The sequence below is a fragment of the Lederbergia panacisoli genome (assembly GCF_024626525.1).
GTDB lineage: Bacteria > Bacillota > Bacilli > Bacillales > Bacillaceae_C > Lederbergia > Lederbergia panacisoli.
Genome location: NZ_JANJGU010000003.1, coordinates 1 through 217,900 on the forward strand (window position 1 = coordinate 1; position 217,900 = coordinate 217,900).

Here is a 217,900-nt window from a genome sequence, read left to right on the forward strand (position 1 = left end):
CCTGTATTGATACGATTGGTCATTCCTTTATCATTGATGGAAAGAGAATCAAAGCTGTTAACCAGTGGTATAACAAGGAAAATGCACGCCTTCAGTCCATTAAAGATCGGCAAAATGTCACACACCTGACCAAACGCCAAGTTTGCCTATTGCGAAGACGAAACCATATTTTACGCGATTATCTAAATAAGACAACCCACTACATTGTCAAGCATTGCCTTGATCATGGAATCGGTAAAATAGTCGTTGGACACAACAAAAGGTGGAAAGACAGATGTGACATGGGAAGGAAATCCAACCAAAGATTTGTTCAGATCCCTCACAGTTTACTGATATCTAAACTCGAGAGCATGTGCGATCGGTATGGAATTGAATTCTTCCGACAGGAGGAAAGCTATACATCACAATCCAGTTTTCTCGATGAGGATCACATCCCCGAATATGATAAAAAAGTAAATAGGAACCAAATTTTTTCGGGAAAGCGAGTCTTTCGTGGATTGTATCGTACGTCCCGCTCCATCTTGGTAAATGCAGATTTGAATGGAGCGGCCAATATTTTACGGAAATGTACCCATACATCTGCGCTTGCAGGCAAGGTGGCTAGGGGGCTTTTGGCAGTCCCGGTGAGAATTAAATTAGCATGAGTATTGCCGATTGAAACTCACAGAATCTCGTTCCTTTAGTGGCGAGTAGTTCAAATTGGATATGGATATGAAGCCGCAGCAAGGGCATATTCAGTATTAAAACAATATAATATGTGTCAAAAAATGATTAAAATTGCTTATGAATATGTTGAGATAATCACTGATACTGGAAATAAGCAGCTATTATTAAATGATTTACATACCATTTCCTATTCAGCTTGATAAAAAGACCTATGAATATTTCCAGGTAAAAGAATTCTTCCCATAATCCCCTCATATAATGTATTGATTACATTATGTGAGGGGGTTTTTCATGGGGATCAAGTTAATTAAAATTGCTGTTGTTTACTTTTTGATCGGAGTTTCATTTGGACTGTACATGTCCTTCACCCATGTTTTTAAACTGGCTACGGTTCATGTGCACATTAATTTACTTGGCTGGATGTCCCTTGCTGTTGCTGGTATTTTATATACTTTATTCCCAAAACTTGCTGAGGCATCCTCCGCTAAGGTGCACTTTTGGCTACACAATATCGGTTTACCGGTCATGATGATCAGTATTGCATTGGCAATATTGGAAGTAAGCCCAATCTTTTTCCTAATTGCCACGATAGGTGGAGTCGCGACAGTTATTGGAATCTTTTGTTTTGGATATAATGTGTTGAAAAATTTAGGTTCTTAATTGACTTGGCATCCTAAAAAAAGGATGCTTTTTTGTATAAAGGATAATATACAGTTTTGGAGAATTATATAGATAAAAGAGTATAGGAGTATAGGGAATTGAAAACAAACTTATATTTTGTAAGACATGCTCATTCAACATACACATCGGATGAACGGGGTAGACCGTTGTCAGTACGGGGGTTGAAGGATGCCCAGCTAGTAACAGACTTACTGAAGCTTGAAAAGATTGAGCGTGTCATATCAAGTCCATATAAACGTGCAATTCAAACTGTTGAAGGAATATCAAAATGGATTGATAAAGAGATTCGTATAGAAGAGGGTTTTAAGGAAAGAAAGCTTGCTGGGGTTCCAGTTGAAGATTTTAATGAAGCCATTGTAAAAGTGTGGGAAAACCCTGAATTCTCATGGGAGGGTGGGGAATCTAACATCTCATCCCAACAAAGAGGAGTAGAGATAACACGGAAGATTCTTCACGATTTTGAAGGAAATAATGTTGCCATCGGAACCCACGGAAATATTATGGTCCTTATTATGAATTATTTTGATCCGAAATTTAATTTTACCTTTTGGGAAAAGCTCGCTATGCCTGATATTTATAAATTAACTTTTGAAAAAACACAACTTGTAGATGTGAAACAAATATGGAGGTAAGACAACTGGACAGATTAAATCCAATTCAAGCAGCTACACAATTTATTGAAGAAAGATTTCCAAATTGCCAAGGTGCATTATTGGCGGGGAGTATTGTAAGAGGAGAAGCAACGGAAACATCCGATCTCGATATTGTTATTTTTGATAAAGCCTTGGAAACAGCATTTAGAGAATCATTAGTTGCGCTGGGCTGGCCAATCGAAACTTTCGTACATAATTTAAGCTCTTACAAGTATTTTTTTCAGCAGGATTATGAAAGAGCTAGACCGTCATTGCCGAAAATGGTTTCCGAAGGGATAGTCATAAAAGATGAAGGGATTATTCAAACCATTAAAGGAGAGGCGAATGAATTACTAAATAGAGGTCCGGAAAAATGGTCGGAAGAAACTGTAACCATGAAACGATACTTCATTACAGATACGTTGGATGATTTTATCGGAAGTAAAAATCGGGATGAAGATATATTTATCGCGAATGCATTGGCTGATCTTGTTCATGAATTTGTCTTGCGGATAAATGGACGATGGATTGGCTCATCCAAATGGGTCATGCGTGCTTTAAAAAAATACGACGCAACGTTTACCGATGAGTTTGTGGTTGCCTTCGATGAGTTTTATAGATTAGGCGAAAAAGGTAAAATCATTATATTAGTAGATAAAGTGTTAGAACCGTATGGGGGAAGATTATTTGACGGTTTTTCGCTAGGGAAGAAAGATTCAACTGATAGTTGAATACATATGTTCAACCAATAGTTGATAGGTGGATAGGAGTAGGCATGTTACGATAAATATTGACAGTGCGCGCTGTACTTATATCCAAATGGAGGAGTTCATATGCTTGATACGAGAAAAATTGGTGCATACATTTCCAAGCTTCGAAAGGAACAAGACATGACACAAATGGAGCTGGCTGATCAGCTAAATGTCAGCCACCAAGCTGTTTCTAAATGGGAGCGGGGAGAGTCGCTTCCGGATATCGGAACGCTTCCTGTGTTGGCGCAACTATTTGGTCAAACGGTTGACGACATCATGAATGGCGGCGCTGCAATCAATCATCAAAAGTTTCAACATATCGGTAAAATCGTTGAAAAGGTCTCAGAGGATCGGACAGACGAGGTGGCAGAATTGATCAATACTGGCGAAGTGGATGTAGAAGAACTCGTTGAGGTTGCTCCTATTGTAAAAACAAGCAAGCTAAAAAAAATTACCGAACATCTAGATGTAGAACGTTTTAATATGGATATCATTGCTAGGCTCGCTCCTTTTCTTGACTCGGAAACGTTGGATGACCTAGTCAATCATGCCATCGAAGGAGAAGTGCCATGGGATATCGTGACGAAAATAGCCCCTTTTCTAAGTCAAGATACATTGAATCAATTAGTTGATAAATCAATTGATGGGATCATTGATGTTCAAGAACTGGCCAGACTCGCGCCATTTCTCGGAAGGGAGCAACTGGATAAGTTAGTCCGCCATGCTGAAGAGGGGAGTTTTAATTGGAATATTGTCCAGTCACTCGCCCCGTTCATTAGTAAAGAAACATTAGGCCGTCTAGTCAACCAAGTAGTAGAGGGTAAGCTAGATGCAAGTCGGATTGTAAGTCTTGCTCCTTTTCTTGGTAAAGAAAATATCGAGAAGTTAATCAATGAAGCAGAATTGGTGAATCTTAACCCAGACATTCTGGCAAGTCTTGCCCCATTTATTGATCAAGGGACGTTAAGGAATTTGGTGACTAGTTTAATATCAAAGGGTAGATGAAAATGTATATTAACTTTTTCATAATATAGAGTTTAGGCAATGTCTAACGACTACAGTTGTTAAATACACTAAGGAGTGCTAATTATGGAAGCAGTTATTATTAATCAAGAAAAAACCTTTACGTTGTTCGGATTTTCCAAACATCATGCTCAAAACAAAGCTTACAGTGAAACAATGTTTGAATTATTGGATCAGGTTTGGGAGGAGGTAAGGAATAAAAAGCTTTCTCATAAAGGCATTAATCATGTTGTTTATGATGATGACCATATGGTATTTGCTGGGATTGAGTTGAATTTTCCATCTGAAGAAGATCCATCATTAGAAAAGAGGACTATTCACTTTAACAAATATGCTTATTGCAAACACATCGGACCATATAGCGAATTGGATAAATCTTATAAGGAAATTCAATCGGCAATAGAGACTTCGGGAGAACATCATCAATTTCCGACAATGGAGATTTACGGCCATTGGAATGAGGATGAATCGAAGCTTGAGACCGAGATTATCTATAATCTTAAATAAAATACTTGCTAAAAAGGTGTCCGAAAATTTATATGGACACCTTTCCTGATCATTTCAACTTCCCCACAGAACCGCCCTTAATCAATTCAACAGTAATCTCCTGCGGTTTAGTTTTCTCATTTTTAATTAACTGAATCAATTGCTCTGCAGCTTTAGAACCCCAGTCTTTTTTTGAATAATGGATAGTCGATAGTCTAGGATGAACATATTGTGATACTTCAATATCATCAAAACCAATAATATGGATATGTTCGCCAACAATGTAATCAGTGCTGGACAAATAATTATACATTCCGATTGCCATTTCGTCGTTAAAACAGAAGACGGCAACAGGATCTGTATAGTTCTCTATGATTTGTTGGGCTGCACGTTCTCCCGATGGCTTGTCAAAGTCGCCCATTATGATTTGATAAGAAACAGAAGGGTGATTTTCCATTAGTTCTTGAACAAAGTGCAATCTTTGTTCAGAATCATAGGAACCTGGAGAGCCGGATATGAATACAATTTGATCGTGTCCGTTCTCAATCAGGAAATTCACAGCGAGCTCGGAACCCATTTTATTATCAAGCAACACCCGCTCAATATTAGGGTGCTCAATTTCCCGATCTAGAACAACAAGCTTGTGTCCGCGCTCTGCATAGGTTATAAGTTCTTCATCAGGAAATGTTGCATCTAGTACAATGGCACCGTCGATAATTCCTTCTGGCAAAAAACGGTGAGACTCTTTTCCGGTACACACAATCAAATCGTAGTCTTTAAGATTCAAGGTCTCCCGCATTCCATGTAAAAGCTGCCCAAAAAAAGGACCGCTGTAATCCGTTAAAAAGGCCCCAATAATCTTCGTATTGCGCTTTTTTAATGTTCTTGCTGCTGCGTTCGGTATGTAATTCAGTTCTTTTGCAATAGCAAGTATCTTGGCACTTGTTTCTTCCGTCACCTTCGGGCTGCCATTCAAAGCATAGGAGACAGTTGAAATGGAAACACCTGCTTTTTTTGCTATATCTTTTATGCTGACCATGGCGCTCTCTCCATTCTTACAAATCCAGTTACTTCTAATGTATCGATAGTTTTTGATTTTGACAATCACAAAAAATAAAAGCAGCGGTCAAATGTGCCGCCGCTTTTGCTATCAAATGGATATTTCTATTGTATTTTGTCTGTCGTTCAATCGCTGAGTCCAATCTTCTACAGCTATACGGACTCCGCCTTTGCGATATGGATTATCAATACGGTCTATATCTACCGTTTCACTGTTTATTTTAATTGAGCGTTCAGCAGCGCCTGTCAATTCGTATACAAAGGTAACTGGCTTACCGTCAATTTCAAAATCAAAGTGAAGACCATTTAGTGTATCAGGTAGTACTGGATCGATAATTAAGTCTCCCGCTTCGATACGAATCCCAAGAACATTTGAAATCAATTGATTCATGTAAATTCCCGGGCCGCTCGAATAAATGCGCCAGCCGCCTTTAACAGCAACAGAACCAGTTCTTAATTCATTAAATCTTTCTTGTGCTTCGTAGCGTGTGTTAAACTTCCCGTCAGAACTGCTGAAATATGAATTACTTTGGCGAATTTCAGCATTTGGAACAGCTTGCTGAATGCTAACTGGATTGATGATTTCAAGCCCTCTCCATGCATCTTGCGCTTTTCCGAGTTTCGCCATTGCTTCAATATAGCGAATGTGAGCATGAACATATTGTAATCCAACTTCACGGCCAAAGTTTGAAGCTTGTTCAGCACGTTTGAAATTAGTACTTACTCCACCTTCATAGTTTGCTGGGCGATTCATCAACCGAACCCCATCTGGACAGAAGAATGTTTCTTGAATAAGTTCATAATGTGCTTCAGCTTGTTCCGGAGTTAAAAGCTCACTGATCATGCTGCGTGTCATTGGTAATAGACGGTATTGGATACCCGTTTTCGTATCCTCTGGGTGAAGCATTTTTTCTGGCTGGCCTGCTTTTTCCATGTATAAGAATCCAGGAATGATATTGGATGGTGACATATACTTGTGGAAGTCAGCGTTAATACCAGTTGCTAGTTCGTATAATTCTTTCGATTCTACTGGATTAACTTTTTCAAGTGCTTTTGCAAGCTGTTTAATAGATTGATAAGTCAACGCGACTGTCCAGCTGCTTGCCATATATTGCTTCAGTTGAGCGTTTGCCGGTTGCAATGTATCATCCCAATCCCCATCTCCGTAAGAAGATAGGTATGTGTCATGCAAGAAATGATTTTTAATATAATCGATTTCTTTTTTAGCATGATCGAAGATTGTAGCAGTTTCTTCCGTGAACTGGAAGCTGCCTCGATTCATATATGGAACTTCTTCCTCTAAAATTCCAAAATCCTGCGTCACATTTAGATAGTCGCTCAATACTTTCAATGGCCAAACAATGATATCTCCGTGGCTTTCTCCAGCTTGAATGTTTAAATAACGATCAAACATAAACCATTGCGGCCAGTTTCCATCATCTTCGAACTGATGAGAGAATACTGTTTTTACAATATTTTTCACTACATCATATTTTTGTGTTGCCATAAAATATTCAACTGGCCCTTGGCACACATCACGAGTTCCCCAAGCCGCTCCGCCATATTGCTCTAGCCCGTGTGGAACAGAATAGTGAACAAGCATATTATGCGTATACCACCAAGCAAGCGTGTTGAATTTTTCAATGGAATCTGGTGTTGAGCCCTGAAGGGATAATTTAAATCCATTCATCGTTTTCTTGAAAAATTCACGGTATTGTTCAATTTCATTTACAGCGTCACATTCAGCAAAAGGCACAGCTTTACCATGTAAAAGACCTTGAACTGTCATGGACCAATCAGCTGTTTCATTAACTTCAAAAACAACAAGTGATGCACAGTTGGCTGCCACATTTTCAGCCAATAATTGTTCATCAGCAACGGTGAATTCTGCTCCTGTTACTCGTAAACGATATGTTAAGTCAGGATAATTATTTTTATTAAAAGCACCTTGACCTGCTTTAAAAGTTAGAATGTCATTTGTTCTCTCCATAACAAATGGTGATTGATACTCATTGGCATCCATAATAACTTGATTTGTAACAAGATAAGGATAAGCATTTCCACTTAATGTACGGACTTGCAAATGTACTTCGGTTGAGTTAACCGTCGTAAAGTTAGTAATGATGATCGTGTCGGTAGCCGTTTTATAATACCAGCGCGCATAGTTAAAGCCTAATTCAAATAGAGAAGGCATCGTTAACAGTTGATAACTGTCGTTCATTTTTACATAAATGCGTTGACCCGAAGTTTTCATTACGTTTAGGGCATTTCTAGCATTCGTATTGAATTTGTTAAAAGAAGTATTGCCAATTACAAGCTGACAGTTAAAAATTCCATACATATAGGATGTCGTTGTAATGACATCTTCGATATCCTCTACATTGTTTCCACTCATCAAAATATGTCCGTGTGGGCGTTCAACTAGTAGTTCTTTTTCCTTCAGGACAATGTGTTCATGTGTATCCGTAAAGAAAGAAAGAAGTGTTTCTCCGTCCCATTCCTCTTGGTGACGATTTGGGAAGAGACTGTTGATTTCTTCCATTGTCATTGTTTGAGTTTGGAATGCTTCACCAATAGAAGGAGAGATAGATACTTTCTCAGCAGAAGTAAAATCAGCGATTTCTTTTTGCTTAGTTTGTTCCCATGCATCCATTATTTCATTTTCAAACTCTAAAGAGGCAATGGCTTCTGCATGATTTTCTTTAAAAAGACCATAAAATACGAACTGCGCGGAACCGGAAAGCTTAACACGTTCTGATTGAAGTGCAGTATACGTAAACTCATATTGATATACTTCATTTGCGAGTGTTGCTTTCGACAATGCTTCCGGTTTGTTTGTCTCTTTATATGACTTTCCGAAAAACTGGAATCCATCGGTCGAATAACCAACCAATTTGGATAATGCCCCTTGCTGCAAATAAGGGAAACCTGTAGATTGCGGTTGGTTTTGACGGGAGCAAACAATATAGCCTCTATTGTCATCGTTAAACACTTTATTATCAACGTATTGGGACATATACGATTCATTGGAACGAACCGCTCCTTGGTCTGCAAGACCGATGTCCTGTGCATAAATAACATCCACTTCTACATCAGAACCATCTACTGCTACGTCCCAAAACCAAATGTTTTGATTTGTTAATGTAAACGTAACTTTGTAGTTAACTTGTTTATAAGAACCTTCCCAACTAGCTTGGTTATCAGAATAGGAGAACGTACTAGTAGATTGCACGCCAAGCAGGGGAATAGCTTCAATTTTTTCATCTTCATGAAAACGTAAATATATATTATTTAACGAACCATCAAGTGGATTTGCAATCCATTGACTGATCATAAGATGATTGGAAGTAGCAACATGCAAATCTCCGCTATTTAAAAATGAAAATTGCATACTCCCTGCATTCATCTTAATCGTTGAATCTGTAATAGTAGTCATGATTAACTCCCTCGAATCATTGATATTTTACTGAATTAAATCCGGCAATCGAAACGTTTCGATTGCATTGTTAATTGGATTATAAACTCATTAAAAACATTAGTCAATAAGGAATCGAAACGTTTCAATGAAATCTAGAGATTATGTTAAATTGATAATTAGAAACGTTAAAAATATATTTTTTATAGAAAGAGATAAACATTGATAAATGTTTTGGCAGAGGTTACATTTTGATAGAAAGAAAATGTTGCGGGGGTTGGTAAAAAATGAGTGAACATCGCCTTCAAAAAGAGTTAACCATTACAAAGCAAGTTGAGTTGTCCTATTTATTGTCATTGCCGAAGGATTATGAAGAAAATCAAACAGCTGCTTACCCACTTGTTTTATTTTTGCATGGAATGGGAGAGCGCGGTGATGATCTTAATCTTGTAAAACAACATGGACCGCCTAAGCTTGTTGAGGAACGTGATTATCCATTTATTCTTGTCTCGCCGCAATGTCCAATTGATATACAAAGATATTCCACTTGGCATCTCTACATGGATGATCTTAATGCACTTGTCGATGAGATCATTGAGCAATACCGTGTAGATAAAAAACGGGTTTATGTAACAGGTCTTAGTATGGGAGGATATGGTACGTGGGATTTGGCGAAGCGAAATCCTGAAAAATTTGCTGCGGCTGCACCAATCTGTGGCGGAGGTTCCACAAGGCAAATTGAACAATTGAAGGATGTTCCTGTTTGGGCTTTTCACGGAGCAAAGGATGATGTGGTTCCAGTAGAAGAAAGTGAACGCATGGTAGAGGCTCTCAGTGAAGTTGGGGGTAACGTGAAATTAACAGTCTACCCAGATGCAAATCACGATTCATGGACAGAAACGTACAATAATCCTAAATTCTATAATTGGCTTTTAAATCAGAAGAAAGAATAGCGCATTTGGTGGCGGTTTCAAATGTATTGAAGAAAAGCTATTTATTTGGTAGAATCAATCGAATAATATGTGATATTAATAAAGGAGAAGATACATATGAGTAAACTTAAAGTAGGGGTTGTTGGCTGCGGAAGTATTGCGAGATATCGTCACTTACCTGAATATGCGGCGAACGACCAAGTAGAAATAGTAGCAGTATGCGATATCGTAGAAGACCGTGCAAAAGAAATGGCAGAGCAATATGGGGCCAATGCTTATACAGATTACAAGACAATGCTTTCTGAAGCTGAGTTGGATATCGTTTCTGTTTGTACACCTAACTACCTACATGCTTCAATTTCAATAGATGCATTAAATGCTGGCAAACATGTACTTTGTGAAAAGCCAATGGCGACTTCTGAGGAAGATGCGCTTGCTATGATTGAAGCAGCTAATAGTAATAATAAGAAATTAATGATTGCCCACAATCAACGCTTCGTACCTTCTCATGTGAAAGCAAGAGAATTGATTGAAAGTGGAGAAGTTGGGAAAATTTACAGCTTCAGAACTGCGTTCGGACATCCAGGACCAGAAGGATGGAGCATCGATGGAAAAGGCAGCTGGTTCTTTAGAAAAGAAGAGGCTTTCATTGGAGCGATGGGCGACCTTGGCGTACATAAAACAGACTTGATGCGCTACCTGCTTGGTGAGGATTTTGTTGAAGTAGGTGCGTTCGTTGAATCAGGTGCAAAAGAAAATAGCACAGTGGATGACAATGCCGTATGCGTGTTGAAATCTGAAAGTGGTATTGTAGGAACATTGGCAGCAAGCTGGGCATATCAAAAGGAAGATAATTCGACAGTGATCTATGGAGAAAAAGGTGTTTTACGTCTTGAGGATGACCCTGAATACTCATTGATTGTTCACTATCGTAATGGAGAGACCAAGAATTACGAACTTGGTAAAATCCAGTCCAATGACGAAGGCGGACAAAATAGTACAAGGGTAATTGAGAATTTTGTAAATAGCATCGTAAATAATACTAAGCCGCCAATCAATGGTGAAGAAGGAATGAAATCATTAAAGGTTGTCCTCGCTGCACTTGAATCAAGTGAAACAAAACAAATCGTACAATTTTAATAAAAATAGTTTAGAATGGAGTTGAGGTGTTTAAAACACCTCAGCTATTACATAATTTTATTTTTAGAAGGGATCGGTGTTTAACAATGAAACTTGGTGTTTTTACTGTTTTATTTTCAGACAAGTCTTTCGAAGAGATGCTTGATCATGTACAAGCATCTGGACTCAATGCAGTAGAAATTGGTACAGGCGGTTACCCTGGAAATGCACATTGCGATCTTGATGCTTTACTTGAAAGTGAAGAAAAGCGCAAAGATTATTTGCATCAAGTTGAGTCAAGAGGTCTTACAATCAGCGCATTCAGCTGTCACGGAAACCCACTTTCACCAGACAAAGAATTTGCCGGGGAATGTCATGATACAATCGTTAAAACAATTAAACTAGCTTCATTAATGAACGTCCCTGTAGTTAATACATTTTCTGGTACACCTGGCGATCATGAAGGTGCTAAATATCCAAACTGGCCTGTTGCGCCATGGCCAAATGAATATGGCGATGTTCTTAAATGGCAATGGGAAGAGAAGCTTGTTCCTTACTGGAAAGAAGTTGGCAAGCTGGCAGAAGAGCATAATGTGAAAATCGGCCTTGAGCTTCATGGTGGCTTCTTAGTTCATACACCTTACACATTATTAAAACTAAGAGAATTAACAAATGATGCAATCGGAGCTAACCTTGACCCAAGCCATATGTGGTGGCAAGGTATTGATCCAGTGGGAGCAATCAAAATTCTTGGTAAAGCAAATGCGATCCACCATTTCCATGCAAAAGATACATTCATCGATCAAGAAAATGTAAATATGTATGGACTTACAGATATGCAGCCTTACACGGAGCTTAGAACAAGAGCTTGGAACTTCCGTTCTGTCGGATGTGGCCATGATATGAAAGAATGGTCTGATATGATGAGTGCTCTGCGCACGTATGGATATGACTATGTTGTGAGCATTGAGCATGAAGATCCAATCATGTCAATTGAAGAAGGATTCCAACGCGCTGTCAGTAATTTACAATCCGTTTTAATTAAAGAACAACCTGCTGCTGCTTGGTGGGTATAAGATAGTTTAAAGAAAAACTCGTTCATTTAATGGACGAGTTTTTTTATCCCGTTTTGTTTTGATCTGAAAGCGGAGACATGTCTTATATTGTTGATCAAACGTAAATTATGGAAAGGGCTTACGTTGCAGTTATGGAATATTCAGATAAAAAAGACATCTTTTATTTCGATTGACGAAGTAATTTGAGGGGTCTATTATTACTTTAATATTATTTAATAAATTTATTATTCCAATTAGATGGCACGAAAATTCTATGAATATAAATTTTAATATTTTTAGAATGAGATTTTTTAATATATTAGTATAGTTATTCCAATTGAATATATTCTTATCCAGAGAGGTGGAGGGACATGGCCCATCGAAGCCTCGGCAACAGATTCATAATGAACACTGTGCCAATTCCATCAGGTTTTCCTGATAGATAAGATGAGTTAAGTATAAAACCTTTTAACTTATCTTAGTTAAAGGTTTTTTTTTATTAATTGACGAGGTGAATAAATTGAAGAAGTTGATAAAAGAGTTGGCAGAATTACACGGGCCGTCTGGATTCGAACAGCCGGTTATTGAGTATATAACGAAAGAAATAAAGGGGTTTGTTGATGAAATTGAGGTTGATCTACATGGCAATATCATCGCACGAAAAAAGGGCGCATATCCTGGTCCAAAAGTTATTATTACCGCGCATATGGACGAAGTAGGCTTTATTGTGAGGAATATAACGGAACAAGGTTTGCTGAAAGTAGAATCTTTAGGAGGTCATGATGAAAGAAATTTACCCGGCCAAAAAGTACAGATTCGTACAGATCGGGGTTTACTAACAGGCATTTTCGGTGGTGTCTCTGCACACTATCGAAAATTTGAGCAAGAACAAAAACTTAAAAAGATACGGGAATCTTACATAGATGTAGGTGTCAATTCCAAGGAAGAAGCGGAAGCACTTGGAATCACCATCGGTAATCCTGTAACATGGCTCTCCAATGTTGAATGGCTAGGTGATGAAACAACCGGCCGCCTAGTAGGAAAAGGGTTCGATGATCGTGCGGGCTGTGCCATTTTAATAAAATTGCTTGAGGAAATGAATGATTTTCGAGGAGAAATCATTGCCGTCTTTACTGTACAAGAAGAGATAGGACTTCGGGGGGCTAGAATTGTCGCAGAATCAGTCAAGGCAGATTTGGCAATCGCAATCGATACAACTGCAGCAAGTGACACTCAGGAGGCGGTCCTAGACGATGTGCTTGCCATTGGAAAAGGAACAGGCATTAAAGTAATGGATTTCAGTTTAATCTCTCATCCAGCGATAAAAAGAAGATTGATAGATATAGCGCGAGAGCTTGGAATTCCATTTCAGCTTGAGGTTTTCCCAGGTATTGGGACAGACGGAGGAGCGATGCATTTAGCTAATAATGGCATTCCCACTGGCGTACTATCTATTCCTTCAAGGAACGCACATTCTCCAATTGAAGTAATCGATTTAAATGATGTAAAAGCAACTAAAAAGTTGCTGAAAATCTTCATCGCTTCATTGGAAGAAAAGGCTGAATTTAGATTTATAGATGTGACTCAGTGATTTAACAGACAAAGGCAGGTTGCATTATGTACACTTTAAAGCGAATTTTCACAATGATTGTAACACTCTGGATTATCGTTACTTTAACATTTGTAGTTATGCATAGCATTCCAGGGGACCCATTTGCAAGTGATGCAAAAGCACTTCCGGAAGAAATCGTAAAAAATATGCGTGCTAAATATAATTTGGATGAACCACTTCCAGTTCAATATGCTCTTTATTTAAAAAATCTTGTTCAATTCGACTTAGGTCCTTCCATCCAATCGAAAACGCGGGATGTCAACACTTTAATCGCTGAAGGATTAGGTCCATCCGCGTTGCTAGGTGTTCAATCATTGATTGTAGCTATTTTCTTTGGAATTGTCCTAGGGGTGGTGGCCGCTCTATATCATAATCGTCTTTTAGATAATCTATCTATGCTAGCGGCTATTATTGGAATATCGATTCCAAGCTTTATCCTTGCCCCATTATTAATAAAGTATTTAGCAGTTGAATGGAGATGGTTTCCAGTAGCGTCATGGGGCACGTGGAAACACACAGTATTGCCGACCATCGCTCTTTCTGTTGGGCCGCTAGCGATTATTGCGCGGTTTGTAAGGACAAGTATGCTTGAGGTATTAAATCAAAACTATATAAAAATGGCTGAAGCAAAAGGGTTGTCCACTTCAACAGTGATGATTAAACACGGAATCCGCAATGCACTCATTCCTGTTCTATCTTTTATTGGCCCATTATTTGCCTCGATCATTACGGGCACATTTGTTGTTGAGAAAATTTTCGCCATACCTGGAATCGGAAAATACTTTGTTGATAGCATTTTTAATCGTGATTATCCAGTTATTCTCGGCACTACGATTTTTTACAGCATGATCTTAATCCTAACATTATTTATCATTGACCTCTGTTACAGACTCATTGATCCAAGAATTAAAATAACGAGCGGAGGCAATTGATATGACTGAACACATACATGATTCGTTATTTAAAAAGGTCGATAGAAAACAATTTGAGTTAAATTCTACATCCCGTCCAATGATTGGATATTGGCATGAAGTCATGATTAAACTAGCCAAAAACAAATTAGCTTTAACAGGAGCAATTGTCCTATTTGGAATTGTTTCGCTTGCTTTATTAGGACCGTACTTAGTTCCGTTTACTCCAAGCCATCAGTCTTTAACAGAGGGCAATCTAGCGCCATCTGCTGAACATTGGTTTGGGACAGATGACCTTGGCAGGGATGTATGGGCTCGGGTATGGGCTGGTGCGCGCATCTCTTTGTTAATCGGGATTGTTGCGGCTCTTATCGATTTATTTATCGGGGTATTAGTCGGTGGCATATCTGGATACATGGCAGGAAGAAGTAAGCTAGGGGACCGGATAGACAGTTTCTTAATGCGTATAGTTGAAATTTTATACGGCATCCCGTATTTATTAGTCGTTATTTTACTTATGGTCGTCATGAGTCCTGGTGTCATGACAATGATATTAGCATTATCGATAACGGGCTGGGTTGGCATGGCTAGAATCGTAAGAGGACAAATTTTGCAGCTTAAACAGCAGGAGTATGTGATGGCTGCTGAGAAGCTTGGAACACCTCATCATAAAATTATTAGGAAACACTTATTGCCAAATATGATTGGTATTATCATCGTGAACTTGACTTTTACAATTCCGCAGGCCATTTTTGCTGAATCATTTTTAAGCTTTTTAGGTTTAGGAGTACAAGCTCCTACTGCAAGTTGGGGAACAATGGCGAACGACGCACTTGGTGTCATTTTGAGTGGGCAATGGTGGCGTTTATTTTTTCCAGCAATAATGATTTCTTTAACGATGTTTGCCTTTAATACTTTTGGTGACGGATTACAAGATGCGCTGGATCCGCGCTCAAAGGATTAAGGAGGAATTTGAATGGAACGTTTATTGGAAATAAATGATTTACACGTTTCTTTTAAAATGTATAAAGGGGAAATCCAGGCGGTAAGAGGAGTTTCCTTTCATTTGGAAGCAGGAGAGACCCTCGCGATTGTTGGAGAGAGCGGCAGTGGAAAAAGTGTAACAGCCCAGGCGATTATGGGCATGATTCCGAAACCTCACGGCCGAATTAAAAAGGGAAATATTAATTTTAAAGATAAAGAGATTACCACATTATCAAAGAAACAATTACGGCAGCTTCGTGGGAAAGAAATAGGAATGGTTTTTCAGGATCCTATGACATCTTTAAACCCAACGATGAAAATTGGTCATCAAATTGATGAAGTGTTTATAAAAAAACAAAAAGCAACAAAAAAAGAAGCAAAGGCTAAAACAATTGAGTTACTGAAATCTGTTGGAATTGCGGACGCTGAAACTCGTTATTCCCAGTATCCACATGAATTTAGTGGAGGAATGAGACAGAGAGTTGTCATTGCAATTGCCTTGGCATGTAATCCTGCAATCATAATTGCAGATGAACCAACAACTGCCTTAGATGTAACGATTCAAGCTCAGATACTTAATCTCTTAAGAAAAATTCAAACTGAGAAGAACTCTTCAATCTTGTTGATTACTCATGATTTAGGTGTTGTAGCGGAAGTGGCGGATCGAGTGGCGGTAATGTATGCAGGTATGGTCATTGAAACCGGTACAGTAACAGAAATTTTTGAACAGCCGAAACATCCGTACACATGGGGGCTGCTGCGGTCAGTACCGAAACCTGATGCAATCGGAAAGGAAAGGCTTATCCCGATAGAAGGGACACCGCCGGATTTATTCTCTCCACCTAAAGGGTGCCCTTTTGCGGCAAGATGCCCTCATGCCATGGAAGTTTGTGTGGAGCATATGCCAGAGGCCGAAACCTTTTCTGATAGCCATCAAGCAAGGTGTTGGTTGAATGATCCACGTGCGCAAACTCATTTACAAGTAGCTGCGGGAGGTGTGAGTCTTGTCTGAACATGTTTTAAAAGTCGATAATTTGAAAAAGTATTTTAAAGCGGGTTCTGGGAAAGTTGTAAAATCTGTGGATGGAATCTCTTTTTCTATTAAAAAAGGCGAAACACTTGGACTTGTAGGTGAAAGTGGAAGTGGAAAATCAACTCTTGGCCGCACTGTCGTTGGATTGTATAAATCCACGGACGGAAAAGTAATGTTTGATGGCAAAGATATTTCCAATTTGGATCGAAAAGCGAAGAGGGAGTTTAATCGAAAAACCCAGATGATTTTTCAAGATCCCGAAGCATCCCTCAACCCAAGAATGAAGGTTGGAGACATCATAGCAGAAGGTCTGGACGCATATGGCTTGGCAAAAGGCAAGGAAAGAAAAGAACGGATTATTAGACTTCTTGAAAAAGTTGGCCTTAATGCTGAACATGCAGAGCGTTTTCCGCATGAGTTCAGTGGTGGACAAAGACAGCGTATTGGCATCGCGCGTGCACTTGCTGTAGAACCTTCATTCATTGTAGCGGATGAACCTATTTCTGCCCTTGATGTTTCTATTCAGGCACAAGTTATCAATTTGCTTGAGGATTTACAAAAGGATGAAGGGTTAACATATCTGTTCATCGCACATGATTTATCAATGGTCAAACATATTAGCGATCGGATAGGTGTGATGTACCTTGGAAAGATGATGGAACTTGCGAATAGTGATGCGTTGTTTCAGGAACCGCTTCATCCCTACACGAAAGCATTGCTTTCTGCAATCCCAATTACTGAACCGAAATTGCGGGGGAGTAAAGAGCGAATTTTATTAGGAGGTGATCCGCCAAGTCCGTTAAATCCTCCTTCCGGGTGCCCATTCCGTACAAGATGTCCAGCTGCTATGGATGTATGTGCGAAAGTTGAGCCTGAGTGGAAGGAAGTAAAGAAAGATCATTATGCAGCATGCCATCTGTATCAATAGTTTCAAAGACTCAGCAGCATGAGCTAACAGGGGGAAGAAAAATATGAGGAAAATATCAATCAGTGTTTTAACTTTAATTTTGCTAGTGACAGCGGCCCTAGCAGGTTGCGGAAGCAAAGGATCAGAAACAACTGGATCTACAGGATCAGCAAAGGAAATTGAACAAACGTTAACAGCAAATCTAGGTGGAGAACCGTACACATTAGATCCAGCTTTTGCTTCTGATGCTACCTCTTGGTGGGTAATAGACCATCTGTATGAAGGTCTTTATGAATATGATGAAAAAGGAAAATTGGCAGAAGGTGCAGCAAGTGAAGTAACGGTTTCAGAAGACGGAAAAACCTATACATTCACTATTCGTGATGATGCAAAATGGTCCAATGGTGATTCACTTACTGCGGGAGATTTTGAATATGCATGGAAGCGTGTATTAAATCCAGAAACGGCTGCTTATGATCCATCAAGCTTATATTATATTAAAGGGGCCGAGGAATATAATACTGGCAAAGGCTCAGCTGATGATGTTGGTGTAAAAGCGCAAGACGATCACACTTTAATAGTTGAATTGAAAACTCCAATTAAATTTTTCCCAACAGTTTTAATGGGACGTGCTTATTTACCAGTAAATCAAAAAGTTGTTGACGGAAACGAAGATTGGGCTGCAGAAGCAGAAGGGATTGTTTCTAACGGCGCGTATACTATTACAAGCTGGAAGCATAATGAAGAGTTGACAATTGAAAAGAATGATCATTTTTGGAATAAAGACAAGATTACAATGGGATCTGTCAAATTCAAAATGGTTGCAGATGCTCAAACTGAATATCAAATGTTCAAATCAGGTGAATTGGACTTAGTAAAAGCTATTCCTGCCGAAGCTGTTGATCAAGAAAAGAACAGCGAGGAATATGTAAATTCACCGTCATATGCTGTATATACTTATTCATTTAATGTTGAAGAAGAACCGTTTACGAACGCAAAAGTCAGACAAGCTTTTTCCTATGCGATTGATAGGGAAGCCATCACAAAAAATATTACTAGAGGTGGAGAAAAACCAGCTTACGGATATGTGGCTTATGGTGTAGATGCGCCGTCAGGCAAGGATTTTAGAGATGAAGCTGCACCGTATTATTCATTCGATATTGATATAGCAAAAGAGCTTTTGGCAGAAGGAATGAAAGAAGAAGGCTGGAGTGAGCTTCCTGAAGTTACGTTAAAGTATAATTCAGAAGGTGACCATAAAAAGATTGCTGAAGCATTACAAGAAATGTTTAAGCAAAATTTAGGCGTAGAAGCAAAACTTGAAAATCAAGAATGGAAAACGTATATTGATACATTCAAGCAAAAGAACTTCCAAATGGCACGTATGGGGTGGATTGGAGACTTCCTAGATCCATATCCAGTATTAAACTTATATAGCACAAAAAGTTCAAGCAACTTTACAAACTATAGCAATCCGGAATTCGATAAAATTTTACAAGATTCATTAGTCGAACAAGATGATGCAAAACGGTTTGAAATGCTGCATCAAGCTGAGGAAATGTTAATGACTGATATGCCGATCATTCCAATCTACTTCCAAGCACAAAACTCGCTTGTTAGGAAAGGCATTGAAGGTGTTCATTTTCACGTGTTAAATATCCCTAATCTTCGCTATGCAAAAGTAGTATCAAATTAATTAGCAGGTAGGAGGCCCATTTGGTGAAAGTATTTGTGTCATCCTTAGGCTTTTCAATGATTATTACATTTCTCATGGCCAAAGCATCCATTCTTTCTAAAGCAAACACATTGCATATTAATGCGATTTTCCTTAGTGGACTCGTTATTTTATTAATAGGAGCCATTCTATATGTCATCAGAAGTGGCTTTTTAAGCCTATTCTTTCAAGGGTTTGTTAAGATTCGGGAAACATTTATCCGTCAACCCCATTTCATGAAAGAAGTGAATGAAAACATTCAAAATGACATCTCCTTTTCAATGTGGAAGGAAAATGTTATAAAGTATTCAATGAGTTTTGCTTTTGGCATTGGTTTAGGGATGATCATTATTTCAACGATATGGGCATTATAGTTTTAAAGGAAGAAATTACCTTTTGATAAAAAGGTGGTTTCTTCTTTTTTATTGATGGATTTCTGGCATAATTCCAATTCATCAAGTACTATTTGGGTGAGTATTAAGAGAGGGATGCTTTCTATGAATCATTTTATAGTAATAGGTGCTGGAATCTTAGGTGCTTCAACAGCTTATCATTTAGCAAAAACAGGCGCCACAGTTACGGTTATCGATCGAAAAGATGAAGGGCAAGCGACTGATGCTGCGGCAGGGATTGTATGCCCATGGATATCACAGAGACGGAATCAGGCATGGTATCGGCTTGCAAAAGGCGGAGCAAGCTTTTACCCTGACCTCATTAAAGAACTGGAAAGTGAAGGTGAGTCCAACACTGGCTACGCTCGCGTAGGGGCAATCAGCATACATACAGATTCCACTAAGCTAATCGAAATGGAAAATAGAGCACGGAAACGACGTGTAGATGCTCCTGAAATCGGTGAGGTACAAGTGCTTTCTCCATCAGAAACGAAAGCATTATGTCCCATAATTGCAGATGGATATGGCTCGGTTCATGTCAGCGGTGCAGCACGTGTTGATGGTCGGGCGCTTCGTGACACGTTATTAAGATCGGCGGAGCGGCATGAAGCTAACATTGTATATGGAGATGCTGAACTTGTATTAGACGGAATGAAAGTGATAGGTTCGAAGGTGAAGGATGAGACGTATTTTGCAGAAAACGTCATCGTGGCGGCAGGAGCTTGGGGTAGCCAACTTTTGGAGCCGTTGGGAATCAAATTTCAAGTTGATTTTCAAAAAGGTCAGATTTTACATATGAAACTGCAAGATATTGATACAAATCGATGGCCAGTAATTATGCCTCCGGGTAACCAATACATCGTACCATTTCGCGATGGAAGAATTGTTGCTGGTGCCACTCATGAAAAAAACACGGGATTTGATCTCAAGGTTACGGCCGGAAGTATACAAGAAATTTTGAATTACTCTATACAAGTTGCCCCTAGCTTATCAAACGCCGAAATTCTTGAAGCAAGAGTCGGATTTCGTCCATTTACACCAAACTTTTTGCCAGTTATCGGTTCACTGCCAGGATACGAAGGAGTTTTAATTGCAAACGGACTAGGTGCTTCTGGCCTTACGATGGGGCCTTATCTCGGTTTTATATTGGCAAAATTAGCTTTGAAAGAAGAAATTGATTTAGATTTGGAACCTTACGCTATTTCCGGAGCACTTGCCTAGTTTGTTAAGATTGTGTAAATGTCCAAAAATGTCCAACATCATATGATAAGCTATTGATAGAATTTCGATCTCGAAGTTCTATATTTTTTTAGGGGAGAAGGTTTGAATGTTACAGAAAACTTCAATAAAAACATTACTAGAAATATTATTTGTTTCAACAAGGCTTGGACTAACATCTTTCGGTGGTCCAATTGCTCATTTAGGATATTTTCATGAAGAATACATACGTCGAAGAAAATGGATGGATGAAAAGAGTTATGCCGATTTAGTCGCCTTATGTCAATTCCTCCCTGGGCCGGCAAGCAGTCAAGTTGGAATTGGGATTGGGGTCATGCGTGCTGGTATTTTGGGAGGTATTATCTCATTTCTCGGATTTACGCTTCCTTCAGTGATTGCTTTAATCGTATTTGCCCTTATTCTAAAAACTGTGGATATAGGGAACGCCGGATGGATACATGGCTTGAAATTGGTTGCTGTTGCAGTAGTGGCACACGCGATTTTAGGCATGGCTCAAAAGCTGACACCTGATTTAACACGAAAAGCTATTGCGTTAATGGCTTTAGTGATCATCTTATTGTGGCAGACAGCCTATACACAAGTAGGGGTTATTTTGCTGGCAGCTTTCATTGGTTTTGCAATCTACAAAAACCATAGCGAAAACGCCGATTCAAGAATTCATTTTCCTATTTCACGTAAAGTTGGAATCATCTGCTTATCGTTATTTTTTGGCTTATTGATTATGTTGCCTATTCTAAGAGAAATCAGTTCATTGGATTGGATTGCCATGTTCGATAGTTTTTATCGTTCGGGTTCACTTGTATTTGGCGGGGGGCATGTAGTGCTGCCTTTACTGGAACGTGAATTTGTACCGACCGGATGGTTAAGTGAAGAGTCGTTTCTTGCCGGATATGGAGCGGCACAGGCTGTACCTGGTCCATTGTTTACCTTTGCGGCTTATTTAGGAGCGGTCATGAACGGTTGGTTAGGTGGTTTGGTCGCTACTATTGCAATCTTCTTACCTGCTTTTCTGCTTATCCTTGGTACCCTTCCTTTTTGGGATCAACTACGTCGCAATCCAAAAATAAAAGGAGCCTTAATGGGAGTAAATGCAGCAGTAGTAGGGATCTTAATTGCTGCATTTTACAAGCCAATTTGGACAAGCTCAATTTTGCAGCCTATTGATTTTGCGTTTGCGGCCGTTTTATTTAGCATGCTCGTTTATTGGAAACTTCCGCCTTGGGTTATTGTAGTGACGGGTGCAATTGGTGGTACTTTCTTAACATTGTTGACTTAATACCTAAAGGGGTATATTATGTTCACATGCATAAGGAAGAGGAGGTGGTTCATATGGAATACAATGATCAAATGAAAAACAGAGTAAAACGTATTGAAGGTCAGCTCCGCGGCATCTTAAAGATGATGGAAGAAAATAAAGATTGTAAAGAGGTTATAACTCAATTATCGGCTGCTAGAACCGCAATCGATAGGACGATAGGTGTTGTTGTAAGTTCCAATCTTGTTGAATGTGTACGACATGCTGAAGAGAGTGGCGATCGAAATACAGAAGACTTCGTAAAGGAAGCCGTTGATTTGCTTGTTAAAAGCAGGTAAAAAATAAAAGGGGTTGACACTCTCTTTTATTTTAGTTATTATAATACCCATGCCGGTATTGGTATATAAAATGGAGGTGCGCAAAATGAATATCGCAAAAGTACTAGATGCAAAAGGGCTGGCATGTCCTATGCCTGTCGTAAGGACGAAAAAAGCAATCAGTGAATTAGAAAGCGGGGAAATATTGCAAGTTCTTGCTACTGATAAAGGTTCAAAAGCAGATATTACTGCATGGTCTGGATCTCAGGGGCACGAGCTTTTAAGTAGTACAGAAGAAAACGGGGTCTTTATATTTAATATAAAAAAGAAGTAATTTTTTTTAATGAAAAAAATACCCCTATATGTATATGAGGAGGATAAAATGACAGAGAAAAAACGTACAACCATAATTTTATTCAGTGGAGATTATGATAAAGCGATGGCGGCTTATATTATTGCCAATGGTGCAGCGGCATACGACCATGAAGTTACGATTTTCCATACCTTCTGGGGATTGAATGCCTTGCGAAAGGATGAACAAATCCCAGTTAAGAAAAGTTTTATGGAAAAAATGTTTGGTAAAATGATGCCGCGTGGTGCCGATAAAATGGGGTTATCCAAAATGCACTTTACAGGTATAGGTCCTAAAATGATTAAAGGCGTAATGAAAAAGCATAATGCCATTCCGCTGCCACAATTAATTGAGATGGCCGAGGAACAAGGAGTTAAGTTAGTTGCTTGTACGATGACGATGGACTTGCTTGGATTACAAAAGGAAGAATTACTCAATGATATTGAATATGCCGGAGTTGCTGCATATTTAGCGGATGCAGAGGATGGCAATGTTAACTTATTTATTTAATATTTTATATGGAGGAAAAGTGATGAAGGAATATACAACAAAAGAAGGCGAAGTGGAATAAATTTTTTTAAACAAATAAATACCCCTATGGGTAGCGGAGGTAATTTAGATGACTATTAAAACGGATTATGTACTCGATGCGATAGGGCTTGTGTGCCCTATGCCGGTTATAAAGACAAAAAAGGCAATCAACGAAATAGAGAAGGGACAAGTGTTGGAAGTTCAAGCGACGGATAAAGGCTCCAAGTCAGATATTAAGGCATGGTCTGAGCGTACCGGACACCAATATTTAGGGACGTTGGAAGACGGGGATACATTGAAACACTATATTCGCAAGTCTCCTTCAGAGGAAAAAGATGAAAAAAGGTTTCCTCATGTAATTGGCAATAAAGAATTAATAGAAATTTTGAAGGAAGGAAATATTGTTCTGTTAGATGTTAGAGAGGAAGCGGAATATGCTTTTAATCGTATTGAGGGATCTATTTCCATTCCATTGGGAGAACTCGATTCAAGAATGAATGAATTGAATAAAGAAGATGAAATTTTTGTAATTTGCCGTTCAGGAAATCGAAGCGATTTGGCGGCTCATAAACTTGCCGCAAATGGATTTAGGAACATAAAAAATGTTGTCCCGGGCATGAGTGCTTGGAAAGAGGGGCTGGTGAAATAAGATGTCAGTAAATGCAATGAGTCCACATGAATTGACACAAAAAGTTTTTAATAACGAAAAACTATTTATACTAGATGTTCGTAACGAAAATGATTTTCAAGATTGGAAAATAGAAGGGGAAAACTTCGAATATTTGAATGTTCCCTATTTTGATTTATTGGATGGAGTCGAAGAGATGATCAATCAGCTGCCTTCAAAACAAGATATCCTCGTTGTGTGTGCTAAAGAAGGATCATCGATTATGGTGGCAGACATGTTATCTGAACAAGGATTTAATGTCTCATATTTAGAGGGTGGAATGAAGGCATGGAGTGAACATTTAGAGCCTGTAAAAATTGGTGAATTGAAAAACGGGGGAGAACTATTCCAATTCGTTCGCATTGGAAAGGGCTGCCTATCATATATGATTTTATCTAATGGAGAGGCTGCGATTATAGATGCAACACGTATGACGGATGTTTTTCTTAACTTCGCTGAGCAACAGCAAGTAAAAATTAAGCACGTCCTAGATACACATCTTCATGCGGATCATATATCCGGAGGAAGAAAAATCGCCGAAGCGACAGGCGCATCTTATTGGCTTCCACCTAAAGATGCGGAAGAGGTGGTCTTCAATTACAGTCCATTAGAAGATGGGGAAAAGATCATAATTGGAAATTCCACGATTGAAATTAATGCCCTTTATTCTCCAGGGCATACAATTGGATCTACTTCATTTATAGTCGACGACACGTTCTTAATGACGGGAGATATATTATTCATTGATTCAATTGGCCGTCCGGATCTTGCTGGAAAGGCGGAAGATTGGGTGGGGGATTTGCGCGAAACCCTCTATGCACGATACAAAAATTTATCAACCGAACTTATCGTCTTGCCGGCACACTTTATGATCATTGAAGAATTGAACCCAGACGGCAGCGTTTCAGCTAAAATGAGTGACCTTTTGGCAAAAAATCATGGATTAAATATTGCAGATGAGAACGAATTCAGAAAACTAGTAACCGAAAACCTCCCTCCCCAGCCTAATGCATACCAAGAAATACGCCAAACGAACATGGGAAAAATATCACCACCCGAAGAAGAACAACGTGAAATGGAAATTGGACCAAATCGCTGTGCAGTTCGTTAATTGCTCAAGATTTTTTTGAGAATTGTTTGAGAATTGTTTGGGTGCCAGGCACCCAAACAATTCCCAAACAATTCAGCATAGTTGGAGTTTCATTTTAGAGAGGAGCGTTATATGGATTTTGTCATTGTCATTTTCTTAATTGGATTCATTGGTTCTTTTTTGTCGGGCATGCTTGGTATAGGTGGATCGATTATAAAGTATCCGATGCTTTTATTTATTCCTCCTTTATTTGGGTTGGCAGCATTCAGTGCTCACGAAGTAGCCGGGATAAGTGCTGTTCAGGTCTTTTTTGCAACGATCAGCGGGGTTTGGGCTTATCAAAAAGGCGGCTACTTAAATAAAAAGTTAATTATCTATATGGGGATAAGTATACTTCTTGGAAGCTTTCTTGGTGGTTTTGGATCAAAGCTAATGTCCGAGAATGGGATTAACCTTATTTATGGAATTCTAGCATTACTTGCTGCTGTAATGATGTTTATTCCCAAAAAGGGAATCGATGATATTCCGCTTAACAAAGTCAATTTTAATAAATGGCTAGCCGCGGGATTGGCCCTGATTGTTGGAATTGGTGCCGGGATTGTTGGGGCAGCGGGGGCATTTCTTCTTGTACCGATTATGCTAGTTGTCTTAAAAATACCAACTCGAATGACGATTGCTTCTTCACTTGCGATTACATTTATTTCATCAATAGGTTCAACTGCTGGGAAAATTGCAACTGGACAAGTTGATTACTTTCCAGCCTTAATTATGATTATTGCTAGTTTAATAGCAGCGCCTATCGGTGCCAATATAGGTAAAAAAATGAATACAAAAATATTGCAAGTGATGCTGGCAGTATTGATATTAATGACGGCAGTCAAAATATGGATAGATATTTTTACAATTTAAACCAAACATTGTTTGGTTTTTTCTACATAACGCATGAGTTGAAAACATAGATTAGGACGAGGGCATTATTATTGGGAGGGTATGAACTTGAATAGAAATACGAGTCTTTGTGAGCAATTTGCCGCCATTTTCCATGCGAAAAGTACAATCAATCATGGTGTTTGTTCTGTCTCCATGCATCGTAATTTTTCCGTCTCGGTTCAAGGGCGGACGAGCACTTCGGTTGTACCAGTAGGTATATCATTCGAAGCGCTTGATCAATACGGAAATGCCCTTAACCTAGCAGAGATTGCTATTTTAGAAGAAGAAGTTCCTTCATTTATGTATTCAATTGTTCAGCAAGGCTTAATTATCAGTGCTCTGCATAATCATTGGATCTTAATGAAGCCCCATATATTATATATTCACATTCAATCAGTGGAGCCCCCTTTGCAATTTGCAAGAAAGATAGCAAATGCTTTTTCCTCTTTAAATAGTTTACCTATCATAAGTTAAAAGAAATTAATTTTGAAAAGGTTTTCATCTAGTTCTTTATATGGTATCTTAATAGATAATAGCTTCATGGTTATACATACTTTGTCTATTCGCTAATCAAAGTTCATACAACTAATTTTCAAGGAGTGAGGAATTTGAAGTTAGGTGTTTTTTCAGTTTTATTTGCTCAAAAAAGCTTTGAAGAAACGTTGGATTATGTTGCAGAAAGCGGATTGCAAGCCATTGAAATTGGAACTGGTGGATATCCCGGCAATGCTCACTGTGACGCGGCTAGTTTGCTAGAAGATCAGGGGAAACTAAACATATTTAAAGAAGCTATTAAAAGTAGGGGATTGGAAATCAGTGCTCTTAGCTGTCACGGAAATCCGCTGCATCCAAATAAAGAAATTGCCAATCAGCATCATGAAGATTTTCAAAATTCCGTTAAGTTGGCAGCAAAACTAGGTGTCGATACAGTTATCACTTTCTCGGGGTGTCCTGGCGAATCGGAACATTCGCTCAACCCTTCATGGGTCACCTGCCCATGGCCTGAAGATTTTGGAAAAGTTCTTGACTGGCAGTGGGAGGAAAAGGTAATTCCTTACTGGAAGGAACAAGATCAATTTTTAAAAGCGCATGGAGTACGTGTTGCGATAGAACCTCACCCAGGATTTGTCGTATACAATACAGAAACGATGTTACGGCTGCGTGAGGAGTGCGGGGATAATATCGGCGTAAACTTCGATCCTAGCCATTTATTCTGGCAAAACATGGACCCGATTGTTGGGATCAAAGATTTAGCTAAAGCGGGAGCTTTATACCATTTCCATGCTAAAGATACTGGAATCGATGCTCAAAATACCGCTGCTAACGGTGTGCTTGATACAAAAAGTTATCGCGATGAATTAAATCGTTCTTGGATTTTCAGGACAGTTGGTTATGGTCATGGAGAGGAAACATGGAGAAAGATCATCAGCACTCTTCAACTTGTAGGATATGATGGCGTTATCAGTATCGAACATGAGGATAGTTTGATGTCAGTGGAAGAAGGTTTCCAAAAAGCAGCTTCTTTCCTACAAAATTTGCTTATTAAAGAAAGGATCGGTGAAATTTGGTGGGCGTAAAAAAGAAGATTAGAATTGGAATGGTTGGTTATAAGTTTATGGGGAAGGCGCATACACACGCGTATCGCGATCTCCCATTCTATTTTGATTGCGATGTAGAACCTGTCCTTCAGGCTGTAGCAGGACGTGATGAAGAAGGGGTAAAAGAAGCTGCTGAGAAAATGGGCTTTGCAACATATGAGACGGACTGGAGAAGATTAATTGAGCGGGATGATATTGATTTAATAGATATCGTCACTCCGAATAATACACATGCAGAAATTGCCATTGCCGCTGCAGAAGCTGGAAAGCATATTCTTTGTGAAAAACCACTTGCACTAACGTTAGAGGATGCCCAGCGTATGTACAATGCCGTGAAAAAGAATAATGTCATCCATATGATTTGCCATAATTATCGTTTTGCACCAGCCGTACAATTTGCAAAAAAATTGATTCAAGAAGGTAGATTGGGTAAAATTTATCATATGCGTGCAACATATTTGCAAGATTGGATCATGGATCCGAAGTTTCCAAGTGTTTGGCGTTTGAAAAAAGAAGTAACTGGATCGGGAGCGCTAGGTGATATCGCAGCACACAGTATCGACATGGCCCGATTCCTAGTTGGAGAGTTTGAAGAAGTGACTGGCATGATGGAAACCTTTATTAAGGAGCGTCCTGTTGCGGATTCAAGTGGCGGATTAAGTGCGAAATCTGAAAGTACAGAAATGGAAGAAGTAGATGTTGATGATGCTTCTGCGTTCTTAGTTCGTTTTGAAAATGGAGCAATGGGAGTTTTTGAAGCGACAAGATTTGCAGGTGGAAACCGAAATGGAAATCGTTTCGAAATTAACGGATCAAAAGGTTCGATTCGTTGGGATATGGAACAGATGAACAATTTGGAAGTTTATTTTGCAGACGATGAAGAAGGACTTCAAGGCTTCAGAAACATCACCTGTACTGAGGAGCACCATCCGTTTGCAGGTGCCTACTGGCCAGCAGGACATATCATTGGCTACGAACATACCTTTATTAACCTAATGACTGAATTGATGAAGGGAATTTCTGAAGGAAATAGCCCAGCCCCTAATTTTGAGGACGGCATAAGGAATCAAGAAATATTGACTGCGATTGAAAAATCAGTTGAAACACGCGGCTGGGTAAATGTAAAACAAATGCGTTTAGTAGAAAACGTTTAATGAACATGTGCCCCGGGGATTCCGGGGCAGCATATGACATCATTGTGGGGGATAACAAAATGGAAAAAGTAAAGATAGGCATTATTGGTTGCGGCATGATCAGCGAAATTTACATAAAAAATACGAAGGAAACTTTTCAAAACCTTGACGTTATTGCAGTTGCGGACATTAATCTCGACAGCGCGAAAGCACGTGCTGAGCAATTTGGAATTCCGAAGGCATATTCACCTGAGGAACTGTTAGCAGATGATGAAATTGAAATGGTCATTAATTTAACCATTCCTACAGCCCATGCTCCAATTTGTTTACAAGCACTTGAAGCAGGCAAACACGTTTTTGTTGAAAAACCACTTGCCGTTACACGAGAAGACGGTAAGAAAATTTTAGAACTGGCTAAAAGTAAAGGCCTCTATGTTGGTTCTGCACCAGACACATTTCTGGGCGGCGGGCTTCAAACATGTAGGAAGCTGATCGATGACGGCTGGATAGGTGAACCGATTGCAGCAAGTGCATTTATGATGGGAAGCGGACCTGAAAGCTTCCATCCAAACCCTGATTTCTTCTATGTTGAGGGTGGAGGACCGATGTTTGATATGGGACCTTACTATTTGACTGCGCTGATTAATTTAATCGGACCGATCAAACGCGTTACTGGTTCTGCAAGAGCTACTTATCCAGAAAGAACGATTAAATCTGGGCCGAGAGCAGGGGAGAAGGTACCTGTAGAAATCCCAACTCATATTTCAGGCGTCTTTGAATTTGAAAATGGAGCAATTGGTTCCATTACAACTAGCTTCGATGTATGGGGTTCCCAACTTCCAAGAATTGAAATTTACGGAACGACTGGAACTTTGATTGTTCCTGACCCGAATACATTCGGCGGCCCAATTTATGTGAAAAGACAAGGAGAGGGACAGTGGACTGAAATCCCACTGACTCATAGCTTTAAGGAAAACAGCAGGGGAATCGGAGCTGCGGACATGGCTAATGCCATTCGAACAGGCCGTGCAAACCGTGCAAGCGGAGAATTGGCGTTCCATGTATTAGACATCATGCATGCGTTTATCGATGCAGCAGAAAAAGGACAACATATCGAAATTTCAAGTGGCTGCGGCAGACCAGAAGCCCTGCCAATGAATCAACCAACAGATTTCTTAGCATAATAATTTAAACAACAACAACGAGACTCTCAAAATGATGATTATTTTGGGAGTCTTTTTTGTTGGAAGGAACTATTTTTATCAAAAATAGTTCGGGGCGCTGCACTATGTTAATCCATTGTTTCTGTAGAAGGTGATCAATCACGATGGAAATGGGATAGAGGCTTGGGTTTCCGCTTCGATTCATGTCCAACCGTAGCGGAAATGAGATAGAAGCTTGTTTTCTTTTTGACCAGGTCCAATCGCCCCGCAAAAGAGGGAGAATCCTGTTTATCGGTGCGATTCATGTCCAACCGTAGCGGAAATGAGATAGAAGCTTGTTTTCTTTTTGACCTGGTCCAATCGCACCGGAAAAGAGGGAGAATCCTGTTTATCGGTACGATCCAGGTCCAATCGCCCCGGTAAGAGATAGAACCCTAATTTCCGTCTTGGGTCAGTCTCACAATCAATTGGCATATTAAAGTTCAAAACTGTAATTTTTTTATGAAAAAAGAGACAGCACTAATGCCGTCTCAGTCTCTCTTAAAGAATATTAAACTTCACTAACAGCAATGCCGGCTTCACTCATCGGGATGCCGAGTGCTTTTGCTACACCCTCACCATAGGCAGGGTCTGCTTTGTAGCAATGAACGATGTGTCTAATTTTAATTTCTTTTGGAGCGTCGCCCATGGCTCGGGCAGTATTTTCAAAAAGTACTTCCTTCTGGTCATCATCCATTTTATTAAAGAGAAGACCAGGTTGTGTGAAATATTGATCGTCATCATCGCGGAAATTCCAGTTTGCCGCATCGCCGCTTATTTTTAGCGGTGGCTCTGTAAAATCCGGCTGCGATTCCCATTCGCCATAGCTATTAGGCTCATAGTGCATTGTGCTGCCTAGATTGCCATCGACTCTCATTTGTCCATCGCGGTGGAAACTGTGGAATGGACACTTAGGAGCATTTACCGGAATTTGATGATGGTTTACGCCTAAGCGATATCGCTGAGCATCTCCATATGAGAATAATCTACCTTGCAGCATTTTGTCTGGTGAGAAGCCAATCCCTGGAACAACATTAGCTGGAGTAAATGCAGCTTGTTCAACTTCAGCAAAATAGTTTGCTGGATTTCGATTCAACACGAATTCTCCAACTTCAATCAGAGGGAAATCCCCTTTATACCAAACTTTCGTAAGGTCAAATGGATTATAAGGCATGTTTTCTGCTTCTTCTTCAGTCATGACTTGGATATACATTTTCCATTTCGGGAAGTCGCCATTTTCTATTGCTTCATATAAATCTTTTTGGTGGGATTCGCGATCCTTACCGATAAGAGCTTCCGCTTCAGCATCAGTTAAGTTTTCAATACCTTGCCCGGAACGGAAATGGAATTTTACCCAGTAGCGTTCGTTTTGAGCATTGATCATGCTGTATGTATGGCTTCCGAATCCATGCATGTGACGATATGATTTTGGAATTCCACGATCACTCATAACAATTGTAACTTGATGCAGAGCTTCAGGTAAAGAAGTCCAGAAATCCCAATTGTTTTTTGCACTTCGCATATTTGTTCTCGGGTCACGCTTAACTGCATGGTTGAGATCTGGGAAATTTAAAGGATCTCTAAAGAAAAACACGGGTGTATTATTACCGACTAGATCCCAGTTTCCTTGCTCAGTGTAAAATTTCAAGGCAAATCCGCGAATATCACGCTCAGCGTCAGCAGCACCACGCTCACCTGCAACGGTAGAAAAACGTGCGAACATTTCTGTTTGTTTACCAACTTCTGAGAAAATTCTTGCTTTTGTATATTGTGTAATGTCATTTGTAACGGTAAATGTACCGTATGCTCCTGATCCTTTAGCATGCATACGTCTTTCAGGGATGACCTCTCTGTCAAAATGAGCAAGTTTTTCAATTAACCAGACATCTTGCAGCAAGACAGGACCTCTTGGACCAGCCGTCATAGAATTCTGATTGTCAATAACTGGAGCACCTGCAGCAGTCGTTAGCTTTTTCATTTGCTTCTTCTCATTCTCATTCATGAAACGTGCACCTCCGATATATTGGTATGTAACTTACAATAATTATTATAACAGACTGATTATAATTTTGCTATGGTTATTATGTGAGATTTTTTATTGAAAGAAAAAAGGTCTTCCCAAAAGGGAAAACCTATTTTGCTTCATCAAATGCCATACGATATAGCTTCGACTGTTGTGTCAACTCTTCATAATCGGCTTCTGTTTTTAACTTTTTCGGATTGACGAGGTTACTGCCAATTCCAATTGCGGCTGCCCCGTTTTTCAAATAATCCTTCATATTATCGAGGTTAATTCCACCAGTTACCATTAAAGGAATTTGCGGCATCGGTCCATGTATGCTTTTTACATAGCCCGGTCCAAATACATTCGCCGGAAAAACTTTAATCATATCTGCGCCATGTTCGTATGCAGTTAAGATTTCTGTCGGAGTTAAGGCACCCGGGATGCTTACTATGCCATAGCGTTTCACGGTTTTAATTGTATCGATATTCAATGTAGGGGAGACGACAAATTTAGCTCCTGCCGCAATAACGGCCCTAGCTGTTTCAGGATCAAGAACTGTACCAGCACCAACCAGGATTTTATTTCCTATTTTTTCAGCTGCCTTTTCAATTAATGCAGCTACTCTTGGTGTTTCAGCTGTAATTTCCAGTGCATGAATCCCACCTTCATAAAGCGCTTCGCATATTGGAACAATATTCTCCAAATTAGATTCCCTTACGACAGCCACTAAACCACTTTTCTGCAATTCAACTAAAACGTTCATTATATTCTCCTTTAATTGTATTACCAATAATTTTAAAATGTTTATCACGAATAAGCAACTCAGGTTGTTAACGCATAAAAGACATTGTATGATAAAATATATTTATGAATGAGTCTTTAAGGAGGAAATAAAATTGTCGAAACAACAAATAGGCGTCATTGGTTTGGCAGTTATGGGGAAAAACCTTGCTTTGAATATTGAAAGCCGGGGATATTCCGTTGCCGTTTTTAACCGTTCTTCTGAAAAAATGGAAGATTTCATGCAGAATGAAGCGAAGGGTAAAAATTTTGTCGGTGCCTTAACGATAGAAGAGTTTGTAAATTCATTGGAAAAGCCACGTAAAATTTTATTAATGGTAAAAGCGGGAGCTGCCACTGATGCTACGATCGAATCTTTAAAGCCGCACTTAGAACAAGGCGATATTTTAATCGATGGTGGAAATACATTTTTCCAAGATACCATTCGTCGCAACAAAGAATTAAGTGAAGCGGGGCTTCATTTCATCGGTACAGGAGTTTCTGGTGGGGAAGAAGGGGCGCTTACAGGTCCTTCTATTATGCCAGGAGGACAAAAGGAAGCGTATGATTTAGTTGAACCAATCTTCCAGGCAATTTCTGCCAAAGTAAATGGAGAAGCTTGCAGTACATATATAGGGCCAGACGGAGCGGGTCACTATGTGAAAATGGTTCATAACGGGATTGAATACGGCGACATGCAATTAATTTGTGAAGCCTATTTTATTATGAAAAATATTTTAGGCCTGAATGCAGACGAGTTGCATGAAGTATTCTCCGACTGGAATAAGGGCGAGCTGGATAGCTACCTCATTGAGATTACAGCTGATATTTTTGCAAAAACAGATGAGGAGACTGGTAAGCCTTTAGTTGACGTGATTAAAGATACGGCTGGTCAAAAAGGTACGGGTAAATGGACGAGTCAAAATGCATTAGATTTGGGCGTTCCACTTCCGCTCATTACAGAATCCGTATTTGCACGCTTTATTTCTGCAATGAAAGATGAGCGCGTAGAGGCAAGCAAAGTATTGAACGGACCAGAAACAGCCACTTTTGAAGAGGATAGAAAAGAGCTGATTGAAGCGGTTCGTAAAGCATTATATATGAGTAAAATTTGTTCTTATGCCCAAGGGTTTGCACAAATGCGAGCAGCTTCAGAAGAATATAGCTGGGATTTAAAATACGGTGATATCGCCATGATCTTCAGAGGCGGATGTATCATTCGTGCGCAATTCTTGCAAAAAATTAAGGATGCGTATGATCGTGATTCGAACTTAGCGAACTTAATGCTTGATCCATATTTTAAAGAGATTGTTGAAAGCTACCAGCAGGCTCTTCGGAAAGTAATCTCCATTGCGGTTGAACGTGGGATTGCAGTTCCTTGTTTCTCAAGCGCAATTGCTTATTATGATAGTTATCGTACTGAAACACTGCCTGCCAATTTATTGCAAGCGCAGCGTGATTATTTTGGTGCCCACACGTATGAGCGCCTTGATAAGGAAGGTATATTCCATACTGAATGGATGGATAATAAATAAACATAACAAAACCCGGGAGAATTATTTCAACCGGGTTTTGTTTATGTTTATTTGCAAATTCAGCTCTGGAATTTGTAAGAATTTTTTTATTGAGAAGGCACAAGCTCCCATGACGCAAGCTTGCTTACCTAGTTCGGAAATAAGCAGCCTGCCATATTGGCTAATATTTGAATTTAGGCGACTTTCAATTTGTCTTATTGCGTCTGGATTTAAACGCAGCAGCTCAGAATTTAGTACAATGATTTCAGGATTATACATGTTAATGATATTATTCAATCCGATTGCAATGTATTTAATTAGCTGCTCCATTTGTTCGCTTACGTCTTTGTCTCCGGATTTTAACCAAGACTGGATATCATAGTAATCTGCATTGGAGCGGTTAAGGTTTTCCCCTAATTGCTTAAAAAAAGTAGCTTCGGATGCATATATTTCCCAACATCCTTGATTGCCGCAAGCACACGTTTTTCCATCTGGTACCACAATCATATGCCCGATTTCACCTGCATAACCATGGAAGCCTTGATGGATTTCACCGTTCATGATCATTCCTAAGCCAATTCCAGAATGCATAGAGATGCTGATAACGTTATTACTCTTATTATGCTTGAACACTTTTTCTGCAAAAGCGGTCAAGTTTGCATTATTTTCTATGAAAACAGTCACATCCGCCTTTTTCTCAAGGGATTCTTTTATATTTTTGTTACGCCATTGAAGATGCGGGAAAAAGAGGATTTTTTCATCCTTCGATACAAGTCCGTGAATACCTACGGTTACACCAATTAGTCCAAAAGTACTTCCTTGGCACTTTTTTTTAATATCAATAATATACTCGATTAGAATTTCAAGTATATCATCATAATTTCTTGTTTGTAATTGTACGATTTCAATATGGGTAGGAAAGCCAAGCATATCTGATAATGTAAAAATGATCTGATTCTTATCAAGGTCAATCCCTAATGCATATCCAGCTTTTCTATTTAAAGAAAGAAGGATAGGTCTTCTGCCCAAATTATTATGTTCAAGCTGTTCCTCAATCAGTAAATTTTCTTCCAATAAGTCAGATACCTGAACAGATACAGTTGCTTTATTCAAGCCTGTAACTTTGGATAAGTCAGCCCGAGATATCTTGTTATATTCAATTATTTGACTCAAAATCAAGCCTCTATTTAATTTCTTTATATAGGCTGCATCGCCAGTAATCATATTGATCCCCCTGTTAACAAAGATAAAGCGTATTCACCTTTTCAAACATTCTTCTTTCTATTTAAATACAGTAAATACTTAAGCTCTTAATCTATTATTAATTGACGGCTTGATTATGGTAATGATATTCTATTTGTGTTTATTTGACTGGTAAACAAATGTGTTGTGAAGATATGAAAGTGGTTTCATTACCTTATTAAGTATGTAAAAATAGATTATGAGGATTTATAAAACAAAATTTCTAGGATTTCTCTTTAAATCATACCATAGCATTATGTCTTTACCACTATATTTCGAAAAAAATGTCGATTTTTGTCTGTCAATGTCATATTTGCTGAGTGGATGAAAAAGAATTAAAGCCTATTTCAATAAAAGAAAAGGAAGATGTTATATGTCCAGTGATTACATAATCGGACTAGATCTCGGAACGACGAGTGCAAAAGCTGTTATTTTTCATTTGAATGGAAAGGTTAAATCTGAAGGAGAGCGTTTAATTACAACAAATTATCCAGAACCAGGATGGGTGGAGCAGGATCCATATGAGATTGAAAGTCTGGCGATAAAAGCGATTAGAGATGCAATGGAGAATGCAAAACTTAGTAAAGAAGAAGTCAATGCTATTGGGATTTCTTGCGCGATGCATTCCCTTATTTGTGTTGATCAAGATGGAAATCCTTTATCTAATGCATTAATTTGGTCAGATGGCAGGAGTAGTCAACAGGCCGAAAGGTTTACTGAACAGGAACGGCAAGAGTTATTTTTAAAAACAGGGGTACCCATTCATCCGATGACTCCTTTTACTAAATTATTGTGGATGAAAGAAACGGGGTTTGAAGCATATAGACAAGCAGCCTACTTTATGTCAGTAAAAGAATTTTTGCTTTTTCGTTGGTTTGGGGAAAGAGTTGTTGATTATTCGATGGCATCTGCAACGGGCCTATTTAATCCTACAATCTTGAAATGGGATGAAACAGCGGTGGAGCTGGCCTCAGTAGATGAAAACCAGCTATCTAAAGTTGTTCCTCCAACATACATCTTGAATGGTTTGGATAAAAATGTTGCAAATAATATGGGTTTGTTGCCGGACATTCCAATGGTGATTGGAGCGGCAGATGGCCAGCTTGCTAACCTAGGCATTGGCGCGATTTTACCAGGTGAGGTGGCGATTACGGTTGGAACAAGTGGAGCCGTTCGCCAGTTTTCTAAGGGAGTTCGAATTAACGAAAAGCGAGAGACGTTTAGCTATGCATTTTCAGATGAATATAGCATCATTGGCGGTCCGTCCAATAATGGCGGCATCGCTTTGCAGTGGTTAAAGGATCTCTTAAATAATCAAGATAGCTATAGCGATTTTATAGCAATGGCGGGGCAGGTTGCACCTGGCGCGGATGGGATTATTTTTCATCCGTATATTAATGGTGAAAGGGCGCCAATCTGGAATCAGCGCGCGACTGGAAACTTTTCAGGCTTGTCCATCACCCATAAGCAAGAGCACTTCATCCGGGCTGTCCTTGAAGGAATCACATTTAATTTATATCAAATTGAAAGGGCACTAAGTAGACTTGCGGGAGAACCGTCCAAAATATACGTGAACGGTGGTCTTGCTAGATCACCTCTCTGGCTGCAAATGTTAGCTGATATTTTTGGGAAAGAGGTCTATGTAGCGGAAACCCATCATAGTTCAGCGTGGGGCGCGGCATGGACAGCGTTGGTCGCAATTGGGAAAGCAAATTCGTTTGATGAGATCAAAGACAATATCCTGTTGGGAGAGCCGATTGTGCCGAACGCAGAAACACATGTGACATACCAGAACATTTATAAGGAATATATAAAAAGAAGCCGCGTCTGACTGGATGCGGCTTCTTAGAGTCTAGAGATAAAGTTGATTTTTGCAAAAGTTAAGGCACCGATTATTCCTTGTTGCTGCCCAAAACTATTTTCTTCTAAGCTTAGAGTGAGGGTGGCGAAGCGGTTGGCGCGTAAAATAATGGTCCGCTTCGTTTCTTCAAAGAGAAGGGGAAGGGCATCAAAAATCGGTCCTCCAATATAAATGGCACTCGGATTAAATAAATTAACGACATTGCTAAGGGCGATTCCAAGTGCCCTCCCGGTATCAATGCAAATTTCGATAGCAATTTTGTCGTTGCTTTCATAAGCCTCAACGATAGAGGCATATTGACCTTTGCGTTTCTTATATTCTATTTCAAGCATGGGAAAAGTAATAATATTTTCCAAGCATCCATAATTCCCGCATAAACAGCGTCCGGCGTTTTCGTCAGCAGTAATGTGGCCGAGTAAACTGGAAACATTGCTTGATCCTCTTAGTAATTGGTCGTTGATCATTATTCCGGACACGATACCAAAACCAATTTGAACGGAGATAAAATCTCTGGTTTCCTTCGCCTTCCCCAATGTTTTTTCGGCAATTGCCATCATACGACCGCCTTCATCGAGGAAAATAGGGCATGAAAATGTTTGTTTGAAAGTATCAATGATTTGAATATCGTCCCAACCTTTACGATTAGGAATATTTAAAATCGTTTTTTGTTCCTTGTCGACAAGTCCGGTTACTCCAATCCCAATCGCGTCAATATTGCTAGGTAGGATTTGCGTGTTTCCCAAAAACAGAACGAGCCTTTCCAAAAGGGCTTCGCCTTTATTTTTATAATCGTCTAATTCAGCCATGAAAAACTCTTCTTGATGTAAAATTTCCATGCTATTGTTTGCTAATGCGAATCGTACAAGGTAACCCCCAATATCTATACCTAAAAAGGTAAACTTTTGAGGATTTGAGTATAACAATACTTCTTTTCTACCCAAACCATTGCTAATTCGCTCACCTTCCATAATAAATTGTTCATCTATTAACTTTTTAGTGATTTTGGTAATACTCGCTTGAGACAAATCGGAAATTTCAGAGAGTTGTTTTCTAGAAATCCCATTATACGTTGTTACGAGACTGAGAATTTCCTTTTCGGATGTGGTGTATTTCATAGGGAAAAGTCCTTTCGATCTGAGCTAGTTATGATTATACCAAAAGAAAAGCGGAAGCGCCTTGCCCATCGACGTACAGGCCCACAGGATGTGGGTCAGTCGACGTCGCGACAGGAAGTGGCGGCTCTTAGTCGGCGTTCCCTCTTCGGCCGCAGGCAGAGATAAAGGAAACATGACGAGGGACGAGTCTGGCTTCCTTACGCAAAAGAGAAGGACAGGAAGTTTGCTAGTCGATAGGCGCTGTAGCTAGACAATAAAAGAAACCCAGTGACACTAGGCCACTGAGTTGAAGCATTTACTGAGGTATTTCCATTCGTTCATTCATATGTTTTGCAACCTTTTTTATGGCTGCAATTGCATCCTCGCAATCTTCTTGAGTCAAATTTTGATGTAGAGAGATACTGATTGAGCGTGCTAATAAATCTAAAGTATTCGGGCACATGTCTTTTGAATACTGAACATTCCCTTTATAGCTTTCGCATGTCCACGGATTTCCTTTTTCGCTGGCACCGCGCTTATCCAGTACATAATCCCAGTTGACATAAATATGACGATCGGCAATGCCGTTGTTATAAATGGTCCCATTCGGGATGCCTTCCGCATTTAGTAAATCTGCAAAAGTTTTAGCTTCCTCTGTATCAGATAAATAGAAGATTAAGCTATATGAGACGTCACCTTCAGGGTCGGGGACTCTTTGTAAATGAATGTTGGGAATATCTTTTATTCCATCGACAATCGTTCTTTTAACTTGACGAAGCTTTGAAATGACGGAATCAATTTTTTGTGATTGGGCCAATCCTAGTGCAGCGTTTAGTTCGCTCATTCGATAATTTTCACCCGGGAAGGACTCCACATTTTCAAAAAGTTTTGTTCCCCAATAGCTTAAGGCTGAGTCGTGATAGATGCTTGCCCGCGTATAAATGACGTCATCATTTGTAGTGACGAGCCCACCTTCTCCAGCAGTCACAACTTTATATTGTTGGAAACTAAAGCATCCCGCGGCTCCCATTGACCCTAAAGGTTTTCCCTTGTAAAAACCGCCATTCGCCTGTGCCACATCTTCAATCACAATAAGATCATGTTTATTGGCGATCTCCAATATTTTGTCCATATCACAGGGTATTCCCTTCATGTGAACAGGGATGACTGCTTTAGTATGTTCTGTGATTGCGGCTTCAAATGCATTTGGATCCATCGTTAAACTATCATCGACCTCGACAATAACAGGAACAGCACGTGCAATTAAAACCGCAGCTGCCGTTGCAATATACGTATAAGCAGGGATGATCACCTCATCGCCAGGTCCGATTCCAGCGCCTACAATGGCGGAGACGAGAGCGGATGTGCCGGAGTTTACAGCAAGAGCATGTTTTACATTTGTACGCTGCTTATATAAATCTTCCAAGCGTTTAGCTTCAGAATCGGCAAGTTGTTCATGGTAAAAACGGAAAACCCTTTTCTTTTCTAACACACGAAGGACGTATTCTTTTTCTAACTCATCAAATTCCTCGGAGCTAATAAATTCCGGCGCCCAAGGCTTCGTTCGAATTGGAGTACCACCTTTTTCAGCTAACATTAAAATTCCTCCTTTTTCAATTAATTTCATGAGTAAATTATATGATAGAATGAATTAGCTGTAAACTCGTTTTCTTTAATCCATTCATATACATCATCATAAATATTTTATATAATTTACTAAATGAAGTAATAGGGAGTGCTGGATATGCCAAAATTTTTGATTGGATATGATGTGGAATCTCAAGATGACTCAACAGAAATATTTTTAAAGGCAGCATCCGAAGTTCATAAAAATCTTGAAGCGAAAGCGAGCATTTTCGTTGTAGGAAAAACATTGGAGAAAAACGTTGCAACTTCTCAAGAGACTTTAAATGCAGGTTACCTGGAATTCCATCAACACACTTATTCACATGTGTTATTAAAAACGGTCATTCAGGAAAATGAGGAAGGTATAACAATTTTTCCGAGCGGTACTTTTGAAGAAGTATGTGAGGAAATCAGTAAAGGGCAAAGGGTACTACGAGATCTTTTAGGTGTTGAAGGAATCGGCTTTACGGCTCCTTATAACTATTATCGCGGTTTAAGCGATCGCTTAGATTTGCTGGAAGTTCTACGTGGAAATGGAATTAAGTTTGTCCGATCCGCTGGCCGCAATGAGCGTGATTGGCAGCCTGTTCCTTTTGAATGGCAACCGTATTTTTATGAACCGCAAGGATTTCCAGAAATATTGGAATGTCCTCTGCATGGGTGGCAAGATTGCATTGCAAGGGAAAAACTCGGCTGGAACAATATTGAAGAATACATTAAATGGGTAAAAAAGGACATTGATTACGCAAGTGCGAACCAATTAGATTTTGTCTATTGCAGCCACGATTGGAGCAGTATTCGCCACGACCCTAAACTAGACCATATTGCGGAATTGATTATATACGCTAGGGAAAAGGGGATGGACGTGACGAATTATTCTACGTACTACGAGAAGAAGCTTGCGGAGCAACAAGATAAACAGAAGCTCCGAAATGGCTAGTAGAATTGCAAACCTGCCATAGTCGGGTCGTCTAATAGAGTGGCCGAAACATCTAATAGAATGCCGAATCGTCTAATAGAGTGGCCGAAACATCTAATAGAATGCCGAATCGTCTAATAGAGTGGCCGAAACATCTAATAGAATGGTCGAATCGTCTAATAGAGTGCCTGAAACATCTAATAGAATGGTCGAATCGTCTAATAGAGTGGCCGAAACATCTAATAGAATGCTGGATCGTCTAATAGAGTACCTGAAACATCTAATAGAATGGTCGAATCGTCTAATAGAGTGTCCGAAACATCTAATAGGATGGTCGAATCGTCTAATAGAGTGGCCGAAACATCTAATAGAGTGGTCGAAACATCTAATAGAGTGCTGAATCGTCTAATAGAGTGCCTGAAACGTCTAATAGAATGCTGGATCGTCTAATAGAGTATCCGAATCATCTAATAGAATCACTTAAACGGCGAAGCCAGCCAGGTAAATAGCTAATTCATTCAAATATGATAGCAAAACGATCTGTACAAAATGAAAAACCCAAAATGAAAGCCTAAAATTCTTACAGCAAACAAAAAACCCCTGAAGTTCGAATTCCTCTTCAGGGGTTTTTTGTCGTCTAGCTCCAGCGCCTATCGACTAGTGGATTTCTATGTTCCTTCCTACGATAAGGAAGCCAGATTCGCCCAAGGGCTCATCGTGTTTTCTTTATCTCGTCAGGAACTACGAAATCCATACGCCGATGATCAGGCGCTTGCGCATTTGTTATTAGTCATTCGTTAATTTTAGTTTTTCAAGAAGCTTGAAGAACAAGCTTAGTATGATCGCAACGATTGTCGCAAGACCCATTCCTTTTAACTCTACGGAACCGATGTGGATAGTGGCTCCACTGATACCAATTGCTAAAACTACACATGTTAAAATGATGTTATTTGAAAGGCTAAAGTCCACTTTTGCTTCAACTAACATGCGTAGACCGCTGACGGCGATAATTCCGAAAAGCAGCAATGAAATTCCACCCATAACTGGAGTTGGGATTGCTTGGATTAGGGCTGCTAATTTTCCGAAGAAGGATAGTACTACTGCAATAACTGCTGCTCCTCCGATAATCCAAGTGGAATACACTCTTGTAATGGCAAGTACTCCGATATTTTCCCCGTATGTTGTATTCGGTGTTGAACCAGTTAAGCTTGATATGATTGTTGAAATACCATTTCCCATAAGGGAGCGGTCAAGGCCGGGATCTTTAACTAGATCTTTTTTAACGATATTGCCTGTAACGATGAGATGTCCTATATGTTCTGGCAGCAGGACAAGGGCTGCTGGTAAAATAACGATAATGTCAGACCAATTAAATTTGATTTGATAAAAAGTTGGAAGGGCGAGCATGCTTGCGTCCTTCACACTGGAATAATCAACTAATCCCGCAAAACCAGCGATGATATAACCGGAAACAATTCCGAGCAGGATTGGGATGATTTTTAAGAATCCTCTTAATGTGACCCAATACACGATTGTAAGTCCTAAAGTAAGCAATGAAACAGTAATCATTTTTGGATCTGGTGACCATGTAGCTGGAGCGTCCGCTGGTTTTAATAGTCCTGCCATTCCGGCAGCTACAGGAACTAGCTCCAATCCGATAACTGCCACAATTGCTCCCATGGCAGCTGGAGGGAAAATGACGTCAATCCAGGTTGTGCCTGCTACTTTTATAATAAAGCCTACTAACAGCAATACGATACCAACAACTAGGAATCCGCCGAGAGCGTGGCTATATCCTTCCTCACCAGTATATCTGCCTAAAACAACCATCACTGGTGAGATGAACGCAAAGCTCGATCCGAGATAAGCTGGTATTTTTCCTTTCGTGATAAATAGATAAATTAGTGTTCCAATCCCATTCATAAGCAATACGATTGCTGGATTTACTCCAAACAATAGAGGAACTAATACTGTAGAACCGAACATCGCGAATAAGTGCTGTAAGCTTAAAGGCAAACTTTGTAATAATGGTAAACGTTCGTCTACTTGGATTTCTCTGTTTTTCATCCGATATCTCTCCCTTTTTATTGATCTTTTAATCAGATTTTCGTGTCTAGCTACAGCGCCTATCGACTAGTGGATTTCTATGTTCCTTCCTACGATAAGGAAGCCAGATTCGCCCATGGGCTCATCGTGTTTCCTTTATCTCGTCAGGAACTACGAAATCCATACGTCGATAAACAGGCGCTTTCGCTTTTCATGCTATAGGACAAAATAAAAAGCACCTTGTCCTAAGCTAGGCAAGGTGCATAATAATCGGATGATAGAGTCATCTGTATGCAGAATTTACGCATAGTATTAGTATGCGCATGCAACCTTGTCAGCCTCACGGGACTGTTTTAAAGGCAATCTGATTCATTTGTCTTATGTATTATTACAGGAGCTAAAAGATAAGTCAATACCTTTTTAGTATTTATCTGCAATAATTTTACAAAAATATTTTCTATTCTGCACGTTCCTCAAATAATTTACAAATTTCTGCAATGACGTGAACTGCTTTTTCCATATTGTCGACAGAGATAAATTCATAAGGCCCATGGAAATTTTCTCCGCCAGTAAAAATGTTCGGGGTTGGAAGCCCCATATATGATAATTGTGAACCATCTGTACCACCTCGGATAGGGGAGACAATTGGCTCAATGTCAAGATTCTTCATGGCGTCAGATGCGATGTCGACAATTTCCTTTACTGGCTCAATTTTTTCTCTCATGTTGTAGTATTGATCGTTCATGTCGATAGCAATTCGGTCTTGTCCATATTTTTCACGTAAATCTGCAACAATTTTTTCAACAAGTGCTTTTCTTGCTTCGAAATTTTCACGCTCAAAATCTCTAATAATGTAGGCAAGTTTTGTTTCTTCAACATCACCTTGAAACGAAAGTAAATGATAGAAACCTTCGTATCCTTCTGTTAACTCAGGAGCTTCGTCCGCAGGCAATGCGCTGTGGAATTCCATCGCGATTTTTGCTGCATTCACCATTGTTCCTTTTGCTGTACCTGGGTGGATATTCGTTCCTCGGAAAGTCAGCTTCAGCCCAGCGGCATTAAAACTTTCATATTGTAATTCGCCAATTGGTCCGCCATCCATCGTATAGGCATAATCGGCATTGAATTTTTCAACATCAAACTTATGAGGTCCACGGCCAATTTCTTCGTCGGGAGTAAAGGCTACTCGAATTTTTCCGTGTTTGATTTCAGGATGCTTGATTAAATAATCCATAGCTGTCATGATTTCAGCAATTCCAGCTTTGTTATCAGCTCCTAAAAGAGTCGTTCCATCTGTTGTGATAATCGTATGTCCGATGTAATTAGATAGTGAAGGGAAATCTTTCTTTCCCAGAACAACATTTGCAGCCCCGTTCAACACAAGATCGCTTCCATCGAATTGTTCAATAATTTGAGGATTTACACCTTTGCCAGTAAAATCAGTCGCTGTGTCTACATGAGCTAGAAAGCCGATTGTGGGTACTTTTTTCTCTGTATTTGCAGGAAGCGTCGCCATTACATAGCCGTTTTCATCAATTGATGCGTCCGTCATTCCAATAGCTTTCAATTCCTCTACGAGTTGATTCGCTAAGGTTAGTTGCCCTTCTGTTGAGGGGCATGTAGTACTATTTTCATCTGATTGGGTATTAATTTTTACATATGAAACAAAGCGTTGGATAATTTCATTTTTCATTCTAATTACCTCCCGGTGTTAATAACTACATATTACGAAATTCGAAGGGTAAAATAAAGAAGCCGGCACTCCCGTTAAGGGAAAGCGGCTTTTCTCAACTTTTCTCAATTAATTTGCTCTTCTTTTTCAATTTCTAGCCAATTCTCGCCCCATTTTTCTATTTCCTTCATTAAGGGTGCTAAAGCTAATCCTTTATCAGTTAAGGAATATTCAATCCGTACGGGGGTTTCTGGATATACTTGGCGTTTTACGATTCCTTCTTGTTCCAGGTCCTTTAATCTCTCGGATAAAACTCGGGCACTGATGGGCATGGCGGATTCGACTGAACAAAAACGCTGGGGTCCATATAAAAGCTGGTGAATAATTAACCCTGTCCAGCGTTGGCCTAATATACTCATTGCTTTTTCAAACTTTGGGCATAACACATTATTCAAAATACTCACCTCGCTAATTAGATTATATCACTTGCGTTACTAAATACCTATCATTTCTTAAATGTTGCCTTATTTGACATTATAACATAATTATAGTAAAGTTACTTACATAAAGTAAGCGGGAGGGGGATAAAGTTGATGCAGTCCACTATCATTAAACAAGCCGTACTCACGGTCCAAAATCTTGATAAAACAGTAGCGTTTTATGAAAAAATTCTTGGATTTAAAGTTATTGAAAGAACAAATGAAAAAGCAACCGTATCGGCGGATGGAGAAACTGGTTTATTGGTGCTTGAACAAAATCAGAGTGCAGCGCCCCGGAACCCAAAGGCCACTGGCTTATACCATATTGCGTTTCTATTGCCTGAGCGTTCACATCTTGCAGATATTGTACATTATTTTATTCAAACACGTTATCCTTTGCAAGGGGCTTCAGACCATCATGTAAGTGAAGCATTGTACATGGCTGATCCTGAAGGCAATGGGATTGAGATATACATTGACAGGAATCCTGAAAAATGGAGATGGCACGAGGGACAGGTTTATATGACGACGGAAGCACTGGATATTGAGAATCTTCTTAAAGATGCTACTGAAACAGGCTGGAAAGGGATGCCTGAAAAAACTGTCATCGGCCACATCCATTTGCAGGTTGCAGAACTTGAAAAAAATCGTGAATTTTATTGTGACGGTCTTGGGTTTGATGTTGTCCTTCATTACGGTTCCCTAGCCCTGTTTATTTCAAAAAATAAATATCATCATCATATCGGGTTAAATACATGGAATAGCAAAGGTGCTCCTGCACCAGCTAAAAATAGTACTGGACTCAGAAATTTCACATTAGCTTTGTCTAATGAAGAAGAAATGCAAAAAATCAAACAACAATTGGAAAAGTTAAATGCTTCATTTTCTTTAGAAGAAGGGAAAGTTATAACGAGGGACCCATCGGGAACAGAGATTGTTTTAGAAGTGTAAATAAAGGGGAGAAAATGTAATGATTCAAACATCGCAAAATTTTTATACAGCAGTTGAAAATAGACGTTCAATATATGGCATCAGTAAAGAAGCTGTTATTTCAGATGATCGTATTGAAGAAATTGTAGCAAAAGCTATTAAACATGCCCCATCAGCTTATAATTCACAAAGCGGACGAGCTGTTATTTTACTTGGAGCAAATCATGATAAATTGTGGAATATTACAGAAGCAGCTTTGAAGGAAAAGGTTCCTGCAGAGAATTTTAAACCGACTGAAGAAAAAATGGCTGGCTTCCGGAATGGCTATGGTACTATTTTATTTTTCGAAGATCAAACTGTAGTGAAATCCTTACAAGAAAAATTCCCGTCATATCAAGAAAGAATGCCTGATTACTCATTGCAATCATCAGGGATGCTCCAATATATCGTTTGGGCGGCGCTGGAAGTAGAAGGGTTTGGAGCTTCGTTGCAGCATTATAATCCGATTATTGACGAGGCGGTCCAAACAATATGGGGCATACCTGAGAACTGGAGACTAATGTCGCAAATTCCATTTGGAAAACCAACGGCAGGTCCACGTGAAAAACAATATAATAGCGTGGAAGAAAGAATGAAAGTATTTAAATAATACACACAGATCCGAATTTAGCACTGGCTAATATTCGGATCGTTTTTTTTTTACTTGAATTGAGGTAGGATTTACGTCGAGCCGCAACAAACAAATATACACTCCCCCCAACCTATCAAATAGAGTTTCTTTTTCCGTAACTTTATAAAGCATTTTCATCCATTACAAAGTTCAAGCGATAAATACGGCGTGGTCTTCCTTTATGGGTCACTTTTTCCTCACCGATAATTTCCACCAATTCGGCGTCCATTAATTTTAGTAAGATCCGATTTGCGCTTCTCACTGTAATTTTTAAAGTAGATGCCAAATCCTGTGCCGTATAATCATATTTCCTATATCTAGCTACGCGAGCCATTAGTCTTGTCATATATGTAGCTGACATTCCGGCTGTCTGAGCTTTGTCTAATAACTCTGCATCAGTAATGGCTAAATCATATCTTTCGTATTGCGTATGAGAAGTAATTTCTACGGGGCCTAAAACACTACGGTCCTCGCGAACGATATAGCAGACATCTCCGCCGACCTCTTTAGATTGTCGGAGGGCTAAGCGAGCGTGAGTCCCTGCCTCTGCGGCGGTCATACCGAAACCAATGCCAATACAAAGAGAGATTCCAAGTTTGTTTTTTGTATCTTGAAGTAAGGGGATAAATTTATATCCTCTTGTTTCTCGTTCGAAGATTCCTCTTGTTGTGATAAATAAATATTCCTCCCCACCTAGAATCGTAAGGTGGCCGTCAAGTAACTTCGTATAGTCGAGGAGCATTTGATGAGTACTTAATTTTAATAATTGGACATCATGTTCCGAAGTGAACTTATCCATCCTGCCTTCCAAATTGTCAACATTAATTAAACCGAACACAATTTGCGCTTCTTTATTTTTTCGGGCATCTGTCGCCAAAAGTGCGCGTTCTAAGGAAACAATCATGTCCAGTTTAGTTGGTGTCACCCATTCGTGGGGTATGCCCATTTCTTTGAGTTGACGCGAAACTTCTTGAATGCCAGTAAGTGGGATGGCTGCTCGCTCTTGATAGTTTTTTGCATGAAATTGGACAATTTCTTTAATTGATAGAATAGAAGAATTGTTTTTATAAACAATAAGTTCACAAGCTTCTTCTTCGAGTTCTATCAGAATTTGTTCAACATATTTTACTTCAACTGTATCGACCGATAAATGTTCAAGATTGAATGTGTTTTTTACTAAGAACAATGAACGGTATAAGCCTGTACCCATTAAGGGTACATGATGTACAGGTATGTTAAATTCATATTCCTGCTTGGCCATATTGTACAAATGATATTCCGTAAACAATAAAACATCTATGTTTTTTAAGAAATCATCAGGAATATTGGGGCTTATACAAGAAGAATCAACATTGAAATAGGAAGCCTTAAAGTTTGGAAATGACTTTAAAGCTTCTTTGGTTAGTTGATCTAGTTCTTTTGGACCGACAATTCCAATAAGAACCTCTGATTCATTGCGTCCGTTATTCTTATTTGACAACGATTTCACCACCTTAATAAACGGATATGTCCTTTTATCTATTATCTTACTTTTTAAATAAGGGGCTGTCAAAGGTTATTGTGTATAGTGTTAAGAAGGTTTTATTAATGGACCATTTAAAGACTAATATAAGACTTGTCTTTTAAGAAACGTATAATACAATAGTGTACAAAGTGGTTTTCAGAATTTGATGAATTTCTTGAGGTGATGAATTGAAAACAATTGCGGAGTTAGAAAATTTTATGACGGAACCTTCAGCACGGCTCCTGCGTGATATTGCGCTTATAGATGGAGATATATTAATCCTTGGTGTTGGTGGAAAGATGGGACCAACATTAGCGAAGTTGGCAAAGAGAGCGGTTGATAAGGCTGGCATAGAAAAAAAGGTAATAGGGGTATCGCGATTTTCATCTGGTAGTTTACGAGATGAATTGGAAAACTGTGGTATTGAGACGATAGCAGTTGATTTATTGGATGATCATGAACTTCAATCGTTGCCTGAAGTTAAAAATGTAATTTATATGGCGGGTAATAAATTTGGAACAGTAGGAAATGAACATTTTACTTGGGCAATGAATGCTTATTTGCCAGGTAGAGTTGCGGGTAAATTTTCTAACTCGCGAATTGTCGCCTTCTCTACGGGGAATGTTTATCCTTTAACAAAGACAGTAAGAAATAATTGTTCGGAAGATTCGGCAGTAAATCCGATTGGTGAATATGCACAATCCTGCTTAGGCCGTGAACGTGTGTTAACGTATTTTTCACATGTAAATAAAACTCCAATGCTTTTGTTTAGGCTAAATTATGCAATAGATTTGCGCTATGGTGTTTTATTGGAAGTTGCAAAACAGGTGTATGGTGAAGAAGCGATAGATCTTACAATGGGCAACGTAAATGTCATATGGCAAGGGGATGCAAATGAATATGCCATTCGTTCTTTGCTTCATTGTGATACACCTGCAAAGGTGCTAAATGTGACAGGGCCAGAAACACTATCCATTCGTTGGCTAGCGGAAGAATTCGGCAGGCGATTTGGAAAAACGCCAATTTTTGCGAATGATGAACAAGATTTTGCATTATTAAATAATGCAGCAAATGCACATCAATTATTTGGATACCCAAAAGTGACAATTCAACAAATGGTTGATATGGTGGCAGATTGGATATCCAATGATGGTGATACAATCAATAAACCCACTCATTTTCAAGAGCGGGAAGGTGCATTTTAAATGTTGAACTTAAATGTGAAAAAACGTCTGCATGAGGGAACTGTCATACCTGCACATCCATTAGCCTTGACAGAAGATAGACGCCTTGATGTAACCCGGCAACGAGCTCTTACCCGATACTATATTGATGCGGGGGCAGGTGGAATTGCAGTTGGTGTACATACAACTCAATTCGAAATTAGAGATCCAAAATACGGCCTTTATGAAGAAGTGTTGACTTTAGCGATAGAAGAGATTAAACAAGCAAGGGCAGCTGACTCTTTTATTAAAATTGGCGGGATTAGCGGAGCTTTGGAGCAAGCTATAAACGAGGCGACGTTTTTGAAAAATGTTGGATACGATTTGGGTCTGCTCAGCATGGGTGGCTTAGAATCATACTCCGAAGAAGATTTGCTTGAGCGCACAAAGGAAGTTGCCAAAATCATACCGGTATTCGGCTTCTATTTGCAACCGTCAGTTGGCGGCAGGGTGCTTACGTATGATTTCTGGAAAGCGTTAGCGGATATTCCGAATGTTCATGCTATAAAAATTGCGCCATTTAATCGTTATCAGACTTTAGATGTAATAAGGGCAGTTAGTCACTCGCGCAGAAATGAAGAAATAGCAATCTATACGGGCAATGACGACAATATTGTAAATGATCTTTTAACGACATATCGAATTGATGTGAATGGCAACAAGGTTTATAAACAAGTAGTCGGAGGGCTGCTTGGGCATTGGGCTGTATGGACAAAACAGGCTGTAGAAATATTTAATGAAATTAAGAACGCGCGAGAGACAGGTACTATATCGAGGGAATTGCTTATGCTGGGGCAGGAAATTACTGATGCAAATGCAGCTTTTTTCGATGCTGATAATAATTTCAAAGGATGCATTGCCGGAATTAATGAAGTACTTGCAAGACAAGGTCTTTTAAAAGGGAATTGGTGTTTGTCGGAAAATGAGAAATTGAGTCCTGGCCAATCAAGACAAATTGATCGGGTATATGCTGCGTACCCTCACTTGCATGATGATGAATTTGTAAGTTTAAACATGGAAAAGTGGTTGACGTAGTTAGAAACAAAAGCTTTTACGATATTTTTTGAAAACACACACAGTAACAATTAAAGACCATTTTAAGACTTGTCTTTTAATTAGGATGTTCATAAAATGAAAACATAGAATTTTTCGAATTTCCACTAATATGCCGCGAATATGAAAACGGTAACAAATGAGGGAGCTAGATGTGGGAGAACAAATTAGGAGTAGCAATTATAGGCAGTGGCGGGATTTCTTATGCCCATGTGGAAGCATATCAACAATTCGGCAATCAGTGTTCAATCAAAGCAGTTTGTGATGTGAGCGAAGAAAGAGCCGTTCGCTTAGCTTCCTATATTGGTAAAGAGGTAGAAATATATAAAAACTGTAAAGCCATTTTATCCCGTAATGACATTGATATTGTCTCAATATGTACACCCCCATTCACACATAAAGAAGTTGTAGTGGAGGCATTAAAACATGGAAAACATGTTCTTTGTGAGAAGCCGTTAGCTGCTTCCTTGCAAGAATGTGATGAAATGATCGCCGCATCAAAAAAGTATAATAGGAAGTTATCAATTGCGTTCCAAAATAGATATAAAAAAGACTTTTTGCAAGTTAAGCATGTTATGGAATCAGGAATGTTGAATCCAATTACTTTCAGTCAACTGAATGCACTGTACTGGCGTGGGGATTCCTATTACGAAGTAGACTGGAGGGGAAAATGGGAAACCGAATGTGGTGGTGCAACGATTAATCTAGAAATTCATTTATTGGATATTTTTATATGGCTCCTTGGCAAGGTTGATAGTGTCTATGCAGAAATGGAAACAATCTCCCATGATATCGATGTAGAGGATCTTTCAATGGCCATGCTGAAATTCGCAGATGGTTCTATTGGACAAGTCAATGGGACTTCAAGCTCAGTCATTAATACAATGGGATTTAATATTTCAGGCAGAAATAAAGGAATAAGCATCCCCATTATGTTCCATGCACTTAAAGAAAATGAGGGCGGTTTTCCATTGGAAGATAAGGATGGCCTAAAACAACTAGAAAAAAAGGCAAATGAAGTTCAAGGAGAATACCCTGGACATACAGGCCCAGTAAATGACTTATTCCAAGCTATCAAAGATGACCGGGAACCATTTGTGAATGGGGAGGAAGCAAGGCGGGTCATAGAGGTCATTACAGCCATTTATAAATCGGCGACTATAGGTGAAAGGGTATCATTGCCCATTACAAGTAATGATCCATGGTATACAACAAAGGGATTGCACCACTTTGTTAAAAAAGGAAGAGTAAGAAAGGTGTAAAAATGCAATTTTCTGGATTTGGTTTTTACGGCTAAATAGCTGTTTGAATATATTTGTTTAAAAACAAAAAAAGGGGAGGCTTTAATATGCAAGCATTAAAAAAGAAGTTGTACTTTACATTTATGTTAATTTTAATGATGAGTTTTATTATTGGGTGCAGCAGTAACGAGAAGACGAACGAAGGAAGCAGTGGGAAGAGTTCCACAGATGGGAAAAGTAGTGAAACAGCTAAAGGGGAAGATAATAAACCTGTAGAATTATCTTTCATTTGGTGGGGAGAGCAAGCGCGTCACGACCGCACACAAGAAGTTATTAAACTTTTTGAAGAGCAAAACCCGGATATTAAAATTAAAGCTGAATTTTCGGGATGGGATGGATATTGGGAGAAGATGGCAACACGTGCTGCCGGTAAAAATATGCCCGACTTGGTGCAAATGAGTTCTGCATATCTTGCTGAATATACTGATAGGGGACTTTTAGTGGATCTAACGCAATATATTGACAGCGGAATTATCAATTTTGATGATGTACAGCCTGCCCTAAAAGAAATTGGGAAAATAGGTGACCATATATACTCCGTAAGTTTAGGTACTTCTAATAGTGCTATGTTCTATGACCCGGCTATGTTTGAAAAAGCAGGTGTTCCTGAACCGAAGCCGGGATACACATATGAAGAAATGGAGGACATGTCTAAACAAATAAAAGATAGTTTGGGTGACGGTTATTTTGGAATTACAACGTTCAACAATTCCGAAGCTTTTGCGATATATTTAAGACAGCATGGACAAGACTTTTATAATGAGGACTTTACTGATCTAGGTTTTGACGATCAACTTCTAATAGATTATTACAGTTACTGGTTGGAATTAATGGATAATGGAATCTCTACTACGGCAGAAGATGAGGCTGGAATTCAAGGGTTGGAAGATTCATTCCTCGTCCTCGGGAAATCTCCAATGGCAGTTGGCCCGGCTAATACTTTAGCGGCAATTACAGAGGCTTCTGGAAGACCATTGAGGATGACAACCTATCCTTCCGTACCAAACGGGTTGCCGGGACAAACCGCTGGGACAGCTACACATCTATCAATCTCTGCAAATTCCAAGCACCCTGATGAGGCGGCAAGATTTATTGATTTCATGACAAATAGTCTTGAAGCGAATTTAATTTTAATGGCAGATCGTGGTGTTCCAATTTCTTCTAAGGTTAGAGAAGGAATGTCGCCTGAACTAGACGATATAACAAAACAACTATTTGAATATATGGATATGGTAGGAGATTATACAGTTGCTGCTCCTGTTATTGGACCAGCAGGCGGCGGTGAGATTACAGATTTATTTAACAGACTTTCTGACGCAGTAAACTATGGTGAATTGAAGCCTGAAGATATGGCAAAACAGTTTAGACCGGAAGCAGTCAGCATCCTGCAGAGCAACAATTAATAATAACAAAAGGGGGGACTTCCCCCTTTATATTATTCTACTAAAGCGAAGAGGAGGCATATAGGATGGAAGCTGAAACATCAGTGCCTATGAAAGAAAGCAATGTTCAATCATCGAAACTATCAAGGCCTAAAAAATCGAAATGGAAACAAGAGGCTGTTGCATATGCATTTATTTCACCTTATTTAATCGGGTTCTTGGCATTTACGCTTGGTCCAATGATTGCATCGCTTTATTTATCCTTTACAGATTATGATCTATTATCGAGTCCAAAATGGGTAGGGTTTGATAATTATAAGAAAATGTTTACGGCTGATCCAAGATTTTTGACTTCCTTAAAGGTTACTTTTCAATTTGCCTTTATCTCCATTCCTTTGAAGCTGGCAGCTGCTCTTTTTGTGGCATTGCTTTTTGCAAAGAATTTTCGGGGAGTTTCTTTATATCGCACCGTATACTATATTCCTTCCATTCTGGGCGGCAGCGTAGCAGTCGCAATTATGTGGAGGCAATTATTCGGTAAAGAAGGTGCCATTAACGGCTTTCTTTCCTATTTTGGGATTGAAGGCGTTTCGTGGATTGCGAGTCCCGATTACGCATTATATACATTAGTTCTCCTTGGAATATGGCAGTTTGGTTCACCAATGTTAATATTTCTAGCTGGATTAAAGCAAATTCCAAACGAACTTTATGAAGCAGCCGTAGTGGATGGTGCCGGAAAGATATCTAAGTTTTTTAATATCACAATTCCGATGTTGACACCAGTTATCTTTTTTAATTTAGTTATGGGGATTATCGGCGGATTTATGACTTTTACACAAAGCTTTCTTATTACAAAAGGAGGGCCGCTAGATCGTACATTATTTTATGCGGTTTACCTATATGAGAAAGGGTTCACACACTTTAAAATGGGATATGCCTCAGCAATGGCATGGGTGCTTGTAGCTATTATTGCCTTTTTTACAGCGTTAGTTTTCAAATCATCGGCCCTGTGGGTTTATTATGAGTCGGGGGAGGACAAGTAAAATGTACGCAAAAAGGAAATTTTCTTCAGAGTTCATTTTCCACTTTGTCATCATAGCGGTTGGAATCGCCATGATTTACCCAATATTATGGACAGTCGCAAGCTCCTTAAAACCGAAAACAGAAATTTTCCAAAATGTTACTTCCTTAATACCTTCTAAACTTATGTGGGAAAACTATGTGGAAGGTTGGGCTGGTTTTGGCGGTTATACATTTGGAACGTTCTTTTTAAATACTACAATCATAACTAGTGCTACTTTAATCGGGACATTATTTTCAACAACATTGATTTCATTTGGCTTTGCAAGATTGCAATTTCGTTTTAAAAGAACATTATTTACAATTCTCCTTGCAACAATGATGCTTCCAAGTCAGGTAACATTAATTCCCCAATATATCATATTTCACAAATTAGGTTGGGTAAACACATTTTATCCGCTTACGATTGGGGCTTTTATAGGTGGAAATGCATTTTTTATCTTTTTATTAGTTCAGTTCATTAAAGGGATTCCTAGAGAACTTGATGAAGCCGCAGTAATCGATGGAGCTGGTCCATTTGGCATCTTTTGGCGAATTATTTTACCTTTGACTAAACCAGCACTTGCGACTATATCCATATTTTGCTTTATGTGGACGTGGGATGACTTCATGGGCCCGCTGATCTATTTAAATGAAGCAAGTAAATTTACGGTTTCCTTAGGATTGAGGATGTTCTCTGATCCTTCAGGTATTACTAATTGGGGCTCATTATTCGCCATTTCTGTCTTATCAATCCTTCCTATTTTCCTTGTCTTTATATTTTTCCAAAAATATTTGGTTGAAGGAATTGCAACAACGGGAATTAAATAAACTCATAAAGTGGAATTGTAAAAGGTTCCTAATTTTAGTTTACTAGACACCTTTTTTCATATGTCTATATGGTGCGAAATGATTTGCTTACAAAGGGTGATGAAATTGTGAAAAAGCCAAATATTTTACTAATCACAAGCGATCAACAACATTGGAATACGATCGGTGCTTTTAATCCGGAACTTTCAACCCCTAATCTTGATCGCTTAGTAAAAGAAGGTACTACCTTTACAAGGGCATATTGTCCAAATCCAACTTGTACACCGACAAGGTCGTCCATTATCACGGGGATGCATCCTAGTCAACATGGAGCGTGGACACTCGGAACAAAATTATTAGAGGATCGAAAAACGGTCGGAGACGAATTTCTTGAAAATGGGTATCGAACTTCCTTAGTTGGAAAAGCGCATTTTCAGCCTTTAGTTTCAACTGAAGAATTTCCATCTTTGGAAGCGGAGCCTATATTGCATGATTTAGACTTTTGGAGAAATTTTAGTGAATCGTTTTATGGGTTTGAGAATCCCGAACTGGCTAGAAATCATACAAGTGAAGCGCATGTAGGACAACATTATGCCATTTGGATGGAAGAAAAGGGTTGTAAGAACTGGCGCGAGTATTTTGAAGGACCTACCGGCGTTATGGACCCGAAAGTAAAATATTCATGGCCGATTCCAGAAGAATACCATTACAATACTTGGATTGCGGAGCGAACAAACCATAAGTTGGAAGAGTTTGTTAATAATGATGAAAACTTCTTCCTTTGGGCAAGTTTTTTTGACCCGCATCCACCATATCTAGTTCCGGAACCTTGGGATCGTATGTATGATCCTGATAAAGTAACCCTTCCTAAAGGAGTGGAAGGGGAGCATGAGCAAAATCCACCCCATTTCGGGAAAACGCAAGAACAAGAACCTGATTTTACTGATTATGTAGAAACAGGGTACGGATCACATGGTTATCATTCACATGTGGTGTCGGAGGAACACCACAAAAAATTAACGGCTACCTATTATGGAATGGTAAGCATGATGGATAAATATATAGGCAAGATACTAGATAAATTAGATGAACTTGGAATTACCGAAGAAACAATCGTTGTTTTTTCAACTGACCATGGCCATTTTTTTGGGCAACACGGGCTTCAATACAAAGGCGGATTCCATTATGAGGATTTAATTAAACTTCCGTTTATTGTTAGATATCCGGGAAAAGTGCCGGAAGGAAGGGTATCCTCTGCCATGCAATCATTGGTTGATTTGGCTCCTACATTTCTGTCCTTTGCAGGTATAAAAGTTCCTTATAGGATGACTGGGGTGGACCAAAGCCAAGTTTGGCAAAATGAAAAAGACGAGGCAAGGGATCATATCATATGTGAATTCCGTCATGAGCCAACTGTAATTCATCAAAAGACATATGTAGATAAGCGGTACAAAATAACCATCTATTACAATCAAACATATGGTGAGTTATTTGATTTAGAAAACGACCCCGGGGAGTATTATAACCTTTGGGATAAGCCGGAAAATCAAGAATTAAAACAGGAACTGCTTCTGAAATATATATGGGCGGAATTAGGGAAGGAATCGATGCCGATGCCAAGAATTTCTGGGGCGTAACGGTTGTAGTTCAAATATAAACTAAAAGCATAATATATTCTTTGTTATAAAGGGAATAGACACAAACCCATCCCTTCTTACTATGAGGGTTGGGTATTTTTGCTTATGTAGAATTTGTAATATTCAAACTTTATTCCTATTACTTAAAAGTTTTAATTAAATACAATCCCAAATCCTTTTTTAAAAGGAGGGCCTTGTATATAAAAATCTAGAAAAGGGAGGAATAAGGACAGGATCATTATGAAAAGTGAGGCTTAGAAGTTCGTAGAACAAAAACTAATTACCTAGGATTGGAGTGTTTATATCAATGTTAAAAAGAAGACATATCTATACATACCGTTTTACATGTATAGTGCTGGCCGCATTGTTAATATTTGTGACATATCCACCATCGTTTTCTGCAGTGAATGGCAGTAGTGCTACAGAACTTGTAAACATAGAAACATACGGAAATTTTGAAACAGCAGGAATCGATATAAAATTTGAAAATCTAATTACTGATGAAACGGCTTCTGTTTTTTATAAAAAATCTTCAGAAACCATTTATAGGGAAGGCCACCATTTCACAAAATACGATGGAAATCATATGGCGGCCAGTTTGTTTGATTTAAAAAAGGATACAACTTATGACATTAAAATAGTTGTAAATAGTTCCCAAGGGTCAAGCGAGTATTTTACAACAGTCAAAACAAAACCTGAATATACACCTCCGCTCGCTTCAAAAACAGTAAATGTGGGCAACCAGCAGGAATTGGATGCAGCGATTGCAAATGCAAAACCCGGGGATCATATTTTACTTGATCCAACAGGTGTATATAGTTCAGCAATTTTTGAAAATAAATCTGGTACAGAGGCAAATCCAATTCTTATTGGTTCACAAGGAATGGACAAGCCTTTTATAGAGGGACCTGTAAAATTATATCGTTCCAACTATATCGTTGTGAATAATTTAGAGGTTCATAATGAAGAGGGAATCGGTGTTCAAATTAGGGGATCGCACTATGATGTTGTCGTAAATAGTCATATTCACGATAGCATTGGCGGCCCAACCACTTATCATGGAAATATTCATATTCATCATAGCGATGAAGGGAATATGCCTGGAATTGGTGGTCATTTAATTATGAATAACGTACTAAGCGATGAAGATCATGAGCCGATTACAGAAACTCAAGGCCCTGGTAATTCTAATACGGCTAATGATAGACAAACTTATTTTGGAATTAAGCAAGATGATAATCCAGGGGCTTTTACAACGATGCGCGGGAATATAATTTACGGAGTGGTAGATGGAATAGCGCCATCGGGTGATGAAAATAGTGATCCTGTTCTTGATCAAGACGATCCGGATTTATTGTTGACGTATCCAAATCAAAACATGGATATATATGACAACATTATTTACAACGTAAAAGATGATGGCATCGAGATGGATGGCCTTGCAGTTAATTCAAGGGTTTTTCGTAACCATATTGGAAAGGCAGAAAACTCTATTTCTGTAGCGCCAGTTTACCCAGGACCGATTTTCTTTGTTGGAAATTCAGCCTTTGGCGCCGATCAAGGAAGTACGAAACTTAACACTGGGGTACGTGGGGAAACGAGGAATCTATATTTCTACAACAATACATTTGTACAAAAACCTGGTACAACTTACGGTGTAATTTATCGGGGTGAACCAGCTAAAACAAATAATATTGTATATAAAAATAATATCTTTTTAGCCGAAACACGCGTTGTAAATAGTGATAACTATAATTATGGTATGAATATGTGGCACTTAAATCATGTATTTGACTATAACCTTGGATTCTCCAAATTGACTGAAGGCACAGTTTATAAATGGAGCACCATACAAGGAGATCCTCTTAATAATGCAAGATTCGATACACTTGAGGAATTCCGTACTGCTACAGGTCAGGAAGAACACGGTGTATGGGGAGATCCTATCCTAAACTTAACACCGCTTGCTGGCTACCCTGAATATTCATTATTGTTGGATCTTAGCATTGCTTCAGAAGACTCGCCTGCTATCGGCGCAGGTGCCATTATACCAGGAATTACGAATCGCTTTGCAGGAGATGCACCTGATATTGGAGCATTCCAATACGGTTTGGAAGATGAAGTAGAAATAGAAGCTTCTATTGAATACATGAATCAATTAATAGATCAATATATTGCTTCCGGAGAATTAGGAAGCCCTCTAACAAAGCAGTTGGAAAATAGCTTAAAACAAGCGGAGCATCACTTAACTAAAGGTTCAATTAAGCAAGCGACTAAATTTATGCAGGATTTCTTAAAACATATGAATAATAAAAAAGATAAAATATCTGCAAATGCTAGATTGGAACTTGAAGAAAACGCCAATAAACTAATTGATTCCTGGAATTAATAAAAATTTGGCAGCAATCAATCGTATTTTAAATATAGGGGGAGGAAGCGGATATTAATGTCCGCTCCTTTTACCGTTGGAGGATAATTACATGTTAAATATGTTCAATACAAAAAAAGATTTCCATGATTCAAATTGTACGGTTGCTATTCTACCAGTCGGAGCATTGGAACAGCATGGGAGCCATCTTCCCGTTGGTACAGATAATATCTTTGCCGAATATTTTGCTAGACAAATAGCTGAAAAACTAGAAGGGGCATATCTTTTGCCGGTGATTCCGATTACCTCTTCCATCGAACATAGAGAAGGAAAGGGAACGGTTTTCGTTAAAGCAGACACTTTGGCACTAATTATTAGGGATATTGCGGAATCGCTTCGGTACGCGGGATTTAAACAGTTGATCATTCTAAATTGGCATGGAGGTAATTGGATTATAAAACCGACGATTAGGTCATTAAATAGAGAATTGCATCCATTTGAAGTCATTCTTTTGGATTCAGGTCTTGCTGCTCATAGACATGGTGAAATATTTAAACATACGAAAAACGATTTGCATGCGGGTGAAATGGAAACATCTTTAATGCTTTATTTACATAAAAATTATGTCGGTGAAATAAGATCACAAACGAATACCGAATTTGCTCCCCAGGCTTTTATGGACTATTTCGATGTTACTCAAATTACCGAGGATGGATATTGGGGTTACCCAGAGGAGGCAACAATTGAAAAAGGTGAGAAAATGGCCCGAATATTTATTGAATGTGCACTTGAATATCTTCAAGAAATTGAACGTATGAAATTAAAAGTAAAGGAAAGTGAATCACTGTTATAAAGGCGATAGAAGAGGTGTGATTTAAGGGAAAGATTCGTTTTTTTAAAGGAGAATATCAATGATGATTCAAATGAAATTACCTAGATGTAAACCCGAAGAACAACATGTATCTTCTAAATCAATCTTTAATTTCATAAAAGCTATTGAATCAGAAAAACTAGAGGTTCATAGTTTCATTTATTTGAAAAATGGACATGTCATAGCTGAAGGAACATGGTCACCATACCTTAAAGAACAGCCACATATTCTAAATTCATTAAGTAAAAATTTCACCTCCACTGCTATTGGGTTGGCAGTAGGAGAAGGGAAACTTTCAGTAGAAGATACTGTCCTATCTTTTTTTCCAGAATATATGACAGAAGAAATTGAAGAAAATATGAAAAATCTGAAGGTGTATCATTTACTTACGATGACAACAGGGCATGATCAAGATACATCCCCTTTTTTTAAAAAGAGCGATGATTGGGTAAAAGAATTCCTAGATGTGCGCATCGTTCATGCACCTGGTACTCACTTTGTATATAATACGGGAGCAACTTATATGTTGTCAGCGATTATCACAAAAGTTACCGGTATGAATCTTATTGATTATTTAACCCCTCGTTTGTTTGAACCGCTTGGAATGGGTAAAATTACGACAACCTCTTGTCCAAAAGGAATTCATTATGGCGGTATAGGAATGAAAGCTACCATAGAGGATATAGCTAAATTCGGTTTACTTTACTTGCAAAAAGGCTGTTGGGAAGGTCAGCAAATAATACCTGAATATTGGGTCGAGGAAGCAACAAGAAAACAAGTTCACACCTGGGGCGATGAGAATGATGATGCGTTAGGATATGGGTATCAATTTTGGTGTTGCCCTCATGGCGCGTATCGCGGGGGTGGGGCATTTGGCCAATATTGTGTAGTTTCACCCGAACAAAATGCTGTAGTTGCTACAACGTCGGGTACGATGGATATGGCAAAAATACTTAATCTAATATGGAGCCATTTGCTTCCAGGAATATTAGAGTCACCCGACCGTTATCAAACCTGCTTGGACAATAAGCTAAGTTCTTTATATTATGAACCATCATCCAGCAGCTTAAGTGAGTCTCCCTATATCAATAATTGGTCGGGAAAATGTTTTGATGTGCAACCAAATGAAGCGGGAATTACAACTTTTTCTTTTGATTTTTCGGAAGGCAAATACCAATATAATTTTTGGGATGCCAAAGGAAAACATTCAATCAAAATTGGTAATGGAGAATGGCAGGAAAATAATTTAACTTTTTTAGATGAACAGATAACAGCAGCCGTTAATGGTGTATGGAGAACCTCCAAATCGTTTGAAATGACCGTTCGAATTTTAGGTACACCATTTTGCGATACGTGGACGTGTGATTTTATTACAGCGGCTGCACGAATAAGCATTACTCGAAATATAAGGGATACTTCAGAAATCCCAGGTTTGACGGATGTAGCCTTATTACCAAATTTAGTTGGATATTTAGTAGAGGAATGATCGTTTTTAAGGCGACTGGATGTTTTTATCTTCAATACTTATTTTAGAAAATGAAGTTTATTATGGCCTCAAATATATGAAGGCATTCGTGTTCACTAAAAGCTCGTAAATGCTTTCCTCATAGTTCATGGTATAATAGAAACAGAAAATTTTGAAAGGATGACTAGTTATGGGTAAAAAATACATAGGCTATGCCGGAACGTATACTCGGCAAACGAGTGAGGGGATTTATCGCTTTATTCTAGATACAGAAAAAGCGGAGCTTACGAATATTGAAGTAGCTGCGAAAGTTGGCAGCCCTACTTATTTAGCAATTAGTGAAGATAACCGCTATTTATACTCCGTTGCTCAGCAAGAAAAGACTGGTGGGGTGGCGGCATTTTCCGTTGATGCTGAAACAGGGGAGTTAAGCTTTTTAAATGCAGAAGTGCAAGATGGTGCACCGCCATGTCATTTAGATGTGTATCAACATGATCTTGTAACAGGTAACTACCACGAAGGGACAGTTGGGCTATATAAAACGAATGATAATGGTGTAGAACCAGCAGCTTCTGTTTCCAAACACGAAGGGACAGGCCCTCACGAACGTCAGGAAAAACCGCATGTTCATTATACTGCCTATACTCCGGACAAAAAATTTGTCGTTGTTGCGGATCTTGGTACAGATGAAGTTGTAACATATAAAGTTGAAAATGCAGCTCTTGAAAGGGTGAATACTTTAAAGGTAAGAGCGGGTAGTGGTCCTCGTCATCTTACTTTTCATCCGAATGGAAAAATGGCCTATTTATTAACTGAGCTCAGTTCCGAAGTTGTCGTTCTAGATTACAATGCCGAAGAAGGCAGCTTTACAGAAAAGCAATATATTAAAGCGATTCCGGAAGATTTTACTGGAACAAATGATGCAAGTGCCATCCATATTTCTTCAGATGGTCGATTCGTTTACACAGGAAATCGTGGACATAATAGCATTACAGTGCTTAGTGTCAATGCAGATAACGGGGAACTCTCAATCGTTGAACAAACACCTTCAGGCGGGGAGTGGCCACGGGATTTCGTATTAGATCCAAGTGAATCTTTCCTAATTGCTTCCAATCAACATACAGGAAATCTTGTGCTATTTGCAAGGGATCAAGAAACAGGAAAATTAACGAAGCTTGATTCAGAAGTTGAGGTTCCTGAAGTGGTATGTGTGAAGTTTTTAAAATAATAAAAAAAGCATCGGTTTTCGGACCGATGTCTTTTTTATTAGGCAGCGACTTTTGCTCTAGTTATTTTTACAATTAAAGATATAAGTAGGGAGACTACTGTATAGAAAACTGCCCACCCAAATAAAGCTTGCCATCCTACGTTTTGAACCATTGGTAATACGATGGTCAACACGTTTAGACCAACAAAAATCATCAATGGAGCTGCATAATAATTTTTCAGCTTAACAGCACCAATTATTGAAAATGCGATTGCGATGATCGGCATTAGAATTGCGTAAAATGGAATTTCCCACATGTAAATCATCTCCTTAAAATATTATTGATTATATTCTTTAATATCGCTTAGCTTAATGTTCGAATCTTTATCAAAGCCAACTGAATATTTAACATATCCAAAATGATCTTTTGCACCTATTTGTTCATTATCAAATAAATTTCCATTGAAGCTGACTCCGCTATAAGAATAGTCAGCAGAATTAAGCTCCTGTTGAATGTCTTGAACAGTTCTTAAAACATCTTCCTTACTCATATCCGTCACATCCACGATAAGATGAATATAAATCGGTTTTTCCAACTTCAAGTCCTTGCTCCATGTTGTATCCGAACTATATGATCCTTGCAAAATTTCAATTTGCACACTCATTTCCACAACGCGCTTAACTTTATCTTTTAGAAGTTCCGTTAGCTCTGCCGACGCTTCTTTTCCCAATTTCTCCATAAGCGGCAGATCTAGATTATCGTAATAGATTCCGTCGTATGTTACTGTCGGCTTCCAAAAACCAGTGACGCTAAATTCATGCTCTTTTTGTTGCTCATCGCCAACTTTCCTTACATTATACGTATAACCGCTCACTTTAAAATTATAAAAACCATTGGGGATAACAAATTCTTGTCCAGGATATGTTTCTTTTAAATAATGCTTTACTGACTTATTTGAAAAGTACTTCCAAGCTGGATTCCCATTAAATGCGTTGTAAAAAAATAAAATGGGGACGACTAGAATTATAAGAAGAATTAAATATATCCATTTCATTTTAGTCATGTTGTTGGACCTCTTTCTCTAAGTTTTAAAATGAGCAAGCCAATTATACTTCCGACTAAGGCAAAGATTAAATGTATAGCAGCAAGGAAAATAGAACCGATGATGGCATCGAATGTAATGGGGGCACCTGATGCAATATCGATCAAGGACCAAATAAAATTCGGTAAAAATGCGATTACAGCAACAATTAAAAATCGTCGGTAAAATAAATACGTAATCAACCCTAGAATCGGATATGTTAATATGAACCCAAAACTTTCATGCAACAACGATGTTTTAATCGCAAAAATAAACGAAATCGCTATAAAAATAATTTGATATATAGATAGCTTTAAGTTTATTTTCTTAATCATATTTTCCGAATCGATCGTAGAATGTATGTTTTCCTTTTCAATCGGTTCTTTTGAGAGAAGTGCGAGTTCACGGCAGCTCTCACAGTGTTCTAAATGTGCCTCTACCCATTCAGTCGTCTCGTCTTGAAGCAATCCTTCGTTATAAAGGGGCAGAAGATCTTCTACAATCACGCAATCTTTATTCATGGTTCAACCCCATTTCTTTTTGAAGTCGCAGTTTTGCTCGATGAAATGTGACTCGAACATAATTCTCACTTTTATTGATGAGCTCGCCAATTTCTTTAAAAGACAATTCACCATATAGGCGCAGCGTTACGATTTCTTGCTGGATTTCATCCAAGCTGTTTATCTTTTGTAATAGATTAAAATGGCCTTCCTTCGTTATATATACATCCTCAGGGGTACTGGGAAGTTCAGGGACATCATGAGTGAGCTTATCATGAAGGCCAGTCGTATATTTTTTTGATCGAAAATGTTTTCTTAATACATTTTTAGCGATGGAAAATATCCACGTTTGCAGAGTAGATTTTCCTGAGAAAGAATGAATTCCTTTAATTGCTTCATAAAAAACATCATGCGTTAAATCTTCTGCAGCAGATTTGTCTGAAGTTTTTATATAGAAAAAAGCATAAATTTTTGGCTGAATCTCTGTATATAGCCTTTCAAGCTCGTTCATGTTGCCCTCCCCCCTAAGCTCTTCATTACATTAGTACCATGAAAATACGTTTCGTTACAAAAAATATAAGATACCCTTAAATATTTTTGAGTTTACATCATTTGGTGATAACATTATTTCCCACTTTGAAAAAGTATGAGGTTGTAAACGTTGATTTAACAGTGTCTTTCATCTAGTGAGATCTTGGTGTCTCTCTATATATGTTTCGTCATTAATGAATTTTTTGCAATAACCTTTGTGTAGTTTATTAATGGATTTGAAAAATCAATAAAGTGATCTTGTAAAAAAATCTTGTGTACACAAAGCCGGAGTAAAGGGGAATTTGGGATTGGAGCCAGATCACTAAGAACAAGAAACCATTCATAAGTTTCGTCAGGGTTTCACCTTGCTTGTCATGAGGCATAAACCGTTTTTGGACAATTAAAAGTTATGCAAATAGTCTTGAAATTACATTTTTGTATGATAGCATGTATAGTAATCGATTACTATTGAATAACATTAGAATTGCTATTCTTACTCTAAGAAAAGTGCATGTACCAGTTAAAAGGTTATGGAAAAAAGTAATCGATTACTATATTAAATCTACAAAATGATTACTAAGTTTTCTTAAACAAGAAACCCAAAATTTTACCGAAAGGAGTTTTAAAAATGGAGGTAAAAGTTTTAAAAAATAAGGAGGAATTAGGAAAAGCTGCAGCTGAAAAAGCCGCGGAAATCCTAAAAGAGCGAATCGCAAAAAACGGAAAAGCTAGATTGGTATTATCTACAGGGGCATCCCAGTTTGAGACGTTAAAAGAACTTGTTGCTTCCAATGTCGACTGGAGTAAGGTGGAGATGTTTCATTTGGATGAATACATAGACCTTCCCGCCGACCATCCGGCAAGCTTTCGAAACTATTTAAAAAGTAGATTTGTAGAGAGGGTGAATATTGAGAAGGTCCATTACGTGGATGGGCAAGGGGATATACAAAATAATATTAAACTATTATCGGAAGAAATAAAAAAGGAACCGATTGATATAGGGTTAATTGGAATTGGTGAAAACGCACATATCGCATTTAATGATCCACCAGCCGACTTTGATACGGAAGAACCTTATATTATTGTCAATCTTGATGAGCAATGCAGACAACAGCAGGTGAATGAAGGATGGTTTCCTTCTATTGAGGATGTTCCGAAAAAGGCGATAACGATGTCGGTTCATCAAATTTTGCAATGTGACGTAATCATCTCAAGCGTCCCCGGCAGTAGAAAGGCTAATGCGATAAAATCGACCATCGATTATGAGGAAACGGAGCGTATCCCCGCTACAAAGCTGAAAGGCCACTCTGATTGGACACTTTTCTTAGATAGTGGATCATCCTCTTTATTGGATATGTAAGAGAAAATGCAATGACAGACAGTAGCCCAAAAAGTCAATAATAGACCCTCGGAATTTCGAGTGGTAAATTTGCTGAATTTCCAAAGTATTACCGGAAATTGAGGATTTGGTATTCACCTTCAAAACTTTTTCAAAAAAAGCATGCCAAAGAAGCGTCACATATTTATTTTTAAAAAGGTTGTTTTGTAAACATTGTTGCTTACCAAGATGGTGGCTGGTTGATTTCCGCTACAGTTGCTCGCTTTCCGCGGGGCGGGCGGTGAGCCTCCTCGGCGTAAACGCCTGCGGGGTCTCACCTGTCCCGCAGATCCCGCAGGAGTCTCGCACTTACGCTACAATCAACCTTCAATGGATTTTGTTTTAAAAGCAACAAACCCTCGGATAAGATCCTTTAAAAAGATTTGGCCATTGGTTTTGATAATCTTTATGTGGAATAATGGCAGGCTTCAACTGTAACACCTCAATCGCAGTTAGTAAGGAATTAAATCCCTTCACCGGCGATTATTGGGGCGCTTTTAAAAAGTCAAGTGTTTTCGACAAAATCAAGAACAAAATTTCACTGTATATAAAACAAACATAAGCACATGGGCAAAAAAATATCTTAGTTGATTGAAGTGGAAGGCGGCGACTCCTAGGGGATCAGCGTGACAGGTGAGACCCCGCAGGGCGCGAAGCGACCGAGGAGGCTCACCGCACGCCCCCCGGAAAGCGTCCGCCTGGAACGGAAATCAACGGTGGCTAGCTCTCACGTTGTATGCAGGTTATTAGCTTGTACAGTATAGAACGGGTAACTTTACCAATAAAAAGGGAAATTTCCTCCTATTAAATAGGAGGGGAAATAAAAAAACGGTACTAGAAAACCTTGTACCATCTAACTCCGCGAATGCCGAGAGTCTATAATATACGAAGGAGGCAAATATGATTAAAAATTATTGTATTGTTGGAACAGGATCAAGGGCAATTGAAATGTTTGCCAAAGTAATTATTCATGAATATAAGGATGTCGCCCGACTAACGGCTCTGTGTGATAGTAATTCAGGCAGGTTGGAGTGGGCAAACAATCTGCTTGGCGGAGATATTCCATGCTATACCGACTTTGAACAAATGCTGGACAGTGTCGCTTGCGATGTCGTGATTGTTGTATCGAGAGATGATACACATGACAAATATATTATAAGAGCGATGGAGCGCGGTAAGGACGTTATTACAGAAAAACCGATGACGATCAATGATGCTAAATGCCGCTCAATTTTAAGAGCGGAAAAGGAGACAGGGCGTAATATTAAAGTTACTTTCAATAGCCGCTATGCCCCTTTCAAGGCGAAAATTAAGGAACTTCTATTAGATGGAATCGTCGGTGATATTCATTCTGTTGAGTTTAAATGGCATTTGGATACTGTACATGGAGCCGATTATTTCCGGCGTTGGCATCGGGAGAAGGAAAAATCAGGCGGGTTGCTAGTTCATAAAGCGACTCACCATTTTGACTTGATTAATTGGTGGTTGGATTTGGAGCCGGTCCAAGTAGCAGCAATGGGATCAAGGCAATTTTATGTTCCTAATCGCATGCCTGGTCATGGAGAAAGGTGCCTTGATTGTTCTGTGAAATCAAAGTGTGAATTTTATTTCGATGTTACCTCAGATGAAATGTTGAGAGAAATGTATTTTAATAATGAAAAATTCGATGGGTATATTCGCGATCAATGTGTCTTTTCAGAAGAAATAGATATTGAAGACACGATGTCTGTGATTGTGCGTTATCCAAAAGAAATTCAGTTAACGTATGCTTTAACTGCTGCAACGCCATTCGAGGGTTGGCAGGTGGCCTTTAATGGGAGTAAAGGTAGATTGGAGGCGGTAGAACCAGAAGCGTTTATCTCGGAGGAAGAACAAACTGATTTTAGTACTAGGGCCAATATTCGGCGCCGAATCGACTGGCATACAGCTGAAACAGGCGATGACAAACCATTAGATTCCTATCAAATCCGCTTTTATCCACTATTCGGAGGCGTGGAAACGTACACTGTCCCTTATGACGGGGGAGGCCATGGCGGAGGAGATGAGCGGTTAAGAGATCATTTGTTTCGAGGGATTAACTCAGATAAATTGGGACAAATGGCGGGAGCAAGGGCAGGTGCAATGTCTCTTTTAATCGGTACAGCCGCAAATAAATCAATCGAAGAAAATAAGTTTGTTGCTATTGCAGATCTGCTCTAAAAAAAATTAAGTTTTTATTAAAAGTAAATGCCTAACGTATTCGAACTTACTTTTAAGAAAAGACATAAAAACAATTCAACTTTTTGGACTTTTAAAAAATGCGGCAAAGTTCTATTCAAGTCTACTAATAATGGAGGTATTGCAAATGTTTAGAAAAACATTATTTATGATTGTGACAGCAGTACTTTTTCTTGGCGTCTTAGTTGGATGCAGCAATAGCAATAAGCCTAGTAATGTGGATAAAAATGATGATGAAATTATAGAGTTAACTTTTAACTGGTGGGGTGAGCAGATTCGCCACGAGCGCACTCAAAAAGTGATTGAATTATTTGAAGAACAAAATCCAAATATTAAGATAAAGTCTGAAATTAGTGGTTGGGATGGTTATTGGGAAAAGCTAGCGACTAGAGCGGCCGGGAAAAGTCTACCAGACCTTATTCAGATGAGTTATGCATATCTAGCGGAATATGCAGAGCGTAATCTTTTAACGGATCTGACACCATATGTCGAAAATGGGACGATTCATTTTGATGACGTCGACCCACTGTATACGGATCCAGGGAAAATTGGGGATCAACTTTACGCCGTTAACTTGGGCGCAAATGCATTTGCGATTGTCTATGACCCTGCATTGTTTGATGAAGCGGGTATACCTGAGCTTGAGCCTGGCTATACGTATGAAGATTTAAGAGATATATCAAGAAAGATGCAAAATCATTTTGGTGATGGCTTTTATGGCATGAAAACTTTTAGTCATATAGATGCTTTTAAGCATTATTTACGGCAGCATGATCTATGGCTATTTAACGAAGAAAACGATGGATTGGGATATGACGATGATAGTATACTTACTGAGTTTTTCCAATATTGGCTTGATAATATAAAAGATGGACTCTCTACTAATCCCGATGCAGATAGTGCCGTGCAAGGGGTCGAGGATGAATTAATTGTCCATAAGAAAACGGCTTTGATGGGAACAAATAGCAATGCCTTAATTTCATTAATGGGGGCAGCTGAAAGGCCGCTTAAGCTAATGATTTATCCGACATACCCTGGAGCAGTGGATGGACATTTCATTACTCCATCTCAATATGTAGCTGTTACAGCGCATTCAAAACATCCGGAGGAAGCGGCAAAATTTATTGATTTCCTTACAAATAATCTTGAGGCAAATGAAATATTAGCTGCAGAACGGGGAGTTCCAATTTCTTCGAAAGTGCGTGAACATTTACTTCCGAGTTTGGATGAAGCAACAAAGGAAACGTTTAACTATCTTGAATTGGTGCAGCAATACTCTCGTCCTGTTAACATTGTTGCACCACCGGGTGAGGGGGAAATACGTGAATTATTTGATAGGATGTCACAGGCCGTAGCATTTGGTGAGTTGACACCTGAGGAGGCAGCAAATAATTTCGGAAAAGAAGCAAGGGCTGTTTTAGGGAAATAATTGTCCCTCAATGTAAATGTGGATTTGCCCATTAGGAAAATATTGTACCTAATGGGCTGTTTTTATTTCCGGCCAAATCCTTGAGAATTGGGGCGTAACTTCTGATATATTTGAATACATAGATATAAAAAAGGTGAGAGTGTGCATGAAAAAACAAGTCACAATTTATGACATTGCCAAAAAGGCACAAACATCAACTGCGACTGTGTCGCGCGTTCTAAGTAAAAGTGGCTATCCTGTCAAGCCCGAGTTGCGGGAGAGAATACTAAAAATCGCCAATGAGCTCAATTACATCCCGAACATGATAGGGCGACAGTTAAAAACGAACACAAGCATGACGATTGGGGTCGTTATTCCAACGATTACGAACCCCTTTTACTCATCGGTCGTTCTTGGAATTGAGGATATAGCCAGGGAAAGGGGATACCAAGTTCTTTTATGCAATTCCCATAGAAGCTCCAAAATAGAGGAGGAATATTTAAAAACACTGCTTGAAAAACAAGTGAAGGGCCTCATTATCTCATCTGTATCTTCTGATAAAGATGAGTTATCAAAATTAATGAAAATGGGGTTAAATATAGTTGCAATCGACCAATCGATAAATGAATTAAATGCAAGTCAAATTCATTTTGATTATCGAAAAGGCGGCATTTTGGCTACAGAGTTTTTGATTGAAAAAGGCCATACTAAAATTGCCTTTATTAGTTCTCCGTTAAACCGAATCAGTCGTCAATATGTGTATGAAGGTTATAAAGATGCACTAATGAATTATGGAATAAAACCGAATAGGGCGTGGATCCTTATTTCATCGAGGGAAGAAGAAGTGTCCGAAATGAATTATGAGTTTAATAATGGAATCTTGATGACCCGTGAATTGTTAACATGTTCGGAATTGCCAACAGCGATATTCGCAGGTAATGACATGACCGCCTTTGGAGTAATGAATGAACTCAATGCGCAAAATATTAAAGTTCCCGAACAAATCTCGGTAGTTGGATTTGATAATATCGAGTTTTCAAAAATGGTCTCCCCAACGCTTACGACCATCCAACAGCCCGACTATGAAATGGGTCGAATCGCATGTAATACATTACTTGATCAATTGGATGGAGTAAATACTCAAAACATTGACATTATCCTACAGCCAAGGATTATTGAGAGGAATTCAACAAAAGAAAACGAGACTGAGGGATAGATAAGTCATTAATCACAAATTCGGAGAAGGGTTCCCAATTTAAATCATAAGACAAAAAAATAAATAATATACTCCCTAAAACACGATAGTATCATGTTCTATGGGGGTTTTTATTTTCCGCCTGAATCCCTTTATATTGCCTCTCAAGCTAATTTCTATTGTCCTCCCCTTAAGCTCTTCATTACATTAATACCATGAAAACAAAAAACATATGTTAACCATAAATTTTATAGAGTTGACATATAATTGTCATACCGGTATTCTCTTATTATAGTAAAAAATTTGAGGTGAAAAGATGAGTAGTGCAACAGTGAAAACAAATAATAAACTAAGAACTCTAGATATGGTGTATGTCAGCATGTTCTCAGCATTAATGATGATTGGAGCAAATATTACATCCTTTATCCCATTTATGACGATTGGGGGAGTGCCGATTACGTTGCAAACGTTCTTCGCTGTGTTGGCGGGTGCGTTTTTGGGGAGCCGTCTCGGAGCCATTTCGATGGCAGTGTATATGTTTATTGGTCTTGCGGGTGCACCAGTTTTTGCAAAGTTTATGGGAGGACCCACCCAAATTATTAGCCCGACATTCGGATTCATTTTATCTTTTATCGTAACGGCTTACGTAACTGGGAAAATCATAGAAAAAAATAATAAACTTCATACTTATATTTTCGCGGCTATAATCGGAACCATTTTCAGCTATTTAATAGGTACAAATTTAATGTATATAGCTTATAAAGTATGGGCAGCGGCTCCAAGTGCATTTTCTTATAAGGTTGCCTGGATGTGGATGGCTGTTCCGTTTCCGAAGGATATTTTTCTCGCAGTCCTTGCAGGAATCTTCGCACATAGAATGCAAAGAATCGTGAAAAGGTCTTAAGGTGGTTTGGAAATGAATAAGTTTGATCAACTAGCAGAAAAAGTGTTAGAAGGAGAAGAACTCACAGACGAGGAAGCCTTATCAGTTTTGCAAAGTCCTGACGAAGAGCTTTTACTGTTGCTTCATGCAGCGTACCGTGTTCGTAAACATTTTTATGGCGATAAAGTGAAATTGAATATGATCATTAATACGAAATCGGGTCTATGTCCTGAAAACTGTGGCTACTGTGCCCAATCGATCGTCTCGAAAGCGCCGATTGAAAAATACTCGATGATGAAAAAAGATGAAATTGTTGCAGGTGCCAAAAGAGCTGCAGAATTGAATGCAGGGACGTATTGCATTGTTGCTAGTGGCAGGGGACCTGCTAGTCGGGAATTAGATATCGTCGCCAGTGCGGTGAAGGAAATAAAAGAGGAACATCAAAATATGACCGTGTGCGCCTGTCTAGGTATTTTAAGACCGGAACAAGCTGAAAGACTGAAGGCGGCAGGAGTAGACCGATACAATCATAATATCAATACATCAAGTCAGCATCATGAGAATATTACAACCTCACATACATACGATGACCGTGTGAATACCGTCGGGATTGTGAAAAATTCAGGTATTTCCCCATGTTCAGGTGTAATTATTGGGATGAAAGAAACAATGAAGGATGTCATTGACATGGCTCGCAGTTTGAGAATACTGGATGCTGATTCAATACCGGTGAATTTTTTAAATGCCATTGAAGGAACTCCACTCGAAGGTACGGATGAATTAAATCCACGCTATTGTCTAAAAGTTCTATGCTTGTTCCGCTTTATTAACCCGAAAAAAGAAATCCGAATTTCCGGTGGTCGTGAAGTGAATTTAAGAAACATGCAGCCACTGGGTTTGTATCCTGCCAACTCCATCTTCATCGGAGACTATTTAACGACAGAAGGGCAGGAAGGATTGGCGGATAAGCAAATGTTGGAGGATATGGGGTTTGAAGTGGATAGTGCCCCGCTTGATAGGGAAATTGCCAAAGCGTTATAGCAGGAAAAGGGAAAGGCCCCTGCAGTTGGATGATGAAAAGCAGAAGGTCCTTGTTTAATGGACGAGCAGAGCACATCTTGTGTGACTGTTCGTCTATTTTGTTTGGCCAAATACTAGCATACAGGCTTCACTTAAACTTAATAATAGTGCCAATCACAAAAAGTATTGTTAAGAGTAAAATAAACAACAAATAGTAGATTGTAAATTTCCTAATTACAATAAGCCGAATGGTAGAAGTAAGCGCGTAATGGGCGGCTGCTAATCCGGCGAGCAAACCCATTATGAGAAACCACGGTTCGTAAAAGAAAAGATCCCATAGAGCTAAGCTAATAGCATTCAATTGTGCCCAGCCAGGAAAATGAATGGTTATAACCCCAGCCAAAAAGAGTGACTTTGTCAGCATTCCACTCACCGCATGGGCAAGTAAAAAGGCAGTGCCGAGAAGAGTGGGGATAAGTAAGATGAGCGGATGGACATTCCTTCCGCCAATCAACGGAAACCACAGGGGAACGATTTTCCCCCATTGTTTGACTAGCCCCAGTAAGCAAAAACCACAGGTCATTATGAGAACACCCGCGATGTAGCTAGCCTTGGATAAAGCTTCCGGATCTTCTACTTGACCGAACATAGGGAGAATTCCTCCGCCTATTGCCTCTAAAAATCGAACGAAAACCGCATATAGGACAGCCCAAATACATCCTACATATGCAGGCCATGTTGAATTCTTCAAAACCCGTTCAATAGCTGTTTCTTCATTAAATTTCCACATAATCATTTATCCCTTTTATAGGAGATTTAGGTGTAAATGTTTTTTTGCCTCTACCACAATGTGAACATAGGCCGCGTCTACGATAATAGTAAGCAATTGCGGACAACCCAAGAAATACTCCCCATGGAACCCAGAACACCATCGGTCCAACTGCTCCCCATAATTGCTCTAGGATGATACTGTCGGTTGTAGTGAAGTGCAGAGTAAGGCTAAGAAATTGGAATGTAAAGACAAATCCGGCAGCTGTAACAGCGAGGGCCACAATGGCAGCTGGAATGACTGCAAGCATAATTGGGACCCTTTTACCGCCGATAAACGGGAACCATCGTGGAAAGATCTCGCCCCATTTTTGAATCAAACCGAGAGTAAGGCCGCTGCCGCCTACGCATAAAAATCCGAATGCCCATTCCGTAACACGTGCTGCTTCATTCAATGTTGAAAAGTCCGCTAGGAATTGTGAACTAACTCCTAGTGGGATGTTAAGTGCCCACGCAAAACGTGTGATGGCATAGGGGAGAGGTGCAAGAGCTGCGATAATAGTAAATAAATTTCCCATTCGAACGAATAAAAGCGTTCCTTGAGTATCTGTTCTCCCGCAATACACACATGCATTACGGATTTTGCGCTGATAAGCTACCGCGGTTAACATCCAAAGGAGTGCCCCTATAATACAAATAATTTGATTACCCATTTGCCAATTGAAAGCGAATTTAAATAGAAATGCATAAGCCATAGCCGCAATCAGATTGATATCCGGAATAAACAGAATTAAGCTGATGGCAAAGCCCCATGAGTAGCCGACTAAAAGCCATCGAGGAATAGAAACCTTTTTATGGTTCTGCATGATAAGGCCAAAAAAGACTCCTAAGAGACAAAAAATCACGAATAGAACACCGCCTGCAGTTTGGGGAAGATAGGTAATCATGGCAGCGAATAAATGGTCGTCGGTCCTTTCGATTTGAAAAGGGTACCCCATCCCGCCAAAAAACCAGTATAGATGCATACCTGCGTACAATAAGGACCAGATGACGGCAACATATCCAATCCAATGCGGCCAACGTTTGAATAATTTTTCTGACATATCGAACAACCTTTCTTTTCGTTAATGGATAGGGTGAATAACAAATAACCCTGCTTTCATACTAACCAGCGAAGGAATTTTGTTTAATTTTATTGAGCAAATCTAAATTTTCGTCAATATACTAAAGAATTTTTTTCGTAAAGGTAAATAGTTGTTCCTTCTGCTTTACTATCAATATCCCAAGCTAGATCCATTTCCTTTAGCATCAGTTCAACGATGGAAAGACCAATTCCTGCTCCTTTTTCGTTTGATTCCCCATCCAAGCCTGGTCCATTGTCCTCAATTCTTATAATAAGTTCTCCGTCTTTTTCCTCGGAATGAATGCCGACATACTTTCCGGATTTCGCATGTCTTATGATGTTTTGAAAAAGATTATCCAATATGCGGGTGAACCAATGTGGGTCGATATCCCAATAAGTCGTCTTTTCTAGTAAGTGAATATTTACGTTAAAGCCATCTTTTTCAAATATTGGATACCAACTTGCGACTGAGGTGCGCAAGACCCGATGTACATCTGTTTTGCTTTTTTGCATGGGGTACTTTCCCGCTGACAATAAGGTAAAGGAAAGGAGATTGTCTAGCAGCATGCTTAACATGTCCACTTTATTTTCAATTAATAGAAGAGATTCTTTTCCTTTTGGAGAAAGATTTTCTTTTTGGATAGTATGGGCATGCCCGCGAATTGCCGTAAGTGGTGTTCGCAAATCATGCGAAATATTCGCGATCAACTGCTTCCTTAGGGATTCCTCTTCATGTTCTCGTTTCCTGCTATTATTAAGATCATCAATCATATGATTAAAAGCTTGCCCTAATTGGCCGATTTCATCTAATTTGCGGACCTTTACCTTTTCAGGAATTCCCCTCTCACCTACGGTAGTCATTGCATTTTGGAGCTTAACGAGACGTTTCCGAATTTTAGAGAAAAACAACCACGATATACCTAGAAACAATGCGAAAACAACGATGCCGTAGACCATAAAGTATTTGTCATCTATAAAGTTTGCTGATAATGGTTTTGTCAGGGCGGACGGAATTTGAAATACCATAAAACCTTGACTTGGATCACCGCCAATATATTCTAGGATGGTGTACGGCCCACTCCCAGCACTGTTTTTCATAAATTGTATCGTTTTTTCTTGGTTCCACCGTTCTGGAATACTAGGATTTCCTATAGACAGCTTTGTTTCTCCAGAAGGATCCACCCAAAACATTTCGGCCTTAGGATACTTTTTTTCTAAGGCGTGAAGTCTTTTGTCAATCTTCTCTTTATTAGCCTTGTCTAGCTTAAGTGCCTCCTTGTGCCACATCTGCTCAAGTTTATTCGTATCAATATAGTTCGCCCTTAGTTTTAAGTCTTCATCTAGAAAAAGAGATGGAATATAATAAACCGGTATGACGAAGGGCCACAATAATAATGCAACTGCAATAATAGATAAATATCTTGCTAGTAAAGAGTGGCGAAATTTCATTGTCTCACCCTATATCCAATTCCCCGGATAGTTTCAATGATTTTCGGGTTGCTAGGATCCTTCTCAATTTTTTCGCGAAGGTGTCGAATATGCACCATTAATGTTTTATCTCCTTCTATATACTGATTTCCCCATATTGCCTCATATATTTGTTCCTTTGTCAAAATCTGGTTCGGATGATGAAGCAAATACTTGAATATATGAAATTGCTTTGCAGTCAAGGCAATTTCAGTATTTGTTTCTACATCTAAAATTCGGTTTTCCTGCATGTATATTCGTAGATGTGAGAGTTGAATAAATGGAGGGGAGATCTTTTCAAATCGTCTTAATAATACTTCCACCCGGGCTGCAAGCTCGTCAGGATGAAAGGGTTTTGTTACGTAATCATCGGCAAAATGGAGGCCTTGCAGCTTGTCGTCGATGGAGGTTCTAGCCGAAAGTAAAAGTATGGGTGTGGTCGGGTATTCTTTTTTCAGGCGCTGTCCTATTGAAAAACCGTCCAAACCTGGCAGCATGATATCAAGAATGACGAGGTCAATTTCTTTCATTTGTTCAATAGCTCTCTCCCCAGAGTGAAGCCATGTCACATTATATCCTCGGTCAGTTAAATCTTCATGTAACCAGGAGCCAATTTCCAGGTCGTCCTCAATATATAAAATGTTCATTTTCATCGCATCCCCGGTTACTTTTTAGTTCTTATATTCATAGTTTATCTTTATGCAATTTTAAATTTCAAGAATGAAATAAAATGGATATAGATAAAAAAGCAATTTTAAAAGCTTTTTCTACTGCCAATCATAAGGTGAAACTCACATGTAAAATAATGACATGAAAATGATTTTCCGAAACGCCTTGTTTTTTTATATGAAAGGTGATATTATTAACTCTACGCTTAATATATATTAAATCTTATAATTCACATGTTTTCACGGATTATATTGTAGATGATATTACCCGTGAAAGCATGTGAATTTTTGTTTTATCGTTATTAAGTAACAAATTTTTGGAGGTTTTCATTATGAACCAAGGTACAGTAAAATGGTTTAACGCAGAAAAAGGATTCGGCTTCATCGAAGTTGAAGGTGGAGAAGACGTATTCGTACATTTCTCAGCAATCACTGGCGATGGCTTCAAAACTCTTGAAGAAGGTCAAAAAGTTAGCTTTGAAATTACACAAGGCAACCGTGGCGACCAAGCTGCTAACGTTGTTAAATTATAATTAATAAAGAAAGCATTGGGGAGTAATTACTCTTCAATGCTTTTTTTGTTTTAGTAAGTCATTTAATAAATCTAATATGCTATTATTTAATTAATTCATTTTTAAAAAGAGGGGGAGTTGCATGAATCTTTACGAGAATCTTTGTGTTCTATTAGGACAGCATAAAGTGACCATTAATGATACGATCCTAAGACATCATTCTGGTGACGAATCACATCATGCGAAAGTTGAACCTGATGTAGTCGTTTTTCCAGAATCTACAGATGATGTACAAAAAGTAGCCAGTTTCGCAAATGAACATGGCATTCCGTTAGTCCCTTATGGGGTAGGATCTGGTCTTGAAGGACAGGCCATTCCAATCAAAAAAGGAATTTCGATCAGCTTTGAGCGAATGGCAAGCATCGTAGAAATAAAGCCGGAAGATTTGACTGTAACGGTCCAACCAGGAATTACACGCCTCAAATTAAATGAAGAATTAAAGAAACACGGTTTATTTTTCCCTGTAGATCCAGGGGCGGATGCTTCAATAGGGGGAATGGCGGCAACGAATGCCAGTGGCACACTTGCAGTCCGGTATGGGGTGATGCGCGATCAGATTCTTAATATGGAGGTTGTCTTAGTGGATGGCCGTGTCATTCAAACAGGCAGCATGGCAAGGAAATCATCATCGGGATATCATTTAAACGGTCTTTTCATCGGGTCTGAAGGCACTCTAGGCATCTTTACGAAAATTACATTAAAGCTCCACGGAATTCCTGAAAATATAACAGCTGCCCGTTGTACGTTTCCGACGATTAGAAGCTGTGTTGATGCCGCTGCGGCAATTCTTACTGCAGGAATTCCAATTGCAAGAATAGAATTAGTAGATGCAAGGAGTATTAAGCAGGTTAATCATTTTAGTGAAACAAACTTCCTGGAGGAGCCTTCACTTTTTCTGGAGTTCCATGGTAATCAATCGGGAAACGAAGAGGACATTGATTTTGTCAAAACAATCGTCGAAGACATGGGCTGCAATAGTTTTGTATTTGAAACAGATTCTTTAAAACGTGCCCATTTATGGAAAGCAAGGCACGATCTGCATTATGCTTTTAGCCATAGCTATCCCAATCTGTCAATCCTTAGCACGGATGTATGTGTTCCAATCTCCAGACTACCGGAAATTGTTGAATATACACGTAATCAATTAGATACATATGGATTGGATGGAGGAGTGCTTGGACATGTTGGAGACGGTAACTTTCATACCGCTTTGCTGTACAATCCCAATGATCCAGAGGAAATTGCAAAATCGAATGAGTTTAATAGAGATTTAGTTTCGTATGCTTTACAAGTAGGTGGAACTTGCACAGGTGAACATGGAGTAGGGGTTGGGAAAATTAAATTTCAAAAGGAAGAGCATGGTCTGGCATTAGATGTAATGATGTCTATAAAAAAATTGTTCGATCCAAACGATATATTAAATCCAGGAAAAATATTTCCGAATAATTGAAAGCGAATTCAATTCGCGGGAAAGTGAGCTGGTAATGATGAGTAAAAATGAGCGTTTATTAATTTTGCATGCCGACGATTTTGGAATGTGCCATGCTACAAATCAAGCAATTATCAAACTTCTGGACGAAGGATCCATTTCTTCCACTACTTTAATGGTTAATTGTCCGTGGTCAACAGAAGCTGCAAACGCCGCGAAAAATAATCCGAATTTTGATGTAGGTGTACATCTCACGTTGACTAGTGAATGGGATCATTATAAATGGGGACCAGTCAATCTCAATGGGAATGTAGATACATTGGTAAATGAATTTGGCTATTTTCCTCCTGATCTTGAAAAGGTGGCACTTGCGGATCGTGAGCAGGTAAGGGAAGAAGTTATTGCCCAAATCGAAAAGGCAATTCAGATGGGAGTAGATCCTACTCATCTTGATAGCCATATGGGTGCCTATTTATTTTTTATGGATATCCATATTGAGGTCGCAGCAGAATATAACTTGCCGCTTCGGTTTACGAAAAATCCACCGCCTGGTTATCATATCGAAGCTTTGGAAGAACTCACCAAACTAGCCGATAGTAAAGGTGTTTTATATCCTGATTATATTCTTGGGCTGCCTTTTTGGCTAAATGAAGAGGATGGATATGAAGAGTCTAAGCAGAATGCAATTAATATTTTAAAAGATTTGAAGCCGGGTATTACGGAGCTATATCTTCATCCATCCTATGAATCCGAAGAATTAAAAGCAATTACAGAAACATGGCAAGCAAGACAATATGAGTTTGATATTTTCAGAGACCAAGAAGTGAAAAAGGTGCTTGCAGAAGAGAATATTAAAGTAATTGGTTGGAAGGAACTTCGGGAAAAACAGAGGGGGGAATGATTGATGATTCAAACTAAATTACCTAGAAGTAAACCTGAAGAACAGAATGTTTCTTCTCAATCTATCCTTGATTTTGTCAATGCTTTGGAAACAGAAGAGCTTGAGGTTCATAGCTTTATCGTTCTAAGGCACGGTCAAGTCATAGCGGAAGGAACGTGGGCTCCTTATGACAAGGAAGATCCACATATTCTTAATTCATTGAGCAAAAGTTTTACTTCAACTGCGATTGGTTTTGCTGCCTTCGAAGGAAAACTTACAGTGGACGATGCTGTCATTTCATTTTTTCCTGAATATATGACTGAAGAAATTGAGAATAATATGGCTAATTTGAAGGTGCGTCATTTGCTTTCGATGGCAACGGGGCATGATGAGGATACAACTCCTTATTTAAGAAGAAGCGAAGACTGGGTAAAGGAGTTTTTTAGTATTCCAGTTGTTCACGAGCCCGGCACTCACTTTTTGTATAATACAGGTGCCACCTATATGTTGTCGGCCATTTTAACAAAGGTGACCGGTATGAAGCTACTCGATTATTTGGAACCGCGTTTATTCAAGCCACTCGGTATGAGTGATATTACGACGACAACTTGTCCAAAGGGGATTCACTTTGGCGGTTCCGGAATGCGTGTCAAAATTGAGGATATTGCCAAATTTGGATTGCTTTACTTGCAAAAAGGAGTATGGGAAGGGAAACAAATTGTGCCGGAACATTGGGTAGAAGAGGCAACGAGTAAGCAAATATCGAATGGCGAAGATGAAAATAACGATTGGGCACAAGGATATGGATATCAATTTTGGCGCTGTCGCTACGGAGCATATCGTGGGGACGGGGCCTTTGGTCAATATTGTGTAGTTATGCCGGAACAAGATGCGGTTATTGCCGTAACATCAGGTGTGATGGATATGGGGGATATCCTGAACCTTGTTTGGGACCATTTACTTCCAGGCATGTCCGGTACTTTAGAAGGTGAACAATTGGATCTTGAACATAAATTAGCTTCCTTATCGTATGACGCACCCATGCTTTTAACTGCTTCTCCAAATAGTTATAAATGGTCATGTAAACAATTTGAAGCAGGGCCAAATGATGCCTCAATCACAAGGTTTTCTTTCAATTTTTCGGAAAACACAGGAGAATTTACTTTTTGGGATTCAGCAGGTGAGCAAGAGTTTCAATTTGGCTATGGAGAATGGATAGAAAATGATTTTAGTATAGCAGGTGAAAAGGTAAAGGCAGCCGTCAGTGGGACATGGCGTAATCGAAATACATTTGAGCTGACGCTTCGCTTACTTGGAACACCTTTCCGCGATACGTGGACATGTGATTTTATCAATGGCGGCGTAAGAATCAATATTTCCAGAAATATTTGGACGGTTCCCGGACTTTCAGATACGGCATTGCTCCCATCATTGGCTGGATATATCCAGTAAAACAAAAAAGCGGTTCTTTCAAATGAAAGAATCGCTTTTCTATGTCCAGCTCCAGCGCCTATCGACTAGCAAACTTCTTGCCCTTCTCTTTTGCGTAAGTCAACATCAGGTGAAATTTGAAATGCCAATTTCACTTGCTCGTTCCTCGCCGTGTTTCTTTTATCTCAGTCGAAGGTCGAAAAAGGAACGTCGACTAAAAACCGCCACGTCCTTAGTCTAAAGTCGACGGACCCGCATCCTGCGGGCCAGTACGTCGATAGCAAGGCGCTTATGCTTTTCATATTATATTACTCCATGCATTAGCATTGCATTTGCTACTTTTGTAAATCCAGCAATATTTGAACCGACCACAAGATTTCCGGTATGACCGTATTCATCTGCGGCTTTTATGCTATCACGATAAATTCCTGTCATAATCTTTTTCAGTTTAGAATCAACTTTTTCAAAAGACCATGGAACGCGTGAGCTGTTTTGGGCCATTTCGAGGGCTGAAACCGCAACGCCTCCAGCATTGGCTGCTTTACCGGGTCCAAAAAGCACTTCGCTTTCAAGGAAAATATCAATCGCTTCAAGAGTAGATGGCATATTTGCGCCTTCACCAATTGCTTTTACTCCATTAGAAATTAGCATTTTTGCGGAGTTTTCATCAATTTCATTTTGGGTGGCACATGGAAGAGCGATATCACATGGAATGGTCCAAATACCCGTGCTTCCTTCTACATATTGAGCATGAGGATGTTCTTTCACATACTCGGAAATTCTACTTCTCTCAACCTCTTTTAATCTTTTTACAGTGTCTAGACAAATCCCATTCTCGTCATAAATATAGCCATTTGAATCACTGCACGCCAAAACTTTCGCTCCGTATTCTTGTGCTTTTTCAATAGCATATATGGAAACATTTCCTGATCCCGAAACAACTACCGTACTTCCAGAAAAAGTGTATCCACGATCCTTTAGCATTTCTTCAACGAAATAAACAGTCCCGTATCCTGTCGCTTCTGTTCTTCCAAGACTTCCGCCGTAGCCTACACCCTTACCCGTAAATACACCGGCATCAAAGTTGCCGCGAAGTCTTTTGTATTGACCGAACATATAGCCAATTTCCCGAGCTCCAACTCCAATGTCTCCAGCCGGAACGTCAACGTCGGAACCGATATATTTTGTTAATTCGGTCATGAAGCTTTGACAAAACTTCATAATCTCCATATCGGACTTACCTTTAGGGTCAAAATCGGATCCACCTTTTCCGCCGCCGATTGATTGCCCTGTCAAAGCATTTTTAAAAATTTGTTCAAATCCAAGAAATTTTACAATACTTTGATTGACGGAAGGATGGAATCGCAATCCGCCTTTATAAGGTCCAATTGCACTATTATATTGAACACGGTATCCACGGTTCACCTGTACTTTTCCTTTGTCGTCCACCCATGGAACACGAAATGAAATAAGTCTTTCAGGCTCAACGATCATTTCCAAAATGCCCGCTTCCATATATTTAGGATGTCGCGCAAATACTGGAGTTAGAGAGTGAAAAATTTCTTTTACTGCTTGAAGAAATTCATATTCATTCGCATTGCGTTGAACTACCGTTTCATACACTTTATTGACATAGTTTTGCGCTTTTAACATACTTTCATCTTTCAAATTCATCACCATCGCCATCTTTTCCACTCCTTTACTGCATATTCTCCAGGCGCTGAAGTTAGATAATTAAAAAAACGAAACGAAAACTTCTTGTTAAAAGATATTTTATCTTCTACAATTAATCTAAACAATATGGATATTAGATAATATTGATGCCTTTATGAGATGAATGCGAAGAAGGTGGATATTTTGGAATTAAGACAAATACAATATTTCATTGAAGTTGCAAAGCGAGAACATATGACAGATGCGGCTGAAGCCTTACATGTCGCGCAATCTGCCGTAAGTAGACAAATTGTTAATCTAGAAGCTGAACTAGGTGTTGACCTTTTCATAAGGGAAGGAAGAAATATACGTTTGACACCAATTGGACACATGTTTTTAAAGAAAATGCATGAAGCGATGGACGTAATTGAACAAGCTAAACGGGAAATTGAAGAATCTCTTGACCCTGAAAAAGGCACCGTCCGAATTGGATTTCCAAGTAGCCTCGCTGCTCACTTACTTCCCACTGTCGTATCAGCATTTCGCAAACAATACCCCTATGTAAAGTTCCAACTCCATCAAGATTCATACCATCATTTAATTGACTCCGTCATAAAAGGTGAAATCGATATGGCACTCTTAGGACCGCTTCCAACGGAAGAAAGACGGGTAAAAAGTGAAATTTTATTTATGGAGAATCTTGTTGCGTTATTGTCCACAAACCATCCTTTGGCCAAAAAATCATCCATCACCTTAGATGACCTGCGCAGCGATTCCTTTATATTATCGCCAAGAGGATATATTCTAAGGGATATTGTCATCAAGGCATGCAAACAGCGCGGGTTCGAACCAGCTGTTGCTTTTGAAGGGAAGGATATAGACGCGATAAAAGGGTTGGTGTCGGCGGGTCTTGGTGCAACATTGCTTCCAGAAATAACATTAGTTGACAGTTTACCCCGTTCTACTGCAAAAATTCAAATAGTTGACCCTCGGGTTACGCGTGCAGTTGGTGTGATTATTCCTCGTGATCGGGTGCTCATGCCGACAGAATTACTTTTTTACGAATTTCTGAAAAACTTCTTTAATACATTAACAGGGTATCAATAATAAAGAATGTTTTACCCAATTTAAATAAACGTTAAACTTTATTTGAAGGAACTACTACCATTTTTTTGCTATACTGTTTATGCAATATCACTTCATAGAGAGAAGGAATGCTGAATGAAATTTGTTTATCAGGGAAAGACAAAGGATGTATATTCTCTAGAAGATGGAAATTATTTATTAAAATTTAAAGATGATGTCACAGGTGAAGATGGAGTTTTTGATCCAGGGGCCAACACAGTCGGTTTACAGATTGAAGGCGCGGGAAAAGCTGGGCTTCGTTTAACGAAGTTCTTTTTCGAAATTTTACAGGAAAAAGGGATTCCGACACATTATGTGAATGCGAATGTAGATGCTGCCGAAATGGTCGTAAAGCCAGGTAAAGTTTTTGGACATGGCCTTGAAGTAATTTGCAGGTACCGAGCGGTCGGAAGCTTCCTGCGTAGATATGGCAAGTATGCTGTAGAAGGACAGGAACTAGATGGGTTTGTTGAAGTGACATTGAAAGATGACGAAAGACAAGATCCACCGATCAGTGCGGATGCGCTGAGTATGCTGGGAATATTATCCCTTTCAGAATATGAAGAATTAAAAAAATTGACCCAGAAAATTAGTGGTATTGTCAAAGATGAACTGCAAAAAAGAAACATTGAATTATATGACATTAAACTAGAATTCGGTAGAACAGAACAGGGCAATGAAATTATGTTAATAGACGAAATATCCGGTGGGAATATGCGTGCTTATAAGGATGGCGTTTATATTGAGCCTTTGGGATTGGAAAAAATGTTAGTAGCTGAAATGTAATTGTTTTTTCGGAGGCGATACAATGGATCAATTTATGAAAAGAGCGGTTGAGCTTGCTGTCAAGAATATAAAAGAAGGTGGGCAGCCGTTCGGCGCCGTTCTCGTAAAAGATGATGAGGTCATTGCAGAAGGCGTAAATGAACTTCATATTAAATATGATGTAAGTGGGCACGCCGAGCTAATAGCAATTCGAAAAGCACAGGAAAAATTACAAACAGTTGACTTAAATGGCTGCACAATGTATGCAAGCGGTGAGCCATGCCCCATGTGCATGACGGCTATTTATTTTTCAGGCATTAAAAAGGTATACTATTGTGCGTCGATAGAAGATGCTAAGGGAGCGGGACTTGGTGCTTCCTCCTTCATATACAAAGATTTATCATTGCCTAGAGAGCAACGATCAATTGACATCGTACATATGCCACTTCAGTCAGGAATAGTTGATCCATTATCAAAATGGGCTAATAAGTAAAATAAGGTCAGTCCGAAATCCGGCTGACCATTCATTTTTTAATGGGTAAGACAAAAATTCATAAAAAGCCATCCATTGTTAAATCTACGCTTAATTCGGATTGAAAATGACCAATGACTAAGAACTGAAATGGTGTGAAACGTAGAATTGAGCTCGAATCGATGCTTGATTCGATCTGAAATCTATGGAAATGCAGAATTGAGCACGAATCCGTGCGTGATTCGATCAGAAAAAGTGTGAAACGTAGAATTGAGTTCGAATCGATGCCTGATTCGAACTGAAATCTATGGAAATGCAGAATTGAGCACGAATCAGTGCCTGATTCGATCAGAAAAAGTGTGAAACGTAGAATTGAGCTCGAATCGATGCTTAATTCGATCTGAAATCTATGGAAATGCAGAATTGAGCACGAATCCGTGCATGATTCGATCAGAAAAAGTGTGAAACGTAGAATTGAGCTCGAATCGATGCTTAATTCGATCTGAAATCTATGGAAATGCAGAATTGAGCACGAATCCTTGCTCTATGCCTTAAAAAAAATCGAAACTTATTAACCATTTTGTACGTCTATAAAATTTGAAAATATCTGTACATAGATATTTTAAGAAAGAAAGGGAGCAGATATGGGCTTTTTTAAGCAACGGAAAAATAAAGTTTTTGTGGTGATATGCGTTTTGCTTGTCGTTACGTTTTTTATCCCAACGCCATACTACATTTTTCAACCCGGATCTGTAGAAGAACTCGGTTCAAAAGTTACAGTGGAGGGCGGCGATAAAACGTCTGCTGGAAATCTGTATTTAACAACGGTTCTCTCTTTGAGGGCTAGTAATATTTATTATTTAGCTTATGGGATGATTGCTCCGCACACTGATTTGCGGAAAGTAGTGGAAGTAAGGGGCGATATGTCCGACGAAGAGTATAGTAAAATCTTGGATCATATGATGACGACATCTCAACAGCATGCTCTTGTAGCAGGCCTTCGAGCTGCGGGAGAAGAAGTGAATGTGAAGCCGAACGGAATTTTTATCACAAGCATCCTCGATACATCAAATGCAAAAGGAAAGCTTAATATTGGGGATATTATCACGGAAGTCGATGATCAGCCAATTGAAAAAGCATCAGATTTTCTTGATTATCTCTCCAACAAAAAAGCCGGTGATGCAGTAAAGTTAATGTTTAATCGTAATGGCACTGTTAAAACAGAAACAGTAGAGCTCATTCCGATTAAAAATAGCCCGAATCAAGCGGGAGTTGGGATTGGACCCGAAGACCAATATACGGTTGAAACAAATCGCACTGTTAAAATTAGTGCAGAAGACATTGGAGGTCCATCTGCGGGTCTCATGTTTTCGCTAGAGGTTTATAATCAGTTGACTCCTGGTGATTTAACGAAAGGATACGAAATAGCGGGTACCGGTACGATTGACATGGATGGCAATGTAGGCCAAATTGGTGGAATCCGCGAAAAAATAACAGCCGTAGAAAAGGCAGGGATGGATATTTTCTTTTGCCCAGCAGATCTATTAGATGGGGATACAAATTTGGCAGATGTAAAAGACGAAGTGCAAAAAGAAGGATACAACGTTAAAATCGTTCCTGTAAAGAACATTCAAGAGGCGATTGATTACTTGGAAAAGCTGGCGCCTAAGGAGGGGTAATAGTTGAAACAATGGAGCAAAATTGCAATAGCATTTTTATTGGGAATTAGTTTTATCCTGAACGGGATTGGATCAGCTGCAGCAGATCAAAATACAGATGAAGAAGCGATTAATGAGAAATTTGGCCTTCCAATTGTCGTATACGGTGAGACGTTAACTACTGAACAAAAAGACGAAGTGAGAAAGCTTTTAAAAGTAAACGATCCATCAAAAGTAGAAGAGATTATAGTTACTGCTAAAGACTTAGCTAGGCTAATCGACGGGAATCCGAATTCAAGGATGTTTTCTTCAGCCAAGATTACATTGAAAGAAAAGGGAAATGGACTCGTTGTAACTCGGGTGACTCCGGATTATATAACGGAAGTAACGGAAGAAATGTATGCAAACGCGATGTTGACGGCGGGAATTGAAAATGCAACTGTTGAGGTTGCATCACCTGTTAAGGTTACTGGACATTCGGCACTTGTCGGCATCTATAAAGCGTATGAAAGCCGCGGAGAAACCTTGGATAAAGATAGGATGGAAGTGGCGAATGAGGAGCTTGATTTAGCCACAGATTTAGCGGGAAAAGAAGGTCTTGACGATGAAAAGGTTAGTGAACTGTTAACGGAAATTAAAAAAGCAATTGCTGACCAAAACCCGGCTACAAAAGAAGATGTAGAAAAAATAGTGGAAGAACAATTGAACAAAATGAAAATTGAACTGAGTCCGGAAGATAGGCAATTATTGATTGATTTATTCGAAAAAATGCGTTCGATTAACATTGACTTTGGAAATGTAAAAACTCAACTTGAAGATATTTCAAAAGGTATAAAGAAGAAGTTGGAAAATGTGATTGGAGATGAAGGTTTTTGGGATAGTGTCAGCAACTTTTTTAAAAAGCTCTTTGAATCAATCGCAAATCTATTTAAATAGAAGAAGGTAGAGGACAGTATGAATTTTTACTGTCTTTTTTTTCTAAACTTTCTAGCTTAATAGGGTTATAATAATGTAAAGGTTTTCTAATAGAGGGGGAGAGTGAATTGTCGGCTGTTATGAATGCAGCAATTTTAAACAAACCGTTAGATATCGAGGTTGAACAAGTTGCTGTTCCGGTACCGAAAAAGGATGAAGCTTTAGTAAAAGTTTACTGCATCGGTGTTTGCGGATCCGATGTCCACTATTATGAGCATGGGAAAATCGGTAGATACGAAGTGAAGGAGCCACTTATTTTAGGCCATGAATTGGCTGGGGAAGTTGTGGGAATCGGCGATGATGTGAAGAATGTTTCGGTTGGAGATCGTGTCGCTGTTGAGCCAGGGGTTACTTGTGGAAAATGTGAATACTGCAAATCTGGCAGGTACAACCTATGCCCAGATGTTATTTTTATGGCAACCCCACCTGTTGATGGAGCATGGGCTGAGTATGTTGTAATTCGCAGCGATTTCCTTTTCAAAATCCCAGATGAGATGTCTTATGAAGAGGGTGCCTTGCTAGAACCGCTTTCCGTAGGAATTCATGCGATGAAGCGTGGAAAAGCAACGATGGCTGATCGACTTTTTGTCAGTGGACTTGGTCCAATTGGGCTGCTAGCCATTCAAGCGGCGAAAATGTTCGGGATCACCGAAATCTATGCGAGTGATGTCGTCCCTTTTAGAAGACAACTAGCTAAGGGATTGGGTGTTACCGCTGTTTTTGATCCTATTCACGAAGATATCAAAGAGCGTATTTCAACATTAACCGAGCAAAAAGGTGTAAATTTAGTAGTAGAGACATCCGGTAATGGAAAAGCAATTTCTGATACAGTAAAAATAGTCAATAGAGGTGGACGCATTGTTCTAATTGGCCTTCCCACCACAGATTCAATTACCTTAGATGTAAACGTATTGATTGATGGAGAAATCGATGTTTTTGGCGTTTTTCGCTACGCAAATACATATCCGATTGCTATTCAAGCGCTCAAGAATTCGCAAATCAATATTGAAGACATCATAACTCATAAATTTTCGTTAAAAGAAATTAAGGATGCCGTTGAACTGGCCCGTACACAAAAAGATACGAGTGTTAAAGTAATGATTTATCCTTAAAAGGTGAGGTGCTTTATGAACTATAAAGACTATTTTATTCGAAACGAAAGAGAACAAAAATTTGCGAAAATGGCTGATACGCTTGCGGTCAATTTCTCTAAAAGGGCTTACGAGCATGATGTGGAGGGTTCATTCCCATTTGAAAACTTTAAAGATATGAAAGAAGCGGGATATTTGAAAACGACCGTTCCTAAAGAATACGGCGGGGATGAGGCATCATTATATGAAATGGTCCTAATGCAAGAGAGGATTGCAAAAGGGGACGGCTCTACCGCGCTTGGTGTCGGCTGGCATATAGGAATGATGCTCAGTTTAAGAGAAAGCCGCGAATGGCCGGAAAAATTATTCAAAGATTTTTGTAAAAAAGTAGTGGAAGACGGTGAAATGATCAACGCATTTGCGAGCGAGCGTGCTACTGGAAGCCCAGCACGAGGAGGGCGACCACAAACAACAGCTGAGAAAACTGCAGATGGGTGGGTTATATCCGGAAGAAAAACATTCAGTACTTTGAGCCCGATATTAAATTATTTCGTGGTTAGTGCCGGAATCAAAGATGAAAATAAGATCGGCCGCTTTTTAGTTAAAAAATCCGAGAATGTTAAAATCGAAGAAACATGGAATACGATGAGCATGAGAGCGACGGGGAGCCACGATGTTGTTTTAGACAATGTGTTTGTACCAGATTCTGCTTTGATTGAAATTGAAATTCCAGGGGAGAAAACACATCATCAAAGTGATTCAGGCTGGATGCTTCATATTCCTGCCTGTTATATTGGAATTGCACATGCAGCAAGGGATTTTGCTGTGCAGTTTGCTTTAAATTATCGTCCTAATAGTTTGCCTGGTCCCATTGCCGAAGTGGAACATATCCAGCAGAAAATTGGGAAAATAGAAGTGGAATTAAAAACGGCAAGAATGTTGCTATATTCTGTGGCGGATCGATGGGACAAAAAACCTGAAGGCAGACTTGGGCTCAATTCGGAGCTTGGTCTTGCCAAATATGTTGCAACAAATTCAGCATTATCAATTGTAGATCAAGCGATGCGTATTGTCGGAGGAGGCAGTCTATCGAGAAAACTGCCGCTTGAAAGAATGTATCGTGATGTGCGGGCCGGCTTACATAATCCTCCAATGGATGATGCGGTATTAAAGGGTTTGGCAACTTCAGCACTTTGGCCAAAAAATTAAACTTAGGAGAGAAGATTCATGACAACTAAGGCATATATTACTTTTTCAAATAATTCTCTTGTGGAAAATGATCCGCCATTAAAAGAATTTATTCAAAACCACCAAGAAAAATTTATAACATTATTATTAGATGGAAACGTGTATGCAATCATTAAAGAGAAAGATTGCGCTTATGAAGAAGTTAGAAATATGGCAGGATCTATTGCTAGAGAATTGAGCGGTAGAAAAATTCCATCTGTCATTTTAGAAGGCGCTGTTTTGGAAAATGGTTTTTCTAAACTGGACAAAGGAAGAGCGGTTTGCGCTTTTATTGAAGGATGGGAATTAGGTTCTTATCAATTTTTAACGTATAAATCTGATAAAAAATCATTTAAAACAAGTTTAGAATTAATAGATTGTGAAGATGTACAGTCTTCTATTAAAGAGGGAGAAGCAAGAGCTAAAGCTGTATCATTTTCAAGAGATTTGATGAATGAAATACCAAGTGCATTAAACCCGGAAACGTATCCTGCAGTACTTGAAAAGGAATTTAAGAATACAGAAGCAAAAGTGCAAATTGTACGAGGAAAGCAATTAGAAGAACGTCAAATGAACGGGGTTTTAGCCGTTTGTCGTGGAAGCAAATATGAACCTGCTTTCGTAGAAATTTCTTATTGTCGTGATAAAACAAAGCCTCACGTCGTGCTCGTAGGAAAAGGAGTCACCTTTGATACAGGTGGGATTAGTTTAAAAAGAGGCGCTGATATTAGCGATATGAAAATGGATATGGGGGGATCTGCTGCGGTTGCCGGTGCAATGAAGCTTATTGTTGAAATGAAGGCAAACGTGAATGTAACGGCACTCATTCCAATTGTGGAAAATATGCCTGATAGCCAGTCATTTCTCCCTTCAGAAGTCATTCATTATAAAAATGGCTTAACAGTGCAAGTCGGAAATACAGATGCCGAAGGAAGACTCATTTTAGCGGACGGTTTAATTCGTGCAGGTGAGTTAAAAGCCGATTATATTGTAGATATCGCTACTTTGACCGGTGCAATAGGAAACGCGCTCGGATCGAAAATTGCAGGTGTATTTGGTGACGAAGAGTTGGCGGATGAAATGAAAAAAATCGGTAGGGAAAATGGCGACTACGTATGGCCAATGCCGCTTGTAGATGCCTATGATGCCTATTTGAATAGTGATTACGCTGACCTTTGCAACATCAGTTCAAAAGGCGAAGCCGGTTCCATTACGGCTGGTTTATTCTTGCGTCGATTTGTTCCAAAGTCTAGTAAGTGGCTGCATATTGATATGGCGGGAGTAATGGCAAGCAATCGTGCATCAGGATATTATCCAAAAGCAGCAACAGGATTTGGTGCCCGTCTTTTAGCGGACTTTACAACACATATATCAAAATAATAAGAAAAGCGGAAGCGCCTTGCTCATCAGCGTATGGATTTCGTAGTTGCTGACGAGATAAAGGAAACGCAGCGGAGCCCCTTGGGCGAATCTGGCTTCCTTATCGTAGGAAGGGACATAGAAATCCACTAGTCGATAGGCGCTGTAGCTAGACAATAAGATAAATGGCGCACTTCTGAAAAAGAAGTGCGCCATTTTTTATCCAAATAACAAAATCACAATAAAATAAGCAACCATCGCAATTAAGCCTACAGGTACTCCGAAACGTGCCCATTCACGGCTTGTAATGTTCAACTTTCCTGCTGCAATAATGTTAGGGATGTTTCCTGGAATTAGCATTCCACCGCTAATTAAAAGACCAAGCAAGATCGCTTTAATCGTAGGCTCGTCCATTGCGGGACTAATTTCTGCTGCTGCAAGTGTGGCATTATCCAAAATAGCAGATATCATATTAATCCAATATAACAATAACGGGCTTAAGCCTAATAAGTATTTTTCGATAAAAGGTTCAAAACCGGATCCAAGTAGAGTTAAACCCATAACAAATAAATAGATTTTTACGGCCCGAATAATAATTTCTGAGTAGCTTTCTGTAGTTTGTTGTGCCGATAACCCATCCTCTGTCGCTTTAGGACTGACGAGAATGGCAGCAAGGATTCCAAATAAGGCTACAGCGGGAATAACATCGACCCCAATTAATTGAAGTAAATAAAAAAAGTCTTCATTTAACTTACTAATCGCAATCGTCGATAACGGTTCACCAATCGGTGTCAACGCCGCCCCTAGACCGATTGAAAAACAAGCAAGTACAACGAGGCGTAATTCTGACTTGCGGTCTAGTTTGAGTACGCTGACAACGACTACAAGCACAATAGCTGCAATAATGGCAGTAATGATGCTTGAAATGAGTCCTAAGAAAATGACTGTTAAAGCGACAAACAATCGAAAAGGAATCGCTTTGCTTATACCTAAAATACCTTTTTCAACTGGTGTTTGAAGCCATTTGAATAATAATCCTGCTATAAGAACAGCTAATGTAATATGTATCGGGTCCTCCAAAGCCTTCATAAACAAGCTTTTATCCAACACATGGCTAATGAAAGCTGCAGCTAGTCCCATGAGAAATAAGAAAGCCTCTAAATTGTGTTCAACCTTTTTAACAGTAAACGGCAAAAATAAAACGAGTATTAAGATGATTGTTAATCCAAGTATCATATTCTCTTCCTTTACTTTTTTTCCTATTATAACATGAATTAATTTCTGTGAGAGGTTCTAGCAACTAAATGAAATTTTGGTCATACAATGATTGAAGGTTATCCCAAAAGGTTAAGGGAGGGAAAAATGTACTTTTCAAAAATAATCTCGAATGATGCGAAATCTATCCATACAGCTGCTAGTCAACACCCTTTTACGTGGCGATTGGTTTTGGTTTCTTTATTAAGCTGCTTGGCCACTGTATTTCAGGCAGCAGGTGGATTTGTCCCAATCATTGGATTATTCATCAGTCCACTCGCGACTGCACCCATTATCATTTGCTCAATCTTATCAATACGACTCGGAATACTATCTTATTTATCGACAATCTTACTCTTATTTATATTACAACCCAGCGAACTCATCGTATTTCCATTTACGACTGGCTTGCTGGGTCTCGGAATTGGAATTGCATTATTACACTTTAATAATAGGCTTAGTATTCTTATCAGTGGATGTGCTGTTTTATTTACTGGAATCCTATCAGTATTGTATATTTTTAAATTTCCACTACTCGGACCGATGGCATCAACTTCATTTAATCTGTATATGGCAGGTGGAATATTATTGTTTTCCTTATCGTATACTTGGATTTGGCTTGAAATTAGTGTGATTTGTTTAAAACGAATTAAACTGAGGTTTGTTTCGTGACTTTCCAAATGACACCTGTATTTGGATAAAAACCACCTGAAGGGTTATTAAGACCAAAATCGGCAATGTACATTTCATTGCGGCTTCCAAACACTATGTCAATCGGCCTCTCAAAACCACCAGCACCCGTTTTTGAATCTGCAATACCTGTTTTATTAATAGCAAAAGGAAAAACTTCTCCTGTCTCAATATTTATTCTCGATACACGATGTCCGACATCTGGAAGAGGTTTCCCGCCAGTAGTGCGGGGGGCATTACTGCCAAACTCTGCGATATACGCTTCGTTTGTCGGTCCAAAAGTAGGATCTTCATTAAAGTCAAAGCCCATGATGGCAGAATGTGGTGCAAAAGTTGCGACAGGGTGTGGCGGCTGCATTGGATGCTGTGCAAGTAAAAATGACGGCTGTGGCTTACCTTCAGGCTTAAATTCGGGATTCGTTACAGGGAGGCCGCCAGTAAAATCTGGCCAGCCATACCAAACTCCTTGTTGGATCCATTGAAATTCATCTGGAGAATTGTTAACAGGGCGACTGCCTCTTACATCCATTCCATGGTTTCCGCAGAAGAGTCGCTGAAAACGATCGAATTTAAGCCTAAATGGATTTCTTAATCCCCATGCGACAAGCTCGAGATTTGATCCATCCGGATTTGCACGCAAAATGCTGCCGCTTGCTTTAGTACTCCCTTTAATGATTTCACCTGTATATGAAGGGGTGCCAAAAGGGGAATATGCTCCGGTTACAGCGGTTCTATTATCTGATTTGGCAAGAACGTTTTTTGTCCGGAAGTTTTCTCCTGTCAACATAATAGGCGCTCCGGGGTCGTCATGGAAATAGGGGTGCTCTTTCACCCAATGATTGTCCTCGCCAACGACTCCTGTATTTGTCGCTGTTCCTTGGCCGAAATACATTTTTCCATCTTCTCCAAAAATAACACGATTATTATGGTGGTCGCCGAAACTTGGAAGGCCTGAGAGAATGTCTTCTTTAGTACCATCTTTTTTGACGACAGTTATGAATCCACGATGTGCTACAAAAATATCCCCTTGATGATAGGTGATGCCTGTTAGTGGCGGATGAAAACCCTCGGCTATGACATCAAATCCATTTTCAGTCAGCTTCATGACTTTTCCGCTGCCTGAAAGGATTCCTGCATCACCAACTAGCATTTCTCCATCATCAGTAAATGTAATATTGATGGGTGTCATTAATTCTTTAGCAAAAACTTCAATCGTAAAGCCAGGAGGCAAAGCGATATCATTTGGATTTACATTTCGTTCCTTCATTTCTCTTTCCAAATTTTTCACCCCATAAAATAATCATTATCCTAATGAATATTCGTAGAGGTTTTAATCTATGTTCAATGCTTCAGCGGAATCTCGAATAATATAAGCTCTTCAGAAGATAGGGCAGACTTCAATAATTTTTCAAATTCATTAAGAGTTTGCGGTCTCACTCCTTTTACCCCAAAACTCGTTGCTAATTGCACAAAATCAGGATTCCCGAAGTTAACACCGAAGCTATTTCCGAATTTCTTATTCATCATTTGCTTTTCGAGTTCCAATACGTAATCGTTCAGAACAATCATGATAAATGAAAGACCGAGTCGTCTTGCTGTTTCAATTTCTGCAAAATTCATTAATGCTCCTCCGTCTCCCATAATGCAAATAATGCTGTCATTTGGCCGTGCTAACTTGGCTCCGATTGAACTGGGGATGGCTATTCCCATTGAGGCAAAGCCGTTTGAAATAAGTATATCTCCAGCTTGTTTTGGTTGATACGTACGTGCAACTGCTATTTTGTGTGCACCCACATCGGAAATCAAAATCGTCTGATCCGTTGAAACCTTTTCGATAACATGCAAAATATTTTCCGTTGTTAAAGGGAGCTGGGATAAGTTTTTTTCGTTGTAAGTAATTTGATATGTTTGCTCGATGCTTGTTTTTAAATTTCCCGAAGGGGTCCAATTTTTTGAAGAGATTGGAAGTGAATTCATTTCCTGCAATGTCATTGGAATATTCCCTATCAATTCCGAAGTTACGGGATAAAATTCATCCACATGAGCTGGATGTGCATCGATATGTAGTACTGGTATTTTATTTCGGTTCCATTCTTTTGGAAGTCGTTCTACAAAATCAAAGCCAATCACAATTAATAAATCCGCTTCATCAATTCCCGATAAAACAAGGTCATTTTCCTCAAATCCAAAAGCAAAATAATTAAAGGGATTCTCTTTTGGCAGGATGCCTTTCGCTGTAAAAGAATGGGTGACAGGTGCCTGTAATCTTTCGCTGAATTTTATTAACTCTTTAACACCTTCCTGCCGTATGACTCCACTCCCGACAACTACAAATGGTTTCTTACTTTCATTAAGAATGTAATAAGCTTTCGTAATTGATAAGTGATCGGGTTGATTACATGGCATTGGAAGGACTGGTATGATCTTAGGAGGTGCGGGTTCCATTGCCAAATTCTCAGGGACGACAAGAATGGCGGGACCGGGTTTTTCCATTTGGGATATGCGAAATGCGTTCCGAATTATTTCTTGAATGGAAAGGTTGTCTAATATTTCCACTGCCAACTTTGTAATTGGGTCAAACATTTTGACGATGTTAATAAACTGATGGGAGGGCTTATTTTCTTTATTAAGTCCAGTCTGACCTGTAATTGCAACAACTGGAGAATAATCGAGGAAGGAACTAGCAATCCCTGTCATCAAATTCGTTGCGCCTGGGCCTAAAGTGGACATGCAAACTCCTGTCTTACTAGAAAATTTCCCATATGCACTTGCCATAAACGCGGCGCCTTGTTCGTGGCGGACTGGAATGAATGTAATCTGCTTAGATTTGGAAAGAGAATCAATGAAGTCTAGAGTTTCCTTTCCAACAATGCCAAAAATGTATTCAACTCCTTCATTTTCCAAACAGTGTACTAATGTATCTGCTGCTTTCATTTTCATCCTCCTAGAAACATGATATCACCTATTAGTTTTTGATATATATGAAAAAAAATGCCTCTCAAATGAGAAGCATTTTGTAAAAACGGCAATATCAATCTTAATTCGTCATATTTCCCCGGAAATATTCGATAATTATTGAAAATTTATCGAAAGATGAGACTATATCATTAGCGAAATTGATATAAATAAGGTTTCACCGTGAGTAGGGGGAACCACGACTTTTTTATTAGGTCGGTTTATTTGCTTTAGCTTGAATCTTCCCGCCAATTATAAAGGATGCCAGTAATAAGAAACCTAAAATAATGACGACCCAGCTTTTATTAATGAAACCCAACATAATGATAGGGTAAGCAGCCGCAGACATGTAAGCTAAATTGAATTGGCTTTTCCTTTTCCTTTTCATTTACTTTGCCTCCTATTCAAATCCAATTCTAGTTATTTCTACATTGACAAAGCCGGCGATAAAGAGACCTAATCCAATCGTACTTAGTAACAAACTAGACACTAGGTTCATTGCTCACTAGGAATCAAACATTTTTCGACTTCGTTTTTTGAATGCGATGGATTTTTGAAAGGCAAGTTCCAATACTTCATGCAAAGTACTTTTAAAATATTTGTTGCGTTTTTTTCTCGGAAACATCCATGCTTGATTTGCTTTTCGTTGCCTTTCCATTTCTTCATACTTCATTCTTTTTTCCACTGTATATAAGTTCATCATTTCTGATCTCCTCCAAAGTGTTATTAATTCCTATTGTAAAGGGAATGGAGGAGGTTAAAAATGCCATTCATTTGAAATGATTTTTCCACTTAAAGTAGGAAAATACCTACTCCACAATTCATTTTCCGTGGTATATTGTATTAAACATATAAAAGGTGAAATGGAATGGGATTAAGTTTCAACTTATTAGAAAAAAGGGTGGGAGGAAATGGTTGCTGACGATTTTATTGCTTTATGGAATTCATTTAATAATACGAAGGAACATGAACCATATCCTGTTTCAATGGGTGCACTTTCTGAATTGTGGTTCTGCACAACTCGTAATGCCAAACTAATTGTTACAAAAATGGTTCAGTTAGGTTGGGTAGAATTTGTCCCTGGAAAAGGGCGAGGAAACCGTTCTATATTAACCTTTAGAAAAGCGCTCGAAGATATTTTATTTGATAAAGCTGTACAACTTGTCAAACAGGGTGAACTAAAGGAAGCACTTGAACAAATTCAATTATATGGTGAAGGTACTCAAGTGAAAGAACGGATTATGTCATGGTTGTCCGACTACTTTGGCTACAATGTTGAGGACGGTGAAGATGATCGAATTGAGATTCTCCGCTTTCCAATTTTCCGTCCGATTACAACCTTAGATCCCGCACGTATATATTATGAATTAGATGCCCATATGGCCAGTCAAATATATAATACTCTAATTGATTATGATCAATCATCCCACCAAACTAAAGGGATACTTGCACACTATTGGGAGTCCAATAAAGATCAAACGAAATGGGTGTTTTATTTACGGAAAGGTGTTCTATTTCATCATGGAAAGGAACTTGGGGCCGAAGATGTAGTTCATACGATTAACCGTTTGCGAAATTCACCTCATAAGTGGCTCGTAAAACAAATAAAAGAAATGTTAATCCATGATAAATATACGATACAGTTTAATTTAAATAGTCCCAATTCTCTGTTTTTAAAATATTTAGCGTATATTCCAATGTCTATTCTTCCGGCCGATATGCCAAATGACGAATTTCCAAGTTGTCCAGATGGCACGGGTCCATTTAAAATGATAAAAAACACAACGAAAGCCTGCATTCTTGAAGCTTTCCCATCTCACTTTTTAGGAAGACCACAGCTTGATCGCATAGAAATTTCTAGGGTGCCTAATGATGAAAAAATACTGAATCTGGAAAGGCAAAATTTTGAACGACTTATAGTTAATCATGAAGAAGCTGCTCATTACGATGATAGCTCATGGGAGATACACGAAGAAATTTATGCGGGAAGCAGCGTTTTGAGTATGAATTTATCGAAAAAAGGCCCGCAAAACAGCTTTTATTTTCGCAAGGCTTTACACTGCTTAATTGATAGAGCCAAAATGGTTTCTGCATTAGGGGAACCTCGTTTGTACCCGTCAAATGGATTTCAATTAAGGGGTCTTCCTTCTGTTATAGACCGAGAACACAATTCATCAGAAGTGAGATTGCTGCTCCAGCAGTCAGGCTATTCTGGTGAGCCGATTCAATTGTACTGTTATGAACGGCATGGACCTGACGCCTATTGGTTACAGGAAGAATGTTTAAAATATGAAATTAACTTAGAAGTAAACATTGTCAATTGGGAGGAAATGGCTCAAATCGAGTTGATTAAGCAGGCAGATTGTATATTATTTGAGGTCCTTTTAGGAGATAAAGAGATTTCACAAATACATGATTACCAGTTTTCCAATAGTTTTTTACGCATCCATTTAAGCGATGAATTAGCCGGAAAAGTAGATGAGAAAATAGACGAAGTTTTACAAGAAACGAATCCAAGTATGAGAGAAAGCAGATTGTTGGAAATAGAAAGTATCTTAAAGGAACATTATGCAGTCCTCTTCCTCGTCCATAAAAAACTTGGAACTGCTTTTCATCCATCTGTACAAGGGGTTCATATGAATTCAAGGGGATGGGTTGATTTTAAAGATATTTGGTTCCAGCCTGAAGGAGTAAAGGCTGCGTTGTTTGAATAATTTGGAAGAAGCCATCATACAAATGATTAAGTTGGCTTCTTTTTTATTTTCATCCAAAGGAGTGCATTCCATTGACAGTACAACAAATTCAACCTATCAAAATGGGCGATACGATCGGGCTTACCGCCCCAGCTGGCCCAGTGAACAAAGGGCGGCTGCAACAAGCAATTTCTGTAATAAATGAAATGGGTTTTAACGTAGAGGTGGGTGAGACATGCTATGAACAATATGGAGGATATTTAGCTGGAACCCCTATACAACGAGCAGCTGAATTAAATTCAATGTTTGCCAATCATGAAATTTCCGCCATTTTTTGTCTTCGCGGTGGTTATGGTTCCTTGCATTTACTTCCACTGCTAGACTATGAAACGATTAAACGGAATCCGAAGCTATTTATCGGCTACAGTGATATTACCGCACTTCACATAGCCTTCCAACAAATTTGCTATTTGCCAACGATTCATGGACCTATGCCGGCATCCGATTTGGTTGACGGTGATGAGTTCACACTTAAATCATTGTATTGTGTTTTGACAGAATATCCATACGTAGGTCCTATAGAGAATCCTGAAAATGAGCCTATAAATTGCCTTGTACCAGGGGTGGCGAAGGGAGTTCTAATAGGTGGGAATCTATCTGTATTGGTGAGTACGCTTGGAACACCTTATGAAATAGATACAAAGGGTAAGATATTATTTTTAGAAGATATAGGTGAAGAACCGTACCGAATTGATAGAATGCTAACCCAACTTTCCTTGGCGGGGAAATTTTCAGATGCTGTAGGAATTGTTCTAGGTACATGGACTGAATGTTCATCGGAACGATATGCAAATGGATTTCAAGTAGAGGATCTTTTTGAAAAAATAATTGCACCAACAGGAAAACCGACTATTTTTAACGTAAGTGCTGGTCATGGTAAACCTACTTTATCTTTACCTTTAGGTCATTCTGTTTTTCTTGATGCCGAGAAAGGTAAGTTTTCAATTGTAAAATGATAGTGAAAGAGCAAAATTTGGCGAATTAGGAAAATAGTATTAAAATTTTTACGAATATAGCCGATAATAGAATGTATATAGGACAGAAGATATAGAAGGAAGATGGTGGGGAAATGAAAAGTTTAAAGGGGAAAATATTAAGAGGCTTTTTAATCGTTAACGCTTTAGTATTAATTATAAGCGGTTCCAATTATTTTTTTACGACCCAAACAAATAAGCAAACGACCCAGGTAATCGAAGAACAACTACCTGTACTCGTATTAGCCGAAAAATTAAGTGTGAACATAGCGGAACGGACTTCACATTTAAGTCTTTATCTTTTATTCGGACAAACAGGATATATGCATGCATTCGAAGATTCCACAGCTGAAAGTAAGGAGTTAGAAAAACAACTATTAGCCAAATCTTCAACTAAAGAAACAAAGGAGCTTATTGAAAGGCTTAATAATTGGGAAATTGCAACCGATGATATGGTGTTTAAAGAATTTCTAGCTGACCGTGATATTGCGCGCGATAATTTTAGAAACACAATCGAGCCACTAGGCATAATTTTAAGAGATTCCTTCCAAGAACTATCAAATAAACAAGAAAAGAACATAACAACTAATGCCGAAAAAGTAATAAGCGCTGGTGAAAGAAACTCATTAAGCAGTGCGGTTATAGGTGTTATCGCTCTTATCCTAGGTTTTATCATCGCGATTATGACGGCTAATTCAATATCTAGGCCAATCGTTAGAGTTGCTAATCGTATGCGTTTAATAGCTGAAGGTGATCTTACTCATGATGATCTATTAACTAGATCAAAAGATGAAGTTGGTGTGTTGATTGGTTCTGTAAATGATATGAATCGTCAAATTCGATCCATGGCCCAAGAAATTGGGAATGTGTCGCAAACTGTTACGAGACGAAGCGAGGAGCTTAGCCAATCTGCTATGGAAGTAAATTCTGGCAGTCAACAAGTGGCAACGACGATGGAGGAGCTTTCCATTGCTGCTGAAACACAAGCCCAGTCTTCATCCGATTTAGTTGAATCGATGGGATCGCTCACAGCAAATATACATAATGCCAATGAAAGCGGACAAAGGGCGAGCCATGTTTCCAGCCAAGTTTTAGAGTTGACTGAAAAAGGCAATGAAGCGATGACAGAGTCCATTTCTAAAATGAAGTTAATTGATGAAAACGTGAAAGATGCGGTTGGGAAAGTCCAAAGCCTTGAAGGTCATTCCAAGGAAATTTCACAACTAGTCAAAGTAATTTCCGATATTGCTGAACAAACAAATTTACTAGCTTTAAATGCCGCTATTGAAGCTGCACGCGCTGGTGAACATGGAAAAGGGTTTGCGGTTGTTGCAGGGGAAGTGAAAAAGCTCGCTGAACAGGTGGCAAGCTCAGTTTCCAATATTACGGGAATTGTTTCTACTATTCAAAAAGAAACAGGTGAGGTTGTCCATTCATTGAATGAAAGCTTCGTACAAGTTGAACTTGGAACAGAACAGATTAGGTCAACTGGCAGCACATTCGAAACGATTACTGAATCAATCAAGCAAGTAGTAGATCAAATCCAAATTATTTCACAAGACTTGGACAATATTGCAAATAGTACAGATGTGATGAATGCTTCCATTTCAAATATTGCTTCGATTTCTGAAGAGGCATCAGCTGGAATTGAAGAAACAGCAGCATCCGCCGAACAGACAACAAGCTCGATGCAGGAAATTGCTGCAAACTCAGAATCTCTTTCTGCAATCGCTGTTGATTTGGATAAATTGATTAGGCAGTTCAAGGTATAAGAATATAAAAAATGAGACCATGGTATAGGAGGGGTGAATCTATACTAAGTGGTCTCTTTTTTTGTTGGAATATTGACGTTGTTTTTTTGCTTTTTTCTTTTCTGTAAAAGTTCTTTAGCAAGCGGATATACGACTGGAGCAGCCTTGATCGCAAAGCGTAATATTTTTGAAAAACGCATAGTTGACATCCTTTCGCTTTTTTTATAAGTTTCCCATTGCCATTCGATGCTAAACCTATAACATAGTTTTAGCTAGTACAGGTTATGATAACCATATTAAGGGAATATCATTGAAGTAAGTTATTTTTCTTAACTAATCGGCCATGGAATCTAAAACTAAGGGGGAGCATGATGGACACACTGTTAATTATCATAAATATTGCCATATTTCTCTTGCTTATATTTCTATTATTTCGAATGCAGAAAAAGCATATTTCCTTTTCCAAACGGGTATTTACGGCATTGGGGATTGGGATTGTTTTAGGTCTGGCCATCCATTTAGTGTATGGGACGGATTCTAATATTACTAAGGGGTCTTTGGAATGGTTTAATATCGTCGGCAGTGGATATATTTCTCTATTAAAAATGATTGTTATGCCATTGGTTTTTATATCAATCGTCTCTGCCTTTACAAAATTGAAGTTAACGAGTAATCTTGGAAAAATAAGCGCTCTTGTCATAGGAATCTTATTAGGTACAACGGCTATTGCAGCTTCGATTGGAATTGCAACTGCATTAGGCTTTAACTTGGAAGGGATTCAGCTTGAGGAAGGCGAAGCAGAGGTAACACGAAATACAGAACTTCAAGAAACAGTCGGGGGAGTAAAGGATATGACAATCCCTCAACAAATCGTCACTTTATTTCCACAAAACCCGTTTATGGAGCTAACAGGGGCCCGTCCGACTTCTACAATTGCAGTCGTCATTTTTGCAGCAATTATCGGAATTGCATACTTGGGAGTGCGGAAAAAGGAACCGGAGCATGCCGATTTCTTTGCGAAAATCATTGAGACCATCTACACCGTAGTCATGAGGGTTGTAACTCTTGTTTTAAGATTGACTCCATATGGCGTACTTGCTTTAATGGCGAAAGTAACAGCAACAAGTGATTACTCGGCGATTGTGAAGCTTGGTAAATTCGTCATCGCTTCCTATGTCGCGTTAATCATAATGTTTGCGATTCATTTACTTTTATTGAGTCTTGCCAAGCAAAATCCAGTTACGTATGTTAAGAAGGCGATGCCAGCACTTGCATTTGCTTTTACATCACGTTCTAGTGCGGGAACTTTGCCGCTCAATATTAAAACCCAGCACCAAGAATTTGGAGTATCTGAAGGAATCGCAAATTTTGCAGGTTCATTCGGCCTTTCGATTGGGCAAAATGGATGTGCGGGGATATACCCGGCTATGCTAGCCATCATGGTTGCACCTAATGCTGGAATAAATCCACTGGATCCTACTTTTATCTTCACGTTAATTTTGATTGTTGCGATTAGCTCTTTTGGTGTAGCCGGAGTTGGCGGGGGAGCGACATTTGCCGCCTTGCTCGTTTTGTCCGCGCTTAACTTGCCAATTGCAATTGTCGGATTATTAATTTCCGTGGAGCCTTTAATTGACATGGGGCGAACAGCATTGAATGTAAGTGGAAGTATGACAGCAGGGGTATTGACGGGAAAAATAACTGGAGAATTGGACCAAGAGGTTTATAAGCAGCCAAAACAGAACTTACAAGTTTAAGTTGAAGGGTCGGGGACTTCCTCGGCCTTTTTTGCTATCCAAGTTGCGTTTAATAATCCACCAATTAGAAGAACCGCAGCCGTAAAGTAGAACCAAATCATTAAGACAATAATATTTCCTAATTGTCCGTAAAGCCTTGTATAACTTGCTGCGAATGATACGTAATAGGAAAAGCCTACAGAAACAGTTTGCCAGCCAATCGTTGCGAAGATGGCCCCAGGAATGATGTTTTGGATACTCACTTTTTTACTTGGCACCACTTTATAAAGAAATAGAAAAAAGAAGAATAAGTAGATTGAACCGATAACCCATTTTGACAAAAACCACCATTTGTGAAAAGAAGGAGGTAATTCAATATGTGTAGCCAGAAAAAAGCGGCCAATTTCTTCACCAATCGGCACAAGTAAAGAAATGGTCAACGTTACCATTAAGCTTAACGTTAATATTAAGTCCTTTCCGAATGCGAGAAAAAATCCTTCTTCCCGGACGATTTTATAAGCATCATTCATAGCACGTACTAGCGATTGAACCGCCATAGATGCAATCCAAAATGCAGCAAGCAAACTGAAAGAGGCAATTTTCGTCTGTTGTTGGCCAAATATGCTCAAAATATTTGATTTTATTAAATGAAAACTGCCTTTAGGGGCAAAAGGCTCAATTGCGCTCAGGATATCTTCAACGCGAACCGGCAGGAAACTGACGAGCGAAAAGGCAAAAATGAGAAAGGGGAAAATGGACAGCATAAAATAATAGGCCATCTGCGCCGACTGATCATGAAATCGATCGATAAAAAAACGTTTAATGACGGTCAATATTCTGTCCATTGCTCCATCCCTTTTTTACGGAATTTGTAGTATAACTTTCCCCGAATTTTTATTTTGCTCCATATGGGAATGGGTCTCATTTACTTTTTCCCACTCCCAGATAGAATCAATAATGGGCTTTAAACGACCATTTTCAAACTTAGATAAAGCGAAATCAGTAAAATCCTTCGTCAAGGCTATTTTATTCTTGATAGACTGTGAACGCAGGGCGGTGCCGATGATTTGAAGTCTTTTGAAAAGAAGTTTTCCTAGATTGACATCGTTAAGCTTCGCGCCTCCCATTGTTCCAATTAAGATGAGTTTGCCATCAGTTGCGAGAGAATCAATGTTTTGTTCCCAGTATGGAGCACCGATAAAATCGAAAATCAGGTTGACACCTTTTCCAAATGTAGCATCCATTACTTTTTCATGAAAAGGTCCTTCTTTATAATCAATGGCCTCTGCCGCTCCTAAAGAAAGACATAATGATCGTTTCTCCTCTGTCCCAGCTGTTACAATAATATTTGCTCCAATTTCACGTGCTAGTTGAATGGCAGCTGTTCCGACCCCGCTAGCACCTGCATGGATTAGGATCGTTTCTTCCTTCTTAAGTTTCCCCAACCAAAACATATTTAAAAAGGCAGTTAAAAATACTTCCGGAATAGCTGCTGCTTCTTCAAATGATAAGTTTTGTGGAATTCTTATTGCCATTTCAGCTGGAATTACCACATATTCTGCGTATCCGCCACCCGGAAGAAGAGCGCATACACGATCGCCTTTTTTCCACCCTGAAACATTCTCTCCAACTTCTTCAACGACTCCGCTCATTTCAAGGCCGAGGATAGTAGAAGCACCTTGGGGAGGCGGGTAAAGTCCACGCTTTTGAAGTAAATCAGCCCTATTTAGTGCGGTCGCTCTTACTTTGATAAGGAGATCACTTTTACCCATATGCGGCATGTCTGTTTCTCCAATAAAAAGCTGTTGCGTTTTTTCTTCCACTAAAATAGCTTTCATGATTTTCCCACCTTCTGTTCAAGTTTTTGCAGTCCTTCTTCAAGGCCATCCCAACGGTTTAAACAATGATTTTTAATCATATCGATATCATTCAAGCGTTGCTCTTCATTCAATTGATATACGAGTAAATTTCTCAACCAGCAATACAAATTGTGAAGCTGGGCCCTGAAGGAAAAAAAACGTAGTAAATCAATGTTTGGCTCAATATTTGAACCGATTTCATCTTCATATGCTTTAATAAAAGTAATGGGCATTTGGGTAATATAACCCGCCAGTTCCCGTTCCATCGGGGCTAAAATAACAGATTCCCAATCAATGATAATAAGGCCAGATGAGGATTCGATGAGATTCCCGCCCCATAAATCGCCGTGGCATATGACAAATGGAATGTGAATGTTTTTAAAGGAGCTGGCTAATTCTTTTATTTGTTTAATAAGTGAAATAATCTCTTTTTCCTTTGAGGTTATAATGTTAACAAGTTCTTCTGATGCGGATCTTTGCGGAAGGGTCGAAACGTAAGTATGCAGCTCGTCCAAAAATTGTATATCAAACGTTTCATTGGGAAGTTCAATATCTTTTCCGGTTTTTTCTGTTGTCATATGCAGCTTTGCTGATAGTTTAGCAATATGACATATATGATTTTCTTGCAAAGGATACGAATTAGCAAGCGTAGGACCATCAATCCACGGGAATAATATTAAAACAATATCATCTATTTCTATTTTATTCCGTTTATCCTTCGTTAAAATTGGATAAATGGCAGCTGGGAATAAATTCTTTTCATGTAATTCCGTTAATAATGGTAGGTAGTACTGCGCTTGTTTAACCGCGTCTTGCTGAATTTTTTTATCCAATAGTTTTAAATAAAAGGAATCTTCGTTTTCACAGCGAATTTTATAACTATAGGATTTATCACCAAGTGGAATAAAGGATATTGAGTCCACTTGCAAACCATAATAAGATTGGATTAATTGACTCATTTTTTTATGGGCAATGTGGTGCGGTTGTTTCAACGAGATCCCTCCAGTTTTTTTATTACTTTTATATGTATGATATGATTTTAACATTATGGGAGTAAGAAGGTGATAAACCATGACCAAAAAGGAGATTCAATATAAGATTGAAGATTTAAAGGCGGATTATGTACGACTGCAGCATGACTTGGAAAAATTAGAATATGTAAAAGGCAATCTCCATCCATTGGAAAAACAATTGGAAGGCATCGAACGTGAACTTCAGGATTTAAACCGAAGACTAACAGAACTAGAAAATAGATAATAACACCAATAAGGCACAATCTTTGTGCCTTATTTTGCTTTTTTGATTATCCGAGGGGAAATTGCTTTCATAATTATTTCTAATTATATCAAGATTTCAACTGAAATTGCGAATCTATCATACTTCCTCTACAACTAGACTATATCAAGATAGTTCCAAACAATAGCCTAGCCCCACACTTAGCTTAAATACATTATTTTCTTAACTTCTTGATAAGGGAGATATTCATATATAAAATAATATTGAAATTAAATTTTATAATATTTATATAATGGGGAAATGGAATTTTAAAAAAGGGGGATGGGGATGACATATATAATTGGTATTGATGCTGGTGGGACGAAGACAACGGGACTGATATTGGATGCCCAACAGAATATTGTATTTCAAATTGAAACGGGTTACGGAAATCCAAATGTAAATTTTAAAGAGGCGTTAGACAATGTTTGGGGAGCGGTGGCTGCTTGTCTGAATAGTCAATACGGCAAAGATTGTGAAGCCATTGTAGCGGGAGTTGCAGGTATTGAAGCAGAAGGGAATCGTAAGCGTTTTAAAGAGTTTTTCTCCGATAAAACGAAAATACCAGCTATTTTTGTAAATGATGCTGTTCTCGCTTACCACGCTCTATTGAATGATCAAAATGGCATTTTGACGATTGCGGGTACCGGGTCCATTTCTTATGGTAGAAATGAAGAAAAAGAAGGCTACTCTGGTGGTTGGGGCCATATTCTAGGTGACTTTGGAAGTGCATATGATATTGCGATTCAAGTTTTTCGCCAAATAACGAAAGAAGCTGATCAAGGATTGCCGTATTCCCCACTTTCGCAAGCATTGATACAGGAGCTGGGCATTACTTCAGCAGATGGATTAAAAGGTTTTATATACAACGCTACTAAAGGGGAAATAGCTTCTATATCGTCATTTATTTTTGCAGAGGCGCAGAATGGAAATAAAGAAGCTCAACGTTTTTTCCGTAACGCTGGAGTTCAATTGGGCAATCAAACTTTTTCGCTTTTTAAGAAATTGGAACTAGATGGCCCTTTAAAAGTTGGATGCAAAGGCTCTTTATTAGAAAAAAATCCATACGTCAAAGAGAAATTCGAATCTCATCTTCAAAAACTTATAGGGGATGTAGAATTCATAAGAAATGAAGTCACTCCCGCCGTTGGAGCTTTGTCTGTAGCACTTTTATATTTAAAAAAGGGGGCATAGCATGGGGAAATTCGCTGTCGGTTTAATGTCGGGGACTTCTGTTGACGGAATTGATGCTGCATTAGTGAAATTGAATGGCTTTGGTGTACATACAAAAGTTGATTTAGTCTCATTTTTTACTGTGCCATTTGCTTTTGATGTTAGGGATGAAATATTACGCAGCATGGATTTAGATACATCGAATTCAGCACTCATATGCAGCTTACATTTCAAACTAGGCTATTTATTTGCGGATGCTGTAAAAATGGTATGCAAGAAAGCAAAAGTTCCGTTAAGTAAAATAGATTTCATCGCTTCTCACGGGCAGACGATTTATCATTTACCACAACAAGATGGCCAGCTTGCTAAATCAACATTGCAAATTGCTGAGCCTGCTGTTATCGCCTACGAGACTGGTATCACAGTCATTTCGAATTTTCGTTCGATGGATATGGCAGCTGGTGGGGAAGGGGCACCACTTGTTCCTTATGCAGATTTTTTACTATATAGGAGTGATTCAAGGGGGCGTGCATTGCAAAACATTGGCGGCATCGGCAATGTAACAGTGCTCCCAAAACAATGCACGTTGGATGACCTTATTGCCTTTGATACGGGGCCCGGTAATATGATTATCGATGAACTATGTAAAATCTTGAAGGGGAAACCTTTCGATAAAGCAGGGAAATGGGCTTCTCAAGGAATTGTCCATAAAGAAATGGCACAATCTTGGCTGACAATGGATTATTTCAAAATGGCACCGCCAAAATCAACGGGGCGTGAATTATTCGGTATACAATTTACAAAGCAATTACTTCAGTCATGCGGTGATTTACCTGCTGAGGATCTAATTGCAACAGCTACGTATTTTACTGCACTCTCGATTGCGGAATCGTATAAACAGTTTGTATTTCCTAAAGCTCATATCGATGAAATGATTATTGGAGGCGGCGGTGGATTTAACGAAACATTAATCCAAATGATTAGGAGTCTTTTACCGAATATCACTGTATTAACTCAAGAAGACATGGGCTTTTCGTCTGAAGCAAAGGAAGCGATTGCATTCGCCATCTTAGGCAATGAAACTATGAATGGTAGACAATCCAATGTTCCTAAGGCAACCGGTGCGGATGGCGCAGTCATTCTTGGTTCTATCACACTCCCGCCTAATGGAAGAATGAATTTTGGAGGAAATGTATGAAGATTATTCCACTTAATAATAATAGAATTAATGATTTAATAGATTTATGGAACAAGGAATTTTCCAAAGAGTTTCCGATGCGGAGAGAGTTGTTTATACAAAATAGCTTTGAAGATGAAAATGTGTTTCTTCCAGGATCATGGATGGCAGTGGATGAGGATAACCATGTTATTGGTTTTATCATCAGTAAGCGCTGGCAAGATCCAATGCCTGTTCCGATGCCCGCTGATGTTGGCTGGATTCAAGTTTTGCTAGTCAGTAAAGAGGAGCGAAATAAAGGAATAGGTTCACTGTTATTAGAAAAGGCTGAAATGGCATTAAAGGCGGATGGAGCAACAGAAATCCAACTTGGCGGAGATCCATTGCACTATTTTCCGAGTGTGCCAGCTGAATATGAAAAAAGTTCCGAGTGGTTTGAACATAGAGGCTACGAATACTTAGGGAGTGAATATGATTTACTCGCAAATTATGATTCAACAGCGGAATCAGAAATGCCTAACCTCGACGGAATAGAAATAGAGATTTTAACATTAAAGGATAAAGACGAAATGTTAAAATTTATGAACCGGGTCTTTCCGGGAAGATGGGAGTATGAAACGATTCGTTATTTTCAAAAGGGTGGTACCGGGAGAGAATTTGTCGTTTTAAAGAAAGCGGGAAAAATCATAGGTTCTTGCCGAATAAGTGATGAACATTCTTCGGTCATTTATAACAATGTGTACTGGTCCCCGTTGTTTTCCGAACCCCTCGGTGGCATTGGATCTGTAGGAATAGATTCAACGGAGCGAGGAAATGGCTATGGATTGACCGCCGTATTGGCAGGTATTTCGATATTGCGGAGTCGCGGAATCAATAAAATTGTAATTGATTGGACTACCATCGTTGATTTCTATGGGAAAATGGGTTATCAAATTTGGAAGGAATACCGGAAATATCGAAAACAACTATAAAGGGGGGCGTTGAAGATGAAAGAAAGAGTCATCCATTTTTTGCAAAAAGAAATAGATTTAGAGAATATCCCCGGCGCTGCCATTTACATTTCTTATAAAGGAACTCCTATTTTAAAAGAGGTTATCGGTAATCGAACTCTCACTCCTACAAAAGAACTGATGCAAATGGATACTGTGTTTGATCTTGCATCATTAACAAAAAAAGTGACAACGATGACAGCATCGTTACAATTACTGGACAAAGGTGAGATACGACTGGATGACCCTGTTTCGTACTTTTTTCCTGAGTTCAATGAAAACGGAAAAGCTGAGGTAAGGATACGTCATTTGCTTACACACACTTCTGGTTTGCCTGCACACAAGCCATTTTATGAAGAGGAATTAAAAACAGCACAAATCATTGAGAAGATATGTGCCGAAAAGCTTGAAAATCCAGTCGGGCAAAAAGTAGTTTATAGTGATTTAGGCTTTATATTACTGGCCTCATTAATTGAAAAAGTAGTAGATGCACCATTTGCCGAATATGTTTCAAAGGAGATTCTAGCTCCTTTGGAGATGCATGAAACAGGATTCAATCTTACCTTTAGCCGCGCGCGATTTGCCGCGACAGAATATAGTGAAAAACTCAATGATTACAAATATGGCATCGTTCATGACGAAAATGCAGAATCGATGGGTGGAGTGAGTGGCCACGCCGGATTATTTTCCACGTTGAAAGACTTAGCCAACTTTGCACATATGATTGAAAACGGTGGAAGCTTTAAAGGAAAAAGGATAATTTCAACAGTCGCGTTAGACCTTTCGAAACAAAACTTCACCCCGTTTGATGAAGAGGGAAGAGGTTTAGGTTGGCAGATTCATAGTCCTAGATTGTCGTGTGGAGATTTATTTTCTTATTCTTCTTATGGGCATACCGGATTTACAGGTACGAGTATGTGGTTTGATCCAGAAATCCAACTCCACGTCATTTTATTAACAAATCGAGTACATGCCAAAAACCAGCAAGCGATTTTAAGGCTGAGACCAAGATTACATAATTTGATTCGGGCGCAGTTATAAAGCATAAGGAATCGGACCTCATTTTATGAGAGTCCGTTTTTTCCACTGGAATCTCATCAATCATATCGTAAATATCACCAATTAAACTCTAGATTCCAACAATCATAAAGGCAATCTCATCAATCATGCCGGAAGTTTCATCAATTATGCCAGTAATCTCATCAATCCAATCAGAAGTTCGAACAATATCCTGAAGTTATCCCCTATTTAAATCCGAAGTCTTATAAGAAAAAGTCATCCTCATTCCACCGCGCTAGTGAAAAAGTTAACTTTTCCCTGTTTCATGTATAATAGAAAACAAATAACGAAGATGTCGAAGGTGTGTCATATGAAAATCAGAGGCAATCAACAAATGCTAAGGGAAATTAATAAGTCCCTTTTATTAAACCTTATATATCTCCACGGACCTATTTCAAGAGTAGAGCTGGCGAGGCTAACGAAACTTAGTCCAACAACGGTTTCCGTTTTAGTGGAAGAGACCATCAAAGAAGGAATTATTCACGAAACGGGTACAACTGGTTCCGGGGTTGGCCGGAAAATGACGATGCTGAATATCAATGCGGAAAATGGATATGTGATTGGCATTGACTTATCAAGGGAATCTTCGCGTTTTATGATGCTTAATTTACGGGGAGACATCGTCCGAACAGAAACGATGGATTGCTTTATTGGAGAAGATGCTCTTCGTGAAAAGTTACCGCTGGCGATTGATCATTTTCTTAATCAGCAAAACATTAATCATGATTTTATAAAATGGATGGGGCTTGCAGTGCCCGGAATTATAGATGAAGAACAAAAAACAATTATAGGATCAAAGTATTTAAAAGTTCGAAACTTCCCAATAAAAACAAATCTGAGTGAGCGGTTTAATATTCCTATTCATATCGTAAATGATATTGAAGCTGCTGGATTTGCTGAACGTTTTAGTGGCGCGGCGAAAGGAAAAAGTACAATTGTTTATATATTAATCGATTATGGCACAGGGGCAGGCTTCGTCATGAATAATCAAATCTATCGGGGGGCAACGAGCCAGGCTGGAAGAATTGGAGATTTTCATCCATACGGAATCGATGCATTATATCAAAGGCTAATAGTAGACTATCAAGATAAATTGATCGAAGGCGATAAAGAAGCGACAATTGAGAAATTTACTCAACTTGCACTAGATGGAATTGAGCCATACACGGAAGATATGAATTCAATCATTCATAAAGTTGCTAAATATTGCGGAAATGTTATTCAATTATTAAACCCGGAACAATTAATACTGAGTGGATGGATTGCTGCAAACGAAATGCTTGCTAAGCGTTTGACAGAATTAATCCATGAATATGAAGATGGTTCAGAAAATCCAACACCGGTAAATACATCCCATTGGAAAGATGAGGGACCTGCAATCGGCGCTGCTACATTAGGTTTATATGAAATGTTTAAAACAAAAACGGTCCGCTAAATCTCACGAATTAAGTTTTAAAAAAACTCGTAATATATTGATTAATTAGACCGTAATGTTATAATATGATTAATTATTTCATCCACTGGAATAATTAATCAAACTACTCTAGAGGAGGTTTTTTATAGTGAAGATTTCGATTGGCGGCTACTCATTCTTCAACACGTTTCTAGAAGGGAAAATGGATATTTTCGGGTACTTGGAGTCAGTAAAATATCGTTACGGATTAGACACAGTGGATATTTGGAACGGACAATTTACGATAGGTGAACCTGATATCTCAAGGGTTCCGGATGAAGAGTTTTTGAAAAAGGTACGCGAGGCAATGGACGAAAAGGGGCTGACATTAATCAACTATGCTATAGATGGTGCGCATATTTGGGATGCAGATCCGGACAAGCGTGAACAACTTTATCAAAATGCTTTAGGTCATCTTAATGCGGCCGAAATTCTCGGAGCTAAAACAGTACGTATCGATACAGGTGGTTTTTTTGGCAATAATCCTGATTTTGATATGAGCATGACTGATGAACAGCTTGAATATATCGTCAAACGATACAGGGAGTATTGTGAGCGCGGAGCACAGCACGGTTATACGGTTGGACCTGAAAACCATATTGGGCCTTCCTTAAGCCCTGTTCAAATGAAAAAGATTGCTGAAGCTGTTGACCATCCTAACTTCGGAATCCTCCTACATATTGGCAGATGGAAAGAAGAGGCTGAAAAGGGCGATGAAATGGTGGCGCCATGGGTTAGTCACACTCATTTTGATTCAAGAACTGCCGTAACGGAAGATGCACAAGATAAAATTCGTATGCTTCAAGAAAATGGCTTTGATGGCTATTGGGGAATTGAATATAATGCCGATAAAAATCAATACATTGAAATTGAATGGATTTTAGGGACAGTAAAACGTCTTTTAGCTACATTATAAGTTTAATGGATTAATAGAATTGGAGGGATATGATGAGAAAGATACGAATTGGAGTAATTGGTGTCGGACAAATTGGGAAATCACATTTAAATAATTATGCAAATATCCCAGATGCGGAGATTGTAGCCGTATGCGACGTGAATGAGCAAGAAGCAAGGAGAGTAGCGGAGCAGTACAATATCCCTAGCGTCTACACTGATTTTCGTGAACTGTTGAGTCGAGAAGATATTGAGGCAGTGGATGTGTGCTTACATAATAATTTCCATGCCCCAATGACGATTGCTGCATTAGAAGCAGGGAAACATGTGTATTGCGAGAAGCCGATTGCGGGCACATATTATGACGGTAAGAGAATGGTGGAAGCTGCAAAAGAAACAGGTAAGATGCTCCATATTCAATTAGGCACCCTTTATCGCAAAGAAACAAAGGCTGCCAAAGCGTTGATTGATGGGGGAAAACTAGGGAATATTTATCATGCGCGTTCAACAGGCTTTAGAAGAAGGAATCGTCCGTTTGTTGATGGCTACGGTACAAAATTCTTTACGAAAAAAGAAACCGCTACCGGCGGCGCGCTTATTGATATGGGAGTCTACCATATTGCACAAATGCTCTATCTGCTAGACTTGCCAACGCCAACCCGCATTTCTGGAAAAGTGTATCAAGAGATGGACATGGATCCTAAAAGACGCGCGGAAAGTGATTTCGACGTTGAGGAGCTGGCATTAGGTTTTGTTAAATTCCAAAATAATCTCACGCTTGATATTATCGAATCTTGGTCTGTTCATTTAGGCGGATTTGAAGGGCCGAGCATTTTAGGTTCTAAAGGCGGTATTCGATTACCTGTATTTGGAGAAGGCAGCCAAAATCAATTTAGTTTCCACTCCACTGTTTGCGACATGGATATGGATAGCACGGTCAACTTAGATTTACTCGATTATCGCTGGCATAATCTAAGGGAAAATGAGGACGCTTACGATTCATCGCAACATCATTGGATCGCCGCTCTTCAAGGTAGAGTAGAACTGTTGCCAACAGCACAAATTGCACTACAAACAATGCTGATCAGTGATGGAATCTATCTTTCTGATAAGCGTGGAGAAGAAGTGTCTGCTGAAGAGCTTGATACTTTGGCAACATCCACGTCCGTTACGATATAAAAATCATCTAAGACTTAAAAGTAGCCCTGAAATTATTGAAACATAATTTTAGGGCAATTTTATTAAGTTTGAAAGGTATTGGTCGTATGAATCAAGCTGTGCTTGGGGTAGATGTTGGCGGAACAAATATACAAATAGGTCTTGTTACTGAAACAGGGAAAATAGTTGCTAGCAAAAAATATCGAATGAATCGTTATTCCCAAGATGAAGCAATTGCCGCCATTATTGCCGCAATTGATGATTTTGTAAAAAGTGCAGACGAATTAAAAGCAATTGGAATCGGCTTAGTAGGACATATTAACCCCGAAAATGGAGTTTGGGAAAGTGCGATTAATATCCCGATAACAAAACCAGTCCCTCTTGCCCAACTAATATTGGAGAAAACGAAAGTACCCGTCTTTTTGGATAATGATGTCAATGCTGCTACATTAGCCGAGATGAAGTGGGGAATAGGGAAAGAAACAAAGAACTTTATTTATGTGAATGTAGGTACGGGAATTGCGATGGGAATGGTTGAAAACGCCAAGCTGATAAGGGGAATCACTAATTATGCCGGGGAAGTAGGGCATATGTATATTGGCCGGCTAAGAGAAGGATTTGGAGATGGCTATTTAGAAACAATTTGTTCAGGTGGTGGGATGGTCAAACAAGCCCTGAGCGGTTTTGAGGCTTACCCTGACTCCATTTTAGCTTCTTATCATGAAGACGGCCATTTGCATTCAGGTACTATTTTTCAAGCTGCAGAAAATGGGGACAAACTAGCAACTATCATTGCGGACCAAGCAATTGAAGGATTGGGGATTGGATCAACGAATATCGTCAATCTATTTAATCCCGAGCATTTAGTTTTTGGCGGGGGCGTGTTTAATCATCTGCCATTATTAGAAAAAATCCGTCGGCACGTCGATGAAAACGCGCTCCCAGTCTCAAGGAATAGTTTAAAAAGCATATCAATTACTTCCTTGAATCACAATGACATCGGATTACTTGGTGCTGCAAGTATTGCTTGGATGAATGAAAAGCGTTCATGAGAAAGGCGGATAATGATGGAAATCCTTATACTCGAAGAAAATAAATTTGACGACAAAGCCGCTGAAATCGCCTTAACGCAAATAAAAAACAAACCGAATTCCACGATTGGATTTGCGACAGGAAACACGACCGTCGGCTTTCACAAAAGACTTGCGGAAAAGTTATTAGATGAGAAAGTGGATATAAGCACGTTTTCCACTTTTAATCTAGATGAATACGTTGGAGTTTCCAGTCAAAATCAATCAAGCTGTTATTATCGAATGGAAGAACAGTTTTTTAAACCTCTTAAACTACGAAAAGATCAAATTAATTTTTTGAATGACCTTTCTGAACATGAAGATCTACAACAAAGATGTATCCAATTTGATAAAAAGATTGAAGAGTGTGGGGGCATCGATATCCAATTTCTCGGAATCGGTTTAAATGGACATATCGGTTTTAACGAACCAGGCACAGCCTTTGAAACAAATACACATGTAGTAGATATCGATTTAAATACTAGAGAATCAAAAATATCTGTATTCGGTTCGTTGGACAATGTTCCGAAGCAAGGCGTTACGATGGGGATTAAATCAATAATGATGGCTCAGAAAATAGTATTACTCGCTAAAGGTGAAAGTAAGGCCGAGATTATTTTTAAATCATTAACAGGACCCGCTACGAAAGATATTCCGGCATCCGTTTTACAGCTTCACCCTAATCTTGTCGTCATCCTAGATAAAGCAGCCGCGCAAAAAATAAACCAATAATGGGGCGATACAATGAGTAAAAAAGACGTGAAAGTTGGAATCATTGGAACTGGCTTTATGGGTAAAGGACATGCAATCGGCTATCAGATGTTCGACATCGAAATCGGGATGTTTGCGTCAAGAAGTATTGAAAATGCCAAAGCAGTGGCAAACGAATTTAATGTAGAAAGATGGACAGACGATTGGCGTAAACTCGTTTCGGATCCTGAAATTGATTGTGTTGATATTACGGCCCCTAACCATCTGCATTATGAAATGGCGATGGCCTGCATCGAAGCGAAAAAACCTTTTTTGATTGAAAAGCCACTCGCAATGAATACGAAAGAGGCGCAAGAGATTGTAGATGCTGCAAATAAAAATGGCGTCATGGCAGTTTATGGTGAAAATATGCGGTATAAGCCTGCGCTCGTACGAATCAAACAAATCATTGACGAAGGCGGATTAGGGGATATTATTATGCTCCGCTCAAATGAAATCCATAATGGTCCATTTCATAGTGATTGGTTCTGGGACGCAGAGCTTGCGGGCGGCGGTGCAACCATCGATATGGGCATCCATGGTCTATATACATTAGAATGGATAATGGGATCGAAGGTAAAAAGAGTGTATGCAGAAATGGATGTATTGAAATGGGACGAGTACTGTAAAAACGGCTCCGAGGATACGGCTGCAGTTATATTGCGGTTTGAAAATGGAGGAATCGCCGAATTATTAATTAGCTGGGCGATAACTGGTGGGATGGATGTCCGCCTAGAAGTATTCGGAAAAGAGGGGACAGCTTATGTGAGCACAACACATGATGCTGGAGGACTTCGAGTCCATAGCCACCCAGGCTACGGGAAATCGCTTGAAGAATTATCAAGCCTAAAGCCACATGTTGTATCGACAAAAGGCTGGAGCTTCCCATCTCCAAATGATGAATTGCAGCAAGGGCATGCGTATGAAGTAAAGCATTTTATAGACTGTGTAAAAGGGAAAGATGAGCCAAAGAGTACTTTAGAAGACGGGCTTAGGGCGCTTGTATTAGTCGAAGCGATTTACGAGTCTGCTAGAACTGGGAAAGCAGTAGAAGTTAGTTAGTATATGGAGAAAATATCAGCCTGTAGGTCAGAAGGTTAGAAAGGACATCAGTGTGATAAATGGCTAAAAAAGAATCGTTATTAGTTGTAAAATTATTTAATTTTTCACTTTATGGGGCACTTGCAGTCTTAATGTCCTACTTCCCCTTATATTTCCAAGAAGTAGGTTTTAGCACTGTAACAATTGGATTGCTACTCGCGGGAGGGCCGTTCGTTTCCATCTTTGCCAACCCTTTTTGGGGTTACTGGAGCGATCGTCTTCAAAATATAAAGCGCATCTTAATTATTATGTTAATTGGAAATGTCATCGTTGTACAAATCGTCTTCCAATTTAACGCACTTCCTCTCGTATTTTTAGCGATGCTGCTTTTCTTTAATTTTCAATCACCATTGTTTTCACAAAGTAATAGTTTGATTTTAAACACGATTGAAGGAACGAAGTATAAGTTTGGAACCTTTCGCCTTTGGGGGTCGCTTGGCTGGGCACTAATGGCAGTAGCTGCTGGGCCGCTTATTAATATTGTAGGGATCAAAAACCTGTGGATATTGTATAGTGTCATGATTATTGTGACAATCCTTATCGGCTTGAAATTACCACGGGGAAAAGTGGAAGGGACGAAAGCAATCCAAAAAGGAGGATATGGAAAAGCATTATTAGGGAATAAATACTTTTTAGTTTTTGTCATATTAGGAGTATTGATTTCAGTTCCAAACTCTATCAATCATACATTTTTGTCTCTTTATATTAGGGAACTAGGGGGTTCCGTCGTCCTTGTCGGCTGGTCGGCATTTTTGACAGCTATTTTTGAGGTGCCAGTCTTTTTGTTATTCGATCGTTATTTGAAAAAACATACACCTACAATGTTTGGCTTATTAGTTTTAATCAGTATCCTATTTGTTTTCCGTTGGTACTTAATGTCGATTGCTACAGGACCTTTGCAAGTTGTGTTCTTTCAAATGCTCCATTGCATCACATTTGGAGGCTATTACTATATCGGCACAACGTTGACTGCACAACTTGTTCCAGTCGAATTAAGGGCAAGTGGCCAAGCGATTTATGCACTTACATGGGGCGGAATTTCCGGTATCATCGCAGGAATTTTCGGAGGCTGGATGTTCCAACAGCTAGGCCCTAATGTGATGTATTTTGTGAGTGCCATGATTTCTTTATTAGGGGTCGTTGGGTTTGCAGCACTTTGGATGAAAATTAGCAGGGCAGCTAAACAAAATATCGCCATTGATCGCAGAACTGAGAATATGCCTGGATCCCAGTAAGAGTGTTTTCATACAGGCACATTACTGGGGCCTTTTTTAGTTGAATAATATTGAAATATAAATTCACTTTTAGTTTATTTTCATTAAATTACTATTTCATACCCAGGTAATTCCATGTATAATGAACTCAACAACATGAAGATTCTATTATGTTGTCGTTCTAGAACATTTAAAGAAAGGCGGGTATGAAATGAATGCAGAAAAACCTTTCGAATCTAACAACGGAACAAATGAATGAGAGTACAATGAATATTGATCAAATGTCTTCATTGGAAATTATTAAACTTATGAATACTGAGGATAAAATAGTTGCAGAAGCAGTTAATCGGGAACTGCCGCATATTGCCGCAGTAATAGATGCCATTCATCATTCTTTTAAAAACTGCGGTCGACTCTTTTATATTGGTGCAGGAACAAGCGGTCGGCTTGGTATTTTAGATGCATCTGAATGTCCCCCAACTTTTTGCACATCCCCCGAAATGGTGCAAGGTATTATTGCGGGTGGTGATACAGCGATTAAAACGGCTGTCGAAGGTGCTGAAGATAGCAAAGATTGTGGAGCGAATGATCTAAGGGAAAAAGGATTATGCGCAGTCGATATTGTTGTGGGGATTGCTGCAAGCGGTAGAACTCCATATGTTGTAGGGGCTCTTGAATATGCTCGAAGTATAGGTGCTGTAACCGCATCTCTTTCATGTAATAAAAATGCTGAAATCAGTAAATATGCAGACCATCGAATTGAAGTGATTGTAGGGCCGGAAGTGTTAACCGGATCGACACGATTGAAAGCAGCAACTGCACAAAAAATGGTGCTAAATATGTTGAGCACTGCATCGCTGATTAAAATGGGAAAAGTGTATAACAACCTAATGGTCGATCTTCATGCAAGCAACCAAAAGTTAATGGAGCGAGCCCGCAATATGGTGATAACGATTACGGGCGTTTCTCCAGAGGAAGCTGAAAAGTTTTTAAAAATCACTAATCAAAAGGTAAAACCGGCTATTTTAATGATATTGGGTGAGGTGCCCTTTAACGAGGCGACTCAATTGCTTCAAGAGACTGATGGATTATTAAGAGAGGCTATCTTAAAGGCAAAAGAAATCCAGCTTGGTTAGGAAATATAGCCAAGCGGGTTTTACTTAGTTAAATGTAAGCGTTAACGTGAATTATTGGTTAATCTTAATAGATTAATATAAAAAGTAGTTACAAGGAGGAAAAAATCATGAATTTAGTCGTAGTAGGAGCTCACTGTGGAGATGCAGAAATTCAAGCAGGTGCAATAGCCCATAAATATGCAAAAGCAGGACATAATGTCACATTTTTGCATCTGACAGCAGGTGAAAAAGGAAACCCGCCTAATATTTCGGTAGAAGATTATCGCGAGCAAAAAGTTAGAGAGTCTGAAAAAGTGGCTGAAGTGCTTGGTGTTAATACAATCACATTAGACTATAAAGATGCTGAACTCACTTTTAACGATGAGATTATCACTCATGTTGCTACTTGGATGAGGAAATTAAAACCAAACGTCGTGATTACGCACTGGGAAAATAGCATTCATTCCGATCATATTATGACGTACAGAATTGTACACGCGGCCCAATTGAAAGCTGGACTTCCTGGTTTTGATTTAGAAGGTCTTCCAGCACATTACTATAGCTTCTATCATAGTGAAAACTGGGAAGACATGGATGGCTATGATCCTGATCTATTCATCGACGTATCAGAAGAATTTGATACATATTTAGAGGCTTTGTCACACTATTGGTTCATCATGAATTCAACTTCCTTCCGTTATTACGATTACTATAAAGCCCTTGGTACAGTAAGGGGATGTGTCAACCGTACAAAATATGCCCAAACATTAAAATTCCCAACAGGAACGAATGTAAGAAAAGGCGGATCATTGCCTGGGTATGAATTATAAAGGCTCTTTTCCCAAACATTGTTGCTATTAGTTGTAGCTAAATAACGAGAAATAGATTTTACCCTCGGAACTGATATTAAAATGGGAAAAGAGCTACCAGCTAAATAAAAACCGCTAAACTTCCTTATTAGGCGTAAAAGCCGGCTCTTGGGCTTTTACAAAAAGAACAAATTTTAAGAAAATAGCCATTATAAAAGAATACTATAAAAACAGCCTGTAAAATCAGGCTGTTCTTCATATTTCCACAAGAGATGAGGTGATATCATGCGTTTAGGTTTAGACATTTTTTTAGAGAAAAATTACAAGCAATTTAGTGGTAAGAGGATCGGGCTTCTTACGAATATGACTGGTGTAAATGGAAATTTAGTCCCTGCCATTGATTTGTTTTATGAGCATCCCCATATCAATTTGGTTGCACTTTACGGCCCCGAGCATGGAATAAGGGGAGATGCCAAAGAAGGCGAAGCTGTTGAATCATCGATTGATCCATATACAGGAATTCCTGTTTATAGTTTATACGGAGCTTCCAAAAAACCTTCAAAGGAAATGTTGGATCCTATTGATGTCATCGTTTTTGATTTACAGGATATTGGTGCAAGATACTATACATTCATTTATTCGATGGCATATGTGATGGAGGCATGTGCTGAGCATGGTAAAGAGTTTGTCGTATTGGACCGGCCTAATCCAATTTCAGGGCTTTCAATGGAAGGGAACTTAGTTGAAGAAGATGTAAGGTCCTTTGTGGGACTCTATCCAATTCCAAATCGGCATGGCATGACTGTTGGGGAGATTGCCCATTTGTATAAACATGAGTTCAGCATTAACTGTAAATTGACCGTTGTCCCGATGAAAGGTTGGAGACGTCATATGTATTATGACGAGACGAACCTTTTCTGGGTTCCTCCTTCTCCAAATACAACAGGACTCGATATGAGTATTTTATATCCGGGAACATGTTTAGTGGAAGGAACGAATTTATCTGAAGGCAGGGGGACGACGAAGCCATTTGAATATGTAGGTGCACCTTTTATAGATGGATACCGATTAGCAAAAACTTTTAATCAAAAAAATGTACCAGGAGTATTAGCAAGACCCGTGTCATTTGTGCCGACTTATCAAAAACATAAGAATTCTGTATGCGAAGGGATTCAAATACATGTAGTGGATCGTCATAAAGTACATGCGTTGAAAACAGGGCTGACATTATTAGAAATAATTGCAGAAATGTATCCGAATGACTTTCAATTTAATGAATATCCAAACGGGAAATTCTTCTTTGATTTATTGGCAGGAACGAAAGGGCTGCGAAACGAAATTTTAAATGGAAATACGGTTGATTTTTTGGAATCATGCGAAAAACTAATTACTCAATTTGCAAAACAAAGAGAACCATATTTGTTATACAAATAAAGATAGTAAGGAGTTTGGTTAGATGACTACATATCGCTCTTATCAATCAGGGGACGAAATTGAAATTATCAGCTTATGGAATGAAAGCCTGCTAAAAGATCCAATCAATCAAAAAAGGTTTCGTAATCTCGTATTGCTAGATGCTAATTTTGATCCGAAAGGAATGCGATTGGCTTATGAAGACAATCAATTAGTCGGTTGTGTTTACGCGGTTAGAAGATTATTGCCGATGTATGGTACTGATTTGGAGCCTGATAATGGGTGGATTCCATTCTTTTTTGTTCATCCCAACTATCGTTTATCGGGTATCGGATCTCAATTAATGAATGATGCTGTCGAGTTCTTACAATCCGAAGGCAGAAGCAATATATTTTTTGCTTCATATGCTCCTAATTATATTTTGCCTGGTATTGATGAAGCTGCTTACCCTGGTGCGTATGAATTTTTACAAAAGCAAGGATTTGATAAATTGTATTCTCCAGTTGCAATGGACCTGAGTCTAGTTGGCTATCAAGTTCCTGAAGATGTCATAAAGTTGAAGAATCAGAGAATTGAAGAAGGCTATACGTTTTCTAAAGCAGAGGATAAAGACTTATATGATGTAATTCGTTTTGCCAATGAGGTATTCAATCCCGATTGGGGAAGGGCTATTCGTGAAGGAATCATACAAGGGCTGCCAATGGAACGGATTTTTGTTGCTAGAGATGGAGAAAAAATGGTAGGCTTTTGTATATATGGCGGATATGAAGGAATTCCTGAACGTTTTGGTCCATTTGGAGTAGACCCCGAGCAACAAGGAAAAGGACTAGGGAAAATATTATTGCATGAAGCTCTTCAAAGTATGCGATCTGAAGGCTTGCATGGTGCTTGGTTCCTGTGGACTGGAGAGAAAACGTCAGCTGGATATCTTTATAAAAAGACAGGATTTGAAATCACTCGCCAATTCCATGTAATGAAAAAAACTGTTGATAAGTGAGTTGAGTGAGTAATGGCAATTGCAACAGGCGGTTTAGTTATGCTTACTGAAATGCTGACAAAATTGCCGCCTTCAGAAAAGAAAATTGCAGAGTATATTTTGGAAAACCCAAGAGATGCGATATCTCTTACTGCAAGTGAATTAGGAAAAAGAAGCTCGACTAGCGGTGCAGCCGTCATTCGATTATGTAAATCGCTTGATTTAAAGGGCCTTCAGGAATTAAAGCTAAGGATTGCCGGCGATCTACAAAAAACTCCACATCAAGAAATTCGAGATATTGAACCGAATGAATCCAAATACACGATTATTGAAAAAATGACCACGAACAGTATTCAAACAATAAAAGAAACGGCAGAATTATTAAGTGAAGATGAATTAACGAAGGCCATTCATGTACTGGAAAATGCCAAATCCATTCATTTTTTTGGAGTAGGTGCATCGTACATCATTGCCCAAGATGCGCAGCAGAAATTTTTGCGAATTAATAAACATGCTACAGCATTTAATGATGTTCATATGGCGGCTACCGTTGTGGCGAATTTGGGGAAAGAAGATGTGGTTGTAGGCATTTCTTTTTCCGGCAACACGATTGAAGTAGCAAAAATACTGGAATTGGCAAATAAGGTAGGGGCCAATACGATAAGCTTAACAAAATATGGCTCATCCATCGTTTCGGAGCAAGCCGATATTCGCCTCTATACATCCGCTACGCGGGAACCTACTTTTCGAAGCGGCGCTACATCATCTCGAATCGCCCAGCTGCACGCCATTGATATTCTTTTTATGTGTGTGGCATCTCAACAGTATGAAGAAACTGTTACCCATATTGATGAAACGAGAAAAGCGATTGATTTTATAAGAATACCTTTTCGTCCCAAAAAAAGTAAAGAAATATAAGAGGAATCCTTGAGGCGAAAGGCGAACATATATCTAATCAAACGTTTGATTAAGGGAAAAGCGAAAGACAGTAGAATGAACCTTCCAATTTATTAATAATTGGAGGCCTTTTTAAAACTTATAGGGGGAGAAGTCGTGACTAAAAAGAAAGTTTTTATCATTGGAGAAATTAATGTTGATCTGATTATGACGGGGGAAAATGTTGACCCGCAATGGAACCAAGAGAAATTAGTAGATTCATTTGATCTAGTTTTAGGATCTTCGTCATGTATTACTGCAGCAGGACTAGCTGGTTTAGGAATGGATGTTTATTTTGTTGGTCTAGTGGGCGACGATGTATTCGGGCATTTCTGTGTGGAGGAATTAAAGAAAAAGGGAATTAACACAAGTTATGTGAAACTAGTTCCCCATATCCAAACAGGGGTTACGCTGTCGCTATCAACGTCTAAAGATCGGGCGCTACTTACATATATGGGTACGATTTCCGAGTTAGGACCTGAAGATATACCGGGAGAAATCTATGATCTAGCGGACCACATCCATTTCGGATCATATTTTTTACAGACAAACATGAAAAAGCATTGGAAGGATGTTTTACTTCAAGCTCGCTCAAAAAATGTGACGACATCATTTGATACAGGCTGGGATCCTAATGAAGAATGGGATCGAGATAAAATCCTTTCCTTGATGGAGGATGTAACCTTATTTATTCCGAGCGAAGTAGAAATAAATAATATTTTTGACTTAAATGATGTGAGTCATGTAGAAGGGATTTTACCTGAAAAACATGAAAATGTAGTCGTGAAGCTTGGGGCAAAAGGTTCCATGATGATTGATGAACTCGGGAAAACGACAAAAGCGAGTGGATACTCTATTACCCCAGTTGATACGACCGGCGCGGGAGATTCCTTTAATGCAGGTCTCATTTATGGATATTTGCATGGAAAGAAAAATACGGATCTTTTGGAATTTGCCAATGCATGCGGCGCAATGGCCACGCTTAGGATAGGAGGAGCAAGCACTGTTCCAAGCGTAGCGGACGTCATAGCGTTCCAAGCGGATAACAGCATTGTAAATTTGTAATTTTGAAATCTGGAAAAGGCGAACATATATCTAATCAAACGTTTGATTAAGAGGAGGAAAAATTAATCAAACGTTTGATTAATTTGTGAATCGGTAAGCAAAGTGGTGTATAAAATCAAGAAGACTAATAAAATATTTGATTAAAAAGTGAAATCTTGAACAATGTTGCTCCTAATAGTTTAGTAAGGTAGAAAATGAGGACATACATCTAATCAAACGTTTGATTAAATCGTGAAAAGATGAGCAACTACTAGTTCGAATGTTGAAAAAGAGAAGAAAGCGGAAAAAGTACTAATCAAACGATTGATTAAAAAGTGAAATGGTGAGCAATGTAGCTCCGAATCGTTTTACAAGGTAGAAAATGAGAACATATATGAACATATATCTAATCAAACGATTGATTAAAAAGAAAACTGCATACTTCTTTTCAAGATTCGCATAATGTAGAAGATACAAAAAGTGGGTTTTTTTATTGATTATGGACTTTGCCAAGCTGGTTCGCATAGGCTAATTTGAAACGAATCTTCAACAGGAGTTGACGATAGATGAGCGGTAAAATATTGAGATACTTTGCTGGAGGAAATACTGCAAAGGGTTTTTATAATTTGTATGACTCGAATTTAGCGGATTTGGAAAGGGTTTTTATTTTATCGGGAAAGTCGAGAAAAGAAAAATCTAAGATTATTCATCATTTAATCCAAAAGTGGAGTGAATCTGACCTTCCAATGGAGATTATTCATAGTGCAAGCAATCCTGATGATGTTGAGGGATTGATTATTCGAAAGTTAGATTTTGCTATAGTGGACGGTGACTCACCCCATGAAGTGGGGAAAGAGTTTATTGGATCATTGTGGGAAACGATCGATTTGGATCAAGCTGATAGAGCCGCGCATTTAGATGGAGAGATGGATGAGGTCATAAACTTAAAGTTAAAAATGGAACAATCTTATCTTAGTGCCTATAAAGCTTATGAGACTGGACTTAAAGTTCATGATGAGTGGGAGCGTATTTATATTGATCAAATGAATTTTGATCAAGCGGATAATGTCGCAAAATCGCTAATTTCAACTTTGTTTAAAAAACCTGTTACTACAGAAAGTAAAGACCCTAGAATAGTACGCCGTTTTCTTGGAGCCGCAACGCCAATAGGGCCAGTCGATTTCGTTGATAATATCACAGAAGGTTTACATGCGAGATATTTTTTAAAAGGGCGGGCAGGCACGGGAAAGTCTACAATATTAAAAAAAATAGTAGCCGAAGCTAAAAACAAAGGGTATGATATTGAAATTTATCATTGCGGATTTGACCCTGAAAGCCTTGATATGGTGTTAGTTCGGGAACTAGGCTGGGCTGTATTTGATAGCACACAGCCACATGAATATTTTCCAACTAGACCTGGTGATGAAGTCGTTGATATGTATGAATTGACTGTCGCTCCTGGAACAGATGAGGCTTTTGCTGAAGAAATTGCCAATATTGAGGCACGGTATCGTGAACAAATGAAATTGGGAAAATTATATTTAGCTGAGGCAAAAAAATGCCAAGATGAATTAGAAACAATTTACAGTAAGGTTTCGAAACAAGAACAAATAAATCTTATGATTGAGGAACTGGACCATTTAATGTTGAATCAATCTAGATAAAATCATAAAAAGCCTTCTTGCAATTGCAAGAGGGTTTTACTTTTTGAATTTTAATACGAAAGACCCTTCAATTTTTTTCCATACATGATATAATATACACAACTGGTAATGACAACATAACAACACATAAAGATTTGTAATTTTAAGGAGAAGGAATGAGGATGGTCGAAAAGGATAACCGTTTGCCACTTTATTACCAACTAATGGATATTATTATTGGTAAAATTGATTCTGGAGAGCTTAAAGATCATGATAAGCTACCTTCAGAGCGTGAATTATGTGAGATGTATAATGTTAGCCGTACGACTGTTAGACAGACGATGCAGGAACTTGAAAAAGAAAAATTAATTTATAAGCAACATGGTAAAGGGACGTTCATATCTCCAAAAGTCATCAATCAAAGCCTGCTCAAATTTTATAGTTTTACAGAAGAAATGAAAAAGATTCATAAAATACCATCCTCAAAAGTATTGGCATTTGAAGAAATAGAAAGTGATGCAAAAATAGCAAAGAAAATGGAAATCAGTGAAGGCATGAAAGTTTACAAAATAACAAGACTTAGGTTCGCAGATGATGAGCCGATGATGTATGAAATTTCATATTTGCCTTTAAGCAGGTTTCCTAATCTAAATGGAAATGATCTTGAAGTGGTGCCGATGTATACCCTTTTTCGCGATAAATATCAAGCCATCATTACAAAGGCTACGGAAAGATTTTCAGCCATTCCGACATCAAAGAAAGAGGCCATACTTTTAAACATCCATGAAGGAGAGCCGAGTCTCTTAATTAACCGAATAAGTTTTGAGAGAGATGCCGTGATCGAGTACACGGTCACAATTGCAAGAGGAGATAAGTTTACTTATTCAGTAGAATTAAACTAAAGAAAGGTTGGATAAACATGGAGAAATCACATACAATGAGAGAAATTGAGCAACAACCAGCATTATGGGTAAAAGCAGTTGAACAATTTTCCACGGAAAAGGAAAAAATAGAACTATTCTTACAAGCAATTGATGAGAAGCATGCTCAGACTAGAGTTATTTTTACTGGCGCAGGAACAAGTGCGTTTATTGGTGAAACGATTTATCCTTATGTTCGCGGCGCCATTAGAGAAAGAGGGTGGGAAGCGGAAACGATCTCAACGACTAATCTTACGTCCTCACCTTTTTCTTTTTTAGATAAAAATATTCCAACCATTATGGTGTCATTTGCCCGTTCAGGAAATAGTCCTGAAAGTGTTGCAGCTGTTGAACTTGCTGAAAAAATGATCAATGACTTTTATGAAATTACGATTACTTGCAATAGCGAAGGTGCACTGGCAAAACGAAAACGAGAAAAAGATGAACAGCTTGTATTAATTCTTCCTGAAGAAGCGAACGACAAGGGACTGGCGATGACGAGCAGCTACTCAACAATGATGCTGACGGCCATATATTTGTTCAGTAAAAATAAAGATGAATTTGTACAAAAAGTAAAAGAAATTGCTAAGGCTGGGGAAGAGGTACTTAGTACTTGTAAAAAATTGATACCCGAGCTTGTTAAACTACCAATCAGTAAATTAGTGTATCTAGGCTCCGGAGTATTCGAAGGTTTATCAAGGGAATCAGCACTGAAGTTTCTTGAATTGACGTCTGGAAATTACCCAACGATGTTCGATACGACTCTTGGATTTAGACATGGTCCAAAATCAATTCTTGATCAAGAAACGATGATCGTCGTTTACTTGTCCAATAACGGATACACACGAAAGTATGATATTGATATGTTAAAAGAATTATATGCAGAAGAAGCTCGTGGGCCGCTTGTAGCAATTTCTGGTCAAGAGGATCCAGAGGTTGCGAAATATAGCGACTATCAAATGAATGTTCCGTTATCTGCTGAAGAAGATATGCTGCTAGCATTCCCAAATATTATTTTTGCGCAAATGCTAGCGTATGAAAAGTCTCTTCATAGCGGTCTATCACCTGACAATCCATCTCCAACGGGTGTGATTAACCGCGTAGTTCAGGGTGTACAAATCTATCCTTTCGAGGAGGAAAAATAAAATGACAAATGCCTCGCAGAATCTATTACAACTAGCACAAGCTGGAAATTACGCAGTTCCAGCGTTCAATATCCACAATTTAGAAATCGCAAAGGCAGTTCTTGAAACAGCAGAAGAAATGCAATCACCAGTCCTTCTTGCTGCGACACCGGGAACGGTTAAATATATGGGGGAAGAATTTCTTATTGGTATTATGGAAGCTGCTAGAAAAAAATATAATATTCCATTTGAAGTTCATTTAGATCACCATGAAAGTATTGATGATATAAAAAGATTGATTGATATGGGAGTAGGTTCAGTCATGATTGATGCGAGCCATCATCCCTTCGAAGAAAATATAGCCATTGTAAAGGAAGTTGTGGATTACGCTTCGAATTATGGCGTATTTGTTGAAGCAGAGCTAGGGAGATTAAGTGGTATAGAAGATGATATGAGTGTGGACGAAAAAGATGCCATTTACACAAATCCCGCCCAGGCAAATGAATTTGTTGAGCGAACCGGAATCCATTCTCTGGCGGTTGCGATTGGTACTGCCCACGGTTTATATAAGGGGGAGCCTAAGCTTGATTTGGACCGTTTGCGGGAAATTCGCGAAGTTGTAGATATTCCACTTGTCCTTCATGGCGGCTCTGGACTTCCAGATGTCTTAGTTCAAGAAACGATTAGGATGGGAATTTGTAAAGTAAATATTGCGACGGAATTGAAAAATGCCTTTGTAGCAGGTTTAAGTCAGTATTTAATTGATTATCCAGATCAAAATGATCCTCGTAAATATTTTAGCGATGCTATAACAAAACTTAAAAAAGTAGCTGCAGATAAAATTAATATGTGTCAGAGTGCTGGAAAAGCATAATATTACAAAATAAGCGGGATTTAACATTGTGTTAAATCCCGCTTATTTTTTTATGATATTTTGTCCTCATCATATGAACATTTTTTTAAGGTTATGATATTATATATATAATAACAGCATTAATCGTGTAAGTGTGTTCCTGCCAGGTGGACATATGTATATTATGCGCTTACATTGGGACAATTCCATAATGGAGGGATGAATATGTCTAGTCATACATTGGATCAATTTTTAACAGAGAATCTGAATCAATTACGAAGCCAAGGTCTTTATAATGAAATTGAAACAGTCGAAAGTGCGAATGGTCCCATCATTACATTGGATGGAAGAAAGCAAATTAATTTATCTTCGAATAATTACTTAGGACTGGCAACAGATGAGCGCTTAAAAAAAGCAGCTGTTAATGCTGTAAATGAATGGGGCGTCGGAGCGGGTGCCGTTAGAACCATTAATGGTACTTTAAAGCTTCACGATAAACTCGAAGAAAAATTAGCTGAATTTAAAGGAACGGAAGCGGCTATTTCGTATCAGTCTGGCTTTAATTGTAATATGGCAGCGATTTCAGCGGTAATGGATAAAAACGATTGCCTCTTATCAGATGAGTTGAATCATGCATCAATCATAGACGGCTGTCGTTTATCAAGAGCAAAAATCATCCGTGTTAATCATTCGGATATGGATGATCTCCGGAAGAAAGCAAAAGAAGCAAAGGAATCAGGTCAATTTAATAAAATTATGGTTATTACCGATGGTGTGTTTTCGATGGATGGTGATATCGCTAAGCTTCCTGAAATCATCCAAATCGCTGAAGAATTCGACTTGATTACGTATGTCGATGATGCCCACGGTTCAGGTGTACTAGGAAAAGGGGCGGGTACAGTAAAACACTTCGGTCTCCAGGACAAAGTTGATTTTCAAATCGGTACGTTGTCGAAAGCAATTGGTGTTGTCGGGGGATACGTCGCCGGGAAAAAGGAATTAATCGACTGGTTAAAAGTAAGATCCCGTCCGTTCTTATTTTCAACTGCTGTTACACCTGCTGATGCTGCAGCTGCAACGAAAGCAATTGAGATATTGATGGAGAGTACTGAACTCAATGAGCGTTTATGGGAGAATGGCGACTATTTGAAAAAAGGTCTACAAAAACTTGGATTCAATATCGGTCATAGTGAAACACCGATTACACCTGTCATTATTGGAGACGAAAAAACAACTCAAACATTTAGTAAACGCCTATACGAAGAAGGTGTATATGCAAAATCAATCGTATTTCCGACAGTGCCAAAAGGAACAGGGCGTGTCCGTAACATGCCGACCGCGGCACATACTAAAGAAATGCTTGATCAAGCCATTGCCATATATGAAAAAGTTGGAAAGGATTTGGAGATTATCTAATTCACCTCTGGAGGAAGCTCTATGAAAAAGATTATGGTTACGGGAGCATTGGGTCAGATTGGAACGGAATTAGTTATAAAACTTCGCGGTATATATGGAAAGGATAATGTAGTTGCAACGGATATTCGTATGGACAAATCGGCAGCGGCTACATCAGGTCCTTTTGAAACTTTAGATGTAACAGACGGTAAAAAAATGTTGGAATTAGCTAAAAAATATCAGGTTGATACAATCATGCATTTGGCTGCGATGTTATCAGCTGTTGCTGAAGCAAAACCACTTGCTGCCTGGAATGTAAATATGGGTGGTTTAGTGAATGCGCTTGAAACAGCAAAGGAGTTAGGTCTGAAGTTATTTACGCCAAGTTCGATAGGAGCATTCGGACCTTCTACTCCTAAAGATCGCACTCCACAAGTGACCATCGAGCGTCCTACAACAATGTATGGTGTAAATAAGGTTTCCGGGGAACTATTATGTGATTATTATTTTACAAAATTCGGAGTGGATACAAGGGGCGTTCGTTTTCCAGGATTAATATCATATATGGCACCACCGGGCGGGGGGACGACTGATTACGCAGTTGAAATTTATTATGATGCTGTTGAAAAGGGTAGATACACATCTTTTATCGATAAAGGAACATACATGGATATGATGTATATGCCCGATGCGTTGCAGGCGATTGTTCAGTTGATGGAAGCAGATCCTGCCCGTTTGAAATATCGCAATGCATACAATATTACAGCCATGAGCGTAGAACCCGAAGAAATAGCAAAAGAAATCCGCCATCATCTCCCCAATTTCAAATTAGATTACTCAGTTGACCCTGTTCGACAAGCCATTGCTGAAAGCTGGCCGAATTCAATTGATGATTCTGCAGCTCGGGAGGATTGGGGATTCAAATCAAATTATGATTTGGAAAAAATGACGAAAGATATGTTAAGAAAAATAGAACGGAAAATAGAGAGAAAAGGTAAGTTGGCCCAGTAAAGATGGTTAATCCAATCCACCCTAGAAACTTTTGGGGTGGATTTTCTATAATTCGGCAACTTCCCAATCAACTGAAAAACTTCCCTTTAAATCATCACCCGTAATAACAATTCTATAAACACCAGATTTTTCAGCCTTGAATTTGATACGCTCTTCAGTCGACTCATACATCGGAACCAATTTTCCTTTTTCATTAAGTACGTGCTGACCGTTTCCGCCCCCATTTTCATTGCTTAGTATTATAGTAGCGGAAACCGTTTGCCCTGCTTTTGCTTTAATCGGTATTTGTTGTTCACCATTAAAAAAATCAAAACTTGCGGAAAATGATGTGTTGCTTTTTACTTCCGTCCATTGTTTTTTAACCGTGAAATCGACGTTTATGATGATTAAAAAAATGATCGGCATCACGAATGCAAATATATACTTAAATACAGAATTTTGGTTAGCGATTGCCGTTCCAAAACAAAAAAATACTGCTGCTAAAGCTCCAATCGTACCGGCGATAATTGTAAATATACTAAAGCCATATATGAAGAATATCGAGAATCCTGCCACTGCATACAAAATTACTTTGTTAGAAAGGCTTTTTTGTAAGAACTTCCCAAGGATGAAATCAATCATAATAGAGCAAATAAACCCATATCCGAAAAAAGCCAACCATAGAAGAGGGCTGGATATGTCTCTAGAAAATTGATACATATCAATCTTTGAAGCAGTCAGAATAAACATAAAGAAAAGAGACAGTGAGAAACCTGCGCCAGCTAATTTAATGATTAAATAAGAGATTTTGTTTTTCATAAAAAAACACCTTTAAAATATAGTCTTACTCAATAATAAACGAGTATGGCCGCTATTGCCATACTCGTTATCTACTAAATTGGTTGACACTCAACTAAAAATCCACCATGCGGCTGGGCAGCAGATACCTTCAACCCTATTTCACGAGCGATTTCTTGGAATTCAGATAATGTGATCGGCTTGCTGCCTAGCAGGACCATTTCTATACTTAATTGATGCGGTTCTTCATCAGGGGTTATCCCGCCCATAATGACGATTCTACCGTTTGGACGAGCCGCTTCAGCACAACGTAGTAAGAGTTCCTTTTTCTGTTGATCTGGCCAATTTCCAAGTACTTTTTTTAGCAAGTAAATATCAGCCCCAGCTGGCAGAGGATCAAAAAAACTTTGCCCAACCGTTGTAACTCGATCACAAACACCTGCAGCTTCGAAAACTTCGGCTGATCTTTCAACTGTACCAGGAAGGTCAACCAAAGTACCGTGGATATGGGGTCTAGCACGAAGGATTTCCGCAAGCATCGCTCCTGTTCCGCCACCTACGTCCACAACAGTTTGAACCGCATCCCAGTCTCCTGTAATTGGGAAATAAGGATCAGGAACGCCGTGCCCTGCTACTCCCATCAGGGCATCGAAACTCTTTCCAACGTCCGGATTAGCCGCAAGATCCTCCCAAAAGGGAAGACCGAATTGTTCATGGTATCCGGAAGCACCAGTTCTAACGTATGTAGGAAGGGTACCCCACGCGTAAGCCATCCTTCCGAAGATGCCATTTAGATTAGGGCTAAACCCGGGTTCGAGAAGTCCTCTTGAAACATCGTTAAGGGCAAATCGCCCAGGCTCCGGTTCTTCGAAAACCCCTTTACCTGCAAGATGCCGTAATACATTTTGAAGGGCATAAGCATTGCTGTCACTCACTTCAGCTAGTTCATCAATATGGTTAATCCCTGCTGAAATATGATCTGCAATTTTCAAGGTTCCAACTGTATGTATACACCAAGGAGTACAAAGATCACTTAATGCCTGAAGCTTCTCGAAATTAATGGCTGACATAAACTACCTCCTATTTTATAGATAAGTTGAACATATAGTACATGAAAACGCTTTATTAATCAATGTATCTTTTAAAAAGCTTCCAAAACTGGAGAAAAACTTATATATCTATCAATCTAAGGCTACCATAACAAAAAGTTAGAGGATTTATTCGCCAATGATTTTTGCTATAATGGAACTATCTCTTAAATGGAGGTTCTGTCGTTGTTAAATAAAGCAAAAAAATTACTACAATCTTATTTTGGCTACGATCATTTTCGTATGGGGCAGGAAGAAATCATACAAAAAGTATCGGATGGTAAGGATACTCTTGCTATCATGCCGACGGGTGGGGGAAAATCACTTTGTTATCAAATTCCGGCTATGCTATTTCCGGGAATAACGATTGTGATTTCGCCGCTTATTTCTTTAATGAAAGACCAAGTGGATGCACTAGAAAAAACAGGCATTCCATCTACGTATATTAATAGTACACTTGCTGGCGATGAAATTAATGATCGTCTTAATGGGATTTATAACGGAAAATATAAATTAGTCTATATAGCCCCGGAACGATTGGAAGTACCTTCTTTTTTACGACTTCTAAAAGAAATTCACATATCCTTTCTTGCCATCGATGAGGCACATTGTATTTCCCAATGGGGACATGATTTTCGGCCGAGTTATCTACAAATCAAAAATTTAATTAATCAAATTCAACCTAAGCCAGTTATATTGGCACTTACAGCTACAGCTACACCACAAGTACAAGAAGATATTTGCGACTTGCTTCATATAAAAGAAGAAAACACCGTTATGACCGGATTTGGACGGGGAAATTTGCATTTTCAAGTTGTAAAAGGTGAGGACCGAGATCGCTTTTTATTGAATTATATAGCAAAAAATAGCGGGCAAGCGGGTATCATATATGCAGCCACAAGAAAAGAAGTGGACCGAATTCAGCTTTTATTAGAAAGAAAAGGATTGGCTGCTGGAAAATATCATGCCGGAATGTCAGAGGCAGAGCGAAATAATCAGCAGGAACGATTTTTATTTGATGATATTACGATTATGGTAGCGACTAATGCTTTCGGGATGGGAATAAATAAATCGAATGTCCGATTTGTTATTCATTACCAAATCCCGCGTAATATGGAATCTTACTATCAAGAGGCAGGGAGAGCGGGAAGGGATGGAGAAGAGAGTGCCTGTATTTTGTTATTTGCGCCGCAAGATGCACAAATCCAGTCCTTTTTAATTGAACAATCGGAGATGGACGAAGGCCGGAAAGAACACGAATATGCAAAGCTTAGGAAAATGGTCGCGTATGGACACACGGAATCCTGCTTACAGCAATATATTTTGCATTATTTCGGCGAGGAAAATCCTCCTGAATGTGGAAAATGCGGAAATTGTACTGATTCCCGCGAACAAGTAGAAGTTACCGTCGATGCACAAAAAGTCCTTTCTTGCATAAGGAGAATGAATGAGCGCTTCGGAAAAACGATGATTGCGAAGGTGCTTACGGGGTCTTTAGATAAAAAGATTAAAAGCTTTCGTTTTGACCAACTTACGACATTTGGCATTATGAAGGAGCGAACTCAAAAAGAGGTCAGCGAATTCATAGACTTTTTAACAGCGGAAGGTTATTTACAGCCAACGGACGGACAATATCCTATATTAATGTTAACCGAAAGTGCCGGGAACGTTTTACGTGGAAATGAACCTGTGCTGCGTAAAGAGAAAGTACGCATTGCTCAAATTGTTGCGGACAACGATCTTTTCGAACGCTTACGAGAATTGAGAAGAGAGTTTGCCGAAAAAGAAAAAGTGCCTCCGTACGTTATTTTCTCTGATGCAACACTGCGAGAAATGAGTGCTGCTTTGCCGAAAGACGAAAATGAACTTTTACAAATAAAAGGAATTGGTGAACGAAAACTTGAGGCGTATGGTGTTGATTTCTTGTCGATCATTAACGACTACTGTGAAGAAAATGGTGTTGAGCGAAAACCATTTGTCACAATGAAAGTGGAACGAAAGCCTGTTTCCAAGAGTACGCAGGAATCGAGTCATTTCGTAACATATCAAATGCTGCTGGATGGAATGGGAATCGAAGAAATCGCACAGGAACGGGAGATTTCGGAAAGAACAGTGGAATCCCATTTAATCAAATGTGATGAAGAAGGGCAAATAATCAATTGGGACCAATTTATCCCGAGTCAATTTGTAGAATTGATTGAAAATGCTGTTGAGGAAGCCGAGTCGACTAGATTAACGCCAATTAAAGAATTGCTCCCGAATGAAGTGAGCTTTTTCATGATTCGTGCGTATTTACAGAAAAATAAAGTGAAAGGAGAAGTTTAACATTACGACCATTTGTTTAATTCGCCATGGAGAAACAGATTGGAATGCATTAGGTAGACTTCAAGGAAGAACTGATATTCCTCTAAATTCTACCGGTGTAAGGCAGGCAGAGGAATGTAGAAATTTTTTAAAAAACGATCAATGGGACCTTATCGTGACAAGCCCACTCCAAAGAGCAAAGCGTACTGCTGAAATAATAAATGAAGGTTTGCAAGTTGAACTTGTTGAAATGGAAGAGTTTGTGGAACGCTCTTTTGGTGATGCTGAAGGAATGACGAGACAGGAAATTGACTCCGCGTATCCGAACAGGGACGTCCCCAATCAAGAAGAAAGATCAGCGCTTAATAAGCGTGTAATGGCAGGACTAGAAAAAATCAATAGAAAGTACGGAGATAAAAAAGCGTTGCTTGTTGCCCATGGGGGCGTCATAAACGCCATTTTATCAATATTATCTGATGGAGAAATTGGATCGGGCAAGACAAGGTTAATCAACGCTTGTATTAGCAATATAAATTTTAAAGATAAGAAGTGGTTGATTAGTGATTTTAACCAGGTGGGCCATCTCTCGAAGTTTAAGGAACTAAATTAGATAAGGAAAGCCTGTATCTATGATTTTTATCAGAGATGCAGGCTTTTTATTATCTTGTTTAAAATAAAGGTATTTTTCATGAAAAGACGAAAATAAAACTATAGTACTTTAGAAAGACAAAATCAAATTAATATTAGGAATTAGAAGTTCTTAATTTATATGAATAGCAAAACATTGCGTAAAAAGAGAGGGATGGAATTGATCAAACGGAAATATGGGGATCGTTCTGAATGGAAGCGCGTGCTTAAAAGGCGATATATTCAAACATTTATTGATACAGAGAAATTCAGAGGGTACGTTACCTTACTTGAGATCCAAAAGGTCAGAGAACCATTGTTTGTTAAGTACGATGAAAAGGAAGTATGTATAGTCGATGATGGGTACATATGGCTTCAACATTTTCCCATTGAAGAAAGACATTCTCTTACTACTATGTTTAATTCTAAAGGGAAAATCGTTCAATGGTATGTTGACATTAGTTTGCAATGTGGGATTGAAAATAATATCCCGTGGATGGATGATCTGTTTTTAGACCTTGTTATTTTGCCAACCGGAGAAGTAATAATAAAAGATGCTGATGAACTGGATGAGGCATTATCTAAAGGGATTATTGATAAGATACAATACAATATTGCCTGGAAAGAAGCCAATCAATTAAATAAGTTAATTTCTAATAATGACTTTGATTTGATGAAACTTTCCACAACACATAAGGAGATGTTAATTAATAAACTGGATCATAAATTTGTAGATAAAAACTAACAGACTGGTTGATCCGAAAAATAAAACAATCTTGTATCAGTATGGTGAAATTGAATTCGCAAAAAAAGTTTAGAATTTCCGAATGTATAGGGGGAAATAATTTGATCTCATTACGGCTGATGACTACTGCTTATTTATTTCACGGGGACTCTGTACTTCTAATAGAACGTTCTTCCCAAAAGAGCTTTATTCCAGGTGTTTGGTCTGGCACCGGCGGACATGTTGAACATAATGAATATAAAGATTTAGAGTCCGCATGTTTACGAGAGATAGAAGAGGAGACAGGATTACTTACGAATAATTTGGAATCACTTAACCTGAAATACATACTTTTAAGACAAAGAAAACGTGAATTACGTCAACAATTTATTTACTTTGGAACGACAAATACAATGCAAGTGGAGGCTTCGGATGAAGGAGCTTTGCACTGGATTCCATGCAAACGGATTTTTAGTCGTAAGATGACAGATAGTAACCGTTTGATGTTAGAACACTTTTTTAACAATGAAAAAACAGATGATATATTCGTGGGTACTATGTATGGGGAAGAAAGGGAGCCGAAAGCTCATTGGACAATATTGTCCGATTGGGAAAAATATTAGGAGGAGTTGGCTGCAGAGATGAAAATATATTCACATAAACCCGATGGGTACGAATGTCCATTTTGTAGCATTGTTTCAGGTGTCGAAAGACCTAATCAAGGCACAAAACAAAGAGATATCATTTATCAAAATGAGTACGTAACTGCCTTCATAGCAAGCAAGTGGTGGCCCAATAACAAAGGCCATGTGTTAGCTGTCCCGAATCAACATTTTGAGAATATATACGAGCTTCCTGCAGAATATGCAGCTGAGATTCATAAAGCCGCACAATTATCTGCTTTTGCTATGAAATATACATATAGGTGTGATGGGATTTCAACAAGACAACATAATGAACCTGCGGGTAATCAAGACGTCTGGCATTATCATCTTCATGTTTATCCAAGGTATGAAAACGATAATCTATACCGGACGAAAGGATTTCAAACTGAACCAAATGACCGTCCTTTCTATGCTGAGAAGCTGCGTTTATGGATAGGAGAAAACAAGTAGTCTCTGATTTCAGTACTAAGTTGATCCGAATATGACCTTACTATTACTACATTTTAATAAAGGACACTGCTGCAACATAATAGGCTTTCTCGTTCGGTAAATCTGTAACTATTCATAAAAATCCTGAATATACATAAGACTGTACTCTTTTTTAGTTATATAAAATTATTAATTAAAGGTTTGTTTGAGACTGCCGCGAATTTACTATTTACCCTAACCGTTTTAGGGCATACCAATATCCTTTATATTAGGCTGCTGAAAAGAGGCAATAAACCAAATAAAAATAGCAGAAAGGGCGTATTTAAATAGTGACTGAACAAATAATCCCAGCGATAATTTCTTTTCTAATTGTTGCGGCATTATCCCCGCTATTAATAGCAGTTTTAAAGAAGTTAAGACTCATTCAACCGATTAGAAAGGAGCTTCCATCGGATCATCAGTTGAAAAAAGGAACTCCATTAATGTTTGGAATCATTCTATTTATCGGTGTCATCGTAGCCACTCTTCATTCCCCAACTCCCTTAATGTTTTTCTTGGCTATTACATATATTTTGTTTAGCTTTGTTGGGTTTCTAGATGATTTTTGGAAAGCTTCCCGGCAAGATCCTGGAGGAGTATCGGGTAAGACAAAACTTATATTTCAATTTTCTTTTACAGGCATTTTGCTTTTTTATTTAGTAAATGAATTTGGAGTCGATACGATTATTCATGTTTCTAAAAATATTACGATTGATCTCCCAATCATGTTTTATGTTATTGTCATTACCTTATTTGTGGTAGGTTCTGCAAATGCCATAAATTTTACCGACGGATTAGATGGACTTTTAGGTGTTGTAGCCATTCCTACCTACTTTTTCTTTTTTATGATTTCAGAAAGGACAGAGGTACAACTGTTTAGTTTAATCATGATTGGATGTTTGCTGGGATTTCTCATATATAATATTTATCCAGCAAAAGCTTTTATGGGGGATACAGGCTCATTAGCTATAGGAGGATCCTTGTCATTTCTCGCTGTTCTAGAGAAAGTTGAAATATTAATTCCTGTTTTGTTTATCATTTATTTTGCTGAGCAATTATCCGTTATATTACAAGTTTCATCGTTCAAACTTACTCGCAAACGAATTTTTAGAATGACGCCGATCCATTATCACTTTTCTTTAAAATATGGTTGGTCAGAAACTACTATTGTGGCTGTTTTTGGATTTGTATCCTGGATTGGCACTTTTATGTGTTTAGCTTACTGGAGATTTCTTCTACATCTATGAATGGGACGATCGTCATACCAACGCATATGAGAGGCAACCACGCAACGAACAATATAAGAAAAAGAAACAGAGGCCGAAAATCTGCAACAACATAAATCGAGGTACTAATCAATATTCCGATCATTAAATAAAGAGCGAAGATCATTTGCCATCAACTCCTTTTTAATATTATAAAAAAAGGAGTTGTATTTTGATTGGGCTCTTTATCATTTTGGCTTTCTTAGAAAGGCAATAAGTGCAATTTTAAAGGAATTATTCATTTCTTATAGAACTTATCCTTAATCTGCTTACTTGGAGTTGGAAAAAAACATGATATTGCAAAAGAATATTAAAATGATTGAAGAACTATCCTTAAATCATTGGCAGCCCTTATCTACGCTGCTTTATGATGGATGGGTACTAAGGTTTGCCAAAGGATATACGAAACGTGCCAATTCGATTAATCCCATTTATTCTTCAACTATTAATCTGGATCAAAAAATTGAAGAATGTGAAAGCATCTATACTAAGAATAAATTGCGCCCCACCTTTAAAATTACTCCTTTTGTTAATCCTGCAAATTTAGATGATATTTTGCAAGAGAAAGGGTACTCTTTGATCGATCGTACAAGTATTCAAACATTAGAATTAAATCAGATCAAAGAGCCAACTTTGCAATCTGTAACACTAGATAAAAACATTAATCTCGATTGGATAGAGAACTTTTGTAGACTGAATCAGATAGAGGAAAATAATAAAGATACTATGATTAAAATGCTGTCTAATATTTCGACCAAGAAATGTTTCATCTCGCTATACCATAAGGACCGTGTTGTTGCTTGTGGTCTTGGGGTTATAGAGCGGGAATATATTGGGCTTTATGATATTGTCACTAATATCAATTTTAGAAATCAAGGATTTGGAGAACAGTTAATATTGAACTTATTAAAATGGGGGAAAGAAAATGGAGCTAAATCCAGTTACCTCGCTGTTCTTTTGAATAATAAACCTGCATTAAAGCTGTATGCAAAAATTGGGTTTTCGGAGATCTATCAGTACTGGTATAGAGTTATAGAAAATTAGAGGTGAAATTAGTTGAGTAAAGTTGAGCAGAGTCCAAAGTTAGATTTAGAGAGAATTGTTTTTATCGGCAGAACCTTTGAAGAATATTTGGACATGTTCTCTCTTTCAGTAGAAACATTGAAGGGCAAGAGAATACTCGATTGCCCAGCGGGTGCTTGTTCTTTTACGGCGGTTGGCAATAAACTAGGTTTAAATATAACATCTTGTGACATTGCTTATTATTACCCCGGTGAAGCCTTAAAAAATAAAGGTCTTCAAGACATTGAACACGCGATGCAGCATATGGAAAAAGCCAAAAGTAATTATATTTGGGACTACTTTAAAGATGTGGAAGATCTTGGAGGACATCGTTTAAAAGCATTGAACGATTGTACAAAGGATATGGAGAAATCGAGTGAAAGATATGTAGCTGCTACATTGCCTTCTTTACCTTTTCAGGATGCTGAATTTGATATTCTTCTGTCCGCACATTTTCTATTTATGTACGCTGACCGCCTGGATTATAAATTTCATATAGAAACCATTAAAGAGTTACTAAGGGTTTCAAAAGAGGAAGTTCGTATTTTTCCGTTAGTAGACTTGGAAGGAAAACGATATAGACATTTAGATAAATTAATAGGTTATCTCACTGATAACGGATATTCTGTAGAAGAAGTTAAAGTACCATATGAATTTCAAGCAAATGCTAACTCGATGTTAAAAATAATAAAAGAGTAGCGGAGGTTATTAGGATGATAATGCCTACACATATTGTAGCAGTGGGTGGAATCGTAGAAGATGAACGAGGAAATATCCTTTTAGTGAAGACACGTGATGGAGGATGGGTATACCCTGGGGGACAAGTGGAAGTAGGAGAAAATCTAATAGATGCCCTAAGTCGAGAAATAAAAGAAGAAAGCGGGATAGACACTGTTGTTTCCTACTTGATTGGAGTTCATTCAAATACAGCCATTCATAAATGGTATGACGGAGTAACTGATGTTCCGACTAAAGTTATGTTTGACTATGTCTGCAAACCTGTAGGTGGGAAATTAAGCATTTCGGATGAAACAACAGATAGTCGCTGGGTTGCTAAGGATGAAGTGCTAGATTTGATTATGGCGCCAGCTATTCGTATGCGTTATCAAGCTTATTTAGATTATGATGGGAATATAAATTATACGGAATATGTAACCAAACCTAATTTTGAACTTAAAATGAAAAGGACTTTGTAAAAGAATTCCTAGTTTGAAAAAGGATAGGTAAGAATTGATGAAACAAACTATGAAAATATAGTGTGTATGAATGGAGTAGCGTTTATGAACAGATTAGTAATTATAACAGTTGGAAAAACCCATAGCGTTGAGACTCCCCCGTATAAAGACGCAAGCCCTAAACCTTACGGTTTAACGGGTGGGATTCTTGCATGACTAACCGTTCTCAGTCCATTTCTGTTTTGAACAGCCTGCAAGTTTAGGGCATCTCATTGCCCTGCCCTGTTTTGTTCTACAGAATTTTTAAAGCGTATGTACCAAAACAGGCGGTATCGCTGTGACCACGACACTAATTTTATTCATCAAAGTCCTTTTTTGGATAGTCCACTTATCGCCTTGGCTATATTGATGGATGCATTCACCTCCGCATGGGACTGGTATCCACATTCTATGCAGTAGAAACGATCCCCATTTCGGTTTCGTTTATTGACATGCCCGTTTTTGCACATTTGGGATGTATGTTTCGGATTCACATATTGCACTTGAATTCCTTTCATTTGTGCTTTGTACTGGATGAATTGTTGCAACTGAGCATGTGCCCAACTATGCAGATTACGCCCAGGTTCTTTGCGAGATTTCGCCGAATGCCGGATGCCTGCCAAATCTTCCATTCGTATGAGATGAACACCGTTCTCCCATGCGAAGGTGATAATTTGACGGCTTATTTTATGATTCGTATCTTTCATCCATCGGGATTCCTTATCCTTTAATGTACGGATCGCTGATAATTTTTTCGCCTTTCCTAGTTCTCGTCTTCGAGAAGCAAAGCGTCTCCTTTTATACGCCATTTCTCTGCCATTGAAAAAGATAGTGGATGTCCCAACTGAAGCAACTGCGAGTTGACGCAAACCAACATCAATCCCCATCATCTTCATTCCTTGTTCAGATGAGTTTTGCTTCACTTCAAACGACAACGTGATGGCCATAAACCATCGTCCTCTTTTTTCATAGAGTTCCGATGCTCCTTGTTTTACTTTTCCAGATAGAAGTCTATCAAGCCAATATTGTTGGTACTTTTTTACAAAAACTGGTACACCAATCCGTTTATGAAGGGTAGGAAAAGAAACCTTGTACAACTGATGATCCTTTTCAACTCTAAGATTTTGATTATTAAAGCCACACCAAAGACGTTGGAATTTTTTCGCCCTTTGATGGTTCCTTTTAGACTTTACTTCCCTGATGGTCTGATTCACGATGGCCGAAGGAAACTTTTCTTCTGAAAATAATCGAAAAACTTTTGAAGTGGCTGTTTTGATATTCTCATAATGTAGTAGCCAGTTTGAAAAAGCGGTATTGATCTCTGTCATTTTATAGTACATAGAGATTTTTTCTTTTGTGGGCTTCTGAAGTTCCAATTTGAGTGTGATTGTTTGCATGATATTCACCTCCTTTCTCCTATTATAACATAGTACTGGAACGTATGTTCCAGAAGAAAAAGGAGTTAATAAACATACGTTTCACTCATGTACAAAGCATCTTCAAATACTTGAAGTGGCACCAACCTTTGGTTTTAAGTGCCACTCCGTATTTGACCTCACTTTCATCCCATGCCTAAAGGCGATGGGCTTTGGCGTTCGGAAAATATGTAGTAAGACTACTTTTGCAAAAACTCTAGAACAACAGTTGCACAACTCAATTGTCATTGACCAAGATAACCATGCTGAATTTATAAACACCTTTTACAAAAGCTTGCTGCCTAAGCGAGGACCGAATACGATTAAATTCGCCATTACACAAACCATTGTAGACTATGCTGTGAATCAGACTAGTTTTCATATTATTCTCTGCAACTCAAATCGCTCTCGAAAGGACCGCATGGATCTGCTTAAACACTTTCATGATAAAGGATTCACTAGCATTCTTGTTCATTTTGATATTCCTGATCATGTTCTTCAAGCGCGGGTGGCCAATAGTCAACGGAATACAACTATATTTAGGAGTGCTGCGACTTTTGAAGAAGTGCTTAATAGGCAAATGGCTGAGTCTAATAAAAGCGAGCTAATTGCTCCAATAGAAGGTGAAGCAGATAATCTTTTTGTCATTAATAATAATGATGAAGTTGAGTCCGTTATTCGAAAGATTGTTGATATTAATCAAAAATTATAATAGTCAAAGTTCATCTATAATTGTCCAAAATAATTAGATCTTAAGAATACAATGTTGACAACTGAATAGTGATTATTTTATGATTAATATATATTTTAATAGTTCTCCTAAAGGGGAGTAGCTTTAATAGCAAAGTCGTCATTACGGAGTTACCCACTCTCGGCTTTGTTGGCAACAGATCGTTGTTAGCGAGACCTTTACCAATCGGTAAAGGTCTCTATTTGCATAAAAAACCTTTACCAAAAAACGGTAAAGGTTTTTTTGTTTGGGATCGACCATTGAATTACAATGATCCAATTAAAAAATGGAAGAAGGATGACGTCATGAGAAAAGCAAAAGTTTCTTTATCTGATTTAATTAGCAAAAATAAGGAAGAGCTTCTGAAAGATAAGGCATTAATTGAAAAAATTGAAAAACGTGTAGATGAAAAATACATTAAAAAATAATAAAGGAGGATAATTATTGATATTAAGGAAATGTATGTCCCTATTAGGGATTGGTTCAGCACAAATAGATCTTATTCTGTCTAAGGATACTTATAAAGCAGGGGAGTATGTTAACGGATATTTCTTAATCAAAGGTGGTACAATTGACCAACAATTAAAACGAATTAATTGTGAATTGATTATGAATGACCAATGTAAGGGTATTGAAAAAATAATGGATATACGAACCATTTTGACATCGAAGCGTATCCAATCAGAAGAATTATATGAAATATCATTTGCTTTTAAGCTTCCAACTACTATTCGGGATTCTTCAGAAGAAATATCCTACTATTTTAAAACTAAGCTTACTTTTGACGAAGGGGTGGAAAGTAAAGACCAAGATGATATCTACATCAGTTAAAATGGGACAAGAAGGGAGGATGTATAACTAATGATCGAAACTCAAGAACAACTACTTGTTGAACTAAAAAAGAGTGAGGTTTGGGAAAAAGACCAAAGTGGATTATGGTTTTGGGAAAAACTTGGTCGTCTTCCTTTCAAGCTTTTGGACAAACTGACACCTGCTTTTTTACAAAGAAAAATTGGAGTTATCCTAGATGAGCTCGGTCAATATATTCAATCGGGTGGCAGGTATTTAAGCTCGGTATCTTCGCTAAAATCGTATTATCCTAATAATAATGTTCAAACATTGCGGGACTTGGATTTAATTTCTATTAATGAAATGGATCATGCAGTTAGGAAACTTAAAAAAAGCCGAAAACGACTGGCAACTTTCCAAGGGGCAAGTACGGGAATCGGAGGAATTTTTACTATATCGATTGATATTCCATTGCTCCTAGGTCTTCAATTAAAAACCCTTCAGGATATAGCGATTTGTTACGGTTATGATCCGAACGATAAAAAGGAAAGGGTATTTATTGTCAAAATCCTACAGTTTGTTTCATCAGATATTATCGGGAAGCAGGCAATATTAAAACAATTATCGCTAATCGATTCTTCTGATGAAGGTGCGAAAAGAAGCGCTGTTTCAGAACTCCAAGGCTGGCGAGAAGTGATCATCAAATACAGAGACCATGTCGGTTGGAAAAAGGTTTTTCAAATGATTCCAATTGCAGGACTGATTTTTGGTGCTTTTGTAAACCGTTCCTCAATTAATGAACTATCAGAAGCTGGAATCATGCTTTATCGAAAGAGAAGGATTAAAGAACGCTTAGCTCGATTGGATGATAAATGACTAATCTTCTTGAGAATGCAAAAAGAAGGGTCATAGTTGGCCCTTCTATTATTCTTTTATCCCTATAACACGAATCCTTTTATAATCAGCTGTCCATTTCCCTTCATGATATAAAGTTTCTCTTAATTTATTTTCAACATTTTTGATAATATGGTCCTTTTTATTTTCAGGAATTCCTTCCAACATGTCGCTTGCAAACATACTTATCCAATTCTGTAATCCATTATCTCCTTCGAGCGGAGTAGGTCTGTCAAAATGTTGAGCAAAAGTGACTCTAAAGCCCGATTCTTCCATTAAAGATGAATACTCCCCTATGCTTGGAAAAAACCAAGGAAACTGTTCAATATTCTTTTCATATCCTTCATCTTTTAGTAGACTGATCATCTCATCTGTTATGAATTGAACATTTCCCTTTCCTCCAAATTCAGCGACAAATCTCCCGCCGCTTTTTATTGCTTTATAAATACTATGCAATGCTTGATCTGGCGGTTTTACCCAATGAAGTGTAGCATTGGAAAATACCGCATCAAATTCGTTCGTATAGTTTAAATCAGTTGCATCTCTAACATCAAAGTGGAGATTCGGATACTTACTTTTTGCTAGCGAAACCATATTTTCAGACTTATCTACACCTATAACATCCATCCCACGATCATATAAATGCTTTGCCAAATCTCCTGTTCCACACCCAAGGTCGAGTATTTTTTCTCCTTTTCTAGGATCCAACAATTCAACTAATTGAGTACCAAGTGCCGAAACAAATGAATGCTTATGATCATACAAATGTGCATTCCAAGAATCCTTTATGTTTTTGACATTTTCCAACCGTCCCACTCCTCTAATTAGGCTGTTATTTTTTGTTAATTCCATTATACTTAATGAAAAACATTATGAATATTAACAAAAAATGATTCCATTAATAACGAACTGTTATTAAATAGGAGAGAAATTGTATGGATATAAAATGGCTAAAAACATTTATAATCGCTGCAAAGCATGAAAATTTTCGTAAGGCCTCAGAAGAGCTATTTCTTACTCAGCCAGCCGTAACAAAACATATTAAAAGACTTGAAGAAAACCTTAACAGCCAGTTATTTGATAGAATTGGGAAAAATATTACACTTACAGCTGCTGGTCATAAATTCCTACCCCACGCTAAAGAAATGATGTCTACATTTGAACAAGGCCTGGAAGACTTTGAAGCTTGGAAGCAAGGTTACCACCGAAAATTAATCATAACTACCGCACCTCAAATTGCATCATCTATCCTACCTTCCATATTGCGAAGTTTTACAGAGAAAAATCCCGATATTGAAGTGTTAATCAACATCCTTAGTTCATATGAGATTGGCGATGAAATTAGTGCGGGAAGAGCGGATCTAGGATTAACAAGAATAAAGCCAATACAAACGAATATAAATTGTCAGGTTATTCACGAGGAGCCCGTTCTTCTTGTTGGTCCAAATATTGCAGATCAAAATAGCAAATATGATGAAACGATGGCCCTACAAAAATATCGAATAATCACACATAATCATCCGGAATATTGGGATGATCTATTAAATAAAATTAAGAGATTTTACCCAGCTGTTCGAACAATGAAAGTGAATCAAATTGAGATTACGAAACAATTTATCGAACAAGGGCTGGGGATATCTTATTTGCCGGCTACGATGGTGAAGGAAGAAATAAAAATTGAACGACTATCAGAAATAAAACCAGATAAAATATATCCTCCTACTTCCTCAACTTATCTTTTGACAAAAGTAGTAACAAGCGAAGCAAGTGAATTCATTGAATTCTTAAAGGAATCGATCCATTTGAAAGAGGGGTTTAAATGCAGATAAGAAACTCAATAAAAGCAATCATCATTAAAGGGGAAAATATACTATTAACAAAAAACCATGACCATGAAGGAATATTTTATCTCTGTCCAGGTGGTGGTCAGGAGCATGGAGAAACTTTTCATGAAACTTTAGAACGGGAATGCTTGGAAGAGATTGGACAAAAGGTTAGCATCGGGGAACTGTTATATATACGTGAATATATTGGTAAAAACCATGAACATTCGGCTTTTGATTTTAACGTGCATCAAATTGAATATTATTTTGAGTGCCAACTTAATAAATCTGAGGAAATGAGTTTCCACCCTTCTAATCCCGACCAGCATCAAATAGGAATTGAGTGGGTGCCAATTCATGAATTGCTACAATACCGGATGTATCCACAACAACTAAGAAAACATATTATAAAACATGTAAACGGAGAAAAAACTCCTATCTACTTAGGAGATTGTAATTAAAGTAGGGAAAGGACCAGGAAAATGGAATATATCATTCGCAAAATGACAAAAGAAGACATCCTGCAAGTCCAAATTGTTGCAAAAACAAGTTGGAATCATACATATAAAAACATTATCCCGATTGAAGTTCAGGAAAACTTCCTAAGATCCGCTTATGGTGACGAAATGATGCGGCAACGTTTAGAACATTCTATTATGTATGTAGCCGAAGTTGATGGTGAAATTGTCGGCTTTGCTAATTATTCTCACGTACAAGAGGGTGGCAAGGTTGAACTTTATGCTATCTATTTATATCCTGATTACCAAGGAAAGGGAATAGGAACTTCCTTATTAAAAACGGGAATGAATAATCTTGAAAATGTAAAAGAGATATATATAAACGTAGAAAAGAATAATAAGATTGGAAAAACCTTTTACACATCAAAAGGTTTTGAAGTAGTTTCAGAATTTGATGATGAATTAGATGGACATATTCTAAAAACGATTAGGATGGTCTTAAAAGTGCAGGCTCAACTTTGAAATAAAGAGGCGATCAATATGGAAAATGTATTTTTATTAAAACCCACCTTGGAATTGCAAGAAGAATATTTAGGTTTCTATCAAGAATGGAAAGGAAGTCAGGAAGATATGGTTCCTTGGGTCATAAGTAAAGACCCATCTGATTTCCAAGGGATGGTTCAATTTCTTATGGATAATGAAAGAGGAGAAAATCTGCCTGATAACTGGGTTCCAGATTCTACCTTTTGGTTGGTTACTGAAAGTAAAAAGATTATTGGTGCAGTAAACATTAGACACCGACTCACCGAAACTCTATTTAATTCCGGTGGACATATCGGATATGGGATTCGGCCATCGGAAAGAAAAAAAGGATATGCTACCAAACTTTTGGAATTATCCTTAGAAAAAGCTAAGGAATTGGGAATTAATAAAGCCCTTGTTGTATGTGATGAAAACAATGTAGCTTCTGAAAAAACGATTTTAAAAAATGGGGGAATTCCTGACAATAGTTTTATCGAAAAAAATGGAAATATTATAAAAAGGTTTTGGATACATATATAACTTCCTTTTTTTGTCTTCATCATTTTCCTGATAGTTGATTAAGTAAACAAAAAATCCAAAGGGGTGCTTTTTAGTGAACTATCACATTAGGGTTCGAGCGTGTGCACTAATTATTGAAAACCAAAATATCCTCTTAGTGGAGTTTTCTGATGAAAAAGGCGTTCATTATAATTTGCCGGCAGGTGGGGTTGAACCAAACGAATCTATCATTGAGGCTGTACAAAGAGAAGCTATGGAGGAAGCTACAGTAGAAGTGGAAGTTGGCCCATTGGCATTTGCATATGAATATGCTCCACATATAAATCTTAGCGCTTATGGTAATACACACACTTTAGGTTTAATGTTTGAATGTAAAATTAAAGAAGGTTCCATTCCAAAAATGCCTGAAAACCCCGATGAAAATCAAACTAACGTAGTGTGGATTCCGCTTTCTGAATTGAAAGATATTAAACTTTATCCAAATATCACAGGGCATATATTTAATTACATACACAACAAAAGAAATATAGAATTAATTGAAGAGCAGAAATTAGAAAAATATTAAAAAGTTGAATGGAGAACAAATCAAAAACCGCACCTTAACAACTTAATAGGGTGCGGTTTAAAAAATTAAAATATTATATGTGCAATCAAAGTAATAATCGGCAACGTAATAAGCGTCCTCAACAGAAAGAGAATAATCAAATCCTTCATCCCAACTGGAATTTTCGATCCAATCAACAGTCCCCCAACTTCTGACATATAGATCAACTGGGTAACAGATACACTTGCGATGATGAATCGTGTCATATCCGACTCTATTCCTCCAGCCAAAATGGACGGCAAAAACATATCAGCAAAACCAACAACTAATGTTTGTGACGCAGCTCCTGCTTCAGGAATTCTTAGCAATTCCAGCAGCGGAATAAAAGGGGTGCCGAGCCATTGGAATAATGGAGTATACTCAGCTATGACCAATGCAACAGTTCCAAGCGCCATTACGATTGGTGCGACACCTAACCACATATCTAAAATATTTTTGCATCCATCTATAAAAAATGCTTTTACACTGCTGCTCTTTCTCGCTTGAAGCTGTGCTTGTTCAATTCCGTAACCTAATCTTGAATAGCCATCAGGAATCAGTTCTGCCGTATTGTCATCTTCTTTTCCATTTATAAAGGTGTTTGGCTTTGTAGAAAGTGGCCAGATCCTTGGGAGGATAATGGCTGCAATCACACCTGAAAAAGTAACAGCAAAGTAATACGGCACAAAGTAATGCATCAAGCCGACTTCTTTTAAGACGACGATACTGAAAGTGATCGATACGACTGAGAAAGTTGTCCCAATTATAGCAGCTTCTCGTTTCGTATAATGCCCTTCTTCATATTGTTTGCTTGTAAGCAACACACCGATTGTTCCATCACCGAGCCATGAGGCAAGAGCATCGATTGAAGATCGTCCCGGTAATTTGAATACGGGCCTCATGAACTTTGTCATTAGTGCTCCAAATAATTCTAATAACCCAAAGTTCAACAATAACGGCAACAATAAACCAGCGAAAAGAAAGACACTGAAAAGGACGGGTAATAAGCTGAACAATAAAGTTGCTCCCGTGTTTTCCGACCAGATTGCTTCTGGACCAATTTTAAAAAATACCATAATCGCAAAAATTACTGCTAGTATACGAGCAATCACCCATATTACAGGGATATCAAATAATGCTGTTAAAAATGAAGAATGCTTGATAAATGTCGGCTTTACCGTTTTTGCAATTACCGTTCCGATAAAAGCAAGAATAATGATTCCGACCATGATTCCCGGAATGACCGAACCAAGAATATTTTGCAATGCTTCAGATAAGACGGCGATAGGAATCGTAACGCCTTCACTTGAAGGAATCGGAATCATGAATAAAAAAATACCGATCAACGAAGGTATTAAAAAAAGTAAAAAATCCTTAGGATTGATTTTGAGTTTGTTCAATGATGTTCACCTTTCGTTATAAAAATTCAACGTTTCTCATTTTAATGCATAAACACTAAAAAATCCAACCCAATTTTTTCTTAGTAGAAAAATCAATGGGGACTAGATAAAAACCATTCTATTCAGCCATTTCCCTTTCTTTGCATTGATACCCTTTTTCAGTTAGAATTATTCGCAATAGAAGAGTGCGATAAGCATGAGAAGGAGTTATGAAAATTGATTAAATGTATTGCATCAGATATGGACGGAACGTTACTAAATGCGAGGCAAGAAGTAAGTGATGAAAATATCCGAGCGATTCAAGCTGCTCAGGAGAAGGGAATTGATTTCGTTGTAGTAACAGGAAGGGCATACAACGAAGTTCGTTATGTACTGGATAAAACCGGTCTTACATTACCGGCCATTTGTGTAAATGGCGGCGAAATCCGTGATATGGAAGGGAAGATCAGCTATTCCGTTGGATTGGATGGTCCTGCGGCGGCAAAGGTCACTTCTGTGTTTGAAGAAATGAATATGTATTTTGAGCTGTACACGGAGGGTGGAACGTATACAACGGATTATGAAAAAGGGATTCAAGTACTTGTCGATATTTTCCATACAGCAAATCCGTCTCAAGATGTGGACAAAATCCGCGAATCAGCAGATGAACGTTTTCATCAAAGACTCATACATGTAATTGATGATTTTGAACCAATTTTTGAAGAAGCTGACTGTCACGTCTATAAATTCCTTGCCTTTTCCATGGATGAGGAATTACTGATGGCCGTGAGCGAACGTTTAAAGGAAATAAGCGGATTAGAAGTGACTTCTTCAGGTCGGAATAACTTAGAAGTCATGCACCGTGATGCGTTAAAAGGGAAAGCTCTCCAAAGATATGTAGAACAGAAAGGCATATCACTTGAAGAGACGATGGCCATGGGTGATAACTATAACGATTTATCAATGCTGAAAATTGTCGGTCATTCCGTTGCGATGGGCAACTCGGAACAAGAGATAAAGGATATTTGCAGATATGAGACAGCAACGAATGATGAAGATGGGGTAGCGAAGGCGATTATGAAAGCACTTGATCAAATGGAAACATCACGATAAAAAAGGCAGGTATGAATATGCTACTTTACAATTGATGCATATCAACTTCCCAAAATAATAAAATGGAGTTGATAATTATGATATACAAAACTAATCTCGATGGAATTTCTATAGATATGCTAAAAGGTTTCTTTGTGGATTGGCCAAACCCGCCAAGTTTACAAATCCACCTGAAGCTGTTAAAAAATAGCAGTAACGTGGTTTTGGCAATAGACGACACTACTAATAAAGTAGTGGGATTCATTAATGCGATAAGCGATGGGGTTCTATCCGCCTATATTCCATTACTTGAAGTATTACCAGAGTATCAAAATAAGGGGATAGGAAAAGAATTAGTAAGTAGAATGCTTAAAGAACTCAATCACATATACATGATTGATTTGTGTTGCGATGATGACTTAGTTCCTTTTTATGAAAAGTTCGAAATGAGCAGGGCAAACGGGATGGTTTTTAGGAATTATAAAAGGCAATCAGGAAGTATGGAAAATATTTTTATATAGTGACTTTTTGAATGTTGGAAGGCAAGAAACTATGTGAACTTAATAATTTTTAGGGCATAAATATAAAAGGGAAACCAACTGGTCTCCTCATATACACCTGAACTGCAAGAAGTTTCAGCGAAACGATGAAGAAATAGCTCACCTACAGGAGGGTTATTTCTTTTTTTTGTAATGAAATAACTACGTCTATTTCTAATACGATTAGACTTGTAAACTATAAAATAAGAATATTAATTCTACCATATATATCTTACCCCAATATCATCCACTGTATTTTGTGAATTCACCGTTTTGGAGCCCCGGCATCGATTACCATATTTTAATTATTTTTGATATCCGTTAGTAACAATTGATATTTAATTTTCGTGAGCTGTATTAATATACAAAATCAACACTATTGGAATTTAATAGTTTTTCTAATGCATTTTTACCCTTAACCTCCAAAGATTAGTCCATATCTTCTATTTTCTTTTGTCCACAGGCAATCTTTAATGAAAGAGCCATCATAATCAATTTTGAATACAGAAGACCATCTCAATTCACGTCATCCCATTAATGTTCTCATTTCTTTAATTATAGTAATTGAAACATACTGTATTAAAAATAGGACCTGTAAATAGGAAATCACTCCTACTAGTACCGATATGAATAAGAACTTCAGGTGATATCTTCTCCTTAACAATCTTATTAAAATAAAAGCTAATAAATGTAAATTATGGAATATATCCTAATAAAAAAAGAAATGCAATCAAAAATAACTTCCTAGGTTTAACTAATTAATCAAAAAGTTTCATCTAATTACAAAAGAAGAGGTGTTTTAATATGGAAGCACTATCACGATTTATCCCTAGGCGAAAAGTAGTCAAAGTATTACAGGCTAATACTAATTCAACTTTTCTTAATGCGAAACAAATTAATCTATTGTTTGAACATCATCCGGATGCAGTTGTTGTATTAGATGTAAATAGAAATATAATTTTCAATAATAAATCGGTAAGAGAAATGTTCGGATATGACAAACAGGATTTGTCTAATCATCTAGAAAAAATTTTTTATAAACACGACAAAAAAAGAAGTGAAAAGTATTTCGAACTTGCTTTGAAAGGAAAGGAACAGGAATACCAAGCAACCATCTTACACAAAAGTGGAGAATTGATAAACGTAGATATTACATTAACGCCAATTTTGAACGACGAGATGGAAGTTGTAAATATTTATGCGATCGTAAAGGATATAACCCAGTATATTCAATCAAAAGAAGAGGAATCGAATATAAAGCGCAGTCTGGAACTAGCTCAAAAGGTTGGCAAAATTGGAACATGGAAATATACCATTAGTAAAGATAAGGCGATATGCTCGAAACAAATGTATGAAATATTTGGTGTGATAAATAACCCAGAATCTATTACAACGCAAGAAGGGTTACTATCTTTTGTCCATCCAGATGATCGCCAGACATATTTAGCCGTATATGAAAATGCATTGGAAAAAAGAACAGGCTATAGTTTTGAGCATAGAATTATTCGTAGAGATGGAGAAGTTAAATATTTACAGGAGAAAGCGGATATTCACTTAGATGATAAACTGGATCCCACACATTTTACCGGAACAATTCAAGATATAACTAAGATGAAAGAAACTGAAAAAAAACTTTCGGAAAGCAGGCAAAGGCTTGAACATTTGGCTTACCACGACTATTTGACAGATATACCTAACCGACTTTTGTTTGAACGAAAAATTATGTCACTGATTGAATCGGGAAAAGGTGACTTTTCTATCATGTATTTAGATTTGGATCGATTGCGAACGATTAACGAATCTCTCGGACATATGATAGGTGATCAATTATTGAAAGAATTTAGTCAAAGAATAAACTCAATATTAGGAAAGGGCTCATTGTTGGCAAGAATTGGCGGAGACGAATTTGGAATTGTAGTATGGGATTACGATGAAAAAAGTATGCCGGTTCTAATCGCTAAAAAAATTATTGATAGTTTAGTAGAACCGTTCTTTATTAATGATTATGAGTTAGTGATGACAACGTGTGTTGGTATAAGTAGTTTCCCTTCTGACGGAAAAACATTCGAGGAATTGGTTAAGAATGCTAGTGCCGCCTTGCACCGAGCAAAAGACACAGGAAACAATAATTATCATATATACTCATCATCCTTAAATATTACGTCCTATAAATTGCATTATCTAGAAAAAGATCTTCGCAAATCAATAGATAATAAGCAATTATTAATTCATTTACAACCAAGGGTAGATGCTGCAACAGGAAGAATTATAAGTGCTGAAGCTTTAGTTCGTTGGGAGCATCCAGTGTGGGGGCTTGTATCCCCTAATGAATTTATTCCACTTGCAGAAGAAACTGGATTTATTAATGAAATTGGAGATTGGGTATTGACACAAGTTTGTCAATCTATAGGAGAATGGAAGGCTAAAAATCTTAATATAGTACCAATTTCTATAAATATCTCCGCGCAGCGGTTTTTAAAAAGTGATTGGAAATCAACCATTACATATGTGTTGGAAAAATACAAAACAGATCCAACATTGATTGAATTGGAAATTACTGAAACAACCTTAATTAAACACGATAGAGTAGTAGAATCAGCATTTCAATTTTTAAAAACCTTAGGGATCAAGATTGCCTTAGATGATTTTGGAACTGGCTATTCATCACTTGCCTATGTTAAGAATTTTTCAATTGATACCATTAAAATTGATAAATCTTTTATTGAACAAATCAATAAAACGGAAAATGTTGAGATTATTATAAAATCACTTATATTTATGGCGAAAGGGCTGGGTTTGAGCGTCGTTGCCGAAGGTGTAGAAACAATAGAACAATTAACATTTTTAAAGCAGCAAGAATGTCATGAAATTCAAGGTTATATATACAGTAAGCCAGTGCCAAAGGAAAAATTCCAATCATTATTGATGGGAAGAATTTTGAAACCTATTTATCGTAGTCAAAAGCCGATTAGAATAGAACGGAGAGAATTTTATCGGATTGATTTACTTTTCCCACTGTGTTCATCAATGTCATTAATGTCTGTAGAAGGAAACAAGGTGAATTTAGGGAAAACAGATGTCTTAATAGTGGATATTGGTCCAGGTGGGCTAAAGTTTCTCTCCACCATTCATTTACCAGTCCGTCCTGATATATTATTCCAATTTGAAACGACAATTATGGGCGAAAATGTTACATTAAATGGTCAAATTGTTTGGAAAGATGAGATTAATGATGCCTTTCAATACGGACTACAATTTATCCTTGAAGAAGTAGATAGAGATACTTTAATAAAATTATTAAATAGCTTTTCCCTTCAACTTCGAAACAACCCGATTGTTCCGAATTGCAAATTTGTTCAAGAGGAAAAGTTTAGTTACCTGAAAAAGATAAATACAAAATAAAAAAATGATGATGTTCCTCCGAAAGTCTTATGGTATTCTATGAATATAAAATTGACAGAAATATGTCATTTTTAGAGGAGGGTTCATCAATTGGTTGCGGAAGATAAAGTAAATCTACTTTTGGTAGATGATCGGCCGGAAAATTTACTTGCTTTAGAGGCCATTATAGAAAGAGATGACTATAATTTAATCAAAGCTTTTTCTGGTGAAGAAGCTTTGAAATATCTACTGAAATATGACTTCGCGGCCATTTTGTTAGATGTGCAAATGCCCGGAATCGATGGTATAGGAACAGCAAAAATTATTAAGGCACGTGAAAAGACAAAGAATATTCCTATATTATTTATAACTGCTAATAATATGGATTCAGAGCATATTTTTGCGGGCTACTCCGTGGGAGCTATTGACTACATACTTAAGCCTTTCGACCCGTTTGTTCTAAAGGCAAAGGTAGATGGCTTTGTGGACATATATAGAATGAAACAGAACCTGATAAGACAGGCGGAAATACTGGAAGAAAAGACTAGGGAATTAGAGAAGGCAAATAAAGAACTGTCTTTAGCCACAACTAAGTTACGCATATCTGAGGCTTTGGCAAATATTATTAATGATACTTCCATTGATTCAATGATTATCGTTGACGGAAATGGTCTAATTTTAAAGGTAAACCCAGCGGTTAGAAAAATGTTCTTCTATGAGGAGCCAAGTATCCTAGGAAAACATATATCGACTTTATTTGCATGTGAATCTTCAAAGCAGATTATAAACCATACATTGGAGAATATTCAAAGCCCAATGCAAGCTAATTATTTGAAGGAAGTTAAAGCGAAACGAATGGGTGGAAATATATTTCCTGCTGAAATTCAAATAGGGACACGTTATGTTCAGAATAATTATTTTATAGCCATTACAATAAGGGATATCTCCGAAAGAATAGAACATGAAGAATTGATTAAATATATGGCATTCCACGATGCATTAACGGATTTGCCAAATAAAAGACAACTTAACATAAAATTGACAGAAGAATTGAACGAATCCAAAAATACAAATCAGCCATTAGGGATGATGTATCTAAATATTGATAAATTTAAAAATGTAAATGATTCACTTGGGCATATCATTGGAGATAATTTGCTAAAAGAAATCGCTAAAAGATTAAAAGAAAATATAAGAGAACAAGATTTTGTTGCTAGGGTAGGGGGGGATGAATTTACTATTTTATTGCCTAATACTGATCGTGAAGATGCACTTCAAGTAGCTGAAAATCTATTGGAAGCCTTTAAAAAACCGTTCATCATTAATCATTATGAACTTTTTGCTACTACTTGTATTGGGTTAAGTATCTTCCCTTATGACGGTGAGGACTTATTAAGGAACGCCGATGCTGCGTTAAATCGTGCAAAGGAACAAGGTAATAATCGGTATAGGGTGTACCACTCTGGTATGAACATCCAGTCTTATCGATCTTTTATGATGCAGAATGACTTGCGCAAAGCAATTGAAAATGACGAATTTTCACTCGTCTATCAACCAAGAGTTGAAATTAATTCAGGAAAGGTAAATAGTGCGGAAACATTAATACGCTGGAACCATCCTAGTTGGGGGACAATATTACCATTAGAATTCTTGCCATTGGCAGAAGAAACTGGTTTTATTGTAGAAATCGGGGAATGGGTTCTAAAAACGGTTTGTGAGCAAATAAATAGTTGGAAAAGAAAAGGATTACCTTTAAAAAGGATAGGGATTAATTTTCCAACGCAGTTATTAATACAAAAAAATTTACTTGATTCTATTCGCCATATTCTAGAAACGACTGGAATTGCTCCTGATTTGCTAGAAATAGAATTGAGAGAATCAGCTATATTGTTGGACGAAGCAGCTATTTCATTCAGATTAGACCAATTAAGAAAAATGGGGCTACACATAAGTATTGATCAATATGGAATGGGGCACTTATCACTAAATGATATTAGTCGTCTTCCAGTTGGTACCTTAAAGTTGGATAAGTCTCTAATCCAGGATATTTCAAGGGAATCATCTCCAAATCGTTTATTGACATCTACTATCATAAGAGCAGCACAAAATTTAAATCTGAACGTGATAGCAGAGGGAGTAGAAACGGAAGAACAATGGAATTTTTTAAAACAGAATGAGTGCAATGAAATTCAAGGAAATGTCTTTAGTCCACCAATTTCAATTGAAGAATTTGAAACACTCCTTTTCAAGCAATCTAATCAACCGAAAACTTTGTCGAGAAAAATGGTACCTATAAAGCAATCACAAGAGGAAAGAGAAAAACAGGATATCCTCCAAGATTCATTAAATCGTATAAAGGAACAATACTCGATCTCATCAAGAGAAATGGATGTTTTTGAATTAATATTAAATGGTCTAGGCAATAAGGAAATTGCTGTGAAATTATTTATTAGTGAACATACTGTCAAAAATCATATAACAAGAATCTTTCAAAAGTTAAAGGTAAATGATCGTTTACAAGCCATGGCTATGGTATATCAACTTCACATTGAAGATGGTGACGATCATATTATTTAGAAACTTTAATGAAAGACAAATTGGATGAAGGGGTTCTTCAATGAAAATAAGGACAAAGTTATTGTTAATACTTGGTGCATTGCCTATTTTACTTTTTGTTCTCGCAGGAGTAGGCTGGTCACAATTTTCTACTTTGAGCAAGATGGGTAAAACCTTTAAAGAAAACTATCAATTAGCTATTTTATCAGAGCAAATTCATCGTGATATCAAAGATGAGGGAATTCACTTAAGAAACCTTGTCCTCCTATTTAACGATCAAGCTGTTTTACAGGATGAAATAGCGAAGTTAAAAACTAAAAGTGATTCAATCATTCAAAATATCAGATTGCTTGAGTCAAAGGTGAATACAGATGAAGAAATTAAATTGATTGCAACTTTAAAAAGTACAAACAACGATTTTAATGCTTATAAGGATAAACTAATACAATTAATATCTAATGGTGATAGAGAAGCGGCTATTTCTTTAATTAGTGAGGATTCAGTTAAGCTGCATGAAGAATTTTTTAAGGTTATTTCCGAGATTACCTCTATATTTGAAATAAATATGGAGAATGTTATTAATTCTTTTTTAATTGATTTTCAACAGGAGATTATCATTAGTTTACTTATCCTTTCCATAAGTATTATTCTAATAATCGGCATATTGTTTAAAACGATATGGACACTTTCTTCAAGGTTAAATAAGGTGTCTAGGGTCATGACTAATGTAGCTAATGGGAGTGCCGAACTAAAAACCAAAGTTGAGGAAACTTTAGACGATGAGATTGGCGATGTTGCTCATGCCTTTAATAGTATGGTAGATTCTTTAGAAGAACAAATGCAAAAGGAACAACAGTTAACTTGGACGAAGTCAAATATCGCTCAGATTACTACAAGTTTAAGCGGAACTCATGAATTAGAAACGTTGGCACAAACATTCCTATCCAAAGTAGTGCCATTAATGGAAGCTGGTCACGCAGTATTTTATGTAAAAGATATGGAAAACACAGAGCTAGTTTATAAGTTGCTTGGTTCATATGCCTTTAAGGAGAGAAAACATCTTTCAAACTCAATTAAGTTAGGTGAAGGCTTAGTCGGTCAAGCGGCACTCGAAAAACAACCAATTGTTTTAACAAATGTACCTTCTGATTATATTCGTGTCAGATCAGGGCTTGGAGAGGCACCTCCTCTAAACGTCTATGTGCTTCCAATAAGCTTTGAAGGTGAAGTAAATGCTGTACTGGAAATAGCTTCATTTAAGTTATTTGATATGGCGCAACAAACATTTATTGAAGAATTGATTGAAGCCCTTGGAATTATTCTTGAAAGTGTTATGGGAAGAATTCAATTAGCGAAATTATTGGAGGAATCACAGGCATTAATGGAGGAAACACAAGCGCAATCTGAAGAACTTCAAACACAACAGGAGGAATTAAGGGCTTCAAACGAAGAATTAGAAGAACAAACACGCGCGCTAAGAGAATCAGAAGAAAAGCTGCAAATCCAACAAGAAGAATTGGAACAAACGAATGCTGATTTGGAGGAGAAGACGAAAAACTTAGAAGAACAGAATAAGAGATTTGAACGTAAAAATAAGGAAGTAGAAAGCGCAAGGGCTGAATTGGAAGAAAAAGCAAGGCAGCTTGAGTTAACTTCTAAGTATAAATCACAGTTTTTAGCTAATATGTCTCATGAATTACGAACACCTTTAAATAGTTTATTAATTTTATCGAAACTCTTATCGGAAAACCCCGATGGAAATTTAACAGGGAAGCAAATGGAGTATTCTAAGACCATATACTCTTCCGGTCAAGATTTGTTATCTATTATAAATGAAATACTGGATTTGTCGAAAATTGAATCTGGAAAAGTAGAAGTAATGCCGTCGGATGTGAATGTATCAGATATCGTGCAATTCGTTGAAAGTAATTTTAGGGCAATTGCTTCAGAAAAGAATATAAATTTCATGATCAAATTAAATAAAAATGTCCCAAGTTATATATATACTGATCAAATGAAAATACAGCAGGTTTTGAAAAATCTTTTATCGAATGCATTTAAGTTTACCCATCAAGGTGATGTGATACTTGAAATTGGATTGTCCTCGTCTTCCGTGATTTCATTTTCTGTCATTGATACGGGAATTGGAATTCCGAGTGATAAACAAGAACTCATTTTTGAAGCATTTCAACAAGCTGATGGTACAACAAGCAGGAAATATGGCGGAACAGGTCTTGGTTTATCCATTTGCAAGGAAATTGCTAACCTATTAGGCGGAGAAATCAAAGTAGAAAGTACATTAGGTGAAGGAAGTACATTCACCTTGTATATAAATGATTATAAGGATAAGCCTGTTGAAATGATTGTTGAGAAAGAGGTTGCTGTTGCGATCGAAAATCCGAATGAACATACTCAAACAGAGATTGTGCAGACCAATAGCTTGGATGACGAGCGCCATATTAAACGACTATTAATCGTCGATGATGATATAAAACAACGCAATAGTTTAATGGAGCTAATTGGTGAAATGGATTTTATTATCAAAGCGGTTTCTACAGGTACTGAAGCAATGGAAGAATTAAAAGTTAGTCATTTTGATTGTATGATTCTAGATCTCGGATTAGCTGATACGAGCGGGTTTGAATTACTGAAGAAAATAAAACAAGACGATGAAACAAATAACGTAAAAGTGTTCATATATACCGGGCGTGATCTCACATTAAAAGATGAATACCAACTAAACAAATATGCGTATACAATTATTATCAAAGATGAACATTCTCCACAGCGTCTAAAAGATGAGCTCCAATTATATTTAACAGAAAAAAATGGAATGTCGCATCCGGCTGAAAAAACCAACGTTGAAGGAATGATTTCCCCTTTTCTTAAAGGCAAAACCATATTGTTGGTCGATGATGATGTTCGTAATGTTTATGCTTTATCAAGTATTCTTGAATATTATGGAATGAACATCCGCTTTGCTGAAAACGGAATAGAAGGACTTGAATCATTACAAAAACACCCTGAGATTGACCTCGTTTTAATGGATATTATGATGCCAGAAATGGACGGATACGAAGCGATACGTAGAATAAAAGAAATCCCGAAATTTACTGAACTTCCTATCATAGCACTCACGGCAAAAGCGATGAAGGAAGATAGAGAAAAATGTATGAAGGCAGGAGCATCAGACTATATAGTTAAACCAATTGAAACGGATCAATTAATCTCTTTGATAAAAGTCTGGTTATTCCAAAAAGAAGGGAATAAGTAATGGATGGATCGTTCACTTGAGGCTCAAAGTAAAAACGACATTAGTAATCACTTAGAAGAAATTGAAGTGAAATTATTATTGCAAGGGTTATATGATTGGTGTGGATATGACTTTAGAAACTATGCCTATCAATCAATTAGAAGAAGAATTTGGCATAGAGTATATGCTGAAAGACTTTCAACAATAACGGGGCTTCTTGATAAAGTTTTACATGATCCATCTTGTTTACAAAGATTGATTGCTGATTTTTCAATAAATGTAACTGAGATGTTTCGGGATCCCTTGTTTTTCTTGGAATTCAGAGAGAAAGTTGTACCCTTGCTGCGTACCTATCCATCGATTCGAATATGGCACGCGGGATGTTCAACAGGTGAAGAAGTATATTCCATGGCGATGTTGTTGCATGAAGAAGATCTTTATGAGAAAACAAAAATATATGCAACAGATATTAATACAACTGCATTAAAGGACGCTAAAAGCGGAATATTTCCGTTAGAAAATATGAAGAAATACACAAGCAATTATTTAAGGGCTGGAGGAAAACGGGCATTTTCGGATTATTATTGTGTAACAAATAAGGGCGTTCAATTTTATCCATTTTTAACGAAAAACGTTATATTTGCTCAGCATAATTTAGTCACCGATCGTTCTTTCAACGAATTTCATGTGATCCTTTGCAGAAATGTATTAATCTATTTTAATAAAACCTTACAAAATAAAGTACATTCCCTTTTTTACGAGAGTTTAGGAATGTTCGGAATCCTAGGTCTAGGTGACAAAGAATCGATTTATTACACCAATCATTTTGATTCGTATAATGTAATAAGCGGGAAACAGAAATTATATAGAAAAGTAAAATAGGAAAAAGGTAAGTGGGTTGCTTGTATATTTGGGGGCAACCCATTTTCTCATATATCAATTGTTAAAAAAACTTTCTGGCATAGGAATGACCACTGCATTACAAGCTTTCTCATAAAACTCGATTGGACCAGCTCCACCAATAATCGCATACTCATAGCCAATTTCTTTCATATCCTTTAAGCAATGATGTAGCAACTCATATCCAATTCCTTTAGTTCTGTTTGAGTTTTGTACTCCCATTGGACCAAAATAACATTTTTTATTTTGGTAAACATCAAAGGCAGCAAAACCGATTATTTCATTTTCTTCAATAGCTATATAAATTGTGGGATTTTCTTTGCGGAATCCAATTTCAATCGTTTTGGCCCATTCCTTTGAAAAATACTTCTTAACGAATTTAATAAGATTTTGATAGTCATCAGTTTGCACTCTTCGAATGAAAGGTGGTTGTTTTATTTTGGGGAATTGGTAATTACCGAGGTGTGTGATCATGTCGCGTGATGCAGTTCCAATAGCCATTATCGCTTTCTTATCTCTTTCAGATAAAAAAGCGTCGACCGTATTCGTTGTCAAAAAGGCTTTAAGTATGTGGCCTTCATTAAGATAAATTTGGTTGTATTTTTTCATGTATGTAATTGCTGCTTCTATTAACTTTTCAAGTTCTTTAGTTACCGGTATACTAAAAAATTCATTATTAATAGGAGTTTCTTCAGGTTTGATTTCCATCCTTAATAAGTCTAAATTCAGATCAGACCTTAATGAAATTTCTCCAAGTACACCTGTTTTTTCAAGAAAACAAGCTATAAGTAAATGGCGCGGAGATAACCCATTACTAGTAGCTGCCTCTGCTTCAGCATTCCGAAAAATTCTATTCACTCTATCGGTAAGAAAAATCTGTTCGCTTTTCAGTTCAATCAACCCCATTCAAGAATAATATATCTCTAACTTCGTCCAAGTGGATTTCCAATTCTTTTTAAGAATACGTTCTTCATATAAAGTAGTTAGCAGTTGATTATCCAAAATGTAAGGAGTTGGTCTCACTTCTAAATGAATAACATCGTGAATTCCATGCGGCGCCGTTAAAATAATCTGATTGTTAGAATCTAATTTTACTCCTAAAGCCGTTGCGGATTCCGGAAATTTCGATATAGCATCAGTGGAAGATTCATAGGGAGGTACATTATTTCTTATATGCATTCTCGCCTCATTTTTGACCGACCATGGAATAGTTGGATCAAGTGCTCGCAAGTGATCTTCATATTCCTTTTCAGTTTCTTCCTTTAAATTGTGCGGTTCAAAGTAAATGACATCAATATCTAAGAGCGGAGTCCGATTAGTAAACCCGTGTAGTTCATCCCAAATTTTCGAACGAACAAATCCTGCACAAATCCACCAATCGGGGAGTTCGAGAGATTGTGCATTATGTAAAATATTCATCATCCAATAATCTTGTTCAATTAAGCAAATGATATCAATTTCGTTGTGAATACCCATTTATCCTGCACCTGCCTTGTACTATGTTAACTTTACAATTATTAAGGGTATGAATATAATATAGATATAAGCATAAATTAAAAAGGGACGCCAGCTGTAACTGGCACCCCAACATACAGCTACACTGCATGAAGTGCAGCGACCCGAAGATGAAATAACTCTTGATGCTCGGTCAAAGCAAGGGAGAGTTATTTCTTTTTGTATAGAGAAACAACTACGGCGACTACTGATACGATTAGACTTGAGAACATGAACATCAAGACCATTGCTTCGTATAGAGTTACCATCAGCGTCACCTCTTCTCTACAAGGACGTGGTCGCTGCCCACCCTGCTTATATAGCTGTATGATTGATTATATCACAGAACTGGAGAACGCCTCCAATTGCCATTTCTATAGAATCTATCCCCATTAACTCCTTTCATTGAATATACTTCTCGTCTATTTGATAGACATTGCAAAGATAGTTATTGCACAATTAAACCGTATCCCCTTACACTTTACACATAATGATTCACGAAAAAGGTGATCTACATATGAAAATTTTACTTGTGGAAGATGACAAAACAATCGCATCAGGTCTGGAATATTCTCTCCAGCAGGATCATTTTTTCACAATTTTATGCCATGATGCTACTTCAGCTAAGAAGATTATAGCGGAACAACTTGATCAAATTGCTTTATGTTTATTTGATTTATCTTTGCCAGATGGAAGCGGCTATGAATTGTGTAAAATCGTAAAAGAGAAGGGCGATGTTCCTGTCATTTTTTTAACCGCTGTTGATGATGAGGTTAATGTCGTGATGGGGCTCGATATGGGGGCGGATGATTATATTACGAAGCCATTCCGTATTCGAGAGTTGCTTTCGCGAATTAAATCCGTTTTACGTAGATACAACAAACAAGCTCAGACAAAAACACTAATTGAATTAGACAATATTAGAATCAATACACTTGAAGGTAAAGTTTATAAAAATGGCATTGAGGTTATTTTAACAGCATTGGAATATCGCTTGTTGCTCATTTTTGCGAATCATATTGGACAAGTTCTTTCTCGAAATCAGCTATTAGAGCAAATTTGGGATGTGGCGGGGGACTTTGTAAATGATAATACGTTAACGGTTTACATTAAAAGACTGCGAGAAAAACTCGAAGACCATCCGCAAAATCCAACGATTATTAAAACGGTACGTGGTTTAGGCTATAAGGTTGGCGACTGATATGCTGCGAAATAAAGAAATTCAGATTCTATTATTAATCATGTGCTCAATTGGTTTGGTTGGAATAATTGCTGCTTCTATTATATCAACTTTTGCTTTTATTCTTGTATTAGGCATATCCATTTTATTAATTGCTTCCTGCATTATTTTTACCCATTGGAGATACCGTGAAATCGAGAAGCTATCTAGTTATTTGCGGCAAATAAGCAGCGGCAACTATACTCTCGATGTACGGGATAACCACGAAGGTGAATTAAGTATTTTAAAAAGTGATATTTATAAAGTTACGTTAATGTTATCTGAACAGGGTTCGCTTTTACAAAAAGATAAAATTCAACTAACTGATGCGATTTCTGATATATCCCACCAATTAAAAACACCGTTAACCTCTATGATGGTGATGTCCGATTTATTAAGTGATGCCGAATTGCCAAAGGAAAAACGAACAGAATTCACACGCAATATCCGAGTTCAGCTTGAACGGATTGAATGGCTCGTTTCTTCTTTATTAAAGCTGTCGAAAATAGATGCAGGGACAGTTCAATTTAAAAGAGATAAAATCATGGTGCCAAAACTGATTCAAGCAGCCATGCAATCGGTTCTTATTCCGATTGATATTAAAGAGCAGAACGTTTCGATAAAAGGTCAAGAAACGGTCTCGTTTATTGGCGATTTCAATTGGACCGTTGAAGCAATCATTAATATCTTAAAAAACTGTGTAGAACATACAAATGAAGGCGGGAATATTTCAATTTCTTTTACAGAAAACGCATTGTTCACGGAACTGGTGATTGCTGATAATGGAAAGGGCATCCCGAGAGAAGATCTGCCACATATCTTTAAACGTTTTTACAAAGGGAAAAATGCAAGTGAAGAAAGCGTTGGGATTGGGCTTGCGATGGCATATAGCATTATAAAAAGTCAGAACGGAGATATTAGTGTTGTAAGTGAAAAAGAAAAGGGAACACAGTTTAGGATAAAGTTTTATAAGCAAGTCATTTAGAAGATATTTGAAAAATGATATGATAAGAGTAGGCATAATATAGGGAAGTTAAGGGTGGAAGGCAGTTACCTCCTAGTGATAGAAAGGGGGTGATGCCTATGACTACTTTTCAAACCATTTATCTTATGATTAGTTTTGCAACATTAATTGTTGCAGTACTGTCATTTCATAAAAGGGAAAAGTAAAACCACCCTTAGCCTACCGAGCTAACGAGGGTGGTTTTACTTCACCTTAGAAAAAGCCTTCCCATCTAACGGGAACTATATTGTGCTAGGCGGTAGGGTGTGTCCAGCACCTTACCGTCTTTTTTTATTGTATGAGTATCTATCTATACTATACCATAATTCAAAGCAAACAAAACGGATAAAAAGTTCTTATGTGACTAATTTGTCATTTTCAAAGTCACTTGAAAGTCATTTTAGACAGATAAACTATAATCAACAGCAAATATGGAGGTTTTACAATGGAAATTTTAAAAATAGATAATTTGTCTAAAGTGTATGGTAAAGGTGAGACCGCCGTTAAGGCGTTGGACGATGTTTCATTTTCGGTAAAAAAAGGTGAGTTTGTTGCGATTATCGGTCCATCTGGATCCGGTAAGTCCACGCTTTTACATTTGCTCGGTGGTGTCGATCGACCGTCGAGCGGAAAGGTATTTGTGGATAATACAGATATCTATAGTCTAAACGAAACACAGTTAGCGATTTTTAGAAGAAGACAAATCGGATTAATCTATCAATTTTACAACCTGATCCCGGTTTTAACGGTGGAAGAAAATATTACGTTGCCGCTATTATTGGATCAACATAAGGTCGATAAAAAGCAGTTTAGTGATATTGTTAAAAAGTTAAATTTAGAAAATCGCTTAAATCATCTTCCGAATCAGCTTTCGGGAGGGCAGCAACAGAGGGTTTCGATTGGTCGTGCTTTAATTAGCAATCCAGCAATTATGTTGGCCGACGAACCGACTGGAAATCTGGATAGTAAAAATAGCGGAGAGATAATCGACTTGCTAAAAATGTTTAATAAAACATTTAATCAAACGCTGATTGTCATTACACACGACGAACGAATTGCTCTTCAAGCAGATCGCATCATCGCTATTGAAGATGGGAAGGTCAAGAAGGACGAGGTGGTTCGTCCATGAACATTGTCAATAAACTGACGATTAGACATTTAAAGGAAAATAAAAGACGAACCCTTGTCACAATCATTGGGGTTATCATTTCTGTGGCAATGCTCACAGCGGTTGCGACAATCGGCGTTTCTTTTATGGATCTGATGAAAAGGCAGACGATTGCGGATGAAGGGGAATGGCATGTTGTTTATCGAGATGTCAATCAAGACCAGATTCAGGCTATAGAAAAAGATAAGGATACGAAAAAAGTAGTCCTTTCAAAGGATCTCGGCTATGCCTTATTAAAAGGCAGTAAAAATGAAAGTAAACCTTATTTATTCTTCAAGGAATATAATAAATCAGGCTTTGAACAATTTCCAATTGAGTTAAGCAGCGGTAGATTCCCACAATCACGAAATGAAATCGTGATTTCGGAAGAGATCGTTAATAATGCCAAGGTAGATTACCGAATTGGCGATATCGTAACACTTGATGTTGGTAACAGAATTACAAATGATCCAGAAATACAAGGGCCAATAGATCAAACATTTTCATTTTTAACAAAGGACGGAAAGATCAATGAAGAATTAGAAATTACCTCAACGAAGGAATTCACAATCGTTGGTACAATTAAACGTCCAAATTGGGAAATACCTTGGGCGCCAGCATATACTGTGATTTCTTACTTAGATGAAGAAGAACAACTCGTTAAAGATAACCTTGTAAATGCAACGGTGGTCTTAAACAAAGTTAAAACTTCTTTATTTGATGATGCTCAAAACTTAGCAGAGAAAAATCAGATAGAAACAGTTGACTTTAACCATAATTTACTTCGCTATTATGGTGCGATAAAAAATGACGGTATGCGAACAACCCTTTATTCGTTGTGCGCCATCATTATGGTCATTATCATTGTTGGATCAGTATCATTAATTTACAATGCTTTCGCAATTTCTGTTGCGGAACGCTCTCGCCATTTAGGGATGCTATCGAGTGTTGGGGCAACAAAAAAGCAAAAGCAAAATTCGGTATTTTTTGAAGGCTTTGTTATTGGATTGATTAGTATTCCAATTGGAATTATTTCCGGGCTTGCCGGAATGGGGGTAACCTTTTTATTTATCAACACCATTATTCAAGGGGCTTTAGGAGTAACAGAAAAGTTAAAAGTGACGATAACACTAGGTTCGATTTTAGTGGCGATCTTGGTCTCGATTATTACTATTTTTATTTCCACTTATATCCCGGCGAGGAGAGCTTCTCGAATTTCAGCAATTGACGCTATCCGTCAATCCACGGATGTGAAACTAACGAAGAAAGCAGTAAAAACTTCTAAGTTTGTTCGGAAAATATTTGGAATCGAAGCAGAGATCGGATTGAAAAATTTAAAAAGAAATAAGCGCAGATATCAAGCCACTGTTTTTTCACTCGTTATTAGCATAATGCTCTTTTTATCAGTTGCCTTTTTTACAGCGAATTTGAAAAAGTCATTGTCCCTTTCACAAGATGGTTTGAACTATGACATCGTGATGGAGGTTGAAAAAGGGAGAGACGACCAGTTAGTCAATTCGATTTTGTCTATGGATGAAGTGACAAAATCTAGCATGACCTCGCAACAATATTTCGTATCTTCATGGATTGAAAAAGATAAGACGTCTGATGCTGTCCGCAAGCTTGAAGGTTTCAACGATCAGCTTGTAGATGGCAAGTATCCATATGGGATTAATCTTTATTCGTTAGATGAAAAAAGCTTAAAGGCATATGCAAAAGAAGCAGGTGCTGATTATAACGAGCTGCAAAATAGATTAAATGCGATTGTCATTGATCAGATTAAGTATGAAGATGCTAATGCTGGAAAATATGTTGAAACGAAAGCAATCCATACGAAAGTAGGGGAGCAGATTGATTTATTTTCTTATGATGAGGAGCATGAGAAAGAGAAATTTTTAAATAAAATAACGGTAGCTGCTTTAACGGAGAAACTCCCAATGGGTGCTCATGGAGGATATCCAGGTAGTTTAGATGTAATCGTGTCTGAATCAACCTTGGAGAAATTGGGCTTTACCGCAGAAGACAACCGTATGCTCTATTTAAACAGTACGGATCCACTTAAGACGCAGCAGAAAATCGAGGAAATTGAAGAGGTAAGGCATTATATTCACAACGTCTATCAGAGCCGTCAGCAGGATGAGCAAATGGTATTGATCATGTCCGTCTTTACGTATGGCTTTATCGTGTTGATCACAGCAATTTCGATTGCAAATATATTGAATACCATTTCCACAAGCATTTCCTTAAGAAAACGTGAATTTGCGATGCTGAAATCAATGGGAATGACACCAAAAGGCTTTAACAAAATGATTAATTACGAAAGTATTTTTTACGGAATAAAGGCATTAATTTATGGACTCCCATTGAGTGTCCTATGTATGCTTCTTATCTATAAGGCATTGGCGAATTCGTTTAGCTATAGCTTCACACTTCCGTGGATGAGCATTTTTTATGTAGTTATAGCGGTTTTTCTTATCGTCGGTACGTCGATGCTATATTCAAGCGCGAAGGTTAAGAAGGAAAACATTATTGATGCTCTAAAACAGGAAAGTATATAATGAGGAAAAGGCTTCTAGAGATAGGAGCCTTTTTTCTATAAGGGGTGTGTTGGATGATTCAAAAGTGGATTGCGGAAATCGAAAAAAGTTGGGGATTGGAACATTTCGATTTGAAAAACGCATCGATTAAAAGGGATGCCTCTGCTATTAAAACAACTGAGTATAAGCTGGAAATGGAATGGTTTCCTGCAGGGGCTGAATTGGAAGAAGAATCGAATCCACCTGGAACGGTCTATGCGGAAGTTAATTTAACATACGGATTTTTAACAAGCTTTATCGTTGTTATGAGTGAGGATTTCAGAAAAAACCCACCAATGCTGACTGGGATTGAGTTGGACGATGTTGTGGCATGGATCGAGTCTAATGCTAGATTGAAGTATGATGTTGATTTTCGCTTACAAATGAAAAATAAAGAGGGCGATCTAACAGAATATTTCTTTTCCTCCATTTTGAATGGAAGAAAGGTCTCTCCAGGAGGTTATATTGAAGTAAAAGTAAATAAACAAGGCAGTATCGTTTTTTATTCTTTGTCGGGATTCTTTCATGGGCTTTATCCTAAAATTGAAATTGACCAAAAAGAGTCTGTTTTGAATCTTGATGAATTTAAAGAAAAGCAAGTCGTTCTCTTCGGAATGCCGGAAGAGAATGGATATCGGCTCTTATATGGTGTGGACGAAGCGTTTATAGATGTAGTTCCCGAATCTTTAATCCTTAATTGGGATGAGGAGGATCCAGCTGAGGAAATCTGTTTTTCAGATGGAGTAGTAGGCACAGTATGGGAGGAGTTTTACGAATCTCAAAAGATTTCTGAAGAGGAAATGTTATTAAATATTCCACATCCAGATTGTCTTCCCATTTCAGAAGATGAAAAAAATGAGTTCGTAAAAGTAATTTCGAATTATTTAAAAGTGAACCGTCCAAAAGATAGCGGAAAATGGCAGGTTGAAAATATCGAGCGCCATAATGGCCTTTTACATGCGGATATCGTTCCAATTAATTACGTTGATCGCATTCTGGATAAATTAAAATTTTTATATGATGCGAATGAACATGTGTTGCTTCATGTTTTGGATAAACGGGAAATATTCAGTGAAATGAAAGATATACCTATACTGGATGTAAAAGTAACAAAAGAAGAAGCATTAGAGCTATTGGAAAAAGATATCTTTTTCGAGCCCTATTATATATTTGATTTCGATAAGAAGGTTGTAAGACCAACTCAGCGGATTGATTGCCATGAATTTGTAAATGCGGTGACAGGAGAAAAGGTACAGGAATAGATTCTTGCCCGAAACTGATTAAAAACTAAACGTCTAATAGCCTCGTTGTAATGGCTAATAGAATTTCATAACGTCTAATGAATCATCTAATAGGAAGTCTGAAACGTCTAACAGAATCATGAATCATCTAATAGGCTGCGTGAAACTTCTAATAGAAACGTGAATCATCTAATAGGGAGTCTGAAACTTCTAATAGAAACGTGAATCATCTAATAGGAAGTCTGAAACGTCTAATAGAAACGTGAATCATCTAATAGGAAGTCTGAAACGTCTAATAGAAACGTGAATCATCTAATAGGCTGCGTGAAACGTCTAATAGAAACGTGAATCCATCTAATAGGCTGTCTTAAACGTCTAATAGAATCATGAAACAGATAGTATATTTAATAAAATTGTCCAACATCCATTAATAAATATAAAAAACCTGGTTAAAATTCTTAACCAGGTTCACAATACTTTATCTTTTTCCCAATCATACGTCCAAAAACGTTCTTTTTGCCAATGTGAGAGTAATTCCGGATCATTGGCGGATAGTCTTTCTTCCATATCCGCAAGCATCCAGGCGGTTTGAGAAATATGGGCTTTTAACGCTCCAAGTTTTTGTTCCCAAGCGGCACTTACATCGTAATGAATGTCGGCTGGACCAATTTCTGCTTCCGTATTTTTTGAAAAAGCGACGCAGTGCAATTTAGGACGTTCTTCTTTCGGAAGTCTTCTCACTGCACGAACGACAGCTCTACCCGTCGCCTCATGATCAGGGTGAACGGAATATCCCGGATAAAATGAGATGACGAGTGAAGGATTAAGCTCTTCAATCAGTGCAAAAACCATAGTGGCAAGTTTTTCATCGCTTTCGAATTCAAGAGTTTTATCCCTGTAGCCCATCATTCGTAAGTCTGTAAGACCCATTGATTTAGCGGCAGCCTCAAGTTCCGCTTTTCTAATTTTCGGCAATGATTCTCTCGTGGCAAATGGGGGATTCCCAAGATTCCGACCCATTTCACCAAGTGTTAAGCAAGCGTATGTAACGGGTGATCCGTTTTGTATATAACTTGATATCGTTCCTGAAACCCCAAATGCCTCATCATCTGGGTGAGGAAACACAACTAATACATGGCGTTCTTTTTCCATCAGCATTATCTCCTTTCGCAAAATCTCATTCAAACGGGGTCTTGCTTATTTCTAATGCGACAGCCAATTTTCCATCATGCCCGTGACCAGCAAGAAGCAGTCTTCCTAGATCATCGAGTTCAAAATGGGTTAGACCTTCTGCATAAATCCATCCAATCGGAAGCTTTAATCCAACACGATAAGGGCCATCACCTATAATTTTCCCGTGCTCGTAACACACTTGCGCGTTGCGAATATAAGCCCCAGCTGAAAAAAACGAATCATTATTATGGGCGGCGTATGCACCATTGGTTGTCTCTAGATGTATGTAAACACTGTCCCCAGCAAAATCGTTTATGTGTTGTTGTACCTTTAATACATTTATCTTTTCCATTTTTTCGGCCTCCTTCCTAAAGGAACGATATGTTTATTTTACTAATAAATTTTCATTTTGTCTCATAAAAAAGCGCCCGAAAAGATTGAATCTCCTTCCGGGCATCTATTTTAAGCTTTTTTGTTATAAGCTCCATGCATGACTGGGCCTACATATTGGTTAAGCTTCCAACCATGTTCAATCGCAGCGGTTACGAACTCCTTAGCAGCGGAAACGGCTTCTTTTACAGATTTGCCGTGCGCCAAGTTCGCTGTAATAGCAGCTGCAAACGTACAGCCTGCACCGTGATTATAAGTTGTTGCCAGTTTTTCCTTTTCAAGAAGGGTAAAATCTTTTCCATCATAAAAGAGGTCAACGGCTTTGTCATGATTCAGGCCTTTTCCGCCTTTAATGACTACGTTTTTTGCTCCAAGCTCATGGATTTTAGCGGCTGCTTCTTTCATATCATCAATCGTTTTGATAGGACCAGTTTTCGCTAGCTGCCATGCCTCGAAAAGATTTGGTGTTACAACAGTAGCACGTGGTACAAGAAGTTCGCGCAATGCTTCCGTATTTTCAGGCTGCAACACTTCATCTTCCCCTTTACAAACCATAACAGGGTCGATGACTACCTTATCTAATTTATGTTCATCAATTTTGCGGGCACCGAGTTCAATGATGTCCACAGATCCAAGCATTCCGGTTTTCATTGCATCAATGCCGACGGATAAGATGGTTTTTAATTGTTGCTCGACAACTGAAACATCAATTGGAAAAACACCGTGGCTCCAGCCATTGTCAGGATCCATCGTTACGATAGAAGTTAATGCTGTCATCCCATATACATCATGCTCTTGAAATGTTTTTAAATCTGCTTGTATACCTGCACCGCCGCTGGAGTCTGAACCAGCGAGAGTCAATACTTTTTTCATTGCCATAAAGCGTCCCTCCTAAGTATCACTGGATGTTTCTTTTTAGAATATACCAATTTTCATGTAAAGAAAAGATTTTTAATCTTTACAAAACAGGAAGTCCCGTAGTAAACTAAAAATGTTAAATTACACATGATTTTCCAAGGGAGGAATGTAGTATGTCGAATGTATTCAGTATTAATCAAGAAAACTTCATACTGCCCGTGGATCATGGTGTCAATTTACTTTAATTTTTAAAATCCATTAATTCATCCATTTTCCATGGGCATATATAAGCTCATGGTTTTATCTTTGTACGGGATACGTATGCCCATTTTACAAAAAACAAAAACCGCGACTTGCGGTTATTTTTTATGCAAAAAATTGGAGGAATTAAAATAATGGATTTAAAAACACTAGGTTGGAATCAACAATTTGAAAATGAATTTGAATCTTATAAACAGGAAAGCTACTCAGTTGGAAGAGTTGCTTTAGAACATAAGCATATGTATAGGGTTTTAACAGAATCTGGAGAAGTATTAGCCGAAATATCGGGAAAATTTCAATATAATGCTGCGGGTCGAGGAGCTTATCCAGCCGTTGGCGATTGGGTCGTACTATCCGTAAGAATCGAAGAGGGGAAAGCAACGATTCACCATGTTTTACCGAGAAAAAGTAAATTCTCCCGTAATATAGCGGGTGCAACTACTGAAGAACAAATTGTTGCAGCAAACGTCGATACCGTTTTTATTGTAGCTGCGCTCAATGCGGATTTTAATGTGCGAAGAATTGAACGGTATTTGTTGATGGCCTTGGAAAGTGGAGCAAATCCAGTCATTATTTTAAGCAAAGCAGATCTTTGCCAAGATATCGATGAAAAAATACAGGAAACAGAATCAGTCGCCATCGGAGTTCCAATTCATGTTGTAAGTGCGGAACAAAACTCCGGACTTGAAGCTCTTTCCGCATATATAAATGAAGGGAAGACAATTGCACTTCTTGGATCATCAGGTGTTGGAAAATCCACACTCGTTAATACTTTTACCGGAAAAGCAACGTTAAAAACTGCTGGAACTCGTGAGGATGATGATCGTGGCCGCCATACAACGACCCACCGCGAGCTTGTTGTCCTTGATCAAGGTGGAATTCTGATTGATACTCCAGGGATGAGGGAATTGCAGCTATGGGAATCTGAAACGGGATTAAGTCAAGGTTTCTCTGATATCGAAGAGTTCACTTCTCGATGTAAATTCAGGGATTGCACCCATAATGGAGAGCCGGGATGCGCAGTTCGTAAGGCAATTGAGGAAGGCGAATTAGATGCCGAACGGTATAAAAGCTATCTTAAATTGCAGAAAGAGTTGGCTTATTTAGAAAGAAAAGAAGATAAGCAACTTGCTCAAGCTCAAAAAGATAAATGGAAAAAGGTTACAATGGGTCAGAGGAAGAAAAGATAAAAATGATGAACTATAAAATAGAAGTGGTGGTCGGAGAATATATGTTAAATAATACCGATGAATATGATGACCCAATTTTGTACGATAAAGAAAATGATTCTTATCATGAAGATATTTCATTCTTATTGAAATGGGCTTCAAAAATACAAGGGCCAATTATTGATATAGCTTGTGGTACAGGGAGAGCTGCGATTCCTTTGGCGAAGGAAGGCCATCAACTGATTGGAATAGACATTCACAGTGGTATGTTAAATGAAGCTAAAAAGAAGACAGCGAATCTGAACCTTCCAATTGAATGGATTGAACAAGATTGTACGAAATTTGAGATGGATGTTAAGAGTAGGATGATTTATACGGTCGGAAATTCTTTTCAACATTTCCTTACAAATGAAGCCCAAGATGGGTTATTATCTTCTGTTTATAAGCATTTAGATAATAAAGGGACCTTTATCTTTGGCACAAGGTTTCCAAGTGCGGAGGAATTATTACAGCCAAGCATCGAGGAGTACTGGAGAACCTATACCGACAGTGAAAGCGGGAAGAAAGTAGATGTTTATTCAATCAGCAACTATGACAGCCTAAGCCAGATTCAGCATAATACAACGATTAGAAGATATAAAAACAGTAATGATGAAATCATAAATGAAAAGAGAACAAATATTAGTCTGAGATACGTTTTTCCACAAGAAATGGAACGAATGTTATCCACCCATGGATTTAATATAATGCATGTTTATAATGACTGGAACGAAACGCCAATTACGAAAGATAGCTATCAAATGATTTATGTTTGTGAAAAAGTTTAATGTTTTTGGGAAACCGCTCGGGTGTGGATAATCCGAGCGGTTTTTTATATCTGTAAAAGAAGGATATTAAAAATAAAAGAGGAATAGACTTAATAACCGAAAGTACAGCTGATATTTTCTCGCCATGGTAGCAGCGAACTGTCTGAAGGGATAAATACTATGTTGGGAGGCGAATTCCCATAAGATGCGGTCTGTCTTTGATATCAAGAAGAAATAATATTAGGGGAATGGTTATGTCTTTTCCGATAATAAACTGGAATTAGGAGATCACTAGATGAAAAGTGAGGGAAAACTTGATTTAGTGTTAGATTTCGCAGGGGTACTTGCAACTAACTTTTCACCTTTATTTTGGAAAGAACTTTCAATGAAATATAATATTTCATATAGTGAGCTTATTGCTTTCAAAAAAGAAATTCGTGAAGATTTATGGACAGGCCAGATTACCGAGAACGAATTTTGGGTCAGGTTAAAAAAAAGATTTTCAATAATAGAAATAAAGTATGCTAGAACTAAATTGCTATCGTTAATAAGACCTTTACCGGCGATTAAACAGATTCCATTATTAAGTGAATATGTGAATATCCATTTACTAAGTAACCATAGAAGAGAATGGGTTGAGCATATTATTAGTCCTGTTAAGGATTACATAAAAAGCATTATAATCTCTAGTGATGTAGGCTGTTGTAAGCCGCAGGCGGAAATCTATTTAATTACCAAAACCTTTTTTAACGACAACAATGTTCTATTTGTAGATGACCAAGAGAAAAATTTGAAAGAAGCGCACAATCTTGGCTGGAATACGATACTTGCTGATGAAAAAGGAGAATGGATGAACAGCATATCAACATTTGTAGATAAAATTAAGTACGATTCGAAGGGTGTTTTCAATGAAAGTACGACTCTCAGATTTTAACGAACATTGGGCCGAAATGTTTGAGGATGAAGCCCGATTTCTAGAAACAATATTTGGCGGCGAAATAATCAAATTCGAGCATTTCGGGAGTACGTCAGTCAGGGGTATAAAGGCAAAACCTGTAATTGACATGATGTGCATTGTGCACGATATAGAAAATATAGATGAGTTTAATGAAAAAATGAATTCCCTAGGATATGACGTTGCAGGGGAGTGGGGAATTCCGGGAAGAAGATTATTCCGAAAAGGCGGGGAAAATAGAACACATCATATTCACTTTTATCAACATAATAATCCACATATTAACCGACATTTAATTTTTCGTGATTATCTCCGTACTTATCCACAAGAAGCCGAAAAGTATAGCAAATTCAAAGAGCAGTTGGCACGGAAATTCGATGACACAAGGGAGTATAGTCTAGCCAAAAAAACATTTGTGAGAGAAATGGAAGAACGTGCATTGAACTGGTTTAATGGAAAATAAAACTATAACGCTGAAAAAAGATTTCAGGAGGAGTCTTTTTTTGAAAAAACTAATGTGGATTATCCCTAATGTTTTTTGCTATATCATGTTTGTTGCAGTCATTATTTTTATTGTAAGAAATGAGGAAGGATTACTAGAAAATAATGACTTGTTCATATGGGGGATAATGGGTCTTATTCTCCTGCTAGTTTCCATGTTCGGTAGTTTTCGAATATGGAGATGGATAAAAGAGGGGGAAATTTAGTGCAATAAATCAATGTGGGTCGGGGGAATCGGCTTGAAAACTATCCTTATCAATATCCTTTTTCGTATGCTATTCTTTCAGTTGCCTAAAATTAAGATTAATGAGGATGAGGAAAAAGCATTTAATCATTTATTCGAAACTTCGTGTAATAAAGTGGATAAATTAATCGAGTATAACCTTACCAGCCCTAAATATAAATTTCTATATTATTTAACGAAGAATAAACGAGTCGTTTTACATGGATCCAATCAACAGGAAATCCACACTTTTGAGCCACGTAAACAGACCTTATATAACGGAGAAATGGCGACGGCTATTTTTGCGACTAAAGATCCAATATGGCCTATTTTCTATGCAATTTTAGATAAGGGGAAAATAGTTGGAAATATAAGAAACGGATCTGTTACAACGAATGGCTATGAAAGTTTTCACTTTTACTCCTTAACGAAACCCACACTCAAAAATCAGCCTTGGACAACCGGAATGATTTATCTATTACCGGATGAATTATTTATTAAAGTAAGTAAAGGTGCTATCCAATTCAATGAATGGATTAGTGAAAAGTCCGTGTCTCCAATTGCTAAAATAGAGGTTAAGCCTAGTGATTTTTATTTCCTCAAAAAGGTGGCGTCTCATCGTTCAGATGAATCAATCATTAAAACATGGTTGCTTTATAAAGTCAAAACCTTGATAAAGGGTGCATAACCCCAAGAAACAATTGTCCTTGTTAGCGACTAGATGTCGTGTTACACCCAGAAAAGGCGGTTAGTAAATAACCGCCTCATAGCTTACACATTTACCTTATAATTCAATACTAACTCGTCACCGGGTAATCCCCTTATCCCCCAATTATGTTTTGGTGTTTCAAAAATAGTAATCTCCACATCTTGAGGGGATATTTCTAACAGTGTACTTATTCGCTCAAATAGTAGCTTTATTAATCGTTTTTTTGCCTCAACCGTTCTACCTTCAAACATACTAATCTCAATGATCGTATATGCTTCAGTTCTTCCATTTGGAAAATAAAAGTCGCTTTTATCCATAGGGAAAAAACGGTGAAATTTCTTGTCTGAGGGATATTCTAGTGCATCCATCATACACTCATGAATAACCTTCGATAACGTTTCTTTAACTGGATTTAGCCTTTCCTTGATTCCAAAAATCTTAATTTGCCCCAAAACCATCACTCCCCTAAATACGTAATCCAAATAATCACTTCGACAAGGTAGAGAAAACTCCTTTTATTATTCAATTAAATGCAGGTTCAAAATGATCCAAGAGGTGAGATAATTGAATAAACATAAATTATTATTGTTCGACATAGATGATACTCTTCTTAGTTCATCTTGGTTTAATGAAGGTTTGAAAAAGACTGTCAGGAGACATCTTTTGACCCAAAAACTTGATTAAGATAAATTTCTTGAAAAAATGCTTAATGTCCCTGTGAGGGGCATAAAAAATCTACCGCCCATACTCCCTTTGCAATCGTTTCGGATGTATTGGAAATAAGAAGCATATTGTTAAACGAACAATAAAAAACCTGCTTCTATCCACATAATTGCCAACACTTTGCTCAACCCGACAGATGAAGCTATCTGATGATGGGATAAATGTGTATTTAACGAAAAACAGAAGATGATTCGATTTTTTAATCTTCTTAGTATGTAAATGGCTGAATTTGTGATGGGTCTATAAATCATGACCAAGATAAATATTTGCCAAATAGAGGAGGGCACTTTGAGCAGTTCAATCGGACAACTTGGATGGTTTTCGCAAGAGCGCGGGCACTTTGAGCGTTTCAATCGGACAGCTTTGATGGTTTCTGCATGGGCCCGGGCGCTTTGAGCAGTTCAATCGGACAGCATTGACGGTTCAGGCAAGAGTCCGGGAACTTTGAGCGTTTCAATCGGACAGCTTTGATGGTTTCCGCATGGGCCCGGGCACTTTGAGTGGTTCAATCGGAAGAGAACGTGTTTTTTCAAAAGTTTCCGCACTTTGAATACTGATAATCCTACTTGTTCCATTCAAAAAAGCGAAACTCAATCTCACGAACCCGTAGACCGGTAATGTCTCACTCCAAAGCGCCAAACAAATAAACAAGGAAAAATAAAAATAATGCCAGCAACGGGAGCTAACATATATAAAATGGATTGTCCTTCACTTCGATCCAACACATACAATAAAGGCAAATAGTTTACACATCCAAATGGAATGACGAACGTAAAAAATTTCGTGACCCATTTATGATAAATATTCAAAGGATATTGTGCCATTTCCCTGCCGCCATCTGTGAAAATATTTACGACTTCGAGCCCTTGTATTGTCCAAAAACAAAATGTCGCGGCCAACATGAAAATCCCTGTAAAAATAAATACCCCACTTATGATCATCAAAATAAGAATGCAAGCTTTTACTAAACTCCATTCAATCGATAGATTGCTTAATGCCCATGTCAAGACAATAACACTTTGAATCAATCTTCCTAATCTCGTAAACTCAAATTGTGATCCCATCACTTGAATGATGGTTCCTCTAGGACGGACAAGCAACCGGTCAAAATTTCCATTCCTTACTAGCGAAGAGAACGAATCGAACCCTCGTGCGAAACATTCACTGATGGCAAATGCCATATGAATAACCGCAAAACACAAGGCTACTTCAAAAAATGTCCATCCCTTTATTTGTCCAAATCGTTCAAAGAGAAAATAAAGCCCGGCAAAAACCGATAATGGGATGAAAAATTGTCCAAACGATAACAACCAAAATGATGTTCTGTACTGCATTTGTGACTTAAACAATATATGAAGATATTTAAAATATAAGCTCATGCAATCTTACCCTCCTTGAACGACGACTCTTTGCAATGCTTTCCCGAAAGCAAATCTCCCAAGTAAAACAAGAGCGACAAGCCATACGAGTTGAAAAAGAATGCCGATCAGTGCCTCGTTCTCTGGGATATGTCCGGAATAAACGCGAAATGGAAAATCGGCAGTATAACGAAATGGCAGCATATAAGCAATATTTTGCATCCAAGTTGGCATTAATGGAATCGGAATCGTCAGTCCCGCAAAAAACTCACCTACGACACTAAACATAAGTAAAGATCCTACTGGTGACATTGTAAGAAAGACAGAGATGTAAATAAACATGGAGATGGCTACTAACAGTAATAGGCCTAGTATGATAGATGTAAAAAATAATAGAAAGGTAGTGATGTTCGATGGTAATGTCATTTTATACGGCTGCGGCAATAAAAACGCAACAATCAGAATTGGAAAGCTGCGAAGAATGGCACTGGATAATCGTTGCGCCAATAATTTGGCATACCAAAAACCGTAGATTCCACAAGGTCTACAAAGTTCATAGGCGATATTTCCAGTAGTAATCAGATCGAAAAGCTCATTGTCGCGGAACCAAAGCATGATGAAGGCTAGGAATGCTTGTTGAAGCCAGAGATATGTAATTAATTCCTTTAACGACATCGGCGGAGTTTGCAGTGCATGTTCATAAAACGCCTCAAAGATCATAATGTACATAAATCCCCAGAAAAATTGGGTCGCCACCCCGGCAAGTGCTGCAGTCCGATATTGCATACCGTTTAGAAGCCTTAACTTCAATACAGAGACATATGCACTCATACTTGATACTCCTTATATAATTGGATAATAATTTCTTCAATCGGCTGAGAATCAATTGAAAGATCTAAGATTTCCACCATGCCCGATAATATTGAAATGACTTCTGAAACCATGATTTTCTCCGTATCGACACTTAATACCGCTCTATCACTAGTTTGGGAGAGTACAGTCACCCCATAAAGATCGAAAGGTCCCGATGCTTCTCGATAATCGACTGTCATCATTTTGGTTGCGCCAAACTTTTTCCGCAGCTCATTTAGCTTGCCGTCATATAGTAAACTACCTTTTCCGATTAAAATGACCCGATCCGCAAGCGCCTCGATATCATTCATATCATGGGTAGTGAGAATGACCGTCACGCCTTTTTCCTTGTTGATCGTTTTGATAAAATTACGGACTGCAATTTTTGAAAGGGCATCAAGTCCAATCGTCGGTTCATCTAAAAATAGTACACTTGGACTATGTAATAAAGAGGCGGCAATTTCACAGCGCATCCGCTGTCCTAAACTTAACTGTCGTACTGGAGTGGAAATAAGATTTTGCAATTGAAGCGTTTCAACTAGTAGTTCAACGTTTGCTTTGTACTCTTGGAGGGGGATTTTATAAATATCGCGCAAAAGTTCGAATGAATCCATAACCGGCACATCCCACCAAAGTTGGGAGCGCTGGCCAAAAACAACGCCGATATTTTTTACATATGAAACTCGTTCTTTCCAAGGGGTATAACCCATAATCGTGCACTTACCGCTATCCGGTACTAAAATACCGCTCATCACTTTAATTGTTGTCGACTTCCCAGCACCATTTGGACCGATATAGCCTACGATTTCCCCAGGTTCAATCGAAAAGGAAATATCATTGAGCGCTTGAACAATTGTATGTTCACGATAAAAGAGCGCTTTCAATGAATTCGCAAGTCCAGATGAGCGCTTGGCAACCTTAAATGATTTACTTAAACCTTCAATCTTAATCAAGCATGTCCCTCCCTTTAAAAACATAATCGGAAGGAAGATGTTACCACTATATAATTATACTGTCAATCTATTTTTTAAAAATTTAAAAAATATATGTTATAATTCTAATTAAGAAAGGGTGATGAACATGACTCTTTATCAAAAAAATAAAGTTACGTTGAATGAGTATTTACAAATTCGCGAGAATACAGAAGAATTGTTGGAATACATTGATGGGTTTATTTATATGTCACCCTCTCCATCTATAAGGCATCAACGCATATCTAGAGAGCTCCTCGTTAAATTGGATCATTTTTTGAAAGGCACACCTTGTGAAATTATTTCTGCACCAATGGATGTGGAGTTGAAAAGTGAAAAAATAGATGGAATAAAAATAGTAATACCGGATCTAGTGATTATTTGCGATAAAAGAGGATTCACTGAATCAAGATATGTAGGAGTACCAAGTCTAATAATAGAGATTTTAAGTCCATCTAATCAATCACATGATCTAATCACAAAATTTAATATTTACATGAAATATGGAGTCCGAGAATATTGGATCGTTAATCCAATGCTACAATCCATTACAGTGTATGAGCTTAATGATGAAGACATGTATGAACAATATGATGTGAAAACGGACATAGGAAAAGTTCATTCGGGTTTTTTAGATGGATTCAGTGTGGAATTAAAGGAGATTTTTTCTGAAATGTAAAAATCGAGTGTTAAGGCCAACACTCGATTTTCTAATTACTTTCCAAATACGGACGTTTTTAAAAGTGCGAGCCGCTCGCGAGTCGTTAATTTCCATTCGACGACTTTTGGTGTTTTTGCTGCAACGGCATCCGACTCTAAATCTAGTTTTCTGGCGATTTCTCTGGCCCGTGCTAGATGGTAGTCACTCGTAATAATCGTAACGGAGTGAATGGAAGCAGGGAGTAGCTTCTTGGAAAATTGAATATTTTCATACGTGGATGTCGATGCTGTTTCGAGGATTAAACGATCTTCATCAATTCCATTTTCCGCTAGATATCGTCTCATTGCTTCTGCTTCAGTAATATCTTCGTCAGGGCCTTGTCCCCCGGATAAAATCAATTTTATGTTAGGATGCTTTTTTGCATAATCTAATGCAGCTTCAAGCCTATAGCGCAAAGAAAGTGAAGGATTCTCGCCATTCACTTTGGCACCAAGAATGACGGCATATTCATTTTTACCATTTGCTTCAGGTAACCTGCCAGCAATCATCCAATTTCCTGTTTCGATCCACATACTTATACAGAGTATCGCGAAAGGAAGCATCCATATTAAGATCCGTTTAATTTTCAAAGAAACTCACCTCATAATTAAAGAATATCGGACATTTAAAGAATAGTAAATCTATTTTTAAGGGGGACTAACCTAGTGGAAACGATCATTTTAGCTGGAGGAAAATCCAGCCGAATGGGAGAAAATAAGGCTTTGATGAAAATAGGCGGCAAACGAGTCATCGATCGAATAATAGAGGAGTTCATTCCTATTTCGGAAGATGTGATTTTAATAGCGAATGAAAAAATTCAGCAATTAGATCATTCAGTGATAGTATTGAAAGATTCAGAAGCATTTAAAGGTCAAGGTCCATTGGCTGGGATTTTAACGGGGCTAACTGCCGCAAAGAAGGGACCTTGTTTCGTTGTTGCCTGCGATATGCCGTTTGCTTCTACAGAAATGGCAAAAAAACTACTACATACTCTTACCGAAAAAAATCTTGATGCCGTTATTCCGATTGCGGAGGGGCAGATTCATCCGCTTTTTGCCGCTTATGATGCAGGCATTCTATCATATGTGCATGAAACACTAAAAGAGGGTAAGAAATCAGTAAAATCTTTGCTTGATCGTATCAATGTTGAGTATATTGAAGTTATTGATTCATTAGATTTATGGAATATGAATACAAAGGAAGATTACATAGAAGCGAAAAAACGAATTGAAGGGAACGAACTTCATTGAATTGTGAAATCACGAGAGACCCTATTAAAATAGAGGAAATATACGAGAAAGTGGTAAGGAGAGAAGCAGGCGCCGTCACAACTTTTATTGGGACGGTCCGTGAATTGACGCATGGCCGCAAAACGCTTTACCTTGAATACGAAGCATATGAAGCGATGGCTTTAAAGAAGCTTGAGCAAATTGTAGCGGAAATGAAGGAACGCTGGCCGGGAGTGGAAGCAGCCATATCACATCGAATTGGACGCCTTGAAATAACTGATATCGCGGTTGCCATCGCGGTTTCTTCGCCACACCGCCCGGAAGCATATGAAGCAAATCGCTACGCTATCGAAAGGATTAAAGAGATTGTTCCAATTTGGAAAAAGGAGCATTGGGAAGATGGCGAGAAATGGATTGGCAACCAGCAGGGGACGAAGGGATATGTGGATGGTAAACCTGAGGAGGCAGACTTGAATGAATAAAATTTTATTGTTTGCTCATTTAAAAGAGCAGGCTGGAGATGGTTCTTTAACAATGGATGTTTCAGGTAAGACAGTAAAGGAACTGCGCAATCACTTAGAGACCGAAACAAATCTAGGGAGTTTGGCTGGGATTATGATTGCAATTAATGAAGAATTTGCTACAGATGAAACTGTCATAAATGCGGAAGATGTGATTGCTCTTATTCCTCCGGTAAGCGGGGGCTGATTCATATGGAACGCTACTCACGGCAAATTTTATTTAAAAAAATTGGTGAAGCAGGGCAAAAGGAAATCTCAAAAAAGCATGCACTTATTCTTGGAATCGGTGCTTTAGGTACGCATACTTCCGAGACACTCGCTCGCGCTGGCGTCAAAAAACTAACAATTATTGACAGAGATTATGTTGAAATGAGCAATCTTCAAAGACAGCATTTATTTACAGAAGAAGATGCAGTCAAAAAGTGGCCGAAAGCGGAAGCCGCAAAAAAAAGATTACAGCAAATTAATAGTGAAGTCGAAATTGAAGCAATCGTCGCCCAAGCGGATGGAGCGCTGTTGGAAGGCATCATAGAAGACGTTGATTTACTCATTGATGGAACCGATAATTTTGAAACACGCTTTTTACTGAATGATCTTGCCCATAAGTATCATATCCCTTATATTTTTGGCTCATGTGTCGGGAGTTTCGGGATGGCGTTTACGATTATCCCTGGGGAGACTCCTTGTTTGCAATGTTTACTAAAAAAATTGCCTTTACAAGGCCAGACATGTGATACAGTGGGAATTATCGCTCCGACGGTTCAAATGGTTACTGCCCATCAAAGTGTGGAAGCTTTAAAAGTTTTATCTGGAAATAGTGAAGCGGTCCGAAAGACCTTTGTTTCATTTGATCTTTGGGAAAATGAATATGTATCTTTAAAAGCTGGTGCCTTAAAAGATAAAGCTTGTCTTTCTTGTGGAGAAGAACGTACATATCCTTTTTTACAAGCGGAATCTAACACAAAGGTGGCTGTTTTATGTGGCAGGGATACAGTGCAAATTCGACCTGCTGAAGGGGAGCCGCTTTTATTGGAACAGCTTGCGGATAGGTGGCGTTCAGCTGGATACGAAGTCGGAGGGAACGCTTTCTTACTTTCAATCGTAAAAGAAGGAACACGGATTGTTTTTTTTAAAGACGGCCGCGCTCTCGTTCATGGGACGAAAAATCCGGATGAAGCTAGGAAAATCTATCACTCTTTAATCGGATAAGAAAGGAGTAGGGTATGGTAAGTTCAACAACGATTGTTTCAATGGTTATTTCTTTTATCATTGCTGTAGGCACACCGATATTTTTGCTCATTTTTTTCAAGAAAAGATACAAGATTTCGCTGATTGTATTGCTAGTCGGAATGGTGACGTTTTTTCTATTTGCCAATGTTTTGGAAGGGCTATTACACAGCTATGTCCTCGTCTGGAATAAATCTACAAAACAGTTTTTCGAAAATCCGTGGCTTTTCATGTTGTACGGAGGTTTGATGGCGGGAATTTTTGAGGAGACTGGTAGATTTATAATGATGAAATTTGCTTTGAAAAAGTACCGGGAATGGAAGGACGGACTCTCCTTTGGGCTTGGTCATGGTGGGATGGAAGCCATCTTACTCGTCGGTGTTAACAGCATTATGATGATTGTTTTTGCTTTTATGATTAATAATGGGACGTTTGAATCGCTATTGATAAACGAACAAACGAAAGAAGCATTAAGCCCCATCAAGGAACAATTGACGAGTGGCTCGTCATTCATTATTTTGTTAGGTGGAATTGAACGATTAAGTGCACTATCCATTCATTTAGGACTTTCCATACTTGTAATGTACGGAATCCGAAAACGAAAAATAATTTTTCTTTTTCTAGCGATCCTCATTCACGCTGTCTTTGATTTCCCTGCGGCACTTTACCAAGCAGGTGTCATTACAAACATTTATGTAGTCGAACTATTAATTGCCATCATTGCTATTGGTTCAATATATTGGGTTGTAAAATCAAAAATATTATTTGAAGATGATAAAAGGGCTGCCGGTTAAATATATGGCAGCCCTTTATATCAATCTTAATGTTCGGTTGTTGCAACAATGACTACTTGCCCTTGATCTAATACCTTTTCATATTGCTCCGCTTCCGCTTCTGTCAGACCGACCGCTTCGAACTTAGCGCGAAGCTCATCGCCTCTTTTTCTGAAAACATTGCTGACCGAATCGAGAACTCCAAGCTCTCCCACTCCTACTACACCGGTATCTGTAACGTCCGTCAAATCCTTTGAACGTTCTTCATCATGGGCAAACAAATAAATGTGATCATAATCAAATCCCTGGGTAGTTAACTCATTTATAATGTTTTTTGCCTCTAGACCATTTTCGCAAACTCTGACGGTATTCATATATTACATCCTCCCTTTCTAGTAAATGAATGGACATTACTTATATAACCGGTTCGGTTTTAGATGAAACATTTTAAGAGACGTAATAATCATTTAAAAGAAATAGGATACGCTGATTGGTTTTGATATAATAGATTTGTCAGAAAATAAATTACATTGTGAGAGTGATTTAAACGATGAGTAATGGAGATGGAATGAATTACGCACCAAAAGGAAAACCAAATCCAGTTGTAAAAGAAGGGGAATTTATTTTTGCAGCAATTGCTTTAGATCACGGACATATTTATGGTCAATGCAATGGATTGATTGAAGCTGGTGCAACGTTGAAATGGGTGTATGATCCTGATCAAGCTAAGGTAGACCAATTCTTAAACACGTATCCACAAGCTAAACAGGCGAGCACGATTGATGAAATTTTAGAAGATAAGGAAGTAAAGCTTGTGGCAGCTGCTGCTGTACCATCAGAGCGAAGTGCTTTAGGCAATCTTGTCATGCGAGCGGGGAAAGACTATTTTACAGACAAGACCCCATTCACAACATTGGCACAGCTGGAGGAAACAAAGAAGGTCGTTGAAGAAACAGGGCAAAAATATATGGTCTATTACAGTGAGCGACTTCATGTAGAAAGTGCCATATTTGCTGGCCAACTGATTGAAGAAGGAGCTATAGGCAGAGTCATCCAAGTGACTGGCTTCGGCCCGCATCGATTAAATGCGCCGAGCCGCCCAGATTGGTTCTTTAAGAAAGAAAAATATGGCGGTATTTTGTGTGATATAGGGAGTCACCAAATCGAGCAATTTCTGTTCTATTCGGGCGCTAAAGATGCGAAGGTGCTACATAGTAAAATTGCAAACTATGATAATCCGGAATATCCAGAACTCGAAGATTACGGGGACGCCACATTAGTAGGGGACAACGGGGTAACACAATATTTCCGTGTCGATTGGTTTACACCTGACGGGTTGAGCACATGGGGAGATGGTCGTACATTTATTGTGGGCACAAAAGGAACTATTGAAATGAGAAAATATGTTGATTTGACCCATAATAATGGTGGCGATCACCTTTATCTCGTCAATCAGGAGGGTGAAAAATACTTTGATCTAAAAGGCAAAGTAGGATATCCGTTCTTCGGGGAGTTAATTAAGGATTGCATCGATCGTACAGAAAATGCGATGACACAAGCACATGCATTTAAAGCAGCAGAATTGTGTTTGCTGGCACAGGAAAAAGCGATTAATGTGACGGAGTAAAAATCTGAATTTCCGCTAGATAGGGCTATTCAAGCAGACGGTTTTCAATAACTGTTTTTTTGAATAGCTCTTTTTGTTATGAACAATTATTTTAAATGCAACATTTCGTGGGTATATAATTAAATGAAAGGGGAGATGTGCATTGGAGAATACTTTAAAAAATGACTGGGGTTCAATACTGGAATCAGAGTTGTATAAACCATATTATAAAAAGCTTCAAGCCTTTTTAATTGAAGAGTATGCAAGGAATATTGTATACCCAGCTCATAACGATATATTTAACGCACTACAATATACACCATATCAACATGTGAAAGCTGTTATTCTTGGTCAAGATCCATATCATGGTCCCGGCCAGGCGCACGGGCTCAGTTTTTCCGTAAAACCGGACGTTCGCATTCCTCCGTCTTTGAGGAACATCTTTAAAGAGTTAAAAAATGATATAGGATGCGAGATTCCGAATAACGGATATTTAGTAAAGTGGGCCGAACAAGGTGTCCTTATGCTTAACACCATTTTGACCGTCAGAGCGGGCCAAGCCTTCTCGCATCGCGGGAAAGGGTGGGAGATATTTACAGATAAAGTGATTTCGTTGCTCAATGAAAGAGAAAAACCCGTTGTTTTTATTCTTTGGGGGCGCCCGGCACAAGAGAAAATCGCCCTTATCAATACAACTAAACATAAAATAATCCAATCCCCGCATCCAAGTCCATTTGCGGCAAGGAAGGGCTTTTTTGACAGCCATCCTTTTTCAAAAACGAACGAGTTTTTGCAGGATTTGGGTGAAACGCCTATCGATTGGCAAATTCCTCATATATAACTTTGGGAGCAAGGAATATCCGCAGTTGAAAATAGCTTTTCAACAATTCCATTTTGAATCCATTCCTAGCCAATCCTACTCATTTTATTTTTGATTTTTTCTGTAATAATGCCTATGCTGTAATTGTAGCAAATGAAAAAAGCTTATGTGAGGAAACTAAGGCTGTAAATGGAATGACTGGAGTTGTTGGGATGAATATTTCTTATAAAACACTACTTGAGAAGTTAGAGATTGAGATAAGGAAAGCAAAAGTGGCAAATGGTGAACAGGAAATTAAAGGACATTTATATGCTGTAAAAGCACTTGCTGAATTAGCGTTAGAAGGAGAACAAAAACAAAAAGAAGTTTCAGTGCTTTCAATGCCGGAAAATGTGCTACCCGAAAGACCCCAAACTATTCCCGTAACTAACCAAGAGCGGATCAAAATGGCCGACGGAGCAAATGGAGATTCATTATTTGATTTTTAATAGAAAAGCGCAAGTGCCTGTTCATCGACGTACGAACTTCGGGTCCTTCGACAGAGATAAAGGAAACACGATGAGCCTGCAAGGCGAATCGATGTTGACTTATCGTAGGAAGAAGGCCAAGAAGTACGCTAGTCGATAGGCGCTGAAGCTAGACAAAGAAAAGCGCAAGCGCCTGTTCATCGACGTACGAACTTCGGGTCCTTCGACAGAGATAAAGGAAACACGATGAGCCTGCAAGGCGAATCGATGTTGACTTATCGTAGGAAGAAGACCAAGAAGTACGCTAGTCGATAGGAGCTGTAGCTAGACAAAGAAAGGTGACTTTACTATATGAAAATTTTTATCATTATTGGTGCAATCAATGCATTTTTAGCAGTTGCTTTGGGAGCTTTTGGTGCTCACGGATTGGAAGGTAAGCTAGAACCAAAATATTTAGAAGTGTGGAAAACAGGAGTTACGTATCAAATGTTCCATGCACTGGGTCTGATCGCGATTGGAATAATCGGTAGAAATATCCCGGTTTCTTCACTTTTATCTTGGTCAGGCTGGACGATGCTGATTGGGATTGTTTTATTTTCAGGAAGTTTATACATATTGAGTACATCTGGAATCAAAATTTTAGGAGCAATAACCCCGTTAGGCGGTGTGGCTTTTCTTGTATCATGGGTCCTTCTCATTATTTTTGCAGTGAAGCATCTATAAGCTAAACAAAGAAGGTGAAAAAGTGAAGGCACTTTTAGTAATTGATGTACAAAATGGAATTGTTAATTTTGGGGATTTTAAAAAGGAACTTTCCTTGATGGAAAAGGTTATTCAGGATTTTAAAAACAATGATAACCCTGTCATATTTATGCGGCATGTTGACGATGTCGAAGAGAGTCCATTGTACAGAGGTTCAGAAGGATCAGAACTACATCCTTCATTGAAACAATACGCGGATTATGTATTCGAAAAACAAACACCAAGTTCATTTTTTAAAACGGAACTGGCTAATACTGTAGAAAGATTAGGTATAGATCATCTATTTATTACAGGTTTCAACACGGAATTTTGCTGTATGTTTACGGCTATTTCAGCTTATGACAGGGGATACAAAGTAACTTTTATTGAGGATGCCACCGGAACCGTAAATACTGATGAAACTTATGAAATGCCGGGCTTGGATATAAAAGATTTTGTTGGCACTGTCCTTCATTGGTCTGAAGTAATCGAGGTTTTAGATTATGAGGAATATGTTGAAGAATATAAATGACATAAAAGTTTGTTAAGTATAAATCTAGTATTATTTCATTCTCTTATCATAATTAGAAAGGAAGGTGTTTCGTTATGAAATTAGGCATGTACACAATTGAAATGAAGCGGCCCACAACTGGGGAGCTATTTGCAGCAATTAAAAACGCAGGATTTTCTGAGGTTCAATTCGACTTTTCTTCGGTTTGTGATGAACAATTGCCATTTAGTTTCGCACCAGGACTATTAGAGGAGATTCAAAGACAAGCTGTGCAAAACAAAATAGAGATTGTGGCAGTAAATGGAACTTTCAACATGATACATCCATCTAAAACGGTAAGAGAAGATGGCTATAAACGGTTTGCTTCTATAGCAGAAGCTAGCCGAGAGCTAAATTGTAATTTTATTACTTTATGTACTGGAAGCCGAAATACAAAAAGTATGTGGGTGTGGCATGAGGACAACCAAGAACCTGAGGCTTGGGAAGATCTACTAGTATCGACGGATAAGGTGTTGGAGCAAGCGGAACGGTATGACTTGATTTTAGGTATCGAATGTGAGCCGAATAACTGTATAAATACTCCCGATCTGGCTCGAAAGCTATTAGATACCTTCAAGTCACCGCGCCTAAAAATAATTATGGATATCGCAAACCTTTTTCAAAAAGGGCAAGCTCGAAAAGAAAACGTGAGACCGATCATGGATCACGCTTTCGAACTGATAGGGCAAGATATTTATCTTGCTCACGGCAAAGATATAAAAGATGGTGACGATTTGAATCCCACATACGCTGGGAACGGGATTGTGGACTTCGAATATTTTTTAGAAAAGCTGGATCAGGTAGGTTATACAGGTGGGATGCTGTTACATGGAATTCATGACGAACGCTATTTCGCAGATAGTGTAGCATATATTAATGATGTGATTTCAAAACATAAAACAAAAATAAAAAAAGCGCCTTGATTAATTGCCAAGGCGCTTCCACTTTTCTTTGTCTAGCTCCAGCGCCTATCGACTAGCGAACTACATGACTTCTCCCTACGATAAGGAAGCCAGTCTCGTCTTGTCTAGCTGCAGTCGCCAGCCCCTCGAGGTCATAAACCAGCGGCAATAAAAGTCAAAAAACGGACTTTTTTTGCCTCAGAACATTTGCTTGTCGGGGCTGATCAGGCGACTTTCGCTTTTCCAACCTCGTCTTGTTTCCTTTATCTCAGTCGAAGTCACTGTAGTTTGTACGTCGATGAGCAGGCGTTTCCGCTTTTCTAATCACCTCGGTGGTGCTGATGCCAGGGGTCCTGCCCCAAATGGATATTCGTAGTCGATTGGTTCATCAAACGTGACATAGTCAACGTAAACCATTGGAATTAAATATCTTTTTCCAGTCTGAGGATCACTTAAAATGAGGTGATCCCTACCTGCAGCTTCGATAATTCCATTGAAAATTTTTGCATTCCATTCACGGTTATGTTCAAAAGTACTATGGACATGGACAAGCTTTCCTTTATTAAGCCTGAGAATATTTTCGATATAAGATTCTTCTATAGGCAGCATGCCCGGCACATTAACTCCGCCTTTTGTTCCGGCTACACCAGTTGGAACTTGCATCGGTTGCTGAAAAAATCCCGCTGGAATTTGGCCTTGCGGCGGAAATGGCATCTGTTGCCTTTGGGTCTGTGGATAATAACCGGCCATGTTTTGATATGGATTTTGGTTTGACAAATTACTCCCTCCTTATAGATACGGGTGCCTTTTCCTTATGGCAGCCTCGATGCAGAAATGAATGTTTGGTAAGAAAAATGATAAAAGCACCAAAATTAATTTACTCTTTCATATCTATGCAAATAAGAGGGCTGGTATGCAGTACAAACTTTTCTAAAGTTTAGAGAAACAACAAATGAAAAAAACCTTTTCCCCGTTCAAGGAAAAAGGCTTAGTTTCATGCTTACTTTATATATAAAAATCTCTCTACATCATAGTCTTCAAGTATGTTTCCGACGAAGAATGAACCGAATTCCCCATAGCGCGCGCTCACTTCATCAAATCTCATTTCATATACGATTTTTTTGAATTGCAAAACGTCATCGGAAAATAATGTGACGCCCCATTCATAATCATCAAATCCGACAGATCCGCAAATTAACTGCTTAATAATTCCGGCATACTTACGACCGATCATACCGTGGCTATACATGAGTTCTTTTCTTTCTTCCATCGAAAGCATGTACCAATTGTCATTTCCTTGACGGCGCTTATCCATTGGGTAAAAACAAACATGCTTTGTCTTTGGTAAAATTGGATATAAACGTCCACGCACATATGGATTTTGATATGGATCCTCGTTAGATTCTTTTGCCATATAATTACTTAATTCCACAACGGACACATAGGAATAGGCGGGAATGGTGTATTCAGCTATCGTTAATTTATTGAATTCATTTTCAAGATCATTTAATTCTTCCATCGTAGGTCGTAAAATCATCAGCATAAAATCCGCTTTTTGACCAACAATGGAATAGAGAGCATGACTGCCTTCTTTTTGATCTTGTACAATATTTAGCTTATCTAGATATTGGGAAAATTCATGGATAGCCGCTTGTCGCTCGTCACTTGATAGTTGTTTCCAAGAAGACCAATCCATCGTTCTAAAATCATGCAGTGTATACCAACCATCCAGTGTTTGTGCTGGTTCACTCATTTGGATCAACTCCTAATCTTCAGCATTTGTAATTCATTCTAGCCTTTTAGCTACTAGAATAAACTATATCATAATTTGACCACAGCAAGCCTTATTACGCATCTATGTAAAAATTTTGTCAAGAATACACCATATCATTATCAATCTAATGAAAATGGGTATATGCTTAAGAGGAGGATTATGAAGTAAACCACCTACGTTTTATTACTAAAGCAGGAGGAAGATTGCCATGGTTGACTTGAATAATGACTTATTCGACATTTTAAAAGAAAAAGCACGTGGATGGGACAGGAAAATTGTTTTTCCTGAAGCGTTGGATCCGAGAGTTCTAGCTGCCGCGGGTAGACTAGCAGCAGATGAAGTGTTAATTCCGGTATTGATTGGCAGTATGGAAAGTATCCAGGAAAAAGCGGATGAAATGAATATTTCACTAGATCGCATGGAAATATATGATCCAGCAAAATATGTTGCCATCGATGAAATGGTAGCGGCCTTCGTGGAAAGACGAAAAGGCAAGGTAACTGAATCGGAGGCACAAAACTTATTATTAAATGAAAATTACTTTGGAACAATGCTTGTATACATGAAAAAAGCGCATGGATTAGTAAGTGGGGCAATCCATTCAACTGCAGATACGGTCCGACCAGCATTGCAAATTATTAAAATGAAGCCAGGCCTAAGTAAAACATCAGGTGTTTTCATTATGGTAAGAGGGGAAGAGCAGTACGTATTTGCGGATTGCGCCATCAATATTGCGCCGGACAGTCAAGACTTAGCTGAAATAGCAGTTGAAAGTGCCAAAACGGCAGCAATGTTTGATATAGATCCTCGTGTGGCCATGCTTAGTTTTTCAACAAAGGGCTCTGCAGTATCTGATGAAACAAAAAGGGTGGAAACAGCACTTCAATTGGCAAGGGTAATGGATCCTGAATTGATCATTGATGGCGAATTCCAGTTTGATGCGGCAATTGTACCATCCGTTGCCCAGAAAAAAGCACCGGATTCTCCACTTCAAGGGGATGCGAATGTTTTCATTTTCCCAAGTCTCGAAGCCGGGAACATTGGCTATAAAATTGCTCAGCGACTTGGTGGGTTTGAGGCAATTGGTCCCATTTTACAAGGCTTAAATTCGCCAGTAAATGATCTTTCACGCGGATGCAGCGAAGAAGATGTGTATAATCTAGCACTCGTTACAGCGGTTCAATCGTTGGGGAAAAGTTCTTAAGGTGCAGGTTGAAGGAGTTTAACATACATGTTGGAAAGTACTCTACTTTTACAGCAAAAAAAATGGCGAATCATTGATCATTCAAGTGTGAATCCCCATTTTCATGCGATGCAATCTTTTGCTATTGATGATACTCTTTGTATGTCAGTTGGGAGCGGTTATTCGCCCCCAACTGCAAGAGCGTGGGTTCACGCTAATACTCTAGTATTAGGGATACAAGATACAAAGCTTGCGGCTTTACAAGATGGCCTCGATTTTCTAGCCAGTCAAAACTATGAAGGGATTGTGCGTAATTCAGGAGGACTTGCCGTCGTCCTTGATGAAGGGGTCCTTAACTTAACACTCATTTTCCCAGATACTGAAAAGGGCATCGATATTAATCGGGGCTATGATTCTATGTATGATCTCATTCGTCTTATGTTCCAAGACTTTCCGCAAACGATTGAAGCTTACGAGATCGTTGGGTCATATTGTCCGGGGAGCTATGATTTAAGCATAGATGGAAAAAAGTTCGCAGGTATTTCACAGCGGCGAATTCGAAAAGGAGTTGCCGTACAAATCTATCTTTGTGTAACAGGAAGCGGGCGCAAACGGGCAGAACTCGTTCGTGATTTTTATACATACGCCAAATTTATGGAACCGTCCAAATATCACTTTCCAGATGTACGCCCAGAAGTCATGGCGTCGTTGTCGGAATTACTGAAGACAGATATATCGATTCAGGATGTGATGCTGCGGTTTCTGCAGACGCTGAAAGGCTTGGCTGAAGAGATTTATTCTAATGGATTGCAAGGGAATGAACTCGAGTGGTTTCAATTATATTATGAACGAATGAATGAGCGAAATAATAAAATAAAGCCGTGAGTGTGCTTCGTACACATTCACGGCTTTTTTTCTTGTGTCTAGTTCCAGCGCCTATCGACTAGCAAACTTCTTGCCCTCTTCCCTACGATAAGGAAGCCAGGCTCGTCTTGTCTAGCTGCAGTCGCCAGCCCCTCGAGGTCATAAACCAGCGGCAATAAAAGTCAAAAAACGGACTTTTTTTGCCTCAGAACATTTGCTTGTCGGGGCTGATCAGGCGACTTCCGCTTTTCCAACCTCGCCGTGTTTCCTTTATCGCAAGTCTTAGGCCGAAAAAGGAACGTCGACTAAAAACGCCACGTCCTTATGTCTTCGTCGACGGACCCACATCCTGTGGGCCTGTACGACGATGTGCAAGGCGCTTCCACTTTTCTTGTTACTCAGCCAACTTCTCTAAGTTCCCATTTCTATCCATCTTAAATGTATTTGCAGGACGCTCATCTTCGTCAAATAATACGAGTTTTCGAGCGCGGTTTAAAATTTTCATTAGTGTCTCATAATCTTCTTGCATTGTTTCTGAGTTATCTTCAAGCTTGGAGACTTGTTTTGTCAATACTTCATTTTCTTTACGCAGATCGGAGATTTCCCTTTTTAATCTCTGATTCTCACTTCTTAGTACATCTAAATGAAACTCGGAACTTTGAATCGTCTGTAGATATGAAATTACTTTTTCTATATTCATTTCTCCAGTTTGCATTGTGGCAGGTGCTGGTAATAAGTTTCCTGTAAATGGAGCAAGTTCAGTAAGAGTATGTTCTTCTCCCATTTCCTCCGTAAACATTTCATACGAATTTGCCGGCTCCAACGTGGATTCTATTGACGCCTCATTTAAAATTGAGATAGGTGGCTGATAAAGTAGTTTCTTTTTGCCGCCTTGTTCTTTTCCAAGCATTCTTTGACGTTGCTTTCGTTGTTTTTTAGCTAAATCTAGTGCTTTTTCATACTGATGGCGAACAACTGCGTTCCACCTAAAACCACATGCAGCTGACGTTCGATTCAGTTTATCACCGACTTCTTCAAACGCGTTTAACTGTGTACTTCCCTCGCGAACATGTCTAAGCACGGTTTCAGCCAACAGCAAATCATTTTCTTCCGTCCAAGCATCTTGACGTGTTTTCATTCATTTCAACTCCCATTAATAATCTTTTAATTCCGGTAATTATAGGATGGACAACAAAGCCAATTTATATACCAATATGGCAATAAATTAATAGAAACTTGATGAGCTTTATAAAAAAATCCAAAACCGATATAATGTAAACATGATAGATAGGAAGAGGGTTTGTAGATGAATCATTCCAATATAAAATTAAGCGAGGAAAAAGTTTTCAAAGACCCTGTTCATCGTTATGCACATGTGCGAGATAAAATCATTTGGGAATTAATTGGTACGAAGGAATTCCAGCGACTTCGAAGAATTAAACAGCTTGGAACTACATATTTAACGTTTCACGGTGCCGAGCATAGCCGTTTTAATCATTCACTCGGTGTGTACGAAATCGTGAGGCGGATAGTAGATGACGTTTTTAAAGGGAGACCTGAATGGAATGAAGATGAAAGACTTCTATCCCTATGTGCTGCTCTTTTACACGATTTAGGACATGGTCCATTTTCACATTCATTTGAAAATGTGTATCACACAGACCACGAATTTTTCACAAGACAAATTATCCTTGGGGAGACTGAAGTGAATGCTGTTTTACGGCGCGTCAGTCAGGATTTTCCTCAAAAAGTGGCAGATGTCGTAGGAAAGACGTATGAAGACAAACTTGTTGTCAGTTTAATTTCCAGTCAAATCGATGCGGATCGAATGGATTACTTGCAGCGTGATGCGTATTTTACGGGGGTTAGCTACGGTCATTTTGATATGGAGCGGATCATGCGGGTGATGAGGCCGCTTGAAGATCAAGTTGTTTTTAAATCGACGGGGATGCATGCTGTTGAGGATTATATTATGAGCCGCTATCAAATGTATTGGCAAGTGTACTTTCATCCAGTGACGAGAAGTGCAGAAGTCATCCTTACAAAGATTCTGCAGCGCGCCAAAGCGTTATATGAAAAGGCATATGCATTTAAGTATGAACCAACTCACTTTATTTCTCTTTTTGAGGAAAAAGTAACATTAGAAGATTATTTAAAATTAGATGAAACGGTTATTTTATACTACTTTCAAATGTGGGAAGACGAAGAGGATGTCATTCTCCGAGATTTATGCAATCGGTTTATGAATCGCAATCTATTGAAATATGTAGAATTTGATCCTGCACGAGAATATAAATTATTGGGGCATCTTGATGAGCTTTTCCGTGAAGCGGAAATTGATCCTGATTATTATTTAGCCGTTGATTCATCTTCGGATCTACCTTATGATTTTTACCGGCCTGGAGAAGAAGAGGAGCGCCTCCCAATTCATTTACTAATGCCAAACGGTGAATTACGTGAATTATCAAGGGAATCGACGATCGTACAAGCTATTTCCGGAAAAAGACGAACAGACCATAAATTGTATTACCCGGAAGATTTTCTTCTAGATCAATCGAAACATGGAAACATCAAACAGCAAATATTATCCATTCTAAAGAAACATGGATGAACCACCCTTGAAAAAATTGAGCAGGAGTTGAAATGTTTGTTATGCTGAATGACCATCTACGATTAATGAATATATTTGCTGTAGCAGGAGAAATAGTCGGTCGTAAGAAGCTGCAAAAGATGGTTTATATTGCAAAGAAATTAAATTTCCCTTTTCAGGAAAAGTTTGAATTTCATTTTTACGGTCCATATTCAGAAGAGTTGACATTACGAGTTGAGGAATTATGTAATTTTGGCTTTATTGATGAAGTGAAGGAAGAAAAAAGCGGATATGTTCATTATAAATATAGGGTGACAGAGGCAGGACAGGAATTTTTAAATTCATATGAAATAAATCTGCCGAACTTGAAGGAATGCCTAGCAAAGATGAACGAAAAAAATGCTCGTTTTCTTGAGCTCGTTTCGACTGTTTTATACTTTGATTCATTACCAAAGCCCGAAGTGGAAGAAAAAATCCAAGTATTAAAAAGCGAGCAATTATATACAAAGGAAGAAATTGAAGAAGCGTATGCATATATTGAAGATTTGAGGAAATGACGGTAGCGGATTAAGGTTTTTAAATGGGGCATCGGCAAGTGTACCGATGCCCTTATGTTTGAGTTAGTGTCTAGCTACAGCACCTATCGACTAGTGGATTTCTACTTCCCTTCCTACGATAAGGAAGCCAGACTCGTCCTACCGGACTCATCGTGTTTCCTTTATCTCGTTAGGGAATACGAAATCGATACGTCGATGGAACAGGCGCTTCCGCTTTTCTATTCGTCACTTAATCTCTTTCCGCCAACCGCATAATGGTTTTTGCTCATTTCCTCTATGAAAACAACAACTTTGTCTTCCGAGGCTCCAGTTGTTTCAACAACGGCGGCTGTTACTTTTTCTACCAAGGCTTTTTTCTGTTCTTCATTTCGGCCTTCTAGCATTTTTACAGTTACGTAAGGCATGTATAAATTCCTCCTACAAAAATATGTACTCAAGGAAAGTGTATGCTTTTTTATAGGTTGAATCAATAAGGATTTATCCTAATTTTTGCTATAATGTTTTGGAAGAGTTAATTATGAAGGGGTTGGATATGTGGAACGTTTTCTTAGATTCCCTCTTGAAGAAATTCCGTTAATTGCAGCGATATTGCTCATCGCTTTTACTGTGCATGAATTTGCACATGCTTATACAGCCTATAAATTTGGAGATACGACTGCCAAAGATCAGGGAAGATTGACATTGAATCCAATCCACCATTTGGATCCGATTGGGACATTGCTCATTTTTATCGCAGGCTTTGGTTGGGCAAGACCTGTCCCGGTTAATAGATATCATTTTAAAAATCCTCGTCTCGGTGGTATAGTGGTGTCCTTGATGGGGCCGGTAAGTAATTTCTTACTTGCTTTTATTGGGATGGGTGTTTTATATATACTTATTATAACGGGGGTTGCTGCATCATTACCGCCTTTGGTTATGAAGTTCTTTGATTTATTTGTATATTTTAATGTTTTATTATTTGTTTTTAATTTACTGCCGCTCCCGCCTTTGGATGGATATAGGATTTTAGAAGATCTTCTACCGCCTTCAGTAAGGGCAAAAATGACGCAGTATGAGCAATTTGGTTCATTACTATTTATCGTTCTAGTTATAACTCCGCTTGGGCAGTATACGATTTACCCAGTTATCTACACAGCAGTTCCTTTTTTTATTGAAAGTATTCAAAATGTGTTTGCATTGTTTATATAAGGTAAAAATGAAAAGTGTGAGGAGGTTTTTTGGTGGAACAAGGGAAGAAGAAACTAGAATTCAATATTATTAAAAATGACCCTACAGACGGGCATAAAGGATTCGGAATTGGCTCTCTTAGTTTGGAAAATATAACTCCTATAATGGTAGATGTAGAATCCGGAGAAGTGTGGATTGAACTTCAAGCCATGCATGCCAGGAGCAAGACGGAGCGTGGGGTTAGATACGTAAAAAGTCTTGAGGAGCTTTTAACGGATTATCCGAATGAAGATACAAAGAAATACTGGATCATATGGGTAGCGGTCGATCGAAAGCCAGAGGGACCATATTATGCAGGGGTCACTGCTTGCGAATTATATATTAATCGCCCTGCACGTAGAGGCTACAAATCGATGCCAGAACATGTGAACCATATGGATAGGGCAATGAAAGGGCAGGTCATTGTTCATAATATGGAAGAAGAATCGAGAAAAAACCTGGCAGCATTTTTAAAACAGCACGATGAAGGAATATGGGATCGCTCAAGTGAAGAACTGAAAGAAGAATTTAATTAAGCAGTAGAAAGATTTGTACAATCTATGACATTTTGCAAATATAGTAGTGCGTACTTGCCGATTGAGCAGAAAAAAAGTAAACTTACATATAGTTTGCACATTAAATGCGAACTAGGACACGAAAAGCGGAAGCGCCTGTTCATCGACGTACAAACTACAGTGACTTCGACTGAGATAAAGGAAACACGGTGAGCCTGCAAGGCGAATCGATGTAGACTTATCGTAGGGAAAAGTCATGTAGTTCGCTAGTCGCTAGGCGCTGCAGCTGGACAACGAAAAGCGGAAGCGCCTGTTCATCGACGTACGAACTACAGTGACTTCGACTGAGATAAAGGAAACACGGTGAGCCTGCAAGGCGAATCGATGTAGACTTATCGTAGGGAGAAGTCATGTAGTTCGCTAGTCGCTAGGCGCTGCAGCTGGACACACGAAAAGCGGAAGGCGCCTGATTAGCCCCGACAAGCAAATGTTCTGAGGCAAAAAAGTCTGCACTTTGACTTTTATTGCCTCAGGTTATTTGACCTCGAGGGGCTGGCGCTGCAGCTGGACACACGAAAAGCGGAAGGCGCCTGATTAGCCCCGACAAGCAAATGTTCTGAGGCAAAAAAGTCTGCACTTTGACTTTTATTGCCTCAGGTTATTTGACCTCGAGGGGCTGGCGCCTGCAGCTGGACACTGAAACCTGAGGCCGCACACCTCAGGTTTTTTTATCGATTATTTAGGTGGTGAAATTATGGTAACAGTATTGATAGCGGATGATGAAAAAGAGATTGCTGATTTAGTAGGATTTCATTTAGAGAAGGAAGGCTATCAAATCATCAAAGTTCACGACGGAATGGAAGCGCTTCAGGCGATACAAACACGAAATATCGATTTAGCTGTTTTAGATATTATGATGCCGAAAATGGATGGTTATGAAGTGATTCGCGAAATTCGCGAGGAATATGCATTGCCTGTTATTTTTTTAAGTGCTAAACAATCTGATTTAGATAAAATTACAGGACTTGTGATGGGCGCAGACGATTATATGTCTAAACCGTTCAACCCAATGGAATTGGTGGCAAGGGTCAACGCCCAGCTTCGCCGCTCCAAGCTTTTGAGTCAAACTAATGGAAAAAGCCATGAAATAGAAGTGGGCGGATTGAATATAAATTTGGACGAACGGACAGTAACATTATACGGTGAGATAATTGAATTAACCCCAAAAGAGTTTGATATTTTATACTTATTAGCTAGTTACCCAAAGAAGGTTTATAGTGTAGAAAACATCTTCCAGCACGTGTGGGGGGAAGAGTATTATGAAGGCAGTAATACCGTAATGGTACATATTCGAGGTTTACGAAAAAAGTTAAAAGAAGACCAGCAAAAAAATAAATTCATTAAAACCGTTTGGGGAGTTGGGTATACATTCAATGGCTAAAATAATGCGCAGCTTTCGAACTCAAATGATCATTCGTCTATGCGTCAGCATGCTCATGGCAGGCACGATTACGTTCGGTCTCTATAAAATACTCCAGCATTATTATCAAACATCTCAAGTGCAAATGGGAGAACCGTTGGCAAATATTCGAAGAACAATTGCGAGTATAGGGGATATTAATGTCTTCCTCATTATTTTTATTCCGCTTGCGATTCTGTTTTTTTTCTTACTTACAAAGTCTTACGGAACGTATTTTAAAAAAATTTCAACTGGCATTCATCAGATTGCAAATGGTGATTTTAATAGCCGGGTACATATTTCTACGAATGATGAGTTCAGAGTGATCGCTGAGGATATTAATAAAGCTGCACAGGAATTGAAAGAATCTTTGCAAAGAGAAAATCTTGCCATCAGCAGTAAAGAGCAACTTATCGTCAACTTAGCCCATGATTTACGTACACCACTCACTTCTGTTTTAGGATATTTAGAATTGCTTATGAAGGATCAACAAATTTCCGAAGATCAAATGAAGCATTTTTTGTCGATTGCCCATACAAAATCATTACGCTTGGAGAAATTGATAGATGAACTTTTTGAAATCTCCCGCTTAAATTACGGTATGCTAAAAATGGAAAAGGACCCAATCAATATTGGAGAACTGATCCTACAATTAAAAGAGGAATTTTATCCGAGTTTAGAAAAAAACCATTTAATTGCTAGGATAGATATGGTTCCGAACCTGCAAATTCTAGGTGACGGGGAAATGCTGGCGCGAGTATTTGAGAATTTACTAACGAATGCCATCCGCTACGGTTCAGAAGGAAAATATATTGATATAAAAGGGTATGCAGATGGAAATATGATAGTTATAGACGTCATGAACTACGGAAGTTATATTCCAGAAGATGACCTAACCCATATTTTTGATGTGTTTTATACAGGCGACCGCTCTCGCTCGTTGGAGCATAATAGTACAGGACTAGGGCTTTTCATAGCTAAAAATATTATCGAACAGCATAACGGAACGATTACAGCTTATAGCGATCCCATTCATACTAAGTTTGAAGTTCGTCTGCCTCGACAAGTATAGAAAATTGAAGTCTTTTAAGGTCTATATTTTAGAACTATGGCTAACGCTGTCCACCTCCAGCGCCTATCGACTAGCAAACTTCTTGTCCTTCTCCCTACGATAAGTCAACATCGACTCGTCCCTCGTCGTGTTTCCTTTATCTCAGTCGAAGGCCCTGAAGTTTGTACGTCGATGAACAGGCGCTTCCGCTTTTCTTACAAATCTTAATAAAAACTTTATCTTTTCTTTCCTTTTTCTTTAATTGTCTTTCCTATTATAAAGATGGAGGGACGATAAGATGAAAAAGATAAAGTGGATTGTGTTGTTAGGAATACTAGTGCTGTTATTCGGTTATAAGTTTAGTGATGGAAATCGGGAAATTAATATCTCGAACGAAAAAAGTAAGGATACCTCTCATATTACGATTGAAAAGGAACATGTTTATTATGGGAATTTATTATTGGTAGGTCTCGATAACCCGGTGCAAGATATAGGTGTACAGCGAGATGTGATCTATTTAAGTGGACACCCGGATTATATTCAAGAGTATCAATTGCTGGATCCCGCAATCATGTTATCGGAAATGGTGGCAGAGCGCTTCTCTGCAATGGTCAATGCAGCTAAAAAAGATCATGTCAACCATTTTATGATTAATAGTGGTTTTCGTAGTTTCGAAGAACAAAACCAGCTTTATGAAGAGATGGGACCTGCATATGCTTTGCCCGCGGGATTTAGTGAACATAATTTGGGGTTGGCACTTGATATTGGCTCAACGTTAAATAAAATGGAGGATGCCGAAGAGGGAAAGTGGCTTGAGAAGAACTCCTGGAAATACGGATTTATTTTGCGTTACCCAAAAGATAAGACGGCGATTACTGGCATTCAGTATGAGCCATGGCATTTCCGCTATGTCGGTTTGCCGCATAGTGCCATTATGTTTAAAAAAAATTATACGTTGGAACAATATTTGGATTACGTAAAAAAGAAGAAGTCGTTTTCGCTTCGTTATGAAGGGAAGAAATATTATATTTCCTATTATGATTTCAAAGGAAAGCCTTCTATAAAAGCGGCAGTTAGCCGCAATTATGAAATATCCGGGGATAATAAGAGTGGAATCATCGTAACAGGAGTGGAGTAATAGGAGGAACAAAATAACGGAGCCAATTAATTTGGCCCCGTTAGCAAGTGCTCTGTGCAAATTTCTTCCGGTTCAGTCCCTTTTTCAAAATAGGTTAACCTAAAGACCGGACATAGATTTGTAGCTAATTTTCCGTTTGTTGGGTCGATTGGAACAGCTGTTACTCCTGCAGGTGGCCTAAATGTATGCAGCTTTTCAGACTGGCCTTTTATGGCTCGCTCCATAAAACGAATCCACATATTTTTCGCGTAAACCTTATCCGCAGTTAAAGTGATTTCTTTTCCTTGGTCATAGCCTGTCCAAACGACAGCTGAAAGTCCCGGAGTGAAGCCGGCCATCCAGCTATCCGATATGGTTGAACCGGATTTCCCGGCATATACTCTACTCATTTGGTTTGTAATCGAAGCCCCCGTAACGGTCGCATATCCATTCAATTTATGATCGAACATCCCTGTCATCATTTGACTCATAATAAAGGCAAGTTCCGGCTTTAACACCTGTTCTTCTTTTTCCTCAACCTCGTAAATTACTTTTCCGCGATAATCTACTACTTTCTGAATAAAGATTGGTTCTACATTTTTCCCGCCATTTGCTAGCATGCTATAAGCATTTAGCAATTCCACAACCTTTACCCCGGAAGTTCCGAGTGCAAGAGATGGAACAGGGGCCATCCTTGATGCGATTCCAAATTTATTAACGGTATCCACTAACACTTTTTCGCCAAGAAATAGATGAGTTTTAACAGCATATATATTGTCCGATACAGCGAGAGCCTGAGCCATCGTCACTCCACTATTCGCATAACGATTATTAAAATTATGCGGGGTGTATTCCGTATCTCCTTCGAATTTAAATGTGGTCGGTTCACTTCGCATCAAGGTTGACGGTGTAAAACCTCGCTCAAGTGCTGCGTAATAAAGAAGTGGTTTAATGGTAGATCCAGGTTGACGCACTGCTTGGGTTGCGCGGTTAAATGGACTTTCATCATAATTTCTTCCCCCTATTAGAGCTGTGACGAAACCTGTTTTCGGATCCATCGCCGCAAAGCCGACTTGAATATCTGAGTCTTTAGAGAACGTTTCGTTCATCACATTTTCCGCAATCTCTTGTTGCTTTGGATCAAGTGTTGTAAAAACTTTTAACCCGCCAAGCGCTAAAACTCTTTCATCAAGACCAACTTTCGTTAATAATTCCTTTTTTACGATATCATAAAAATAAGGAGCGGAGTCAGCGCGATGATGTGGGTGCTTTCCAGTGAAAATCAGTTGTTCTTCGCCAGCTTCTTTTGCAGTCTTTGCAGTAATCATGTTCGTTTTTTGCATTGATTTTAAAATGAGCAGCTGTCTTTTTTTAGCTTTTTCATAGTTAATGAGTGGCGAGTAAATGCCAGGACCTTTTGGAATTCCCGTGAGCATAGCACCTTCAGCAATACTTAAGTCCTTCGCATTCTTTCCGAAGTAAAATTGGCTTGCCGCTTCAATCCCATATGCACCGTGTCCAAAGTTTATCGTATTTAAATAACCTTCTAATATTTCATCTTTAGTATAATTTCCTTCGAGACGAATCGTATAGATGGCTTCAGAAATTTTTCGTTTCCACGTTTTATCCATCGTCAAAAATAGATTTCGAGCATATTGTTGGGAAATGGTACTTGCTCCTTGCACTTTTTTCATCGCTTTCACATTCGCCACAACAGCACCAACAATTCTTTTAAAATCAAAGCCAGAATGATTGTAAAAAGTGCGGTCTTCAATGGCGATGGCCGCGTCAATCGTGGATGGAGAAATATCGTCGAGCTTTACCCAATAACGCTTTTCTCCACTATTGCTTTCTCCAATAACAGACCCGTCGTTCGCGTAATACAAAGTCGATTGTGGAATGGCAAGTGGTGGAGGACCAAGTATTTTAATATAAATAAAAAATGAGAAAATAAGCGCCCCGAGTGCCCCAATGGCTAAAATACTAGTAAACGTCAGCAGTCGAATTGTTCTCCACTTTTTTCTATGAGCTCTCGTTTCTGTCTCCATACCTTTCATCACCCCAATCTAGCAATCTTTTATCATCAGTATGAAAGAAAAACCATGATTTTATTCAACTCTTTCAAAAAATCTTTACTTTGTTGGCCGTTTTTTCTATAATTTTTGTGTTTGTAAATGTAAGCTAGTGGAAAACTATAAAGAAAAGCGAAAGCGCCTTGTTTATTGACGTATGGATTTCGTATTCCTTGACGAGATAAAGGAAACACGAAGAGTCCGTTAGGACGAATCTGGCTTCCTTATCGTAGGAAGGGAAGAAGAAATCCACTAGTCGATAGGCGCTGTAGCTGGACAAAGAAAAGCGAAAGCGCCTTGTTTATCGACGTATGGATTTCGTATTCCTTGACGAGATAAAGGAAACACGAAGAGTCCGTTAGGACGAATCTGGCTTCCTTATCGTAGGAAGGGAAGAAGAAATCCACTAGTCGATAGGCGCTGTAGCTAGACAAAATAATGTGCCCGGGCACACGGAAGGATGGCTGTAAAAATGGGAGGTTTATGGTTTACTGAAAAGCAGACTGATCATTACGGCATCACAATGAAGGTAAAGCGTACATTACATACGGAGCAGACGGATTTCCAAATGCTGGAGATGGTAGAAACAGAAGAGTGGGGGAATATGCTGCTGCTTGACGGAATGGTCATGACGACGGAAAAGGATGAATTTGTTTATCATGAAATGGTGGCCCATGTACCTTTATTTACACATCCCAATCCTGAGCGTGTTTTAGTAGTAGGCGGGGGCGATGGCGGGGTCATTCGCGAAATTATGAAGCATCCTTCTGTTAAGAAGGCCGTTCTTGTCGATATAGATGGGAAAGTGATAGAATACTCAAAGCAATACTTGCCTTCAATTGCAGGTGAACTGGATAATGATCGCGTCGAAGTAAAAGTAGATGATGGATTCATGGAAATAGCAAAAAGCGAAAATGAATATGATGTCATCATGGTCGATTCAACAGAACCAGTCGGCCCTGCCGTGAATTTATTTACGAAAGGCTTTTATGCAGGTATTTCAAAGGCTTTAAAAGAGGATGGAATTTTTGTTGCCCAAACAGATAATCCTTGGTTTAAAGCTGACCTCATTCGCGAAGTTCAGCGAGATGTGAAGGAAATATTCCCAATTACGAAGCTTTATATCGCTAATGTCCCAACATATCCAAGTGGAATGTGGACCTTTACACTCGGCTCCAAGCGCTATGACCCACTTGAAGTAGAAGATAGTCGTTTCCACCCAATCGAAACAAAATACTATACAAAAGACCTGCACAAAGCAGCCTTTGTCCTTCCAAAATTCATCGCGGATTTATCTGGGGACGGGGTCAATGGGGACTGACCCCAAAGGGACAGGTTAAATAGAGGAGGATTTAGATGCGTTTTGATGAAACGTATTCGGGGAATGTATTCATTGGCAGCCACCCGAATTTTGAGGAGAGCCAAGTAGTAATATATGGAATGCCGATGGATTGGACGGTTAGTTATCGCCCTGGTTCCCGTTTTGGCCCTGGGCAAATTCGCAAAGTGTCGATTGGACTTGAAGAATACAGTCCGTATCTTGACAGAGAGATGTCTGAAATTAAATACTTTGATGCCGGTGATATCCCACTTCCCTTTGGAAATGCACAGAAAAGTCTAGATATGATTGAAAAATATATCGATACATTATTAGAGGCTGGAAAATTCCCCTTTGGAATGGGGGGCGAACACTTAGTTACATGGCCGGTCCTAAAAGCGATGTATAAAAAATATCCGAATCTAGCCATCATTCATATGGATGCTCATACCGATCTGCGTACTGAATATGAAGGGGAGCCACTTTCACATTCCACTCCAATTCGAAAAGCCGCCGACTTGATTGGCGCAAAAAATATTTACTCATTCGGGATCCGCTCCGGAATGAAAGAAGAATTCGAATGGGCGAAAGAAAATGGCATGCATATCGCCAAATTTGAAGTGCTTGAACCGTTAAAAAAGGCCCTGCCTTCACTCTCCGGTCGCCCAGTTTATGTAACAATCGATATAGATGTTCTTGACCCTGCTCACGCTCCTGGAACAGGAACCGTGGACGCGGGTGGTATTACGTCAAAAGAACTGTTGGCATCGATTCATGAAATCGCTCATTCTGACATCAACGTCGTCGGCTGCGATCTCGTGGAAGTGGCGCCCGTGTACGACCACTCTGAGCAAACAGCTAACACAGCGAGTAAGCTAATAAGAGAGATGTTGCTTGGTTTTATAAAATAGCTCTGTTATTTTTTCGTGTAGGTATAAGAATTAATAGGCGGAAAGTTTACTGTTAATTATACAGAGGAAGCTTATGAAGCAGATATAAGCGGAGATATTCCGATTAATTGCTCTAAATATGACAAGATCAAAAGATTTGGATGATATAAACGGAAAAACTTCCTTTATTTTTAAGGAAATATGAGTATTTCCTAATTTAAACGGAAATTATCCGTTTATTTTCAAATACAGTGACATCAACAATCAGTTATAACTGTGAATATAAAACATAAAAAGAAGGCTACTCGAATCAGTTATCAATTATAAGCTGATTTCGGGGTAGCCTTATCTGTATCTTCAATATGAACCACTTTATTTCGACCCGTATTTTTCGCATAGTACAAAGCTATATCAGACTGGTTGAAAAGTTTTTGTATCTTGTCACCGTTATTAGGGAATGTACTGACACCAACAGAAACGGTAATGTTAAGCTCTAATCGATTTGTCGTCTTAAACGAGGTGCTTTCCACAGCTGACCGAACCGTTTCAGCCACTTCCATACCCATTTCTTTTTCAGCATTTGGAAGGATGACTGAAAACTCCTCTCCACCATTTCTTGACACAATCCCATTATAGCTATGTGAAGCCCTTCTCAACCTTGAAGCAAGCTCACGTAGTACTTCATCTCCAATCGGGTGTCCGTATGAATCATTTACCTTTTTAAAATGATCAATATCGAGTAGAAGGAGACAGAAAGGAACATTTGCATCTGAAGTAATCTGTTCAGTCACTTTCTGAAACATCCTATTATTATAAAGCCCTGTTAAAAAGTCTGTTTCCGCCAATCTTTCCGCCATATTCACCTTTTTAAAATGAATATCCAATTCTCGAAAAATAAAAAGAACCGTAAAGAACGAAAGAAATGAGAAAATAATAAAATAAACAATTTGAGCAGCAGCCTTCCATGAAAAGTCCATGAGAAATGCTAGGATAAATGAAGTTTGAGCAATATAGTAATAAAAATAAAAACGCGAATTTCGAAAGGACATTCCTTTTCTTTTTGTGAAATAAGAAATAACTAACCCACCAACGATTGTACCTGTCCCGGCAATGATTGAATCAAACGTCACTTCTGTAATAAAAATCCTTGCTCCGCCAATAATCAAACCGCTAACCAATGGAGCGATTGGACCGCCAAATATTCCCGACAAGACAATGACTACCATGCGCGCATCAACAATAATAGAATCTGTAATCCGAACAGCGGTATGCATTAAAACAAGACCAGTAATTGCGCTAATAAGTCCAATTAATAAAGGGTGTAAGGTAGGAAAGGGAATATGAAAACGGACCCGATTTTGAAAGGGCCAGTACGAAAGCACACTAAAAGTAAATAAAACACAAAAATTAATTGCCATTTCTAAAAACATAAATATCCCCTATTATCGAATTTTGTCGTTATCATTATAGCGATATGTGCACCATTAATAAAGGGAATATTGCGTTGTTATCCGGCAAAATAGACTTCCGCGTGAAAGTTTCCTATAATAAAAAGGTTAAACTATAGATAAAGGTGGTTTTTTGGCCGTGGATACTCAAACCCCAGTCAAAATCCAACTCACAACAAGAGTGAGGATCGACGATGAGATTGAGACATACGAATTAACCGTTTTTGGTACTCGTTATCAGAAGGGGACTACAATATATTTAAAATATGATGAAGTTCAAGAAGAAGGAATAATCCATACAGTTGTAAAAATTATGCAAAAGGATGCTGTCATTATACGAAGCGGCCTCATGAAAATGCGTTTAGCTTTCAGTTTATCAGAACAAATGCAAGGGTCGCATGAAAGCACATTGGGAAATATTTTTTTAATGACAGACACAAAAAAGCTGAGCCACGAGGAAGGGAAATTAAGTCTAGCCTACGACTTATCGATGCAAGGAACACTCGCTGGATATTATGAAATGGAACTAGAATATAAGGAGGATAAGCTGTAATTATGAATATTGTTGAACAAATTCAAGAAAACTTAAAGGCGGAAATTAAGGCAGCTGTGTTGAAAGCTGAACTGGCGACAGAGGAATTACTTCCAGAAGTCATCCTTGAAACACCAAAAGATAAAACACATGGTGATTATTCTACAAACATGGCGATGCAGCTTGCACGTATCGCCAAAAAGGCGCCTCGTGCAATAGCTGAGCAAATTCAAACCCATTTTGACCGCACGAAAGCATCGATTGAAAAAATTGAGATCGCAGGCCCAGGTTTTATTAACTTTTACATGGACAACAGCTATTTAACAGATATTATCCGTACAATTCTTGAGCAGAATGAAGATTACGGTCGTTCTGACGCGGGAAAAGGAGAAAAAGTCCAAGTTGAGTTCGTATCGGCTAATCCTACTGGTGATCTCCACCTTGGACATGCTCGCGGAGCGGCTGTCGGTGATTCTTTATGCAATATCCTTGATAAAGCAGGTTATGATGTATCGCGTGAATTTTATATCAACGATGCTGGAAATCAGATTCATAATTTAGCTTTGTCAGTAGAGGCGCGCTATTTCCAAGCGCTTGGAATTGAAAAAGAGATGCCGGAAGATGGGTATCATGGGAAGGATATTATCGGCATTGGGCAAAAACTTGCCGATGAATTTGGAGACAAATACGTCAATGTCGATGAAAAAATGCGCTTCGATTTTTTCCGTAAATATGGACTTGAATATGAATTGGAAAAGTTAAAACGAGATTTGGAAAATTTCCGAGTACGCTTCGATGTATGGTATTCAGAAACATCTTTATACGAAAATAAGAAAATTCAGCCAGCTTTAGATCAACTTCGCGAAAGAGGTCATATTTATGAGCTGGATGGAGCCACATGGTTTAGATCAACAGAGTTCGGCGATGACAAAGATCGTGTTCTCATTAAAAATGATGGAACGTACACATACTTAACGCCCGATATTGCTTATCATTTGGATAAACTAGATAGAGGTTTTGATAAACTTATTAACATTTGGGGTGCGGACCACCATGGGTATATTCCACGCATGAAAGCAGCAATCGAAGCATTGGGATACGAACGTGACCGTCTCGAAGTGGAAATCATCCAGCTCGTTCATCTTTATAAAGATGGGGAAAAAATGAAGATGAGCAAGCGAACAGGGAAGGCAGTTACGATGCGCGAATTGATTGAAGAAGTCGGTTTAGATGCTGTGCGCTACTTCTTTGCGATGAGAAGTTCAGATACTCATATGGACTTTGACTTGGATTTAGCCGTTTCTGAATCGAATGAAAACCCTGTGTACTACGCGCAATACGCCCATGCGCGAATTTGGAGCATTCTCCGTTCAGCTGAGGAAAAAGGATTTTCCGTTGACGGCGATGCAGATCTTTCCCTATTGACGAGCGAAAAATCCATTGACTTATTGAAAAAGCTCGGTGAATTCCCACAAATCGTTGCCGATGCAGCAGAAAAACGCATTCCGCATCGAATCACACATTATGTATATGAACTTGCTTCTTTCTTCCATAGTTTTTACAATGCAGAGAAAGTACTCAATGAAGAAAATGTGGAAGAAACAAAGGCTCGTCTAGCTCTAGTAAAATCGGTACAGATTACATTGAAAAATGCCCTTGCGCTTGTCGGGGTATCAGCTCCGGAAAAAATGTAAATGGGAAAAGGTGTCTCTTTTTAATGGGAGACACCCTTTTTAAAGGGTTATTTTAGCAAAGACGACGAGTTAGGAATCGGGCAGGTTTTTTTGAAACCTTTCCTAATTAAGCACATATTCGTTCCTTATCAAGATTTCAGCTCGAATTAATGGCGAATTCGACCTGAAAAATGATTTTATCAAGGTTTCAGTCCGAATCAAGTTCAGATTTGGAATATATAGTTTGTAGTTTCGAAAAGAAGACAAACTTTTCACAATAACCCCCTAATAATCCACCCAATCCATTCCTTAAACCGAACACCTAATCCAACGTTATTCAACTTTCCTAACGACATTGGATGTGAATGACTAATATCCTCATATAAGGCGCGTTCGACATCTGCAATAAACGTTTTATCATAAATATAACAATTTATTTCATGGTTTAATAAAATGCTTCTTTGATCAAAATTGGCTGTGCCGATATCACAAATTTCTCCATCTACAATTATCACTTTAGCGTGGAAAAACCCTTTTTCAAACTGATAAACTTGTCCGCCTCCAGCAAGCACCCTCCGTAAATAACGGAAAGAGGCTTCCTTTACAATGGCATGGTCAGCCGTTTCAGGGACTAAAACAGTAAGTGATACACCTCTTTTCATTGCAGCTTCAAGGGATGCTATTAAAGCTTCTGTCGGTATAAAATATGGAGTTCCAATCAAGATAGAAGTCTTTGCCCCGTCAATCAGTTTGAGAAGATGATATTCTACTCCAACCCCTTCTGATGGATAGAAACGATGAAGCATTTTTCCATTTTCAACAAGATCGTCCTTATGTTTTGCTACTCTCTTTTTCTTAGCCCTTACCCAATCGACCATAAATTCATTTTGCAAATCTGAAATGCCCTCGCCCTTCACTCGAACATGATAATCACGCCAAGGTGAGAGCTTCGGATCTAAATTAATGTATTCCTTGCCGATATTATATCCACCCAAATAACCTATATGATCATCAATGATGGTGATTTTTCGATGGTTTCTCTGTTGTAGGGTAAAAATAAGAAACGGAAAACGTGGTCCATGACTAAAAGCAATGTCGATTCCACAACTTCGTGCTTTTTTAATCCACTTTTTCCGAACATGGCGGCTGCCGAGCCAATCGAGGAGCAGCTGAACTTTTACACCCTCCCGAGCCTTTTCGATTAATACATCCCAAAAAGCTTGGCTAAAGCGATCATTTTTTACGATATAAAATAAAATATGAATGCTGGATTTCGCTTCTCTCAAGTCTTTAAAATAAATTTCAAATAAATCCGGTCCATTTGTAATTAACTGAAGCTCACCTTTTCTTAGTGGATATGAACGTTTTTTCCAACGTTTTTTATGCACATAAAGCCCGAGGTGAAAATCGGCGTAGCACCATACAATGAGCAAGGTAATTACGAGTAAGATGCCTAATAACCAACCCATTTTCAAACCTCCATCATCTAGAATCACAAGCACTATACTTAATTATTATGACCAGAACATAATGAAAAAGATGTAGGTTTGGAAAAAAAGATGTATAATCAATGAGAATCGTAAAATTACATAGCTTGGATATCGGTGCTTCCTTTAAGAGGGAAGCTGAAAAGGGAAGTTGGTTAAAATCCAACGCGGTCCCGCCACTGTAATTGGGAGCTTTCTGTATAAACCACTGTGCGTATGCATGGGAAGGAACAGGGAGCGATGATCAAAAGCCAGGAGACCTGCCGATTCCATTGCACCAATAAACCTACGAGGATAGGGAGGTGGAGAAAAGGCAAGTTTATTATGCTTTCGTACATCTCCATGTTTTGGGGATGTTTTTTATTTTTAAGGCTCTTTTCTCATACATGATGATAATGAGCTTGAATGTTAATGTCCAACTGAGAAAAGAGCTTCATAAGAACCGTTTGAATTTCTAGCCTGCTATTGGGCTTTAACAATTAAGCGAACGGCCATTTAAAAAAACAACATTAGGGGGAACGTAAAAAATGAAAAAGCTATTCGGTATATTTGCTGCATTTTTACTCGTATTTGGAATATTAGCAGCATGTGGAAATGAAGGGAACTCGAAAAATGAAGACAACAACAAACTACCTGTTTCGGAACAGGAGGGCGAAAATACAGAACAAACTGAGGAAGCATTTCCAGTTACGATAAAAGATGCAAGTGATACAGATGTAGTGATCGAGAAAAAGCCTGAGAAAATTGTTTCGTTAATTCCAAGTAATACAGAGATTGTTTATGCCTTAGGTGAGGGAGAAACAGTTGTCGGCGTTTCAGAAAATGATAACTATCCAGAAGAAGCGGCTACGAAAGAAAAAGTGGCTGGAATGGAACTAAATGTAGAAAAAATCCTCTCGTTAAATCCGGATCTTGTTCTTGCCCATGGTTCAGTCGCAGCTTTTTGGGAAGCGGGTCTTAAACAGTTAAAAGACGGCGGGATTACGGTGCTTGTCGTAAATGATGCGCAAAGCTTTGATGCTGTGTATGCATCGATTGAAATGATTGGAAAAGCGACAGGAAAAACAGCCGAGGCTGAGCAACTGATTCAAGATATGAAATCGAAGTTGGACGAAATCAAGAAGAAGGCTGAGTCCATTTCAGATCAAAAAACAGTCTTTGTAGAGGTTTCACCAGCGCCAGAGATTTATACAACTGGAAAAAATACTTTTATGAACGAAATGCTTGAAGCCATAAATGCTAAGAATGCTGCCGGTGAGCAGGAAGGCTGGGTTCAAATTAATGAAGAAGCAGTTGTTGAAATGAATCCAGATACAATTATTACGACAGTTGGTTTTGTTGAGAATGCAACGGAAGAGATTAAAGGCCGCGCAGCTTGGAAAGATATTACAGCTATAAAAGAAAATCAAGTTTACTTAGTGAATGAGGACCTTGTGAGCCGTTCAGGTCCGCGGATTGTTGAAGGAGTAGAGGAGCTTGCAAAAGCCATTTACCCGGACGTTTTCGGGAAATAAAAAAGTAGTTTCATATTTGAGCGCGGTCGGATTTTTACTATTGGCGATTTTTCTTGGAATCGCCATCGGTACCGTAAATGTGCCGTTTAAAGAAATCGTTGCAGTGTTTTTAAAATTACAACGAAATAATGAGGCGGATATCATGACAAACATTGTCATGAACATCCGTCTTCCACGTGTTGTGTTGGCAGGCCTAGTGGGAGCCTCTCTTGCAGTTGCAGGAGCGGCTTTTCAAGGACTGCTCAGAAATCCACTCGCAGACCCTTATACATTAGGTGTCTCATCCGGAGCTTCCGTCGGAGCGGTCGTTGTGTTATTTTTCCAACTATCACTGCCTTTCGCCGGGATATTTACATTGCCATTATTGAGTATTATTGCTTCCTTCATCACCATTTTCCTCGTTTTATTTTTTGCAAGAACAATCGAACCTTCAATGAAAGTGGAGACGATTATATTGACGGGCATAATTTTCAGCTCATTTCTCGGAGCAGTACTGTCTTTAATGATTGCCCTTTCTGGAGAAGAGCTAAGGCAAATTATCGGCTGGCTCCTCGGCAGTGTCTCAATGCGCGGTTGGAGCTACGTTCGAATTATTCTGCCTTTTTTTATTGTTGGAAGCCTGATTCTCATGATGAATGTGCGTGAATTAAATGCGATGACTTTTGGTGAAGATCGTGCTAAGCATCTAGGAGTGAATGTCGAAAGGAGAAAACTAGCGATTTTGCTAGCGGGATCGCTGCTTACCGGTGCCGCGGTTGCCGTGTCGGGAACGATTGGTTTTGTCGGACTCGTCATTCCGCATTTCGTGAGAATGCTTTCAGGACCCGATCACAAGCATTTGCTGCCATTATCGATGTTAGTTGGAGCGGGATTTCTTATTTTAGCCGATTTAGTTGCGAGGACCATCATTCAACCTGCGGAACTCCCAATCGGCGTTATCACGGCCTTAATTGGTGCTCCGGCATTTGCTGCGATTTTAGTAAAAAGACGTATGGAAAGAAGGGGATAGATATGCTTCAAGTGAATGGCTTATATGGAGGCTATCCCGGTTTTAGTGTATTGAAAGATGTATCTTTTATGGTAGGGGCTGGCGAGTTATTCGGCATTCTCGGGCCGAATGGCAGTGGAAAAACGACCCTTTTGAAAATGATTAGTGGGTTGCTTGCTCCTGATCATGGGGATATTTTTATAAATAAAAAGCCACTGGGAAATTACTCCGTTAAGGAATTGGCAAAAATTACAGCCGTATTGCCGCAAGTATCATCGGAAGTGTTTGCTTATACAGTTCGGGAAACCGTTTCGTTAGGCCGCTATGCACATCAGCGTGGATGGCTGAGTCGAAATGATGCAGTAGATGAAAAAATAATTGATGAAGCAATGGCTTTAACAGGAGTCGGTTTTTTTCAAAATAAACTGCTGCATGAACTTTCGGGTGGAGAACGTCAACGAGTTTTTCTAGCCCAAGCCCTTGCCCAACAACCAAAAATTCTATTGCTGGACGAGCCGACCAACCATTTAGATTTATCCTTTCAAAAAGATTTATTGGATTTATTAAAAAAATGGACTAGGGATCAAGGTTTGACCGTCGTCTCTATTTTTCATGATTTAAATCTAGCTAGTCTTTATTGTGATAAACTCCTTCTTTTAGATAAGGGAAAAATTCGCGCAATCGGAAACGTCGATGAGGTTTTACAAAAAGAGCAAATTCAAGAAGTGTACGAAACTAGCATAGACTTTCAACCACACCCGAAAATTCCGAAGCCGCAAATGGCATTGGTTCCTGAAGATGGAGAGATGGGCAATTTTAATATAGACCAAACTTTATTGAAAATGAGGGACGATGTTGCCGAACTCATTTCGCCGTTTCCTTTAAAGGTAATGGCATCATCTTCTGTTGGTGCTGGGATAGGTTGGCGGACAAAGTTCATTCACTATTTTTCCAAGGAGGTTCCTGGAAGTGATTTGGCAGTCGCAATGCCTGCGAAGGGTCCTGAATTGGTTTGGTACGGAACATATCGGCATATTTTTGTCATGGTTTCCGCAGGCATGGAACATGGAGATATCAACCTATGCATATTTGTAAATGGAATCATTTCCGATGAAGCGTTCCTTAAAGGAATCATAGCAGCAAGCGAAGAGAGAGCATTGAGCGCGGGCGAAAGTGGTGGAGGAGCAATTGTCGTTGCCGCCTCGCAAAAGGGGATGCCTATTGAGGCGGAAATGTTGGTAGGGGATATACAGAGAGGTGTGCGGGAAAAGTTAGGAGTGCTAAAAGGAAGTCAATTTTAATGGGGAAAGCGTGGTGTAGCTAATTCTAACTATCTGAATTAGAGCTGGTAGTATACAGAGAGTTCATCGTGCCCCTGTAGCCGAAAAAATAAGCAAGGAGGTCACGATGAAAGGTTCATCGTGCCCCTGTAGCCGAAAAAAAGAAAGGGGTCACGATGAAAGGTTCAATGTGCCCTTGTAGTCAAAAAAACAAGCAAGGAGGTCACAATGAAAGGTTCAATGTGCCCTTGAAGTCGAAAAAACAAGCAAAGAGGTCACAATGAAAGGTTCAATGTGCCCTTGAAGTCGAAAAAACAAGCAAAGAGGTCACAATGAAAGGTTCAATGTGCCCTTGAAGTCGAAAAAACAAGCAAAGAGGTCACA

208 protein-coding genes and 2 riboswitches are annotated in these 217,900 nt (G+C 38.5%); of the genes, 155 read left to right on the top strand and 53 right to left on the bottom strand.

Annotation, left to right across the window (positions count from 1 at the left end):
- From NQ185_RS05680 to NQ185_RS05705, 6 genes are all read left to right on the top strand, one after another.
- Window positions 1–644 (top strand): IS200/IS605 family accessory protein TnpB-related protein (locus NQ185_RS05680; RefSeq protein ID WP_257580624.1); only part of this gene is annotated, 644 nt, incomplete at its 5' end.
- Between the two features lie 313 nt (window positions 645–957).
- Complete coding sequence (locus tag NQ185_RS05685; protein WP_257580625.1) at window positions 958–1,326, top strand: cytochrome-c oxidase; 369 nt, start codon at window positions 958–960, stop codon at window positions 1,324–1,326.
- Between the two features lie 98 nt (window positions 1,327–1,424).
- Entirely contained in the window at window positions 1,425–1,979 is a 555-nt protein-coding gene (locus NQ185_RS05690; protein WP_257580626.1) for a histidine phosphatase family protein, read from the top strand.
- Window positions 1,970–2,710: a nucleotidyltransferase domain-containing protein gene (locus NQ185_RS05695; RefSeq protein WP_257580627.1), complete on the top strand. Its 741-nt coding sequence runs from the start codon at window positions 1,970–1,972 to the stop codon at window positions 2,708–2,710. The genes NQ185_RS05690 and NQ185_RS05695 overlap by 10 nt, the downstream gene beginning before the upstream one ends.
- Window positions 2,711–2,812: 102 nt before the next feature.
- Window positions 2,813–3,736: a helix-turn-helix domain-containing protein gene (locus NQ185_RS05700; RefSeq protein ID WP_257580628.1), complete on the top strand. Its 924-nt coding sequence runs from the start codon at window positions 2,813–2,815 to the stop codon at window positions 3,734–3,736.
- An 84-nt stretch (window positions 3,737–3,820) separates the two neighbouring features.
- Entirely contained in the window at window positions 3,821–4,261 is a 441-nt protein-coding gene (locus NQ185_RS05705; RefSeq protein ID WP_257580629.1) for a GyrI-like domain-containing protein, read from the top strand.
- A gap of 49 nt (window positions 4,262–4,310) precedes the next feature.
- Here the strand turns inward: NQ185_RS05705 and NQ185_RS05710 are convergent, their stop codons facing one another.
- Both NQ185_RS05710 and NQ185_RS05715 read right to left on the bottom strand, forming a co-directional pair.
- On the bottom strand, window positions 4,311–5,279 hold the full coding sequence (locus NQ185_RS05710) for a LacI family DNA-binding transcriptional regulator (protein WP_257580630.1): 969 nt from the start codon (window positions 5,277–5,279) through the stop codon (window positions 4,311–4,313).
- 111 nt (window positions 5,280–5,390) lie between these two features.
- The gene (locus NQ185_RS05715; protein WP_257580631.1) at window positions 5,391–8,735 is read right to left on the bottom strand and encodes a GH36-type glycosyl hydrolase domain-containing protein; all 3,345 of its coding nucleotides are present in this window, start codon (window positions 8,733–8,735) and stop codon (window positions 5,391–5,393) included.
- Window positions 8,736–9,001: 266 nt separating this feature from the next.
- Here NQ185_RS05715 and NQ185_RS05720 point away from each other — a divergent pair, with 266 nt between their 5' ends.
- The 22 genes from NQ185_RS05720 to NQ185_RS05825 all read left to right on the top strand — a co-directional run bounded on the left by NQ185_RS05720 (window position 9,002) and on the right by NQ185_RS05825 (window position 29,669).
- Window positions 9,002–9,667 carry a carboxylesterase family protein gene (locus NQ185_RS05720; protein WP_257580632.1) on the top strand — a complete coding sequence of 222 codons (666 nt, stop codon included), beginning with the start codon at window positions 9,002–9,004 and terminating at the stop codon, window positions 9,665–9,667.
- Window positions 9,668–9,763: 96 nt separating this feature from the next.
- A complete protein-coding gene (locus NQ185_RS05725; RefSeq protein WP_257580633.1) occupies window positions 9,764–10,786 on the top strand; it encodes a Gfo/Idh/MocA family protein in 1,023 nt (340 codons plus the stop codon).
- Between the two features lie 86 nt (window positions 10,787–10,872).
- On the top strand, window positions 10,873–11,841 hold the full coding sequence (locus tag NQ185_RS05730) for a sugar phosphate isomerase/epimerase family protein (RefSeq protein WP_257580634.1): 969 nt from the start codon (window positions 10,873–10,875) through the stop codon (window positions 11,839–11,841).
- Between the two features lie 325 nt (window positions 11,842–12,166).
- Window positions 12,167–12,269, top strand: a riboswitch (SAM riboswitch).
- Window positions 12,270–12,340: 71 nt separating this feature from the next.
- Complete coding sequence (locus NQ185_RS05735; RefSeq protein ID WP_257580635.1) at window positions 12,341–13,411, top strand: M42 family metallopeptidase; 1,071 nt, start codon at window positions 12,341–12,343, stop codon at window positions 13,409–13,411.
- A gap of 26 nt (window positions 13,412–13,437) precedes the next feature.
- Window positions 13,438–14,364 carry an ABC transporter permease gene (locus NQ185_RS05740; RefSeq protein WP_257580636.1) on the top strand — a complete coding sequence of 309 codons (927 nt, stop codon included), beginning with the start codon at window positions 13,438–13,440 and terminating at the stop codon, window positions 14,362–14,364.
- Window position 14,365: 1 nt separating this feature from the next.
- Window positions 14,366–15,307: an ABC transporter permease gene (locus tag NQ185_RS05745; protein ID WP_257580637.1), complete on the top strand. Its 942-nt coding sequence runs from the start codon at window positions 14,366–14,368 to the stop codon at window positions 15,305–15,307.
- 12 nt (window positions 15,308–15,319) lie between these two features.
- Window positions 15,320–16,339, top strand: coding sequence for an ABC transporter ATP-binding protein (locus NQ185_RS05750; RefSeq protein ID WP_257580638.1), 1,020 nt, complete (start codon window positions 15,320–15,322; stop codon window positions 16,337–16,339).
- Window positions 16,332–17,288, top strand: coding sequence for an ABC transporter ATP-binding protein (locus NQ185_RS05755; protein WP_257580639.1), 957 nt, complete (start codon window positions 16,332–16,334; stop codon window positions 17,286–17,288). The genes NQ185_RS05750 and NQ185_RS05755 overlap by 8 nt, the downstream gene beginning before the upstream one ends.
- A 43-nt stretch (window positions 17,289–17,331) precedes the next feature.
- Window positions 17,332–18,963 carry a peptide ABC transporter substrate-binding protein gene (locus NQ185_RS05760; protein ID WP_257580640.1) on the top strand — a complete coding sequence of 544 codons (1,632 nt, stop codon included), beginning with the start codon at window positions 17,332–17,334 and terminating at the stop codon, window positions 18,961–18,963.
- Window positions 18,964–18,986: 23 nt separating this feature from the next.
- Window positions 18,987–19,355 carry a DUF3899 domain-containing protein gene (locus tag NQ185_RS05765; protein WP_257580641.1) on the top strand — a complete coding sequence of 123 codons (369 nt, stop codon included), beginning with the start codon at window positions 18,987–18,989 and terminating at the stop codon, window positions 19,353–19,355.
- Window positions 19,356–19,478: 123 nt separating this feature from the next.
- Entirely contained in the window at window positions 19,479–20,594 is a 1,116-nt protein-coding gene (locus tag NQ185_RS05770; RefSeq protein WP_257580642.1) for an NAD(P)/FAD-dependent oxidoreductase, read from the top strand.
- Window positions 20,595–20,700: 106 nt separating this feature from the next.
- Complete coding sequence (locus NQ185_RS05775; protein ID WP_257580643.1) at window positions 20,701–21,888, top strand: chromate transporter; 1,188 nt, start codon at window positions 20,701–20,703, stop codon at window positions 21,886–21,888.
- Window positions 21,889–21,941: 53 nt separating this feature from the next.
- Complete coding sequence (locus tag NQ185_RS05780; protein WP_257580644.1) at window positions 21,942–22,205, top strand: metal-sensitive transcriptional regulator; 264 nt, start codon at window positions 21,942–21,944, stop codon at window positions 22,203–22,205.
- A gap of 85 nt (window positions 22,206–22,290) precedes the next feature.
- Window positions 22,291–22,518: a sulfurtransferase TusA family protein gene (locus NQ185_RS05785; RefSeq protein ID WP_257580645.1), complete on the top strand. Its 228-nt coding sequence runs from the start codon at window positions 22,291–22,293 to the stop codon at window positions 22,516–22,518.
- 48 nt (window positions 22,519–22,566) lie between these two features.
- On the top strand, window positions 22,567–23,046 hold the full coding sequence (locus NQ185_RS05790) for a DsrE/DsrF/DrsH-like family protein (RefSeq protein WP_257580646.1): 480 nt from the start codon (window positions 22,567–22,569) through the stop codon (window positions 23,044–23,046).
- A gap of 109 nt (window positions 23,047–23,155) precedes the next feature.
- The gene (locus tag NQ185_RS05795) at window positions 23,156–23,716 is read left to right on the top strand and encodes a sulfurtransferase TusA family protein (RefSeq protein ID WP_257580647.1); all 561 of its coding nucleotides are present in this window, start codon (window positions 23,156–23,158) and stop codon (window positions 23,714–23,716) included.
- 1 nt (window position 23,717) lies between these two features.
- Window positions 23,718–24,845 carry an MBL fold metallo-hydrolase gene (locus NQ185_RS05800; RefSeq protein ID WP_257580648.1) on the top strand — a complete coding sequence of 376 codons (1,128 nt, stop codon included), beginning with the start codon at window positions 23,718–23,720 and terminating at the stop codon, window positions 24,843–24,845.
- A gap of 111 nt (window positions 24,846–24,956) precedes the next feature.
- Window positions 24,957–25,733, top strand: coding sequence for a sulfite exporter TauE/SafE family protein (locus NQ185_RS05805; RefSeq protein ID WP_257580649.1), 777 nt, complete (start codon window positions 24,957–24,959; stop codon window positions 25,731–25,733).
- 87 nt (window positions 25,734–25,820) lie between these two features.
- Window positions 25,821–26,228 carry a DUF1259 domain-containing protein gene (locus NQ185_RS05810; RefSeq protein ID WP_373370782.1) on the top strand — a complete coding sequence of 136 codons (408 nt, stop codon included), beginning with the start codon at window positions 25,821–25,823 and terminating at the stop codon, window positions 26,226–26,228.
- 134 nt (window positions 26,229–26,362) lie between these two features.
- Window positions 26,363–27,331 (top strand): sugar phosphate isomerase/epimerase family protein, encoded by a 969-nt coding sequence (locus NQ185_RS05815; RefSeq protein ID WP_257580651.1) that lies wholly within the window; start codon window positions 26,363–26,365, stop codon window positions 27,329–27,331.
- 20 nt (window positions 27,332–27,351) lie between these two features.
- Window positions 27,352–28,506, top strand: a complete 1,155-nt coding sequence (locus NQ185_RS05820) for a Gfo/Idh/MocA family protein (RefSeq protein ID WP_307000359.1) — start codon at window positions 27,352–27,354, stop codon at window positions 28,504–28,506.
- 59 nt (window positions 28,507–28,565) lie between these two features.
- Entirely contained in the window at window positions 28,566–29,669 is a 1,104-nt protein-coding gene (locus NQ185_RS05825; RefSeq protein WP_257580653.1) for a Gfo/Idh/MocA family protein, read from the top strand.
- Between the two features lie 529 nt (window positions 29,670–30,198).
- Here NQ185_RS05825 and NQ185_RS05830 read toward each other — a convergent pair.
- Together NQ185_RS05830 and NQ185_RS05835 are read right to left on the bottom strand one after the other, a co-directional pair.
- A complete protein-coding gene (locus NQ185_RS05830; RefSeq protein WP_307000251.1) occupies window positions 30,199–31,689 on the bottom strand; it encodes a catalase in 1,491 nt (496 codons plus the stop codon).
- 130 nt (window positions 31,690–31,819) lie between these two features.
- Window positions 31,820–32,455, bottom strand: coding sequence for a bifunctional 4-hydroxy-2-oxoglutarate aldolase/2-dehydro-3-deoxy-phosphogluconate aldolase (locus tag NQ185_RS05835; protein WP_257580654.1), 636 nt, complete (start codon window positions 32,453–32,455; stop codon window positions 31,820–31,822).
- Window positions 32,456–32,588: 133 nt separating this feature from the next.
- On the opposite strand from NQ185_RS05835, the gene gnd reads away from it, so the two are divergent.
- Window positions 32,589–34,007 carry an NADP-dependent phosphogluconate dehydrogenase gene (gnd, locus tag NQ185_RS05840; RefSeq protein WP_257580655.1) on the top strand — a complete coding sequence of 473 codons (1,419 nt, stop codon included), beginning with the start codon at window positions 32,589–32,591 and terminating at the stop codon, window positions 34,005–34,007.
- A 21-nt stretch (window positions 34,008–34,028) separates the two neighbouring features.
- Here gnd and NQ185_RS05845 read toward each other — a convergent pair whose 3' ends face one another.
- The gene (locus NQ185_RS05845; RefSeq protein ID WP_257580656.1) at window positions 34,029–35,210 is read right to left on the bottom strand and encodes an ROK family protein; all 1,182 of its coding nucleotides are present in this window, start codon (window positions 35,208–35,210) and stop codon (window positions 34,029–34,031) included.
- 391 nt (window positions 35,211–35,601) lie between these two features.
- Between NQ185_RS05845 and NQ185_RS05850 the strand changes: the two genes are divergently transcribed.
- A complete protein-coding gene (locus NQ185_RS05850; protein WP_257580657.1) occupies window positions 35,602–37,059 on the top strand; it encodes a gluconokinase in 1,458 nt (485 codons plus the stop codon).
- 14 nt (window positions 37,060–37,073) lie between these two features.
- On the opposite strand, the gene NQ185_RS05855 is transcribed toward NQ185_RS05850, so the two are convergent.
- Together NQ185_RS05855 and NQ185_RS05860 are read right to left on the bottom strand one after the other, a co-directional pair.
- Window positions 37,074–38,204 carry an ROK family protein gene (locus NQ185_RS05855; RefSeq protein WP_257580658.1) on the bottom strand — a complete coding sequence of 377 codons (1,131 nt, stop codon included), beginning with the start codon at window positions 38,202–38,204 and terminating at the stop codon, window positions 37,074–37,076.
- 295 nt (window positions 38,205–38,499) lie between these two features.
- Window positions 38,500–39,780 (bottom strand): DegT/DnrJ/EryC1/StrS family aminotransferase, encoded by a 1,281-nt coding sequence (locus NQ185_RS05860; protein WP_257580659.1) that lies wholly within the window; start codon window positions 39,778–39,780, stop codon window positions 38,500–38,502.
- 147 nt (window positions 39,781–39,927) lie between these two features.
- On the opposite strand from NQ185_RS05860, the gene NQ185_RS05865 reads away from it, so the two are divergent.
- On the top strand, window positions 39,928–40,749 hold the full coding sequence (locus tag NQ185_RS05865) for a polysaccharide deacetylase family protein (protein ID WP_257580660.1): 822 nt from the start codon (window positions 39,928–39,930) through the stop codon (window positions 40,747–40,749).
- 765 nt (window positions 40,750–41,514) lie between these two features.
- Here the strand turns inward: NQ185_RS05865 and uraA are convergent.
- The 3 genes from uraA to NQ185_RS05880 form a co-directional block, all read right to left on the bottom strand.
- The gene (gene uraA, locus NQ185_RS05870) at window positions 41,515–42,795 is read right to left on the bottom strand and encodes a uracil permease (RefSeq protein ID WP_257580661.1); all 1,281 of its coding nucleotides are present in this window, start codon (window positions 42,793–42,795) and stop codon (window positions 41,515–41,517) included.
- Between the two features lie 436 nt (window positions 42,796–43,231).
- Window positions 43,232–44,467 carry a peptidase T gene (gene pepT / locus NQ185_RS05875; RefSeq protein WP_257580662.1) on the bottom strand — a complete coding sequence of 412 codons (1,236 nt, stop codon included), beginning with the start codon at window positions 44,465–44,467 and terminating at the stop codon, window positions 43,232–43,234.
- Window positions 44,468–44,571: 104 nt separating this feature from the next.
- A complete protein-coding gene (locus NQ185_RS05880; protein WP_373370786.1) occupies window positions 44,572–44,865 on the bottom strand; it encodes a winged helix-turn-helix transcriptional regulator in 294 nt (97 codons plus the stop codon).
- 174 nt (window positions 44,866–45,039) lie between these two features.
- Between NQ185_RS05880 and NQ185_RS05885 the strand changes: the two genes are divergently transcribed.
- Both NQ185_RS05885 and NQ185_RS05890 read left to right on the top strand, forming a co-directional pair.
- A complete protein-coding gene (locus tag NQ185_RS05885; protein ID WP_257580663.1) occupies window positions 45,040–45,876 on the top strand; it encodes a VOC family protein in 837 nt (278 codons plus the stop codon).
- Window positions 45,877–45,895: 19 nt separating this feature from the next.
- Window positions 45,896–46,504: a nitroreductase family protein gene (locus tag NQ185_RS05890; RefSeq protein ID WP_257580664.1), complete on the top strand. Its 609-nt coding sequence runs from the start codon at window positions 45,896–45,898 to the stop codon at window positions 46,502–46,504.
- A gap of 142 nt (window positions 46,505–46,646) precedes the next feature.
- Here the strand turns inward: NQ185_RS05890 and NQ185_RS05895 are convergent, their stop codons facing one another.
- Window positions 46,647–48,014 (bottom strand): helix-turn-helix domain-containing protein, encoded by a 1,368-nt coding sequence (locus NQ185_RS05895; protein WP_373370783.1) that lies wholly within the window; start codon window positions 48,012–48,014, stop codon window positions 46,647–46,649.
- A gap of 203 nt (window positions 48,015–48,217) precedes the next feature.
- Between NQ185_RS05895 and NQ185_RS05900 the strand changes: the two genes are divergently transcribed.
- The 11 genes from NQ185_RS05900 to NQ185_RS05950 all read left to right on the top strand — a co-directional run bounded on the left by NQ185_RS05900 (window position 48,218) and on the right by NQ185_RS05950 (window position 62,426).
- Window positions 48,218–49,234 (top strand): NAD-dependent epimerase/dehydratase family protein, encoded by a 1,017-nt coding sequence (locus NQ185_RS05900; protein WP_257580666.1) that lies wholly within the window; start codon window positions 48,218–48,220, stop codon window positions 49,232–49,234.
- Window positions 49,235–50,287, top strand: a complete 1,053-nt coding sequence (locus tag NQ185_RS05905) for a dihydrodipicolinate synthase family protein (RefSeq protein WP_257580667.1) — start codon at window positions 49,235–49,237, stop codon at window positions 50,285–50,287.
- 170 nt (window positions 50,288–50,457) lie between these two features.
- Window positions 50,458–51,567 carry a Gfo/Idh/MocA family protein gene (locus NQ185_RS05910; protein ID WP_257580668.1) on the top strand — a complete coding sequence of 370 codons (1,110 nt, stop codon included), beginning with the start codon at window positions 50,458–50,460 and terminating at the stop codon, window positions 51,565–51,567.
- Between the two features lie 86 nt (window positions 51,568–51,653).
- Window positions 51,654–53,009 (top strand): ABC transporter substrate-binding protein, encoded by a 1,356-nt coding sequence (locus tag NQ185_RS05915; protein WP_257580669.1) that lies wholly within the window; start codon window positions 51,654–51,656, stop codon window positions 53,007–53,009.
- Window positions 53,010–53,074: 65 nt separating this feature from the next.
- A complete protein-coding gene (locus NQ185_RS05920) occupies window positions 53,075–54,031 on the top strand; it encodes a carbohydrate ABC transporter permease (RefSeq protein WP_257580671.1) in 957 nt (318 codons plus the stop codon).
- A gap of 1 nt (window position 54,032) precedes the next feature.
- Window positions 54,033–54,878, top strand: coding sequence for a carbohydrate ABC transporter permease (locus NQ185_RS05925; protein WP_257580672.1), 846 nt, complete (start codon window positions 54,033–54,035; stop codon window positions 54,876–54,878).
- 104 nt (window positions 54,879–54,982) lie between these two features.
- Complete coding sequence (locus NQ185_RS05930; protein ID WP_257580967.1) at window positions 54,983–56,494, top strand: sulfatase family protein; 1,512 nt, start codon at window positions 54,983–54,985, stop codon at window positions 56,492–56,494.
- A gap of 307 nt (window positions 56,495–56,801) precedes the next feature.
- On the top strand, window positions 56,802–58,883 hold the full coding sequence (locus NQ185_RS05935; RefSeq protein WP_257580673.1) for an FIMAH domain-containing protein: 2,082 nt from the start codon (window positions 56,802–56,804) through the stop codon (window positions 58,881–58,883).
- A 91-nt stretch (window positions 58,884–58,974) separates the two neighbouring features.
- Entirely contained in the window at window positions 58,975–59,715 is a 741-nt protein-coding gene (locus NQ185_RS05940; RefSeq protein ID WP_257580674.1) for a creatininase family protein, read from the top strand.
- A 58-nt stretch (window positions 59,716–59,773) separates the two neighbouring features.
- Window positions 59,774–61,219, top strand: a complete 1,446-nt coding sequence (locus NQ185_RS05945) for a serine hydrolase domain-containing protein (protein WP_257580675.1) — start codon at window positions 59,774–59,776, stop codon at window positions 61,217–61,219.
- A gap of 169 nt (window positions 61,220–61,388) precedes the next feature.
- Window positions 61,389–62,426: a lactonase family protein gene (locus tag NQ185_RS05950; protein ID WP_257580676.1), complete on the top strand. Its 1,038-nt coding sequence runs from the start codon at window positions 61,389–61,391 to the stop codon at window positions 62,424–62,426.
- A gap of 38 nt (window positions 62,427–62,464) precedes the next feature.
- Here NQ185_RS05950 and NQ185_RS05955 read toward each other — a convergent pair whose 3' ends face one another.
- Genes NQ185_RS05955 through NQ185_RS05970 form a run of 4 tightly spaced genes read right to left on the bottom strand, consistent with a single transcriptional unit; the run spans window position 62,465 to window position 64,498 of the window.
- Window positions 62,465–62,722 carry a DUF2651 family protein gene (locus NQ185_RS05955; protein ID WP_257580677.1) on the bottom strand — a complete coding sequence of 86 codons (258 nt, stop codon included), beginning with the start codon at window positions 62,720–62,722 and terminating at the stop codon, window positions 62,465–62,467.
- A 21-nt stretch (window positions 62,723–62,743) separates the two neighbouring features.
- A complete protein-coding gene (locus NQ185_RS05960; RefSeq protein WP_257580678.1) occupies window positions 62,744–63,469 on the bottom strand; it encodes a YfjL-like protein in 726 nt (241 codons plus the stop codon).
- On the bottom strand, window positions 63,466–64,008 hold the full coding sequence (locus NQ185_RS05965) for a zf-HC2 domain-containing protein (RefSeq protein WP_257580680.1): 543 nt from the start codon (window positions 64,006–64,008) through the stop codon (window positions 63,466–63,468). The genes NQ185_RS05960 and NQ185_RS05965 overlap by 4 nt, the downstream gene beginning before the upstream one ends.
- Window positions 64,001–64,498, bottom strand: coding sequence for an RNA polymerase sigma factor (locus NQ185_RS05970; protein ID WP_257580681.1), 498 nt, complete (start codon window positions 64,496–64,498; stop codon window positions 64,001–64,003). The genes NQ185_RS05965 and NQ185_RS05970 overlap by 8 nt, the downstream gene beginning before the upstream one ends.
- Before the next feature lie 648 nt (window positions 64,499–65,146).
- On the opposite strand from NQ185_RS05970, the gene NQ185_RS05975 reads away from it, so the two are divergent.
- The 6 genes from NQ185_RS05975 (at window position 65,147) to bioB (ending at window position 72,640) form a co-directional block, all read left to right on the top strand.
- Window positions 65,147–65,878: a glucosamine-6-phosphate deaminase gene (locus tag NQ185_RS05975; RefSeq protein WP_257580683.1), complete on the top strand. Its 732-nt coding sequence runs from the start codon at window positions 65,147–65,149 to the stop codon at window positions 65,876–65,878.
- Between the two features lie 918 nt (window positions 65,879–66,796).
- The gene (locus NQ185_RS05980; RefSeq protein ID WP_257580684.1) at window positions 66,797–68,095 is read left to right on the top strand and encodes a Gfo/Idh/MocA family protein; all 1,299 of its coding nucleotides are present in this window, start codon (window positions 66,797–66,799) and stop codon (window positions 68,093–68,095) included.
- A 145-nt stretch (window positions 68,096–68,240) separates the two neighbouring features.
- A complete protein-coding gene (locus NQ185_RS05985) occupies window positions 68,241–69,542 on the top strand; it encodes an ABC transporter substrate-binding protein (protein ID WP_257580685.1) in 1,302 nt (433 codons plus the stop codon).
- Between the two features lie 145 nt (window positions 69,543–69,687).
- Complete coding sequence (locus NQ185_RS05990; protein WP_257580686.1) at window positions 69,688–70,737, top strand: LacI family DNA-binding transcriptional regulator; 1,050 nt, start codon at window positions 69,688–69,690, stop codon at window positions 70,735–70,737.
- Between the two features lie 295 nt (window positions 70,738–71,032).
- Window positions 71,033–71,620: a biotin transporter BioY gene (locus NQ185_RS05995; protein ID WP_257580688.1), complete on the top strand. Its 588-nt coding sequence runs from the start codon at window positions 71,033–71,035 to the stop codon at window positions 71,618–71,620.
- Between the two features lie 12 nt (window positions 71,621–71,632).
- A complete protein-coding gene (gene bioB / locus NQ185_RS06000) occupies window positions 71,633–72,640 on the top strand; it encodes a biotin synthase BioB (protein ID WP_257580689.1) in 1,008 nt (335 codons plus the stop codon).
- A 127-nt stretch (window positions 72,641–72,767) separates the two neighbouring features.
- Here the strand turns inward: bioB and NQ185_RS06005 are convergent, their stop codons facing one another.
- The 4 genes from NQ185_RS06005 to NQ185_RS06020 form a co-directional block, all read right to left on the bottom strand.
- Window positions 72,768–73,409, bottom strand: coding sequence for a DUF3995 domain-containing protein (locus tag NQ185_RS06005; RefSeq protein ID WP_257580690.1), 642 nt, complete (start codon window positions 73,407–73,409; stop codon window positions 72,768–72,770).
- Window positions 73,396–74,490 (bottom strand): hypothetical protein, encoded by a 1,095-nt coding sequence (locus NQ185_RS06010; protein WP_257580692.1) that lies wholly within the window; start codon window positions 74,488–74,490, stop codon window positions 73,396–73,398. The genes NQ185_RS06005 and NQ185_RS06010 overlap by 14 nt, the downstream gene beginning before the upstream one ends.
- Window positions 74,491–74,603: 113 nt before the next feature.
- On the bottom strand, window positions 74,604–75,959 hold the full coding sequence (locus NQ185_RS06015; RefSeq protein ID WP_257580693.1) for a sensor histidine kinase: 1,356 nt from the start codon (window positions 75,957–75,959) through the stop codon (window positions 74,604–74,606).
- Window positions 75,956–76,630 carry a response regulator transcription factor gene (locus tag NQ185_RS06020; protein ID WP_257580694.1) on the bottom strand — a complete coding sequence of 225 codons (675 nt, stop codon included), beginning with the start codon at window positions 76,628–76,630 and terminating at the stop codon, window positions 75,956–75,958. The genes NQ185_RS06015 and NQ185_RS06020 overlap by 4 nt, the downstream gene beginning before the upstream one ends.
- Window positions 76,631–76,977: 347 nt before the next feature.
- On the opposite strand from NQ185_RS06020, the gene NQ185_RS06025 reads away from it, so the two are divergent.
- From NQ185_RS06025 to NQ185_RS06040, 4 genes are all read left to right on the top strand, one after another.
- Window positions 76,978–77,178 (top strand): cold-shock protein, encoded by a 201-nt coding sequence (locus tag NQ185_RS06025; protein ID WP_213129232.1) that lies wholly within the window; start codon window positions 76,978–76,980, stop codon window positions 77,176–77,178.
- A 121-nt stretch (window positions 77,179–77,299) separates the two neighbouring features.
- Window positions 77,300–78,667, top strand: coding sequence for an FAD-binding oxidoreductase (locus NQ185_RS06030; RefSeq protein WP_257580695.1), 1,368 nt, complete (start codon window positions 77,300–77,302; stop codon window positions 78,665–78,667).
- 34 nt (window positions 78,668–78,701) lie between these two features.
- The gene (locus tag NQ185_RS06035; protein WP_257580696.1) at window positions 78,702–79,547 is read left to right on the top strand and encodes a polysaccharide deacetylase family protein; all 846 of its coding nucleotides are present in this window, start codon (window positions 78,702–78,704) and stop codon (window positions 79,545–79,547) included.
- Between the two features lie 3 nt (window positions 79,548–79,550).
- Window positions 79,551–80,978, top strand: coding sequence for a serine hydrolase domain-containing protein (locus tag NQ185_RS06040; RefSeq protein ID WP_257580697.1), 1,428 nt, complete (start codon window positions 79,551–79,553; stop codon window positions 80,976–80,978).
- 282 nt (window positions 80,979–81,260) lie between these two features.
- Here the strand turns inward: NQ185_RS06040 and gdhA are convergent, their stop codons facing one another.
- Window positions 81,261–82,643, bottom strand: a complete 1,383-nt coding sequence (gdhA, locus tag NQ185_RS06045; RefSeq protein WP_257580698.1) for an NADP-specific glutamate dehydrogenase — start codon at window positions 82,641–82,643, stop codon at window positions 81,261–81,263.
- 171 nt (window positions 82,644–82,814) lie between these two features.
- Here gdhA and gltC point away from each other — a divergent pair, with 171 nt between their 5' ends.
- From gltC to NQ185_RS06085, 8 genes are all read left to right on the top strand, one after another.
- On the top strand, window positions 82,815–83,717 hold the full coding sequence (gene gltC / locus NQ185_RS06050; RefSeq protein WP_257580699.1) for a glutamate biosynthesis transcriptional regulator GltC: 903 nt from the start codon (window positions 82,815–82,817) through the stop codon (window positions 83,715–83,717).
- Window positions 83,718–83,831: 114 nt separating this feature from the next.
- On the top strand, window positions 83,832–84,521 hold the full coding sequence (locus NQ185_RS06055; protein ID WP_257580700.1) for a phosphoribosylaminoimidazolesuccinocarboxamide synthase: 690 nt from the start codon (window positions 83,832–83,834) through the stop codon (window positions 84,519–84,521).
- A 22-nt stretch (window positions 84,522–84,543) separates the two neighbouring features.
- Window positions 84,544–84,993: a nucleoside deaminase gene (locus tag NQ185_RS06060; protein WP_257580701.1), complete on the top strand. Its 450-nt coding sequence runs from the start codon at window positions 84,544–84,546 to the stop codon at window positions 84,991–84,993.
- A gap of 623 nt (window positions 84,994–85,616) precedes the next feature.
- Entirely contained in the window at window positions 85,617–86,651 is a 1,035-nt protein-coding gene (locus NQ185_RS06065; RefSeq protein ID WP_307000285.1) for a SepM family pheromone-processing serine protease, read from the top strand.
- A 3-nt stretch (window positions 86,652–86,654) separates the two neighbouring features.
- Window positions 86,655–87,566, top strand: coding sequence for a DUF1002 domain-containing protein (locus NQ185_RS06070; protein WP_257580703.1), 912 nt, complete (start codon window positions 86,655–86,657; stop codon window positions 87,564–87,566).
- Window positions 87,567–87,673: 107 nt separating this feature from the next.
- Window positions 87,674–88,717, top strand: a complete 1,044-nt coding sequence (locus tag NQ185_RS06075) for an NAD(P)-dependent alcohol dehydrogenase (protein WP_307000290.1) — start codon at window positions 87,674–87,676, stop codon at window positions 88,715–88,717.
- Between the two features lie 15 nt (window positions 88,718–88,732).
- Window positions 88,733–89,905, top strand: coding sequence for an acyl-CoA dehydrogenase family protein (locus NQ185_RS06080; protein ID WP_257580704.1), 1,173 nt, complete (start codon window positions 88,733–88,735; stop codon window positions 89,903–89,905).
- A gap of 18 nt (window positions 89,906–89,923) precedes the next feature.
- Complete coding sequence (locus NQ185_RS06085) at window positions 89,924–91,303, top strand: leucyl aminopeptidase family protein (RefSeq protein ID WP_257580705.1); 1,380 nt, start codon at window positions 89,924–89,926, stop codon at window positions 91,301–91,303.
- A gap of 198 nt (window positions 91,304–91,501) precedes the next feature.
- Here NQ185_RS06085 and NQ185_RS06090 read toward each other — a convergent pair whose 3' ends face one another.
- On the bottom strand, window positions 91,502–92,518 hold the full coding sequence (locus tag NQ185_RS06090; RefSeq protein ID WP_257580706.1) for a DUF1646 family protein: 1,017 nt from the start codon (window positions 92,516–92,518) through the stop codon (window positions 91,502–91,504).
- Window positions 92,519–92,644: 126 nt separating this feature from the next.
- Between NQ185_RS06090 and NQ185_RS06095 the strand changes: the two genes are divergently transcribed.
- On the top strand, window positions 92,645–93,208 hold the full coding sequence (locus tag NQ185_RS06095; RefSeq protein WP_257580707.1) for a YybS family protein: 564 nt from the start codon (window positions 92,645–92,647) through the stop codon (window positions 93,206–93,208).
- Here the strand turns inward: NQ185_RS06095 and NQ185_RS06100 are convergent.
- From NQ185_RS06100 to NQ185_RS06115, 4 genes are all read right to left on the bottom strand, one after another.
- The gene (locus NQ185_RS06100) at window positions 93,186–94,505 is read right to left on the bottom strand and encodes a PQQ-dependent sugar dehydrogenase (protein WP_257580708.1); all 1,320 of its coding nucleotides are present in this window, start codon (window positions 94,503–94,505) and stop codon (window positions 93,186–93,188) included. The genes NQ185_RS06095 and NQ185_RS06100 overlap by 23 nt on opposite strands.
- 62 nt (window positions 94,506–94,567) lie before the next feature.
- Window positions 94,568–96,160, bottom strand: coding sequence for an acetolactate synthase large subunit (locus NQ185_RS06105; protein WP_257580709.1), 1,593 nt, complete (start codon window positions 96,158–96,160; stop codon window positions 94,568–94,570).
- A gap of 232 nt (window positions 96,161–96,392) precedes the next feature.
- Entirely contained in the window at window positions 96,393–96,569 is a 177-nt protein-coding gene (locus tag NQ185_RS06110; protein WP_257580710.1) for a hypothetical protein, read from the bottom strand.
- Between the two features lie 117 nt (window positions 96,570–96,686).
- Window positions 96,687–96,884, bottom strand: coding sequence for a hypothetical protein (locus NQ185_RS06115; RefSeq protein ID WP_257580711.1), 198 nt, complete (start codon window positions 96,882–96,884; stop codon window positions 96,687–96,689).
- A gap of 208 nt (window positions 96,885–97,092) precedes the next feature.
- Between NQ185_RS06115 and NQ185_RS06120 the strand changes: the two genes are divergently transcribed.
- The 3 genes from NQ185_RS06120 to NQ185_RS06130 all read left to right on the top strand — a co-directional run bounded on the left by NQ185_RS06120 (window position 97,093) and on the right by NQ185_RS06130 (window position 101,680).
- A complete protein-coding gene (locus NQ185_RS06120) occupies window positions 97,093–98,895 on the top strand; it encodes an ABC transporter substrate-binding protein (protein ID WP_257580712.1) in 1,803 nt (600 codons plus the stop codon).
- A 101-nt stretch (window positions 98,896–98,996) separates the two neighbouring features.
- The gene (locus NQ185_RS06125; protein ID WP_373370787.1) at window positions 98,997–99,890 is read left to right on the top strand and encodes a S66 peptidase family protein; all 894 of its coding nucleotides are present in this window, start codon (window positions 98,997–98,999) and stop codon (window positions 99,888–99,890) included.
- Window positions 99,891–100,003: 113 nt separating this feature from the next.
- Complete coding sequence (locus tag NQ185_RS06130) at window positions 100,004–101,680, top strand: methyl-accepting chemotaxis protein (protein ID WP_257580714.1); 1,677 nt, start codon at window positions 100,004–100,006, stop codon at window positions 101,678–101,680.
- Window positions 101,681–101,724: 44 nt separating this feature from the next.
- On the opposite strand, the gene NQ185_RS06135 is transcribed toward NQ185_RS06130, so the two are convergent.
- A complete protein-coding gene (locus tag NQ185_RS06135) occupies window positions 101,725–101,859 on the bottom strand; it encodes a hypothetical protein (RefSeq protein WP_257580715.1) in 135 nt (44 codons plus the stop codon).
- 171 nt (window positions 101,860–102,030) lie between these two features.
- Between NQ185_RS06135 and NQ185_RS06140 the strand changes: the two genes are divergently transcribed.
- Window positions 102,031–103,416, top strand: a complete 1,386-nt coding sequence (locus tag NQ185_RS06140; protein ID WP_257580716.1) for an L-cystine transporter — start codon at window positions 102,031–102,033, stop codon at window positions 103,414–103,416.
- Here NQ185_RS06140 and NQ185_RS06145 read toward each other — a convergent pair.
- From NQ185_RS06145 to NQ185_RS06155, 3 genes are read right to left on the bottom strand one after another with little or no spacing between them, the layout of a single operon-like run.
- Window positions 103,413–104,240, bottom strand: coding sequence for a YihY/virulence factor BrkB family protein (locus NQ185_RS06145; protein ID WP_257580717.1), 828 nt, complete (start codon window positions 104,238–104,240; stop codon window positions 103,413–103,415). The two genes, NQ185_RS06140 and NQ185_RS06145, sit on opposite strands and share 4 nt — an antisense overlap.
- A 15-nt stretch (window positions 104,241–104,255) precedes the next feature.
- Complete coding sequence (locus NQ185_RS06150; protein ID WP_257580718.1) at window positions 104,256–105,233, bottom strand: NAD(P)H-quinone oxidoreductase; 978 nt, start codon at window positions 105,231–105,233, stop codon at window positions 104,256–104,258.
- On the bottom strand, window positions 105,230–106,246 hold the full coding sequence (locus NQ185_RS06155; RefSeq protein WP_257580719.1) for a phosphotransferase: 1,017 nt from the start codon (window positions 106,244–106,246) through the stop codon (window positions 105,230–105,232). The genes NQ185_RS06150 and NQ185_RS06155 overlap by 4 nt, the downstream gene beginning before the upstream one ends.
- Window positions 106,247–106,325: 79 nt before the next feature.
- Here NQ185_RS06155 and NQ185_RS06160 point away from each other — a divergent pair, with 79 nt between their 5' ends.
- From NQ185_RS06160 to NQ185_RS06275, 24 genes are all read left to right on the top strand, one after another.
- A complete protein-coding gene (locus NQ185_RS06160) occupies window positions 106,326–106,511 on the top strand; it encodes an SE1832 family protein (protein WP_257580720.1) in 186 nt (61 codons plus the stop codon).
- 306 nt (window positions 106,512–106,817) lie between these two features.
- The gene (locus NQ185_RS06165; RefSeq protein ID WP_257580721.1) at window positions 106,818–107,723 is read left to right on the top strand and encodes a BadF/BadG/BcrA/BcrD ATPase family protein; all 906 of its coding nucleotides are present in this window, start codon (window positions 106,818–106,820) and stop codon (window positions 107,721–107,723) included.
- Window position 107,724: 1 nt separating this feature from the next.
- A complete protein-coding gene (gene anmK, locus NQ185_RS06170) occupies window positions 107,725–108,900 on the top strand; it encodes an anhydro-N-acetylmuramic acid kinase AnmK (protein ID WP_257580722.1) in 1,176 nt (391 codons plus the stop codon).
- Window positions 108,897–109,850, top strand: a complete 954-nt coding sequence (locus NQ185_RS06175) for a GNAT family N-acetyltransferase (RefSeq protein WP_257580723.1) — start codon at window positions 108,897–108,899, stop codon at window positions 109,848–109,850. Before anmK ends, NQ185_RS06175 begins: the two co-directional genes overlap by 4 nt.
- A 15-nt stretch (window positions 109,851–109,865) precedes the next feature.
- On the top strand, window positions 109,866–110,909 hold the full coding sequence (locus tag NQ185_RS06180; protein WP_257580724.1) for a serine hydrolase domain-containing protein: 1,044 nt from the start codon (window positions 109,866–109,868) through the stop codon (window positions 110,907–110,909).
- 328 nt (window positions 110,910–111,237) lie between these two features.
- Window positions 111,238–112,362, top strand: coding sequence for an ROK family transcriptional regulator (locus NQ185_RS06185; RefSeq protein ID WP_257580725.1), 1,125 nt, complete (start codon window positions 111,238–111,240; stop codon window positions 112,360–112,362).
- A gap of 127 nt (window positions 112,363–112,489) precedes the next feature.
- Entirely contained in the window at window positions 112,490–113,296 is an 807-nt protein-coding gene (locus NQ185_RS06190) for a sugar phosphate isomerase/epimerase family protein (protein WP_257580726.1), read from the top strand.
- A gap of 32 nt (window positions 113,297–113,328) precedes the next feature.
- Window positions 113,329–114,453: a Gfo/Idh/MocA family protein gene (locus NQ185_RS06195; RefSeq protein ID WP_257580727.1), complete on the top strand. Its 1,125-nt coding sequence runs from the start codon at window positions 113,329–113,331 to the stop codon at window positions 114,451–114,453.
- A gap of 86 nt (window positions 114,454–114,539) precedes the next feature.
- Window positions 114,540–115,484, top strand: a complete 945-nt coding sequence (locus NQ185_RS06200) for an ROK family protein (protein WP_257580728.1) — start codon at window positions 114,540–114,542, stop codon at window positions 115,482–115,484.
- A 15-nt stretch (window positions 115,485–115,499) separates the two neighbouring features.
- Entirely contained in the window at window positions 115,500–116,234 is a 735-nt protein-coding gene (locus NQ185_RS06205; RefSeq protein ID WP_257580729.1) for a glucosamine-6-phosphate deaminase, read from the top strand.
- 12 nt (window positions 116,235–116,246) lie between these two features.
- Complete coding sequence (locus NQ185_RS06210; RefSeq protein WP_257580730.1) at window positions 116,247–117,314, top strand: Gfo/Idh/MocA family protein; 1,068 nt, start codon at window positions 116,247–116,249, stop codon at window positions 117,312–117,314.
- Window positions 117,315–117,373: 59 nt separating this feature from the next.
- A complete protein-coding gene (locus tag NQ185_RS06215; RefSeq protein ID WP_257580731.1) occupies window positions 117,374–118,588 on the top strand; it encodes an MFS transporter in 1,215 nt (404 codons plus the stop codon).
- A 194-nt stretch (window positions 118,589–118,782) separates the two neighbouring features.
- Complete coding sequence (gene murQ / locus NQ185_RS06220; protein WP_257580732.1) at window positions 118,783–119,703, top strand: N-acetylmuramic acid 6-phosphate etherase; 921 nt, start codon at window positions 118,783–118,785, stop codon at window positions 119,701–119,703.
- Between the two features lie 107 nt (window positions 119,704–119,810).
- Window positions 119,811–120,512, top strand: coding sequence for a PIG-L deacetylase family protein (locus tag NQ185_RS06225; RefSeq protein ID WP_257580733.1), 702 nt, complete (start codon window positions 119,811–119,813; stop codon window positions 120,510–120,512).
- A 264-nt stretch (window positions 120,513–120,776) separates the two neighbouring features.
- On the top strand, window positions 120,777–121,925 hold the full coding sequence (locus tag NQ185_RS06230; protein WP_257580734.1) for an exo-beta-N-acetylmuramidase NamZ family protein: 1,149 nt from the start codon (window positions 120,777–120,779) through the stop codon (window positions 121,923–121,925).
- A gap of 22 nt (window positions 121,926–121,947) precedes the next feature.
- Window positions 121,948–122,901: a GNAT family N-acetyltransferase gene (locus NQ185_RS06235; protein WP_257580735.1), complete on the top strand. Its 954-nt coding sequence runs from the start codon at window positions 121,948–121,950 to the stop codon at window positions 122,899–122,901.
- Window positions 122,902–122,913: 12 nt separating this feature from the next.
- Window positions 122,914–123,798, top strand: coding sequence for a MurR/RpiR family transcriptional regulator (locus NQ185_RS06240; protein WP_257580736.1), 885 nt, complete (start codon window positions 122,914–122,916; stop codon window positions 123,796–123,798).
- A 135-nt stretch (window positions 123,799–123,933) separates the two neighbouring features.
- Window positions 123,934–124,881 carry a carbohydrate kinase family protein gene (locus tag NQ185_RS06245; RefSeq protein WP_257580737.1) on the top strand — a complete coding sequence of 316 codons (948 nt, stop codon included), beginning with the start codon at window positions 123,934–123,936 and terminating at the stop codon, window positions 124,879–124,881.
- A gap of 545 nt (window positions 124,882–125,426) precedes the next feature.
- Window positions 125,427–126,524 (top strand): PRK06851 family protein, encoded by a 1,098-nt coding sequence (locus NQ185_RS06250; protein ID WP_257580738.1) that lies wholly within the window; start codon window positions 125,427–125,429, stop codon window positions 126,522–126,524.
- A 161-nt stretch (window positions 126,525–126,685) separates the two neighbouring features.
- Entirely contained in the window at window positions 126,686–127,405 is a 720-nt protein-coding gene (locus tag NQ185_RS06255; protein ID WP_257580739.1) for a GntR family transcriptional regulator, read from the top strand.
- Window positions 127,406–127,422: 17 nt separating this feature from the next.
- Window positions 127,423–128,568: an SIS domain-containing protein gene (locus NQ185_RS06260; protein ID WP_257580740.1), complete on the top strand. Its 1,146-nt coding sequence runs from the start codon at window positions 127,423–127,425 to the stop codon at window positions 128,566–128,568.
- 1 nt (window position 128,569) lies between these two features.
- Complete coding sequence (gatY, locus tag NQ185_RS06265) at window positions 128,570–129,421, top strand: tagatose-bisphosphate aldolase subunit GatY (protein ID WP_257580741.1); 852 nt, start codon at window positions 128,570–128,572, stop codon at window positions 129,419–129,421.
- 204 nt (window positions 129,422–129,625) lie between these two features.
- Window positions 129,626–130,816: a glycine C-acetyltransferase gene (locus NQ185_RS06270; protein ID WP_257580742.1), complete on the top strand. Its 1,191-nt coding sequence runs from the start codon at window positions 129,626–129,628 to the stop codon at window positions 130,814–130,816.
- A 21-nt stretch (window positions 130,817–130,837) separates the two neighbouring features.
- Window positions 130,838–131,806, top strand: coding sequence for an L-threonine 3-dehydrogenase (locus NQ185_RS06275; protein ID WP_257580743.1), 969 nt, complete (start codon window positions 130,838–130,840; stop codon window positions 131,804–131,806).
- 45 nt (window positions 131,807–131,851) lie between these two features.
- On the opposite strand, the gene NQ185_RS06280 is transcribed toward NQ185_RS06275, so the two are convergent.
- Window positions 131,852–132,604, bottom strand: a complete 753-nt coding sequence (locus tag NQ185_RS06280) for a hypothetical protein (RefSeq protein WP_257580744.1) — start codon at window positions 132,602–132,604, stop codon at window positions 131,852–131,854.
- Window positions 132,605–132,678: 74 nt separating this feature from the next.
- Window positions 132,679–133,653 carry a methyltransferase gene (locus NQ185_RS06285; RefSeq protein ID WP_257580745.1) on the bottom strand — a complete coding sequence of 325 codons (975 nt, stop codon included), beginning with the start codon at window positions 133,651–133,653 and terminating at the stop codon, window positions 132,679–132,681.
- Between the two features lie 204 nt (window positions 133,654–133,857).
- On the opposite strand from NQ185_RS06285, the gene recQ reads away from it, so the two are divergent.
- The 9 genes from recQ to NQ185_RS06330 all read left to right on the top strand — a co-directional run bounded on the left by recQ (window position 133,858) and on the right by NQ185_RS06330 (window position 141,982).
- Window positions 133,858–135,996 (top strand): DNA helicase RecQ, encoded by a 2,139-nt coding sequence (gene recQ / locus NQ185_RS06290; RefSeq protein WP_257580746.1) that lies wholly within the window; start codon window positions 133,858–133,860, stop codon window positions 135,994–135,996.
- A gap of 1 nt (window position 135,997) precedes the next feature.
- A complete protein-coding gene (locus NQ185_RS06295; RefSeq protein WP_257580969.1) occupies window positions 135,998–136,585 on the top strand; it encodes a histidine phosphatase family protein in 588 nt (195 codons plus the stop codon).
- Window positions 136,586–136,777: 192 nt separating this feature from the next.
- Window positions 136,778–137,347 carry a ribonuclease FAU-1 family protein gene (locus NQ185_RS06300; RefSeq protein ID WP_257580970.1) on the top strand — a complete coding sequence of 190 codons (570 nt, stop codon included), beginning with the start codon at window positions 136,778–136,780 and terminating at the stop codon, window positions 137,345–137,347.
- A 101-nt stretch (window positions 137,348–137,448) separates the two neighbouring features.
- Window positions 137,449–137,949, top strand: coding sequence for an NUDIX domain-containing protein (locus NQ185_RS06305; protein WP_257580747.1), 501 nt, complete (start codon window positions 137,449–137,451; stop codon window positions 137,947–137,949).
- Window positions 137,950–137,967: 18 nt separating this feature from the next.
- Window positions 137,968–138,441: an HIT family protein gene (locus NQ185_RS06310; protein ID WP_257580748.1), complete on the top strand. Its 474-nt coding sequence runs from the start codon at window positions 137,968–137,970 to the stop codon at window positions 138,439–138,441.
- Between the two features lie 308 nt (window positions 138,442–138,749).
- Window positions 138,750–139,706, top strand: a complete 957-nt coding sequence (gene mraY / locus NQ185_RS06315) for a phospho-N-acetylmuramoyl-pentapeptide-transferase (RefSeq protein ID WP_257580749.1) — start codon at window positions 138,750–138,752, stop codon at window positions 139,704–139,706.
- 309 nt (window positions 139,707–140,015) lie between these two features.
- The gene (locus tag NQ185_RS06320) at window positions 140,016–140,768 is read left to right on the top strand and encodes a GNAT family N-acetyltransferase (protein ID WP_257580750.1); all 753 of its coding nucleotides are present in this window, start codon (window positions 140,016–140,018) and stop codon (window positions 140,766–140,768) included.
- Window positions 140,769–140,780: 12 nt separating this feature from the next.
- On the top strand, window positions 140,781–141,485 hold the full coding sequence (locus NQ185_RS06325; protein ID WP_257580751.1) for a class I SAM-dependent methyltransferase: 705 nt from the start codon (window positions 140,781–140,783) through the stop codon (window positions 141,483–141,485).
- Between the two features lie 14 nt (window positions 141,486–141,499).
- Window positions 141,500–141,982 carry an NUDIX hydrolase gene (locus NQ185_RS06330; RefSeq protein WP_257580752.1) on the top strand — a complete coding sequence of 161 codons (483 nt, stop codon included), beginning with the start codon at window positions 141,500–141,502 and terminating at the stop codon, window positions 141,980–141,982.
- A gap of 341 nt (window positions 141,983–142,323) precedes the next feature.
- On the opposite strand, the gene NQ185_RS06335 is transcribed toward NQ185_RS06330, so the two are convergent.
- Window positions 142,324–143,397, bottom strand: coding sequence for an RNA-guided endonuclease InsQ/TnpB family protein (locus tag NQ185_RS06335; RefSeq protein WP_257580753.1), 1,074 nt, complete (start codon window positions 143,395–143,397; stop codon window positions 142,324–142,326).
- Window positions 143,398–143,581: 184 nt separating this feature from the next.
- On the opposite strand from NQ185_RS06335, the gene NQ185_RS06340 reads away from it, so the two are divergent.
- From NQ185_RS06340 to NQ185_RS06355, 4 genes are all read left to right on the top strand, one after another.
- On the top strand, window positions 143,582–144,127 hold the full coding sequence (locus NQ185_RS06340; RefSeq protein WP_257580754.1) for an AAA family ATPase: 546 nt from the start codon (window positions 143,582–143,584) through the stop codon (window positions 144,125–144,127).
- Window positions 144,128–144,450: 323 nt separating this feature from the next.
- Complete coding sequence (locus tag NQ185_RS06345; protein WP_257580755.1) at window positions 144,451–144,573, top strand: FbpB family small basic protein; 123 nt, start codon at window positions 144,451–144,453, stop codon at window positions 144,571–144,573.
- A 16-nt stretch (window positions 144,574–144,589) separates the two neighbouring features.
- A complete protein-coding gene (locus NQ185_RS06350; RefSeq protein WP_257580756.1) occupies window positions 144,590–144,976 on the top strand; it encodes a sporulation protein in 387 nt (128 codons plus the stop codon).
- Between the two features lie 30 nt (window positions 144,977–145,006).
- Entirely contained in the window at window positions 145,007–145,810 is an 804-nt protein-coding gene (locus NQ185_RS06355) for an EcsC family protein (RefSeq protein ID WP_257580757.1), read from the top strand.
- Window positions 145,811–145,858: 48 nt separating this feature from the next.
- Here the strand turns inward: NQ185_RS06355 and NQ185_RS06360 are convergent, their stop codons facing one another.
- Entirely contained in the window at window positions 145,859–146,635 is a 777-nt protein-coding gene (locus tag NQ185_RS06360) for a class I SAM-dependent methyltransferase (RefSeq protein WP_257580758.1), read from the bottom strand.
- A gap of 128 nt (window positions 146,636–146,763) precedes the next feature.
- Between NQ185_RS06360 and NQ185_RS06365 the strand changes: the two genes are divergently transcribed.
- From NQ185_RS06365 to NQ185_RS06385, 5 genes are all read left to right on the top strand, one after another.
- Complete coding sequence (locus tag NQ185_RS06365) at window positions 146,764–147,657, top strand: LysR family transcriptional regulator (protein WP_257580759.1); 894 nt, start codon at window positions 146,764–146,766, stop codon at window positions 147,655–147,657.
- Complete coding sequence (locus NQ185_RS06370) at window positions 147,648–148,112, top strand: NUDIX domain-containing protein (protein WP_257580760.1); 465 nt, start codon at window positions 147,648–147,650, stop codon at window positions 148,110–148,112. The genes NQ185_RS06365 and NQ185_RS06370 overlap by 10 nt, the downstream gene beginning before the upstream one ends.
- Before the next feature lie 21 nt (window positions 148,113–148,133).
- The gene (locus NQ185_RS06375) at window positions 148,134–148,631 is read left to right on the top strand and encodes a GNAT family N-acetyltransferase (protein WP_257580761.1); all 498 of its coding nucleotides are present in this window, start codon (window positions 148,134–148,136) and stop codon (window positions 148,629–148,631) included.
- 18 nt (window positions 148,632–148,649) lie between these two features.
- Entirely contained in the window at window positions 148,650–149,171 is a 522-nt protein-coding gene (locus tag NQ185_RS06380) for a GNAT family N-acetyltransferase (protein ID WP_257580762.1), read from the top strand.
- Between the two features lie 73 nt (window positions 149,172–149,244).
- Window positions 149,245–149,715: an NUDIX domain-containing protein gene (locus tag NQ185_RS06385; RefSeq protein ID WP_257580763.1), complete on the top strand. Its 471-nt coding sequence runs from the start codon at window positions 149,245–149,247 to the stop codon at window positions 149,713–149,715.
- A 65-nt stretch (window positions 149,716–149,780) separates the two neighbouring features.
- Here NQ185_RS06385 and NQ185_RS06390 read toward each other — a convergent pair whose 3' ends face one another.
- Window positions 149,781–151,058 (bottom strand): YjiH family protein, encoded by a 1,278-nt coding sequence (locus NQ185_RS06390; protein ID WP_257580971.1) that lies wholly within the window; start codon window positions 151,056–151,058, stop codon window positions 149,781–149,783.
- A 291-nt stretch (window positions 151,059–151,349) separates the two neighbouring features.
- On the opposite strand from NQ185_RS06390, the gene NQ185_RS06395 reads away from it, so the two are divergent.
- From NQ185_RS06395 to NQ185_RS06420, 6 genes are all read left to right on the top strand, one after another.
- Window positions 151,350–152,225: a Cof-type HAD-IIB family hydrolase gene (locus NQ185_RS06395; RefSeq protein WP_257580764.1), complete on the top strand. Its 876-nt coding sequence runs from the start codon at window positions 151,350–151,352 to the stop codon at window positions 152,223–152,225.
- Window positions 152,226–152,302: 77 nt separating this feature from the next.
- A complete protein-coding gene (locus NQ185_RS06400) occupies window positions 152,303–152,725 on the top strand; it encodes a GNAT family N-acetyltransferase (RefSeq protein WP_257580765.1) in 423 nt (140 codons plus the stop codon).
- 822 nt (window positions 152,726–153,547) lie between these two features.
- Window positions 153,548–156,145, top strand: a complete 2,598-nt coding sequence (locus NQ185_RS06405; protein ID WP_257580766.1) for an EAL domain-containing protein — start codon at window positions 153,548–153,550, stop codon at window positions 156,143–156,145.
- Between the two features lie 90 nt (window positions 156,146–156,235).
- On the top strand, window positions 156,236–158,701 hold the full coding sequence (locus tag NQ185_RS06410; RefSeq protein ID WP_257580767.1) for an EAL domain-containing protein: 2,466 nt from the start codon (window positions 156,236–156,238) through the stop codon (window positions 158,699–158,701).
- 40 nt (window positions 158,702–158,741) lie between these two features.
- Complete coding sequence (locus tag NQ185_RS06415) at window positions 158,742–161,954, top strand: response regulator (protein ID WP_257580768.1); 3,213 nt, start codon at window positions 158,742–158,744, stop codon at window positions 161,952–161,954.
- A gap of 3 nt (window positions 161,955–161,957) precedes the next feature.
- On the top strand, window positions 161,958–162,815 hold the full coding sequence (locus tag NQ185_RS06420; protein WP_257580769.1) for a CheR family methyltransferase: 858 nt from the start codon (window positions 161,958–161,960) through the stop codon (window positions 162,813–162,815).
- Between the two features lie 54 nt (window positions 162,816–162,869).
- Here NQ185_RS06420 and NQ185_RS06425 read toward each other — a convergent pair whose 3' ends face one another.
- The 3 genes from NQ185_RS06425 to NQ185_RS06435 all read right to left on the bottom strand — a co-directional run bounded on the left by NQ185_RS06425 (window position 162,870) and on the right by NQ185_RS06435 (window position 164,596).
- Window positions 162,870–163,733 (bottom strand): GNAT family N-acetyltransferase, encoded by an 864-nt coding sequence (locus NQ185_RS06425; RefSeq protein WP_257580770.1) that lies wholly within the window; start codon window positions 163,731–163,733, stop codon window positions 162,870–162,872.
- Between the two features lie 6 nt (window positions 163,734–163,739).
- Window positions 163,740–164,309: a nucleotidyltransferase family protein gene (locus NQ185_RS06430; protein ID WP_257580771.1), complete on the bottom strand. Its 570-nt coding sequence runs from the start codon at window positions 164,307–164,309 to the stop codon at window positions 163,740–163,742.
- Between the two features lie 188 nt (window positions 164,310–164,497).
- Window positions 164,498–164,596, bottom strand: a complete 99-nt coding sequence (locus NQ185_RS06435; RefSeq protein ID WP_257580772.1) for a putative holin-like toxin — start codon at window positions 164,594–164,596, stop codon at window positions 164,498–164,500.
- 248 nt (window positions 164,597–164,844) lie between these two features.
- Between NQ185_RS06435 and NQ185_RS06440 the strand changes: the two genes are divergently transcribed.
- The 6 genes from NQ185_RS06440 (at window position 164,845) to NQ185_RS06460 (ending at window position 171,534) form a co-directional block, all read left to right on the top strand.
- Complete coding sequence (locus tag NQ185_RS06440) at window positions 164,845–165,528, top strand: response regulator transcription factor (protein ID WP_257580773.1); 684 nt, start codon at window positions 164,845–164,847, stop codon at window positions 165,526–165,528.
- 1 nt (window position 165,529) lies between these two features.
- A complete protein-coding gene (locus NQ185_RS06445; RefSeq protein ID WP_257580774.1) occupies window positions 165,530–166,531 on the top strand; it encodes a sensor histidine kinase in 1,002 nt (333 codons plus the stop codon).
- 98 nt (window positions 166,532–166,629) lie between these two features.
- A complete protein-coding gene (locus tag NQ185_RS20315; RefSeq protein ID WP_373370788.1) occupies window positions 166,630–166,716 on the top strand; it encodes a putative holin-like toxin in 87 nt (28 codons plus the stop codon).
- A 278-nt stretch (window positions 166,717–166,994) separates the two neighbouring features.
- The gene (locus NQ185_RS06450; protein ID WP_257580775.1) at window positions 166,995–167,678 is read left to right on the top strand and encodes an ABC transporter ATP-binding protein; all 684 of its coding nucleotides are present in this window, start codon (window positions 166,995–166,997) and stop codon (window positions 167,676–167,678) included.
- On the top strand, window positions 167,675–170,254 hold the full coding sequence (locus NQ185_RS06455) for an ABC transporter permease (protein ID WP_257580776.1): 2,580 nt from the start codon (window positions 167,675–167,677) through the stop codon (window positions 170,252–170,254). The genes NQ185_RS06450 and NQ185_RS06455 overlap by 4 nt, the downstream gene beginning before the upstream one ends.
- A gap of 53 nt (window positions 170,255–170,307) precedes the next feature.
- Window positions 170,308–171,534, top strand: coding sequence for a hypothetical protein (locus NQ185_RS06460; protein ID WP_257580778.1), 1,227 nt, complete (start codon window positions 170,308–170,310; stop codon window positions 171,532–171,534).
- A gap of 447 nt (window positions 171,535–171,981) precedes the next feature.
- Here NQ185_RS06460 and bshB2 read toward each other — a convergent pair whose 3' ends face one another.
- The 3 genes from bshB2 to pdxK all read right to left on the bottom strand — a co-directional run bounded on the left by bshB2 (window position 171,982) and on the right by pdxK (window position 173,955).
- The gene (gene bshB2, locus NQ185_RS06465; protein WP_257580779.1) at window positions 171,982–172,665 is read right to left on the bottom strand and encodes a bacillithiol biosynthesis deacetylase BshB2; all 684 of its coding nucleotides are present in this window, start codon (window positions 172,663–172,665) and stop codon (window positions 171,982–171,984) included.
- Window positions 172,666–172,690: 25 nt separating this feature from the next.
- Window positions 172,691–173,038 carry a YojF family protein gene (locus NQ185_RS06470; protein WP_257580780.1) on the bottom strand — a complete coding sequence of 116 codons (348 nt, stop codon included), beginning with the start codon at window positions 173,036–173,038 and terminating at the stop codon, window positions 172,691–172,693.
- Window positions 173,039–173,148: 110 nt separating this feature from the next.
- A complete protein-coding gene (gene pdxK / locus NQ185_RS06475) occupies window positions 173,149–173,955 on the bottom strand; it encodes a pyridoxine/pyridoxal/pyridoxamine kinase (protein ID WP_257580781.1) in 807 nt (268 codons plus the stop codon).
- A 374-nt stretch (window positions 173,956–174,329) separates the two neighbouring features.
- On the opposite strand from pdxK, the gene rsgA reads away from it, so the two are divergent.
- The 6 genes from rsgA to NQ185_RS06505 all read left to right on the top strand — a co-directional run bounded on the left by rsgA (window position 174,330) and on the right by NQ185_RS06505 (window position 178,537).
- A complete protein-coding gene (rsgA, locus tag NQ185_RS06480; RefSeq protein ID WP_257580782.1) occupies window positions 174,330–175,385 on the top strand; it encodes a ribosome small subunit-dependent GTPase A in 1,056 nt (351 codons plus the stop codon).
- 2 nt (window positions 175,386–175,387) lie between these two features.
- On the top strand, window positions 175,388–176,191 hold the full coding sequence (locus NQ185_RS06485; RefSeq protein WP_257580783.1) for a class I SAM-dependent methyltransferase: 804 nt from the start codon (window positions 175,388–175,390) through the stop codon (window positions 176,189–176,191).
- Window positions 176,192–176,465: 274 nt separating this feature from the next.
- Window positions 176,466–177,104, top strand: coding sequence for an HAD family hydrolase (locus NQ185_RS06490; RefSeq protein ID WP_257580784.1), 639 nt, complete (start codon window positions 176,466–176,468; stop codon window positions 177,102–177,104).
- Entirely contained in the window at window positions 177,079–177,588 is a 510-nt protein-coding gene (locus NQ185_RS06495; RefSeq protein ID WP_257580785.1) for a GrpB family protein, read from the top strand. Before NQ185_RS06490 ends, NQ185_RS06495 begins: the two co-directional genes overlap by 26 nt.
- Before the next feature lie 40 nt (window positions 177,589–177,628).
- Window positions 177,629–177,832: a hypothetical protein gene (locus tag NQ185_RS06500; RefSeq protein WP_257580786.1), complete on the top strand. Its 204-nt coding sequence runs from the start codon at window positions 177,629–177,631 to the stop codon at window positions 177,830–177,832.
- Window positions 177,833–177,865: 33 nt separating this feature from the next.
- Entirely contained in the window at window positions 177,866–178,537 is a 672-nt protein-coding gene (locus NQ185_RS06505; protein WP_257580787.1) for a hypothetical protein, read from the top strand.
- 83 nt (window positions 178,538–178,620) lie between these two features.
- Here NQ185_RS06505 and NQ185_RS06510 read toward each other — a convergent pair whose 3' ends face one another.
- The 4 genes from NQ185_RS06510 to NQ185_RS06525 form a co-directional block, all read right to left on the bottom strand.
- Entirely contained in the window at window positions 178,621–179,010 is a 390-nt protein-coding gene (locus NQ185_RS06510; protein WP_257580788.1) for a tautomerase family protein, read from the bottom strand.
- Window positions 179,011–179,877: 867 nt separating this feature from the next.
- Window positions 179,878–180,660, bottom strand: a complete 783-nt coding sequence (locus NQ185_RS06515; protein ID WP_257580789.1) for an ABC transporter permease — start codon at window positions 180,658–180,660, stop codon at window positions 179,878–179,880.
- Window positions 180,661–180,666: 6 nt separating this feature from the next.
- Window positions 180,667–181,470, bottom strand: a complete 804-nt coding sequence (locus tag NQ185_RS06520; protein WP_257580790.1) for an ABC transporter permease — start codon at window positions 181,468–181,470, stop codon at window positions 180,667–180,669.
- Complete coding sequence (locus tag NQ185_RS06525; protein ID WP_257580791.1) at window positions 181,467–182,444, bottom strand: ABC transporter ATP-binding protein; 978 nt, start codon at window positions 182,442–182,444, stop codon at window positions 181,467–181,469. The genes NQ185_RS06520 and NQ185_RS06525 overlap by 4 nt, the downstream gene beginning before the upstream one ends.
- 127 nt (window positions 182,445–182,571) lie before the next feature.
- Here NQ185_RS06525 and NQ185_RS06530 point away from each other — a divergent pair, with 127 nt between their 5' ends.
- On the top strand, window positions 182,572–183,141 hold the full coding sequence (locus NQ185_RS06530) for a Uma2 family endonuclease (protein ID WP_257580792.1): 570 nt from the start codon (window positions 182,572–182,574) through the stop codon (window positions 183,139–183,141).
- 35 nt (window positions 183,142–183,176) lie between these two features.
- On the opposite strand, the gene NQ185_RS06535 is transcribed toward NQ185_RS06530, so the two are convergent.
- Complete coding sequence (locus NQ185_RS06535) at window positions 183,177–183,752, bottom strand: YdcF family protein (protein WP_257580793.1); 576 nt, start codon at window positions 183,750–183,752, stop codon at window positions 183,177–183,179.
- Between the two features lie 75 nt (window positions 183,753–183,827).
- On the opposite strand from NQ185_RS06535, the gene mobA reads away from it, so the two are divergent.
- Genes mobA through NQ185_RS06560 form a run of 5 tightly spaced genes read left to right on the top strand, consistent with a single transcriptional unit; the run spans window position 183,828 to window position 186,933 of the window.
- Window positions 183,828–184,412: a molybdenum cofactor guanylyltransferase gene (gene mobA, locus NQ185_RS06540; protein WP_257580794.1), complete on the top strand. Its 585-nt coding sequence runs from the start codon at window positions 183,828–183,830 to the stop codon at window positions 184,410–184,412.
- The gene (locus NQ185_RS06545; RefSeq protein ID WP_257580796.1) at window positions 184,409–184,873 is read left to right on the top strand and encodes a molybdenum cofactor biosynthesis protein MoaE; all 465 of its coding nucleotides are present in this window, start codon (window positions 184,409–184,411) and stop codon (window positions 184,871–184,873) included. Before mobA ends, NQ185_RS06545 begins: the two co-directional genes overlap by 4 nt.
- Window positions 184,866–185,099 carry a molybdopterin converting factor subunit 1 gene (gene moaD, locus NQ185_RS06550; protein ID WP_257580797.1) on the top strand — a complete coding sequence of 78 codons (234 nt, stop codon included), beginning with the start codon at window positions 184,866–184,868 and terminating at the stop codon, window positions 185,097–185,099. The genes NQ185_RS06545 and moaD overlap by 8 nt, the downstream gene beginning before the upstream one ends.
- A 5-nt stretch (window positions 185,100–185,104) precedes the next feature.
- Complete coding sequence (locus NQ185_RS06555) at window positions 185,105–186,121, top strand: ThiF family adenylyltransferase (RefSeq protein ID WP_257580798.1); 1,017 nt, start codon at window positions 185,105–185,107, stop codon at window positions 186,119–186,121.
- A 14-nt stretch (window positions 186,122–186,135) separates the two neighbouring features.
- Window positions 186,136–186,933, top strand: coding sequence for a YhfC family intramembrane metalloprotease (locus tag NQ185_RS06560; protein WP_257580800.1), 798 nt, complete (start codon window positions 186,136–186,138; stop codon window positions 186,931–186,933).
- Window positions 186,934–186,959: 26 nt separating this feature from the next.
- On the opposite strand, the gene NQ185_RS06565 is transcribed toward NQ185_RS06560, so the two are convergent.
- A complete protein-coding gene (locus NQ185_RS06565; protein ID WP_257580801.1) occupies window positions 186,960–187,286 on the bottom strand; it encodes a YflT domain-containing protein in 327 nt (108 codons plus the stop codon).
- Window positions 187,287–187,462: 176 nt separating this feature from the next.
- On the opposite strand from NQ185_RS06565, the gene NQ185_RS06570 reads away from it, so the two are divergent.
- From NQ185_RS06570 to NQ185_RS06595, 6 genes are all read left to right on the top strand, one after another.
- Window positions 187,463–188,539: a Gfo/Idh/MocA family protein gene (locus NQ185_RS06570; protein WP_257580802.1), complete on the top strand. Its 1,077-nt coding sequence runs from the start codon at window positions 187,463–187,465 to the stop codon at window positions 188,537–188,539.
- A gap of 142 nt (window positions 188,540–188,681) precedes the next feature.
- A complete protein-coding gene (locus NQ185_RS06575; protein ID WP_257580803.1) occupies window positions 188,682–189,359 on the top strand; it encodes a uracil-DNA glycosylase in 678 nt (225 codons plus the stop codon).
- A 191-nt stretch (window positions 189,360–189,550) separates the two neighbouring features.
- Window positions 189,551–189,826, top strand: coding sequence for a YwdI family protein (locus NQ185_RS06580; RefSeq protein ID WP_257580804.1), 276 nt, complete (start codon window positions 189,551–189,553; stop codon window positions 189,824–189,826).
- A 330-nt stretch (window positions 189,827–190,156) separates the two neighbouring features.
- Entirely contained in the window at window positions 190,157–190,528 is a 372-nt protein-coding gene (locus tag NQ185_RS06585) for a DUF423 domain-containing protein (protein ID WP_257580805.1), read from the top strand.
- Between the two features lie 22 nt (window positions 190,529–190,550).
- On the top strand, window positions 190,551–191,078 hold the full coding sequence (locus tag NQ185_RS06590) for an isochorismatase family protein (RefSeq protein ID WP_257580806.1): 528 nt from the start codon (window positions 190,551–190,553) through the stop codon (window positions 191,076–191,078).
- A 74-nt stretch (window positions 191,079–191,152) separates the two neighbouring features.
- On the top strand, window positions 191,153–192,019 hold the full coding sequence (locus NQ185_RS06595; RefSeq protein WP_257580808.1) for a sugar phosphate isomerase/epimerase family protein: 867 nt from the start codon (window positions 191,153–191,155) through the stop codon (window positions 192,017–192,019).
- 303 nt (window positions 192,020–192,322) lie between these two features.
- On the opposite strand, the gene gerQ is transcribed toward NQ185_RS06595, so the two are convergent.
- Both gerQ and hemQ read right to left on the bottom strand, forming a co-directional pair.
- Complete coding sequence (gene gerQ / locus NQ185_RS06600) at window positions 192,323–192,775, bottom strand: spore coat protein GerQ (RefSeq protein ID WP_257580809.1); 453 nt, start codon at window positions 192,773–192,775, stop codon at window positions 192,323–192,325.
- 223 nt (window positions 192,776–192,998) lie between these two features.
- Window positions 192,999–193,751, bottom strand: a complete 753-nt coding sequence (hemQ, locus tag NQ185_RS06605) for a hydrogen peroxide-dependent heme synthase (protein ID WP_257580810.1) — start codon at window positions 193,749–193,751, stop codon at window positions 192,999–193,001.
- A 229-nt stretch (window positions 193,752–193,980) separates the two neighbouring features.
- On the opposite strand from hemQ, the gene pta reads away from it, so the two are divergent.
- Both pta and lipL read left to right on the top strand, forming a co-directional pair.
- On the top strand, window positions 193,981–194,976 hold the full coding sequence (gene pta, locus NQ185_RS06610) for a phosphate acetyltransferase (protein ID WP_257580811.1): 996 nt from the start codon (window positions 193,981–193,983) through the stop codon (window positions 194,974–194,976).
- Window positions 194,977–195,003: 27 nt separating this feature from the next.
- Window positions 195,004–195,840 (top strand): octanoyl-[GcvH]:protein N-octanoyltransferase, encoded by an 837-nt coding sequence (gene lipL, locus NQ185_RS06615; protein WP_257580812.1) that lies wholly within the window; start codon window positions 195,004–195,006, stop codon window positions 195,838–195,840.
- Window positions 195,841–196,213: 373 nt separating this feature from the next.
- Here the strand turns inward: lipL and NQ185_RS06620 are convergent, their stop codons facing one another.
- Window positions 196,214–196,957, bottom strand: a complete 744-nt coding sequence (locus tag NQ185_RS06620) for an RsfA family transcriptional regulator (RefSeq protein ID WP_257580813.1) — start codon at window positions 196,955–196,957, stop codon at window positions 196,214–196,216.
- Between the two features lie 168 nt (window positions 196,958–197,125).
- Here NQ185_RS06620 and NQ185_RS06625 point away from each other — a divergent pair, with 168 nt between their 5' ends.
- Together NQ185_RS06625 and NQ185_RS06630 are read left to right on the top strand one after the other, a co-directional pair.
- Window positions 197,126–198,430 (top strand): HD domain-containing protein, encoded by a 1,305-nt coding sequence (locus tag NQ185_RS06625; protein WP_257580814.1) that lies wholly within the window; start codon window positions 197,126–197,128, stop codon window positions 198,428–198,430.
- Between the two features lie 41 nt (window positions 198,431–198,471).
- The gene (locus NQ185_RS06630; protein WP_257580972.1) at window positions 198,472–198,966 is read left to right on the top strand and encodes a YwgA family protein; all 495 of its coding nucleotides are present in this window, start codon (window positions 198,472–198,474) and stop codon (window positions 198,964–198,966) included.
- A gap of 218 nt (window positions 198,967–199,184) precedes the next feature.
- On the opposite strand, the gene thmT is transcribed toward NQ185_RS06630, so the two are convergent.
- Complete coding sequence (gene thmT, locus NQ185_RS06635) at window positions 199,185–199,436, bottom strand: 2-hydroxymuconate tautomerase (protein ID WP_307000323.1); 252 nt, start codon at window positions 199,434–199,436, stop codon at window positions 199,185–199,187.
- Window positions 199,437–199,500: 64 nt separating this feature from the next.
- Between thmT and NQ185_RS06640 the strand changes: the two genes are divergently transcribed.
- From NQ185_RS06640 to NQ185_RS06660, 5 genes are all read left to right on the top strand, one after another.
- Window positions 199,501–200,154 (top strand): site-2 protease family protein, encoded by a 654-nt coding sequence (locus NQ185_RS06640; RefSeq protein ID WP_257580815.1) that lies wholly within the window; start codon window positions 199,501–199,503, stop codon window positions 200,152–200,154.
- Window positions 200,155–200,183: 29 nt separating this feature from the next.
- Window positions 200,184–200,708 (top strand): YwhD family protein, encoded by a 525-nt coding sequence (locus NQ185_RS06645; RefSeq protein WP_257580816.1) that lies wholly within the window; start codon window positions 200,184–200,186, stop codon window positions 200,706–200,708.
- Window positions 200,709–201,441: 733 nt separating this feature from the next.
- Window positions 201,442–202,128, top strand: a complete 687-nt coding sequence (locus NQ185_RS06650; RefSeq protein ID WP_257580817.1) for a response regulator transcription factor — start codon at window positions 201,442–201,444, stop codon at window positions 202,126–202,128.
- On the top strand, window positions 202,121–203,218 hold the full coding sequence (locus NQ185_RS06655; RefSeq protein WP_257580818.1) for a HAMP domain-containing sensor histidine kinase: 1,098 nt from the start codon (window positions 202,121–202,123) through the stop codon (window positions 203,216–203,218). Before NQ185_RS06650 ends, NQ185_RS06655 begins: the two co-directional genes overlap by 8 nt.
- A gap of 277 nt (window positions 203,219–203,495) precedes the next feature.
- A complete protein-coding gene (locus NQ185_RS06660) occupies window positions 203,496–204,335 on the top strand; it encodes a M15 family metallopeptidase (RefSeq protein ID WP_257580819.1) in 840 nt (279 codons plus the stop codon).
- A 26-nt stretch (window positions 204,336–204,361) separates the two neighbouring features.
- On the opposite strand, the gene NQ185_RS06665 is transcribed toward NQ185_RS06660, so the two are convergent.
- Window positions 204,362–206,362 (bottom strand): transglycosylase domain-containing protein, encoded by a 2,001-nt coding sequence (locus tag NQ185_RS06665; protein WP_373370785.1) that lies wholly within the window; start codon window positions 206,360–206,362, stop codon window positions 204,362–204,364.
- A 496-nt stretch (window positions 206,363–206,858) separates the two neighbouring features.
- On the opposite strand from NQ185_RS06665, the gene speE reads away from it, so the two are divergent.
- Entirely contained in the window at window positions 206,859–207,707 is an 849-nt protein-coding gene (gene speE / locus NQ185_RS06670; RefSeq protein WP_257580821.1) for a spermidine synthase, read from the top strand.
- A 35-nt stretch (window positions 207,708–207,742) separates the two neighbouring features.
- Entirely contained in the window at window positions 207,743–208,615 is an 873-nt protein-coding gene (gene speB / locus NQ185_RS06675; protein WP_257580822.1) for an agmatinase, read from the top strand.
- A 296-nt stretch (window positions 208,616–208,911) separates the two neighbouring features.
- Here speB and NQ185_RS06680 read toward each other — a convergent pair whose 3' ends face one another.
- A complete protein-coding gene (locus NQ185_RS06680) occupies window positions 208,912–210,024 on the bottom strand; it encodes a GGDEF domain-containing protein (protein WP_257580823.1) in 1,113 nt (370 codons plus the stop codon).
- Between the two features lie 157 nt (window positions 210,025–210,181).
- Here NQ185_RS06680 and NQ185_RS06685 point away from each other — a divergent pair, with 157 nt between their 5' ends.
- The gene (locus NQ185_RS06685) at window positions 210,182–210,595 is read left to right on the top strand and encodes a YwiB family protein (protein ID WP_257580824.1); all 414 of its coding nucleotides are present in this window, start codon (window positions 210,182–210,184) and stop codon (window positions 210,593–210,595) included.
- A 2-nt stretch (window positions 210,596–210,597) separates the two neighbouring features.
- Window positions 210,598–212,268, top strand: coding sequence for an arginine--tRNA ligase (gene argS, locus NQ185_RS06690; RefSeq protein WP_257580826.1), 1,671 nt, complete (start codon window positions 210,598–210,600; stop codon window positions 212,266–212,268).
- A 251-nt stretch (window positions 212,269–212,519) separates the two neighbouring features.
- On the opposite strand, the gene cls is transcribed toward argS, so the two are convergent.
- Complete coding sequence (gene cls / locus NQ185_RS06695; RefSeq protein WP_257580827.1) at window positions 212,520–213,716, bottom strand: cardiolipin synthase; 1,197 nt, start codon at window positions 213,714–213,716, stop codon at window positions 212,520–212,522.
- Window positions 213,717–213,832: 116 nt separating this feature from the next.
- Window positions 213,833–214,016: riboswitch (cobalamin riboswitch) on the top strand.
- Window positions 214,017–214,261: 245 nt separating this feature from the next.
- On the opposite strand from cls, the gene NQ185_RS06700 reads away from it, so the two are divergent.
- From NQ185_RS06700 to NQ185_RS06710, 3 genes are read left to right on the top strand one after another with little or no spacing between them, the layout of a single operon-like run.
- A complete protein-coding gene (locus tag NQ185_RS06700) occupies window positions 214,262–215,248 on the top strand; it encodes an ABC transporter substrate-binding protein (protein ID WP_257580828.1) in 987 nt (328 codons plus the stop codon).
- Window positions 215,211–216,257: a FecCD family ABC transporter permease gene (locus NQ185_RS06705; RefSeq protein ID WP_257580829.1), complete on the top strand. Its 1,047-nt coding sequence runs from the start codon at window positions 215,211–215,213 to the stop codon at window positions 216,255–216,257. The genes NQ185_RS06700 and NQ185_RS06705 overlap by 38 nt, the downstream gene beginning before the upstream one ends.
- 2 nt (window positions 216,258–216,259) lie before the next feature.
- Window positions 216,260–217,537, top strand: coding sequence for an ABC transporter ATP-binding protein (locus NQ185_RS06710; protein ID WP_257580830.1), 1,278 nt, complete (start codon window positions 216,260–216,262; stop codon window positions 217,535–217,537).
- Window positions 217,538–217,900 lie beyond the last annotated feature (363 nt).

Excerpts from the sequence above, each read along its gene's own strand:
- NQ185_RS05685 (WP_257580625.1), top strand. The coding sequence starts at position 958 with ATGGGGATCAAGTTAATTAAAATTGCTGTTGTTTACTTTTTGATCGGA.
- NQ185_RS05695 (WP_257580627.1), top strand. The coding sequence starts at position 1,970 with ATGGAGGTAAGACAACTGGACAGATTAAATCCAATTCAAGCAGCTACA.
- NQ185_RS05700 (WP_257580628.1), top strand. The coding sequence starts at position 2,813 with ATGCTTGATACGAGAAAAATTGGTGCATACATTTCCAAGCTTCGAAAG.
- NQ185_RS05705 (WP_257580629.1), top strand. The coding sequence starts at position 3,821 with ATGGAAGCAGTTATTATTAATCAAGAAAAAACCTTTACGTTGTTCGGA.
- NQ185_RS05710 (WP_257580630.1), bottom strand. The coding sequence starts at position 5,279 with ATGGTCAGCATAAAAGATATAGCAAAAAAAGCAGGTGTTTCCATTTCA.
- NQ185_RS05715 (WP_257580631.1), bottom strand. The coding sequence starts at position 8,735 with ATGACTACTATTACAGATTCAACGATTAAGATGAATGCAGGGAGTATG.
- NQ185_RS05720 (WP_257580632.1), top strand. The coding sequence starts at position 9,002 with ATGAGTGAACATCGCCTTCAAAAAGAGTTAACCATTACAAAGCAAGTT.
- NQ185_RS05725 (WP_257580633.1), top strand. The coding sequence starts at position 9,764 with ATGAGTAAACTTAAAGTAGGGGTTGTTGGCTGCGGAAGTATTGCGAGA.
- NQ185_RS05730 (WP_257580634.1), top strand. The coding sequence starts at position 10,873 with ATGAAACTTGGTGTTTTTACTGTTTTATTTTCAGACAAGTCTTTCGAA.
- NQ185_RS05740 (WP_257580636.1), top strand. The coding sequence starts at position 13,438 with ATGTACACTTTAAAGCGAATTTTCACAATGATTGTAACACTCTGGATT.
- NQ185_RS05745 (WP_257580637.1), top strand. The coding sequence starts at position 14,366 with ATGACTGAACACATACATGATTCGTTATTTAAAAAGGTCGATAGAAAA.
- NQ185_RS05750 (WP_257580638.1), top strand. The coding sequence starts at position 15,320 with ATGGAACGTTTATTGGAAATAAATGATTTACACGTTTCTTTTAAAATG.
- NQ185_RS05760 (WP_257580640.1), top strand. The coding sequence starts at position 17,332 with ATGAGGAAAATATCAATCAGTGTTTTAACTTTAATTTTGCTAGTGACA.
- NQ185_RS05770 (WP_257580642.1), top strand. The coding sequence starts at position 19,479 with ATGAATCATTTTATAGTAATAGGTGCTGGAATCTTAGGTGCTTCAACA.
- NQ185_RS05775 (WP_257580643.1), top strand. The coding sequence starts at position 20,701 with ATGTTACAGAAAACTTCAATAAAAACATTACTAGAAATATTATTTGTT.
- NQ185_RS05780 (WP_257580644.1), top strand. The coding sequence starts at position 21,942 with ATGGAATACAATGATCAAATGAAAAACAGAGTAAAACGTATTGAAGGT.
- NQ185_RS05785 (WP_257580645.1), top strand. The coding sequence starts at position 22,291 with ATGAATATCGCAAAAGTACTAGATGCAAAAGGGCTGGCATGTCCTATG.
- NQ185_RS05790 (WP_257580646.1), top strand. The coding sequence starts at position 22,567 with ATGACAGAGAAAAAACGTACAACCATAATTTTATTCAGTGGAGATTAT.
- NQ185_RS05795 (WP_257580647.1), top strand. The coding sequence starts at position 23,156 with ATGACTATTAAAACGGATTATGTACTCGATGCGATAGGGCTTGTGTGC.
- NQ185_RS05800 (WP_257580648.1), top strand. The coding sequence starts at position 23,718 with ATGTCAGTAAATGCAATGAGTCCACATGAATTGACACAAAAAGTTTTT.
- NQ185_RS05805 (WP_257580649.1), top strand. The coding sequence starts at position 24,957 with ATGGATTTTGTCATTGTCATTTTCTTAATTGGATTCATTGGTTCTTTT.
- NQ185_RS05820 (WP_307000359.1), top strand. The coding sequence starts at position 27,352 with ATGGTTGGTTATAAGTTTATGGGGAAGGCGCATACACACGCGTATCGC.
- NQ185_RS05825 (WP_257580653.1), top strand. The coding sequence starts at position 28,566 with ATGGAAAAAGTAAAGATAGGCATTATTGGTTGCGGCATGATCAGCGAA.
- NQ185_RS05830 (WP_307000251.1), bottom strand. The coding sequence starts at position 31,689 with ATGAATGAGAATGAGAAGAAGCAAATGAAAAAGCTAACGACTGCTGCA.
- NQ185_RS05835 (WP_257580654.1), bottom strand. The coding sequence starts at position 32,455 with ATGAACGTTTTAGTTGAATTGCAGAAAAGTGGTTTAGTGGCTGTCGTA.
- NQ185_RS05845 (WP_257580656.1), bottom strand. The coding sequence starts at position 35,210 with ATGATTACTGGCGATGCAGCCTATATAAAGAAATTAAATAGAGGCTTG.
- NQ185_RS05850 (WP_257580657.1), top strand. The coding sequence starts at position 35,602 with ATGTCCAGTGATTACATAATCGGACTAGATCTCGGAACGACGAGTGCA.
- NQ185_RS05855 (WP_257580658.1), bottom strand. The coding sequence starts at position 38,204 with ATGAAATACACCACATCCGAAAAGGAAATTCTCAGTCTCGTAACAACG.
- NQ185_RS05860 (WP_257580659.1), bottom strand. The coding sequence starts at position 39,780 with ATGTTAGCTGAAAAAGGTGGTACTCCAATTCGAACGAAGCCTTGGGCG.
- NQ185_RS05865 (WP_257580660.1), top strand. The coding sequence starts at position 39,928 with ATGCCAAAATTTTTGATTGGATATGATGTGGAATCTCAAGATGACTCA.
- uraA (WP_257580661.1), bottom strand. The coding sequence starts at position 42,795 with ATGAAAAACAGAGAAATCCAAGTAGACGAACGTTTACCATTATTACAA.
- pepT (WP_257580662.1), bottom strand. The coding sequence starts at position 44,467 with ATGAAAAATGAAATTATCCAACGCTTTGTTTCATATGTAAAAATTAAT.
- NQ185_RS05880 (WP_373370786.1), bottom strand. The coding sequence starts at position 44,865 with ATGAGTATATTAGGCCAACGCTGGACAGGGTTAATTATTCACCAGCTT.
- NQ185_RS05885 (WP_257580663.1), top strand. The coding sequence starts at position 45,040 with ATGCAGTCCACTATCATTAAACAAGCCGTACTCACGGTCCAAAATCTT.
- NQ185_RS05890 (WP_257580664.1), top strand. The coding sequence starts at position 45,896 with ATGATTCAAACATCGCAAAATTTTTATACAGCAGTTGAAAATAGACGT.
- NQ185_RS05905 (WP_257580667.1), top strand. The coding sequence starts at position 49,235 with ATGTTGAACTTAAATGTGAAAAAACGTCTGCATGAGGGAACTGTCATA.
- NQ185_RS05910 (WP_257580668.1), top strand. The coding sequence starts at position 50,458 with ATGTGGGAGAACAAATTAGGAGTAGCAATTATAGGCAGTGGCGGGATT.
- NQ185_RS05915 (WP_257580669.1), top strand. The coding sequence starts at position 51,654 with ATGCAAGCATTAAAAAAGAAGTTGTACTTTACATTTATGTTAATTTTA.
- NQ185_RS05920 (WP_257580671.1), top strand. The coding sequence starts at position 53,075 with ATGGAAGCTGAAACATCAGTGCCTATGAAAGAAAGCAATGTTCAATCA.
- NQ185_RS05925 (WP_257580672.1), top strand. The coding sequence starts at position 54,033 with ATGTACGCAAAAAGGAAATTTTCTTCAGAGTTCATTTTCCACTTTGTC.
- NQ185_RS05935 (WP_257580673.1), top strand. The coding sequence starts at position 56,802 with ATGTTAAAAAGAAGACATATCTATACATACCGTTTTACATGTATAGTG.
- NQ185_RS05940 (WP_257580674.1), top strand. The coding sequence starts at position 58,975 with ATGTTAAATATGTTCAATACAAAAAAAGATTTCCATGATTCAAATTGT.
- NQ185_RS05945 (WP_257580675.1), top strand. The coding sequence starts at position 59,774 with ATGATGATTCAAATGAAATTACCTAGATGTAAACCCGAAGAACAACAT.
- NQ185_RS05950 (WP_257580676.1), top strand. The coding sequence starts at position 61,389 with ATGGGTAAAAAATACATAGGCTATGCCGGAACGTATACTCGGCAAACG.
- NQ185_RS05955 (WP_257580677.1), bottom strand. The coding sequence starts at position 62,722 with ATGTGGGAAATTCCATTTTACGCAATTCTAATGCCGATCATCGCAATC.
- NQ185_RS05960 (WP_257580678.1), bottom strand. The coding sequence starts at position 63,469 with ATGACTAAAATGAAATGGATATATTTAATTCTTCTTATAATTCTAGTC.
- NQ185_RS05965 (WP_257580680.1), bottom strand. The coding sequence starts at position 64,008 with ATGAATAAAGATTGCGTGATTGTAGAAGATCTTCTGCCCCTTTATAAC.
- NQ185_RS05970 (WP_257580681.1), bottom strand. The coding sequence starts at position 64,498 with ATGAACGAGCTTGAAAGGCTATATACAGAGATTCAGCCAAAAATTTAT.
- NQ185_RS05975 (WP_257580683.1), top strand. The coding sequence starts at position 65,147 with ATGGAGGTAAAAGTTTTAAAAAATAAGGAGGAATTAGGAAAAGCTGCA.
- NQ185_RS05980 (WP_257580684.1), top strand. The coding sequence starts at position 66,797 with ATGATTAAAAATTATTGTATTGTTGGAACAGGATCAAGGGCAATTGAA.
- NQ185_RS05985 (WP_257580685.1), top strand. The coding sequence starts at position 68,241 with ATGTTTAGAAAAACATTATTTATGATTGTGACAGCAGTACTTTTTCTT.
- NQ185_RS05990 (WP_257580686.1), top strand. The coding sequence starts at position 69,688 with ATGAAAAAACAAGTCACAATTTATGACATTGCCAAAAAGGCACAAACA.
- NQ185_RS05995 (WP_257580688.1), top strand. The coding sequence starts at position 71,033 with ATGAGTAGTGCAACAGTGAAAACAAATAATAAACTAAGAACTCTAGAT.
- bioB (WP_257580689.1), top strand. The coding sequence starts at position 71,633 with ATGAATAAGTTTGATCAACTAGCAGAAAAAGTGTTAGAAGGAGAAGAA.
- NQ185_RS06005 (WP_257580690.1), bottom strand. The coding sequence starts at position 73,409 with ATGTGGAAATTTAATGAAGAAACAGCTATTGAACGGGTTTTGAAGAAT.
- NQ185_RS06010 (WP_257580692.1), bottom strand. The coding sequence starts at position 74,490 with ATGTCAGAAAAATTATTCAAACGTTGGCCGCATTGGATTGGATATGTT.
- NQ185_RS06015 (WP_257580693.1), bottom strand. The coding sequence starts at position 75,959 with ATGAAATTTCGCCACTCTTTACTAGCAAGATATTTATCTATTATTGCA.
- NQ185_RS06020 (WP_257580694.1), bottom strand. The coding sequence starts at position 76,630 with ATGAAAATGAACATTTTATATATTGAGGACGACCTGGAAATTGGCTCC.
- NQ185_RS06025 (WP_213129232.1), top strand. The coding sequence starts at position 76,978 with ATGAACCAAGGTACAGTAAAATGGTTTAACGCAGAAAAAGGATTCGGC.
- NQ185_RS06030 (WP_257580695.1), top strand. The coding sequence starts at position 77,300 with ATGAATCTTTACGAGAATCTTTGTGTTCTATTAGGACAGCATAAAGTG.
- NQ185_RS06035 (WP_257580696.1), top strand. The coding sequence starts at position 78,702 with ATGATGAGTAAAAATGAGCGTTTATTAATTTTGCATGCCGACGATTTT.
- NQ185_RS06040 (WP_257580697.1), top strand. The coding sequence starts at position 79,551 with ATGATTCAAACTAAATTACCTAGAAGTAAACCTGAAGAACAGAATGTT.
- gdhA (WP_257580698.1), bottom strand. The coding sequence starts at position 82,643 with ATGGCGATGGTGATGAATTTGAAAGATGAAAGTATGTTAAAAGCGCAA.
- NQ185_RS06055 (WP_257580700.1), top strand. The coding sequence starts at position 83,832 with ATGAAATTTGTTTATCAGGGAAAGACAAAGGATGTATATTCTCTAGAA.
- NQ185_RS06060 (WP_257580701.1), top strand. The coding sequence starts at position 84,544 with ATGGATCAATTTATGAAAAGAGCGGTTGAGCTTGCTGTCAAGAATATA.
- NQ185_RS06065 (WP_307000285.1), top strand. The coding sequence starts at position 85,617 with ATGGGCTTTTTTAAGCAACGGAAAAATAAAGTTTTTGTGGTGATATGC.
- NQ185_RS06080 (WP_257580704.1), top strand. The coding sequence starts at position 88,733 with ATGAACTATAAAGACTATTTTATTCGAAACGAAAGAGAACAAAAATTT.
- NQ185_RS06085 (WP_257580705.1), top strand. The coding sequence starts at position 89,924 with ATGACAACTAAGGCATATATTACTTTTTCAAATAATTCTCTTGTGGAA.
- NQ185_RS06090 (WP_257580706.1), bottom strand. The coding sequence starts at position 92,518 with ATGATACTTGGATTAACAATCATCTTAATACTCGTTTTATTTTTGCCG.
- NQ185_RS06095 (WP_257580707.1), top strand. The coding sequence starts at position 92,645 with ATGTACTTTTCAAAAATAATCTCGAATGATGCGAAATCTATCCATACA.
- NQ185_RS06105 (WP_257580709.1), bottom strand. The coding sequence starts at position 96,160 with ATGAAAGCAGCAGATACATTAGTACACTGTTTGGAAAATGAAGGAGTT.
- NQ185_RS06110 (WP_257580710.1), bottom strand. The coding sequence starts at position 96,569 with ATGAAAAGGAAAAGGAAAAGCCAATTCAATTTAGCTTACATGTCTGCG.
- NQ185_RS06115 (WP_257580711.1), bottom strand. The coding sequence starts at position 96,884 with ATGATGAACTTATATACAGTGGAAAAAAGAATGAAGTATGAAGAAATG.
- NQ185_RS06120 (WP_257580712.1), top strand. The coding sequence starts at position 97,093 with ATGGTTGCTGACGATTTTATTGCTTTATGGAATTCATTTAATAATACG.
- NQ185_RS06125 (WP_373370787.1), top strand. The coding sequence starts at position 98,997 with ATGGGCGATACGATCGGGCTTACCGCCCCAGCTGGCCCAGTGAACAAA.
- NQ185_RS06130 (WP_257580714.1), top strand. The coding sequence starts at position 100,004 with ATGAAAAGTTTAAAGGGGAAAATATTAAGAGGCTTTTTAATCGTTAAC.
- NQ185_RS06135 (WP_257580715.1), bottom strand. The coding sequence starts at position 101,859 with ATGCGTTTTTCAAAAATATTACGCTTTGCGATCAAGGCTGCTCCAGTC.
- NQ185_RS06140 (WP_257580716.1), top strand. The coding sequence starts at position 102,031 with ATGGACACACTGTTAATTATCATAAATATTGCCATATTTCTCTTGCTT.
- NQ185_RS06145 (WP_257580717.1), bottom strand. The coding sequence starts at position 104,240 with ATGGACAGAATATTGACCGTCATTAAACGTTTTTTTATCGATCGATTT.
- NQ185_RS06150 (WP_257580718.1), bottom strand. The coding sequence starts at position 105,233 with ATGAAAGCTATTTTAGTGGAAGAAAAAACGCAACAGCTTTTTATTGGA.
- NQ185_RS06160 (WP_257580720.1), top strand. The coding sequence starts at position 106,326 with ATGACCAAAAAGGAGATTCAATATAAGATTGAAGATTTAAAGGCGGAT.
- NQ185_RS06165 (WP_257580721.1), top strand. The coding sequence starts at position 106,818 with ATGACATATATAATTGGTATTGATGCTGGTGGGACGAAGACAACGGGA.
- anmK (WP_257580722.1), top strand. The coding sequence starts at position 107,725 with ATGGGGAAATTCGCTGTCGGTTTAATGTCGGGGACTTCTGTTGACGGA.
- NQ185_RS06175 (WP_257580723.1), top strand. The coding sequence starts at position 108,897 with ATGAAGATTATTCCACTTAATAATAATAGAATTAATGATTTAATAGAT.
- NQ185_RS06180 (WP_257580724.1), top strand. The coding sequence starts at position 109,866 with ATGAAAGAAAGAGTCATCCATTTTTTGCAAAAAGAAATAGATTTAGAG.
- NQ185_RS06185 (WP_257580725.1), top strand. The coding sequence starts at position 111,238 with ATGAAAATCAGAGGCAATCAACAAATGCTAAGGGAAATTAATAAGTCC.
- NQ185_RS06195 (WP_257580727.1), top strand. The coding sequence starts at position 113,329 with ATGAGAAAGATACGAATTGGAGTAATTGGTGTCGGACAAATTGGGAAA.
- NQ185_RS06200 (WP_257580728.1), top strand. The coding sequence starts at position 114,540 with ATGAATCAAGCTGTGCTTGGGGTAGATGTTGGCGGAACAAATATACAA.
- NQ185_RS06205 (WP_257580729.1), top strand. The coding sequence starts at position 115,500 with ATGGAAATCCTTATACTCGAAGAAAATAAATTTGACGACAAAGCCGCT.
- NQ185_RS06210 (WP_257580730.1), top strand. The coding sequence starts at position 116,247 with ATGAGTAAAAAAGACGTGAAAGTTGGAATCATTGGAACTGGCTTTATG.
- NQ185_RS06215 (WP_257580731.1), top strand. The coding sequence starts at position 117,374 with ATGGCTAAAAAAGAATCGTTATTAGTTGTAAAATTATTTAATTTTTCA.
- murQ (WP_257580732.1), top strand. The coding sequence starts at position 118,783 with ATGCAGAAAAACCTTTCGAATCTAACAACGGAACAAATGAATGAGAGT.
- NQ185_RS06225 (WP_257580733.1), top strand. The coding sequence starts at position 119,811 with ATGAATTTAGTCGTAGTAGGAGCTCACTGTGGAGATGCAGAAATTCAA.
- NQ185_RS06230 (WP_257580734.1), top strand. The coding sequence starts at position 120,777 with ATGCGTTTAGGTTTAGACATTTTTTTAGAGAAAAATTACAAGCAATTT.
- NQ185_RS06235 (WP_257580735.1), top strand. The coding sequence starts at position 121,948 with ATGACTACATATCGCTCTTATCAATCAGGGGACGAAATTGAAATTATC.
- NQ185_RS06240 (WP_257580736.1), top strand. The coding sequence starts at position 122,914 with ATGGCAATTGCAACAGGCGGTTTAGTTATGCTTACTGAAATGCTGACA.
- NQ185_RS06250 (WP_257580738.1), top strand. The coding sequence starts at position 125,427 with ATGAGCGGTAAAATATTGAGATACTTTGCTGGAGGAAATACTGCAAAG.
- NQ185_RS06255 (WP_257580739.1), top strand. The coding sequence starts at position 126,686 with ATGGTCGAAAAGGATAACCGTTTGCCACTTTATTACCAACTAATGGAT.
- NQ185_RS06260 (WP_257580740.1), top strand. The coding sequence starts at position 127,423 with ATGGAGAAATCACATACAATGAGAGAAATTGAGCAACAACCAGCATTA.
- gatY (WP_257580741.1), top strand. The coding sequence starts at position 128,570 with ATGACAAATGCCTCGCAGAATCTATTACAACTAGCACAAGCTGGAAAT.
- NQ185_RS06270 (WP_257580742.1), top strand. The coding sequence starts at position 129,626 with ATGTCTAGTCATACATTGGATCAATTTTTAACAGAGAATCTGAATCAA.
- NQ185_RS06275 (WP_257580743.1), top strand. The coding sequence starts at position 130,838 with ATGAAAAAGATTATGGTTACGGGAGCATTGGGTCAGATTGGAACGGAA.
- NQ185_RS06280 (WP_257580744.1), bottom strand. The coding sequence starts at position 132,604 with ATGAAAAACAAAATCTCTTATTTAATCATTAAATTAGCTGGCGCAGGT.
- NQ185_RS06285 (WP_257580745.1), bottom strand. The coding sequence starts at position 133,653 with ATGTCAGCCATTAATTTCGAGAAGCTTCAGGCATTAAGTGATCTTTGT.
- NQ185_RS06300 (WP_257580970.1), top strand. The coding sequence starts at position 136,778 with ATGGAATTGATCAAACGGAAATATGGGGATCGTTCTGAATGGAAGCGC.
- NQ185_RS06310 (WP_257580748.1), top strand. The coding sequence starts at position 137,968 with ATGAAAATATATTCACATAAACCCGATGGGTACGAATGTCCATTTTGT.
- NQ185_RS06320 (WP_257580750.1), top strand. The coding sequence starts at position 140,016 with ATGATATTGCAAAAGAATATTAAAATGATTGAAGAACTATCCTTAAAT.
- NQ185_RS06330 (WP_257580752.1), top strand. The coding sequence starts at position 141,500 with ATGATAATGCCTACACATATTGTAGCAGTGGGTGGAATCGTAGAAGAT.
- NQ185_RS06335 (WP_257580753.1), bottom strand. The coding sequence starts at position 143,397 with ATGCAAACAATCACACTCAAATTGGAACTTCAGAAGCCCACAAAAGAA.
- NQ185_RS06340 (WP_257580754.1), top strand. The coding sequence starts at position 143,582 with ATGGGCTTTGGCGTTCGGAAAATATGTAGTAAGACTACTTTTGCAAAA.
- NQ185_RS06345 (WP_257580755.1), top strand. The coding sequence starts at position 144,451 with ATGAGAAAAGCAAAAGTTTCTTTATCTGATTTAATTAGCAAAAATAAG.
- NQ185_RS06355 (WP_257580757.1), top strand. The coding sequence starts at position 145,007 with ATGATCGAAACTCAAGAACAACTACTTGTTGAACTAAAAAAGAGTGAG.
- NQ185_RS06365 (WP_257580759.1), top strand. The coding sequence starts at position 146,764 with ATGGATATAAAATGGCTAAAAACATTTATAATCGCTGCAAAGCATGAA.
- NQ185_RS06370 (WP_257580760.1), top strand. The coding sequence starts at position 147,648 with ATGCAGATAAGAAACTCAATAAAAGCAATCATCATTAAAGGGGAAAAT.
- NQ185_RS06375 (WP_257580761.1), top strand. The coding sequence starts at position 148,134 with ATGGAATATATCATTCGCAAAATGACAAAAGAAGACATCCTGCAAGTC.
- NQ185_RS06380 (WP_257580762.1), top strand. The coding sequence starts at position 148,650 with ATGGAAAATGTATTTTTATTAAAACCCACCTTGGAATTGCAAGAAGAA.
- NQ185_RS06390 (WP_257580971.1), bottom strand. The coding sequence starts at position 151,058 with ATGATTCCGATTCCTTCAAGTGAAGGCGTTACGATTCCTATCGCCGTC.
- NQ185_RS06400 (WP_257580765.1), top strand. The coding sequence starts at position 152,303 with ATGATATACAAAACTAATCTCGATGGAATTTCTATAGATATGCTAAAA.
- NQ185_RS06405 (WP_257580766.1), top strand. The coding sequence starts at position 153,548 with ATGGAAGCACTATCACGATTTATCCCTAGGCGAAAAGTAGTCAAAGTA.
- NQ185_RS06415 (WP_257580768.1), top strand. The coding sequence starts at position 158,742 with ATGAAAATAAGGACAAAGTTATTGTTAATACTTGGTGCATTGCCTATT.
- NQ185_RS06420 (WP_257580769.1), top strand. The coding sequence starts at position 161,958 with ATGGATCGTTCACTTGAGGCTCAAAGTAAAAACGACATTAGTAATCAC.
- NQ185_RS06430 (WP_257580771.1), bottom strand. The coding sequence starts at position 164,309 with ATGGGTATTCACAACGAAATTGATATCATTTGCTTAATTGAACAAGAT.
- NQ185_RS06435 (WP_257580772.1), bottom strand. The coding sequence starts at position 164,596 with ATGGTAACTCTATACGAAGCAATGGTCTTGATGTTCATGTTCTCAAGT.
- NQ185_RS06440 (WP_257580773.1), top strand. The coding sequence starts at position 164,845 with ATGAAAATTTTACTTGTGGAAGATGACAAAACAATCGCATCAGGTCTG.
- NQ185_RS06445 (WP_257580774.1), top strand. The coding sequence starts at position 165,530 with ATGCTGCGAAATAAAGAAATTCAGATTCTATTATTAATCATGTGCTCA.
- NQ185_RS20315 (WP_373370788.1), top strand. The coding sequence starts at position 166,630 with ATGACTACTTTTCAAACCATTTATCTTATGATTAGTTTTGCAACATTA.
- NQ185_RS06450 (WP_257580775.1), top strand. The coding sequence starts at position 166,995 with ATGGAAATTTTAAAAATAGATAATTTGTCTAAAGTGTATGGTAAAGGT.
- NQ185_RS06455 (WP_257580776.1), top strand. The coding sequence starts at position 167,675 with ATGAACATTGTCAATAAACTGACGATTAGACATTTAAAGGAAAATAAA.
- NQ185_RS06460 (WP_257580778.1), top strand. The coding sequence starts at position 170,308 with ATGATTCAAAAGTGGATTGCGGAAATCGAAAAAAGTTGGGGATTGGAA.
- bshB2 (WP_257580779.1), bottom strand. The coding sequence starts at position 172,665 with ATGGAAAAAGAACGCCATGTATTAGTTGTGTTTCCTCACCCAGATGAT.
- NQ185_RS06470 (WP_257580780.1), bottom strand. The coding sequence starts at position 173,038 with ATGGAAAAGATAAATGTATTAAAGGTACAACAACACATAAACGATTTT.
- pdxK (WP_257580781.1), bottom strand. The coding sequence starts at position 173,955 with ATGGCAATGAAAAAAGTATTGACTCTCGCTGGTTCAGACTCCAGCGGC.
- rsgA (WP_257580782.1), top strand. The coding sequence starts at position 174,330 with ATGGATTTAAAAACACTAGGTTGGAATCAACAATTTGAAAATGAATTT.
- NQ185_RS06485 (WP_257580783.1), top strand. The coding sequence starts at position 175,388 with ATGATGAACTATAAAATAGAAGTGGTGGTCGGAGAATATATGTTAAAT.
- NQ185_RS06490 (WP_257580784.1), top strand. The coding sequence starts at position 176,466 with ATGAAAAGTGAGGGAAAACTTGATTTAGTGTTAGATTTCGCAGGGGTA.
- NQ185_RS06495 (WP_257580785.1), top strand. The coding sequence starts at position 177,079 with ATGAAAGTACGACTCTCAGATTTTAACGAACATTGGGCCGAAATGTTT.
- NQ185_RS06515 (WP_257580789.1), bottom strand. The coding sequence starts at position 180,660 with ATGAGCTTATATTTTAAATATCTTCATATATTGTTTAAGTCACAAATG.
- NQ185_RS06520 (WP_257580790.1), bottom strand. The coding sequence starts at position 181,470 with ATGAGTGCATATGTCTCTGTATTGAAGTTAAGGCTTCTAAACGGTATG.
- NQ185_RS06530 (WP_257580792.1), top strand. The coding sequence starts at position 182,572 with ATGACTCTTTATCAAAAAAATAAAGTTACGTTGAATGAGTATTTACAA.
- moaD (WP_257580797.1), top strand. The coding sequence starts at position 184,866 with ATGAATAAAATTTTATTGTTTGCTCATTTAAAAGAGCAGGCTGGAGAT.
- NQ185_RS06555 (WP_257580798.1), top strand. The coding sequence starts at position 185,105 with ATGGAACGCTACTCACGGCAAATTTTATTTAAAAAAATTGGTGAAGCA.
- NQ185_RS06560 (WP_257580800.1), top strand. The coding sequence starts at position 186,136 with ATGGTAAGTTCAACAACGATTGTTTCAATGGTTATTTCTTTTATCATT.
- NQ185_RS06565 (WP_257580801.1), bottom strand. The coding sequence starts at position 187,286 with ATGAATACCGTCAGAGTTTGCGAAAATGGTCTAGAGGCAAAAAACATT.
- NQ185_RS06570 (WP_257580802.1), top strand. The coding sequence starts at position 187,463 with ATGAGTAATGGAGATGGAATGAATTACGCACCAAAAGGAAAACCAAAT.
- NQ185_RS06580 (WP_257580804.1), top strand. The coding sequence starts at position 189,551 with ATGAATATTTCTTATAAAACACTACTTGAGAAGTTAGAGATTGAGATA.
- NQ185_RS06585 (WP_257580805.1), top strand. The coding sequence starts at position 190,157 with ATGAAAATTTTTATCATTATTGGTGCAATCAATGCATTTTTAGCAGTT.
- NQ185_RS06595 (WP_257580808.1), top strand. The coding sequence starts at position 191,153 with ATGAAATTAGGCATGTACACAATTGAAATGAAGCGGCCCACAACTGGG.
- hemQ (WP_257580810.1), bottom strand. The coding sequence starts at position 193,751 with ATGAGTGAACCAGCACAAACACTGGATGGTTGGTATACACTGCATGAT.
- pta (WP_257580811.1), top strand. The coding sequence starts at position 193,981 with ATGGTTGACTTGAATAATGACTTATTCGACATTTTAAAAGAAAAAGCA.
- lipL (WP_257580812.1), top strand. The coding sequence starts at position 195,004 with ATGTTGGAAAGTACTCTACTTTTACAGCAAAAAAAATGGCGAATCATT.
- NQ185_RS06620 (WP_257580813.1), bottom strand. The coding sequence starts at position 196,957 with ATGAAAACACGTCAAGATGCTTGGACGGAAGAAAATGATTTGCTGTTG.
- NQ185_RS06625 (WP_257580814.1), top strand. The coding sequence starts at position 197,126 with ATGAATCATTCCAATATAAAATTAAGCGAGGAAAAAGTTTTCAAAGAC.
- NQ185_RS06630 (WP_257580972.1), top strand. The coding sequence starts at position 198,472 with ATGCTGAATGACCATCTACGATTAATGAATATATTTGCTGTAGCAGGA.
- NQ185_RS06650 (WP_257580817.1), top strand. The coding sequence starts at position 201,442 with ATGGTAACAGTATTGATAGCGGATGATGAAAAAGAGATTGCTGATTTA.
- NQ185_RS06655 (WP_257580818.1), top strand. The coding sequence starts at position 202,121 with ATGGCTAAAATAATGCGCAGCTTTCGAACTCAAATGATCATTCGTCTA.
- NQ185_RS06660 (WP_257580819.1), top strand. The coding sequence starts at position 203,496 with ATGAAAAAGATAAAGTGGATTGTGTTGTTAGGAATACTAGTGCTGTTA.
- NQ185_RS06665 (WP_373370785.1), bottom strand. The coding sequence starts at position 206,362 with ATGGAGACAGAAACGAGAGCTCATAGAAAAAAGTGGAGAACAATTCGA.
- speE (WP_257580821.1), top strand. The coding sequence starts at position 206,859 with ATGGGAGGTTTATGGTTTACTGAAAAGCAGACTGATCATTACGGCATC.
- speB (WP_257580822.1), top strand. The coding sequence starts at position 207,743 with ATGCGTTTTGATGAAACGTATTCGGGGAATGTATTCATTGGCAGCCAC.
- NQ185_RS06680 (WP_257580823.1), bottom strand. The coding sequence starts at position 210,024 with ATGTTTTTAGAAATGGCAATTAATTTTTGTGTTTTATTTACTTTTAGT.
- argS (WP_257580826.1), top strand. The coding sequence starts at position 210,598 with ATGAATATTGTTGAACAAATTCAAGAAAACTTAAAGGCGGAAATTAAG.
- cls (WP_257580827.1), bottom strand. The coding sequence starts at position 213,716 with ATGGGTTGGTTATTAGGCATCTTACTCGTAATTACCTTGCTCATTGTA.
- NQ185_RS06700 (WP_257580828.1), top strand. The coding sequence starts at position 214,262 with ATGAAAAAGCTATTCGGTATATTTGCTGCATTTTTACTCGTATTTGGA.
- NQ185_RS06710 (WP_257580830.1), top strand. The coding sequence starts at position 216,260 with ATGCTTCAAGTGAATGGCTTATATGGAGGCTATCCCGGTTTTAGTGTA.